This is a genomic window from Pseudoalteromonas sp. JC3, from assembly GCF_030291895.1.
Lineage (GTDB): Bacteria > Pseudomonadota > Gammaproteobacteria > Enterobacterales > Alteromonadaceae > Pseudoalteromonas.
Map to the genome: position 1 here is coordinate 1,321,103 of NZ_CP127855.1, position 230,686 is coordinate 1,551,788.

Annotated in this window: 160 protein-coding genes, 1 tRNA gene, 4 rRNA genes and 1 pseudogene (2 of these 166 cut by a window edge); 87 read left to right on the top strand and 79 right to left on the bottom strand. The window is 44.5% G+C overall.

Going from position 1 to position 230,686, the window contains the following annotated elements; genetic code table 11:
- A protein-coding gene (locus tag QSH61_RS05435; RefSeq protein ID WP_206472625.1) for an Ig-like domain-containing protein crosses the window boundary here: on the bottom strand, positions 1-1,845 show its 5' portion. 708 nt of this gene lie to the left of the window's left edge; only the first 1,845 of its 2,553 coding nucleotides appear in the window; it begins with the start codon at positions 1,843-1,845; its stop codon lies beyond the left edge, outside the window.
- A 197-nt stretch (positions 1,846-2,042) separates the two neighbouring features.
- Between QSH61_RS05435 and QSH61_RS05440 the strand changes: the two genes are divergently transcribed.
- The 3 genes from QSH61_RS05440 to QSH61_RS05450 all read left to right on the top strand — a co-directional run bounded on the left by QSH61_RS05440 (position 2,043) and on the right by QSH61_RS05450 (position 3,198).
- Entirely contained in the window at positions 2,043-2,516 is a 474-nt protein-coding gene (locus tag QSH61_RS05440) for a VOC family protein (protein WP_010607842.1), read from the top strand.
- 244 nt (positions 2,517-2,760) lie between these two features.
- Positions 2,761-2,928 carry a hypothetical protein gene (locus tag QSH61_RS05445; protein ID WP_017217813.1) on the top strand — a complete coding sequence of 56 codons (168 nt, stop codon included), beginning with the start codon at positions 2,761-2,763 and terminating at the stop codon, positions 2,926-2,928.
- A 111-nt stretch (positions 2,929-3,039) separates the two neighbouring features.
- Complete coding sequence (locus QSH61_RS05450) at positions 3,040-3,198, top strand: hypothetical protein (RefSeq protein WP_167310207.1); 159 nt, start codon at positions 3,040-3,042, stop codon at positions 3,196-3,198.
- A gap of 69 nt (positions 3,199-3,267) precedes the next feature.
- On the opposite strand, the gene QSH61_RS05455 is transcribed toward QSH61_RS05450, so the two are convergent.
- Positions 3,268-4,284, bottom strand: a complete 1,017-nt coding sequence (locus tag QSH61_RS05455; protein WP_206472623.1) for a UDP-N-acetylglucosamine 2-epimerase — start codon at positions 4,282-4,284, stop codon at positions 3,268-3,270.
- Positions 4,285-4,397: 113 nt separating this feature from the next.
- Positions 4,398-5,435 carry an NAD(P)H-dependent flavin oxidoreductase gene (locus QSH61_RS05460; protein WP_010607844.1) on the bottom strand — a complete coding sequence of 346 codons (1,038 nt, stop codon included), beginning with the start codon at positions 5,433-5,435 and terminating at the stop codon, positions 4,398-4,400.
- Positions 5,436-5,535: 100 nt separating this feature from the next.
- Between QSH61_RS05460 and QSH61_RS05465 the strand changes: the two genes are divergently transcribed.
- Positions 5,536-5,715, top strand: a complete 180-nt coding sequence (locus QSH61_RS05465) for a hypothetical protein (RefSeq protein WP_010370747.1) — start codon at positions 5,536-5,538, stop codon at positions 5,713-5,715.
- An 11-nt stretch (positions 5,716-5,726) separates the two neighbouring features.
- On the opposite strand, the gene pgsB is transcribed toward QSH61_RS05465, so the two are convergent.
- From pgsB to QSH61_RS05500, 7 genes are read right to left on the bottom strand one after another with little or no spacing between them, the layout of a single operon-like run.
- On the bottom strand, positions 5,727-9,794 hold the full coding sequence (gene pgsB / locus QSH61_RS05470) for a poly-gamma-glutamate synthase PgsB (RefSeq protein ID WP_206472622.1): 4,068 nt from the start codon (positions 9,792-9,794) through the stop codon (positions 5,727-5,729).
- A complete protein-coding gene (locus QSH61_RS05475; protein WP_174170752.1) occupies positions 9,784-14,007 on the bottom strand; it encodes a hypothetical protein in 4,224 nt (1,407 codons plus the stop codon). Before QSH61_RS05475 ends, pgsB begins: the two co-directional genes overlap by 11 nt.
- The gene (locus QSH61_RS05480) at positions 13,986-14,738 is read right to left on the bottom strand and encodes a hypothetical protein (RefSeq protein WP_019647400.1); all 753 of its coding nucleotides are present in this window, start codon (positions 14,736-14,738) and stop codon (positions 13,986-13,988) included. The genes QSH61_RS05475 and QSH61_RS05480 overlap by 22 nt, the downstream gene beginning before the upstream one ends.
- Positions 14,725-16,977: a hypothetical protein gene (locus QSH61_RS05485; protein WP_206472620.1), complete on the bottom strand. Its 2,253-nt coding sequence runs from the start codon at positions 16,975-16,977 to the stop codon at positions 14,725-14,727. Before QSH61_RS05485 ends, QSH61_RS05480 begins: the two co-directional genes overlap by 14 nt.
- The gene (locus tag QSH61_RS05490) at positions 16,964-20,068 is read right to left on the bottom strand and encodes a poly-gamma-glutamate biosynthesis protein PgsC/CapC (RefSeq protein ID WP_206472618.1); all 3,105 of its coding nucleotides are present in this window, start codon (positions 20,066-20,068) and stop codon (positions 16,964-16,966) included. Before QSH61_RS05490 ends, QSH61_RS05485 begins: the two co-directional genes overlap by 14 nt.
- Positions 20,069-22,042 carry a hypothetical protein gene (locus tag QSH61_RS05495; RefSeq protein ID WP_206472616.1) on the bottom strand — a complete coding sequence of 658 codons (1,974 nt, stop codon included), beginning with the start codon at positions 22,040-22,042 and terminating at the stop codon, positions 20,069-20,071.
- A 14-nt stretch (positions 22,043-22,056) separates the two neighbouring features.
- Positions 22,057-24,261, bottom strand: coding sequence for a CapA family protein (locus QSH61_RS05500; protein ID WP_211200929.1), 2,205 nt, complete (start codon positions 24,259-24,261; stop codon positions 22,057-22,059).
- Positions 24,262-24,551: 290 nt separating this feature from the next.
- Between QSH61_RS05500 and tyrR the strand changes: the two genes are divergently transcribed.
- Positions 24,552-26,108, top strand: coding sequence for a transcriptional regulator TyrR (gene tyrR, locus QSH61_RS05505; protein WP_010607852.1), 1,557 nt, complete (start codon positions 24,552-24,554; stop codon positions 26,106-26,108).
- A 29-nt stretch (positions 26,109-26,137) separates the two neighbouring features.
- Here tyrR and QSH61_RS05510 read toward each other — a convergent pair whose 3' ends face one another.
- Positions 26,138-26,704, bottom strand: coding sequence for a hypothetical protein (locus tag QSH61_RS05510; RefSeq protein ID WP_206472614.1), 567 nt, complete (start codon positions 26,702-26,704; stop codon positions 26,138-26,140).
- Positions 26,705-26,903: 199 nt separating this feature from the next.
- Here QSH61_RS05510 and QSH61_RS05515 point away from each other — a divergent pair, with 199 nt between their 5' ends.
- Positions 26,904-27,437: an acyl-CoA thioesterase gene (locus tag QSH61_RS05515; RefSeq protein WP_174170749.1), complete on the top strand. Its 534-nt coding sequence runs from the start codon at positions 26,904-26,906 to the stop codon at positions 27,435-27,437.
- Positions 27,438-27,511: 74 nt separating this feature from the next.
- Here QSH61_RS05515 and QSH61_RS05520 read toward each other — a convergent pair whose 3' ends face one another.
- Positions 27,512-28,162, bottom strand: a complete 651-nt coding sequence (locus QSH61_RS05520; RefSeq protein WP_010607855.1) for an OmpW/AlkL family protein — start codon at positions 28,160-28,162, stop codon at positions 27,512-27,514.
- A gap of 259 nt (positions 28,163-28,421) precedes the next feature.
- On the opposite strand from QSH61_RS05520, the gene dapE reads away from it, so the two are divergent.
- The 4 genes from dapE (at position 28,422) to QSH61_RS05540 (ending at position 31,462) form a co-directional block, all read left to right on the top strand.
- Positions 28,422-29,603, top strand: coding sequence for a succinyl-diaminopimelate desuccinylase (dapE, locus tag QSH61_RS05525; RefSeq protein ID WP_010607856.1), 1,182 nt, complete (start codon positions 28,422-28,424; stop codon positions 29,601-29,603).
- Positions 29,604-29,759: 156 nt separating this feature from the next.
- Entirely contained in the window at positions 29,760-30,206 is a 447-nt protein-coding gene (locus tag QSH61_RS05530) for an Hsp20 family protein (protein WP_010607857.1), read from the top strand.
- A 263-nt stretch (positions 30,207-30,469) separates the two neighbouring features.
- Positions 30,470-30,766, top strand: a complete 297-nt coding sequence (locus tag QSH61_RS05535; protein ID WP_010607858.1) for a hypothetical protein — start codon at positions 30,470-30,472, stop codon at positions 30,764-30,766.
- A 27-nt stretch (positions 30,767-30,793) separates the two neighbouring features.
- Positions 30,794-31,462 (top strand): hypothetical protein, encoded by a 669-nt coding sequence (locus QSH61_RS05540; protein ID WP_206472612.1) that lies wholly within the window; start codon positions 30,794-30,796, stop codon positions 31,460-31,462.
- Positions 31,463-31,518: 56 nt separating this feature from the next.
- On the opposite strand, the gene QSH61_RS05545 is transcribed toward QSH61_RS05540, so the two are convergent.
- From QSH61_RS05545 to QSH61_RS05555, 3 genes are read right to left on the bottom strand one after another with little or no spacing between them, the layout of a single operon-like run.
- Positions 31,519-32,040, bottom strand: coding sequence for a hypothetical protein (locus QSH61_RS05545; RefSeq protein WP_206472610.1), 522 nt, complete (start codon positions 32,038-32,040; stop codon positions 31,519-31,521).
- Positions 32,037-33,215, bottom strand: coding sequence for a peptidylprolyl isomerase (locus QSH61_RS05550; RefSeq protein WP_206472608.1), 1,179 nt, complete (start codon positions 33,213-33,215; stop codon positions 32,037-32,039). The genes QSH61_RS05545 and QSH61_RS05550 overlap by 4 nt, the downstream gene beginning before the upstream one ends.
- Complete coding sequence (locus tag QSH61_RS05555; RefSeq protein ID WP_010607862.1) at positions 33,215-34,225, bottom strand: phospholipase C/P1 nuclease family protein; 1,011 nt, start codon at positions 34,223-34,225, stop codon at positions 33,215-33,217. Before QSH61_RS05555 ends, QSH61_RS05550 begins: the two co-directional genes overlap by 1 nt.
- Positions 34,226-34,437: 212 nt before the next feature.
- Between QSH61_RS05555 and QSH61_RS05560 the strand changes: the two genes are divergently transcribed.
- Together QSH61_RS05560 and QSH61_RS05565 are read left to right on the top strand one after the other, a co-directional pair.
- Positions 34,438-35,253 carry a MipA/OmpV family protein gene (locus tag QSH61_RS05560; protein WP_174170746.1) on the top strand — a complete coding sequence of 272 codons (816 nt, stop codon included), beginning with the start codon at positions 34,438-34,440 and terminating at the stop codon, positions 35,251-35,253.
- A complete protein-coding gene (locus QSH61_RS05565) occupies positions 35,243-35,641 on the top strand; it encodes a DUF3019 domain-containing protein (protein ID WP_010607864.1) in 399 nt (132 codons plus the stop codon). The genes QSH61_RS05560 and QSH61_RS05565 overlap by 11 nt, the downstream gene beginning before the upstream one ends.
- Before the next feature lie 25 nt (positions 35,642-35,666).
- Here the strand turns inward: QSH61_RS05565 and QSH61_RS05570 are convergent, their stop codons facing one another.
- The 5 genes from QSH61_RS05570 to QSH61_RS05590 form a co-directional block, all read right to left on the bottom strand.
- Complete coding sequence (locus QSH61_RS05570; protein ID WP_206472606.1) at positions 35,667-37,226, bottom strand: cryptochrome/photolyase family protein; 1,560 nt, start codon at positions 37,224-37,226, stop codon at positions 35,667-35,669.
- Positions 37,226-38,530 (bottom strand): DASH family cryptochrome, encoded by a 1,305-nt coding sequence (locus QSH61_RS05575; RefSeq protein WP_174170745.1) that lies wholly within the window; start codon positions 38,528-38,530, stop codon positions 37,226-37,228. Before QSH61_RS05575 ends, QSH61_RS05570 begins: the two co-directional genes overlap by 1 nt.
- A 59-nt stretch (positions 38,531-38,589) precedes the next feature.
- Positions 38,590-39,102, bottom strand: coding sequence for a hypothetical protein (locus QSH61_RS05580; RefSeq protein ID WP_010607867.1), 513 nt, complete (start codon positions 39,100-39,102; stop codon positions 38,590-38,592).
- A gap of 148 nt (positions 39,103-39,250) precedes the next feature.
- Entirely contained in the window at positions 39,251-39,721 is a 471-nt protein-coding gene (locus tag QSH61_RS05585; RefSeq protein WP_017217789.1) for a globin family protein, read from the bottom strand.
- 209 nt (positions 39,722-39,930) lie between these two features.
- Positions 39,931-40,710 (bottom strand): delta-class carbonic anhydrase, encoded by a 780-nt coding sequence (locus QSH61_RS05590; RefSeq protein WP_206472604.1) that lies wholly within the window; start codon positions 40,708-40,710, stop codon positions 39,931-39,933.
- 610 nt (positions 40,711-41,320) lie between these two features.
- On the opposite strand from QSH61_RS05590, the gene QSH61_RS05595 reads away from it, so the two are divergent.
- From QSH61_RS05595 to rrf (QSH61_RS05705), 23 genes are all read left to right on the top strand, one after another.
- Positions 41,321-41,397, top strand: a tRNA-Met gene (locus QSH61_RS05595).
- 270 nt (positions 41,398-41,667) lie between these two features.
- Positions 41,668-42,123 carry a ribosome maturation factor RimP gene (gene rimP, locus QSH61_RS05600; protein WP_138582542.1) on the top strand — a complete coding sequence of 152 codons (456 nt, stop codon included), beginning with the start codon at positions 41,668-41,670 and terminating at the stop codon, positions 42,121-42,123.
- A 39-nt stretch (positions 42,124-42,162) separates the two neighbouring features.
- Positions 42,163-43,662: a transcription termination factor NusA gene (gene nusA, locus QSH61_RS05605; RefSeq protein WP_010607870.1), complete on the top strand. Its 1,500-nt coding sequence runs from the start codon at positions 42,163-42,165 to the stop codon at positions 43,660-43,662.
- Between the two features lie 25 nt (positions 43,663-43,687).
- Entirely contained in the window at positions 43,688-46,375 is a 2,688-nt protein-coding gene (gene infB, locus QSH61_RS05610; protein WP_010607871.1) for a translation initiation factor IF-2, read from the top strand.
- Positions 46,376-46,457: 82 nt separating this feature from the next.
- A complete protein-coding gene (gene rbfA / locus QSH61_RS05615; protein ID WP_010370823.1) occupies positions 46,458-46,862 on the top strand; it encodes a 30S ribosome-binding factor RbfA in 405 nt (134 codons plus the stop codon).
- A complete protein-coding gene (gene truB, locus QSH61_RS05620; RefSeq protein WP_045989551.1) occupies positions 46,862-47,809 on the top strand; it encodes a tRNA pseudouridine(55) synthase TruB in 948 nt (315 codons plus the stop codon). Before rbfA ends, truB begins: the two co-directional genes overlap by 1 nt.
- A gap of 105 nt (positions 47,810-47,914) precedes the next feature.
- A complete protein-coding gene (gene rpsO / locus QSH61_RS05625; protein WP_010370825.1) occupies positions 47,915-48,184 on the top strand; it encodes a 30S ribosomal protein S15 in 270 nt (89 codons plus the stop codon).
- Positions 48,185-48,408: 224 nt separating this feature from the next.
- The gene (gene pnp, locus QSH61_RS05630) at positions 48,409-50,535 is read left to right on the top strand and encodes a polyribonucleotide nucleotidyltransferase (protein WP_010370826.1); all 2,127 of its coding nucleotides are present in this window, start codon (positions 48,409-48,411) and stop codon (positions 50,533-50,535) included.
- Between the two features lie 409 nt (positions 50,536-50,944).
- Positions 50,945-51,832, top strand: coding sequence for a lipoprotein NlpI (gene nlpI, locus QSH61_RS05635; RefSeq protein ID WP_206473405.1), 888 nt, complete (start codon positions 50,945-50,947; stop codon positions 51,830-51,832).
- Positions 51,810-52,937: a hypothetical protein gene (locus QSH61_RS05640; RefSeq protein ID WP_206473406.1), complete on the top strand. Its 1,128-nt coding sequence runs from the start codon at positions 51,810-51,812 to the stop codon at positions 52,935-52,937. The genes nlpI and QSH61_RS05640 overlap by 23 nt, the downstream gene beginning before the upstream one ends.
- Positions 52,938-53,140: 203 nt before the next feature.
- Positions 53,141-55,933 carry a monovalent cation/H+ antiporter subunit A gene (locus QSH61_RS05645; protein WP_017217780.1) on the top strand — a complete coding sequence of 931 codons (2,793 nt, stop codon included), beginning with the start codon at positions 53,141-53,143 and terminating at the stop codon, positions 55,931-55,933.
- Positions 55,933-56,274, top strand: coding sequence for a Na+/H+ antiporter subunit C (locus QSH61_RS05650; protein ID WP_010370832.1), 342 nt, complete (start codon positions 55,933-55,935; stop codon positions 56,272-56,274). The genes QSH61_RS05645 and QSH61_RS05650 overlap by 1 nt, the downstream gene beginning before the upstream one ends.
- Positions 56,271-57,785: a monovalent cation/H+ antiporter subunit D gene (locus QSH61_RS05655; RefSeq protein WP_010370834.1), complete on the top strand. Its 1,515-nt coding sequence runs from the start codon at positions 56,271-56,273 to the stop codon at positions 57,783-57,785. The genes QSH61_RS05650 and QSH61_RS05655 overlap by 4 nt, the downstream gene beginning before the upstream one ends.
- Positions 57,786-58,322, top strand: coding sequence for a Na+/H+ antiporter subunit E (locus QSH61_RS05660; RefSeq protein WP_102056363.1), 537 nt, complete (start codon positions 57,786-57,788; stop codon positions 58,320-58,322).
- Complete coding sequence (locus QSH61_RS05665; protein WP_010370838.1) at positions 58,316-58,585, top strand: K+/H+ antiporter subunit F; 270 nt, start codon at positions 58,316-58,318, stop codon at positions 58,583-58,585. The genes QSH61_RS05660 and QSH61_RS05665 overlap by 7 nt, the downstream gene beginning before the upstream one ends.
- 9 nt (positions 58,586-58,594) lie before the next feature.
- Positions 58,595-58,921 (top strand): Na+/H+ antiporter subunit G, encoded by a 327-nt coding sequence (locus QSH61_RS05670; RefSeq protein WP_010370840.1) that lies wholly within the window; start codon positions 58,595-58,597, stop codon positions 58,919-58,921.
- 217 nt (positions 58,922-59,138) lie between these two features.
- Positions 59,139-61,253 carry a methyl-accepting chemotaxis protein gene (locus QSH61_RS05675; RefSeq protein ID WP_010607878.1) on the top strand — a complete coding sequence of 705 codons (2,115 nt, stop codon included), beginning with the start codon at positions 59,139-59,141 and terminating at the stop codon, positions 61,251-61,253.
- A 103-nt stretch (positions 61,254-61,356) separates the two neighbouring features.
- A complete protein-coding gene (locus tag QSH61_RS05680; protein WP_010607879.1) occupies positions 61,357-63,279 on the top strand; it encodes a DNA topoisomerase III in 1,923 nt (640 codons plus the stop codon).
- A 78-nt stretch (positions 63,280-63,357) separates the two neighbouring features.
- Positions 63,358-64,215, top strand: coding sequence for a tetratricopeptide repeat protein (locus tag QSH61_RS05685; RefSeq protein ID WP_010607880.1), 858 nt, complete (start codon positions 63,358-63,360; stop codon positions 64,213-64,215).
- A gap of 636 nt (positions 64,216-64,851) precedes the next feature.
- Positions 64,852-66,384: ribosomal RNA gene (locus tag QSH61_RS05690) — 16S ribosomal RNA — on the top strand.
- A gap of 426 nt (positions 66,385-66,810) precedes the next feature.
- A 23S ribosomal RNA gene (locus QSH61_RS05695) occupies positions 66,811-69,789 on the top strand.
- Positions 69,790-70,028: 239 nt separating this feature from the next.
- Positions 70,029-70,142: ribosomal RNA gene (gene rrf, locus QSH61_RS05700) — 5S ribosomal RNA — on the top strand.
- 41 nt (positions 70,143-70,183) lie between these two features.
- Positions 70,184-70,297: ribosomal RNA gene (gene rrf, locus QSH61_RS05705) — 5S ribosomal RNA — on the top strand.
- Together the 16S, 23S and 5S rRNA genes form the textbook arrangement of a ribosomal RNA operon.
- A gap of 332 nt (positions 70,298-70,629) precedes the next feature.
- On the opposite strand, the gene QSH61_RS05710 is transcribed toward rrf (QSH61_RS05705), so the two are convergent.
- The 8 genes and pseudogenes from QSH61_RS05710 to ettA all read right to left on the bottom strand — a co-directional run bounded on the left by QSH61_RS05710 (position 70,630) and on the right by ettA (position 80,332).
- Positions 70,630-72,087, bottom strand: coding sequence for a sensor histidine kinase (locus tag QSH61_RS05710; RefSeq protein ID WP_174168456.1), 1,458 nt, complete (start codon positions 72,085-72,087; stop codon positions 70,630-70,632).
- Complete coding sequence (locus tag QSH61_RS05715; protein WP_206471234.1) at positions 72,084-72,815, bottom strand: response regulator transcription factor; 732 nt, start codon at positions 72,813-72,815, stop codon at positions 72,084-72,086. Before QSH61_RS05715 ends, QSH61_RS05710 begins: the two co-directional genes overlap by 4 nt.
- Positions 72,816-72,867: 52 nt before the next feature.
- A complete protein-coding gene (locus tag QSH61_RS05720) occupies positions 72,868-73,575 on the bottom strand; it encodes a spondin domain-containing protein (RefSeq protein ID WP_206471235.1) in 708 nt (235 codons plus the stop codon).
- Between the two features lie 9 nt (positions 73,576-73,584).
- Positions 73,585-74,283 (bottom strand): spondin domain-containing protein, encoded by a 699-nt coding sequence (locus tag QSH61_RS05725; RefSeq protein ID WP_206471236.1) that lies wholly within the window; start codon positions 74,281-74,283, stop codon positions 73,585-73,587.
- 244 nt (positions 74,284-74,527) lie between these two features.
- Positions 74,528-76,495, bottom strand: a complete 1,968-nt coding sequence (locus QSH61_RS05730) for a flavin monoamine oxidase family protein (RefSeq protein ID WP_206471237.1) — start codon at positions 76,493-76,495, stop codon at positions 74,528-74,530.
- A 364-nt stretch (positions 76,496-76,859) separates the two neighbouring features.
- Positions 76,860-77,890, bottom strand: a pseudogene (locus QSH61_RS05735) (glutathionylspermidine synthase family protein).
- Between the two features lie 185 nt (positions 77,891-78,075).
- Positions 78,076-78,441: a PilZ domain-containing protein gene (locus QSH61_RS05740; RefSeq protein WP_010378318.1), complete on the bottom strand. Its 366-nt coding sequence runs from the start codon at positions 78,439-78,441 to the stop codon at positions 78,076-78,078.
- A gap of 226 nt (positions 78,442-78,667) precedes the next feature.
- The gene (gene ettA, locus QSH61_RS05745; RefSeq protein WP_010604458.1) at positions 78,668-80,332 is read right to left on the bottom strand and encodes an energy-dependent translational throttle protein EttA; all 1,665 of its coding nucleotides are present in this window, start codon (positions 80,330-80,332) and stop codon (positions 78,668-78,670) included.
- Positions 80,333-80,794: 462 nt separating this feature from the next.
- On the opposite strand from ettA, the gene QSH61_RS05750 reads away from it, so the two are divergent.
- Positions 80,795-82,735 carry a LodA/GoxA family CTQ-dependent oxidase gene (locus tag QSH61_RS05750; RefSeq protein WP_206471238.1) on the top strand — a complete coding sequence of 647 codons (1,941 nt, stop codon included), beginning with the start codon at positions 80,795-80,797 and terminating at the stop codon, positions 82,733-82,735.
- Between the two features lie 11 nt (positions 82,736-82,746).
- Positions 82,747-83,826, top strand: coding sequence for an NAD(P)/FAD-dependent oxidoreductase (locus QSH61_RS05755; protein ID WP_174168461.1), 1,080 nt, complete (start codon positions 82,747-82,749; stop codon positions 83,824-83,826).
- 156 nt (positions 83,827-83,982) lie between these two features.
- Here the strand turns inward: QSH61_RS05755 and QSH61_RS05760 are convergent, their stop codons facing one another.
- The 9 genes from QSH61_RS05760 to QSH61_RS05800 all read right to left on the bottom strand — a co-directional run bounded on the left by QSH61_RS05760 (position 83,983) and on the right by QSH61_RS05800 (position 94,350).
- Complete coding sequence (locus tag QSH61_RS05760) at positions 83,983-85,278, bottom strand: sensor histidine kinase (RefSeq protein ID WP_248298626.1); 1,296 nt, start codon at positions 85,276-85,278, stop codon at positions 83,983-83,985.
- Between the two features lie 8 nt (positions 85,279-85,286).
- Entirely contained in the window at positions 85,287-86,657 is a 1,371-nt protein-coding gene (locus tag QSH61_RS05765; protein WP_206471240.1) for a sigma-54-dependent transcriptional regulator, read from the bottom strand.
- A 68-nt stretch (positions 86,658-86,725) separates the two neighbouring features.
- Positions 86,726-89,113, bottom strand: a complete 2,388-nt coding sequence (locus tag QSH61_RS05770; protein ID WP_206471241.1) for an FtsX-like permease family protein — start codon at positions 89,111-89,113, stop codon at positions 86,726-86,728.
- A complete protein-coding gene (locus QSH61_RS05775) occupies positions 89,110-89,817 on the bottom strand; it encodes an ABC transporter ATP-binding protein (protein ID WP_206471242.1) in 708 nt (235 codons plus the stop codon). Before QSH61_RS05775 ends, QSH61_RS05770 begins: the two co-directional genes overlap by 4 nt.
- 18 nt (positions 89,818-89,835) lie before the next feature.
- Positions 89,836-91,083: an efflux RND transporter periplasmic adaptor subunit gene (locus QSH61_RS05780; RefSeq protein WP_206471243.1), complete on the bottom strand. Its 1,248-nt coding sequence runs from the start codon at positions 91,081-91,083 to the stop codon at positions 89,836-89,838.
- A gap of 235 nt (positions 91,084-91,318) precedes the next feature.
- Positions 91,319-92,257, bottom strand: a complete 939-nt coding sequence (locus QSH61_RS05785) for a polysaccharide deacetylase family protein (protein WP_206471244.1) — start codon at positions 92,255-92,257, stop codon at positions 91,319-91,321.
- Between the two features lie 2 nt (positions 92,258-92,259).
- The gene (locus QSH61_RS05790) at positions 92,260-92,811 is read right to left on the bottom strand and encodes a YbhB/YbcL family Raf kinase inhibitor-like protein (protein ID WP_206471245.1); all 552 of its coding nucleotides are present in this window, start codon (positions 92,809-92,811) and stop codon (positions 92,260-92,262) included.
- Positions 92,808-93,917, bottom strand: coding sequence for an alkene reductase (locus QSH61_RS05795; protein WP_206471246.1), 1,110 nt, complete (start codon positions 93,915-93,917; stop codon positions 92,808-92,810). Before QSH61_RS05795 ends, QSH61_RS05790 begins: the two co-directional genes overlap by 4 nt.
- A 13-nt stretch (positions 93,918-93,930) precedes the next feature.
- Positions 93,931-94,350 carry a VOC family protein gene (locus tag QSH61_RS05800; protein WP_039491082.1) on the bottom strand — a complete coding sequence of 140 codons (420 nt, stop codon included), beginning with the start codon at positions 94,348-94,350 and terminating at the stop codon, positions 93,931-93,933.
- A 112-nt stretch (positions 94,351-94,462) separates the two neighbouring features.
- On the opposite strand from QSH61_RS05800, the gene QSH61_RS05805 reads away from it, so the two are divergent.
- On the top strand, positions 94,463-95,389 hold the full coding sequence (locus QSH61_RS05805) for a LysR family transcriptional regulator (protein WP_206471247.1): 927 nt from the start codon (positions 94,463-94,465) through the stop codon (positions 95,387-95,389).
- A gap of 96 nt (positions 95,390-95,485) precedes the next feature.
- Positions 95,486-96,103 (top strand): HAD family hydrolase, encoded by a 618-nt coding sequence (locus QSH61_RS05810; protein ID WP_206471248.1) that lies wholly within the window; start codon positions 95,486-95,488, stop codon positions 96,101-96,103.
- A gap of 46 nt (positions 96,104-96,149) precedes the next feature.
- Here QSH61_RS05810 and QSH61_RS05815 read toward each other — a convergent pair whose 3' ends face one another.
- Positions 96,150-96,362, bottom strand: a complete 213-nt coding sequence (locus QSH61_RS05815) for a hypothetical protein (protein WP_010604115.1) — start codon at positions 96,360-96,362, stop codon at positions 96,150-96,152.
- A 32-nt stretch (positions 96,363-96,394) separates the two neighbouring features.
- Entirely contained in the window at positions 96,395-96,577 is a 183-nt protein-coding gene (locus tag QSH61_RS05820; RefSeq protein WP_174168472.1) for a hypothetical protein, read from the bottom strand.
- Positions 96,578-96,880: 303 nt separating this feature from the next.
- Between QSH61_RS05820 and ggt the strand changes: the two genes are divergently transcribed.
- Entirely contained in the window at positions 96,881-98,623 is a 1,743-nt protein-coding gene (gene ggt, locus QSH61_RS05825; protein ID WP_206471249.1) for a gamma-glutamyltransferase, read from the top strand.
- A gap of 274 nt (positions 98,624-98,897) precedes the next feature.
- Here ggt and QSH61_RS05830 read toward each other — a convergent pair whose 3' ends face one another.
- Complete coding sequence (locus tag QSH61_RS05830) at positions 98,898-99,371, bottom strand: PA2404 family protein (RefSeq protein WP_010604112.1); 474 nt, start codon at positions 99,369-99,371, stop codon at positions 98,898-98,900.
- A 6-nt stretch (positions 99,372-99,377) separates the two neighbouring features.
- Positions 99,378-100,532, bottom strand: a complete 1,155-nt coding sequence (locus QSH61_RS05835; protein ID WP_174168475.1) for a PepSY-associated TM helix domain-containing protein — start codon at positions 100,530-100,532, stop codon at positions 99,378-99,380.
- Positions 100,533-100,850: 318 nt separating this feature from the next.
- Between QSH61_RS05835 and QSH61_RS05840 the strand changes: the two genes are divergently transcribed.
- The 5 genes from QSH61_RS05840 to QSH61_RS05860 all read left to right on the top strand — a co-directional run bounded on the left by QSH61_RS05840 (position 100,851) and on the right by QSH61_RS05860 (position 105,709).
- Positions 100,851-102,986 (top strand): TonB-dependent siderophore receptor, encoded by a 2,136-nt coding sequence (locus tag QSH61_RS05840; protein ID WP_211200820.1) that lies wholly within the window; start codon positions 100,851-100,853, stop codon positions 102,984-102,986.
- 106 nt (positions 102,987-103,092) lie between these two features.
- The gene (locus tag QSH61_RS05845; protein ID WP_206471251.1) at positions 103,093-103,674 is read left to right on the top strand and encodes a hypothetical protein; all 582 of its coding nucleotides are present in this window, start codon (positions 103,093-103,095) and stop codon (positions 103,672-103,674) included.
- A gap of 207 nt (positions 103,675-103,881) precedes the next feature.
- On the top strand, positions 103,882-104,490 hold the full coding sequence (locus tag QSH61_RS05850; protein ID WP_206471252.1) for a hypothetical protein: 609 nt from the start codon (positions 103,882-103,884) through the stop codon (positions 104,488-104,490).
- A gap of 79 nt (positions 104,491-104,569) precedes the next feature.
- A complete protein-coding gene (locus tag QSH61_RS05855) occupies positions 104,570-105,154 on the top strand; it encodes a hypothetical protein (protein ID WP_206471253.1) in 585 nt (194 codons plus the stop codon).
- Positions 105,155-105,166: 12 nt separating this feature from the next.
- Positions 105,167-105,709: a hypothetical protein gene (locus QSH61_RS05860; RefSeq protein WP_206471254.1), complete on the top strand. Its 543-nt coding sequence runs from the start codon at positions 105,167-105,169 to the stop codon at positions 105,707-105,709.
- Positions 105,710-105,739: 30 nt separating this feature from the next.
- Here QSH61_RS05860 and QSH61_RS05865 read toward each other — a convergent pair whose 3' ends face one another.
- On the bottom strand, positions 105,740-106,318 hold the full coding sequence (locus tag QSH61_RS05865) for a TetR/AcrR family transcriptional regulator (protein ID WP_206471255.1): 579 nt from the start codon (positions 106,316-106,318) through the stop codon (positions 105,740-105,742).
- 108 nt (positions 106,319-106,426) lie between these two features.
- On the opposite strand from QSH61_RS05865, the gene QSH61_RS05870 reads away from it, so the two are divergent.
- On the top strand, positions 106,427-107,626 hold the full coding sequence (locus QSH61_RS05870; protein ID WP_206471256.1) for an MFS transporter: 1,200 nt from the start codon (positions 106,427-106,429) through the stop codon (positions 107,624-107,626).
- A gap of 16 nt (positions 107,627-107,642) precedes the next feature.
- Here QSH61_RS05870 and QSH61_RS05875 read toward each other — a convergent pair whose 3' ends face one another.
- The 3 genes from QSH61_RS05875 to QSH61_RS05885 all read right to left on the bottom strand — a co-directional run bounded on the left by QSH61_RS05875 (position 107,643) and on the right by QSH61_RS05885 (position 112,820).
- Positions 107,643-109,088 (bottom strand): metallophosphoesterase, encoded by a 1,446-nt coding sequence (locus tag QSH61_RS05875; protein ID WP_206471257.1) that lies wholly within the window; start codon positions 109,086-109,088, stop codon positions 107,643-107,645.
- A 91-nt stretch (positions 109,089-109,179) separates the two neighbouring features.
- Complete coding sequence (locus QSH61_RS05880) at positions 109,180-111,168, bottom strand: hypothetical protein (RefSeq protein WP_206471258.1); 1,989 nt, start codon at positions 111,166-111,168, stop codon at positions 109,180-109,182.
- 50 nt (positions 111,169-111,218) lie between these two features.
- On the bottom strand, positions 111,219-112,820 hold the full coding sequence (locus tag QSH61_RS05885) for a hypothetical protein (RefSeq protein WP_206471259.1): 1,602 nt from the start codon (positions 112,818-112,820) through the stop codon (positions 111,219-111,221).
- A 368-nt stretch (positions 112,821-113,188) separates the two neighbouring features.
- Here QSH61_RS05885 and QSH61_RS05890 point away from each other — a divergent pair, with 368 nt between their 5' ends.
- Positions 113,189-113,659 carry a hypothetical protein gene (locus QSH61_RS05890; RefSeq protein ID WP_206471260.1) on the top strand — a complete coding sequence of 157 codons (471 nt, stop codon included), beginning with the start codon at positions 113,189-113,191 and terminating at the stop codon, positions 113,657-113,659.
- Positions 113,660-113,690: 31 nt separating this feature from the next.
- Here the strand turns inward: QSH61_RS05890 and QSH61_RS05895 are convergent, their stop codons facing one another.
- On the bottom strand, positions 113,691-115,307 hold the full coding sequence (locus tag QSH61_RS05895; RefSeq protein ID WP_174168484.1) for a tetratricopeptide repeat protein: 1,617 nt from the start codon (positions 115,305-115,307) through the stop codon (positions 113,691-113,693).
- Positions 115,308-115,477: 170 nt separating this feature from the next.
- Positions 115,478-116,368 carry a DMT family transporter gene (locus QSH61_RS05900; RefSeq protein WP_174168485.1) on the bottom strand — a complete coding sequence of 297 codons (891 nt, stop codon included), beginning with the start codon at positions 116,366-116,368 and terminating at the stop codon, positions 115,478-115,480.
- A 177-nt stretch (positions 116,369-116,545) separates the two neighbouring features.
- On the opposite strand from QSH61_RS05900, the gene QSH61_RS05905 reads away from it, so the two are divergent.
- From QSH61_RS05905 to QSH61_RS05985, 17 genes are all read left to right on the top strand, one after another.
- Positions 116,546-117,493, top strand: coding sequence for a homoserine O-succinyltransferase (locus tag QSH61_RS05905; protein WP_130126639.1), 948 nt, complete (start codon positions 116,546-116,548; stop codon positions 117,491-117,493).
- Positions 117,483-118,562 carry a homocysteine S-methyltransferase family protein gene (locus tag QSH61_RS05910; RefSeq protein WP_010604097.1) on the top strand — a complete coding sequence of 360 codons (1,080 nt, stop codon included), beginning with the start codon at positions 117,483-117,485 and terminating at the stop codon, positions 118,560-118,562. The genes QSH61_RS05905 and QSH61_RS05910 overlap by 11 nt, the downstream gene beginning before the upstream one ends.
- A 9-nt stretch (positions 118,563-118,571) precedes the next feature.
- Positions 118,572-121,199, top strand: a complete 2,628-nt coding sequence (gene metH, locus QSH61_RS05915; RefSeq protein WP_206471261.1) for a methionine synthase — start codon at positions 118,572-118,574, stop codon at positions 121,197-121,199.
- A 210-nt stretch (positions 121,200-121,409) separates the two neighbouring features.
- Positions 121,410-122,294 (top strand): type 2 periplasmic-binding domain-containing protein, encoded by an 885-nt coding sequence (locus QSH61_RS05920; protein WP_010604095.1) that lies wholly within the window; start codon positions 121,410-121,412, stop codon positions 122,292-122,294.
- Positions 122,294-124,162, top strand: coding sequence for a GGDEF domain-containing protein (locus tag QSH61_RS05925; RefSeq protein WP_206471262.1), 1,869 nt, complete (start codon positions 122,294-122,296; stop codon positions 124,160-124,162). Before QSH61_RS05920 ends, QSH61_RS05925 begins: the two co-directional genes overlap by 1 nt.
- Positions 124,163-124,238: 76 nt before the next feature.
- A complete protein-coding gene (hrpB, locus tag QSH61_RS05930) occupies positions 124,239-126,749 on the top strand; it encodes an ATP-dependent helicase HrpB (protein ID WP_206471263.1) in 2,511 nt (836 codons plus the stop codon).
- Positions 126,750-126,825: 76 nt separating this feature from the next.
- The gene (locus QSH61_RS05935) at positions 126,826-127,629 is read left to right on the top strand and encodes an MBL fold metallo-hydrolase (RefSeq protein ID WP_206471264.1); all 804 of its coding nucleotides are present in this window, start codon (positions 126,826-126,828) and stop codon (positions 127,627-127,629) included.
- 64 nt (positions 127,630-127,693) lie between these two features.
- A complete protein-coding gene (locus QSH61_RS05940) occupies positions 127,694-128,794 on the top strand; it encodes a hypothetical protein (RefSeq protein WP_206471265.1) in 1,101 nt (366 codons plus the stop codon).
- Between the two features lie 318 nt (positions 128,795-129,112).
- Positions 129,113-129,340: a DUF1496 domain-containing protein gene (locus QSH61_RS05945; RefSeq protein WP_010604090.1), complete on the top strand. Its 228-nt coding sequence runs from the start codon at positions 129,113-129,115 to the stop codon at positions 129,338-129,340.
- A 324-nt stretch (positions 129,341-129,664) separates the two neighbouring features.
- Positions 129,665-130,858, top strand: a complete 1,194-nt coding sequence (locus QSH61_RS05950) for an efflux RND transporter periplasmic adaptor subunit (protein ID WP_010604089.1) — start codon at positions 129,665-129,667, stop codon at positions 130,856-130,858.
- Between the two features lie 11 nt (positions 130,859-130,869).
- On the top strand, positions 130,870-131,592 hold the full coding sequence (locus QSH61_RS05955) for an ABC transporter ATP-binding protein (protein WP_102056410.1): 723 nt from the start codon (positions 130,870-130,872) through the stop codon (positions 131,590-131,592).
- Positions 131,592-134,018: an ABC transporter permease gene (locus tag QSH61_RS05960; protein ID WP_206471266.1), complete on the top strand. Its 2,427-nt coding sequence runs from the start codon at positions 131,592-131,594 to the stop codon at positions 134,016-134,018. The genes QSH61_RS05955 and QSH61_RS05960 overlap by 1 nt, the downstream gene beginning before the upstream one ends.
- A 40-nt stretch (positions 134,019-134,058) precedes the next feature.
- The gene (locus tag QSH61_RS05965; RefSeq protein WP_206471267.1) at positions 134,059-135,393 is read left to right on the top strand and encodes a sigma-54-dependent transcriptional regulator; all 1,335 of its coding nucleotides are present in this window, start codon (positions 134,059-134,061) and stop codon (positions 135,391-135,393) included.
- Positions 135,386-136,654 carry a sensor histidine kinase gene (locus tag QSH61_RS05970; RefSeq protein ID WP_206471268.1) on the top strand — a complete coding sequence of 423 codons (1,269 nt, stop codon included), beginning with the start codon at positions 135,386-135,388 and terminating at the stop codon, positions 136,652-136,654. The genes QSH61_RS05965 and QSH61_RS05970 overlap by 8 nt, the downstream gene beginning before the upstream one ends.
- Before the next feature lie 111 nt (positions 136,655-136,765).
- Positions 136,766-138,139, top strand: a complete 1,374-nt coding sequence (locus QSH61_RS05975) for an MATE family efflux transporter (protein WP_206471269.1) — start codon at positions 136,766-136,768, stop codon at positions 138,137-138,139.
- Positions 138,123-139,097, top strand: coding sequence for an AraC family transcriptional regulator (locus QSH61_RS05980; protein ID WP_010604083.1), 975 nt, complete (start codon positions 138,123-138,125; stop codon positions 139,095-139,097). The genes QSH61_RS05975 and QSH61_RS05980 overlap by 17 nt, the downstream gene beginning before the upstream one ends.
- A 66-nt stretch (positions 139,098-139,163) precedes the next feature.
- A complete protein-coding gene (locus tag QSH61_RS05985) occupies positions 139,164-139,580 on the top strand; it encodes a GNAT family N-acetyltransferase (protein WP_010604082.1) in 417 nt (138 codons plus the stop codon).
- An 8-nt stretch (positions 139,581-139,588) separates the two neighbouring features.
- Here QSH61_RS05985 and QSH61_RS05990 read toward each other — a convergent pair whose 3' ends face one another.
- Positions 139,589-140,041: a HugZ family pyridoxamine 5'-phosphate oxidase gene (locus QSH61_RS05990; protein ID WP_010604081.1), complete on the bottom strand. Its 453-nt coding sequence runs from the start codon at positions 140,039-140,041 to the stop codon at positions 139,589-139,591.
- A gap of 198 nt (positions 140,042-140,239) precedes the next feature.
- Here QSH61_RS05990 and QSH61_RS05995 point away from each other — a divergent pair, with 198 nt between their 5' ends.
- Positions 140,240-142,264: a methyl-accepting chemotaxis protein gene (locus tag QSH61_RS05995; RefSeq protein WP_010604080.1), complete on the top strand. Its 2,025-nt coding sequence runs from the start codon at positions 140,240-140,242 to the stop codon at positions 142,262-142,264.
- Positions 142,265-142,279: 15 nt separating this feature from the next.
- Here QSH61_RS05995 and QSH61_RS06000 read toward each other — a convergent pair whose 3' ends face one another.
- The 8 genes from QSH61_RS06000 to QSH61_RS06035 form a co-directional block, all read right to left on the bottom strand.
- Positions 142,280-142,669, bottom strand: a complete 390-nt coding sequence (locus QSH61_RS06000; RefSeq protein ID WP_010604079.1) for a YbaN family protein — start codon at positions 142,667-142,669, stop codon at positions 142,280-142,282.
- Entirely contained in the window at positions 142,666-143,256 is a 591-nt protein-coding gene (locus tag QSH61_RS06005; RefSeq protein ID WP_010604078.1) for a biliverdin-producing heme oxygenase, read from the bottom strand. The genes QSH61_RS06000 and QSH61_RS06005 overlap by 4 nt, the downstream gene beginning before the upstream one ends.
- A 67-nt stretch (positions 143,257-143,323) precedes the next feature.
- A complete protein-coding gene (locus QSH61_RS06010; RefSeq protein WP_206471270.1) occupies positions 143,324-146,053 on the bottom strand; it encodes a TonB-dependent receptor in 2,730 nt (909 codons plus the stop codon).
- An 84-nt stretch (positions 146,054-146,137) separates the two neighbouring features.
- Entirely contained in the window at positions 146,138-147,103 is a 966-nt protein-coding gene (locus tag QSH61_RS06015; RefSeq protein ID WP_102056417.1) for a FecR family protein, read from the bottom strand.
- Positions 147,104-147,113: 10 nt separating this feature from the next.
- Positions 147,114-147,584: a sigma-70 family RNA polymerase sigma factor gene (locus QSH61_RS06020; RefSeq protein ID WP_010604075.1), complete on the bottom strand. Its 471-nt coding sequence runs from the start codon at positions 147,582-147,584 to the stop codon at positions 147,114-147,116.
- Positions 147,585-147,792: 208 nt separating this feature from the next.
- Positions 147,793-148,995 (bottom strand): iron-containing alcohol dehydrogenase, encoded by a 1,203-nt coding sequence (locus QSH61_RS06025; RefSeq protein WP_174168500.1) that lies wholly within the window; start codon positions 148,993-148,995, stop codon positions 147,793-147,795.
- Positions 148,996-149,073: 78 nt separating this feature from the next.
- Complete coding sequence (gene ygjK / locus QSH61_RS06030) at positions 149,074-151,413, bottom strand: alpha-glucosidase (protein WP_206471275.1); 2,340 nt, start codon at positions 151,411-151,413, stop codon at positions 149,074-149,076.
- Positions 151,414-151,509: 96 nt separating this feature from the next.
- Positions 151,510-152,256 (bottom strand): substrate-binding periplasmic protein, encoded by a 747-nt coding sequence (locus QSH61_RS06035; RefSeq protein WP_010604072.1) that lies wholly within the window; start codon positions 152,254-152,256, stop codon positions 151,510-151,512.
- A 180-nt stretch (positions 152,257-152,436) separates the two neighbouring features.
- On the opposite strand from QSH61_RS06035, the gene QSH61_RS06040 reads away from it, so the two are divergent.
- Positions 152,437-152,952 carry an acyloxyacyl hydrolase gene (locus tag QSH61_RS06040; RefSeq protein WP_045961557.1) on the top strand — a complete coding sequence of 172 codons (516 nt, stop codon included), beginning with the start codon at positions 152,437-152,439 and terminating at the stop codon, positions 152,950-152,952.
- 169 nt (positions 152,953-153,121) lie between these two features.
- Complete coding sequence (locus QSH61_RS06045; RefSeq protein ID WP_206471271.1) at positions 153,122-154,357, top strand: MDR family MFS transporter; 1,236 nt, start codon at positions 153,122-153,124, stop codon at positions 154,355-154,357.
- Between the two features lie 75 nt (positions 154,358-154,432).
- Here the strand turns inward: QSH61_RS06045 and QSH61_RS06050 are convergent, their stop codons facing one another.
- The 17 genes from QSH61_RS06050 to QSH61_RS06130 form a co-directional block, all read right to left on the bottom strand.
- On the bottom strand, positions 154,433-155,503 hold the full coding sequence (locus tag QSH61_RS06050; RefSeq protein WP_206471272.1) for a hypothetical protein: 1,071 nt from the start codon (positions 155,501-155,503) through the stop codon (positions 154,433-154,435).
- Positions 155,504-155,578: 75 nt separating this feature from the next.
- Positions 155,579-156,631 carry a hypothetical protein gene (locus tag QSH61_RS06055; protein ID WP_102056422.1) on the bottom strand — a complete coding sequence of 351 codons (1,053 nt, stop codon included), beginning with the start codon at positions 156,629-156,631 and terminating at the stop codon, positions 155,579-155,581.
- A gap of 191 nt (positions 156,632-156,822) precedes the next feature.
- Positions 156,823-158,061 carry an NAD(P)/FAD-dependent oxidoreductase gene (locus QSH61_RS06060; RefSeq protein WP_206471273.1) on the bottom strand — a complete coding sequence of 413 codons (1,239 nt, stop codon included), beginning with the start codon at positions 158,059-158,061 and terminating at the stop codon, positions 156,823-156,825.
- A gap of 128 nt (positions 158,062-158,189) precedes the next feature.
- Positions 158,190-168,017, bottom strand: coding sequence for a non-ribosomal peptide synthetase (locus tag QSH61_RS06065; protein ID WP_286123466.1), 9,828 nt, complete (start codon positions 168,015-168,017; stop codon positions 158,190-158,192).
- A 2-nt stretch (positions 168,018-168,019) separates the two neighbouring features.
- Positions 168,020-175,882 (bottom strand): non-ribosomal peptide synthetase, encoded by a 7,863-nt coding sequence (locus tag QSH61_RS06070; RefSeq protein WP_286123468.1) that lies wholly within the window; start codon positions 175,880-175,882, stop codon positions 168,020-168,022.
- A 3-nt stretch (positions 175,883-175,885) separates the two neighbouring features.
- The gene (locus QSH61_RS06075) at positions 175,886-180,439 is read right to left on the bottom strand and encodes a non-ribosomal peptide synthetase (protein ID WP_206471220.1); all 4,554 of its coding nucleotides are present in this window, start codon (positions 180,437-180,439) and stop codon (positions 175,886-175,888) included.
- Between the two features lie 23 nt (positions 180,440-180,462).
- On the bottom strand, positions 180,463-181,218 hold the full coding sequence (locus QSH61_RS06080) for a thioesterase II family protein (RefSeq protein WP_102056427.1): 756 nt from the start codon (positions 181,216-181,218) through the stop codon (positions 180,463-180,465).
- Positions 181,215-181,922, bottom strand: coding sequence for a hypothetical protein (locus QSH61_RS06085; RefSeq protein WP_102056428.1), 708 nt, complete (start codon positions 181,920-181,922; stop codon positions 181,215-181,217). Before QSH61_RS06085 ends, QSH61_RS06080 begins: the two co-directional genes overlap by 4 nt.
- On the bottom strand, positions 181,919-182,650 hold the full coding sequence (locus tag QSH61_RS06090) for an SDR family NAD(P)-dependent oxidoreductase (protein ID WP_039496061.1): 732 nt from the start codon (positions 182,648-182,650) through the stop codon (positions 181,919-181,921). The genes QSH61_RS06085 and QSH61_RS06090 overlap by 4 nt, the downstream gene beginning before the upstream one ends.
- Before the next feature lie 11 nt (positions 182,651-182,661).
- A complete protein-coding gene (fabZ, locus tag QSH61_RS06095) occupies positions 182,662-183,060 on the bottom strand; it encodes a 3-hydroxyacyl-ACP dehydratase FabZ (protein WP_010369411.1) in 399 nt (132 codons plus the stop codon).
- On the bottom strand, positions 183,057-184,172 hold the full coding sequence (locus QSH61_RS06100) for an ABC transporter permease (RefSeq protein WP_010369409.1): 1,116 nt from the start codon (positions 184,170-184,172) through the stop codon (positions 183,057-183,059). The genes fabZ and QSH61_RS06100 overlap by 4 nt, the downstream gene beginning before the upstream one ends.
- A complete protein-coding gene (locus tag QSH61_RS06105) occupies positions 184,165-184,932 on the bottom strand; it encodes an ABC transporter ATP-binding protein (RefSeq protein ID WP_010369407.1) in 768 nt (255 codons plus the stop codon). The genes QSH61_RS06100 and QSH61_RS06105 overlap by 8 nt, the downstream gene beginning before the upstream one ends.
- A 1-nt stretch (position 184,933) precedes the next feature.
- Entirely contained in the window at positions 184,934-187,117 is a 2,184-nt protein-coding gene (locus tag QSH61_RS06110; protein WP_206471219.1) for a beta-ketoacyl-[acyl-carrier-protein] synthase family protein, read from the bottom strand.
- Complete coding sequence (locus QSH61_RS06115; RefSeq protein WP_174168509.1) at positions 187,110-188,606, bottom strand: AMP-binding protein; 1,497 nt, start codon at positions 188,604-188,606, stop codon at positions 187,110-187,112. The genes QSH61_RS06110 and QSH61_RS06115 overlap by 8 nt, the downstream gene beginning before the upstream one ends.
- 34 nt (positions 188,607-188,640) lie before the next feature.
- Positions 188,641-188,934, bottom strand: coding sequence for an acyl carrier protein (locus tag QSH61_RS06120; RefSeq protein WP_010369398.1), 294 nt, complete (start codon positions 188,932-188,934; stop codon positions 188,641-188,643).
- A 137-nt stretch (positions 188,935-189,071) separates the two neighbouring features.
- On the bottom strand, positions 189,072-190,691 hold the full coding sequence (locus QSH61_RS06125) for an HAL/PAL/TAL family ammonia-lyase (protein ID WP_010606259.1): 1,620 nt from the start codon (positions 190,689-190,691) through the stop codon (positions 189,072-189,074).
- Positions 190,692-191,341: 650 nt separating this feature from the next.
- Positions 191,342-192,001 (bottom strand): hypothetical protein, encoded by a 660-nt coding sequence (locus QSH61_RS06130; protein WP_102056431.1) that lies wholly within the window; start codon positions 191,999-192,001, stop codon positions 191,342-191,344.
- Positions 192,002-192,281: 280 nt separating this feature from the next.
- On the opposite strand from QSH61_RS06130, the gene QSH61_RS06135 reads away from it, so the two are divergent.
- A complete protein-coding gene (locus QSH61_RS06135) occupies positions 192,282-192,875 on the top strand; it encodes an ABC transporter ATP-binding protein (protein WP_206471218.1) in 594 nt (197 codons plus the stop codon).
- Position 192,876: 1 nt separating this feature from the next.
- Positions 192,877-193,950, top strand: a complete 1,074-nt coding sequence (locus QSH61_RS06140) for a DUF6136 family protein (protein ID WP_206471217.1) — start codon at positions 192,877-192,879, stop codon at positions 193,948-193,950.
- Between the two features lie 9 nt (positions 193,951-193,959).
- On the opposite strand, the gene QSH61_RS06145 is transcribed toward QSH61_RS06140, so the two are convergent.
- Positions 193,960-195,927 carry a winged helix-turn-helix domain-containing protein gene (locus QSH61_RS06145; RefSeq protein WP_206471216.1) on the bottom strand — a complete coding sequence of 656 codons (1,968 nt, stop codon included), beginning with the start codon at positions 195,925-195,927 and terminating at the stop codon, positions 193,960-193,962.
- A 189-nt stretch (positions 195,928-196,116) separates the two neighbouring features.
- On the opposite strand from QSH61_RS06145, the gene QSH61_RS06150 reads away from it, so the two are divergent.
- On the top strand, positions 196,117-198,375 hold the full coding sequence (locus QSH61_RS06150; RefSeq protein ID WP_206471215.1) for a DUF5916 domain-containing protein: 2,259 nt from the start codon (positions 196,117-196,119) through the stop codon (positions 198,373-198,375).
- A gap of 120 nt (positions 198,376-198,495) precedes the next feature.
- On the opposite strand, the gene fadE is transcribed toward QSH61_RS06150, so the two are convergent.
- On the bottom strand, positions 198,496-200,949 hold the full coding sequence (fadE, locus tag QSH61_RS06155) for an acyl-CoA dehydrogenase FadE (protein ID WP_039496080.1): 2,454 nt from the start codon (positions 200,947-200,949) through the stop codon (positions 198,496-198,498).
- A 532-nt stretch (positions 200,950-201,481) separates the two neighbouring features.
- Between fadE and QSH61_RS06160 the strand changes: the two genes are divergently transcribed.
- The 10 genes from QSH61_RS06160 (at position 201,482) to purF (ending at position 215,930) form a co-directional block, all read left to right on the top strand.
- Positions 201,482-201,802 (top strand): DUF6419 family natural product biosynthesis protein, encoded by a 321-nt coding sequence (locus QSH61_RS06160; RefSeq protein WP_010606266.1) that lies wholly within the window; start codon positions 201,482-201,484, stop codon positions 201,800-201,802.
- An 83-nt stretch (positions 201,803-201,885) separates the two neighbouring features.
- Positions 201,886-203,010: a 4-phosphoerythronate dehydrogenase gene (locus tag QSH61_RS06165; RefSeq protein ID WP_206471214.1), complete on the top strand. Its 1,125-nt coding sequence runs from the start codon at positions 201,886-201,888 to the stop codon at positions 203,008-203,010.
- A 37-nt stretch (positions 203,011-203,047) separates the two neighbouring features.
- Positions 203,048-204,064: an aspartate-semialdehyde dehydrogenase gene (locus tag QSH61_RS06170; RefSeq protein ID WP_010606268.1), complete on the top strand. Its 1,017-nt coding sequence runs from the start codon at positions 203,048-203,050 to the stop codon at positions 204,062-204,064.
- Between the two features lie 289 nt (positions 204,065-204,353).
- Positions 204,354-209,930: a FimV/HubP family polar landmark protein gene (locus tag QSH61_RS06175; protein WP_286123481.1), complete on the top strand. Its 5,577-nt coding sequence runs from the start codon at positions 204,354-204,356 to the stop codon at positions 209,928-209,930.
- A 142-nt stretch (positions 209,931-210,072) separates the two neighbouring features.
- Entirely contained in the window at positions 210,073-210,867 is a 795-nt protein-coding gene (truA, locus tag QSH61_RS06180; RefSeq protein WP_010606270.1) for a tRNA pseudouridine(38-40) synthase TruA, read from the top strand.
- A gap of 134 nt (positions 210,868-211,001) precedes the next feature.
- A complete protein-coding gene (gene accD, locus QSH61_RS06185; RefSeq protein ID WP_010606271.1) occupies positions 211,002-211,877 on the top strand; it encodes an acetyl-CoA carboxylase, carboxyltransferase subunit beta in 876 nt (291 codons plus the stop codon).
- A gap of 26 nt (positions 211,878-211,903) precedes the next feature.
- Positions 211,904-213,160 carry a bifunctional tetrahydrofolate synthase/dihydrofolate synthase gene (folC, locus tag QSH61_RS06190; RefSeq protein WP_102056437.1) on the top strand — a complete coding sequence of 419 codons (1,257 nt, stop codon included), beginning with the start codon at positions 211,904-211,906 and terminating at the stop codon, positions 213,158-213,160.
- Positions 213,161-213,196: 36 nt separating this feature from the next.
- A complete protein-coding gene (locus QSH61_RS06195) occupies positions 213,197-213,823 on the top strand; it encodes an SPOR domain-containing protein (RefSeq protein ID WP_206471538.1) in 627 nt (208 codons plus the stop codon).
- Between the two features lie 61 nt (positions 213,824-213,884).
- A complete protein-coding gene (locus QSH61_RS06200) occupies positions 213,885-214,379 on the top strand; it encodes a CvpA family protein (RefSeq protein WP_010369359.1) in 495 nt (164 codons plus the stop codon).
- Between the two features lie 18 nt (positions 214,380-214,397).
- Positions 214,398-215,930 (top strand): amidophosphoribosyltransferase, encoded by a 1,533-nt coding sequence (gene purF, locus QSH61_RS06205; RefSeq protein WP_010606274.1) that lies wholly within the window; start codon positions 214,398-214,400, stop codon positions 215,928-215,930.
- Between the two features lie 85 nt (positions 215,931-216,015).
- On the opposite strand, the gene QSH61_RS06210 is transcribed toward purF, so the two are convergent.
- Complete coding sequence (locus tag QSH61_RS06210; protein ID WP_010606275.1) at positions 216,016-216,801, bottom strand: MipA/OmpV family protein; 786 nt, start codon at positions 216,799-216,801, stop codon at positions 216,016-216,018.
- A gap of 219 nt (positions 216,802-217,020) precedes the next feature.
- Entirely contained in the window at positions 217,021-219,786 is a 2,766-nt protein-coding gene (gene barA, locus QSH61_RS06215) for a two-component sensor histidine kinase BarA (RefSeq protein WP_174168517.1), read from the bottom strand.
- A 78-nt stretch (positions 219,787-219,864) separates the two neighbouring features.
- On the opposite strand from barA, the gene rlmD reads away from it, so the two are divergent.
- The 5 genes from rlmD (at position 219,865) to eno (ending at position 227,565) form a co-directional block, all read left to right on the top strand.
- On the top strand, positions 219,865-221,184 hold the full coding sequence (gene rlmD, locus QSH61_RS06220; protein WP_206471539.1) for a 23S rRNA (uracil(1939)-C(5))-methyltransferase RlmD: 1,320 nt from the start codon (positions 219,865-219,867) through the stop codon (positions 221,182-221,184).
- A 92-nt stretch (positions 221,185-221,276) separates the two neighbouring features.
- On the top strand, positions 221,277-223,430 hold the full coding sequence (relA, locus tag QSH61_RS06225) for a GTP diphosphokinase (RefSeq protein ID WP_174168518.1): 2,154 nt from the start codon (positions 221,277-221,279) through the stop codon (positions 223,428-223,430).
- Positions 223,414-224,238, top strand: coding sequence for a nucleoside triphosphate pyrophosphohydrolase (mazG, locus tag QSH61_RS06230; RefSeq protein ID WP_206471540.1), 825 nt, complete (start codon positions 223,414-223,416; stop codon positions 224,236-224,238). The genes relA and mazG overlap by 17 nt, the downstream gene beginning before the upstream one ends.
- A 157-nt stretch (positions 224,239-224,395) precedes the next feature.
- Positions 224,396-226,030, top strand: coding sequence for a CTP synthase (gene pyrG, locus QSH61_RS06235; protein ID WP_010369341.1), 1,635 nt, complete (start codon positions 224,396-224,398; stop codon positions 226,028-226,030).
- 242 nt (positions 226,031-226,272) lie between these two features.
- Positions 226,273-227,565, top strand: coding sequence for a phosphopyruvate hydratase (gene eno, locus QSH61_RS06240; protein ID WP_206471541.1), 1,293 nt, complete (start codon positions 226,273-226,275; stop codon positions 227,563-227,565).
- A 66-nt stretch (positions 227,566-227,631) separates the two neighbouring features.
- Here eno and QSH61_RS06245 read toward each other — a convergent pair whose 3' ends face one another.
- Complete coding sequence (locus tag QSH61_RS06245; RefSeq protein ID WP_102056442.1) at positions 227,632-227,811, bottom strand: hypothetical protein; 180 nt, start codon at positions 227,809-227,811, stop codon at positions 227,632-227,634.
- 101 nt (positions 227,812-227,912) lie between these two features.
- Entirely contained in the window at positions 227,913-228,548 is a 636-nt protein-coding gene (mutH, locus tag QSH61_RS06250) for a DNA mismatch repair endonuclease MutH (RefSeq protein ID WP_235368090.1), read from the bottom strand.
- 478 nt (positions 228,549-229,026) lie between these two features.
- On the opposite strand from mutH, the gene rppH reads away from it, so the two are divergent.
- Both rppH and ptsP read left to right on the top strand, forming a co-directional pair.
- Complete coding sequence (gene rppH / locus QSH61_RS06255) at positions 229,027-229,551, top strand: RNA pyrophosphohydrolase (RefSeq protein ID WP_010369331.1); 525 nt, start codon at positions 229,027-229,029, stop codon at positions 229,549-229,551.
- Between the two features lie 15 nt (positions 229,552-229,566).
- On the top strand, positions 229,567-230,686 hold the start of the coding sequence (ptsP, locus tag QSH61_RS06260) for a phosphoenolpyruvate--protein phosphotransferase (protein WP_017218101.1). 1,169 nt of this gene lie beyond the right edge of the window; 1,120 of the gene's 2,289 nt are visible here — the first part of the coding sequence; it begins with the start codon at positions 229,567-229,569; its stop codon lies beyond the right edge, outside the window.

The window sequence follows — 230,686 nt, forward strand, 5'->3', positions numbered from 1 at the left end:
TGTGCCTTCTGCACCACCAAGGCTTAGCACAAAAACTTTACCTTGCGCTTGTAGTGCCTGCATGTCGGATTTGAATTTTACCGGATCGATAGGCGGGCAGTTAGAGCGAATGTCTTTTTCAAATGGTGTGAAGTGCACTGTGCCATTCGAGTTTCTATCATTTTCAGCAAAGGCAATATCTATGATGTCCCAAGCAGTAGACATCTGATCAAGTGGAATAGGGCAACCAGCTGGATTGACAAAGTTATGCCAATAGCCAATCAGTTTGTGCTTTTTACCGATGGGTTTGTCGATGACTTGAACAGTCACGCCGCTACTGGACACTAGATCATTATTGTCGTTGGTGGCCGTGGCATAAAGTGTTTTTGTGCCGATTGAGGCCGGTGCATAACTATATTCGTAGGGTGGCGTTGTGTCTGTATTGAGTAACACGCCATCAGCATAAAACTGTACTTGAGTGATTTGTCCAACAAAAGAGGATGCTTGTGCAATCAATTGAGTGGAATTACCCAAGGTAATTTGGCTGCCGCTAGTGGGGGCAAGTAAATCAACGGCAATCGGTTTATCTGTCACATTCACTGTAATTGTTTGCTCGCTTTGATTACTTTCGTTATCGACGGCAATGGCTTTTAAGCTCACAGGATTGAGGGCTGTCGGTGTCCAGCTGTGACTAAGTGTTTCCTGATTGGCTGTGGCGAGGAGTGTGTTGTCGGCATAGAGTGACAGCGTAGCAATACTGCCGTCTGTATCTTGAGCTCTGACAGAGATAGTGGTGGGCGTATTGACCAAAACAGTACCGTTATTGGACGGGCGTTCGAACGTTACGGTTGGCACGATTGCGCAGATCCCTAAATCGCTCCATGCATCGGTCCAATACTGGCCTGCACCTGGCTCGTATGCCCATTGCGCGTTTGAGCTACACCAACCTGCAATATCACAGCGATATTTATGATTATTATGAGCGACCAGTTCACCAGTCTGGTAATTTTGTCCAGCGCTGTATGCTCTAAGGCCTAGGCAGCCACCTCCCACTTTTGTTAGCACATCGATGGCAAGGTTTGCCTCACTTACCAAGCCTTGATTGTCCATCGCTTTTACATTTAGTTGGTTCACGCCAACTTGCTCCGCTTGGAATTGGAACTCAAAAGGAGAGGTTGTTAGGTTCGCGACAAGCTGATTGTTCACGCTAATTTCCACTCTCGCAATAGTACCGTCGCTATCTTCAGCTGTGATGCTGACCCCTACCATATCGCCTTGATAGAACTGCTGACCGCTGGCTGGCGCTACAATGGATACGTTCGGTGGTAAATTTCCTCCGCCCGGTTTTACTGTGATCCGTGCTGATTGCGAACTTCCGGTTAGCCCTTGGGCATCGGTGGCAATTGCACTGATATCGTATTCGCCAAGTACTGCGTTCCAAGTGGTTTGAAATGGCGCGGTAGTGTCCGTAGCGATAACTTGCCCATTTACTAAGAATTCGACATAAGCCAGGTCACCATCGACATCATTGGCATTAGCGGAAAAAACAGCGCTGTCATTTTCGCCCAGCACAGCGCCATTATTTGGGCTGGTGAGTACGACACTCGGCGCTTGACCTGACCCCGTTGCACAAGTCCCCAATGACCGCCAGACATCATAAGGACCGGAGTGGCCTGCTGGATTGTCGTTCTGACTATACCACTTTGCTTCATATGCTTGGTTTTGGGACTGTGTGATATCCCCTTGTCTGTAGACTTGTTGTTCAGACCAAGGGCTTAAATTACTACAGTCGTAGGCGTTTGCTTGGCCTGCGAGGATGAGAGCTCCACTCGTCCAAGCCAATCGTAATATAGAAGTTGGTTTCATACTGATCCCTTACATGTTGTTGTGTGTTTTATGAACAAAACCAAATTAGCATATAGGTAAATAATTCGTTAATCAACACTCGAGTTATGAGTAAATCTCATCGCTGCAATAACCTGAGCATCGCAATTTTAATTCGCATATTTCAAATAATCGGCTAGGTTTAGAGGGAATTTAACGGACTTTATAGGATCCATATCATGGCGACTTCTTCAATTCCCTCCGGTTATCATTCACTCACGCCTTACCTCATTGTGGCTGGTGCAGCAAAAGCTATCGAATTTTACCGAGCTGCTTTTGGCGCGAGCGTAAAGCTTCAGTTACCTATACCAGATGGAGGAATAGCACATGCGGAGCTGCTGATTGGTAACTCTTATGTGATGCTTTCAGATATGTGCCCTGATATGCACTTTAAAGATCCCAGTGAGCTTGGTGGTACGCCCGTTAGCTTGATGTTGTATGTTGACGATGTGGACACTGTGTTTGCGGGGGCAATTGAATTGGGGGCACAGCAAGTCACGCCCGTTTGTGATCAGTTTTATGGTGATAGGGCAGGAACGCTACGAGACCCATTTGGTCATGTCTGGACGATTGGCACACATAAAGAAGATCTCACAGAAACCGAGTTACTCGCGCGTATGGCTGATTTTATGGATAAGCAACAAGATGCCTAGTTGAGGTAAGCTTATCTCATTAGATTGCAGATTTATTAATTTTTTGTTTGTTTTTGATGGTGCGTTTCTTTGAGGTGCTTGGGTAGAAGTTATTATTTAACATGTGGTTAAGTGTTGTATTTGTGGTGAGTGAATTTTAGAGTTGATTTTATTGTTAATAATGTTGAATTTTTTGTTTTTTCATGGCAGCTTAAGAATTAGTGATAAATTTTGATCACTAAACGACTATTTCAAGGAAATGATAATGAAATTAAAATTAAAAAAATCAGCGTTGAAGCAACTAGATAAAAACCAAAACCTACCTTTACAGCAAACGCCTCAAGTAGCTGGCGGTGCTGAGCCAAATACTAGAATCCCATGCCGTTTAACAGAAACGTTGACTGGTACGGATTACGGTCAGTGCCGTTGTTAGTATAGTCGAGCAGTGTTTTAGGTTAGCCTGATGAGGTGGAGAATCTACTTGTTGGACTATCAACCTTAAACAACATAATTTATAAATTAAGATTAACTCAAGGATAAGAAGATGAAATTGAAATTTAAAAAAACAGCATTAAAACAATTAGATAAACAACAAAGTTTGCCTCAAGAGCAAACACCAAACATCGCTGGTGGTGCGACAGGTATTCGTTGTCGTCCGCCTTTGACGGAAACTGGTAACCAATACTGGCAGTGTGAGTGTTAAGGTTAGTGATAAATTAACTTGCATAAGCTCACAGTAAAGTGAGCTTTTTTATTTCCGAAAGTTACCAGTTTATTTTATTTTCATATAATTCAATGACTTACGTATTTTGTAACGCCTCAATAAGTTAAGCGGTTTACGCTTTAATCCAGCAGCAATTACGGTCTCTGTTGCAGCGAGTATGCGCTCGGCGCTTTTACCATCGCGGTAAGGGTGCACTTGCTGAATATATTGCTCAATACGTTCACTTTGTGCGTCGGAGAGGTTGAGTGCTTGTTCAACCGCTACAGATAATTGGCCTGCGTCGGTAATATTGATTAAGGCATCTTGAGGTTGGTGATTATTAAAAGTGATAACCGGTTTACCAATTAATAGTGACTCATCAACGGCGCTAGAGGTATCAGAAATCACCACATTGGCTTGCTGAATGAGTGGAATAAGATTGTCATTTCCGGCGATTTCAAAGTCGCTGATGGTTTCAAGTTCTATGTACATCTGTTGCCACTGCTGTTTCGTCTTAGGATGAAACTTAAGTTGGACTTTGTATTTTCCTGACTCTGCGAGCTGTTTGATTTGTGCATGTAATGCTTCAAGCGACGTGAGATTGGGTGAAAAAGTGGGAGCGTACAGTATGACTGGCTTTTCATTCTCTTGCTTGGTGTAATCAAAATAAGGGTCGAGTTTTGGCCAGCCAGTTTCAATCACCGAGAAATAACCATGTTTTTGTGCAAGTTGGTTAAATGGCGCGGTGGTAATTGGGCCGTGAGTACAATACAAATCGAAGAAACCGCGGATCCCAAAGTGACCTTTCTTTTTATATTCCAATCCGTGAAATACTTGCACTTTGGCGCCTGGAAAAAAGTCAGGAACAACGTTTCCAGGTACAAATACTGCTCTGGGGTTAAATGCCTTGACGTCCTCTACGTTCAATAACTCTTCTTCGTCAGGTGCAAGTGAACTTGAGTTTACATCTTTACCCTTTAAAAACCACTTCACCACGTCACCATTAGCTCGGATAGCGTTTTGGAGAGGTCTTAGAATGGCAAAGCTATATGGCTGCTCAATGTAGAAAAGATAAAGTTTAGGCATTGAAAGTCACTTATAAAATCAGAGTTTATGGCCAGCACTTGAATGGCGCAACTAGGGCCAGAGCGATATTAAGCAAATAATACCGCTTTTACCGCATCAATACCAAACATCCGTTACTTGGCTGTACTGTTGCTGATACGTGAATGCACCTCAGTAGCTTGAGCCATCATGTTATCCATTAAGGTTTGTACTGATTCGATTTCTCGAATTAAGCCTTGAGATTGACCAATAAATTGCACGCCATGGTCTAAATCTCCGTGGATTGTGGCGGCTTCAAGCTTTTCGGTGGCGGCACCAAAGAGTGACAGCATCTTAATTTTATCGAATTGAGATAACAGCCCTAGTAGTAGCTTCCATAAGGGCATGTCGACCATTTTTGCAGCCTTGAATGATTTTATGATGGCCATGAAAAAGTTCATCGGGCGGCGCGTTGCCTTTTCAGCCATGGGGGTTTTCATTACTCGAGCATAAAGACCATCGAAGTTTTTGGAATAAATCGTCTGTTCAACGTCTTTTTCCACAACGGTATTTTTGACATGTTGATGCAAAGGGCTTTCTTTAGATGTTGCAAAACGAGAGCCCATCGCAACGCCCTCTGCGCCAAGCGCTAGCGCGGCGATAAGTCCTCGACCATCGGCAAATCCCCCTGCGGCAATTACAGGTATATTGACGATATCGACTATGCTCGGCACTAAACACAGTGAAGTCACTTCACCACCATGGGCTGCGGCCTCATGACCTGTAACTAATAGCGCATCAACGCCAGATTTTTGTGCTGCTAATGCATGCTTTTGCGTCACCACTGTGGCAATGACTTTTCCGCCGTAGGCTTTAGCTGCTTGTACTAGCCAATCGCCTTTTCCTAAAGAAAAATTGATAACAGGCACTTGCTCTTCTAATGCGACTTTGGCATTTTCTTTGGCGCCTGGCATCATTAACGTCACACCAATACCAAAAGGCTTATCGGTGAGTGCACGAATTTTTCGTATTGCTTGACGTGTCTCGTCCTGACTGAGCGGGCCCGTGGCTAAAATACCTAAGCCACCAGCATTGCTCACTGCCGCAACAAGCTCAGGGACAGAAATCCAGCTCATGCCGGGTAATATAATAGGCTTTTCGATGCCAAATAATTCGGTGATAGCAGTTTTCATCATTGTTATTCTACTGGTCAGATGTGTTTATGAGCATAGCTGGAATTTTGCTTGAAGTGAATACTGGTTGTAAGATACCTGTTTAGAAAGAGGAGCTAAGATGAACGTAGTTATATTATTAGTGAGTTTAGTCATCGCATTGGTTGTCTTGATACCGTTATTGGAAAAGTATCAGCAGCGCTTAGGGCTAGATAAAATGCAAAAGTATGCCAAATATGTACTGCCTTTATTAATGGTGACGCTGATCATTAAACTTATCTACGTTTTGGTAGTCGGGTAACAAGCGCCGAGCTATTTTTTGCGGCGCTTACCATTTTGTAACTTCAACCATCCTGGTTTTTGCGAACGATTTAATTCACTTAAAATAAGGGTTGCCTTTTCTATTGTGATCCTAAAGTCGGCGATATCTTTGTATACCTGAACTGCTATTTTCTTTCTTTTTACCGCCGCGCCGGCATCTAAAAATGACTCGACCAATTTATTCAAAAAGCGTGTTAGCGGCGAGCGAACTCGGGTATTATCTTTACTTCCTAAGCGTTGTATTTGTTGCTCTAGTTTGCGCTTTATTTGCGTTAATTCGGCTTGGCTAAATTCGCTTTGGGCATTGGGCAACGCTTCGAACAAGTCGAGCTTGTTAGCTAAGTATTGGCATTCAATCGCGCTGAGTTCCTCTTGTTGTAAAATTCTACTTAAGCCATTTCTAAACTCAGTTTGTGTCACGCTGCGGTGGCTCAGACGCTCGCAATGCTGATTAAACAACTGCCACTTTTGCCACATGTAAACATAGCCCAGTCCCGCGCCTTTGATATTTTGCATGCCGACGATAATTTGGTGTTCATTTGGCAGTGCTTGTTTTGCGATGATTTGGTTTAAGGCATCAGGCTTGATGTCGCTATCATGCACTAACGTACATTTGAGAGAGGCAAGTTGCTCTGCAAGCGCTGCGGTTTGCGAAAGCCTAGTGCTCAGGTCTTCAACTTCCAAAAGCGACTGGGCAATTGTCCACGCTTCAAAACGCTTTAGAGTAGGGTGATGTGTGTCGTCCTCATTATTAAGTTGCGACTGCAGCGAGTCGAGGCTTGAAAACGCAGACTCAGGTAGCTTGTCTGTCGTAGTATTTAATGATGCGATCAGCGCATCTCGCGATAATGTGAGCCTAAGGCGCCTGAGTAAATCGCGCAGTGCGTTGTGGTCGTTATTGCTGAAAATACTGTGTAAGAGATTTTCCAGTGCAACCATAAAGTACTTAAAGAAGCCATCGATATTGGTGCCGATCACCACAATGGCATCAAAATGCAGATCATTGGCCAGAATGTTCGCAAATACTTGCGAGCGCGCTACACGGTCGTTACGATTATTAATTAATGCAACAATTTGCGCCTGCTTTCCCTGTTCGACGATGTTTAAGCGTTTCCAATTTTCTATCGTTGCTAGGCGTTCGTTGGCAGACATGCTGTTGATAAAGCTTTGACTGATTGCACCAATCTTTGCAGTCGTAAACTGCTGAAGCACGCCAACATCGGGAATAACCCTAGAAGCCGTTTCTTTGAACACATAGTCTTTATTGATGCCAATATATTGCGCCATTTTGCAGACTAAGGCGATGTTATCCGGATGCTCAACATAGGGATATTTTGCGAGAATGTCAGGCGTTATTTGATACCCATCACCCCAATGAATCTGAATGAGTGACGTGTTTTTTTGCTCCGCCGCCAAGTTGAGTACTGAAGCCATATTCTGCTCGGCGGTGAACACTTGGGTGTTGTAACCCAAAAAGGCAGACATCTCTTTTGCTACATCCAAGCCTGTTGGGCCTAAAATATCTTCATGATCTGGGTAGGCATTAGTAATGGTGGCGAAGTTATCTTTCATCCAGCGCACTAGAATTTTTACATATCTCGGAGTCAGGCCCATACATTCCCACAGGAAAACGTCCGCTTTTACCTGCTTTGCAAAATGTAGCACATCAGCTTGCTCCCAAATACTCGCTTTGTCGAAAGGCCGAAATAGTGGGATCTCATATTGCTCACCAGAAATTTTTGAATAGATAAGCATTGCTTCACAGCCCGTGGTCTTGCTCACGACTCTCAGCGCCAAACTGCTAAATAAAGCCGACTTCAGCCTCTCGGTTCCTGATTTTCCTCGCGTTCCCCAGCCGCCAATGGACACCGGAATGTGTTTTCGATTTTGTTTTATTCTTTTACTGACATAAATATGCCGAGTCCAAAAGTAGCTAATAAATGCCAGTACAAAGAAAACCAGCTGCGAAATACTATTTTGATAAATGGCATCGACGTATTCTTTAAAACTGCTCCAAATGGTGAGTAGCGCTGAGGTGACACCAGAGCGAGTATAAAGTTGCTGAATGTCTTTCGCGACAGGAAAGGGCGTTTTTGCGATGTCGCCATAGGCACTAAAGCGTAGCGAAAACCCCAGCGTGTTAAGTGCATCCAAATACTTACCTTGCTCAAGTTCGTTGCCTTTTCGTAAGCGGTCTAGCTCTGCAAACTGCCATGTTATGGTCCAGTACGCTTTAAGGCGTCGCCACAAAGTTGATGGCGGAGTAACGGCTAAAATACCATCCGGCGTATAGGTTTTGGCGTCTTCTTTACTGTGGTCATTAGTCAGTACACTTAGCAAAAAGTCGAGTAATGGTAAATGTGGTCGACTCGTTTGTTCGGCGATATTAAAGAGCAACTCCCCCGGCACTTTTGTTTCGCTAATTTCCGCGGTAGTGCAGCTAGGGACGTGGATCGACACGCTGGGCTTTTTCGCTTTGGTATGAGAATAGCTTTGACGTTTATCGGTACTTGGTTGTCTTATTTCGTGTATTACTCGCCACAACCTTCTTGCTTGGCGATAGCCTTGTTGGATACGCCAGCCAGCTTTTGTTTTTGAGGCATTAAGACTTTGACCGCGCTGTGCAATATAAGAAAGTGAGCGACCCAGTTCATCACGAGACCAAGTTGCCAGTGCGTCACTTTGTTCATTGGCTTCAAGAGAAGCGTTGAGCTGCGCGATGATGGCTTGATGATAGAAGCTACCTAGCTGTTCCCTGGCTCTGGTGATATAACGGCAAACGGCGATGTTTGTTTCGTTCGATAAGCAGTCATTTAAGGTATCAATAAACCGTTTGAAGCAGAGTTCGGCTTGATTTGATTCAAGTTGCATATTCAGCATAATACGTGCGCTTTGCTCAAGCGCTAAGCGCTTGAGCTGCATACTAAAGTCGCCTGTTAGCACACGTTGCCACAGTAAAAATGCAAAGTCCTGCTGGCAAAAGCGGTCTGCGGATAACTGTTTTATCAAGGTGAAAAGTACGGCATTTTCACTTTCTTGCTCAAACCGTTTGGCGATTAACTCTTGTGCAAAGGATGTGGGATAAAACTCGACAAACTCTAGCGTAACTTGGCGCACTCTGGGCAAGGTGTGCTCGCTGAGTGCACAAAGCATATTGAGATCTTTTTCTGTAAGCTGTGGCTGGCTGACAATAATTTTAGGAAAGATACTCAAAATATAGAGTACTTCGGCATCAACTTGCTGACTATTTTCAATGTCGTTCGCTTCTTCAAGCAAAGCCCACATGTAGGCACGAATAAAGGTGGGGCGTTGATGTATTAAGATCTCTAGAATATCGACGGTGGCTTGATAGGGCATATTGTCAGACTCAAGCAACTCAATAAGTTTGGCGATAAGCTCTGCGTCTAATTCCGAGTCGACTTCATAGTTGTTTAAGGTTGCGACCATATTGACTAGTGCACGGATCAAGCCATGACGAATATGTTGATTTTGGCTATGGGCGAGTAAATTTAAGCAAAATGGCTGCAAATCCAAACGTTGCCAAGCATTTTCTAGAGTATCGTGGTGAGCACGTAAATATCGGTTAGTTAAGGCGCCAAGTTTGGCAATTAAAAACTTAACTTGCTGTTCTATCGTGGCAACTTGATGTTGATATCGAGCAACTACAGCGCCTTCGTCAAACCATCGCGAAAATGCTTTTTTATCTTGTTCTAACGCGACTTTAGTGGTGCCAAGTTCTTGAGCATAGGCGATAATATGTAGCTCTTTTTCGCTGGCAAATTCAGACTTAGCGATACGCTGTACAAATCCGGTGTGGGATACCTCGAGCAGCAAAATTTGCTCATGTAGGGTCTCAATTTTATGCCGCAAAAAGGCGATAGATTGAAGTACCAGCCAGTCGGTTTCATCCTCGTTTTCAGGGCGATTGTAAATGAGTTCCCATGCGCACAATTCGTCGATCAACGCACTGTATTTATGTTGATACAAGTTCAGCCAAAACTTTTCAGTTTCGGCAAAAAATAGGGCTTCTAATTGACTCTTTAAGGCTTCAACGCTCATGTAAATCTTGCTCTAATAAATGACTTAGCTGTAACGATTCAAAAATAATTTCATCGTGAGCATAGGGGGCAAAAGCGGTTTGCTGTAAATTGCCTAAACGTACTTGTAGCCCAACCTGATGGGTATTGTTAAACCAGTCTTGAGTCCAAGTTACACCTAACCAACCCGCGGTGTTATGACTAAAGTCAAAACCCGTTTGCCAACCCAATTGAGTTAAGTATTGCCATGTTGGATTAGGACGGTTCTGATCGGCAAATACATAGCTTGATGTTAATCCGGCGTGGAAAATATGGCCTTGATAAAATTGATACCAATCAAATGAAAACAGTGCATTGTCGAGCGTTTGCCAATCTTGATTTGACGTCAGTGTAACGCCGGAGCTGAAGTAACTATCAACCCAAGGCTGATAGCGCAGCCCAGCATGCGCTTGCCAGCCGTGCTTATGATTATTACGGTAAAAGGTGTACATATCAGGGCCAATTTGCTCATCTGCAATAAATTCGTCCTTGCTGATACTGGTGTAAGTGTAAAAAGGCTGCCACCACCAAATGCTTCTAAAACCGCTGTTATAACGGTGAATTTGGCCAAACTTTGCCGAAATACTAGAGCTTAAATGGGTTTCACTGATAGCCGTTGCATCCTGCCAACGATTACGCACCCTCGCTTCTGCAAACCAGTTCGACTGCTGCGAGAGCCAATCGTATTGACCATTGATAGAGAAGGTGTCTTGGTGATGATTATCCATCGTGTAGAAAGTATCGATGCGGTACCAGTTATTCTCATCCTTCACTCTCAACGATAAACCTAAATCGAGTGTAGTACGGCTAGGGCTAGGCTCCGTTGTTTGCACAATGTCGTCGCTATCAATATTCAAAAATCCTTCGACGCCAGTGCGACTTTCATCAGTTTCAATACGAGCTTGCTGAAATTTGGGCTCAGCATTTGTTGGTGTTAACTGTTGTTTGGCTTTTAAGAACATTGGCACTTCAGGTACTAGGTTAACGCGATGCAAAGTTGGACTTAACGTCCAGATAGACATGCGTGCTAACGTTTGCTGTTGTTGGCCGGTTAGTGAGACTTGTCCTGCCGGGTGAAAATAGGTGGCTTCATTTCTAATACCATCGGCAAAGGTTTCAATTTTAATCAGACTATCTCTAGTTAATTTCGCCGTGATTGGGGTTGTTTTATCAGAGCGATAAAAAATCTGCCTCGTATCCAAGGGGATATCATGCCATTGACCTTGGCCAAAGTATTGCGGACGTACGCTAACGCTTTGCCCCGATAAAGGGTTGAGCCAACGCAATTGCAATAGTCCTTGTCGCGTCTCAACTTGTTTAATGCCGTAATAGAGCGGTTGCGTTGACTGCAGCGAGATCACATCACTTTGACTTGGCCCCACCAGCTCTACATTAGCAGGCGGTGCCACGATTTGCTTGGCAGCAGAGTATGCAAACTTTACTCTTACTTGAACTTGTTGATACTCAGAAAAATCAATAGTCAGTATTTCGTTTGCTCTGAGTGGCAAGCCTGACGGCTGATTTTCTGTGAGGTGTGCGGTGATCTGGTCACCAACGCTTTGCGCCGCAAGCGTATCAACTTTTACCTTTTGTGTGCCCACATAACTCGTGTATTGTTCCGCAGCAAGCCATTGACCATAGCGCATCAAGCGGGCATATAAATCGGTTAAAACGGCATCATCCGATAAACTCGGGTGCAGACGTTGAAGGACCCTGTTGTAGCTTTCGTTAGACAATGTTTGCTGACTCAATTGATACAAGGCATTTATCGCAATTTCTTTAGCACTGAGCTCATCTGCTATGTTCGCATCAGTGCTACTAACCAAGTGCGCAGACTTATCTGCAAAAGCCGGAGTGTTAGCGGTTTCTGGTTGCACCCGGATCTCTACAAACAACTCATTACTACTGAAAAGTGTGAGGCTTTCATTTGCCGCTAATTGAATATATTGCTGCGATGCAACAGATAATCGAGTCGCTTGTGGCTGCAATTGCAAGTTTGCTGCAATATCACTAAATATGGGTAAAATCCGGGTTTTGGCGTTGTGTTCATATAGCAGCCATTGAGTATTTTTGTATTCTTGTCCTTGGTACGCAGCACGTGCACTTAGCTTGACCGTCAAAGGCGTTTTAGCAACCAGTTTGATGGGTTTACCTGAACCTAGCGGGTACAGCTCAGTTTGATTATCCAGTGACTCCACGGCTTGTAGGTCATAGTGATTAAGGCTGTATTGAGGCTGGGTCAGTTCGTTTGTTTGAATTGCCGCGACTTGTTCGGCCTGTTTTGGTGTTAATGCCATTTGCTGGCTTGTCCACAGCGCTTCTTGCTGAAGCCCAGAGTCAAGCAGGTACGTCAACAGGATATCATCGCATTGATATTGCGTGATATCAGTTTCGTGGGCAGCGCATAATAGGCTAGCTTGGATATATTCATTCTGTGCTAAATATCTCGTGAGTAGTTCATTGGCAGCGTACTCTCTTAAAGATTGAGCGGTGCTTTTTAGCAGTGATTTTAGTAATACCTCGGCGTTTCCACTGCGTTCTAGCTGAGTCAAAATAGTAATATTCAGTTGCCAAGCCATTAACGCAACTTGCTCACTATGCCCACTCAAATACGGCTTCAGTTTCGCAAGTGCCATGAGTGGTTTGGTCTTTGCTACGATTTGCAGCTCCGCAAGCACTTTGGTGGCGGTAAACTGGCCGTGGCTGTCTGTCTTAACACTTAGTTCCGGTGCACTCAGCCCGCTTAGAGATAAATAGTAAGTGTCCGCTCGATTTTGTTTGCTTCTTGCCAGCAGACCTTGAATCAATGACCCTTGGCCTAGCGCTTCTTGCGTCATGGTTAAGAAGTCGGGAAATGGTTGTAAGCGGTTTATTGCTACAGCGATATCAAGCGCTTGCTTAGCCCCTTCAATCATCACAACTTTGGATGCTGGATTCATGTGTAGGGTAAGTCTTTGAAAATGACTGCTAGGCGCAACAAGCAGCGTATGTTGGCCATGCTCGCTGGTGATGGTTAAGCGTTCTGGCGTTCTTGCTCGAACATACAAGGTAATTGCATTATCAATTCTCAGTATGTTCTCAAGATGATACTTCAGTGGCTGAGGCGATGTAATGTAATTGACTCGCTGAGCGCTTGAAGTGAGCAGCACTTGCCCAGCGGCGCTGCGGCTGCCCAGTGTTACTCCACTTATCGCAACATGATGAGTGAGCGGTTGAGGGGAGCTTGGCGTTAAAAAATACACCGTAGAGGCAATATCGTTAAGCATTTGCTTACGTTTGACCGCTAACGCCGTGTCAGAAGCGTTAAAAGTGAGTGGAGAAGTATCACCATTCATGTAAAGGGCGCTGAGCTGCTCGTTCAGCTGTTTATTCCAATACGGACTAAATAGCGACTCTTGCTGCTTTATTCCTGCATTATCGTCGTAAATACCACGGTGCATTTGTAGTAAGTTAAGGTAGGCAGGCACCGATGTTGTGATAGTGAGATAACTACCTTGCGGGACAGCAATATAATCTTGGTTAGACAAGCCGACTTTAGGCTCAAGGTACTCATCCGCTTGGATGTCTGATATTGCAATGGTGCTTATAACCTCACCGTTGACTTTAATTGTGACAGTACCATTTTGCGCAATCGCGTGTAGATCTTTTCGAACTTCTAGTTTGAGCTTTTTGGCGTGCTCAAAGAACAAGCTTGTCATTTGTGTAGGTTGTAGGTGAAACCAGCGCTCTGTATCTTGCGCTAATTGCAGTGTTTGGTCGTCAAGCCCTGGCAGTCTAAGTGCTCTTCGATACGGATCTCTGTGGCTATGCATGCTGCCTTGCCAAAGCGCGAGAGATTGAGCGTTATCACCGGTGTAAGCAACCTGAATTAAGCGGTTTTGTGCTATTGCACTCAGTTGGCAGCGGGATTGAATACATAACCAATCGGATGTTGGAATGGCACGTCGTAGCTCTGGGGTTTGCCCCGCAAAAAATTCGAATGTGTCGAGGGCACTTGGCGTTGTGACTAACCACGCGTGACTTGGCAAAAACAGCCACGCTTTTTGCTGCGGTGCAAAGTGCTTGTTAGCATTGGCTTGGATAAATTGCATACGTGACAGATCAATCCATTGGGCAGCCGTCTGTATCCCTACCTCATTGGCTCGGGATATCGTTGCAAACAGCAGTAGTGTCATTATAAAAGTGATTGCACGCATTTAGTAAACTGCTCTAGTTGTTGATTGTTATTAATTAATTGCTTTCTTGTTTGATAGCTTAGCTCAATATGGATAAAGCTATATTCAGGAAGCGCAAGCTGATGCATGATATTTTGCGTCCCGCCAAGTTCTTGCACTTCTTGAGGGTAAATCAGCGCCCGATAACCTTGCTTAACAAGACAAGACTTCAACTTCCATAGTGTGTCGTCATTTGTTTTGCCTTGGCTTAAAATTATTTCGCTTAGTTTACCGGCGTCGGTTTTTCGCTTCTTCTGACTAAACCCATGTATTTGGAACACTTTTGCTATTGGGTGTAAAGATGTAAAAGCTATGATAGCTGACGCGTGAATATTGTGAGGTTGCTTGGCGTAATCATAGGTTTTACCAGTGTCATTGTTATCGTATCTGTGTTTTGTGTTGTTCAGTAACACTTGGCAACTGTGCTGGAAAATGTGCTCACCAATGGTCAGCGTATGTTTATCATGAAAGCGATGTGGAACAGATACCACGCAAGGCCGATGCGTTGGCGCATACGTGACTTCGCCGTGCGCGTCACTTTGAGGCTTTGGCGTCAGTGTAAATTGCTCTGCTTGGTGCGTAAATTGCCAGCCATCGAGCGCTACAGGTTGGTTAAACCATTGCGCCATTTTGCTGCTGTCGGGAATCGCAGCGTTAACATTCAATGACAGGCACAATGTAATGTAAAGTGCGTAGCGACTAAGGTGTCTCATCTTGCCACCAGTTTAATGTTGCATCAGGCTGTTCATTTTCCTCTAGTACACTTATCCAAACATCATGTGAAAAGTTAAGCGTCATGGTTTTAGGCGATGTTAAGTCTTGAAACAGCGGCAAAGTAATACTTGGGTACTCGTACAGCTCCGCGTGATTAGGGTTAAAAAACATCCTCGTTTGTGCTGGGTTTAGATGTAGTACAAAGTGTTTAGCTAAAATGGTGTATTCATCGCTTGGGGTGATTACCTTAGTGCTATCCAGAGCGGTTGCTACCGTAATTTCATCTTGAGGGTCGGCACTAAACACTTTGACGACCAAAGCGATAGGTTGCAAGTTATCCTCTCTAACAGCAACAGTGAGTGGCGTTGCTTTCGCTACTTTGTACAGGCGGATCTTCCGCACGGTTCTTGGGATCCCTTGATTGATGAAAAGTGCTTGGGTATTAGCTAACTCCTCTATTTGTAAGCTGTTTAGCGGAACTTCAAATAGTGTTGGTTTACGCTTTTGCTTCACAATCACACTGCTTGGGTAGCTTGTTGCTTCACCGAGCTTAAAGAGCGCAGATTTGGCTACCTGACGATATTCAAACTCCATTTGCGGTACTGAGTTATCAAAGTAAGCTTGCTCAATGGGCACCAACGCGATATCCGATACAGCTAAAAGCTGATCTAAGTCTTTGGAGCGGTATTGAGGCAGCAACTCAGGTACTTCTGGTGGCGCTTCAAATAAGCGCACCGATGCTATCTGCTTTTGTGTGTGAAAGAGGTAATGGTTGTCGGCCTTTTGGCTAAACCATGCGTCAATACCTTGATAAATTGGACTTTCAGGGTCACACACTGGGTAGCAACGATGGCTCAGGTAATTAAATGTTGGGCTGCGGGCTTGCAGCTTCACCATCGCATCTTCGGCTTCAATTTTGATTTGATTAACGTTATCTGGTATTGCCAAATAACGCTTCTCTGCGGTTGGTAAGGTTTGTCGCTCCGTGGTTTCAGTTATCAGTCTATCGAACAAAGCTTGCTCCGCCGTTGCGGTAAAAACGTAGTCCTTGATCCGCTCATTGTTGTTATAGAGGCTCACAGAGAGAGTGCTGCCCATGGGCGCGCGCCACTCTAAAGCGATATCGCTTTTAGGAGAGACTTGATAGTAAACCGGCGTTTGCGCGTTGAGCATATAATAATAACTATGCAGCGGGACTATAGGGTCGACGCCATTGCTAAATACCCGAATGCTGGTGGGGGCGTTTGCGCTAATGGTAACAAGGCCTGTAGGTAAGTTGCTCAGTCTAGATTGGGTAGTGGCTAGCATCTCAGGAGTTAGTCGCTTTGGCGCGTTGAGTTGGCGTAAATCGTGCCAAACAAAAGTAAGATTTGCATTCTCGGAATGGCTTAATAAATATTCAGTGTGTTCATAGACGCGAAAACTTGCGCTTAGCTGCTCAGAAATAAACAAACTATCTAAGTCTAGCTGGGTCGAGAAATCATGATTAAGCACATTGTAGGGCAGTGACTCGTATAACAAGTCAGCACGAAAGTCGATGTTAGGCACGCCCTGTGGTGCTAGCTTTTGCCAATCTAACATGACCGAATTGTATTTTTCTTCGTTGGTTAAGGCGTTTTCACCTATGGTGTGGTAATTCGTCATGCGTTCACGCCATTCGGTTGGCCTTTTCAGCCATGCTTTGGCGGGGTCGACAATACTGTTACTGGTTTGAGCATGGACACGTACCACCACGCCTTTAAGCTGAGCATTTTCTGGTATTAGCTTTAACGTGATGGTTGCAGCCTGTTGTAACTCTTCACGATTTAAATAAAAGGATTGTCCAGACGCCACGGCCAACGCTTCACGGTTTTCAATGATCTGTTTTACCTGTTGCTGAAAGTCGTTCGAGGCAGCTTTAGCTGCATGATGATAAGTACCGCGATAAATAATCGCTCCTTTTGCATCAAGTAACTGATATTCAATAGCATAGTTGACAGGCTGATCATCCAGTGGTTGCGATTCGAATATCCCATTGGACAACACCCGAACAGACATGGTCCGAGACGGAGAAAAGGAAAACTTCAGTGCACTGTCGGTTTTTAGCCAATGAACATTGGAGCGAATATTAAACAAGGTCGAGGTATTTGAAGGCTCCGCCGATTTTACCCACACAAATAAAGTGACGGCGAACCAAACAAAAAGTAGCAGCAAAGCCGTAAAAATAGCAAATCGTAATATCTGCTTAATCCAGTACATAACGCCCCTCATGAACCGCTTTTGCATAAGTGGCTAAATCAATAACGCGATTTCTTCTTGGTAAGTATAGCGCGAGCAGTGCGTTATCTCGGGTAAACATTAATCCCAGCTCACCATTTCTATGCGTGCTAAAGGCGCTTATTTTACACTGGCTTTCAAACTGACAAAGTGCTTGGAGCACAGGTAAATGTTGGGTGGTGGCATAGCGCCCTGTGGCCACTTTAAGTGCGTCAATAAATTGCGCACTGGCTTCATGCCAATCATTTGGAGAGAGAGTAAGCAAATCGATTACTTTGAGCCTAGGTGTGTGTGCAACGGCTAAAAGGCGTTGCAATAAAGCATCGTTGGTAATGGCAAAGTGCGATTTAAAATCCGATGCCAACCACAGTGCCGCTAACTCACTTTTTGGTGCGAACAGCTGATATCCCGACTGTGGTGTGGTACCGAGTTCTAAGCCTCTGGTTGCTTGTTGTCCTGAAACGGTTTGAGTATTAACACCAAGATCAGCTAGCACCCTTTGTAGTGTAGCAATGGTGTCATTATGAATAGGGTTAGGCGTTGTAAATTGGTACGCAAGCGCTGAAGGTCTGATGCTTGCAGGCGCGCTATGACTGCGGATCTGTAAATTAAGTAAGGGGTTGTCATAAAAGTAGCGCTGTGCACTTTGATACACCACATTAAATAATGACCGCACGTTGTCGGCTGCCATTACATTTGCATCTATGCTGGTATACGGATGAGCACCAGCGATTGCCAGTAACTTTGCATGGGTGGCCGTAAACAACTGCCCAGAGAACTCCAGCGTGTTACTTTCAAAGAGTGGTCTAGGCACCGCAATGGTGAGGGATGGTTTAGCCAGCAAGGCAATAAAGTACACCCCTTGACCCAAATCATAGGCAGATTTGGTATCTAAAGGAGAAAGCGCAACGAATTGCCCTTGATTATTTTCAACTAAAGTTAATTGGTACTGTAATAGGTTTGCTACGCGATTTATCTGACTCAGCCTTACCTCAAGCGTTTCTGGCGTTGTTACTATCTCAAGGTTTTGGGTGATAGCAAATAACGGCCTTAACACTTCATATTCCCATAATGCAGCACTGGTATCGCTCAGTGCACTAAATGCACCGCTGCCTTTGGCGCTAATGTGACTTGAAAATGCTTCAATAAGTGCCTGTATGCTCTCATCGCTTGTGCTTATTTTATCTATGTCTTTGTCGATGCGTTGCAGGCCATATGCGCTTAGCAACGACGAATAGCTATCCGAGCTTAAATACGCCTCAATCATCTGTCCATGGAATTGGCTGTAAGGTAAAGGCGCATTTGCCGCGAGACCAAAGTGTGCATCGTTGATGTTAAACAAGGTAGCAAGTTCAGATTGTTGCACTGAGCTTGGCACACTGTTAAATATCCACATCTGTGCGTCTTCTTTTAAACTGTGTTGGTGCATCAATTGGCTTACTTGCCGATTAATTTCTCTGAGTTGGACGACCTCTGGAATATCCATCGCCATAAAAAAGTCACTGTAGAACTCGCTTTGTTTACCGTTCTTATCGCCACTTTGGTTAGGTCGCGCATTGCCAAACGCCATTGCCTGGCTTTGCCAGTAGGAAAACAATATCCCACCAGCCTCACTGGCAAGCCGCTCTGCAGTGGGGTAGGGGACGCTGATGATATGGGCTTTTTGAGCAGCTAAATTAATGATAAACAGACCGCGTTTATGATCTTGTTGATTGTCTTTTATTACTAAAAATTGTGTCGTACGCTGCAAAGAAAAGTCGGCTTGGCGCAGTAAGGTGGCGGCTTCGGCATAGTGTGACTCACTATCCTGCTTAAGCAACCTAATTGCTTGTTTAAAGTGACTACGTTGCTGCTCGGTCACATATTGACTGACATTAACGTTAGCGGCATTTTGAGTATACAGCTGGCTCTTGTAATTACTGATCACTTGGCTGAGTGTTAAATCGCGGGCTGATTCATTTATCGCTAATGTATTACTTTGTACGAATAGGCTTGGAATGACCATAATTGCAAAACCAATACAGATGGCGATAAAGCCACCAACAATTGAGGTTTGAAAAGTTGCGCGGATCACAAGGCCTAGCGCATTTTTTTGGTAAATTTTAAGGGCAAGTAAGGTCGATAGCATGTAGCCAAAAGCAAAGGTATCGGTCACTTTTAAGGTTGGGAAGTAACCGACGACGACATAGTTTAAAATCAGTTTGTAGACAAAGCCGATATTAAAAAACAGCAGCATGAGCCGCGCGCCTTCGATATTGGCGTGTTTTAAACGAGTAAAGTTTAAGACTATATATCCAAAGACTAAAATAATCGCTGTTTCTACGAATGATGTGAGCAGCTTTGTGGGTTGCATCAGCTGCAGTGCTAGCAGCGCTGGCAGCATAATGCCATTGAATTCCCAGCCGTACTTTAAATTAGCCCTTGATGCGATAAAAGCGGTGATCACCAAGATAATATAAGCTTTAGGGGCTGCAATAATTGAGGCCGCAACAGCTTCGTACATGACGGCAAGATTGGCAATGCTAAAGTTGGTAAACGTCATCAATCCAAAACGAATGATGATATAGGTAACAACCAACTGAATAGCGGTGACTTTTATGCCATATTTAAAGCCGCCATTCCACATCACATTGGCGGTCAATGCGATGATAATCAGCCCGAGGCTATACAGCTGTGCGGCGTAATCAAAAGTGATGTCCCATTGTGTTAAGTACGCGGCGACCAGCGGCCAAAACAGCACATCCATGGTAACTCGAACAATAATGCTTAACAAAACGATGGCAAAAAATCGGTCACGGCCAAACATTTCTGCATAGCCCAGTCGCTCAACAAGTGTTTTGGCGAAAAACCGCATTAAGCCATAAACAACAATGGCCTCAACAATGATCACCCAAGCCGATGTTGGGCTCACGATAAATAAAGGGACTAGGTAACCTGGAACCACTAAACCAGTTAACGGGAAGCCAAACCTAAGATTGAAAAATGCAACAACCGCGATGCCTATCCAAACACACGTGATAACGGATTGCCCAAGTCCGCCCGCACTTGGGAATAGCATTAGCGTCCAGTCCATTTATTCGTCATCCCACTTTTCAGGCAAAAGTTGCTCGTTAACCGCAAGCTGCTCTGACAAGTGTGTTAAAAAAGCTTCTTTATCATCTAGTTGAGATAATTGCTCGCCAAGGTCGATAAATTCAAACAACACCCCGCTGGTTTCAAATGGGGTACTGGTGTTAAGGCTGGTTGATTGTTTGAGTAAGGCGCGAATGCTTAGTAAATAAGTTCGATTGTCTAAATACACAGGTAATACGATTTTGCCACGTTTTAGGGTTAAATAGCGCAACTTTCCTTTAGCTTGTTCACTATCCATCTCGGTACAGCGGCAAAGTAAGTCTAAGGCGGACATGTCGAAAATAGACAGCTTATGTTCTCTAGCAAAGCGTTCAAGAGATTCATTTACCTGCACAATTTGGCCAAATAAGTTATATAAAATACTGGCACTGTGAAGCTGGTTGAAGACATGCTCCAGTGAGGTGAGTTTTTGATCCATCTCACTAATTGCATTTTTGATTTTATGACTTAGTGGCTCCTTTAGAGAAAAAGTCAGCGCCCGAATCAGTGTGCTTTTGAGGTTTTTTTGCTCAGCAGCAAACACCTTATAGTGGAATAATAATTCACCAATTTGATGCGCAAAGAGATTTACATTTTTAATAAATGCTTGCTCATCAAAGTTGTCTTGAGGAGTGACGGTTAGCGCCCAAAAACCCCGAACATCTCCTGCGTACATTAAGGGGGCGATGTACTGCTGCTCATCTTCCGCTAGATGTTGGAAGAAAGGGCGGGTAATTTTGATGGCACCAAACGCTTTGATTGCATCTGAATAGGGTACTCGCTCGTAGTCTCTCCGCATCTCTAAGATATCGCTGAGCTGACAGTGTATTGCACGTATTTCAGTTACTCTGTGGTCCCCCTCTAAGCGGGTGAGAAAGATACTTCTTTTCAGGTTGAGCTGTTGATTTACAAGTTGGATGATTGCATCCCAAGGTTCATTATGCTCAAGAAAATGTCGTGGTAAGTATCGACCCATCATACGTTGCTGGATTAGGGCTATCAGTGATTTTAAGTTTTCCTCTTCTGACCACTTCAGTGAAATAAACACCCAAATTAGCGATAGCCATATCAAGGAAAACAACTCACCAAGCGGCAATAACACGGAATACCAATGATGCGCAGCAATGCCACACATAATAAGTAACATGCTGGTGAATACTGCAATGACTACATTGGTTTTTGTCGCATTTCTTTGGTAGCCCACTAAGAAAAATATTGATGCCAGTACCATCACTGCGATTATTGTCACTTTATTTAAAGGTTGGATAAAACTGTCGGATGCAAAGCTATTGGCAATAAATGCTTGTAGGTAAACAGGCGGAAGTTCTTGCGCACCAAAATAAGCATTACTATTCAAGCGTGAAAATTTTGAGTGCTGAGCAACTAAGATGACCTTTTCGCTAAGTTGTGCGGTGAATAAGTCACCATCAAGCACTCTCTGCGCACTAAATTTTGGTAGTGAATAATAAGGCAGCGAGTAGTCTATGATTTTGTTGAGGTATTCACCATGCTGCGGAAATATTTTATCCCACAATATGTCACACGCACCTGCAGGTGGTGCAAGGCTGATTGCGCTGCCGTACCAATTTTCTGTCTCCAATAAACAAACCGATTGCGTATTGAATGGATAGTAAATTGAGTCATTGTTTTGTTGTGGCGAAAGTTCGGTATTTGCAAAGAACACAACGGCTTTTGGTTGATAGCCAGAGAGTATTTTTGCTAACTGCTGATGTTGTTGCTGTAAGTTTTCCGCTTCAATCACGACTACTTGCGTTGCTTGCGTGGTGTTGAGCTTGGAAAACCATTGTAACCCAATTAGGTTTACCTGTTTATATAAGCCTGATGCTGACGCGATCAACAAAATAGCGAATAAACTCATAAATAGCCAAAACTCACGTTGGCGTTTTATAAAGTTTAATTGACTAAAAATCGACATGCTTTTTCACTCTCTTATTGCTGGCTGAAAGTGAGAGTCAGCTCAGTCGTCTTCGTTGTTTTTACTTTAATAAATTCTAAGCCATGAATTTGCTCGCTTTGCCACTGAGCGCTCTGAAGTTGCACTGGACGCTGCCACGAAATCATCGCAATATCATCTAAAAATAAGGCACTTTCACCGCTACTTGGTGGCGCCATGGAGAGGCCAAACTGGACGCCACGAGCGGGCAATCCTTCTTCGCCAAGCACAACGGAATCGTCAGGTAAGGTAATATCTTGTCTAAATGTTTGCCACTCATAACTACCTGCAGGTTTTAATTGGGGCGTTGACTCAGAAAAGATAAGGCTATCTTCTGATGTTAAGATACGAATATCAGCCTTAAACTCACCAGCGTTCTCTCCTTTGGCATAACCAAAGAGCGAGAGCTCATGGTAAGCCTGTGCCGTGCTCGGCGCTGGCGTAATCGGCATGGTACGAATTGTATGTTTGAACGGCACACGCGTTGGCGTTTCGTTAAATTGTGTTCGTTGTAGACAAAGCCCTTGTACGCCACGATATTTGCCGACTAAGCAGGGCGCGATATCGTCGGCCTCAATTAACCAACGAGAGACTTCCCCCTGTTCGTTATCGCTGTCCCAGTCTTCAAAATCCCCAAAGAACAATAAGTCCCGTCCAAGCACAATCTCTGCTTGAGCATCACTAGCCGTGAGTTTGCTAAGGAACTCAGCACTGCTTGAATATTGGCGTAAATCGACAATATGCTCACCAGCTTCCAAGGTAATGACTTTTTGCTCGGTTGCTTTTGCTTGAACCGGTTTATCAAAGGTGACTTCTGCAAATCCCGAGCGCAATGAGATACCAACTTCGGGTGAAGAAAATTCAGCGATGCGTTTTAGTAGGGCATTGGCAAGATCGCCACTTACAAACTTAGGAACATAGTCTTCTAGATAAACAGGATAGGCTTTTAATGCACTGATTTTACGTGTGCCTGCGGTTTCTAACTCTACCACAGCTATCAGTCCTAAAAAGGTTTCAAGACGATTTTGTTCAAACACAAAATTGCCTAGCCCAAGTATGCTTGGTACGCCATTGTATAAGCCAAACCCTTGCGCAACGTGAGGATGATGCGCAATCATCAAGTTAGCACCATTTTTGGAAAGTAAATCAAAGCGATTTGAAATATACGCCGTTGGTGCGTATGAATACTCATCGCCACCGTGGAGCTGAGCCACAACAAAGCGGCCGTTGGTACTGGCTTGCATCACCGTTTCTTTCATGCCATTGGTATCTGTTAGATCGGCAGCTCCCCCTTTAGCGTCTGATGCCACATAAGTGACGGTATGTTGATCGCCTGTAATAGAAGTCGCAGACACAAAGTCTATCGTTGTTTCACCAAGGCTTAGGCTGTAGGGCTTAAATGCCTCTGCCGCACGTGTGCCTGCGCCACTGTGTTTAAGTCCCGCTTGCTCGACATACTTCAAGGTATCGTTCAGTCCAGGTGCTCGATAGTCATAGACGTGGTTATTGCCAAGTGCTACATAGTCAATACCCAAATCATTGAGGGCAATTAATGACTCCGGCAGACTAAAAAATGCGAACTCTTTGCTTGGGTGGACCGTGGTTGGGTTTTTTAGGATTGGAGATTCCAAGTTAACCGAAGCGAAATCGACATGTTTAAATAAAGGATGCATAAACTGCACTAGGGCTTGGGCATCAGGTCCTGCGCTTTGGGGCTGGATAAGTCCGTCAGGGGTGCTGGGCAATGAATTCCCCATAGTAATGAGAGCAGGGTTGAAATAACGACGCCCAAACATGGTATCACCGGCAAAAAGTAAGGTTTTTAGCGTGCTCGACTTAGCTTTTAGTTCAAGCGTGAGCTGCTGCTCATTGTTATTTTGATTCGCTAAGGTAAAAACTAAGGGCAAATAATCTGGGTGGGATATTTCTGCGACATAAGCGCCGTATGCTAAAGCCGACAGGTCAAAGATACCATTGTTATTTGAGGTAAATAACTGATCATTTATCGTGAGGCTAGCATTGGCAATGGGGGTTGCATTTGTGTCGTGCAAAAGTATGCTTAAATTGGGCGTCTCGCTATCCCTATCTTGTTGGCTTTTATCTTCATCCTTATCTATTTGTGAAGGACCTGTTTCATTTGGGTCCTCAACTGAGCAGGCTGTGAGTGCAAATAGCAATACTACATTTAAGATTTTTTTCATTGTGGCCAGCCTGCTTTCAAAAAAGATACATTATTTAATTCTTTAGTATTATATCTGTAACTCTTTATGTGTTGCAATCCTTTGAAATGGAATGTAAGTTTCCAAATCAAAAACTTAACAAGCGCTGAAAAATGCCTTAAAAAACAACTTTTTTCAGTTCTTCATTAGTATAGGACAAGAATTTACGAAGATAGCTAAAATTCTGTTCAATATTCTTTACGTTTTTCTAGTCGGACAGCTATTCTTAGAGTATGATCTCGTCAATTGTGAAAACCCGCTTTGAGGAACAAATGCGTCTAGAGATACATTGCGCTGACCGTATTGGTATTGCCCAAGAAATTCTCAATATCTTGGTGAGTTACCGTGTCGACTTGAAAGGTATAGAAGTCGATTCAGTAAATTGTCGAATGTACGTGAGCTTTCCACCCATCGAATTTGAACAGTTTCAGAAAATTATGCCTGAGATCCGCTTAATCGATGGCGTTGAAGATGTTCGTACTACAGCGTTTTTACCGTCAGAACGTGAACATAATGAGCTGAATACTTTGCTCAGTGCGTTGCCTGATGGTGTAATTTCTATCGACGCTAAAGGCTGGGTACGTCATTGCAATGACGCAGCTTGTCGCGACCTTAACATGGTTGAAAAGGAAGTGATCGGTGCCAACATTAACAACCTTTTGAAAGGGTTTAACTTTACTCGTTGGTTAGAAGGTAAAGAGGTGTTAGGCCAGACAACCCGTGTCGAAGTGGGCGGGGAAGATTTTATTGCTGATATTTTGCCAATTTCGGTGCCCCAAGGGATTGAAGGCGATGTATTAGCCGGTGCGGTGATTAACATTAAATCGCAGTCGCGATTAGGACAGCAAGTCAGCGCATTTCGTCGTTATGGACAAGAAAGTTTTGCGACCATCCATAATCACAGCACTGCCATGCGTAGAGTCGTGCGTGAAGCCAGAAAAATGGCGCAGTTAGAAGCGCCAATTCTGATCACAGGTGAAACAGGTACTGGTAAGGAACTGCTTGCCAGAGCATGTCATTATGCTTCCAACCGGTCATTAAAGCCTTTTATCGCACTTTCTTGTGCTTCGCTGCCTGATGACGTTGCTGAGTCCGAGTTGTTTGGGTATGCAGGATATGAAGAAAATGCAGCGCCAAAACGCGGTGTATTAGAGCAAGCGGATGGCGGCACGGTATTCCTCGACGAAGTGGGTGAAATGTCAACCCAGTTACAGACTAAGTTACTGCGTTTCTTACAAGACGGTACTTTCCGAAAAGTCGGTGATGAGAATGAAGTTAAGGTCAATGTTCGCATCATAGCTGCAACGCAAAAAGACTTGCCAGCAATGGTTCAAGAAGGTGTATTTAGAGAAGATCTCTACTATCGTATTAACGTGCTAACGCTCGAAATTTCACCGCTGAGAGATAGAAAAGCGGATATCGGTCCTTTGGCTGAACACTTTGTGCAAAAATATGCCCAGCAAAATGGTCATCCAGCGCCAACATTTGCCAGAGAATGCATTGAATTTTTAGAGAATTACCCGTGGCCTGGTAATGTGAGGCAGTTAGAAAACGCTATTTATCGTGCGGTTTCGTTGCTTGATGATAAAGAGCTTCGTACTGAGCATCTAAACCTACCGACCTTTACCCATGACTTAGGTTATTTGGAGTCTGATTTTGAAGGGACGTTAGATCAAGCCGTGAAGAGATTTGAAGCAACCTTGTTGCGCAAGCTTTACCCCGCTTATCCAAGCTCAAGGCAACTGGCTAAACGTTTGGGATTAAGCCACACAGCCGTTGCCAACAAGCTGCGTGAGTATGGGATAAATAGAAAAACAGTCAAAGTATGATATATAAGGCTACGCAATGAGTGTGGCCTTTATGATTTAGTTCCCATGTCTTTTGTCACGCCATCTACCTTAATATTCTTAACGCCATCTTCTTCAAAAGAGAGTGTGATGCTCACGTTATCTCGCGCAAAGAAGTAATCTATCCCATTTACCGTCAAGACGTAATTACCCTTTACAGAGTCGCTAAACTCTTTTTTCACAAGAGAGATTTGATGATCTGCAATTTGCCACTTAAATTCAGAAATAAAACCTTGATTGAATTCTTGGATCCACACGCGGGTATCGTCTTTACTCAGTGTAATGGCAACTGAGTAAGACTCTGGTAGTTCAGACATATCATAATAATTTGCACCGATGCGAAACTGTTCAGTCTGTTTGTTCCAAGCAAAACCAAACTCAAACGCTTTCTCTACACCGGTTGGGTAGGTTAGTGTGCCTTCCCCTTTAAAGTCAAAGTCTGCGTAGCACATACTGGAAAAGGCAAATAAGGTGGAACAGGTAACAAGGGATAATTTTTTCATCGACTTCACTTCAGTTATTTTACTTAATTTGAGGTTCGCGTATGTAGTAACCGAACTCATTGTTTTTAAGCTCATTTTATAGGCTTTTTTGGTCATGCTAGAAAGGCGTTCATTTTTTGAAGCTCAGGTTATTAATCTAGTTTACCGACTGCATTACTGCAACTAAGGGCAAAGTAATGTATCAGTTATAGACGTAAGCGTAGCAAAATAATCACTTTAGAATATGAATTGCTATGCTAGAATCGAAAAATTATTAACTGGTAAGACCATTGTTATGAATTTATATTTTCGTTTACTGCTGTTGTTTTGGAGAATAAGACAGAATAAACAAACAGCAGATTCCATTTTGTCTCCGATAGATATTGAGTATCGCGCCCTGCCAAGCGATTGCGATATTAATATGCACTTGACCAACTCACGATATCTCGCATTTATGGATTTAGCGCGTACTTGGATGACAGAGCGAGTTGGGTTATTTGCAGCTGTGATGAAACGCCGCTGGTTCCCAATTGTTAACGCTACAGCGATTACCTATATTCGCGATATCAAGCCGCTGCAAAAATTTACCATTACCACTAAGGTGGTGGGATGGGATCATAAATACTTTTACATTGAACAGCGTTTTCATTCAGAGCGTGGGCTGCATGCAATTGCTTATGTGCGTGGGGTATTCAAGCGTAAGGGTGGGGTGGTTGCGGTCGAAGAAATGCTCGAAGTAGCTGGGTTTAACGGTGAAGCACCTATTTTATCTCCTGAGATTATGCATTGGAAAGCCATGTTAGAGGCAAAGAAAAACAGTAATCTATAAACTATAAAGGCCACATCTGTGGCCTTGGGGATTGAGAAAGTAACAGTAAATCTGTGATTTAAACCATTTAGGTATTAGAACTTATATTTCACACCGAACATGGCCACAATTGGGTCAAGCTCTACGTCTGAAGTTAATGCTTTTACGCCGTTTGCGTACACTGTTGCATCGGTATTGATATCCATTTTAGAGATCATACCATGTAGACCCCATTTTTCATTTAAGTCGTAGTTAAAGCCGACTTGTAGTGCGATACCAAAAGAACTATCCAAATCAACTTCTACATCGTTAGTCTTTAGTGTTGCTTTTAGTGCAGCACTTGGCTCTTCATCGAAGAATACTGTGTAGTTTAGACCCGCGCCGATAAATGGGCGGAACTTAGCGCTTGCATCAAAGAAGTGATACTGCGCAAGTAGCGTTGGTGGCAAGTGTTTGATGTCAGCGATTTCCGCCCCTGCTAAGCCACCAGCACCGTCTACGGTGTGAGAAAATGGTGTTGCCGCAACTAGCTCAAATACGATGTTATCGCTGTAGTGGTAATCAAGAGTGATACCAAGCTGGGTGTTTGAATCAGCGACTAAGCCTAGCGAGTTATCTTGATCAATGGCAGAAGCCGTGTTGTCAGGGTTTACATTAATAGCACCAACATTAACACTGAAATTTGCGTGTGCGAAGGGAGCAGCAACTAGCAGAGTAGATAAAAGTGCAGCGCTTAAAGTTTTCATTTTCTTCTCCTAACCCTATGTGAGGACATTTTTAAACTGTGAAACAGTGTGTGTTTTCAATGAAGCCATCTTAAAAGGGTTCAAAAAATGAAAAACTGTTCTAGATCAATTTTTAAATTGTAAGATTTCAGAAATTTTTGAAAGTTTGATTTAGATTAAGTTTTCTCGATGTCATTAATTTGCATTAAAACTGCAATGCTGTGGTCAAAGTTTCATCTTTAAATAATTGCTAGATTTCACCTACAAGTCATTCTCAGTTATGTCATTAGCAACACAGAATCAAAATCTTAGCGCGTCTCACGCAACCGAGATATTAACGCATTTGATCCAAGCGCCTTCGGTTACACCGTGTGATGCAGGCACTATCGCTTTTATGTCAGAGCAACTCGCCGCGCTGGGTTTTACTATTGAGCAGTTTGAGGTGCAGGGAGTAAAAAACTTGATTGCAAGTTATCGTTTCTCTTTGGGACCAACTTTTGCTTTTTCTGGTCATGTGGATGTCGTGCCTGCAAATAATAAAGGCTGGATTGTGCCGCCATTTAGTGCGCAGATTATTGATGGCGTGATGTATGGACGTGGTGCTGCAGATATGAAAGGTGGCGTTGCGGCAATGCTTGCTGCAACCAAAACATTACTACAGCATCGTGAAAAATTACGAGGAAGCTTTTACTGGTTACTCACTTCTGACGAGGAAGGTGAAGCGGAGTTTGGTTCCAAATTGATTGCAGAGCGATTAGCTGAAAATGGCATCGAGCTAGATGCTTGTTTGGTAGGTGAACCGACTTCACATCAAGTAGTGGGAGATACGGTTAAAAATGGTCGTCGCGGTGCGATTTCTGGGCGTATTCAGGTTAAAGGAAGAACGGGGCATGTGGCTTATCCAGAACAAACGGTTAATGCAGCTCACATCGCAGGCCAGTTGGTTAGTCAACTCGCGCTTTTACCTTGGTGGAAAGATGAAGCGGGATCGCAAACCACGCTGCAAGTTACTGGGATCACAGTTCCAAATATCGTGGATAATTTAGTACCAGCAGAGTGTGAAATCACCTTTAATATTCGTTACAGCCATGCCTATAAGAGCCAAGAAGTTGTGCACTATATTCAAGAGTCGCTGGCTAAATCCGGTGCTATGTTAGCGATCAGTTGGGAGCGGCCTTGTGAGTCGTTTTATACCGGCGCGAGGCAAGAAAACTGTTTCTTAACGCTGGTAGAGCAAGCAATCCAGGAAACAACGGGGCAGTATCCGAGCTTAAGTACTGCAGGCGGCACCTCCGATGGTCGCTTCTTTGCGACCGGAAAAACGCAAGTGATCGAATGTGGGGTAAAGAATGATTCAATTCATCAAGTGAATGAACATCTATCCCTCAGCGATCTACATGCGATAGAAAAAATATACTTATCTGTTTTAAATAGGTTTTTTAAAAAAGTTGAAAATTTTTAAAAGAATTTTCTTGAAAATAGATTTGCTGACCATAAATAGCTTTATGAGGACGCCGACAGGGCCTCATGAATTAAATAACTATTTGTTTTAAAAGTGCTTATTGGTTCTTTTTTGAAGAGTGAGCACCTATGTATAGCTTTAAGAGGATACAAAATTATGCGTACAGTAGATTTATCACCATTATATCGTTCATTTATCGGTTTTGATCATTTAGCTTCTATGATGGATGCTGCTGCAAGAACAGATAAACAACCTAGCTATCCACCATACAACATCGAAGCGCTAGGTAAAGACAAGTACCAAATTACCATGGCTGTTGCAGGGTTTACCGAGCAAGAGCTAACGCTGGAATCAGAAAACAATACGTTGACCGTAAAGGGACAAAAGCAAGCAACTGAAGAAGCCAACGAGCGTAAATTTATTCATCAAGGGATCGCCGAGCGCGGGTTCGAGCGCAAATTCCAACTTGGCGATCACGTCAAAGTATTAGGTGCAGACTTAGCGCACGGCTTACTGGTTATTGACCTTGAACGCGAGATCCCAGAAGCACTGAAGCCAAGAAAAATAGAAATTGGCTCGGGCAACTTGCTTGAAAGCAAGTAATATCAATCTAATTTATTGATTTCCAACCCGCCGCCGTCAGGCGGCTTTTTTTTGCCTAAATACAAAGCATTTGTTATTAGTAAAGTTATGCTTCAGTCGTTATCCCCCAGAAAATGAAACTTGGACTAAGACAATACGTAAAAAGACGAAATGGTGTACCACTGGGTCATAGTCAGTCACTAGGAAACATGTTTCGGCGGGCTTTCGGCGCTCGGTCTTTCGATGGTTTCTGGGTGTATTGGAATCCTATCTGGAGTTATTACTTGGCGCGCTTCGTATTTCGTCCATGCGCAGCGAAAGTGGGGGAAAAACTTGGCTATTGGTTTACTTTCATAGTGAGTGGCGCATTGCATGACGTCATTGTTGGATTAGTGGTGGGAGAAGCGATTTTTACATTTACCCCATTCTTTGCTGTACTTGGGGCTACTGCGCTTGGATTTAAAGTGACGGGCTATCGTTATTCGAGTCAGCACTTTCTCATTGCACCTTTGTTTAACGGTTCGATCATTGTGTTTAGTTTTTATCTAAGTAGTGTTTTTAGCGAGTTACTTGTATGGTAGAAGAAAAATATTGCGTTGAGATGAAGAATGGAATTAAAAGATAAGCTGATATTGTTGTTGAAATCAGGTGGGTTATCGTTACTCATCGCGGGTGGATTTTATACTTTGTTGTTTTACATGTCTGCACAATTTCATCACCAAGTGCAATTTTCGCCCTTCTCGCAGGATATTGGCGTAAACGCGATGCTAATTTATAGCTTCTTGGTTTTTCTATTTAGTGCCATTTTTAGCTATTTCTTTTTGAAAATGCATGCTGCCCGTCATGATATGCATGTCGATGGCTTGGTTCTTAGCATCAAATATACACACTTACTGCTTTGGGGAGGTGTTGTCAGCATTGCGATTTATATCTTATTACACATGAATCAACATGTTTTGGTGTTAAATCAAGCCAAAGACAGCCACACTTCAGCTCAGCAACTTGAAGCGTTGGTTTCTTATCTGCCTGAAAGTGGCGATGTGATAGAGCTTGCGGTTGCACAAAACCCCGCAACGGCACCAAACACGCTAACTTACTTGAGTCTAAAACGAGACTTTGCTACGCACTTAGCACTTGCCATGAATCCAAGTACTCCCAAAAAAGTGCTAGAAGAAATTATTAGTTATTATCAGGGAGGACAACAAGATGTAGTCCTCAATGCGGTGATGAAAAACCCTAATGTGGCTAGCGGCAAGGTTCAGCTGCAGGTACGTTAATCGTTTTATTCTTTGACTGAGCGCATGGGAGACGCAAGAGGAGCCACGGCCTAATTTTATTTGCTATCACGTTCGCTCAATTCAGTACGTAGTTTACTTTGCATGTCTTTAAGTGCCGTTATTTTGTCTCTTGCCTCTTGTAGTTGTTGTTGTGGTAATCCCTCTTTAACTCCACGTGCTAGCAGTGCTTCTATTTGCGCTACTTTACCATCGACGGCCGCAATATACTGTTGCTTTAGCTTGGCGTCTTTTTGATCCAAATACGCTTGGTAAGCTTCGGTATCCGACAAATCCCCCTGAAAATCATCCATCTGCTTTTCAGCTTGGTTTATTGGCGGCAGATATTCAGGCTCCGTGATTGGCTTAACGGCTTTGGGTGAGGTCTTTGCATTTGGTTTGATAGGAGCATAAGTATTGATTGGCGTAATTAACGTTTCAGTTCTTTTCTCCTGCTCAGGCTTTGTCTGCGAGGGGGGATTATATGTGGGGTTTTGCCAACCTATGTTGGCAAAACGCAGTGTGAATCCAGCTATCACAGCCCCAAGAAATATGACAATCAATGCTTGCCAATACTTCATATTACCGCTCCGCTATTTGCCGCTTTCCAAGCCATATAATCTTGCTCGAATTTGTGCTGAGCAAACTCTTGGGTCAGTGCCCGCAGTGCTTGGTAGCGTACTGTTTCACTTTTCACATCGTAATAATCATATATCGGTGACTGGCTATACAATACCAGCCATTCGCCACTTGGCGTGCGAATACTAGGTGTTATCTTGCCTTGTTGATTACTAAACGCCAGCTGTGTTTCCCATTTCGGCGTGCTTTGGCGGGTCAGCGGAGTGAGTTGGGCCTGCCATATTAATATCGGGGTATATTTAGCGACGGCTTGTTGCCATGAGTGTGCATTTGCATATTCGTTAAATTGCTGTGCGGTTTTTTGTTCGGGAAATTTCGCTGCGCTCGCACTCACTTGCTTGACGTATTTAAACCTCTTCTTATGACGCTCATAATACTTCGCGATGGCACTATCAGGAATTTCACTTTTTAGGGTATCGACATACTGGCTCGTTGCACCATGCATCTCTTCCTTAACACCAAGAAATGCCAGCATGCTCGGCCTCAATAGTTCTGCGGTTACCACTTGTCGTAACTGTTCTATTGTCAGACCTTGCTTTGCCACATAAGGTTTTGCGGCGGTAAATAGCGCCTGTTGATTGAGATGTTGATTGACAATAGCTTGCAATAACGAGAGTTCTCCTTGGTGAAGTTTAAAGCGGTTTTGCATTGATTGGCTATGTAATACTTGAGCAAGTGTCAGTGGCGCTGATTTTGTTAGTTGCAGCTGTTGCCATTTGAGTAATTGCTCAGCAGTGTATTGCCCGTCAGCGGGGTACTGTCCTAGTAAAGACAGCATCTGATCCTTATCAAATACCAAAGGGTAGTGCTTCTTTTCAAGCCGAGTAAGTGCAGGAAACCAATGAAGGAGTGAGCTGGCGAGAAACTTATCGACATGATATTGGGTGCTGAAACCGACTCTGGATTGGCGCTCTAAAACACTTGGATTAAGTTGCTTTGCTTGGAATAGCAAGAATTGATTTTCAAGCAATTGCGCAGTAGTTTGCTTTTTTGATAACTCTCGGCCTTGCTCAAGATAGAGTTGATGAACTAAATGCGTCAGAGATTTAGGTATGCTCGGTGAGGCAAAACTTGGTAAGCAAAAGCTGCTTACCAAGAAAAATAGAACTAGACGCATTACCTAACGTCCATCGCATGATTTATCAAATGAACGACCATGGCTATTGCGTGAGGGATCACTTGCTTACCTGTATTTACACGATCGTAATGATCCTCTGAATTTAACACGATACCACCTTGTGAATAAGAGAAAGAACCGCCTTGTGTTAGTAATGGGCGAATATCTGTTGAGTTGCTATCAACAGCGCTGAAACTATTCATCGCTTGCTTTACTAAGGTAAAATCGTTCAATGATTCTTGGTCATAGTAGTCTTTCACCCAAGACTCCCAACCTGCATGATTCAAATCTGATGTTGTCCAAGTATGATGCGGTTGAAGTAAATCTGTAGTGTGAAAAACAAAGCCTAGTACCTGTGGGTTACCGCTCTGTACATAGCTTTGATACCAGTACTGGCCTAAGTTATCAATTGGCTGAAAAGGCATTTCTTCAAAATCATCGTACATGCTATACGTTGAGTGGCTATCGATACGATAGTGTTTTTCTGTGATCCCATAACTATCATATTCAGTATCATCAGCGCTAAACCAACCTGTTTCGCCGCCATGACCATCGTCTAAGTAATCGCCTTTCAGCCAAGTGGCAGCCATTGAATCAACAGAGCCTGATACGGTAAGTTTCTGATAATTATAACCACCGAAGTCATTGCCGTGAGTATCAGCACCTTGAGTATGGTTTTGGAAGTGCCAGTAACTGGTGTATTTCACGATGCTTTCAGCTGCACCCCAAAGCGGTGCTTGTACACAGTCACCCGTAATGGCGCCACAGAAGAATGTATCCTCAAAATCATCAACATCATACGCAGCTTGGCCCAGCAAATTGGCTAGTTGAGAAACTGACATGCCGTTAGCTTGAGCATATGCTTGTAACTTTGCGTACTGTGTTGTAGTTGGATTCTGTGCCATGTAATTTACGGCGTCGATGACGATGCGCTTATGTGTCTCTTGACTAAACGCGTGGCTTTGCCCTGCTGCGACTAAAAGGGCCATAGGAAGTAAATAATTTTTCATGAGTTGCCTCTATAAATTTTAATTTGTGTGAACGCAATTTTTCTACTTAAAAAACGAAGTGCGCTATTTAAAATAATTTATGTGAATTTTTGATTAAAATAAAGTTAAATTTTGATTGTGTTAAAATTCAAAGAAGATGCTTGTTGGTCACAAATGGGTCAGGTATGATCTCGGGGAGAATTTAGGCACACCTGCGCTAAACGAATGGAACTATGAAAAAACTACTTATAATAATCAGTTTATTGTTACCGTTTTATGGAATTTGCGAAGAACAAAGTGACGAACTTGATGACGAGTTTGCTTGGCAGCTGAGTGTCGGTGCCTTTTACGTTGATATGACAATGCCTGCTTTAATTGGCACGGACTCGACATTCAAACATGGCACTTTTTTAGTCGATGCAAAGGTAGAGTATAAAAGCTTTTACTTGAATACCCATTCAGGTGATTTTTTTGGTGGCTCGGATATAGGTTACCAAATTATCAATAATGGAGAATGGGGTATAGATGCTATCTATGGCAGTTATATGTTGCCTTTTTCTGAACGTGGTTACTATGACACTGATGATGTCGTGCCTGAACTGAGAGGAATACGTAAACGCGATCAAGATAATTCATTGGGCTTTTCCTATTACCGTCATGTTGGTGAATTTCTTGCTGTTGCTGAGATTGTTTACGATGTTTTTGGGGAAACAAACGGTTGGGTTTTTCACCTCGAAGCGACACGTAATTTTGAACTGAGAAACTGGGATTTATGGCTTAATTTTGGCGCTAACTATTACTCTAGTAATTTTCATAATTACTTTTATGGTGTTTTAGAATCCGAAGTCAATGATTATTTAACCCCCTATAAACCTGGTGCTTCAGCTTCTGCGTTTATGCAAATGCAACTTAATTACCCAATTGCAGAGGATTGGGTGTTTAGCGCAGGTGCATCGTGGTTAGTTGGTTCTCAAGATACGTTAGATAGCCCCTTAGTTCGCTCTCGTCACGCCAGAGTATTCTTTACTGGGGTGAAATATGTTTTCTAAATTAATCACATGGACAGTGCTGTTTTGGAGTATTTCACTGAGCCAACAACTCCGTGCTGCTGAAACTAATCCAGTGGGAATACTTCATGCCGTGCCGAGCAAGTGTGTAGCCCTGAACCAAGGGCGAACTTGCTATGCGGATGTCAAAGTAACGGTGAATGCGCCTTCTGAAGGGGATTACTGCATTCGAGAAAGTTTATCGAAGAAGATCCTGCAGTGTTGGGCCAAAGCGGATACCTTTAAATATGAGCTAGACTTTAGTTCGGATGAAAGTTTGAGCTATGAGCTTATCTCAAAGCAGTCTCGAGATGTGCTAGCTGTGACCACTATTGAGGTGAATTGGGTTCACAAAGTAAAAACAAAAAAAAGGCGTTGGCGCCTCTTTTGATCCGAAGGCTGCGTGCGAGCGTAGCCTAAAGTTGCTCGATGTTATCTAAACACCACTGAGCCCTTGCGAGCACCTCTTGCCGTGTTTTCTCATCTTGTTTTTGCCAATTTCGATAGATCATACCAATACGGTGGTTATTGGTAAACTTACCCTCATGGCGGTGCATAAAATGCCAATATAGGCTGTTAAGAGGACATGCATCATTGCTTGATTTTTGCTTGACGTCGTAGTGGCAGTGCTGACAATAATCACTCATTTTTTGTATGTAGTTACCACTTGCGGAGTAGGGTTTGGTTGCCACTATGCCGTGGTCTGCAAATTGTGTCATGCCTCTGGTGTTTGGCATTTCGACCCATTCAATGGCGTCGATGTATATACCTAAATACCATTCATCCACTTGATCAGGGTGTATTCCGGTTAGCAGACAAAAGTTTCCCGTGACCATTAATCTTTGAATGTGGTGAGCGTAGGCATAATCAAGGCTTTGATTGATAGCTTCACTTAAACAGCGCATCTTCGTTTTTCCATGCCAAAAATAGCCTGGCAAATTGCGCTGAGCAAGCAAGTAATTTTTATGACGGTAGTCCGGCATATTGAGCCAATAGACGGCTCGGATATACTCTCGCCAGCCCAATATTTGCCTAACAAATCCCTCAATCTGTGCAATATCAATTTGTGAGTTGTCTTGGTAAGCCGCTATCGCGCTATCGATAACGTGTTTGGGGTGAAGCATTTTTGTATTCAACGCAAAAGAGAGTCGTGAGTGATACAGTGTCCATTTATCGACACTTTTACAGGTCATTGCATCTTGAAATTGACCGAATAAAGGCAATAGGTGTTCACAGAAAAAGGCCAAAAGATCGTGAGCTTGCGCACGGTTAGCCGGCCACAGCAATGATTCTTCGCTGTTACCAATGGTCTTCACTTTATGCCGTTTTATCCGCTTTAAAATGTCACTAACATCGTTGGCAAAACAAAGCGGCTGTGGGATAGCGTCGATGTCTTTTGACTTGAGCTTATTACGGTTTTTACTGTCGAAATTCCATTGCTTGCCAAGCGGTTCACCGTCGTCCATTAATACATTAAAACGGCGCCTGAGCTTGCGATAAAAAAACTCCATTGTGGTGTGTTTTCCTGGCGTTAAATAATCATCCAACTCTTCGTAAGGGACTAGAAAATGCTCAGTGTCATAGCAACGAACCTGTAACTGGTCGAGTGTTAATTCCATCATTTGCTTCAGTAAGCGATATTCATCAGGTCGTTGATAGTCAAAGCTCGATACTTGATATTTATCACATAAATGAGCAATTAAAGCGGGGAGATCAGAATAGTCCTGAGTCTCATCGAGGGTGAGATGTAGCACATGAAAGCCTACCTTATTCAGTGCGATGGCGAAATTTTCCATGGCTTTGAAGAATGCGCATACTTTTTGTATATGATGTTTGGTGTAGTCGGCCTCTTGTTTGAGTTCTGCAATCAGATAAAGGTACTCAGCTTTATCGTCAGCAAACCAACTATGCTTGGCGTTGAGTTGGTCGCCAAGAATTAATCTGAGGCCTTTATATTGAGGCTTTTGTTGTGTCATTAGTTATCCTCCAAAGGCCAACCAACATGATCTTGGCTGTCGAGTTGTAGAGTGGCTTCTCCTTGCCATAATTTTATATATTCACCATCTGGGTCAAATAGTGCTTGTTGCTTTGTGATATTGAAATGGCGACCGCCACGAGGATCTGCTCCAACACCAGCGATATACTGCCAATTACCCCAGTTCGCTGCGACGTCGTAATCGATAAGATGTTGCTCGAAAAAAGCGGCGCCGTAGCGCCAATCTAGCTGTAGCTCATTAACACAGTAGCTCGCAGCTATTTGTCTCGCTCTGTTGGAAATCCAGCCAGTTTTAGTCAATTCGTGCATAATGGCATTGACCAGTGCGCTGGGTGTTCGGCCTTGGCACCACTTTAAAAAGCGCTCTGGATAGAAACTGGTTTTTGGTGTTTTGGCTTTGACGCCTGAAAAGCAAAATAGCGTGTGTTGATGTTTGAGCGCATACCAATAAAAATACTCACGCCACAACAGTTCAAACCAAATCCAATAGGTTGATTCATTTGCGCCTCTTTGCTCCTCAAATTGAGTAAGTGATTGCTTGATCTGTCTAGGACTGATAGCGCCAGAAGCAAGTATTGGACTAAACCGAGTGGAAAAATGATCACCGAACAAGGCGTTTCGAGTTTCTTTGTATGTGAAAGCCGCATCCGTTTGGAAGTATTGTTGTAGCTGTTGCTGGGCTTGCGCTTCGCCTGCGGCTACTTTGATATTGTATGAAGAGTTTGCTTTAAATTCAGCTAAATCTAAAACCCGATTCGGTCTTGGTGGAAGCGTAGCGGTTGCAATAGGTGATTTAGGTTCAATTTCCTCTACAGCTTTGCGAAATGGCGTAAAGCTCGGTGGCAGCTCACTGATTTTGAGTGGTAGTGTATCTGGTTCAAACAGCGTACTAGAATAAGCGCTAACGTATTGAATGTAAGGAAAGTTATCTTGTAATTTTAACCAAAGCTTTTGTTCATCGAATCCTGGATGAGCTGCGCGGCCAATATGAGTTACCTGCTGTGTATGAATAATCTCAGTCAGTGCTTTGAGCTGAGCTGTGTTACGTAGCATATACAGCTTCTGTTGTTGTGACGTTAGTGATTGATGCAAGGCGTTGAGCGTCTGATTGCGATAACATTCGACAGCAAAAGAAGTTGAGCACTGCGCTTTGCGAGCCGTCCAAAGGTTTACAGTGGGTAGATAAATGCAGATAAGTGTATCAACTAGAGACGCCAGCTTTGTAAGTGCGGGGTTATCACTAAGGCGGCAGTCGTTTTCAAATAAATAGAGTCCTACTTTCACGTTTATTCTTAACAGTCATGAACGAATAAGACTCTATACGTAACGATCAACTAAATTGCTCAGTTAGTTTGGCAAGATTCTATAAGTGTACGCAAGTGAGCACCAACGTCTTGTGTTTTGGTTTGGCCTTGCTCAAGTAAGTGGCTCGCTTGCTGTTTTAGTTCCGCCAAATCATACTGCTCGAGCAAAGTTCTTAAATATCTAACTGTATCAGCACCTTGCTGAAGCAAATCAGGAAATTGTTCGATGGAAATTTCCTGTTGGCTTAGGCGAGAAATAGAGTTGAGTAGGTCGCTTAAATTTGCACTGTCTTGCAATGCGCCTTCAACCGCAATAAGCGCGCCCATCGGATCGGCATCTAGATTATTTGCAACGCAAGCTGCAACACTGCCAGCCTCTGCTGATGCTTGCACTGACTCAATTCCTTTATCACGGATCTGCTCAACCACTTGTTGTAGTTCTTGATGTTCAGATAAATATTGTGCCTCGATTTGGGCTTTAGAGTCTTCCAGCATATCGCATGCGGTAAGTGAAACGACCATAGTAGACGCAAAGGCAATCGCTCTTAGCATTTTATCACTTCCTATATAAAGATTTTGTGAAAGTCTAAAGAGCTGAGAGCCAGAAGTCACGCAGAGTTTGGTTTTGTAAGCTCTGCATGACTTTGATCTTAGAGTAATGTTTAGTGGCTACCGTTGTCTCTTCGTTTAGCAGCTCAAGTTAGTTTGCTTGTTGCTGCGCTCTTTTGAACTCTTGTAGACCAACAATATTGGTTTTTTTGAATAATTCAAAGCGCAGCATATTTTCGATGAGTAACAGTGCTTTGTTCCAAGCGTTTTTTGCTGCTGTGGTAAAATGCCTGCCAAGATGACTTTTCAGCGTTGCTGTAAAGGTAAACAACAAGACACTGATATCTTTTTCTGACGTTCCCATAAATAACAGCGTACCGCGTTGTTTTTGCAGATAATGTAATAAGTTTGACTGCTGTGGGATACGCATCACACAATTTTGAACAAAATCAAATATTTGATGCTCCCAGATTATGAGTTGTCCCACATTTGTTGGAATTTGCATGCGCAAATCGTAATGTTGAATTTGGTTGTACCAAGAAGTGCAAAAGCCATGGAAATTCGGACGAATACTCGCAAGCGTTTGAGTTAAAAGTTGATATTGATAGGGAGTAATGCTCATAGACGCCTCTTCAAACTGATGAAGAGCGGATCCTTTGCTCAAAAACAAATAGCCTAAGTCTGAGTATAGCTGTTTTTTTAAAATGCGAGACTTTTTAATATTTTTTTGTGAGCTTTTTCTTACGTTGCAATAATCAATTGAATTTCAATATGCTGGACCTAGCTATAGTAGGCCGAGATTGAGTAACGGCCCACATTGATTTGAAAATATTAGTGCTTAATTGGTGAAAGCAACTGTGGATCTGTCACGAGTTTACGAATGCCATGCGCATGGTCCTCTTCAAAAGCATTGTCTTTACACCAATGCGCGAGACTATTTATATCAACTTTGGTACAGCTTGGGCGTACACTCCAACTTACCTGTAAAGGTGAGCACTGTTGGTTGTTATAGCTAGGTCCAGTCGTCGAACCTAAAAACTCAACTGGTGTGCCTGTATTACTTGGTAAAACACCTGCTTGATGGTAACCGCCAACTTGGCCTTGATAATCAAGCTCAGTGAAGTCTTGCGCATCTTCATCATTAACCACTAAAAACACCTGAGTTTCGACGCGTAGATCGGGGTTGGCGCAGCTGTCATTTAAGCAAGCACCGAGGGTCGGGCCCGGTTTTACATCACAAGAGCTATGAACCCAGTGTACTTCAATCGTATCGCCGGGCTTTACGTTGTTACATACTTTATCTTCTACAGGAGCAAGCTCTGCTGGGGTGAGGCTTGCAGTTGCATTACATTGGAATCCGCCGTACTTTGGGTCATTGGAAACGACAGAGAAGTCTTTGGCTTTATGTTCTGCATTTTTATGAAAGTGGATGTTACATAGGTTGAGTTTTTCTTTTGGTGGAGCCATAGCAAAAACCCGTTTGTTGTGACCCTGCAAACTATCAATATCTCTCGGTGTTTGTGGTCCTGCTGATTCACATTGCGCTGCAAATGCTTCAAAGCTAAATATAGACAGCGCTGTCAATTTACTTGGTTTTATAACCGTTCTCATTTGGTTTTCCTTTCTTTCGTGATTTTCTTGTCCCCAATTATGGATTAAATATTTCTTTTTTGTTACAAAAAATAAAAGGAGACGAAACTGGACCGATGAGTTGGGCATCACGGTGTTGTATGTGAAAAGTAAAATACCTGATTACATCTCAGCAACGAGCTGAAACGTCAGAAGATAGTTCTAAATCAAGGTTGCTATCTAGGCATACTGTCTTTATAATACGCAGCATATTTAGTCAATCGGACTGAAACTTTCGTTTTTCAGTATAATTGGCTTTAAGTATGGGCAATACATCGCCCATTAAAATGGCATTTTTTAGATGCCACTTCTTTTGAAAAGTAGAAGTAAAACAATTTTATGTTTCGGTGTAGAATGGAGTTGCTCGATAGATTGTCGGGCGCTTGATTTGGTAAAGTGCCGAAGGTCGTCGGTTCAAATCCGATTACCACTTCTTTGAAAAGTAGAAGTAAAACAATTTTATGTTTCGGTGTAGAATGGAGTTGCTCGATAGATGGTCGGGCGCTTGATTTGGTAAAGTGCCGAAGGTCGTCGGTTCAAATCCGATTGCCACTTCTTTGAAAAGTAGAAGTAAAACAATTTTATGTGTTGGCGCGGGATGGAGCAGCCTGGTAGCTCGTCGGGCTCATAACCCGAAGGTCGTCGGTTCAAATCCGGCTCCCGCAACCAAGTTAAAGATTGAGTTCTTTGATTTCGCGCATTCCTTGTAATGCGCGTTTTGCGTTTAAGCATCGGCTTTTTTGTTTAAGTTGATGATTAATTTGGCTGAGATAGCTCGCAAACCAAGCACGGCCTTTGGCCACACAGTTTGTTATTCGTGTGACGCCCCGCTTGGTTCGGGGCGTTGTTGTATCTGGCGCAAGGTGTATTCTGAGCCCAAGATCAAGCAGCTATGATTTGGGGCTTTAGGCCCTTTTTTTGTTTGTATGGAGGAGTTCTGTGTCAAAACTCGAGCAAGATTTGACTGAAATGTTGGAGCCTGCAGTTGCTGCGTGTGGCTTTGAATTACTCGGTCTTGAGTTTGTGCAAGCTGGTCGTCATTCTACACTTCGTGTATATATCGATCATGAAAACGGCATTAATGTAGATGACTGTGCGGAAGTGAGTCGTCAAGTTAGTGCAATTTTAGATGTCGAAGACCCGATTACGAACGAATATAGTTTGGAAGTATCTTCTCCTGGTGTTGACAGACCATTATTCAAACAAGCTCACTATGAAGCAGCAGTGGGAGAGGAAGTACGTTTGCGTACTAAACTTCCGCAAGAAGGTCGCCGTAATTTTAAAGGCGACTTAGTAGCAGTTAATGGCGATATGATCACGTTAAAAGTTGACGCTCAGGAATTTATCCTGATGTTAAGCAACATTGAGCGTGCCAATATCATCGCAAAATTCTAACTTTGAGTGCGAAGGACAAGGGCAAGCGAGGCATTACCTATGGCAAAAGAAATATTGTTGGTGGCAGAAGCTGTTTCCAATGAAAAAGCGGTCCCAAGAGAAAAGATTTTTGAAGCATTAGAGTTCGCACTAGCGACAGCAACAAAAAAGAAGCACGGCGGTGAGATCGAAGTACGCGTTACTATCGACCGTAAAACGGGCGAGTACGATACTTTTCGTCGTTGGAAAGCGGTTGAACCACAAGAAGACGGTTCACTAGAAAATCCATATGCGGAAATCACTATTGAAGCGGCGCAAGTTGATGAGCCTGACGTTCAATTAGGTGATTACGTTGAAGAGCAGATCGAATCAATTAAATTTGACCGTATCACCACACAGATGGCGAAACAGGTAATCGTACAAAAAGTACGTGAAGCTGAGCGCGCATTAGTTGTTGATGCATATAAAGATCAAAAAGGCGAGCTAGTGACAGGTGTTGTTAAAAAAGCAACGCGTGACGCTATCGTTATCGACCTTGGTAACAATGCTGAAGCGGTAATTTACCGTGAAGACATGCTACCACGTGAAAGCTTCCGTCCGGGTGACCGTGTGCGTGGTCTACTTTACGAAGTGAAGCCTGAAGCGCGTGGTGCTCAGCTATTTGTTACGCGTTCTAAGCCTGAAATGTTGATGGAACTATTCCGTATTGAAGTTCCGGAAATCGGCGAAGAAATGATTGAACTTAGAGGTGCTGCACGCGACCCTGGTTCTCGTGCTAAAATCGCTGTAAAATCAAACGACAAGCGTATCGACCCTGTAGGTGCATGTGTTGGTATGCGTGGCGCACGTGTACAAGCTGTGTCTTCAGAACTTGGCGGTGAGCGTGTTGACATTGTACTTTACGATGATAATCCAGCACAGTTCGTAATCAACGCAATGGCACCGGCTGAAGTAGCTTCAATCGTAATGGATGAAGATACGCGCACGATGGAAATTGCAGTTGAAGCTGACAACCTAGCGCAAGCGATTGGTCGTAATGGTCAAAACGTACGTTTAGCTAGCCAACTTACTGGTTGGGAACTAAATGTAATGACAGTGGAAGAGATGGAGCGTAAGAGCTCGGAAGAATCAGATAAATTGGTTAATCTATTCACTGAAAATCTAGACATCGACGATGATTTTGCAACACTACTGATTAACGAAGGTTTCTCTTCACTTGAAGAGGTGGCTTATGTACCAGTAGCTGAATTTTTAGAAATCGACGGTCTAGACGAAGAAACCGTTGAAGAGCTACGTAACCGTGCGAAAGATGCACTGACTACGAAAGCACTTCGCGATGAAGAAAGTCTTGAAAATGCAGAACCTGCAGAAGACCTACTAGCACTTGAAGGACTTGAGCGTCATACCGCTTTTGTTTTTGCTAGCAAAGGTATCGTTACACTTGAAGACCTTGCAGAGCAAGGTATTGATGACTTAGTTGAAATTTCTGAGTTATCAGAAGAGCAAGCTGGTGAGTTAATCATGGCCGCACGTAACATTTGCTGGTTCAGCGAAGAGTAATTTATTAACGGAGGTAACATCACATATGGCAGAAGTGAGCATTAACAAACTAGCCGAGAGTATTGGTACAACTGTTGATAAATTACTACAACAGTTAAAAGATGCAGGGATCACCAAAGCCGAGGGCGACCAAGTTACTGAATCCGAAAAGGCGACGTTGCTTGATCACCTAAGCAAGCAACACGGTGGCACTGGTTCAACCGGCCCTGAGCGTATGACTCTACAGCGTAAGAGTAAAAGCACGTTAAGTGTTAACTCATCTGGTAAAGCAAAGTCTGTATCTGTAGAAGTCCGTAAGAAGCGCACTTACGTTAAAAAGAGCGCAATCGAGCAGCAGAGAGAGGAAGAACGCTTAGCTGCAGAGGAAGCTGCGCGCAAAGAAGCAGAGTTAATGGCTCAGCAACAAGCAGAGCAACAGGCCAAAGTAGAAGCTGAGCGCAATGCGCGCGAAGAAGCGGAACGCAAGGCCGATGAGGAAGCCGAGCGCAAAGCTAAAGAAGAGGCGAAGCGACAAGCGGATGCTGAACGTCAAGCCAAAGATAAGCAGAGTAAAGAAGTGGATAGCGCGCAACAAATTAAAGAACGTCAAGAAGCTGAGCGTCTGCGTCAAGAAGCAGAAGCAGCAGCCCTGAAAAAGGCAGAAGAAGAAGCGAAACGTCAAGCGGAAGAAGCTCGCCGTCTAGCGGAAGAAAACGAAGCACGTTGGAAGGCGGAAGAAGAAGAGCGTCTTCGTCGAGAAGAAAGTGCTGATCACCACCTAACAACTTCTACTTACGCTCGTGAAGCGGAAGATGAGTCTGACGCACGTGAAGAGAAAAGCGCACGTCGTAAGAAGAAGAAAAAGCCAAGTGCGAAAGAAGAAGCAGCAGAAGCGAATGCGAAGAGGCTGAAAGGCAAAAAAGGTCGCTTAAAAGCGCCAACTTCATTACAGCATGGTTTCCAAAAGCCAGCGGCAGAAGTGAAACAAGAAGTACGTATCAGTGAAACTATCACTGTTGCAGAACTTGCTTCTCGTATGGCAGTTAAAGGCGCTGAAGTTGTTAAGACAATGATGAAGATGGGTGACATGGTTACCATTAACCAAGTTATCGATCAAGAAACTGCGCAGCTAGTGGCAGAAGAAATGGGTCACAAAGTTATTCTAGTGAAAGAAAACGAGCTGGAAGAAAAAGTACTAAGTGACCGCAGTGAAGAAGGTTCTCTTGAGCCACGAGCGCCGGTAGTAACGGTAATGGGTCACGTTGACCACGGTAAAACGTCAACGCTTGACTACATTCGTAAAGCAAAAGTTGCTGACGGCGAGGCCGGTGGTATTACTCAGCATATCGGTGCTTACCATGTTGAGACGGACAGTGGCATGGTCACTTTCCTAGATACTCCTGGACACGCGGCGTTTACGTCGATGCGTGCTCGTGGTGCGAAAGCAACCGACATCGTTGTACTTGTTGTTGCAGCGGACGATGGTGTAATGCCTCAGACGAAAGAAGCGGTACAACACGCGAAAGCGGCCGAAGTACCACTTATCGTTGCTGTGAACAAAATGGATAAAGAGGGTATTGACCCTGACCGCGTTAAGAATGAGCTTGCTCAACTAGATGTAATCCCAGAAGACTGGGGTGGTGAAACGCAGTTTGTTCATATCTCAGCGAAGACTGGTCTTGGTATTGATGAGCTACTAGAAGCTATCTTAATGCAATCTGAGCTATTAGAATTACAAGCTTCTAAAGAAGGCATGGCGTCTGGTGTGGTAATCGAATCTCGCCTTGATAAAGGTCGTGGTCCAATCGCTTCTGTACTTGTTCAATCAGGTACCCTAAACCAAGGTGATATCGTACTTTGCGGTCTTGAATATGGTCGTGTTCGCGCGATGAAAGACGAAAACGGTAAAGACATTAAATCAGCGGGTCCTTCAATTCCAGTAGAGATCTTAGGTCTTTCTGGCGTACCAGCTGCTGGTGACGAAGCGACAGTAGTTCGTGATGAGCGTAAAGCACGTGAAGTGGCACTATACCGTCAAGGTAAGTTCCGCGAAGTGAAGCTTGCTCGTCAGCAGAAAGCGAAGCTTGAGAACATGTTCTCTAACATGACTGAAGGCGACGTATCTGAAGTGAACATCGTACTGAAAGCAGACGTTCAAGGTTCTATCGAAGCAATCGCTGATTCATTGACTAAACTGTCTACAGATGAAGTTAAAGTGAAGATCGTAGGCTCTGGTGTTGGTGGTATTACTGAAACGGATGCAACACTTGCAGCGGCTTCTAACGCTATTATGGTTGGCTTTAACGTACGTGCGGACGCTTCGGCACGTAAAGTTATTGATACTGAGAACCTAGACTTACGTTACTACAGCGTTATCTACAACCTAATCGAAGAAGTAAAACAAGCAATGACAGGTATGCTTGCACCAGAATTTAAGCAAGAGATCATTGGTCTTGCTGAAGTTCGTGACGTGTTCAAGTCGCCTAAGATCGGTGCTGTTGCAGGTTGTATGGTAACTGAAGGTGTGGTTAAACGTAGTGCGCCAATCCGTGTACTTCGTGATAATGTTGTTATTTACGAAGGTGAGCTTGAGTCACTACGTCGCTTTAAAGATGACGTTGCTGAAGTTCGTAGCGGTATGGAATGTGGTATCGGCGTTAAGAACTACAACGACGTTAAAGTCGGTGACCAAATCGAAGTATTTGAAACTGTACAGGTAGAGCGTACGCTTTAATTGTAAGTTATTAAAATACTTGAGATGGGGGCACTAGCCCCCATTTGTGATCTCATAGATTTTGAAATTTTAAGTGGTGAAAATGAGAGAATTTTCTCGTACAGATCGCGTAGCACAGCAAATTCAAAAAGAAATTGCGGTGATCCTACAGCGCGAAATTAAAGATCCAAGATTGGGTATGGTAACAGTGTCAGCTGTTGAGGTATCACGCGATCTTTCTTATGCAAAAGTATTCATTACTGTGTTGAATACGAGTGATGAAGACAAAACTAAGCAAAGTGCGGCTATTCTGAATGAAGCAACCGGTTATATCCGCTCGCTTCTTGGCAAGCGTATCCGTGCGCGTATCATGCCTGAGCTTAAATTTGTTATTGATAACTCCCTAATGGAAGGTATGCGTATTTCTAACTTGGTTGACTCTGTGATCAGAGAAGACAACGCAAAGCGTGGTCCTGAGTCTGGAGATAAAGACCAAGAGGAAGAGTAATGGCGCGTCGCACCAAAGGCCGTGCGATCGACGGCATTCTGTTATTAAATAAACCGCAAGGTATTTCTTCTAACAAAGCACTACAGCAAGCAAAGGGCATTTATTTCGCTCAAAAAGCGGGCCACACCGGTGCTTTGGATCCGCTGGCAACAGGTATGTTGCCAATTTGCTTTGGAGAAGCAACTAAGTTTACCCAGTTTTTGCTTGATACTGACAAAACCTACGTGGTGAGAGCGCAGCTGGGTGAGCGCACGACGACATCAGATTCTGATGGTGAAATTGTTGAAACGCGACCAGTAAATGTAACACTTGAGCAGCTAGAGCAAGAAATTGCCAGCTTCTTGGGGGAATCTGATCAGTACCCTTCGATGTATTCGGCGCTCAAATATCAGGGCCAACCGCTATACAAATATGCCCGCGAAGGCATCGAAGTACCGCGAAAATGTCGCAAGATTAATGTTTATCGTATTACGTTAGATGAATATGACGAGCAAACTCAACAAATTCAAATGACGGTGCATGTGTCTAAGGGCACTTATATTCGTACGATAGTCGATGATTTGGGGGAAAAGCTTGGCTGTGGTGCGCATGTCATTATGTTACACCGTAGTGAAGTTGGTCATTACCCTAGCGACAAAATGATTACCTTAGTCGAGTTAGAAGCGTTACTTGAGAAAGCAAAAGCGGAAGAAGTTGCGCCTTCGACTTATCTCGATGAATTATTGTTGCCGATGGATACCGCTTTGGTCGATTTGAGCGTTGTTGATATTAGTGCTGAGCAAGGCGTTGCTTTTGGTCATGGGCAAACCGTTGCTGTCGAAAATTTACCAGACGGTATTGTTAAAGTGGTTGCCGATGGTAAGTTTGTTGGGATTGGCGAGCGTAATCCACAAGGATTATTGAAAGCAAAACGTGCGCTATCTTCCGCTCAGCCGGAATCACAATAAAATCTTCCTATGCAAGGGGAGTTTATGCTGGTATAATCCGCCAGCTTCCGCTTTGGCTGAATTAGTGATCGGCTGAAGCATTACTAAACTTATTTTGGAGTTATTATGTCACTAAGCAATCAAGAAAAAGCAGAAATCGTAGCAAAGTTCGCACGCGCAGAAGGTGATACAGGTTCACCAGAAGTACAAGTTGCACTTCTAACTGCTGACATCAACAAGCTACAAGGTCACTTCGCTAACCACAAGCAAGATTTCCACTCACGTCGTGGTCTTCTACGTAAAGTTAGCCAACGTCGTAACCTTCTTGACTACCTAAAAGGCAAGAGCGTTGACCGTTATGCTGCACTAATCAAAGAGCTTGGCCTACGTCGCTAATATTTTTGATTTCTTGTTGGAAATTTATCCAACAGTAAAAAAGGGGCTAATTAGCCCCTTTTTTTGTGGCTGTTCTATCAGTATACTTACAGCCGTTTAAAAATACTTTTAAACAAGCGTCAATCGGATTTCCAATTGTAGTGCTTAAGTAAATTATGGTGAGTTTATTTAAGACTGTGATTGGTCCCCGTTGACGTTGAAAACAATTTAGTAAGGAAAATATTGTGCAAGCAATTATTAAAGAATTTCAACTAGGTCAACACACGGTGACTCTAGAGACAGGTGCTATCGCACGTCAAGCTGACGGTGCAGTACTTGCAAGCATTGGCGATACTTCGGTACTTGTTACTGTTGTAGGAAGAAGAGAAGCGGCTCCTGGCCAAGACTTTTTCCCACTAACGGTTAACTACCAAGAAAAAATGTACGCTGCGGGTCGTATCCCTGGTGGTTTCTTGAAGCGTGAAGGTCGTCCTTCAGACGGTGAAACACTAACCGCTCGTCTAATCGACCGTCCAATTCGTCCTCTATTCCCAGACGGCTTTGTAAACGAAGTTCAGGTTATCGCGACAGTGGTTTCTGTAAACCCTGAGATCCAACCAGATATCGTTGCTTTGATTGGTACTTCAGCAGCACTAGCTATCTCTGGCATTCCATTCAATGGCCCGCTAGGTGCCGCGCGCGTTGGTTTCATCGATGGTCAATACGTACTTAACCCTACGTTAAAAGAGCTAGAGACAAGTAAGCTTGACCTAGTTGTTGCTGGTACTGAAAACGCAGTACTAATGGTTGAATCAGAAGCTGAAGTGTTAACTGAAGAAGAAATGCTTGGCGCTGTTGTATATGGTCACGAGCAATCACAAGCTATCATCAAAGCAATCGAAGAATTCCGCGCTGAAGCTGGTAAAGCGGCATGGGATTGGACTGCACCTGAAAAAGATTTAACACTAGCTGAAAAAGTCGCTGCAATTGCAGAGCAAAAAGTAGGTGATGCTTACCGTATTACTGACAAAGTTGCACGTAAAGAAGCACTTTCTGAAGCAAAAGCGGAAGTCATTGAAAAGCTAGGCGCTGAAGTTGCTGAAGGCGAGTCACTAGACGAGCAAGTGGTAGGTAAAACATTCAGCTCACTTGAGAAGAAAATTGTACGTAGCCGTATCATTGCTGGCGAAAAACGTATCGACGGTCGTGAACCAGATATGGTTCGTGCGCTAGACGTGATGACGGGTGTACTGCCACGTACTCACGGTTCTGCAATCTTTACTCGTGGTGAAACTCAGGCACTTGTAACAGCAACCCTTGGTACTGAGCGTGACGCGCAGATGCTAGATGACCTAACTGGTACTCACAAGCATCACTTTATGCTTCACTATAACTTCCCTCCATTCTGTGTAGGTGAAACGGGTTTTGTAGGGTCTCCTAAGCGTCGTGAAATCGGCCACGGTAACTTAGCTAAGCGTGGTATTGCGGCAGTAATGCCAACACTGGCTGAATTCCCATATTCAGTACGTGTAGTATCTGAAATCACTGAATCAAACGGTTCATCTTCAATGGCATCAGTATGTGGTACTTCACTTGCGCTAATGAACGCTGGTGTTCCAGTTAAAGCGTCAGTTGCTGGTATCGCGATGGGTCTAGTGAAAGAAGGCGAAGATTTCGTTGTACTTTCTGACATTCTTGGTGATGAAGATCACTTAGGTGATATGGACTTTAAAGTAGCGGGTACAGCAAACGGTGTAACTGCACTACAGATGGATATCAAGATTGAAGGTATCACCAAAGAAATCATGCAGATCGCGCTTCGCCAAGCGAAAGCTGCGCGTCTACACATCCTAGGTGTGATGGACCAAGCGATTTCTGCACCTTCTGAAGAGCTATCTGAGTTTGCTCCACGTATCTACACTATGAAGATCCCTGCGAAGAAGATTGCTGAAGTTATTGGTAAAGGTGGTGCAACAATTCGCCAGCTTACTGAAGAAACAGATACAACGATTGAAATCGAAGACGACGGTACTATCAAGATCGCTGCAACGAATGGTAATAGTGCACAAGCTGCTATTTCACGTATCGAAGCGCTTACAGCAGAGCTTGAAGTTGGTACGCTTTACACTGGTAAAGTTATCCGTATCGTAGACTTCGGTGCGTTTGTAAACGTACTTCCTGGTAAAGATGGCCTAGTGCACATATCACAAATCAGTGAAGAGCGCGTAAATAACGTTTCAGATCACTTAACTGTTGGTCAAGAAGTTAAAGTTAAAGTACTTGAAGTTGACCGCCAAGGCCGTGTTCGCTTAAGTATCAAAGAAGCACAAGAGAAAAAAGCTGAGCAGCCTAAAGAAGAAGGCGCTGAGTAATCTTTGCAATGCTTTGCATAGAATAGAAGTGTAAAGGGGCTGAATAGCCCCTTTTTTTATGCTTTAATGCTGTTTGACTCAAAATGATGAAACAAAACTGAGTTTATCTGGTCAATAGAGAACTAGGCAAAGTTATAGTACATAACCTGAGCTGCGGATAATTAATGCCTTTCTAGCAGAAAGTTTTAGCGCTAACTGCGTTGAATTCACTTCCAATAGCCAGCTATTGGTGCGTAAATTCGCCTTGTTTTCCCTAAAACTCTCTGGCTAGACAAGGAGAAAACTAAGTTGTGCTTTAGCAACAATGAGTTGGAACATTCCTTATCCAAACCTCAGGTTACATAATCAGATTGTTGGTATACCTGTGCAAAGACTCTAAACGGGCAAATGCCATTGAATGAGGAAGGAAATGAAGTTAGCGAAAATAGTTGTGCCATTAGTGCTAATGGGGCTGGTAGGATGTAAAAGCACGCAGCCAGAGGCCACTAAAAACATTGTAAATGTTCCGCTTGCAGTACCACTTCAAGCTAATTTCCGTAATGAAATTGCCATTGCTCGATTTAACGAGTTACTCTTGCAGCCGGATATGGCAAATGAGCAACGCGCGCAGCTGCTATACAATCGCGGTATGCTGTACGATAGCATTGGTTTGCAAACCCTTGCTCGTATTGACTTCAATCGCGCCGTAAAAATTAAGCCAGATCTCGCTGAAGTATATAACTTCCTAGGTATTCATCAAACGCTAGAGCAAAATTATGGCCGGGCATATGAAATGTTTGATGCTGTGCTAGAGCTCGACGAGCAACATGAATATGCCTATTTAAATCGTGGTATCGCATTGTATTACGGTGAAAGAGCCGATTTAGCTGTAAAAGATTTTGAAGCCTTTTTGGCGCGTGCTCCAAAAGATGCGTACCGTGCTATGTGGCTGTATATTGCTCAGCAGCAAGTAGACGATGCGCTTGCTAAGCAGACATTGGCGGCAAATAGCCAAGCATTAGACCCTGACGAGTGGTCGTCTCAGTTAGTTGCATTGTATTTGGGTACTTTATCTGAAGAAGCATTTCTTGCGCAGATCTCTGAGGGCGTGAGCACCCAAGAAGAGTATGCGCAGCGTCTCTGTGAGGCCTATTTTTATCTGGCTAAGCAATATCAGACGCAAGGGGACTTAGCCTCTGCGATTAGCTATTTTAAGCTCGCATTGGCAACCAATGTATATGAGTTTGTAGAACATAAATACGCCCGTCTTGAGCTTGATTTACTTGCCCAGTTGAATGTCGAACAAGACGCGAGCTAAACACCTTTTTATTTTTATGCTTATAGGGCTGCTGTTTTCAAGCAGCCCTAATTATGCACACCTCTCTATCGCGCAAAAATCAGCACTTGTCGTCGCCAATCCAAATAGCTATTTTGCCATTGCACCGGCGCTTGAGGTGCTACCCTCACAAGCAAGTGCACAATTAGTAAAAGCCATTGCAGGCCTAAAGCAACCAAGTTGGGAGTTTGAACGGTTACAGCGCGATTTGAGTGCTCAACAGAAAAATAGCACTAAGCTGCTTTTACTTGATACTTGGTCTCGTTTAAATCGTCAGCAGCGTCAGCAAGTGTCCGAGCAGTTAGTATCACTTGGCCGATATCACTTGCTTTATGCGCTTTCAAAACGCTACGCGTTAAACCCAGAACTCACTTCGTTGCTCGCGGTGTGGCAAGGAAAGCCTGTTACGACATTTTTGAATAATCCCTACTTAAGACTGTTTCAGACTCTCTCAGAGCGTCAGCATTCAAGTGCGTCTTGTCAGTTTAATCTCGCATTAATCGCCAGTAATTTAGATGGTTTGCAGCGTTTACAAGTGCTTAAACATGCTTATGAGCAACAACCAGAGCCAGCCAAAGGCGTATATTGTTTATCTAAACCGATATATGCGGCGAATAAGCTCAGTTGTAAGAGGCAAAGGGGATTTGCAATGTGCGACTTACGATACGAGCAGGGCTTGTCAAAATACGATCACTTGGTGTTTATGGCAACGGAGGGGCTTGCTAATGTCAGCGGTAAGCACATGACTTTGAGCGGCGCCAGCACTTACAACACGCTGGTACACGAGCTTATGCACTTTAGTGGTTTTGAAGATGAATACCCAGTACCAGCTAAAAAAGCAAAATGGCTTTGCGCGACTTCAGGGCAAAAGGCACCAAATCTTTACGTTGGTGACCATGCACCGAACAATTGGGTGCCAAGTCGCACCTGCGAGTTAGGTAAATTTTCCTCATATAAACCCTCGAATAGTCACTCTTTGCTCGAATATCAATCAATTAAGTTAGATGCAAATTACCGTCAAAGGTGGTTAGCAGTACTGAATTCAATACGTTTAGAGGATAAAATAGCGGTTAATTCGGCTGAATAGTTTTGAACTTATTCTGAATAGTTTGTTAAGGTTGGCTAAAATAGCATCAGCTAGAAAGTGAAACTCTAGACAACTCAAACACTAATCAAGTATAACAGGGTTCATGTACGTGTGGTTGATGTGTACCGATCGCTCCAACTTGGAAGGGGGAATGTCACATTAATCTAAACGAGCCATAACGACGCAAATAAAAGGTTTCATCTATGACTTTATTTTGGATACCCTTGCTATCCTTAATTGGCAGTTTTATCTCTGCATTTACGGGAAAGCTTTCTCGTAATCAGTCGACTGCTATAACCTTAGTAGCGCCAGCAGTGGCAATTTTACTTGCTGTTGATCTCGCTCCTGCCGTTTTCGCAGGAGAGACTATTCGGTACACATTTGAATGGGTTCCGCTTCTAGATATTAACATCGCGTTTAGACTGGATGGTCTTGCGTTGCTGTTCGTTTTCATGATTTTGGGCATCGGTATGCTGGTTATCTTCTATGCCAGATACTACCTTAGCAGCAATGATTCCATGCCTAAACTTTATGCTTACTTAATGCTCTTTATGACCGCCATGCTTGGTATCGTTATGTCTAATAACGTATTACAGCTTTGGTTATTCTGGGAGCTTACCAGTATTAGTTCATTTTTACTTATTAGCTATTGGTGGCATAAGTCAGAGGCCCGCAAAGGGGCGAAAATGGCACTTGCGATCACTGGCGGTGGCGGTTTAGCACTGCTTGCCGGCTTGATGTTGATAGGAGATATTGTAGGTAGTTATAACCTGGATGTGATTTTATCTAGTCGTGAGCTTATTCAATCCCATGCATTATATGAAGTGGCGTTAATCCTTGTGCTACTGGGCGCATTTACCAAGTCCGCGCAATTTCCATTCCATTTCTGGCTACCGCACGCGATGGCTGCACCAACACCTGTAAGTGCGTACTTACACTCTGCGACTATGGTGAAAGCTGGGATATTCTTACTGGCGCGCTTTTATCCTGCGCTGGCGGGTACAGAGCTGTGGTTTATTCTCGTTGGCCTAACTGGCTTAGCGACGCTGCTCGTTGGCGCCTATATCGCGTTATTTAAACATGATCTAAAAGGTCTTTTGGCGTTTTCGACGATCAGTCATTTAGGCCTTATTACTTTATTACTTGGTCTGGATACTGAGCTTGCGACTGTTGCGGCGGTTTTCCATATTATTAACCACGCAACGTTTAAGGCCTCTTTATTCATGGCGACGGGGATCATCGACCATGAAACGGGCACTCGTGATATGCGTAAACTCAACGGTATGTGGCGATTTATGCCCTATACCGCAACGCTTGCGATGGTTGCCGCTTCTGCGATGGCTGGGGTGCCGCTACTTAATGGTTTCTTGTCAAAAGAAATGTTCTTTGCCGAGACGCTACACCAGCAACTTCTGGGCTCTATGTCGTGGTTGATTCCAATTTTGGCGACAATCGCCGGTGCATTCTCTGTTGCGTATTCGGCGCGATTTATTCATGACGTATTCTTCAACGGAGATCCAATTGATTTACCCAAGGAGCCGCATGAAGCGCCACGCTATATGCGTTTTCCAATCGAAATCTTGGTCGCTTTATGTTTGATAGTCGGCATGTTCCCTAACTTTATCGTTGATGGCATGTTAAAGACAGCATCAAGTGCGGTATTAGGGGAGGCTGCGCCAACCTTTGAGGTTGCTATTTGGCATGGCTTTAACTTACCACTGCTCATGAGTGGCCTTGCGGTATGTGGTGGCTTATTAATTTATACTCAGCGCAAATATCTATTCCAATTCCAAGCTTCATTACCGCCGATGAACGCTAAGAAAACGTTTGAACGCACTATGTACAACATAGTGTCTTGGAGTCGCGCGCGTGTAAACGCAATAGAAAATGGTTCGTTACAGCGTTATCTGATGCTGATGTTTATCGTTGTGCTGGTGAGTGCAGGCTGGCCATTGTTTGAAATGTCACAGTTAGTGGGTAATTTAGAGCCGACGCCAATTGACGTACATAACGGTATTGGTGCTGGTTTATTAATGATTGGAGCGATTGGCACGGTTATCTGGCATCGTACTCGTATGGTTGCACTGCTAATGATTTCGGTTGTTGGTCTCATGGTGTCGGTTGCCTTTACGCGCTTCTCAGCACCGGATCTGGCGCTTACTCAGTTAACGGTAGAAGTAGTGACCATTATTCTGTTGATGCTTGCGTTATTCTTCTTACCGCAAAGAACGCCGAAGGAGTCTAGTTCTATTCGCGTACTCCGTGATATGGGTATTGCTTCAGCAATTGGTGTGATCATCGGAAGTATCAGTTACGCCTTGATCACAAGGCCATTGGATAGTATTTCTGAGTTCTTTATTGCAAACGCCAAAGTTGGCGGTGGCGGGACGAATGTCGTTAACGTTATCTTAGTGGATTTCCGTGGTTTTGATACGCTAGGTGAAATTACTGTACTGGGTATTGCGGCACTGGGGATTTATAAGTTACTGATTAATTTACCATTATTCATGCCTGGCAGTGACAGTGAAGGCAGACCTTGGGCGAAAGAAAGATATCCGCTACTGCTGGCAAGTATTTCACAAAGCTTATTGCCTTTGGCATTGCTGGTCTCGGTTTATATTTTCTTGCGCGGCCACAATCTACCGGGTGGTGGATTTATCGCGGGCCTAATCACGGCGATAGCCTTTATTTTACAATACATTGCTCATGGTTCGAATTGGATTGCAGAGCGCTTTGATGTCAATTACCGCAAGATTATTGCAACGGGTATCGCTATTTCTCTAGCAACCGGTGTGGGAAGTTGGTTCTTTGGCAAACCATTCTTAACCTCATGGTTTGATTATTTTGATATCCCATTGGTAGGTAAAACTGAGCTGGCAAGTGCCATCGCATTCGACCTTGGTGTTTATATCACCGTGGTAGGTGCAACGCTGATGATTTTGGCGAGCCTAGGTAAAGTAACGGCAAATGCGCCCAAAGAAGAGGTGAATATTTAATGGAATTGCTTTATGCATCGTGCGTGGGCTTGCTAGTAGCCTGTGGCGTATTTTTGATTCTACGAGCAAGAACATTCCCTGTTGTTCTTGGTTTAACTATGTTGTCTTATGCGGTCAACTTGTTTTTGTTCGCATCGGGTAGATTGACCTTAAACAAAGCTGCAGTGCTTGGTTATAGCAGTGAGTATGCAGATCCACTGCCGCAAGCCTTGGTATTGACGGCAATTGTTATCGGGTTCGCGATGACGGCATTTGTCGTGATCTTAGCTATTCGCGGTCGTTCTGATTTGGGTAATGACCATGTAAATGGCATTGTTCCTGACAAAAAGGGTAAAGCATGATCCAACATTTGACTTCTTTACCTATTTTATTACCTATGTTGGCAGGGGTGATCCTGCTGATGCCACCGTGTGGTAAGAACTTAGCGATTAGGCGTAAAGTTTCAGTACTTATGTCGCTAATTACGTTTGCAGTTTGTGCCTCACTTTTACTACATGTTCAGCAGTCTGGCATTCAGGTTTATGCGATTGGTAACTGGCAAGCACCGTTTGGTATTGTGTTAGTTGCTGATCAACTTTCGACTCTGTTAGTCAGCTTAACCGCTTTGTTGTGTTTTGTGTGTTCGCTGTATAGCTGTGCCGGAGACGACGAACGAGGAAGTTTCTTCCATCCGTTACTGCACTTTTTGGTGATGGGGGTAAATGGCGCCTTCTTAACTGGTGACGCGTTCAACTTATTTGTATTCTTTGAGATTTTGTTGATAGCGTCTTATGCGCTGTTAATGCATGGTGGTGATAAGCACAATACCCGTGCTTCACTGCAATACGTGATCCTAAATCTAGTAGGTTCGTCGGTATTTTTGATTGCATTAGGTATCTTGTACGGTGTGCTTGGTACCCTAAACATGGCGGATATGGCATATAAGATCACCTTCTTACAAGGAGATGATGTTTATCTTGCTAAAATTGGCGGCTTGTTATTATTGGTTGTATTTGCGCTAAAAGGCGCCTTGCTACCGCTTCATCTATGGCTGCCAAACACCTATGCAACCGCGTTACCTGTTGTAGCTGCTTTATTTGCAATCATGACTAAAGTGGGTGTGTATTCTATGATGCGTGTGTATACACTGATTTTTGGTGACCAAGCTGGTGAATTAAGTCATATGGCACAAGAGTGGCTATGGTGGCTCGCTCTGGCGACTATCGTCATGGGTGGGATCGGCGTACTTGCTAGTCAAGATTTGCGTAAGCTGTCTGCAAATTTAGTGGTGGTGTCAGTTGGTACCCTAGTGGCATTAGTCGCCGTACAAACGGTAAATAGCAGCGCTGCAGCCATTTACTATTTAGTGCACTCGACATTAGTGTCTGCTGCTTTGTTTTTACTTGCTGATTTAGTGGGGAAACAAAGGGGGAAAGTCGCTGATAGGATCACCGCGGGTCGCCCAGTAGTTCAACCTATGTTACTTGGCATCATGTTTGCGATTGCGGCAATCACTGTGATTGGTATGCCGCCGTTATCAGGCTTTATTGGCAAAGTATGGATCTTAAAGTCGACCATCGAGTCGAGTCACACGTATTGGTTTTGGGCGGTGTATTTGTTAGTAAGCTTAGCGGTATTAGTAAGTGTCTCAAAAGCTGGTAGCACAGTGTTTTGGCATCATACAGGTAAGGTTGATACACAATCGGCAGAAAAAGCGCACCCAGCCCAAATTATCGCAATTCTTACCTTGATAACTTGTGCGCCGTTAATGGTGATTTTTGCCGGTCCATTGACTGATTACGCATTGTCGGCAGCCGACTCTTTGCACGACTTTTCTAGCATGACGAATGCTGTGTTAAAAGGAGCGAAATAGATGCGTTTAGAAGCAAGGTTTAAATGGCTACCAACTCCATTTCGCAGCTTACTGCTATTTACTGTGTGGTTATTGATGAATAATAGTGTGTCAGCTGGGCATATTATTCTCGCGACTATTCTAGCGATTGTGATCCCGCTTATTACCTATCGGTTTAGAACTAAGCAGCCACTGATCATTAAGCCATGGCGTGCGTTTACTCATTTGCTTTTGGTACTTTACGATATCATTACCGCCAACGTTGAGGTTGCGATAAAGATCTTAGGACCAACGAAGAAATTGCGCCCCGGTTTCGTGTTGGTGCCGCTCGATATAGATCAAGCTATGCCAATCACTATTTTAGCCAGCACGGTATCTTTAACTCCTGGCACCGTAAGTGCTGAGGTATACCCTTGGCCTGAGTCTGAAAAAAGCGGCGAAAAACCAGAACGTAAATACTTATTGATCCACGTGTTAGATCTTACGGATGAGCAAGCGTTGATTGATACTATTAAATCTCGTTATGAAGCGCCATTGAAGGAGATTTTTGAATGCTAGAAACTGTAATTCTTATTGTCTTTGCGATGATAGGTGTATCACTTTTGCTAAATCTTTGGCGTTTGGTTGTTGGACCTTCAATTCCAGATAGAATTTTAGCGCTCGATACCATGTACATAAATACCATTGCGCTTATTATTCTTTACGGAATGAGTATGGGAACTGCATTGTACTTTGAAGCCGCATTATTAATAGCAATGCTTGGTTTTGTAAGTACGGTTGCGGTATGTAAGTATTTGCTACGCGGCGACATCATAGAATAGGAGAGCGATATGTCGGAATGGATAATTTCCATTTTATTACTGTTAGGTGGTGCGTTTGTATTGATAGGCTCTATTGGTCTTGTGAAAATGCCTGACTTTTTTATGCGTCTCCACGGTCCTACAAAGGCCACAACGCTTGGAATGGCGTGCTTATTGACCTCGGCAATGGTGTATTTTAGTACAACGACTGATGGTGTGAGTGTAAAGGAAATCTTGATTTCAATATTTTTGCTGCTCACTGCCCCTATTTCTGGATATATGCTGATTAAGTCAGCAATACATCACCGCTTGCCGAGTAATGAAAAGACGACAGGCAAAGACAAGATAAAAAAATAGTGCTTCGGCGCTATTTTTTTTACCCATCACTTTATAATTTATTCCCTAAATAATCCCACTCAAGCATCATAAATTTCAGTACGTTATTAAATTTTTTGCTACAGTTAAAAAAGACTTCATAGTCGCCGATAAAAATAGGGGTCACTCGTTTTATCAAGTTGATGATGAACGTGCAGTGCAATTTGTTTGCATACTAAGTCTAAAAACTGGGAATGTTATGAAACAAGCTTCGATTAAAAACAAACTCTTATTCTTTGTAACAGCATTAGTAACGAGTTTGGTTGTTATATTAGTGACAACAATGTGGTTTCACCTTGCAGCAGAAAATACCAAGCAAAGTGAAGGGGTCCAACAAGCGATTTATGATGAAATATCCCAAGGTCTTATCGCTAAAGGCAATCAATATGGGCAACGTGTGGCTGGCTTTATCAATGAAGCCTATCGTGTTCCTTATACTTTGGCGGGTGTACTATCTCATACCGCCGAGCAGGATCCTCTGAGCCGTGAACAAGTGCAAGAAATTGTCAATGGTGCGCTAAAGCAAAATCGCTTTGTGTCTTCTATGTATGCACAGTTTGAACCGAATGGTTACGATGGCAATGATGCCAGTAATCAAGGTGGTTCGAGTCACTCTGTGCCGGGCGCTGGTACCTTAGAGCTCTACTTTACTCAAGAAGCCAATGGTCCGATGCAACAAAAAGTTGAGTCGGCAGAAGAAAAATATGCCGATGCAATCAATGAGTTTGGCCTACGAGAAGCCGAGTGGTATCTGTGCGCAAAAGATAAAGTGGCGCCGTGTATCATGGAGCCCTATTTATATGAAATTTCTCCGGGCAACAAAATGCTGATGACCTCATTGACCACACCAGTCGTGGTCAATCGTCAATTTAGAGGCCTAGTGGGCGTGGATGTAAATTTGCCGATTTTCCAAACCATGGTCGACGAGCTCTCAAACTCGCTTTACTCAGGAGCCGCTAAGGTAACCTTGTTAAGTGAGTTGGGTCTTGTTGTGGGTTCTAGTCACTACAAGAATTTAGCCCGCCCACTTGCTGAGTCGACAAAGTCAGATAGGGCTGAGGTGTTAAAATCGCTGCACACAGGTTCTGGGATTAAAGAGCTTGGTGAAGACTTAGTCGTAGCGGTACCGATTAAAATTGCGTTACCAAACACCACTTGGTCTCTAGTAATCGAACTACCTAAGGCAATTGCACTTAGTTCTGCTACAACGCTGCAAAGTCAGCTGGAGGAGTCGACAAACTCCGTTGGTCGCTGGATGCTCATTATCGGTATTGTTATTGCTGTTATTGGCATTGCCATTGCGGTGGTATTAGTGAACACAATTATCGGCCCGCTTACGCATATTCAGGAGCGGGTAGAGAACTTAGCTTCTAGCGAAGGCGATTTAACGCATGAACTAGAAGTGAGTCATCATGCTGAGTTGATTGCCTTGGCACATGGCTTTAACCGCTTTACTGATAAACTACGAAAGATGATTGATGACCTCAAAGGTCTTGCTGAATCTTCCTACGAGCAGTCGCATCGAACAACAGAAGCCGCGATAAACATCAAAAACAAAGTCGCTAATCAGCACTTAGAAATAGATAGCGTAGTTACTGCAATTAACGAACTCAGTGCAACTGCTTCAGAGGTGGCTCGGGCATCGGAAAAAGCGGCTGCAAGTACGAATCAGGCCGCAGATCAAGTTCAGCAAAGCGAACAAAGCATCATTAAAACGACCGAAACGGTGCAATCAATGGCGGATCAAGTCATTGATGCAAAACAAGCGGTCGTGAAGGTATCTGAGCGCAGTGATGATATTTCTAAAATACTAGAAGTGATCAGAGCTATTGCAGAGCAAACTAATTTACTGGCCTTAAACGCGGCAATTGAAGCGGCAAGGGCAGGGGAGCAAGGGCGTGGTTTTGCGGTTGTTGCAGATGAAGTTCGAGCTTTGGCGTCAAAAACACAAGCATCGACGGACGACATTAGTAAACTAATAGATAACCTACAGAGTGAAGTCGCGAACTCAGGCCGGATCATTGAGAGTTCTGTGCAGCTAGGTGAAGACGCAGTGAGTTATTGCCAAGAATCGGCTAGGTTAATGAGTACGCTAGTTGCTGAGCTGACAAGCATTTCTAACGAAGTAACACAAATTGCTACGGCTGCGGAAGAGCAAAGTATGGTTACCGAAGAAATTAATACGAATACGACGGGCATTTCAGATGCCGCTGCTGAGCTTTCGAAGTTTGCAGATGAAGTAGAGCAAGCGGCCAGTTCAATGACGCTGATAGTCGAACAAAAACATAAGCAACTTAATTTATTAAGAACGTAAGTTTGTTGGTTTGCAAAGAGACTGGAGACAGTCTCTTTGCAGCTATGGTGTTTTTCGTCAAAATTCACTATGATAACTGTATCTATATACAGTTAAGCTAATCATGAAACTCTATATCGCAGAAAAACCCTCTTTAGGCCGAGCAATCGCCGATGTCTTACCAAAACCACATAAAAAACAAGATGGTTATATAGAAGTCGCGAATGGTGATGTGGTTTCTTGGTGTATAGGTCACCTGTTGGAACAAGCAGAACCTGAAGACTACGACGTCAAATACAAAAAATGGCAGTTTCATGATCTACCAATCGTGCCGACTCAATGGCAGTTCAAAGCAAAGCCAAAAACAAAAAAGCAGCTTAGCACTTTAAAAAAGTTACTCACAAAAGCCGATGAAATCTACCATGCTGGAGATCCTGATCGAGAAGGGCAATTGCTCGTGGACGAAGTATTTCAATTTGTAAACTTGCCTGAACGGAAAAGAGCAACGATCCGACGCTTGTTGATCAGTGATTTAAACCCACAAGCTGTGAAAAAGGCATTGGCTTCGACACGTTCTAATCAAGAATTTGTTCCTTTAAGTGTATCTGCACTTGCAAGAGCTAGAGCGGATTGGCTATTTGGGATGAATTTAACCAGAGCATTTACGTTGGCCGGGCAAAAAGCGGGAGTGAATACTGTTTTGTCGGTTGGCAGAGTGCAAACTCCGGTACTTGGTTTGGTTGTTAGAAGAGATCTAGAAATAGAGAACTTTGTATCTAAACCATTTTATGAGGTGATTGCACACATCAATAAACCAAATTGGGGTGTTTTTGAAGCTAAGTGGGTACCAAGTGAAGCATGTAAGCCCTATATGGACGAAGATGGGCGTGTTCTGGTTAAGGCCTTAGCCGAAAACGTTGCGGATCGGATCAGTCAAAAGCAAGCAACAATAAATAAGGTTGAAACAAAACCAAAAAAGATAAACCCGCCGTTACCCTATAACCTTTCTTCTTTGCAGATTGACGCAAATAAGCGCTACGGTTTATCGGCTCAGCAAGTGTTGGATATTTGTCAGGCACTTTATGAGAAACATAAATTGATCACTTACCCTAGATCAGATAACCGTTATCTACCACAAGAACATTTTGTTGAAAGAGAGCAAGTCATTGCGGCTGCCGAGCACAATCAGGGAATAGAAAGTAAGTTTATTAAGTTAGCTGACATGAATCTAAAAGGAGCGTGTTGGAATGATAAAAAGGTAGAAGCGCATCACGCTATCATTCCAACCACTAAAAAGCTCCGCAGTGCTCAGCTTGGGCATAGAGAGTTACAGGTCTATCAACTCATCTCTGTACAGTATCTTGCGCAATTCTTTCACCCCTACCGCTACAACGAAACTAAAGTGGAGTTGGAGATTAGTGGTGGTCAATTCAAAGCACAAGCGAAGCAAATAACAGATCAAGGATTCAAGATACTGTTTAAAGGTCATGAGGTCGAGAAAGAAAGCCTATTGCCGGAGTTACAGGTGGGAGAGCAACTTTTATGCGAGAAAGGTGAAGTTAAAGAAAAACAAACTCAGCCGCCAAAGCATTACACTGAAGCTACCTTATTAGGTGCGATGACAGGTATTGCACGGTTTGTTTCCGATCAATCTATCAAAAAGGTATTGAAAGACACTGATGGGCTTGGCACTGAGGCGACGCGGGCCGGAATTATTGAGCTTTTGTTTAGACGGCAGTTTCTTAGACGAGAAGGTAAGACGATATATTCTACGGCGCTGGGAAAAGCATTTATTCAAACCCTACCTGAGTCACTTTCATTACCAGATAGAACAGCGCTCTGGGAGTCATTGCTCGGAAAGATCGCCAATAAGGAAACGTCGTATAATCAATTTATGCAACCGCTTTGTGATGAGTTAGGTGGATTTATTGACAGCGCTCAGTCTATCAATACGAATGCACTGAAAGGTGTTCCTGTACCTGCATTTAAAAAACGTGGGGCAAGAAAGGGGAAATTTACCCGAAAGAGAAAGCCAAGCTCTGCATAATTGTTTTCTTGGCTTGGTTGTAAATTCAGATAGTGTCACTATATCAACCATATTAATTACTCAGACAGAAAATAGAATATGAGCAATAAAATCCAACTAACCCCTGAAAACATTCAGCAAGTAATAACCGATCCAAATCCAGAGAAAGTGTTATTGCTGACCTTTTATAGCAATCAAAATCCTGAATGTGTTCAGCAAGACCAAATATTGGAGAGGATAGCGGCAGCTTATAGTGAGCATATAACCGTAGGCGTTATTGATTGTGATGTCCAACAAGCGCTGGCATCTCAACTCGCTCAGCAAATTGGTTTACAAGCTTTGCCAACGATTGTGATTTTAAAAGGTGGTGCGCCAGTAGATATGCTGGCAGGGGCAAAAACAGAAGAAGAAATTAAAGAAGCTTTGTCTGAGCATTTACCATCACCTGAAGTTATTTTACTTGATCAAGCGAAGCAGTTCCTCGCAAGCGGTGACCTAAATAATGCCTTTGGTTATGCGAAGAAGGCATACGACATTGACAGTAGTAACACTCGGGTTAAGTTGGTGTTTGCGGATATCTGCATGCAAATTCAAAAATTTGATGAAGCTCAAGCGTTATTAGATTCTATAAATGAAGAACAGCGAGACCCGTATTACCACAATTTAGTCGCTAAATTGGCGCAAGCTGCGGCTGCACAAGATTCACCAGAGGTAAAGCGTCTAGAGCAAGCGGTGGAAGCTGAACCTGATTCATTAGACTTACGTTGTCAGTTAGCTCAAGCTCAGTTAGATGTGGGTAAAAAAGAAGAAGCATTGGCAAGCCTACTTATGGTGCTTAAGAAAGATATGAACTACGGTGAAGCCAAAAAGGGATTTTTAGATATTATCGCTTCGCTTCCTGATGGCGATAGTGTTGCTTCAGCATATCGACGAAAGCTATATAGTCTTCTTTACTAAAAGAATAGATAGTTGAATACCAAGATACAGGTGAAAATTTCTTCAACTGTATCTTGCATCCTCCCAAATTTGATCAATACTTATGATCCCTTCGCGAAAACTGGTGACAGTTTTATGAAGAAAATATTTCATTAATGTGGTTTTTAAGTGGTTTTGTGTATTTTCTGTTCGAACAAACCTTTTTTATAAGTTTTAATGAAAAAAGGGGTTGCACTAAAATCGGATTTCCCTATAATGCGCATCCACCGACACGGGGAGTAGCGCTGAAAAGCAACAGGCTAACGAGTTGGGAGTCAAGTGAAACTTAGGTTTTGAGGATTCGAAAAGAAACTTAAATCGATAATCGAAGTGATTAAGTGTTGACAAAAAATTGGGAATGCTTAGAATGCACATCCCTCGAAACAACGAAATGTTTCGAAACGTTCTTTAAAAATATGAAGCAATCATCTGTGTGGGCACTCGTACAGATTGAGTTCTAACAGCAGATTCTAGTTCGCTAGATGACGCAAACAAATTTAGAGTCTCAATTGTAACTGAGTGACTATATAGTCAATTCGTTTTGATTTTACTTTTTTAAAAAGTAGAAAAAAACAATCAGAATTCAATGAGCACGAAGCTTAGGCTTCAAAAAACTTTTAATTGAAGAGTTTGATCATGGCTCAGATTGAACGCTGGCGGCAGGCCTAACACATGCAAGTCGAGCGGTAACATTTCTAGCTTGCTAGAAGATGACGAGCGGCGGACGGGTGAGTAATGCTTGGGAACATGCCTTAAGGTGGGGGACAACCATTGGAAACGATGGCTAATACCGCATGATGTCTACGGACCAAAGGGGGCTTCGGCTCTCGCCTTTAGATTGGCCCAAGTGGGATTAGCTAGTTGGTGAGGTAAAGGCTCACCAAGGCGACGATCCCTAGCTGGTTTGAGAGGATGATCAGCCACACTGGAACTGAGACACGGTCCAGACTCCTACGGGAGGCAGCAGTGGGGAATATTGCACAATGGGCGCAAGCCTGATGCAGCCATGCCGCGTGTGTGAAGAAGGCCTTCGGGTTGTAAAGCACTTTCAGTCAGGAGGAAAGGTTAGTAGTTAATACCTGCTAGCTGTGACGTTACTGACAGAAGAAGCACCGGCTAACTCCGTGCCAGCAGCCGCGGTAATACGGAGGGTGCGAGCGTTAATCGGAATTACTGGGCGTAAAGCGTACGCAGGCGGTTTGTTAAGCGAGATGTGAAAGCCCCGGGCTTAACCTGGGAACTGCATTTCGAACTGGCAAACTAGAGTGTGATAGAGGGTGGTAGAATTTCAGGTGTAGCGGTGAAATGCGTAGAGATCTGAAGGAATACCGATGGCGAAGGCAGCCACCTGGGTCAACACTGACGCTCATGTACGAAAGCGTGGGGAGCAAACAGGATTAGATACCCTGGTAGTCCACGCCGTAAACGATGTCTACTAGGAGCTGGGGTCTTCGGACAACTTTTCCAAAGCTAACGCATTAAGTAGACCGCCTGGGGAGTACGGCCGCAAGGTTAAAACTCAAATGAATTGACGGGGGCCCGCACAAGCGGTGGAGCATGTGGTTTAATTCGATGCAACGCGAAGAACCTTACCTACACTTGACATACAGAGAACTTACCAGAGATGGTTTGGTGCCTTCGGGAACTCTGATACAGGTGCTGCATGGCTGTCGTCAGCTCGTGTTGTGAGATGTTGGGTTAAGTCCCGCAACGAGCGCAACCCCTATCCTTAGTTGCCAGCGATTCGGTCGGGAACTCTAAGGAGACTGCCGGTGATAAACCGGAGGAAGGTGGGGACGACGTCAAGTCATCATGGCCCTTACGTGTAGGGCTACACACGTGCTACAATGGCAGGTACAGAGAGCAGCGAGCTAGCGATAGTGAGCGAATCCCTTAAAGCCTGTCGTAGTCCGGATTGGAGTCTGCAACTCGACTCCATGAAGTCGGAATCGCTAGTAATCGCAAATCAGAATGTTGCGGTGAATACGTTCCCGGGCCTTGTACACACCGCCCGTCACACCATGGGAGTGGGTTGCTCCAGAAGTGGATAGTCTAACCTTCGGGGGGACGTTCACCACGGAGTGATTCATGACTGGGGTGAAGTCGTAACAAGGTAGCCCTAGGGGAACCTGGGGCTGGATCACCTCCTTATACGATTTAGAACTTATTTGTTCGAAGTGTCCACACAGATGATTGTTGCTTGGCCTGATGGCTAAGTGATATTGCTCTTTAAAAATTTGGAAAAGCTGAAAAATTAAATTCTGATAGATAACGAAAGTTATTTATCGAGTTTTCGAAAGAAAATGCCGATTAATCATTTGATGATTAATTAGCGTCTACTTTAGTATTCAATATTAACTTCTGGCGAAGTTAAATCAGTCTTTGATTGACAACGCAATGTGTTATAGAAAAATAAAGCAGTAGCTGACCTTTTTCTATTACGATGTGGATTTCGAGTTTAGACAATGCCACAGAGAAATTTATCGACGGGAGCATAACGTGTTATGTGACCAAGTAAATTTATCTGATAAAGCAGTATAAACTTGAAAGACCGAGTAAGAGCACTTTGGGTTGTATGGTTAAGTGACTAAGCGTACACGGTGGATGCCTTGGCAGTTGGAGGCGATGAAGGACGTACTAACTTGCGATAAGCCTAGTCAAGCCAGTAAGAGGCGCTTGAGACTAGGATTTCCGAATGGGGAAACCCACCTGCTTGCAGGTATCGTTAACTGAATACATAGGTTAACGAGGCGAACGCGGAGAACTGAAACATCTAAGTACCCGTAGGAAAAGAAATCAACCGAGATTCCGAAAGTAGCGGCGAGCGAAATCGGAGCAGCCCTTAAGCTTTAGTGTAGTTAGTGGAAGATGCTGGAAAGCATGACGAAACAGGGTGATAGTCCCGTACACAAAAACTTATCTAAAGTGAAATCGAGTAGGTCGGAGCACGTGAAACTTTGACTGAATATGGGGGGACCATCCTCCAAGGCTAAATACTCCCAACTGACCGATAGTGAACCAGTACCGTGAGGGAAAGGCGAAAAGAACCCCTGTGAGGGGAGTGAAATAGAACCTGAAACCGTGTACGTACAAGCAGTAGGAGCCTACTTGTTGGGTGACTGCGTACCTTTTGTATAATGGGTCAGCGACTTATATTCTGTAGCGAGGTTAACCATTTAGGGGAGCCGTAGCGAAAGCGAGTCTTAACTGGGCGCTTAAGTTGCAGGGTATAGACCCGAAACCCGGTGATCTAGCCATGGGCAGGTTGAAGGTTGAGTAACATCAACTGGAGGACCGAACCCACTAACGTTGAAAAGTTAGGGGATGACCTGTGGCTAGGAGTGAAAGGCTAATCAAACCGGGAGATAGCTGGTTCTCCCCGAAATCTATTTAGGTAGAGCCTCGGACGAATACTTACGGGGGTAGAGCACTGTTAAGGCTAGGGGGTCATCCCGACTTACCAACCCTTTGCAAACTCCGAATACCGTAAAGTAATATCCGGGAGACACACGGCGGGTGCTAACGTCCGTCGTGGAGAGGGAAACAACCCAGACCGTCAGCTAAGGTCCCAAAGTGTATGTTAAGTGGGAAACGATGTGGGAAGGCTAAAACAGCTAGGAGGTTGGCTTAGAAGCAGCCACCCTTTAAAGAAAGCGTAATAGCTCACTAGTCGAGTCGGCCTGCGCGGAAGATGTAACGGGGCTAAACATACCACCGAAGCTACGGCTGCGAATATACCACCCAAACTATTTTAAGATTAACGTTGACGCACGAAGTGCCCAACGGTCAAGCGACCAACACGTTGAGTTGGCAAGAGATAGTTTCGGGGTATATTCGCGGGGTAGGGGAGCGTTCTGTAAGTGGCTGAAGGTGTGCCGGGAGGCATGCTGGACATATCAGAAGTGCGAATGCTGACATGAGTAACGACAAGAGGAGTGAAAAACTCCTCCGCCGGAAGACCAAGGGTTCCTATCCCATGTTAATCAGGGTAGGGTGAGTCGACCCCTAAGGCGAGGCTGAAGAGCGTAGTCGATGGGAAACGGGTTAATATTCCCGTACTCGGTATGAATGCGATGGGGGGACGGAGCAGGCTAGGCAAGCATGGCGTTGGTTGTCCATGTGAAAGGCTGTAGGCTGGTGACTTAGGAAAATCCGGGTTGCCAAGGCTGAGAGTCGAGACGAGCCACCAAGGTGGTGAAGTTGTTGATGCCCTACTTCCAGGAAAAGCCTCTAAGCTTCAGTTCATACTGAATCGTACCCTAAACCGACACAGGTGGTCAGGTAGAGAATACTAAGGCGCTTGAGAGAACTCGGGTGAAGGAACTAGGCAAAATTGTACCGTAACTTCGGGAGAAGGTACGCTCTTGTTTGTGAAGGACTTGCTCTGTAAGCAAACGAGAGCCGCAGTGACCAGGTGGCTGGGACTGTTTATTAAAAACACAGCACTGTGCAAAATCGTAAGATGACGTATACGGTGTGACACCTGCCCGGTGCCGGAAGGTTAATTGATGGGGTTAGCTTAGGCGAAGCTCTTGATCGAAGCCCCGGTAAACGGCGGCCGTAACTATAACGGTCCTAAGGTAGCGAAATTCCTTGTCGGGTAAGTTCCGACCTGCACGAATGGTGTAACCATGGCCACGCTGTCTCCACCCGAGACTCAGTGAAATTGAAATCGCAGTGAAGATGCTGTGTACCCGCGGCTAGACGGAAAGACCCCGTGAACCTTTACTACAGCTTGGCACTGAACATTGACCCTACATGTGTAGGATAGGTGGGAGGCTTTGAAGCAGAGACGCTAGTTTCTGTGGAGCCGACCTTGAAATACCACCCTTGTAGTGTTGATGTTCTAACTTAGGCCCCTGAATCGGGGTTGAGGACAGTGTCTGGTGGGTAGTTTGACTGGGGCGGTCTCCTCCCAAAGAGTAACGGAGGAGCACGAAGGTTTGCTAAGTACGGTCGGACATCGTACGGTTAGTGTAATGGTAGAAGCAAGCTTAACTGCGAGACAGACACGTCGAGCAGGTACGAAAGTAGGTCATAGTGATCCGGTGGTTCTGAATGGAAGGGCCATCGCTCAACGGATAAAAGGTACTCCGGGGATAACAGGCTGATACCGCCCAAGAGTTCATATCGACGGCGGTGTTTGGCACCTCGATGTCGGCTCATCACATCCTGGGGCTGAAGTCGGTCCCAAGGGTATGGCTGTTCGCCATTTAAAGTGGTACGCGAGCTGGGTTTAGAACGTCGTGAGACAGTTCGGTCCCTATCTGCCGTGGGCGTTTGAGAATTGAGAGGGGCTGCTCCTAGTACGAGAGGACCGGAGTGGACGAACCGCTGGTGTTCGGGTTGTGATGCCAATTGCATTGCCCGGTAGCTACGTTCGGAACTGATAACCGCTGAAAGCATCTAAGCGGGAAGCAGGCCTCGAGATGAGTTCTCACTTTGACTTAGAGTCAACTGAAGGGCCGTTGAAGACTACAACGTTGATAGGCGAGATGTGGAAGTGCTGTGAGGCATTAAGCTAACTCGTACTAATTACCCGTGAGGCTTAACCATACAACGCCAAAGTGGTTTACTAGAATTGTTCCAGACAATTCCTAGCATGACCTCCATCCATGGAGGCCTTAGCTAACAGAAGTTAATAGACTAAAGTAGACAAAAGAATTTAATAGCTTTTCCGGATTTAAGAATTAAACAAGGTGACCAACCTAAGCGGTATCGCGAAATCGGTTCACCTTGCGCAAATGGAATGCTCGTGCGAGGCACGATGTCATTAGACATTTGCACCCAGTTTTCCTGGTGACTATAGCGTTTTGGACCCACCTGACCCCATGCCGAACTCAGAAGTGAAACAAAACAGCGTCGATGATAGTGTGGATTACCCATGTGAAAGTAGAACATCGCCAGGGCCAAATTTAATATAAAAATAAGAACTAAAAAACAGTATTTTCCTGATGACCATAGCGTTTTGGAACCACCTGACCCCATGCCGAACTCAGAAGTGAAACAAAACAGCGTCGATGATAGTGTGGATTACCCATGTGAAAGTAGAACATCGTCAGGGCCCAATTAAAGAAACCCATTACATTAATGTAATGGGTTTTTTGCATTTTTAGTTCAATACATCGCGAGATAAACTCGCTCCAACCTCTGCATAAGCACAGTGCGACGTGGTAGGCGGTTTACCCGCCGATTTGTATGCATACACATCCAAGTCGAAAACGCTGAAGGCTTTCCCAATCTACAAAGTGATCACCTTCTCGAGATAAACTCGCTCTCACTACAGCATAAGCAAAGTGCAATATGGTAGGAGGTGGTTTATCCACCGATTTGTATATCTATACGTCTAGAATATGCTACTTTCCTGTAGGTACCTAAAGAAGGAGAATTAGCAAATCAAAGTGGCAGTGTAATTGTAAATTTACAACCTCGGTTTAGCTTGCTTGATACGCTAATATTTCCTTTTAATAATTTAACGAGCTCGTTTGTGATCGCAAGGCCTAGCCCTGCATTGTGTTTGCGGTTACTTAGGCTATTTTTGGCCTGAAAGCTAGCGTCGAATATATAGGGAAGATCAGCGGCGCTTATCCCAATGCCAGTATCATTAACACTCACTAAAGCAATATCTTGTTGCTGCTGTAATGTGAGCTGTATTTCGCCACCAGCATCAGTATGTCTGATAGCGTTATCGATGAGGTTTGATAAAATCCTGTCTAATTTCCCGATATCACTGTATACACTAACTTCGCTTGCTCTCGGGCTTATTGAGATGGTTATTCCGCGCCGTTTAGCTTGCAATGTAAATTTAGCCGCAACGTCATACATAAGTTCAAGTAGATTAAAGGGCTCAATATGAAGTTTGGTATGTCCTGCTTCTAGATGGGCGAGTTCAAAAATTTGCGCGATAAGATGATTGAGCTGATTTATATTTTTGCTGGCAATTTTGATGTGTGAAACGATATTTGTGTCACTCGTTTGTTTTTCTATCAGTTCGATGTAACCTTTAAGCGAGGCAAGTGGTGTGCGGAGATCGTGGCTTAGCTGTGAAAGTAGTTCTTTACGTTGTTCATCTTTGAGGTTAAGTGTGGTTAATTGCTGCTGAATTTTATCCAGCATAGCATTGACGCTGCGACCCAGCTGATGGATCTCATCATGTTCTTCGGGCCAATTTATTTGAGCATCACGACTAATATTAAACTGGTTTTGGCTGACATGATCTATATATTGAGTCAGTCTGGACACAGGCTTAGTGATTTTATTAAGTAGTAGCAGGACAACAACCAGCAAAAAGAACAAAGTGCCTAATAACCAACTTACACCAAGCATCACCTTGTCTGAATTTTTTAGTTGCTCAATAATGCTATCGTATTTTGATGAGCCGATGATGATATATAGATAACCCTGCAAAATATCTTGATTAAATACAGGGGCTACAGAGAAAATTTTACTGCCGTTAACGCTCCTCGGATCATCTCCAAATACAGGTAGTTGGCTATCGCTCTTTAGGAGTTTTTTTAAAGGGGTAACATCAATTTTCTGACGTTTAACCTCTCCAGGGGCGGCAGAGTAAGTTAATAACTTACCTTCAGGGGAGACGAAGTAAAACTCGAATGAGGGGCCTAAGAGCATCAAGGTGTGAAATAGATTACTCAAACCGTCATAGTCGTACACTCCCTCTTTTATTAGGGGATTATCGTCAACAAGATGGGTCGCAAGTGCGAGGTGTAATTGTTGTTCTGCTTGAGACTTAGAGACTTGAGATAGCGCTTGAGTCCACCACACAAAAATCGCTGCAATGACAACGAAAGTGACAAATAAGATCAGTGCGAGTTTTTTGTAGAGTGAGAGCTTCATACGCTTTGCCCGTAAAGAGAGGCTGAATTTAATTTGTAACCAACACCCCATACTGTTTCTATCACCGTATTATTTGAAATAGCTTCAAGCTTTGCCCTCAGACGATTAATATGGGAGTTAACGGTATGCTCGTATCCTGAGTGTTGGTAGCCCCATACTGATTCTAATAGCTGGGTTCGAGAAAACACGTGATTTGGGTGTTTAGCAAAAAACTGCAGCAGCTCAAATTCGGTTGCGGTAAGGTCTAATCTAACATTAGCCAACGAAATTTCATGACAACAGGCATCGATAACTAGGCTCCCAACTGCAATTTTATCGTTTGGGAAGTCCGCATTTTCAGTCTGTATTGGTTGCTTAAGTTGTCTTACATGGCGTAGCTGCGCTTTCACTCTTGCTTGCAACTCTCTCGTATTAAAAGGCTTGCATATATAGTCGTCCGCACCAACTTCTAGTCCAATGATCCTATCGATATCGCTACTTTTTGACGTGACGATGATGACACTACTCATAGGGTAAAGCGCCTTAAGCTCTCGACAAAGGGTTAGTCCATCCATATTAGGTAGCATTAAATCCAGTAAAATCACGGCAAAATCGTTCGCTTTAGCAGCCGACAATACTTGACTGCCGTCGGCAACATGCGTGACCTCTAAAGCTAACTCCTCTAAATGCACTTGGAGTAATCTCGCTATGTCTAAGTCATCTTCAACTAGCAACACGTTTTCTAACATAAATAGCCCTTTATGAAAGCGCAAACGCCTATGGCAGACGTTTGCGCATAGGCTATTTAACTCTCTCGATAGTGACTGCAAGCAGTGGGTTATCAAATTTATGGACACTAGTGAGCGTTGAACTTTGGAGTCCATCATCACTACCAACTACACCACTGTGCATCGTCACCATGTTGTGATTATCGTTGCGCTCTGCGTTAAAGCCCTCACCGCTATCTGCTGGGCCTGGTATGGTTCCCGCGGCTTCGCTATTCAGCTCAGTGCCAGCATCGTAGGCAAGTGTTCGATACATTTGCATCTCGCCTACTAGCAGCGCAGAGACGTCTATAGCATTTAGACCGGAGAATCCATCATTGGTATTCACCATCATGGTTAATAGCGATAACTTAAGCTCAGAAAGGTCTGTAGTTTTGATGGAAAGGTTGGTTGTCGCACCGGGGCCTAAAGGTCCATCCGTTGAGACGGATGCTTGTGTCATCTCTTCGGCTATGATGTCGCTGTTATTTCCGCCCTCTGCAAGTTGCTCTAATGCTTCACTCGCTGGCATGCCGACAGTAAAGTAATGACCAGACTGATGAAGCAGCGCTGCAATTGGTGACATAGGCTGTGCATGTGTAAGGTTCGTGATAGTGATGGCAAACTCATACTCAACTGGCTCTGGCTCAACCGGAGGCTCTGGCATCACCATATTATTGTCATTGTCTCCACATGCACTGAGCAGGAGCGCAGACATGGCAATTAATGCTAATTTCGCTTTCATAGCTCCCCCTTATTTTACGGTTACTGTTACTTTAGCTACGGGATTTAACCAACGGTGCACGGTGTTATGCAGATCGCTATTACCGCCGACTTGCTCGTTGTCACCTACGTTGCCTCTGTGAATATGGACCATGGTGTTTTCTTCACTTGCTGTGACGCCAGCACCTTGAGTTCCAGGAGCTGCACCTGGCGATGCCGGGATCCCTAAAATACCGGGTGCACCAGAGCCTTCGACAACCAATTCATTATTCGCTTCAGTACCCGCATCATAGGCATTAAGGTAAACTTCATAGGTGCCGGCAGCGCTTGGAATAGGCCACGCATTTAATCCTACAAATCCATCATTGGTAGGAAGTAGCATTGCCACAATTGAAAGATGCGTATTTCCCTCACTGGTAGATATCATCGCCATTGTAGAGCCTGCGGGTGCAAGTAGCCCCTCAGCTGGGTTGGCGACCATATTGGCGTTTGAGCTTTCGAGGATTTGTCCTAAAGCTGAAATGTCACCGCCTTCGGCCATGGCTTGCAATGCTTCAGAAGCTTGCTCACCGAGTTTGAAAAGAGCGGTATCTTGATTATGAGCAGCCACCAGTAAAGGCGTATAGTAAATACCGTGAGTGAGGTTAGTGATTTTTACTTCAAGGTCTTGTGCCAACGCAGCGCTTGATAAACACGTTGCGACTAATGTTGTCAGGATTTTTGCTTTCATGATGTACTCTTCTTATTAGGATTAACAGTCTCCTTATCATGGCTGCAAGATATTGAGATAGGCTCACGGAGTTATCACGTTTTTATCACAAAAGCGTAGAATACTTATCACAGGGCTCAGATCAGCGGAGCTTGGACTAACTTGAAATACGCCGGAACGGTTTTAGTTGATCGAAAACTATCAATTAGTTCTGCAAGGTAGGGATAATGAGGAGTAAAAAACTCCTCGTTACTAGAGAGGCGGGTTAGGGCTTATCGAAATAACTGAGGTTGACGCCAAGCACACTATTGGCATCAGCAAGCGTTACTTTGTCTTTAGTATTTGGCGAAAAATTAGGATCGATATATTCCATAATCATTTCATTAGCAATTTTTCGATAGGCGATTTGTATTGCTTCTGACGAGCTACAGCCTTGGTCTGTTTCAAAGACTTCGCTTAGTGGCGCTAAGCCAAACCCTTTTTGTAGCACTAAATCTGTCGAACGTAATGCGCCTTCTACCCAGCCCTGATAATCAGAGTAAGCTTCACCGCAGGCAAACAGATTTGGCAACGGCTCTACTAAATCTTCGATGACGTCTTTATCATTCGCTCCAATCGCCCATTGATGTACACCAAAACCAAATTGAAGATTTTCAGGGACATTGAAATTCACATTCCCTTCCCAAATTCGAGCGCTAGTGAGGGTGGGCTGTGGAACATAATGTGTATTAAAAATGTCTTTAAAGAATTGTGTCGCTTGTCGTACAACCGCTTCAGAGGCTGGAAAAATATCACTGGGAATAGATTCAACGAGTTCCGACTCACGAGGGTGATGATAAAGCTCACCTTTATTTTGCAGTGCACTCCAAAAATTAATATTTAGATAATCACAGTAAATAGTCAATGCGGCTGGGCGACTGTATTTAGCGGCTTCTATCCCTTCGAGTTTGTGTTGGGTTTCAGAGTTAGGCTCGGCATGACGCTCGTTATACATAAGCGCGGCTGCGAGTTCATCATCTAAAGCATAAAAGGGATAAACAGAACCCGTTGGTAAATCGGCAAAGTTAGGTCCAAAGCTGACAGCTGGGCGGCCTGTCATGCCGGTTCCCCACCATGCAGTGTCGTAATATAAATTAATCTTCAGGAGCGGTTGGTTGCTTGTGCTTTGCAATGTATCCCATAACGCATCGCGCCGCTGCTTTGGTAGCTGTTTGAATACATCTGACGCTATGAACAACTTTTCAAGCGCGAGCCTTGGCAGCCCTAAAATAAGCTTTTCAGCTTTAAATTTTCCTTCGCTTATCTGTCCGTCTTGCTCGGTTTTGGTGTACTTAAGTACATAAAGATTGTCTGCTTTATCAAAGGCGATGCTATCGATGCTCGTTTGCAGGTAAATCTTCTCTTTACCTATTTTATCCACCAGCGCGTTTGGCAGGGTGCTAAAGCCGTCTTTAAAGGTTCTAAATTCGACATCTGCAGGAAAGTCTTCCAAAAGCTGATAGGCAACCCCCGCATTCATTTTCGATAAGAAGGTGCCATTAAAGCCCAAAACACGATACAGCATGGTGATACATTCTTGGCTATAACCCATATCAGTGAGTAAATCCCACAAAGACCAATTACATAGTGGCTCACCTTGCCATTGACATTGCAGACGGAAATCCTGCCAAAACTCTGGACCGCGAACCTCTGGCCTTGAATCAAACTGTGGATTCACTTGCAAGATACGATTAAAAACAACATTAATAATGTCTTTGGGATTAACACCTTGTTCGTTTGGGTCGAGGTTATAAAGTGCCGACCAAATATGATAGTCGTCTTGTTCGGCATCGTTTACCGAAAAGCTGGTACCGCGAAAGTAGAGCCGGTTATTACCGCCGCTATTCATGGGGAACGGGACTATCTGATCTTCTAGGCCTAACTTTAGAAAGAGGGCCATTAGGTCATCCATACCCTCAAATAGAAACCGCATACCACCTTGTTCTTCTTTGACTGTAATGGTGCTGTCAGGCTTTGCTCCTGCGCGGTTATCTCTGAAATGGATAAGATCTGAGTCCAATCTTCCACCTGTGCGGTTGCTGCGCTCAAAAATGGCGAAGTCATCAACGTCTGTTTCGCACTGTAATCGCCAAGCGCTATACAAACCAGACATGCCAGCCCCTATCACTGCGACTTTGACCGCTTCTGGAATGGGTTTTTGACTAATGTCTGTACCTATTTTGTAGTGAGTCATGTGAGTTCCTTAGTCGACGATGTCTCACACTTTTGAGGCTGACTGCTTTTATACCAATTGGTATTACTTCCTAGCTCGCTAAGTGATCTATAACGTATCTATGCACTCCAACCTGTTGAGTGCACTTCCCAAAAATTTGTTGCAACAAGCCAGGTATTGTTTTCTCAACTTGATGCAAAACCCAGTTACTACTTTAGTACACTGGTTAAGTTTGTGTTAATTTTTGCGGCGGGTTTTGCCAAGTGTTTGTCTAAAAAGCACGAATGGCATGAATTTAATAAGCTTTTATTCTCGGCTGAACACTAATTTGAGAGATGGAACACATTTGTTCCATACCGACTAAGTTATTTAATGTTCAATGAGTTTAGCCAACAATGATATGGGGTAAGAAACGGCTAAGATATTGGGTGATCAGGCTTTTATCTTCACGGACACCAATTCCAATCGCTTTATCGCCGACAATCCATGAGCCGATGAGCGTACTGAAGTCTGCAAATTTGGGTAAAGGTGAGTAAGCTTGATAAATATAACCTTCTTCGCCATATCCACCTGCAGACTGTGCAAGCAGCTGTTGATCTTTTCGGATTTCAATATTCGCACCTTCGCGAGAAAATAACGGCTTCTTCACATAGTCGGACTCACTACTTGCAATTTTATGCTTGTCCTGTTCAAAGTATGCCGGTAACAGATTTGAGTGATTTGGAAAGGTTTGCCATAGCAAAGGTAAGATTACTTTATTAGATAAAATCGCTTTCCTTGGAGGCTCTAGCCATTGCACTTTTGCTTCCGATAATTGTTCGCTATATTCATCTTGAAACATAAATTCCCATGGGTATAGCTTAAACATCCATTGGATTTTTGAATCATCAAGGTCGACAAAGTGTTGGTTATCAAATCCGATATCTTCGATAAAAACTTGTTTCGTTTTGAGTCCAGCTTCCATCGCGCAACTGCGCATATATTGAATGGTGCCCAAGTCCTCAAAGCTTTCTTTGCAGCAAGAAAAGTGTTGGGGAGCACCACGGTAGCATGTATGCAGTTGATAACAGTGCCCATCAGCGTTTCTTGAAGGCCATTAAATCGATCCGCATTACGCGGTAACTTACCGGCTTTTACCTATTCTTCAAGCCACTACCAGTAATCCGTTTCGAATAAGCTGGTGGGCGTGTCGAAATTGGCCTCCAGCAGCTTGGCTGGTGACTTTCCATCGTAACTAAAATCAAAGCGACCATAGAGCGCTTGGTCTCGATGACGCCATGAGCGAGTCACTAATTCCCATTGAGACTCAGGATTAGCAAACGGTTGCAGAAGAGACTCGTCATTACACACTAAATCGACAAGGTGTAAGCGCATTTGGTGGAGTTCGTCACTTGGATCTTCCAAGTCTTGCTCAATTTGCTTTAACGTAAATTGATAATATGCACTTTCGTCTCAATACTTTTCACCATACATAGTATGAAACTCAAAGCCGTGGGCTTTTGCTTGTTCACGCCAGTGTGGGTGTTCATCAACAGAAATTCTTAACATAAGTGTAAAATCGATCCGTCTAATATCAATTAGCTTAATTAAGCGAATTGGTATTAATCATCATCGTAGGTGAGCTGCTCTAGCTCGCGATGAAGTATATCATCATCTCCCAGGTTAAGTTCAATAAGGCGCTTTAAATGCGTCACACTATCGAGATCGATTTGGCGGCAATGTACACCTAGATGACCTTCTTCAACGTGACGAACCTCTACCTCCATTGTAATTTGAATATCACTACCAGGTAGATAAAAGTTTAAACTTGCAGGGTCGTTTTTAAGTGGCACATAGCCATCGGGCAGGGTGAGTAATGCGCCATTGAGCGACAAATCCAAGATTTCGCAGCTAAAATCACCGCTTGAGGCCATAAACTGTGCCTCGTTTGAAAAAATAACTCTGGAAAAACGTCGACGTTCTTTCATTACTGATCCTAATAGTCCGTATAGGTAAAGAATAGCTTATATCATTGTGCTCGCTACTAACAATGACAATAAATTACGCCGCTTGGATGGGATTGCTACTGCAATTTGATTTGCGACTTGCCTCCACAGTGCGGCATGAATAAAGCTAAGCAAGTATTAAAAAATAAAAAAGGCTCCTAACGAAGAGCCTTAGATTATCATCGTTGATAGACTAATGTTTTAATTGTTAGCCAATCTTCTTATATTTGATACGTTTAGGCTCTGCCGCCTCAGCACCAAAGGTCTTCTTCAACCATTCTTCGTATTCAGTGTAGTTGCCGTCAAAGAAGTTGATTTGGCCTTCATCACGGTAGTCTAGAATGTGGGTCGCGATACGGTCTAGGAACCAACGGTCGTGCGAGATACACATAACGCAGCCCGGGAATTCTAAAATCGCATTTTCTAGGGCTCGTAACGTTTCAACGTCTAGATCGTTGGTTGGTTCATCCAGCAACAGTACGTTACCGCCTGCTTTTAGTAGTTTTGCTAAGTGCAGACGATTGCGCTCACCACCAGACAGCTCTTTTACAAACTTTTGTTGGTCATTGCCCTTAAAGTTAAAGCGGCCAACATAGGCGCGGCTTGGTACTTCAAAGTTACCAATTTTAAGAATGTCTTGGCCGTTAGAGATCTCTTGGAATACGGTGTTATTACCGTCCATGTCATCACGGAACTGTTCAACAGTGGCGATTTCAACCGTTTCACCAATAGTGATGTTACCACTATCTGGCTGCTCTTGACCGCTTAGCATTCTAAACAGCGTTGACTTACCCGCGCCGTTTGCACCGATGATCCCAACAATTGCACCTTTAGGTACGTTGAAGTTCAAATCGTCAATCAACAATCTGTCACCGAAGCTCTTACGTAAGTTGCTCACTTCAATCACTTGGTCGCCTAAGCGAGGACCAGGTGGAATGAATAGCTCGTTGGTTTCGTTACGCTTTTGATAGTCGTTTTGCTGAAGCTCGGTAAACTGCGCCATACGTGCTTTAGACTTAGCTTGACGACCTTTTGGATTTGAGCGTACCCATTCAAGTTCTTTTTCAATCGACTTCTGGCGTGCTTTCTCTGATTTTTCTTCTTGCTTCAAACGTGCATCTTTTTGCTCAAGCCATGAAGAATAGTTACCTTCCCACGGAATACCATGGCCACGGTCAAGCTCTAAAATCCAGCCTGCTACATTATCTAGGAAGTAGCGGTCGTGGGTGATCGCTACCACTGTGCCCTCGTAGTCATGAAGGAAGCGCTCCAACCACGCAACCGACTCGGCATCTAAGTGGTTAGTCGGTTCGTCAAGAAGCAGCATATCTGGCTTCTCAAGTAACAGGCGGCAAATAGCAACACGGCGTCTTTCACCACCTGATAGGTGCTCAATTTTCGCATCCCATTCTGGTAAACGAAGCGCATCGGCAGCGCGCTCAAGCGCATTATCTAGGTTGTGACCGTCATGTGCTTGGATAATAGCTTCTAATTCGCCTTGCTCTTTAGCTAGCGCATCAAAGTCAGCGTCTTCCATTGCGTACTCTGCGTACACTTCGTCTAATCGATTCAGGGCGCGCTTAACTTCGCCAACTGCTTCTTCAATCGTTTCACGAACGGTTTTGCTTTCGTCTAGTACAGGTTCCTGCGGTAGGTAACCGATCTTAGTACCAGGTTGCGGACGTGCCTCGCCCTCGAATTCGTTATCCACACCCGCCATAATGCGAAGTAAGGTCGATTTACCTGCACCATTAAGGCCTAAAACACCAATTTTAGCGCCCGGGAAAAAGCATAAAGAAATATCTTTCAGAATAGTGCGCTTAGGTGGCACAACTTTGCTCACCCGCGACATGGTATAAATATATTGAGCCATGAGTTTCCAATCTCTTTTTTAAGTTAGATGTATTTTAGAGAAAGCCTTCCTGTGCTGCAATGTTGTGGACTACATGATATAAAAAATATAAGTTCCTTCGCTAATTAACTTGAGTTGTGGATAGTTAATACCTTTCTAGCAGTCAGTTCCAGTGCAAACGGTGTTTAATTACTAACCAATAGCTATATTGGTTAGCAAATTCGCCTTGCTTATAGGAAGCTGGCACCATAGCGAGAGAAGGATGCGGAAGCGGTGTTTTCCCTAAAATTCTCTGGTTAGACTAGGAGGTAAATTAAGTTGTACTTTAACAACAATGAGTTAGAACATTCCCTATCCAAATCTTAGATTAAGCAAAATATTTTCGTGTTTAAGTTGTAATTCGATGTAATGGTTTAAGTCAGAAATAGCTTCTACACTGCAGTAATGCTTCATGAATTGAACCACTGTAAAAAGGATTACAACATGTCACATCACTGCAATCAAAACCCCATTGTTTCAGCTGCCATATACCCACCCATAGGTGTAATGCGGGTTGGTAACAGCCCTGAAGAATTTTTTATTGGCCCTGAGGTCGATACCGCCATTCCAAGAGATATGAATTACTATCGCGATAGCACGGGAGCGTTGAAGCGCCAAGCCGCGCGTTTTCGTATTTATGGATTGGACGCTGAGGGCAACATCGTTAAAGAACTCACTTGCGACGATGGCGCTTCTATCATTTGGCATGCTCGCTTGGCTAATCAAAAAGCATCTTGGTATGAGTTTCAATTAGCGTTGGATATTCCAGAGGCGATGGAGGCCGAGCCGAGTTTACTGCGCAACCTCAATGTAAATGACCGTGACAGCTTGCTCATTGATGGTGGGGCGCAGCAGATCAGTGGTATTGCTTCTGGGTGTGGTTGTAGTCGCTTTGAAGGATGCTTTGCTGGTAAAAAAGTGTACTTAGGCGAAATGCGTACCGATGACAAGGGCCGCTTACTTATGCTTGGTGGACACGGGGTGTCAGAAAATCCTCAAGGCCACGAGGCGATCACGTTCGGTAATAATGAAGGCTGGTACGACGATACTTCGGACGGCCCTGTAACTGCTGAGGTGAAATATCAAGGCAAAGCACTTGATGTGAAACCTGCATGGGTTATTTGTGCGCCACCAGATTACGCGCCAATGCAAAAATCTCCGCGAACCATGTGGGATTTAATGCGCCAGGTTGCAGTTGATGCCAAGATGCTACCAGCACCTGAAGGTAACCCCTCCTTTAGTAAAGACATTCTGCCAATTTTCCAAAGGTTAACCGATTTACAATGGGTTAATGCGGGATTTGCCGCAGGGTTTGGCTGGAATAGCCCCTTTGATTTTACTTCAGAGACTTGGATCAGCCGTTTAAATGACAACTCACGCACATGGCAAGAAGCAAGACGTAATCTCTTTAATAACTTTAGACAGATAGAAAAAGTCACCACAGCGGATGAAAAACATAGTTGGAACCCTAAATTTGCTGCTACCGCACCGCAGCTGTGGCCTTGGTTGTACGGCGATGCGATGAGTGTAGATGCCGATGACTCGCCAAGGCAGTTTGTCACCCTGACAGAAATTCAGTTGAATATGTTACAGCAGTGGTCGAATGGCGAATTTGATTCTGATTACGACCCTTGTTATCGCCCCCCAACCAGCATTGATGAAATTCCGGTTGCTGAGCAACCAGAGATGTTAACTAAAGCGGCGATGGAGTTCTGTTTAGCGGATGCTTTCCATCCTGGATGTGAAATGACTTGGCCAATGCGTACAGCGGGCATGTATAGCGAGGCTTTCCGTCTTAAGCATTCAGAAGATACTGCACCGACCCACGGCACCAATTATGGCGTGGAAATGACATCAGAAATCGCGCTGCATTCGAGCGGCCCATTAAAAACGGGGCAGGTTGCTGGTGGCATTACGCGTTGGATGGCCATTCCTTGGCAAACAGATACCGCGAGTTGTCGCGATGGCTACAATGAAGCTTACGACCCTTATTTACCGACCTTTTGGCCTGCACGAGTGCCAAATAATATGCTTAGCGAGCAAAATTATCACAGGGTAGTTGATGAAACTAGGCCATTTGCAGAGCGACAAGCAGCATTTAATGACCGGGAGCTGTGGCTAAACGATTTGCCGATAGGCCCTTCAAACAACTATATTGAGCAGATCAACAGTATGATCACTGGGTTTGGTCAATTGGCGGTGGTATTACCGAAGACAGAAAAAGGCGTAACAGGTTTTCCAACCACCATGCAAGTAGGGTTAACACCAGTCAAAGCTGATCACAAAGCAGAAAAACTGCTGACAGCAAGTCGTAATGAAAGCATGCGAGATTGTCGTCCTGATTTGTCACAAACCGACAAAGCACACCGCCGGAATCGCAAATAATAAGGGCTAATATGGCTGAAAGGAAATCGGATATTGTAATTGTAGGTGCAGGCATTGCAGGATGCATTGCTGCACTTGCCTTGCATCCTCACTATCAGGTGATAGTAGTCGATAAGCTCGCCGCAGCTAAAGACAAAGTGGGCGAGTGTTTACCGCCTGCGGCGTCTAGAATTCTCAAAAAGCTTAACTTGTTGCACTTACTACAAAGCCCGGAACATCTCACTTGTCACGGTATGATTTCGTTTTGGGGTAGTGAATCGCCTACCATAGTGGATAACGTTAAAAACCCCGATGGTTTGGGGTGGCACATTCATAGGCAGCATTTTGAACAGCAGCTTCGTGATCAATTAGTGCTTCGTGGTATCCCTTTATTATCTCCTACAAAGCTCACTGATGTGGTGCAAACACAATCAGGGTGGCAAGTTAGGGTTGAAGGTTGCGACACTGACATGTCTATCACGACAACACTGCTTATTGATGCCACCGGTCGCGCCTGTCATCTGGCGAGGCGACTCGGTGCAAAACTACAACAGTTTGATAAGCAAATGGCACTGTGGCTTACCGCAGAGGTTGCCACGACGAAACAGTTTGCGGTGATAAGCGATGAAGAAAATGGCTGGTGGTATAGTGCGCCGAGCGCGGCATGCTCTTCACTCGATCCTAATATGCAGCCTCGGGTGTTTTCTTGGCAGGCTTGCGCTGATGCGATCAAAAAGTGCAACATTACCAACGCTCAAGATTTTTTAGCCAAAGTAAAGCAGGTGAGGGGATTTAACACCTTAGTGGACTTGGTGAATATAGAAACAGCACACCTGCACCCAATGGTAAGTGCAAATTCGGCCCGTTTGGATAGTTGCGCAGCAAAAGGCTGGTATGCGGTGGGTGATGCGAGCATGAGCTTTGATCCGCTCTCTTCGCAAGGTATGTTGCATGCCATGACCAGCAGCATGCAACTTGCGGATATGCTGCTGTTGCACGGTACGGATTACAAACATGGCGCAAAATTATATCAGTCGCAAATGGATAGAGTGTGGATGCGCTACCTTGAGCATCGGCAGCACTTTTACGAGGGCTCAAAGTTAATCGGTTAACACTTATTATTACTTGTTTGGACTAAAGCAAAGTTTGAATCGAAAGAATGCGGCAACATCTATAGTGGTGAAACCAATACCATTGCTGCTGGCCGTCAGTTGATTGCGATGCTTAAAATGTCTGAATAAATGTTGCCTAGAAGTGGCGGTGAACACTCACTTATTCACTGCCACCAGTGGAAGCTGAATATGAGCAATTGCGCCTTGCGCATCTTTACGATTGGTTAAGCTCAGTTTTCCGTTATGCTGTTCAACGATATTTTTAGCTAAGATGAGACCAATCCCTTTACCCGCTGCTTTAGTGGTGTAAAAAGGTACAAATAGGTTGTCAGCGTTCTTTATGCCATGACCTTCATCGAGTACTTCAATACCTGCGAATTTATGATTGTGGTACGCTTTGACGTAAACAGTATTGCGCTCACCTCCAGCTTCCAAGGCATTTTTAATCAGGTTTACAAGTGCCTGCTCAAGTAAGCTTTGATCAATTTGCAGCGTAAAGTTCTGTTCAATGGTTAATCTCACGCGATTGTCAAAAAGCCCTACGAGCGGCGTTAGTAAGTCACTTATTGATATCGCTTCTATATGAAGTTGATGCTGTTTTGCAACGCTTGCATAGCGATTAACAAATGACATCAGGCCATCGCTGCGCTGCACAATCACGCCAAGCGCTTGTTCAAAATCGGCTTGATTTTCTTGCGTGGTGGGAATTTCTATCAAGGTTTGAGCAAGTGACTTAATCGGCGAGAGAGAATTATGAATTTCGTGGCTGAGCACTCTGATCATTTTTTGCCAAGCGTCGCGCTGAGCTTGACTGACAACCGCTTGCACATCGGTTAAGATCACTAAGTGCGCCTGCATGCCTGCAATGGTAAGCTCGCTATAGCGAAGTTGCCACTCATCACCTAAGGTGGGGTGGTTAAAGTGCCAATGTCCACTATGATACTCAAGGCTAAACTTATGCGCTTTTAATAAACGCTGGCTTTGCCATGGTTTGCCAATCCAATTTGAGAAGGCTTCATTGGCATGCACCAGTGCAGTGTCGTTATCGAAAATTACGATGGGGCTGGGCAGTTGTTCAATGAGCCTAAATAGTAATATGGCTTGGTGGTCTCGCTCTGATTTGAATGATTGCAGCTGTTCACACAATTGCTGTGTTTCCTGCTGCAAACTGTGAAGAATTCCCGAGCTGTCAGAGGTGTAAAAGCGCTGCCCATACTCTTCGTTTTTAATCGCCTCTATGGTGGTTGAGAGGTGATAAAAAGGTTGTATCAGGCGCTGTTTAAAATGATACAGCAGCAGTGCGAGCGGACAAAGGACAAGGATAAAGTAGGTGATAACACTGAGTGTTGAGACCTCAAGGATGACCATAAAAAAAGCGCTGAGCACGGTGAACAGCAACCAAATAACCAGACAAAAAATCTCGATAGTCTGTTCAAAGTTAGGCTTTTTCATAGGCAAGCTCATCGTGTTTTGATATCAAACTTATCAAGGCGACGATATAGGGCACTTTTACTGATCCCAAGTAAAACAGCTGCATCTTCCACATTATCATGGCATTGGCACAGCGCCATTTTAATCAACTTTTGCTCGGCTTGATCTAGCGTCATCATTTCGGGCTCACTCTGCTCTGTGGTTACCACAGATTTTAAAGAAAGCGCGCTTTCTTCAATTTCAGTGCCATCACACAGCAAAATCGCACGCTCCATCATATGGCTAAGTTCACGGATATTACCCGGGAATGCGTAACTTTGTAGTCTTGTTTGTGCTGCATGAGACAAAGGTTTTACGTCTAGTTCGTAGGTCATTGCGTGCTTTTGAATAAAAAAGTCGGCCAGCGGAATTATCTCTGTGCGACGCAAGCGCAGTGGTGGGATCTCAAACTCCATTGTATTTAGTCTGAAATACAGGTCACTACGAAATTGACTTGCTTGTTGTTGCGACTCTAAATCTGCATTAGTTGCGCTAATAATTCTACAGCTTGCATGCTGCGTTTTGCTCGAGCCAACAGCTTCATATTCCCCTGTTTCTAATACTCGTAGTAGCTTCGCTTGTTGAGGCTCTGTGAGTGTGCCTACCTCATCCAAAAACAAAGTCCCTTGCTCAGCCATTGAGAAACGACCTTGTCTATCCTGTTTAGCGTCAGTAAACGCACCTTTCACATGGCCAAACATTTCACTTTCAAACAGTGACTCTGGAATGGCCGCCATATTGGTGCTCACAAAGTTGCCTGTGGTGTTACTTTGCTGGTGGATGTAGCTGGCAATCTGTGATTTTCCCGTACCATTTTCTCCTCTAAGCAATATATTCGCTTTGGTTTTGGCAATGCGATCAAGTTGGCTTTTTAGCGCTTGCATCGTAGGGCTTAACCAGAGTAATGCATCAGCTGGTTCTGCATTTGGCACTATTTTAGCTGTAGTTTGTTGGAGGGAAGCCGATTGTTGTTTTGCAGTGATTTGCTTTAGCCCTAAATGCTTTTTCACCATCATTACTACAGCGTGGTTGTCCCAAGGCTTGGCAAAAAAGTCTTTGGCGCCGCGCTGCATGGCTTCGACGGCGAGTTCGACGCTAGACCAAGCGGTCATCGCAATAAAGGTTGCGCTACTTTGGCTTGCATACTGACTCAAAAAAGCGAGACCTTCATCGCCGGATGTCGTATCGAGCTCATAGTTCATGTCTAGCAGTACAATATCAATGTCGTGCGCATTGAGCTGCTTAGCGGCACAATAAAGACTACTACTTTGGAAAATGGTAAAACCGTGGTTTTTTAGTAAAAACTGTAAGCTAAGGCGGATATCGGCCTTGTCATCAACGATTAAAATTGAACCTTGCATAGTGTGTTGTAGGCAAAGAGCGTTTACACGCCACGCTTTGCCTACGCATTCCTGTTGTTATTATTAACTTATTCGTCTCTTAGCGCTTTAATGGGATCTTGGCTTATCACCCTTTGCACAGGTAAATAGCTTGCGATGAGCGCAATCAGCAGCATGATAGGGATTGTCACGATAACAGCGAACCAGCTCACGGAAATAGCTGTTGTACTTATCTTTGTCAGTATCCCATATCCGATTGCAACGGTTAATGCACTCACTCCAAGGCCAATCATTACCGGTGTTAGACTCTGCTTGAGCACTTGTGCTATCAGTTTGTGTGTATGTGCGCCCAACGACAAGTGAATGCCAAGCTCATAGCGACGCATTTGTACGCTGTAGTTGAGCACGCCGTAGATCCCGGCGCCAGCTAGGCTTAAGGTAAGGGCTAATAGAGCGACAGTCAACATTGCTTGCAGCCAAGTTTGTCTTAACCTCTGGGTTAGCATGCCATCTACAGGCTCAAAAAAAGCAAAGTTTAGACTCGGATGAATGACCTTGAGAGCATGAGTTAATTGGACTTTTGACAGTGCAGAATTCCCCTTGATAATAAAAGATGTGCTGCCTTCAGTGACAGGCAAGTAATAGCGCTCTAAGGTATAGCCTCGGTTGCCCGTAGGTACGTAAATATCACTCACAACCCCAACCACTTTTCTTGGCACCTCTCTGTCAGCATAGAGGGTTTGACCGATTGGATTTTCATCTTTGTACAAACGCTTAGCGAGTGAGGCCGAGAGAATTATTTCATTGTTGTCTGAGCCTGAGGCCATGATCGGTGTAAACCGGCTTCCTTGCTCAAGTGGTAGTGAAAGCGCAGTGAAACCGTCTTCGTCGTAAAAGGACAAACTGACGATACCGATCAGCGCAATATTTTGGTCATACAAATAATTTTGCCATCCCATTTGCAAAGGCGAAGCATAACTTGCCGATATCGATGTGATGCTCGCTTGATTGGCTAAAAGCTGTTTGATTTGCTTGCCAAGCTCAAAGTTATCGATTCCTGTGGCACTGCCGTCGATACGGACATAGTACAAATGCTCAGTATCAAACCCAGTGGGATGGGTCATTTGCGCGTATGCGGGAACTAATTTGTTGGCTGCAAGAAAGAGTAAAATACTGGCAAAGCATACTTGTAATGCCACCAACACTTGACGAGTACGCTTGGAAATTTGCGCGCCAGTGCCTTTACCGCTGCTGTGTAGCGCATCTGTTAGGGCATGATAGTTTACTTGTTTGCTGGTAAACCAGGCGATGAGTAGCGCCATTATCAGACTCAGTGCACAAGCAACCACTATGGTCGGCCAATCTAGAGTTAAGCCCTGCATGCGACTAAATAAATAGCTCAAGTCGTTTGCTAACCAAACATTCAACCACTCGGCAAGCAATAATCCGAGTATAGTAGCTGCCCCCACTAACAGGACGCTTTCGCAAAACATACTGACAAAAATGTGAGTAGGCTTTGCCCCCAGTGCCGCTTGAATTGCCATGGTGCGCTGTTTTTGCGCAGCCCTTGAGAGAAATAAATTAACAACATTGGTCAGGGCAATGAGCACCAAAACCGCAGCTGAGAACAACAAGGTAATGGCGAGCTCATCACTTCGTGCAACTATTTTGTCGCGCAGTGGTGTAAACTGAGCGCCAATTCGCGTGTTAGGCGCTACGTTTTCACGGGATTGGTAAAGCGTGTTAATCTGTTCGCCCAGCGCATGATTCATCTGCTCAATGTTTACACCCGCTTTCAGTCGAGCGATACCGTTAAACTGGCTACTGATGTTATTCCAGTGCGAGGTGGTGGTGACAGGCTCCGGAAAGCTACTAAAGCCGCTAACGGGAAAGCCACCAAAGATCTCAGGCACTTCAAACGCTTCTCCCGTTACTCCGATAATTTGATAGCGTTCACGATCTATGGAGGTGTAGCTACCAACGATATCTGGATCGGCATTAAAGTGCGTTATCCAAGAATGATAACTCAGGACTAAAACTTTTTGTTCATCGCTGACGCCTTCGTCTTGCTTTAGCGCGCGACCAAGATGCAGTGGCGTGCCTAACAACTCAAAGAATTCGGGAGTCACTCGAATTATGTCTACCGTGGGCATATCCTTAATGTCCATAAAACGAGATGATACCAAGTGCATCATCGTCATTTTGTCGATAAATTGCTTATCTTGATATAGCTGAAACTGGGTGGAGAGCAGTTGGAATCCATATTGGGTTTCTCCATTAATGGTTTCGCTTTGATCGGTCACCCACAGCTTATCTGCATCAGGGTAGGGGAGCGGTTGCGTGATCAATCTATGGTTGATATTAATCACTACCGTTAGCGCTGCTAAGGTTAATGCTAGGGTGACAAGTACGGTAAGACTAAATCCCGGAAGCTTCCTCAGATTTGACAGTGCGAGCTTAAATTCCTCTTTTATCATCCCACCATCTCCAAATTCATTTCATCCACCATCACCCCATCTAACAAGAACAGTTTACGTTTTGCCATGTCTGCATACCTAGGGTCGTGGGTAACCATACACATGGTTGTGCCTTGGGCGTTTAGGTCGCTCAGCATGTTCATTACGGCATCGCCATTTTTTGAGTCCAAGTTTCCTGTAGGTTCGTCAATAAGCAGAATATCTGGCTGATTGGCGAGTGCACGGGCGATGGCGATACGTTGCTGCTGTCCGCCTGACAGTTGATTGGGCTTATGTTCTGCTCTGTGGGTCATTTGTACTAACTCCAAGCAAGTCATTACCCGTTTTTTTAACGCAGTATTTGAGAGTGCAGTGCTACTGTACTTGATAGGTAAGGCGATATTGTCAAAGACGTTCAATTCATCAATGAGATTAAATGACTGAAACACAAAGCCAATATGTTTATTTCTTAGTGTGGCTCTTTGGTTGACGTCAAGGTTACTGACATCGTTACCCGCAATTGTGTAGGTGCCGGTGCTTGGGCTGTCTAATAAACCAAGAATATTTAGAAGTGTTGATTTACCGCAGCCCGATGGGCCTGAAATTGACAGATATTCGCCCTGAGTTACATTGAGGTTTACGCCACGCAGTGCCAGTGTTTCCATTCCGCCGAGGACAAACTTTTTAGTGATGTTTCTAAGTTCAATAACGTGTTTATTATTCATTGTTCTTCCTTTGGTTTGTTATTTGCTCAAAGTCACTACGGGTGTGTCGGCATAAGATGCCATATCCGACAAAATAAACTGCTGATTTGTCGAAGCGCCACTGAGCAGCTGAATGTGCTGTGACGTTTCTGCGCCATAGTGTACTTGAATTGCACGGGCTTGTTGTTTTTCTTTATCAACAAGATATAAGGTTGCTTGACTATAAGGTTTTGCACCGACGGGTTTGTCGATGAACAGTGCGGAACTCAATTTGTCGATAGAGACTTTTCCCTCAATATTTAGCTCGGGGCGAGCACTCGCGGGCAGACTTTTAGGCAGTGTCACCTCAACTTCAATATTGCCATTTTGTACCATTGGATTAATGCGCGACACTTGGCCTTCAATTAAGTCGTTACGGGTATTGATGCTCACATGCTGAGCCAGCTTTATTTGCTGGGCATAGGCTTGTGGGATCTGTAATTGCGCATATAAATCAGTGGTGCTGCCAACTAACACCAATTGAGTGCCAAGAGAGACACTTTGTCCAAGTTCCACATGAAGTTGCTGCAATACTCCTTTGATCCCAGCCCGTACAGTGAGCTTATTCACCCTATCTTGCACCAATAAAAATGCTTCATTACTGGCATCAATATTTGACTGCGCAAGCTGCAGGTTGGCTTTGTGTAAGGTCTGCAATTGTGATATTCGCTGTTGTTCAATATTAATGCGACGTTTCAGCTGGCGATGGGTAAGTACCGCGCGTTGGTAGTCGAGTTTAGAAACAACCCCATCTTCAACCAACTCTCCTTGAGCGCTAACCTCCAGCTCGGCACTTTCTAACTCAGATCTCAGAATTTCCAAATCTGCCTGGTGAGACAGCAGTTCTCGTTGTTGATTGATATCGAGCTGTAGATATTGGTCTTGCGATTGCGCCAAACTGCGTTTGGCATCTTTTAAAGATTGGGCCAAATTTGCATCTTGTAACTTCATAATGATGCTGTCGGGGTTAACTTGTGCACCTGGGCGCAACACAATTTCTTCAACCGTGGCATCGCTCGCGGCACTTATCAAACGCGGCGTTTTCGATTTAAGCTGACCATATCCAGATACACTGACTTCTAAATCTCCTTGCTGGACCTCCGCAATCCATGTTTTTGCCATAGGCAAAGATGCCTGCGCTGAGGGCTGTATTAGCAGCCATATAATAACGATGGCGAAAATGGTTCCGCCAACAGCCCACATCCAGTTAACCTTGTTGCGCTTTTTATGTTCGACTTGTATATCCATGTTGATATCTCTGGTGGAATGAAGGTTGTTATTACTCAGTAGATAACAAGTTGCATGCCAAAATTTAATTTACTGAAATTATTAGATTTTTTGTTTTGTCTGTTTGCATGGAAGGAGTGCTTTTTGCGGTTTCGAAAATAAAAATTGTGGTTTTGGGAAGCTCGATTGTATTTGCAAGTGCGCAGAAGAAAATAGGCTCATCAATAGAGCCTATGAATTGCAGCGTTATTATTTGTTAAAACACGCGTTCTGGGTTGGTTGGTACGTCTTGCTGTTTTAGGGTCCATTTGGCTATGTCTATTTTGCGCATAAACTTAACCTTTGGGTGCGATTTAGCGTAGTGAATAAAGTCGTCAAGTGCTTTTACGCGTGCAGGGCTGCCTGCGAGTCTGTCGTGTGCACTAATAGACATCATGCGGCGCTGGGATTTTCCTTCTTCATAAAGCACATCAAACTCGTCCTTTAACTCTTGCAAATAGGCTTTTGCTGTCATTGCGGAGCTGCCGCCATAGCGCACGATATCGTTGTTTCTAAAGGTGTAGGGGACAACAACGAAAGGCTTGCCATGGACCGGTGTTAACGAAGGCTCATCCCGAGATAAGTCATCAATATGATAGACAAAACCAAGGGACTGCAAAATAGTTAGAGTTTGCTGTGAATGGCGCATCCAAAATGCGTTAAAGCCTTTTGGCCTTTGCCCAGTGATCTTTTCAAGCACATCTGCACTGTGAATATAAGATGCACGTTCTTCTTCGGGTGTCATCGAGTATTGTGGTGTCCAGTTTTGTCCATGACCTGAAATTTCATGCCCTTTTTCTGCCACCATTTTGGCAAGTTTAGGATTAAGCTCTGCAGCTTTTCCTACCATGTGGGACGTCACTTTGATGTTGTGCTTATCCCAAAGCTTAAGCAATCGTGGGATCCCTTCATTCATGCCATACTGATACCAAGTAGGAGCGACGGTGTCGGGGTAGCCCGCTTCTTGCTGAGGAAATGGCCCAGGATCGCTTGGGTCTTGCGCGGTTGCTTCAAACTGCATGGAGATAGAGATCACCAATTGAGCATCATCAGGCCAGTAATGGCCAGACTCTATTTCAGCGCCGTGGGCTGTGCCTGCAAGCAGGGCAGTTGCTGTTAGTAGCGCTCGAATACTTGTGGTCAACGTGGTACGCATGGTTATTCTCCTGCGGCTCTTGGGCCGGCATACACAGAAAGTGTTGCCTGCGCTAAGCTATGCTGGTGGATAAAAAATCCAGTAAGTGGTGCCGTTGCACCAGCTGGCACGGGGAGTGTATCTACATCTAGTGCATGCACGGTAAAGGTGTATTTATGTTTGCGGCCAATAGGCGGGCACGGGCCAAAGTACCCAGGCTTTCCTAAATCCGTATTACCTTCAATGGCTTGGCTTGGTAAAGTTTCTGCAAGCCGAGTCGTGTCTTTGGGCAAGTTATACACTTGCCAGTGCCAAAATCCGCTGCCGGTTGGTGCGTCTTGATCGTAAAACGTCACCGCAAAGCTCTTGGTTTGTTTAGGTGCATTTGACCAAACTAAGGTTGGCCGTGTGCTGTTTCCCTCGCAGCCAAATTGATCCCAGTATTGAAATGGTCGAATAGATTTTTCGGCAACAAGATCTGGGCTTTCTAGTGTAAACTCAGGTGCTGAAATTGCATCGGTTGCACCGAGTAATGCCATAGAGGCTAGGGATAAATGCAGTAATAATGGCTTCATATTGCACCTTTTGCTCTTAATTGTTGGAAATCTGCATAGTCGGTGTAGCCTTGCTCGCTACCACCAAACAAAGGCGCATCAGGGTTGATTGGACTCAAAGGCAATTGATGAGTTAGACGGTATACGAGGTCTGGGTTGGAGATAAACTTGCGACCAAAAGCCACAAAGTCAACTAGACCTTGCTCAATAAGGGCTTCGGCTTGCTCTGGTTCGTAATTGCCCGCGCCGTGAAATTTTCTTCTTAGTGCTTGCCTAAAGCTCTCCGTCACGACCGGCGCATCATCCCAGTCCGCTTCAGCTAAGTGCACATAGGCAATGCCTAAGCGGTTAAAGTGCTCCGCGGCGAGCAAAATAGTATCAATGGCTTCTTCGTCTTGCATGCCACGTTGGGTAATAAAAGGCGCTAATCGGATCCCTACTTTTTCAGGTCCAATCGCTTGGCTAATCGCGGTGATAACTTCAACCGCAAAGCGAATTCGGTTTTCCTTCGAGCCACCATATTGATCATGACGTTGATTAGAGCTGCGGCGTAAAAACTGGTCGATTAAGTAGCCATTACCAGCGTGGATCTCGACGCCATTAAACCCTGCCATCATGGCATTCTCAGCCGCATGGACATAATCTTCGACTATGCTCTGTATTTCTTGGGTTGCCAGTGCGCGTGGTGTTGGGCAATCGACCATTTCACCCACTCCTTTTTCGTTGACCACCCACACTTGTGCGTCGGGCGCCAGTGCTGAGGGGGCGACGGGTTGGCCATCTTCATGAAAAGTGGAGTGAGACATACGACCGACATGCCAAAGCTGACAGAAAATACGGCCACCTTTTTGCTGGACTGCATGGGTGATTTCTTTCCATCCAGCAACCTGCGAAGCGGTATAAATTCCGGGAGTAAATGAATATCCTTTGCCCTGACAAGAAATTTGTGTGGCTTCACTGATGATAAGCCCTGCCGAAGCGCGTTGGGCGTAGTACTTTGCCATCAACTGATTTGGAATATCTCCCGGTTGTGTTGTTCTAGAGCGGGTCATTGGTGCCATCAAAATGCGGTTTGGTAAGATTAAATTACCGAGTTTTTTCTGCGTAAATAACAATGGATCAGACATAGTATTCTCCTAATTATTGGACAAGTGAGTTGATGTGGCGTGGGAACAGCACTTCAATTTTTAGAGATTCAGGTGCAAAGATAAAAACCTGATGCTCATTGCTTATAGGGACATCTCGTTCCACGTAGCGAACGCCAAAATGCTCTAGTCGGGCGATTAACCCGGGGTAATCGTCACCACGAAATGCAATATGATCTATGTTGCTAGTACTCATGCTTGTGTTTTGCACAGAACCAAGGTATTCAGCCTGTGCTTGGGTATGTGGTGATTGTTCAACCAGATGAATGAAAGGTTGTTGTTGGTCGCCATAGAACCACTTTCCTGGAAATGGAAAAGGTGGACGTAAGCCTTCTTTAAGCCTAAGCACCTGCTCAAAAAAGGTCGCCATTTTTGCCATGTCATGTGCTCTAAACAAAAAGTGATCTAACTGCATGGTGTGTTACCTCCATTGGTGTTAGCGATTTATGCGTTGAGAACAGTCTATTTGTTTATTAATATTTGATAATTGGCTTTTATATAAAATTACTTTTCATAAAAGGTGAATAATGAAAAGCAAAGCAGACGATATGGCGCTTTTTGTTCAAGTGGTGCGCTCTGATGGCCTGGCTGCGGCAGGGCGAGTATTAGGGCTTTCTCCAGCGAGCATGACCGCACGGATCAATGCACTCGAAGCGCACTATAAAACCCGTTTACTGACTCGAAACACCAGAAGTATCAAACTGACCGAAGCGGGAGAGCGGTTTTATCAGGGCTGTGTGCGAGTCATTGAGGAGGTTGCGGCGGCGGAGGCGCTACTGCAAGATGCCGATCCCGATTTGAGAGGCACACTCAAAATTGCAGCAAGCTCAGACTTTGGTCGTCAGTACGTGGTTCCCGCCGTTGCGGAGTTTGCCACGCAGCATCCACAGGTGGTGGTTAACTTGAGCTTGGGGGAGGGCTTGGTCAAATTAGTTGAGTCTGGCACTGATATCGCCATTCGTTATGGTAATTTAAATGATAGCAGTTTGATATCTCGGCCTCTGTTAAACAACCGCAGAATGCTGGTGGCTGCCCCAAACTATCTCGAACGGTATGGTACACCAGATTGCTATCAAGCATTACAGCGCCATCGCTGTTTAGTACTGGAAAGAGCAGGACAGGCGCTAAACGATTGGTATTTTATCGACAGAGACACGCAAGCAACCATCATTGAAACCGTGCCTACCTGTTTAGTGAGTTCAGATGGAGAAGTATTGCGAAACTGGGCTATTCAAGGGCTTGGGATCACCATTAAGTCATGGCTGGATGTTCACAAAGATATTAAAGCGGGGCGATTGGTAGAGTTGTTGCCAACTCAAACATTGGGATTTAGTCCAACGGACTCAGACAAAGTTGCGCTGCAAGCGATTTATCCATCTAGGCAGTTTCAACCTCGCCAAGTCAAAGCATTTCTGACCTTTTTTAGCGAGTATTTACAACAAATGCATGATTGATTTCATTTCATTGGAGTCTACCGAATTAGCCGTGCGTAAGTGATAAATATATGCATAATAAACGCTCATATTTAAACTAACTAAAGAGGTTCAAGGATGGCAATTGGCAATATTAAACACGTAATTTTTGACGTCGGTAACGTATTTGTGAGGTGGTCACCGGAGGAGATTGTTCGGCTTACCTTTGGCAACCAATGCGACGTTGAGAGTCTAGCTAAGCAGCTGTTCCACAGTGAGATTTGGTTTGCGATTAATCGAGGCGAACTGACTGAAGCAGACACCAAGCACGCTTTTATGCAAACCTGTCACTTAACCTCTGAGCAAGCTGACGAACTGTTCTTTTATATCAAAGAATCACTGATCCCACTTTATGGCACGCTTGCACTGATGCAGCGCCTAAAGGCGGCTGGATATAGTGCTTATGCCCTAACCGATAATGTGCACGAGATTGTGAGCCACCTAAAAGCGCGTCATACTTTCTGGCAACACTTTGACGGAGAAATTATTTCTGCTGAGCTTGGCTGCATGAAGCCCGGCAAAGCTATTTTTACTCATTTACTGGAGCGCTACCAACTGGCGGCAGGTGACTGTGTTTTTCTTGATGATGTCTTAGCGAACGTCGAAGGTGCAAAGCAGGTTGGGTTACATGGCATTCAGTTCTTTAATGCGGCTCAAGCTGAGCGCGAGTTGCGTGAGCTAGGATTAGTGTTTTAAGCAGGTCGAGACTCCAAAATAGGCCCAAGTACGGGCCTAAAAAGAATTAATCGCACATATACTGTCTATTTGTGAAAGCACAGTCGTGATCACCGTAACAAGAGATAGCACCTGTACGACAATCGTGGCGGTTAGTCGGTACACAGTCCAAATCAGTCAAACGGTTTACACCACCACCAATTTGGGGGGTTGCTTGTGGTGCAATAGCTTGAGCATTGTTTAAGTTTTTAAGCGGCTTTTTATTCAGTTTAATTTTCATTTTTCATTTCCTTTGGGTGGTAAGAAAGCGTATTAACAGCGAAGGGAGCCACAGTTATAGCAAGAACCAAATGCTTTCGTGTTGCATAACTCGGTTATTTCTCTGTCACAAACCGCGGTTAAATAACCTCCCGCGATGTTTGGTGTTTGGGCTTTTTCCAAGCCTGCAGTATGGTTCAGTTGTTTTATCTTTCTTTTTGTTAGTGTTAATTTCATCTTATTTTCCTTATTGTGAAAGCTTGAATTGTCGTACAAAAAACAAACTACATTATTGACTGTACCCAACGTAAATTATTTGTCAAATATGTTTTTTAAAGGTTGAATTTGTGTTTTTCTCAATTGCCTTATTTCAACCCTGTGTAACTTCAATGCTCGATGACAAGCAGCTTTTTAGCCTTGAGTGCAGTAACTATGGTGTAACGTAAATTTGCACTGTCAGTCGCCCAACGCATCGATATTGTTTGGTCTTTTTAATCATGCAACACTGCAACATGAGAATAATTAAAAAACGGGATGAAGATGCGTAAATTAACAGCCTTGGTGTGGACTTGCTCTGTTTCCTTATGTACGGGTGTTGCGTTTGGTAACACGGCGCAAGCTGACGAGTCACCAATATTTAGTTCTAAAGCCACGGCACAGCCAATATGGGCTGAACACGGCATGGTATCTAGCCAAGAGGCACTTGCTAGTCAGGTTGGTGTAGAGATTTTAAAGCAAGGTGGCAATGCCGTTGATGCGGCTGTTGCAGTAGGTTTTAGTCTTGCCGTGACTTTGCCAAGGGCCGGAAATATCGGCGGTGGTGGCTTTATGCTAGTGCATCTGGCAAAAGAGAATAAAACCATTGCGATTGATTATCGCGAAATGGCGCCGAGTCGTGCGCACAAAGATATCTTTATTGATGAAAACGGCGAGGTAAACCCAAAGCTAAGCCTTCAGCACGGCCTTGCCGTGGGCGTTCCCGGAACGGTTATGGGGATGGAGTTAGCACTCAAAAAATACGGCACCATGACACTTAGTCAAGTTATTCAGCCTGCAATTAAATTGGCGCGTGATGGCATTAAAGTGACCTCTGACTTAGCTAACTCGCTTTCTCATCGTTATATTAAAGAACGAATGCTCGATGTACCGGCGTCTAAGGCTGTGTTTTATAAAAAAGATGGTAGCAGCTACAAGCCAAATGAATGGCTGGTGCAGGCTGACTTGGCTCACTCTTTGGAACTTGTTGCCGAAAAAGGCAGTGCAGGCTTTTATCAGGGCGAGACAGCAAAGAAAATTGTTGCTGCAGTAGAAGCAGCTGGTGGCATTATGTCGCTGGATGACTTAAAAGGCTATAAAGCGGTAGAGCGTGAGCCGGTAAAAGGCACATATCGCGGCTACGACATCGTTTCTATGCCGCCTCCTTCATCTGGTGGTGTGCATATCATAGAGATGCTGAACATGCTGGAGCAATATCCTATTGGTGAGCTTGGGCATAATAGCGCTGCTACCGTCCATTTAATGGCTGAGGTCATGAAGCGTGCGTATGCTGACCGCAGTGAATATTTGGGCGACCCCGATTTCTACGACGTACCCGTTAAAGCATTGGTGGATAAGCAATATGCAAAGCAGCGCAGTAAACAAATAAACGCAGACAAAGCGACACCAAGCCGTGAGATTAAGCCCGGTAAATTATTACCTTATGAGAGTAACCAAACCACGCATTATTCTGTGGTAGATAAGTGGGGCAATGCAGTGAGTAACACTTATACGCTCAACTTTAGCTATGGCTCAGGTATTGTCGCGGCTGGCACTGGCATTCTACTTAACAACGAAATGGATGATTTCTCGGCAAAGCCCGGCACACCAAACGGTTTTGGCTTGGTTGGTGGAGAAGCTAATGCTGTTGAAGGAAAGAAGCGCCCGCTGAGCTCGATGACACCTACGATTGTAATGAAAGAGGGTAAACCCTTTTTGGTAACGGGTAGCCCAGGTGGCTCGCGTATTATCACCACCACGCTACAAATCATTATGAATGTTATTGATCATGGTTTGAACATCGCTGAAGCAACCGTGGCTCCGCGTATTCACCACCAATGGTTACCAGATGAAATTCGTATTGAACGTAGCTTAAATGTGGATACTCGACGTCTACTAAAAAACAAAGGACACACACTTTCAGAGCAGAATGCGATGGGCTCAACCCAGTCAATCATGCTTACCGATAAAGGTCTATTTGGCTCCTCAGATCCAAGGCGTGCAGATAGCGCAGCGGTGGGGTACTAATACCAATTGAATTAATTCTCTAATCAATTTGAAGGGTGAAATAGCATATTAGCTTCGTTAAAAATTTCTCATTTAGAACAACTAAATAGCAAAATTTTTGCCTTGCCTATATGGATATAGGTACCTTAGCGGTAGCAGGACGCGAGAGCGGTGCTACTAAAGCTATTTCCCCGCTTCAAGATAGATCATTTACTTAATACAACTGGTATAATATCCTGATTTCTATTGAGTCTTAAGTGCAATTTAAATCGAGTAGGGGCGAGATGCCCCTTTTCTATGCGCTTTCTTTGATTAAATACTCTGGCAGTGGCCAATTCATGACGATGACTTCGCCTTGCCAAGTTTCAATCGTCAGCCAAACCTTGTCGTCTTTTGATAATGTTTTCTTTGCTAAAGCATGCACGTGTTGACCGTGTTTTGTGCCGTGAAGGATCCCGAGCTCATGCTCCATAAGCTGTGCAAGTGGCATCGCGTTGGGGCCGATATTAAGATAGCCTTGGCGCACAGATTCAACGTCACCTTTATTGAACAGTAGTAAGAAGTCTTTGACGTATAAGTTATCGTGGATGTATGGCGGCTTGTCGTCAAAAGGCATTGGTGTAATGCTGTACTCTCCAAGTGTTTGCTCCGCCAATGGAGCGGGAAACTCTGGATGTAATGATTGATAATAAAACCAAGCTGGCAACACCAGCAATAGGGCATTTAACCAATATTTATTGTGCTGTATAAAGCGTTTGACTGCATTCATGGCGATTTACCCTTGCTGTGCTTTTAGTTGTTTTGCATTGCTCCGTTCTTGGCTACGCGCGCGTTTGGTCCGAAGCTGATACATGATAAATCCAGTGACCGACATCCCGGATAAAATACAGCCAAAAATAAACCAGATGACTTTGGTCCAGATCCCTCCTATGGTGCCGTAATGCAGTGGATCTGTGATGTGCATAACCGTTTGTAAGCCTGTCATTGAATCAGGGTTTGCATGATGAACGACAGTATCATTCCAAGTGTTGTAGGCGATATTTATGCTGTAATCGTCATAGAGTATGTAGTCGTTTGCGCCACTGATTTTGAGCGTATCGCGGTTATGCTCAGGTAGCATGATGTAACTTGGGCGAAAGTCAGTGTACTGCTGTTGGATTTCACCGAGCGCTAGGTCAACACTGGTTTCCACTGCATTCGCGTTTATTGTTGAGTTGGGTATATCCGCAGCATTTAATGTTTCATGATGTTCTAGTTCAACACCAGCATGCCACAGCACCGCTTGCGTTAAATACCACAGTCCGGTGAGGCTCATTACGGTCATAAACCAAAGCGACCATACTCCACTGAGTTTATGGATGTCAGCGGCAAGGGTACGACCTCCTTGTGATTTACGCAGCTTAAACTGAAAAAACGCTAACCAAAACTTTTTGTATACCACCAGGCCTGTGATCAACGCGCCCAATAGGATCAGTGACATAAACGCCACTAAATAGTAACCAACACTGTAGCCATTTTGCCATGGAAATAGCAGCCAGCCATGTAGTGAACGCATAAAGTTAATAAACGTATTGCCGTCATTTATTTCCTGAACAGCCCCTGTGTACTGGTTTACATATGCAAGCGCATAGGGCTTGTCGACGTCGGTAAACATCACCACATAGGTCAAATAGGGCTCTCTCACATTGAGCCCCATGACATCTGCACTTGGGTACTCATCTTTAAACGTGCGTAACACTGAGCCCGCTGACATCTCACTTACCTGACTGGGGTTATATGCCCGAGAATCAGGGTTGGTAAGCCATGTAAGTTCATGGCTGAAAACGGAAATGGTACCTGTGATACAAATAAAGCAAAACAGTAGCCATATTGGCAGTGAAAACCAACCATGCAACTGAAACCAAAACTTGTTGCTTATTTTCTTTGCCATTGTGTGTTCCTAGTTCTTTGAATGACGGCGACAAATTAAAGCTGAGGGAGTATTTGCGCAAAAATGTAAATAAAGTATATCTTTTTAAAAGTGTAAATGGCAATTATATTCATTTGGATGTGCGTTAAATGGCATGTTTTATTCGTTTAGCGGTTTATCTTTCTTGTTTCTTTTATAGGAAAGTTGTTTTAAATTAGTTGGTTACTTATTTCGGGAACGTTCCTTAAATCGGGTTCGAAACTGGTTGTAATTTACCTTAATGTTATTGCTAATGGTTATCATCTGCATTATGATCGTTTCGATTTTTACAATATTAGGATGAACCCAGTGAACACTCTGCCTCTCAAAACGCTCTCATTTGCTGTTATGGCAGCGCTCGGCACGTCAGCATTACAGGTGCAAGCAGCACAGCAAGATAAAGAAGAAATTGAAAAAATAGTTGTGACGGGAAAATACACCGTCAATGAAGTGATAGACACCGCAACTGGCTTAGGGTTATCACTTCTTGAGACGCCGCAATCTGTTAGTGTTATTACCGCTGCACGGATCAAAGAGCAAAAACTCGATACATTAACCGATACTGTGTTAAATGCGATTGGGGTGTCAGCGAAAGAAGTTGATAATGTTCGTAATACGTTGCAGTCACGTGGCTTTGACATTACCAACTATCAAATTGATGGCGTTCCTTTGTCATGGAGTTTAGCGGGGGATTCAGGCGAAACCATCGCGGATGTTGCTATATACGAGCGCGTGGAGTTTGTGCGTGGTGCAACCGGGTTATTAACCGGCGCGGGCGATCCTTCAGCTTCTATTAACCTAGTACGCAAACATGCAAATAGCACCGACCTCACAGGTTTTGCCAGTGTCTCTTTGGGAAGCTGGAACAATAAAGAAGTGATGGTGGACGTTGCCAATGGATTAACTAACGATGGCAGTGTGCGTGGACGAGTGGTCGCGAAGTATGAAGAAGGTGACTCGTATCTAGATCTCTTCTCTGACGAAAGTACCGTGCTTTATGGGGTACTAGAAGCGGATTTAAGCACGCATTCGACGATCCGCGTTGGTGCAAGCTATCAGCGTAACGACCCTACCAGTCCAACTTGGGGGGCATTACCTACTTTCTTTACCGATGGAAGTAAGACAGACTGGGAAGTCGAAAAAACCACAGCTGCAAATTGGACTGAGTGGCAAACTACTGGCACCAATGCTTTTGTGAACTTTAGCCACAACTTTGCAAATGGTTGGGAACTGGTCGCCAATTACAACAAGCTGAAATACGAGCAAGATACAGAGCTGCTGTATTTATTCGGCACGTTGGATAAAACAACAGGTGAGGGCTTAGCGTCTTGGCCCTATAAAAGTACAGGTGAAAGTAACCAAGACAGCTTTGATATCCAGCTTAAAGGTTTTTATCAACTCGCCGGTCGTGAGCATGATTTCGTAACTGGCGCGCTTTACAGTGAGCAGAGTGCCGATACACTCACTTTCGCTACGCTCGATAATGCCTTTTTGCCAGTTGGCAATTTTTACGAGTGGGACGGTAATTTCCCTGAGCCGACGTGGGGCAAAGAAACCTCAGTTGCTCAAGATATGGATACCGAGCAAAAAGGGTTTTACGCCGCAACAAGGCTAAATCTTAGCGATGAACTTAAAGTAATAGCGGGTGGTCGGTTGTCGAGCTGGCAGCGCGAAGGCGAAAGCTATGGCGTCATCACTGATTTTGGCGACAATGGCGTATTTATACCTTACGCTGGTGCCTTGTACGACTTGTCGACAACGCAGCGAGTGTATGCAAGTTACACTGAAATATTCCAGCCGCAAAATGCCCAAGACCGTAATGGTGATTTCCTTGAGCCAATCAAAGGAAAATCATACGAAGTGGGGCTAAAAAGTACCTATCTAGACGACACGCTGCAAACAACATTGGCGATTTTCCAAATCGAACAAGATAACCTAGCTCAAGATGATGTTGGATACATAGTTCCTGGTTCGGTAAATACAGTCGCGCAATATGCTGCTGAAGGCACAACCAGTAAAGGCTTCGAATTTGAAGTGGTGGGTCAGTTAACTGACGGTTTTGATGTGCATTTGGGTTATTCACAATACAAAGCAGAAGATGCCAACGGCGTTGAAGTGAATACGGATAATCCAAGAAAGCAATTTAAGTTGTATACGACTTACCAATTTGTGAATGCTTTACCTGAGTTGACGATTGGCGGTGGCGTGAACTGGCAGGATGACACTTATTCAGTAACGGGCAACGATAGGCTAGAGCAAGATGCTTATGCACTGGTTAGCTTGATGGCAAACTACGCTCTGGCAGACAATATGGTGCTACAGCTCAACGTAGAAAACCTCTTCGATGAAAAGTACTACAGCCAAATAGGCTTCTTTGATCAGTATCGCTATGGTGCGCCGAGAAATTACAGCTTAAGTTTCAGCTATGATTTTTAGCAGACTGTAAACTAACTAAGCGTGGCTGGTGGGCCACGCTGTTGTTCATTGTCTATTTATTGCAAGTTGTGTATGCTTGCAACACATCATTTAAAAGGAATTTATAATGAGTTTATCCCCATTACTGCTGGTCGTTGGCTTATTGGTAAATATAAGTACAGCCTCAGCCACACCCAACAATCAATATGTGATTAGCCAACTACAACCGCTGACTGGTGAACTTTCCACGATACAGAGTGACGTTGATAGGCAAGCTCTTGCGCTGCAGACTATGGCTGAGCTAGATGAAAGCAATCGCCGACTGCGCAGCAAACGTGAAGAATGCAACAAGGTTACGACTGTTCTAAACAACTCGCAATTTAGCACGCTCAACATTGAGGTAGACTACTATCTTCCTGTACTCAGTTATTTTAACTACTTAAACAAATATCAGTGTGAATCTGCGGAGTTTAGTGATTTTTCACGGAGGTTTGCTGTCAGTTATGTAATGTTAAAAGATGAAAGACGCTTCGATAGGCTAAAGTTAATGAGCCTAGTACCTTCTCTCAGTTACAAGGAGCTCATGGAGGCCGATGAAACATTCAATACCTTACCCCAACCCGTGAAAGAGGCTGCGCTGAAAGCTGATTTTCTAAAAAACAACTTTAATTATGTTGAAAGCTTATTGCCAGTTTTGACATTTAAGTGATTAAAGGTGTCTGTGGTGAAATCTCGTTTATTCGTTTTGATACTGTTTGGGTTTCACGAATAAGTTGTCGTAGCGTCTCGTAAGATAACCTCGTGTAAGGCGACTCAGCGTAAACCGAGGTGAATGGTGTTGTTCTAGCGCCAAAAATACATGGTTTATCATTGCGGCGACTATATTTTGAAGATCGGTCATTAACAGGAGGGAGTTTTGGAAAGTGACATCAAAAGGACACGAAGCTTAATAAAGCATTTAGTAATAGCGCTACTATCAGTCGCTGCTATGGGTATTGTTAATGCTGAAACTTCAATGACTTACACTGAATTGTATAACAAGCTACCGCTAAGCGAATCGGAGTTTACTTCTTTACAGAGTGAGTTTGATTTAAAGTCGAGTGAGCACGCGACGATGATGGAGTTATTATCAAGCTATAACTCGCTACATAAAAGAAGAATGAGCTGTCGAGCTGTCGACAACATACTTACAGTAAAACAAATGGATGCATTGAGCATTGACAAAACACATTACGTAACAGTGTTATTTTACGTCGATAGTGTAAACAAAAGTCGGTGTGAGCGAGCAGCGTATGAGCACTTTTTGAGATTGCTTGCAGTCAATTTGGTTGTTCAAAAAGAGCCAAAAAATGTTGAGCTAATAAATTCCATGAACACTTTATCATCTCGCCTTTATGGTGATTTTAGGGAATTTAAAGCCGAGTTTGATCTCTTACCTGTACAAGTTAGAGAAACAGCGCTTAACGCTGACTACTTAAACAAGAACTTCAATTTATTTGCTACGCTTGACAGTGTGATGGAATAAACCAGGGCTGCAGGCCATTCCTCTGCAGGGCCTGTATGCTGCAGAAACTATAATAATATGATTGAAAAGGAATTTTACAGTGAATTTATCCTCAGCATCCTTAGTCGCGGGCTTATTGCTAAATGTGAGCACAGTGGCCGCTACACCTGATTATCAAGAAATACTTAACAAGCCACCTGTACAGCCCAGCGAACTCAACACGCTACTGGACAATTTTGGAATAGAAGGTTTTGAACGACGGGCAATGTCAGCGCTTATAGAGAGCTATAACCGATTACAGAGTAAGCGCAAGGAATGTGAGAACGTTGATAATGTGTTGAACAAGTCGCAATTGAGCCCGCTAAAAATCAATATGAAGCACTACCCCTTAGTTCTTCATTACTTTGACGGTCTCAACAAAAATCAGTGCGAATCAGCAGAGTTTAGTGAGTTTTCAAAGTTACTTGTCGTCAATCATGCAGCGAAAGGGCAGCATAGTGATTTCACCTTTTTAGAGGCCATCAATGCTGCGTCCTCTTCTCGCTATGCACACTTTATTGAAGCTGAAGCGAGGTTTAATGCCTTACCTGAGACGGTAAAAGAGGCCACACTAAAGGCGGGTTTTCTTCAGATCAACTTTAATTATCTTAAAAGCATAGAGCAGCTCTACGGATTCGAACGATAGAAGGAATAATTGATGAATCGCCAGTTATTCATTTCGATATTGTTTGGACTTGTATTCGCACAACAAACTAACGCTGAAACAATGTCAGTAGATCTTACGCCGACTATTGAGTATCCAGTTGAACAACTTGAACCAGTTCAAAAGACGCTGCTTAGTGAGCTGTTAAATAGCGTAACACAACTGGGTGTTAGAAAAGCGGCATGCGAAAGTGAGCGTGCTATTACAGAAGAGCAATTACGCAGTCTTAATATTACCTCGCAGCAGCGAGGTATCGTTTTATCTTATTTTTATATTCACCAAAAAAGGGAATGTGAAGCCGAAGAATATGGCGAATTCGCCAGACTTGTTGCCGCGAATTTAGCGGTGCAAAAGCAGTCAGGAGTCTTAAGGTTCGTGAATACGTTAAACACGGTAAGCTCCAGCGTTTATTTCGATTATGTTGAAACGGAGCTGGAGTTTAACCAGCTACCAGAAAGTGTTCGTAATAAAACCTACCAAGCCGAGTTTTTACAGCATCCGTTTAGTCTTATGCATACGCTAGAACAGTTCGAATGATTCGGCGCGTTGTTACTGATTAAGTAAAACCTAAGCTAACATAATACGGTTTAATAATTCGTATGCGGTACGTTTTGCATCATCTACGGCTTGATCGGGTACTTGATGATTTGCAATCCAAAGTGCGAGACTCGTTAATCCACCATTGATAAATTGAGCGCTGGTTTTACGCGCTTGAGGACTCTGTTGCGGTGCGATTGCACTTAGTAACTGTGTGATTGATGCCACACACCCTGACGCTGCCTTTTCGAGTTGCTCAGGCTCTAAAACCGACTGCGCATCACGTAATATAATACGTTGTATCTCGGGCTCCGTAGCCATATCCAAGTAAGTTTCTGCACGTTTCAAAAGCGCTTGCTGAGGTGAGGTTTCACTACGTTCAATATCACGGAGCCGGAGATCCATTTCACTATCTAGTTGCTGTACGACTGCGTAAAACAACCCTTTTTTGTTGCCAAAGTGATGATACAGCGCTCCTCGAGTGAGTCCTACATCCGCTGTTAGCTCTTCTAATGCAGTCCCTGCAAATCCTTTACTTGCAAAAAGCACTCTGGCTTGGGCCAATAGCTCGCTGCGGGTTTTCTCCATCATGCTGCTTCTTGTTGTCATTTTGCGATCCTTATTGAAAAACTACGCAATTTATAATTGACATACAGTGTGTATGTCAATTATTTTTACATACACACTGTATGTGAAAATAATCTCAAGGAGAGATCAATGAATAATCCTTACTCCGAAATTTTTAAGACAAAAGGAACTAAGCATTTTAGCTGTGCTGGTTTTATTGCTCGTATGCCGCTCTCTATGATGGCGATTGGGTTAATCACCATGCTTTCGCAACTCTATGACTCATATTGGATTGCAGGTTCCATTGCTGCGCTATTTACCTTTACCATGGCATTTGCTGCGCCGCAGTTGTCGCGACTGATTGATAGGGTAGGGCAACGCAAGGTTGTGATCCCTGCGGCCTTGTTTAGTGCAGTATCTGCGCTGGCATTGTTGCTATTAAGTCACTTGCAAGCGCCACTTTGGAGCCTCTATGTTTTAGCCATGTGTGCGGGCATTATGCCAAGTGTTCCGGCTTTAGTTCGGGCCAGGTGGAGCGCGATACAATCAGATCAAGGCTTACTTAATACGGCATATTCTTTTGAGTCGGTACTGGATGAAATTACCTTTGTGATAGGACCTCCACTTGCGATTGCACTGAGCAGCTTGCTCTTTCCTCAAGCCGGTCCGTTGCTAGCGGTTATTTTGTTTGTGATAGGCAGTATCTGGTTAGTGTCGCAAAAGGACACCGAACCAAAAATAGAACAAAGTGAAAATCAGACCCGAACTTCCGCACTGGCTAATTCCACGGTTAAGTTGCTTAGTTTAGTGTTATTGGCACTCGGTGTAATTGTTGGTGCAATCGATGTATTAAGTATCGCTTTTGCTCAGCAGCAAGGTATGCCAATTGCGGCCAGCTTAGTATTGTCGATGTACGCGCTTGGTTCTTGTATCGCTGGGTTTGGATTTGGAGCCGTTAAGTGGCGTCTGTCTATGCCAGTACTGCTTGTACGTTTTGCGATGTTCACATTGATCGCGAGCGTGCTATTACTCAGTGTTAACCACGTTTATGGTTTGGCGGTAGTGATGTTTATTTCGGGACTCGCGTTTGCTCCAACGATGATCATTGCCATGGGTCTGGTTGAGCAAAGCGTACCAAAACACTTACTCACTGAAGCCTTAACTTGGCTAATTACCGGACTCGGTGTAGGGATTGCAGGTGGGGCTGCGTTGACCGGGTGGGTCGTTGAACACTTTACCGTGGATCTTGGATTTGGGGTTGCAGTGGTCGCTGCTGCTACCGTGGTGTTACTCGCCTGGTATCAAAAACACGATGATACAAGGCGAGCAACTCAAGTTGCCAGTGATTAGGATGTAAGAGTCGCGCTTACTTCGCCCGACATACCGCTTTTTTATCTGCAGTTTCGCTGCTGCAGGTTAGAAAAGCGGTACCACTTTCATCCAAAAATTCCCCTTGCCACGCGCCATCTTCGCCAAGCTTAATGGATAAAAAGCCGAACTTACCTTGTTCGTTAACGAGTGCGTTTTGGCTATCAAGTGCATAATCAAATTCGCTAAAGGCATTGGTATCACTGAGGCTGACGCCGCTATTGCCGACAACGATTTGCGCAGGGCGTGCGGTACTGGCGGCAAAGGTTGAAGACTGATAAATATGCATATGTCCAGCGAGTGATAAAGTCACGTGTTCAGGCAACTTGCCTTGTCTGGTGTTCTTCAGCGCAGTTTGCAACATTACATTTAAGGTGTCTTTGGTTGTTGGGTCTTCAACGCCCCAAATGGGTCTGTGGCTCATAATCCACATGGGTTTGGTTTTGAGTAGTTCGCTTCTGACATTGAGTCGTTGATATTGCTGTTGGTAGACTTTTGTTAGGCCATTGTCTGCACTGGCATCACAGGCATTGGCGCTATCCATTACCCACACACTGAGCGGTTTTAAGTTGATGGTATAGGAGTTTTGCACAATGATATGGGCACTTGCAGATTGTGGCGGTTGATTATAATCCCCCTGTGCAGGACATTGCTGTTGGTCAATGGCATCAGGAAGGTTGGCTCCCGGGCCAAAAAAGTAAAACCAGCCAATTCCTGCGCGGCTACAAAGTTCATGATTGCCTCGTGCAAAAATCCATGGTGCGGTTGCTGAAAGATCCGTTGTTGCGGCAAAAAAGTCGGCTTGCCAGTTGCTCCATGTATCTGGTCTTGGGCTATTTATCGCGTTTTGACTGTAGTAGGTATCGTTGAGACCGCAGCTAGTACCACCATATCCACCATCGCCAGCGTCATAAGCATAGGTATCACCGGAAATCGCACCTCCGGTACCTCGATAGTTGAAATCCCCCATATGGAGCAACAATTGTGGTTGTTGCTTTGCCCCTTGCTCTGCGAGGGTTTTAAACGGCTCGGCAGCAGTGCTGTTTTCGCAAACTGATGACTTACAGCCAGTGTCGCCAAAAACCGCAATTTTATTCGGATCGAATGTCACGGGCGCTAACGAGAACTGGCTACCACTGACGGTATAAGCCGTGTTTGGGGAGATTTTCGCTTCGCATACAGAGACTGGAAAATGTGTTTGGTTCGGACGCATTGCTCGCAACTGCATCGGCATGGATTTTTTACCAAAGAGTAAGCTTGGGCATTGGTTGGCGTCGCTGAGCACGCCGTCAACAACGACGCGCGCGTAGATATTTGGGGCTTCTGTAGTGGAAGGCGCGAACATTGAGTAAGCGCCTAATACTTTGGTATTCGCTTGTTGGACTGCAAACGTGCTGCTACAAGCAATTAAATTGAGCGTCGCAATGGCGATGATGATGCGCATGACTTCATTCCTTTTTGAACAGTTGAATGAAGTTTAATGCATTGTTAACAATTTGCGAGTCTTGAATACGAATATCCTTATTCTTAGCTGATTATTGGTGGCTGCAGCGGTAGAAGCCAGTGACTGTGTCTTGGCTAAAGCGCGTGCCGTTAACATAGGTGTCTTGGTTGATTTTACCAAACTGCGCCAGGTTAAATTGCAGCCGTGCAAGCATTTCAGCACTTGAGGCCTGTTCAAAGATTTCTGTTACTGGTGGATCACCAACAAAGTTGGTATACCAAGGAAACCAAGAATTATCCTGCCCACTGACTGTTTGGTTCGGATAATAATTCCCTCCTTGCCAACGGTCGAAGGTAAGATCTTCGAGGCTAAATAGGCCAAAACCTGGCTGTGTCATACAAGCATCAGCCGCCTGATACTCAGGGTAACCTGAGCTGGCAGCAAAATGATTACAAACATTATGTGGCAAATTACTGCTATTCGCTGCTTGATATTCCACCTTTCTAAACATCACAGGGTGTGCGGGGCTTCCTGATGGGTAGACGATATTTGCCGCGACAGGTGAACTCCAGCGATAATGGTACATGGCCACAGCCAATCCTAAATCTTCCTTACTGGTGGCAACATTATCTGGATGAGTCCACACTCCACCCGGATCGGTTGGCGTTGCCCCATTTTTAAAAATAATCCCATATTGATTGTTTTCTAATTGATTCATTAGATTTGGCGTTGTGTTGTCAACCACCGTCGTTGGGATCATTGTGCTTGCGGCATTGGGAGTATAGGTGAGTGTTGGGTTATTTAATGCCTTCCAGCATAGCAGGCCATAACCATAGCCACTGGCTATCATCGGGCAGCCGGACATTGCAGATGCCGATTGATTGCTTTCATATGTATGTGTTGTTGAACGTGCCGAAACTTCGCCGGAGCTAACCAATATTCCCCACGCATTGCGAGTAATGCGAATATCAGTAAACTCGGTGTCAGGAATAAATACCGTTGTGGCCGAAATAACCTGTAGCCCTAAATCTAGTTCTAGTAGAGAGGTGGCAACGAGGGCGTCTTCATGAAGCTTTGGATACTGCGTCATAATCGTTTGCTGCGATGGTTTAATCACAGCGTCTCTTGGTGATAACCCTAATAAATATAAGCGATCATTATCAAGATAGCTTGCCAGTAAGCGTGATAGCTCAAGTTGCGCGATTGGACGCTTGGCTTGTATATTTGAGTTGTTATCCGTGAGGGTGAGGTCGGTATTTTGAAGCAGCAACCAGTGCTTATCACTTAGACCCACAACCTGAGTTTGGTTAAGTATGTGACGAGATACGCTATCAGCTTGGCGAGTAACAATTAAACTATCGTCATTCAACGAATAGCTAGACTGTGTGGTGTCATTGTGGTGATGACGCAGCGCCGGTGGCTGATATTGTCCGATTAAGGTGGTAAGTTCAATGCGAATTGCGTCGCGAGTACTTTGAATAAGCCAATTTCCGGTTTCATCTCGAACAAAAATAGCCGGACTATATTGACCAGATTTATCCACGCTAAATGCTTGCCAAGTGGTATTACAGGCTTTGGCGCAGGAGGAGAAACTTCGAGTAAGGGATGACTTATCTTTTGCCAGAGATTCGTCATAGTTATCATTAAATACAAAGGGTAACTCAGCTTTACCCGACGCGAGTTGTAACGTGAACAGTAAGCGCCGTTGATTGCCGCTGGCATAGAGTCTGTTTTCTTTTAGATAACCGAGCTGGAGTTGAGAGTAACTCTCTAACTTTTTCATGTTTCCAGCTTCACCTTGATAGCTGGGCTCATACGTCTCGCTATTGAATGGTGCAGTTTGCTCTAATTGGGGAAATTGCAGCGTTTGTTTGCAGGCATCTTCTGCGCATGTTTGTAAGGTGATCCTTTGGTCCTGATACTGAAAAGAATACCAAGGTGAAAGGGCTTGATAACCTTGTTGTCCTGCGTGAAATAATAGCGGTAGGGTTGATGTATCGTAGTGCCCTGACTCTGCTGAGGCGTTAACGCTTAAAGACAAAACCCAGCAGGTAAGCGTAGTGGCGATGAACTTATTCATAATCTTTCCTTATTGGAGTAGGGCAGCGCATGGCCACCCTTAACAAAAACCTAGTGAATGATGCCTTGGCGTTGGCCTGCATTAACGGGTTTGTTGAGCTGCACAGAGAGCCAGTTTTCAACGTCACTACGTAATGATGCGTCGCTATCTGGACCGGATTGTGACGAATAGAACCATAACCCTGTTGGTGCTGGGGCATTGACATTGCTGCCGCAGGTAAAGTGATTTGCCGCATACATCACCGCGCCTGAGCTACCATATTCGTAATGACTGTCCGAATAACCACCGTAGCCTCTGGCTTGCACCCGACCTTTTGAATCAAGGGTAAAGTGATACACTTCATTGGGTTGCAACAAGAAAGGGCTGACGTCGGACGAATCAAAGCGCGCGCGCATTGTGGTGGTAACACTGGCTTGATTACCCGAACGCGTGATCATGCCTGCCAAGTTGGTGATGAGCGCATCGGCCAATTGACCATCAAGCAAGCTGCCAGGGTTGCCATTGACGATTGCAGAAGTAATGCCAAGTGCGGCTTTAACGACTCCAATGGTGGAGTTTAAATTCCATGTGGTGTTATATCCCATGGCTGCGCCACCGGCTTTATTAAACAAGATGACTTCAGGTGCAGCTCCTGGCAAATCGACCGCAAATTTTGCGCCGTCGGTTGCGTGTGAGTTGGTACCTTTTGACCAAATTTTTTTAGCTTGCCCAGTTACATGGTAGCGAGCTGAATAAGTGCCTCTGACTTCTAAATTGCCCGAACAGGCATTGCTTTGATTACATGCAAATCCCCCGGTGTCTGCACACAACATTTTGACGTGGAACTCTGTCGAGTTATGGGCTGAGGTGTTATCGAAACTGAGCGCTTTATTTTTTGACCAACGTTTCCCCTTAGCTGAGTGAAAGGCGCCGTAGGCTGAGGTATTGACATAAGCATGGTGCTTAGAAAAACCACTACCATCGCTGGTGGATGTGCTCCAAGGCGTTTGGGTTGATGGGTAGTTAGTGACTACTTGGCCTGTGCTGGTTGAAGGGGTCACCATCTGACATGAGCATTGTGACTTAGGCCCGAAGATGGGTTTTTTAGTCAGCAATTCTTTTAATTCGGCAAGAATATCTGACGGTAGCGTCCTATCGTATTCAAGTACCGAGAGCCCTTTACGTTTAGGAGCTGCGTATTCCTTATGCCAAGTGCTGTAAAGCTGCGGTGCATTTCGCTCTAAATGTTGGCTGAGTGTTGGCACTTTTTGCTGTTGTGTCCATTTTTCGAATACCGTCGGTTTAAATTGAATAAGATATCGAGTAAAGAAAAAGTTATCTTCAGGTGTTTGCTCGGTAAAAGCATTTTCCCATGCTGATAACACGTTTTGATCTAAAGCTTTTGCTTGGCTTAGCATCTCTCCATCTCGATAGTCGCGGATCAAGCTATCGACATAGCGGTCTAATTCATATTCTTCGTCGTTGTCGGAGATATATTCAAGCAAGGAAACACGGTCTTGAGACCAGTTTGAAATGGCTTGCCACGCTTCTGGGCTTACTTGTGAGGGGGCCATTTCTCCATATTCTTCTGCGGCTTGTAGCGAAATACTACCCAGTAACAACGTGCTGGTAACTAGGCTGACTAATTTTGGGGTGAAATTTCTCTGTTTCATTTTTCTATTCCTTCATCGTTGTGCTGAGTCAACATGCCTCATGCATTGTTAACTTGCCTTGTGATGTTGGAAACTTTTTCAGCGATTGAATAGGAGGTTGTAGGGCCAGTTAGGGTCAACTTGGGTAAAACCTTTGATATTAAACGGACGCGTTGGGTTAGGTAAGTTTTGATATCAAGCTGTGGTAAATAAAAACTTAAATATCAAAGGTCTGCTTATATTTTTACCCGAATTTACCCAATTGCCCCGTAACTTTTGCTGCAATCAATATTCGCTTGAGGCAGGATTTTGCTATCGCCGTTATTGGAGTCTCAGCGTGAGTACATTCGCAATCGAGTAACGGTGTCATAACCAATAAGGAGACAGTTATGAGACGAGTAATAGTGTTGGGAGCAACTTTGATTGCGAGCTTTGTACAAGCCCATAGCCCAGAAATGATAGCGCAGCTCGAAGTTGCTGATGGGGCGAAATGTCCAAAGCGGCAAACGATTCTGCTAGGTAAAATGACATTAACTGCTGGAACCTTTAAATATTTACATAGTGAAGGAAGTAACGTTTGTACCAGTCCTAAGCAGAGTATTCCTGGTCGTATTACACCACGACTAGATTGTGGCCAGTTTGATGATTGGCGACTTGCTTATTATATGGGTAATAAAATGTGTCAATCTCTACATCAAAATATGAAAGGCTTTAGTAATAGCCTAAAGCCTGATATGACAGTGTATCCTCGCTTTGAAGGACCTTTTGAATTCAAAGGAGACCGTCATCACCAAGAGTATGAGGCCGGTATGGGCGTGACTTTAGCATGCTATTTATGTGAGACCGCGACGGATAACTAGAGAAGGGGCAAAAGCCCCTTTGTTGTAAACATCAAGTAGCGTTGGAGCACGCTATGATTTGCTCCAGTTGTGCAACTTTTTGAGAAAGGGGCGCAGTATCGAAATTAGCGTCTTGGCATTGAGTGAGTACATATTGTGCCGTGGTAACAATATTTCGAATACGCGGCTTTTTGGGCAGCGTTTTGATATTAAGATAGCGTTCAAGAGTGCGCACTCGTAAGCGACCATCATCGATATTCACTTTCCACACTTTGCTTTCTTCCGCTAATTCGACACGAGTTTTGCCACTACTTTGCTCCCAAAGCGTCAAAGTGAGTGTCATTACCTCAACCATTAATTGTCTAGCGGCCTGTTCATCAATGCTCGTATGTTTACTGTGCACGCCATGAGTATCGGCGCGGGCGGTATTGCGAATAAAGCAGTAAGTAACCAAAACACCTGCTAAAAATGTGATAAACCCGACGAGTACATGAGACAACATGCTTGTCTCTGTTTGGCGCTTAGGCGCGGTCAAGACGTTAGCGCTTTGAAGGCGAAATTGATAAAGGTTTTCACTTTGTACACGACTAGTTTTAAGCGTGTCATTATAACGCTGTGCGGTCTCTACCGCTTCTTTATAAGCGTGTGTTTGTAGTTGGGACTGCAATAAGGCAATGTAAAATAACTCCGTAAGCTGACTATTTTGCTGATTATGTGCTTCAAGCCCCTGTTTAAGTATCGTTTGTGCTGTTAGGTTATCGCCCTCAAGCTGCTTGAGTTTGGCCTCAATAAGCAGTGCTCGCTGATCCACTTTACCGTGTTGAATTAGTTGCCGAGTACGTTTAAATGAAGCAAGTTGCTGTTGTGCCTGAGTGATATGATTTTGAGCAATGGCAATTTCGGCCAATAATAAATAGGCTCGAGACAATTGGGTATAGGCACCGCTTTGTGTCAAAGGTTGAAGTAAATCTTCAATTATTTCAGTTGCTTTGTTGTAGTCGCGCTTTTTGTAAAATACCTCCGCGATGCTTAGCAAGGTGTGATTCGCTTTAGTTTGGTCGCCAGCTTGCTGGTGGAGCGCGTGGGCTTGACGAAACGAGAGGATGGCATCATCCAACTGATTAATATCCCTCGATACATTCCCTAAATTGTTAAGCGTGATCGCTTGTCTCTGTAGGTCATTTGTTGCTTTCGCTATTTGGTAGCTTTCTAAAAATAAAGTAAGGGCGGTGTCTAAATCTCCGAGTGCCTGATAGGCATTAGCTAAATCGTTTGCCGATTTACCCAGGAGTTCGTTTTGTTGCAACTTAGCCGCAAGCGTTTGCGCTTCGTGGAAGCTCTCCAGCGCTTGAATATAATTGCGCTGGCGATAACGATTAATACCACTTTGTCTTAACACCTGAAAGCGTTGGAGTGTGGTTAACTTCCATGCCATCAACTCATCCAGTATTTGATTGCTGAGCTTTATGTCACCCGCTCGACGATACAAGCTAACAAGCTCAAGATGTGCATCAAAAGCTTGAGCACCGTTGGGTTCAAGCGTTTCAAGATGTTGCTTACAAGACAAAATCTGGCTTGTGAGATTAGCATTATTGGCACCTGGGCATTCTGAACCATGCGCCGGTAACACAACGAGCAGTAATGCGAAAAACAAAGCAAGCAAAGGCATAAATATTAGTCTATATACATTGTTTTTACATATTAATATAGTGGTAACAAAAAGTCGTGTCTGCCTTTAATAAATCTTAGGTTGATTACTTTTTGTATTTTGCCTCTGTTTCGGTGGTAAATTAACCCCAAATTCAGGCCAATATGCACACATATTAAGTGTGATATTGGCTATCCCTTTAGCAATAAAAACACCCCAGCTAAAGCAATTAGGCCTCCAAACATCATAGACTTAGTAATAGCTTCTCTGCGCAGTAGTCCAATTGTCATCACCATAAGCGGTGCCGTTGCAAAGATGGTTTGTGCGATAGCGGGATCAGTATGATTAACGGAAATTAACTGTAGCCAAAGCCCAATAAAGGTGCCAAAAAACACTGCAACGAATAACCAGTTTTTACCGTCGATTTGTTTAAGTGTGAGTGCTTTAAACAGGCTTTGTGATTTCAAACAAACAACAATAAAGGCCACAAATAGGGTGCCGGATCCCAAGCGAATAAGTGCCGCCCACAAACTACTAATGCTTTCGTTATTTAGCGCACCTTTGGAAAGCACCATACCCGCAGCTTGGCAAATGGCAGCCGTGAGTGCAAAACAGACTCCCAAGAGATAATGTTTTTTGTCTAATACCGGCTGGCTTCTACTTGGCTTAATCGCCAACATCACACCAACGGTTGTCACTGCAATGCCGAGCCAAGCGGATGCGCTGAGATAAACACCAAGGAGCACAATGTTTAAGATCCCCGCGATGGCAGGTGCAAGACTTTCAATAACCAAAGTGCGAGCAGGGCCTATATTTCTGAGTGCGGCAAAGTAAGCGCTGTCACCAATCGCTATGCCCAGTATCCCACTGGCTATCAGCCAGCCCCAGCTCGAGAGTAAGGTCGGATACATAGCATCACCTGCGATGAGCAAACACAAGATCATCAAAGCAGAAGCGATGACGCCTTTGCTAACGTTCAACTCAAATGGACTAAGGTGATGGCTAAATCGTTTATACAGTATGGTTGAGCCAGCCCATACCCCAGCCGCCGCAATCGCTGCCGCTTCGCCAATACCAATCATAAATATCAAGTTTCTTGTGTTTATTTATATGATGGCAAGTATACATAAATTGAAATAATCAGTGAGAGGTTAGGCATCAAATTATTATCACAAATGTTTAGACGTCCATACATCTAGAGGTTGAATTTTTCCAGTTTTTGTCCATAATAATGCCATTCGATTAGTCTGGAGCAGCGCATGCCAATCACCGTCACCGACGAACTCCCAGCCATTGCCCAATTGCGTCATGAAAATGTGTTCGTGATGCCACAAAGTCGTGCATCAACGCAAGAGATCCGCCCAATGCGGCTCGCGATATTAAACTTGATGCCGAATAAGGTGGAGACTGAGGTGCAATTTATCCGATTACTGGCAAATACCCCTTTGCAGGTGAATGTTGATTTGTTGCGACTGGACACCCACCGTAGCTCTGAAAACTCAGAGCAACATCTAGATATGTTTTACCGCTATTTTTCGGATGTGAAAGATCAAAACTATGATGCTTTGATAGTCACCGGTGCGCCGCTGGCGCATCTTGAATATGACGATGTGGTGTATTGGCAGGAATTACAGGCGTTTTTTGATTGGGCTGAGCACCATGTTACTTCAACCCTGTTTTCTTGTTGGGCCGCACATGCCGGTTTGTATCACCATTATGGGTTAAAGCGAGCACTCAAAAATGACAAACTGTGTGGCGTATTTAAGCACCACTGTTATTTTGACCACGGGGCGCTCACTCGCGGTTTTGATGATGAGTTTTTGGTGCCACACTCACGTTATGGCCACATCGACATCGATAAAATTAATGCGTGTAAAGACCTAGTGGTGTTAGCAGGCTCTGAAAAAGTGGGCGCTTACTTAATTAAAAATCACTCAGGTAGCCAAGTATACATTACCGGTCATCCTGAATACGACGCCGATACGCTACAAAAAGAATATCTTCGCGATTGTGAAAAAATGGCCAACGCACCGCAGCCTGAGAACTATTTTCCTGAGAATGACACCAGCAAACGTCCATCTAAGACATGGCAAAGCCATGCATTCTTGTTATTCTCAAATTGGTTAAACTACTATGTTTACCAAACCACACCTTATGATATTAACTTAGTTAGCCAAGATGTAAGGACTAACAATTATGCCGAATAATGTAGCCGTAAACGGTGAGCAAATAGCAGAGCAGCTTAAGCAAGCAATGCAGCAACGTATTCTGATCTTAGATGGTGCAATGGGAACCATGATCCAAAAGCACAAATTAGAAGAACAAGACTATCGTGGTGAGCGCTTTAAAGATTGGCATGTCCTTATCAAAGGCAACAACGATCTGCTAAGTTTGACGCAGCCTGAGATAATCAAACAGATCCATCGCGATTACCTAGCTGCTGGCGCAGATATCATTGAAACCAATACTTTTAACGCCACCACCATCTCGATGGAAGATTATGACATGGCAAGCCTAAGCCGCGAGATTAATCTTGAATCGGCGAAGCTTGCACGTGCGGTATGTGATGAATTTACCGCCAAAGATCCCAGCAAGCCTCGCTATGTGGCAGGTGTACTTGGCCCAACGTCAAAAACCTGTTCGATTTCTCCAGATGTAAACGACCCTGGTTTTCGCAATATCACTTTTGACAAGTTGGTTGCAGCCTATGTCGAATCAACGCTTGCCCTTATTGAAGGCGGTGCTCACCTTATTTTGATTGAGACTATTTTTGATACGCTCAACGCCAAAGCCGCGTCTTACGGCGTAGAAGAAGCATTTGAGCAAGCGGGTGTCACTCTGCCTGTTATGATCTCGGGCACAATTACCGATGCTTCCGGTCGCACGCTTTCAGGGCAAACCACAGAGGCGTTTTATAACTCCATTCGTCATATTAAGCCAATCTCCATTGGCCTAAATTGCGCGCTAGGCCCAGATTTATTAAGACAATATGTAGAAGAGCTGTCACGGGTTTGTGAAACCTTTACCTCAGTGCATCCAAACGCAGGGCTTCCTAACGAGTTTGGTGAATACGACCTAGAAGCCGACGACATGGCGAAAGAGATTATCGATTGGGGTAATGAAGGATTTATCAATATTGTTGGCGGCTGCTGTGGCACCACGCCCGAACATATTCGCGCCTTCGCGAGAGGCCTTGAGCAAACCCAGCCGCGTAGCTTGCCTAACATCGAAGTGCGGATGCGTTTGGCAGGTCTTGAAGCCTGTAACTTAAATTAGGAATTCACCATGATACAAACAGCAGTATTTACCAATGTCGGTGAACGTACCAATGTAACGGGATCGGCAAAATTTAAGCGCTTAATTTTAGAAGAAGATTACGAAACCGCGCTGGATGTTGCCAGAGAGCAGGTTGAAAGCGGCGCGCAAGTGATCGATATCAACATGGATGAAGCCATGTTGGACTCAAAAGCTGCGATGGTGAAGTTTCTTAATCTGATAGCGTCAGAGCCGGATATTTCTAAAGTCCCCATCATGGTTGACTCGTCTAAATGGGAAGTCATTGAAGCGGGTCTGAAATGTATTCAAGGTAAAGCCATTGTAAACTCAATCTCCTTAAAAGAGGGTGAGGCACCATTTATCCACCAAGCCAAAATCATCAAGCGCTTTGGTGCTGCTGTGGTGGTGATGGCATTTGATGAAGTTGGTCAAGCGGAAACCGCAGAACGAAAGTTTGAGATCTGTCAGCGTTCTTACAAAATCTTGGTTGACGAGCTTGGGTTTCCACCTGAAGACATTATTTTTGACCCTAATATTTTCGCGGTCGCTACGGGTATCGAAGAACACGATAACTACGCCGTAGAATTTATAGAGGGCACGCGCAGAATTAAGCAAAACCTGCCACACTGTAAAGTGTCAGGGGGGGTATCTAACGTATCCTTCTCATTCCGTGGTAACAACCCGGTGCGTGAAGCGATCCACTCTGTGTTTCTTTACCATGCGATTAAAGCAGGCATGGATATGGGGATCGTCAATGCCGGTCAGTTAGCCGTGTATGACGATATTCCAAAAGAGCTCCGTGATGCCGTTGAGGATGTGATCCTCAATACCGACGCCGGTGCTGGCGAACGGTTGGTTGAGATCGCGCCTAAATACTCGGGCATGGCGCAAGCCGAAAAGCAGGAAGATTTAGAGTGGCGTTCTTGGCCGGTTGAAAAACGCTTGGAGCACGCCTTAGTTAAAGGGATCACCGAGTTTATCGACGAGGATACCGAGGCCTGTCGCCAACAGTTTGATAAGCCAATTCAAGTGATTGAAGGGCCACTGATGGATGGTATGAACGTGGTTGGCGACTTGTTTGGCGCGGGCAAAATGTTCCTGCCTCAAGTGGTGAAATCTGCTCGAGTGATGAAGCGCGCGGTTGCCTATCTTGACCCTTACATTGAGGCCGAAAAAGAAGAAGGCTCTAGTAACGGTAAAGTGATCATGGCCACGGTTAAGGGCGATGTACACGACATTGGCAAAAACATTGTGGGCGTGGTACTGCAATGTAACAACTACGAAGTCGTGGACTTGGGTGTGATGGTGCCAGCAGAGAAAATTCTGCAAACGGCCATTGACGAAAACGCTGATGTCATTGGTCTGTCTGGCCTTATTACGCCATCCCTTGATGAAATGGTGCATGTTGCGAAAGAAATGACGCGTCGCGGCTTTGATATTCCTCTACTCATTGGTGGTGCAACCACATCGAAAGCGCATACGGCGGTTAAAATTGAACCTCAGTACGACAAAGGTGTGATTTACGTCAATAACGCCAGTCGTGCGGTTGGTGTGGTATCTAGCCTGCTAAGTAAAACCCAAAAGCCAGAGTTTTTAGCAAAAACCGCGGACGAATACGTCAAAGTACGGGAGCAGCAGGCGCGTAAAAAGCCACGTTCAAAACCGGTTACCTTGGCGCGTGCTCGCGATAATGCGGTAAAACTTGATTGGCAAAGCTACACGCCACCGGTGCCAAATAAGTTGGGGATCACCGAGTTTAAAGACGTGAGCATTAAAACGCTACGCGATTATATCGACTGGACGCCATTTTTTATGACCTGGTCATTGGCCGGTAAATATCCACGTATTCTACAAGACGAAGTGGTTGGTGAAGAGGCGCAAAAACTGTTTCATGATGCCAATGCCATGTTAGATCAGTTAGAACAAGCGGGCACTTTACAGCCACTGGGTGTGATTGGATTGTTCCCTGCTAACCGCGTGGGTGATGATATTGAAATTTATACCGATGAGTCGCGCAGCGAAGTCTTGGTTACGTCATGTCAGCTGCGTCAGCAAACCGAAAAAACCGATTTCCCTAACTATTGTTTGTCGGATTATATTGCACCTAAAGGCACACCTGATTATTTCGGTGCATTTGCCGTCACTGGTGGTCTTGAAGAAGATGACTTGGCAGATGCATTTGATGCCAAGCAAGATGACTACAACAAGATCATGATTAAAGCGGTCGCAGATCGCTTAGCCGAGGCATTTGCTGAATATTTACATGAGCAAGTGCGTAAAGTGTACTGGGGATTTGCAGCGGATGAAGCGCTAAGTAACGAAGAACTTATCCGTGAAAACTATCAAGGGATCCGTCCTGCGCCAGGGTATCCAGCGTGCCCTGAACACACCGAGAAACAAAAAATTTGGCAGTTGTTAGATGTCGAAAACCGTATCGGTATGAAGCTGACTAGCTCATACGCCATGTGGCCGGGAGCAGCGGTGTCGGGTTGGTATTTCTCACATCCAGATTCTAAGTACTTTGCCGTTGCCAGTATTCAAAGAGATCAAGTAGAAGACTATGCTGCGCGTCAAGCGATGTCGCTAGAAGAAGCGGAGCGTTGGCTTGGTCCTAACTTAGGATATGAAACCGCATAATAGCTGAATTGGCATCCAGCTAAACCTAATCTGAGATTAAGTTTAGCTGGGCTTTTTATTGCTTTCATTTCTTGAGTTTTAACGTTTATTGGCGGGCTGATAAATTTCAAATCCAAATTCATTAGAATATGTTGTTTAGTAGTTAACAGAGCACGCTAAATTCAAGTATACTGAGTTGAATAACTGTTAATAATAAGGCTTTACTCAACAATGAAGATGAAGTGGCTGTTTTCACTCCTTTTTATTTCCAATCTCTGTTGGGGGAGCAATCAGCTGGTTGTTGACATTATCAGTAGTGAAAATTTCAGTCAGCGTTATGAGCACTTTCTTGCTGGTCGTGACGTTTTAGACGTTGATTCTTTTTTTCCAACCACCAAAGGTTCTCATATTGAAATCATCGAAATGGTGTTACTACAGCAGGCCTTGTTTCTTGGTGGTGAGACGCGCAAAGTTGTATTTAATCCAAAACCTTCGGTGAATATTTTAGAGTTTTCCGATCTGATCGCTGGGGAAAGTTTAATCCTTGCTCGCAGTGTTTGGCATGAAAATATCGTGGACTATCGCGGCTCATTATTTATCTCAGATCCGCTTGTTGAAGTAGGAGATTACGAAGCAGGGCTTTACGTCACCAAACGTAATGTCGCACTGCAGCAAACGCCGCTTTCACAGCTTCGGCAGCTGAATGTGGTATCTAACCCGCAATGGGCAGTGGATTGGCGTGCCTTGATGAATACAGATTTACACATGGTGAGCTTTATTGGCCCGTGGGAAACCATGTTGGCAATGGTAGAAAGTGATGTCGTCGACACTATGTTGATTAATTTTAGCGTGAGTGATTCTTTAACTTTAAATTTTGAAGGTAAAGAATATGTCCCAATCGAAAATATTAAGGTTGTCTTGCCAGACTCTCGGCATTTTGTCGTCAGTAAAAATCATCCTGAAGGCGTGCAAATATTTGCGGCACTCAATCGTGGGTTAAAAATACTTAAACGACGAGGCGTGATCAAACGGGCGTTGACAGAATCTGGTTTTATCAACAAAAAAGTGGCGAATTGGCAGGTGGCTAACGCTGAAATGCTGGTGGGAGGAGACTAATGCAGCCAGCTGTGGTATCGCTTTGCATATTGGTAAGTGCGCTAATTACATTTTGTGGTTTTGCTTACGAATCATCAGAACAAATACAGCGCAACTTAAATGCGCTACAAATGTCGGCTGAACAAGATTATGACTTGTCTTTATTACCGGACATCAGAGCACTTCGAGAGCAAGCGCGTGCGCAAGGTAATAAGCCGTTGCAAATCAAAGCATTACTGTTAGAGGGTAGTATAGTTCAACACTTTGGTGAGTTTGAGGATGGTCTCGACTTGCACCAACAAGCGTTGCAGTTGGCCGAAGCCGATAACAATACATTTTTAAAGGCAAACACCTATCTCGCCATCGCTCACCTTGATATTGACTTAGAGAGCTATGAGTTAGCGCAGCGCTATTTAGATAAAGCCTCATTGCTGGCTGAGCAAATTGATGATAATGCCCAGATAAAAGCCGATATCAGTTTATGGCAGTCGCGCTTGAATATGGATAAGGGCGCTTATCGTTTAGCGCTTAAGTCCTCTTTCGTACCAGAGATTTCAGGCATTCGGCAGGAGACGCTTGCGCAGTTAAAGCTGACGCGTTCTTGGGCTCATTTACAGCTCGGTGAATATTTACCAGCCAAGCAAATTCTAGATGAGTTAGACAATGCGGATTATTTGGTTCAAAACCAAAGAATGCGGATTATGTCGGCAGTGCAGCGTGCCAGAGTAGCTTTACAAAGTGGCGATTTTGCAACTTCAATTGATTTAGCTCAGGCTGGGCTGAGAGATACACTCGGCACTCGTTTTTTACTTTTTCAATCTCAGTTGCAGTGGATACTGGCCTCAGCCTATGCTCAGCTTGGAGACTATCAGCAAGCGCATCGTTATTTAAAACGCTATGCCGTTACCGAGCAGTCACTGAATTTGCAAAAGCGTAATAACAAACTACTTAAGCTAGAAGCGCAATATTCTCTTGCCCAACAAAAGCAGGCACTTAATGAGCTTGAGCGAGACAATGCCCAGCAGGCAAAGCAGATTATGGCGCATCAGCAACAGATAGAAAATGCAAGATTAAGCCAGCAGCGTTGGTTATTGATAGTCCTGCTTGTATTTACCTTAGCGCTGGTCTTTTATTGGCGTTGGCAAAATCGCCGTTACACCAAGCTGTTAGAAAGTCAGGTTGCGCAGCGTACTGAGGAACTCGCAGAGCGAAATAAACGGTTACAAACCCTTAGTTTCACCGATAGCTTGACCGGTCTGAGTAATCGGCATCATTTTTTTAGCGTGATCGATGGCACCATTGAAGTGTACAGGCAAAAGTGGCAAATTCCGCAAACACAACAGAATGCCGATCTAATTTTTGTGATTATTGATATCGACCACTTTAAAAATATCAATGATAGTTTTGGCCATGCCGCAGGAGATATCGTGTTGCAAGACTTTGCTGAAATCCTCAAGCAATGCACACGAGAGTCAGATATATTAGTGCGCTGGGGTGGGGAAGAGTTTTTGTTGGTGATGCCGGATATGGACAGAGCGGCTGCGCACGAAGTGACAGAACGGATCCGTCGCCAAGTGGAGAGCTATCCATTTGTGGTGAACGATCAAACTATCAACTGTACTTGTTCAATTGGCTTTGCTCCATTCCCGTTTGACCCAACACAACCAGACAAGCTTAACTGGGAACATGTGTTAGAGTTAGCCGACGGTGGCTTATATCTTGCGAAAGAATCTCATCGTAATGCCTGGGTTGGCGTGCACACTGGAGACGAGGAAGTACAGAGTCCGGCAGAGCACATGGTGCAAAATCTACGCTCATATTTACAAGCAGGCAAACTAAAAACGTGGTCAAATCTATCCGATCTTATTTATGCTTGTAATACTCGTTAAGCGAATTCTGCTGTTTGGAGACATCCAGTTTAGGTGTATCATATTGAACAAGATAGAATAATAAAGCGCTATAGTTTTGCTGCCGATTGAAGCCTTCATCCCCGAGATTATTTCCACCTTAAACAATGATAACCGTCTGGTATTACAAGCCGAGCCCGGCGCAGGTAAATCGACCTTAGTGCCGCTGCGTTTACTGCAAGCTGATATTTTTTCCGGTAAAAAAATTATTATGCTTGAGCCACGTCGTGTGGCTGCAAAATCTATCGCGACTTATTTAGCCAAACAGCTGGGGGAATCGGTCGGTGAGCGAGTCGGTTATCAAATCCGAAACGAGCAACGTGTTTCATCCAACACCCGCTTGGAAATCGTCACCGAAGGCGTATTGACTCGCCGTCTTCAAGCGGATCCCGAACTCAGTGATGTTGCACTTATTATCTTCGATGAATTCCATGAGCGTTCTATTCATGCGGATCTAGCTTTAATGCTCGCGTTTGAAGTGCAACAAGCGTATCGCGACGACCTCAAATTACTGGTGATGTCTGCAACGATAGACTCCGAGCTTTTATCGAATTATCTGGATGGTGCACCAAGGTTATCTTGCCCTGGTAAAACCTATCCTGTTGAAATTGAATATGTCGGTAAAGCGAGTCGTTACTTGGCAGATCATGTGTTAAGTGTGCTGCGTCACGCTTTCACTCTACAAAGCGATGGTGATGTATTGGTTTTTCTTCCCGGACAGGCTGATATTCAGCGCTGCATTGAGGCGTGCCAAGTGCTTGACCAAAGTAATATTGAGCTTCTGCCTTTGTACGGCGGGTTACCCTTATCTGAGCAAGAGAAAGTACTCAGTAAAAGCGCCAGCGCATCAAGACGTATTATTTTTTCGACCAATATTGCTGAAACCAGTTTGACTATAACCGGGATCACTATGGTTATAGATTCTGGCCTTGAAAAACGCTTAACCTATGACGTTAGAAGCGGTCTCTCGCGGCTCGATACGGTGATGATCTCAAAGGCATCAGCAACACAACGTGCAGGGCGTGCGGGTCGTCTACAAGCGGGCCATTGTTTACGTCTTTGGCGCGAAAGCGAGCATAATAACTTAAGTGACTTTCAGCCAGAAGAAATAACCACCACTGACCTTTCTGACTTAGCGTTAGAGCTCAGCGCGTGGGGCGTGACACAATACAAGGACGCGAATTGGCTAACATCGCCACCGGTGCAACATTTTTCGGTGGCCTGTCAATTGAATCAGTCGCTTGGCTTGGTCGATGCGCATAATAAAGTGTTAACTGCTGGGCAGCGTGCACTACAACTGGGGGTTTCGCCTCGTCTTGCCAGCATGCTACTGCGATGTGAGACGCTAATTTCGCAACAACTTGCTTGTTTTTTGGCGGCAATATTGAGCGAGCGAGATATTGTAGTACAAGCTAACACAAGTGATGTATGTGAACGAGTATTGGCATTGGTAGAGTTTGTGCAAGACCGTACCCGTGCCGCCAAAGCATATCGCTTGCACAGAGCTGCCGCAGAGCAGGCCGTAAAATTGGCCAAATCATTTGCACACAAACTGGGAATTAGTCTCAAGAGTGAAGCAATCGCCCTTGTAGATATTCAAACCTTAGCACCTACTTTATTGCTCCATGCCTTTCCTGACAGAGCTGCACAAAAACGTCCTTTAGGGGATAACCGCTACTTGCTTGCGAATGGCCGGGGAGTAACATTACGTGACGGCGATCCGCTGCAAGGTCAGGCCTATTTGATTGTTTGTGATGTGGATGGCAAAAATAAAGATGGCTTGGTATTTCTAAGCTGCGCAATAGAAAAAAGCACATTACTTGAGCAGCTAGCGCCATATTTGAGTGAGGTGGTGCAGTATCAACTGGATAGTAAAAAAGAGGCGATTCAGGGCCGGCAACAAGTTAAATATCATGCTCTGGTATTAAAAGAGCAAAACCTGAGTCAGATCCCCAAAGAAGCGTTTGCCCAATGTGTGAGGGATATCCTCACATCGGAAGGGCTTGGTTTGCTCAATTGGTCGGCAAAAAGTCACGCTTGGCTCGCTCGAGCTAAATGGTTAAGTGAGCACTTGAATACCTTCCCGCAGATATCTGAGGCAAGTTTGATAGCGCAGCTTGATACTTGGTTATTGCCCTATTTGACGGGCGTAAATACTATCAAACAGCTGAAGCAATTGGATATTTTTAACCTGCTTCAAGCGTCACTCACTTGGGAGCAGCAACAGCAACTCGAAGCGCAAGCACCTGAGTTTTACACCACGCCAAGCGATGAGCGAGTCGCGATCCGCTACGATGAGCATCAAGGGCCAACCGTTTCTGTGGTGTTACAAGAAATGTTTGGTCAATTGACGTCGCCAACGCTTGCCAACGGCCAAGTACAGGTACGATTTGAGCTGCTATCTCCAGCGAAAAGGCCAATCCAAACGACCTGTGATTTAAGCAACTTTTGGCAAACTTCTTATTTTGAGGTGGCCAAAGAAATGCGTGGTCGATATCCAAAACACCGATGGCCAGATAAGCCGCTTGAGGAAAAGCCTGGCCGCTCCATAAAACCGAGAGGAAAGTAGGCTGGTGGAGCAATAGGCTTGTAAAGAAGTCATAATGGCTATAACGTGAACAGTCTAATATAGAAAGGAGTGCGAAATGCGGTCTATTACGGGGTTCATCTTATTGGGCTTAATTGTTGCTCAGCCAACTTATAGCGGTGAGTTTGAAGTGCTTTATCAATCTGACACAGCAAAAGTCGTTAGAGATAAAAGTTATGGCACAAACATTGGGATCTTTGCAACGAAAAGGGGAGTGGTGATCATTGACCCCACAGCTGAAGATGCGGATTTGCCAAAGCTCAATGATTTGATACAGAATAGCTTTCAGACCGAGAAAAAATACCTGCTAAATACGCATAGTCATTCGGATCACACTGGTGGTAATGCTTTTTTCCAACAACAGGGTTTTACACTTATTGACAGCCCACAAGGGTTAAAGGAGCTTGGGGTGATAAAGCATACTCAAGCCGTTTCACATACCGCCAATGACAACATTCTCTATCACCCCACGAGCAATATTTTATTCACCGGGGACATTTACACCACAAACTGGCATCCAACATTTTATGCTGGGGGCTTAACGGGTTTTAATAAAGCGGTAGACTTACTTTTATCGATTGGCGATCAAAATACGTTGATTGTGCCAGGTCATGGTAAACCTACATCGAAAAGAGAACTCGAAGAACATAGAATTCAAACATTCGCTTTGGTTGAGCGGGTGAAGATTTTGAATCAGGCGGGTAAGTCGGTTGAGCAAATAAAGAACGATGCTAAGATCAAGCGCTTATTAGCGCAGTTTAATCTTGAAGGGCGACAACCCTTTCTTCCAGAGCGAGCGCTTACCCGTTTTATTGAGCGGACATTATCTGTGGTAGCTCATTATCCAGAAAACCACAATTAAAATCAGTTTTAGTTAAGCTTTGTTCATCAATACTAAACCTTTAGCATTCTAGGTGTGTATGTAGATGGTCTGGGCTAAAATAGGTAAATTTGTATTACTTACTATCTTGGTGGTATTAAGTTGGTCATCAGCTTTCAATCTCACCATGACGGAGTTCATTGATGGAGCGCTGCTACAATCCTCGCTCGTCTATGCTTCAGCACGTACAGTAAATGGCGCTATTTCTTTGTTGCAATCTGCTGAGGTTGGGATTGGTGTTGCAAGCATTCAGCCTGCGCAGCTACTCGATCCTATCAATGATTTAGCTGAATACATTTCTGATGTGATGCAACTAGCCATTGGCTCTTTGTTTATACAACGAATTCTCTACACCATTTCTACTCATGTATTGTTTAGTGTCGCTTTTACTGTCACTGTAATTGGATATTTCGTGTGCTGCTATCTAGGGCTTTGGCAAACGGTTAGAACTAAAATATTAGCCACGATGCTATTGATCCGTTTTGTGGTTCCCTTTGTAATTCTATCGACAGGTCTCACTAGCCAACTGTTACTGGACCAAGAAATAAATAAACAAAGTGAAGTTGTGTCGAGTAGTGTTGATCTCTTCCAATCTCAAGCAACAAAGACCAGTGCGCAAAGTGCAAAAATAAAAGCCCAAATCACCAGTCAAAAGCAAAGCCATAGTGAGCAAATAGCGCTATTGACTAAACAGCAGATCCGTCTTCATGGTGAAGCGACTGAACTAAATGCTGAAATTACCGCGCTGGAACGTGATATTGAAGCGGCTCAAGCAAACCGTAGTTTATCCGAGTGGCTAACATTTACCAAAAGTGAAGAGGCTAAGCCACTGATTGAAAAGCAACAACGATTGGCTAGTGATAAGGCTAAAATTGATACTCAAATTGCACTTATTAATAGAGAGAAAGATCAACATCAACAACAAATAGAAAGGCTCAATGAGCAGCTACACGGTAGTAATGAGGGGACGTTAAGTCGAGCAATTAAAGCCGTTTCTAGTGGTATTAACGATATGCTCGACGCTGCTGAGTCACTCTTTATCGACTTCTTAAACGTGGTATCGCTTTTGCTACTGAAGTTAGTATTGATGCCGCTGTTATTTTTCTATTTGGCGAGCAAAACCTTTAAAGCGATTTGGCGATTATAGTATTAGAGTCTAAGAATACCTCCACGTATATAGACATAAAATATAGTTCAATAGGGCCAGTGTTAATATGATTAGCATCATACTTAAAGACTTCTATAGAGTTTTAGAATTCGGTGGTCGGTGTTAAATAATTGACATTGGAATTGAAATAGGTACGATTTAAAATTAGTCAGTTTTTATTGCTTTTAAGTTGTTTTAGGTAATTTCTGAGCAGGTTGAAATGTAATAAGAGCTTGGCTGTTGCGGTTGATATACCCGTCTTAACATGTAAATGAAACACCCCATAGGCTTTGTGGGCTGAATAAAAAGGAAATTAAAATGATAAAATATATTTTTTCAGTTTTGCTATTAGCACCTGTTTTTTCAATTGCTGCTGAAGCGAATAATGTTGAAGTAAATAACAAACAAGCAAAAACTTACGACTCAACAAAGTTTTGCTACTACGCAGATAAACAATTCTCTGAAGGCGCAAAACACTATATCGGCGATGTCGTGCAGCGTTGTGTTAGACGTGGGGACAATATCTTGGTCTGGAAGACACTCTAGTTTGCTGTAAACTTCGCGACCTATCATAGGTGTGTAGCTTACATCGGTTATACACCTCTAACTATGACCAAGTTAAAGCGTAACTAAGAGTTACTTTCTAGACTTCCAATTCATTATTTACTTCAAAAATTCCCAGAAAAGCTCTGCCACAGTCCCACTGTTGGGAAAGAAACACAAACAAAAAATAAAAAAGCACAATAATTCAATGGCTTAACTTTGGCATGGATGTCGCTTTTACGTATAAAAAATTAATACAGTGAAGCGATGGATATTAAAACGACTCTGACAAAACCACCTGTCAAGGCTTTTAGGTGGCGATTAATTGTGACTGTCACCCTAATTATACTCTTTGGTATGTTGTTCTTACCGGACAAGCACCAGCTAGATGTAGAAACACTCAAGTTTGCCTCTATTCAATCCGGGCCAATAGAATTTAGTGTTAAAGGCTATGGAAGGTTACGCTCAAAGATCAGTAGAGAGATCACGACCGCATTTGCAGCTCAAGTTGAAACCATACTGCATCTTCCAGGCAGTAGGGTAGAGCCAGACACCGTTATTTTACAGTTAACCAATCCTGAGTTAACTCAGCAACTCCACCGAGAAAGACTAGTACTGGCTAGGCAAAAAGCCAATGTTGAAGCGTTAAGGTTAAGCCAAGAAAGTGAGCGACTAGTATTGAAAGGACAAAATACCCTACTCAGCAGTGAGCTTGAAAATGCCAAATTGCGAGAACAGGCTGAGCGCCAATTAGTTACTCAAGGCATAGTTTCAAGCTTAGATCATCAGCGCTCAATCTTAACTGTTGCTCAGTTAAGCGAGCGAGTAAAGCTCGCTCAGCTGCAACTTAGCCAAACCAGTGCATTACACAAGCAAAGAATTGAGATTGAGCTAGAACTATTAAAAGAATACGAGCTGAGCTATCAGGTCGCGCTTCAGGCGGTGGAGCAATTACAAGTCACTGCGGGGATCAGCGGCATGTTGCAGCAAGTACATGTCAGTCAAGGTCAAGCAATTACACGCGGGCAGGCGCTAGCCGTGGTGGGCAGTGAGCGAACTTTGGTAGCCGACTTACTGGTGCCAGAGCGAGAAGCAAGCGAGATTATCTTAGGTCAACGAGCAGTAGTAGACACCTTTGTTGGTCAGGTTGAGGCAAAGGTTAGCCGCATTGTGCCCATCGTACAAGACGGGCGTATTGCGATAGAGCTGGCATTGCTTGGGGAGCTGCCAAGCAATGCTCGCCCACTTTTGACTGTTGAAGGGCAAATTTTTACAGCAAAAAAGACCGCCGCACTTTCACTTATTAAGCCACCGCGTGCAACTCCACAATCTCAGAGTCAATTATTTGTTTTAGATAAACAAAACAACATGCTTATCAAAAAAAGTTTCAAGTTTGGTAAACTAGCCGGCAATGCCATAGAAGTACTCGAAGGCGGTGTATCCGGTGAGCAAGTGGTGGTGTCAGAAATGTCTGACTACCAGCACCTAGAAAAAATAACAATTAAATCACTCAATCGGTAAAGGAAGAACAAATGGACAAGACAATTTTGGCATTACATCAAGTGAGCAAAGTGTTCTTTGGCGAGGATGTTGAAACTCACGCCATTAGTAACATTAACCTTGAAATTGAAATGGGCGATTATGTTGCGATAACTGGCCCGTCAGGATCGGGAAAATCCACTCTATTGAGCATTCTTGGACTATTAGATGACATCACGTCGGGCAGCTATCGCATCCAAGATATAGAAACCAGTACGCTAGACGCAGACACGCAAGCAGAGCTGCGTAATTTGCATATCGGTTTTGTCTTTCAGTCATTTAATCTACTGGATGGGTTAACGGTATTTGATAATGTGGCTTTACCGCTTCAGTATCGAGAGCCTGCGCTTGCGACTGACGAAATTGAGCGCCGTGTGATGGGCGCGCTTAAGCAAGTTGAAATGTCTCACCGAGCAAAACATAAACCAAACCAACTATCTGGTGGACAGCAGCAGCGAGTGGCTATTGCGCGTGCGCTTGCAGGCGAGCCAAGTATCTTATTAGTTGATGAACCAACTGGAAACCTCGATTCTAAAAATGGGGATGCGGTAATGGCCTTGCTGGGAGAGTTGAATAGGCAAGGCACAACCATTTGCATGGTGACGCACGATATTCGCTATGCAGGTTATGCCAAGCGGCAAATTCAGCTTTTAGATGGTGTACAGGTTTCATCAAGCGTTGCAAAACGCGATATTTGTACTGCGGAGGTGGTGTAATGGGGTTTTTGCAACTTCGGCGTCAACTAGGGCTGGCAATCAAAAGTTTGCTTCAAGTACCGAATTTTTGTATCACGCTAGTACTGACGTTGGCACTCGCGTTAAGCTGCTTTTTTGTCGCATTGAGTCTGTTTAGTGGCTTTTTTATTAAGCCGCTTGAGATTGAAAATGAATCACGATTTGTGGTGGTCGAACAAAAAAACGTATACCAAGACAGGGCGTCTGAAGGGCTGCAAAGCTTTCAAAATATGCTGAACTGGTATCAGATCCCCTCCATATTTGAAAAACGAGCTTTGATCAGTAGCTTTTCCGATGTGGTTGAAAATCTAGCTGGCAAGCCAAAGCTTACGCTGACTTTTGCAAGTTCGGATTATTTTAGTATGGTGAAAATGCCGCTAGCACTGGGGCGATACCTAACGCCGACGAAAAGCATTAGCCAGAAAAATCCAGAGGTCATTATTTCCTATAAACTTTGGCAACAATACTTCAATGGTGATGACAATGTGCTTGGGGAGAGTTTGCGGATTGTTGGCAGACTGTACACCATCGTCGGTGTTGCTGCGCGTACGCATATTGATCCTTACTTTTTAAGTGAAGGAAATGGGGCGCTGTGGCTTAGTTTTTCTGAAGATGAGCGATTTTTTGGTGATCAGCGCGGCGAGTATCATCCGTGGAGTAGCAGACTAAACAACTTGAAGTTACTGGCGATATTACCAGTCAATAGTGGTCAGGATATCCTCGTAGAGCAGCTATATCAAAATGCTCAACTGCACCAAAGCGAATGGAAATCGGCCGACGAAGCGTTACTTGATATTGAACCTATAGTACGTTCGTACCGTGACGTAGAACTGGCGGGACATGACAAGCTTGCCATTATCGTGTTGTTGAGTGTGTCATGCTTGGTACTCATTGCAATTTTTAATGTGAGTAATTTGTTTATCTCTCGAGTTCACACCATCCAGCAGCAACTGGCCTTACAAGCTATGCTCGGTGCGAAGCGTAAGCTGTTGTTTCGTGGAATTTTGCTAGAAGCGCTGTTATTGGTGTCAGGCGCTGTGCTGGTGGGGTTATTTATTGCGGCGTGGGAGCTGAGGTTAGTTAAATCGCTCACCAGTGGTTATTTGCCGCTGATTGATACCTTAACCTTAGATACCACTGTACTGCTCAGTGCTATCCTAACCGTACTGTTATTGGCTTTATTGTTTGCGTTTGTAACTTCACGCATGATTGATTTTAGCCAGCTTAAGCAAAGCATGCAGTCGTCAGGTAAAGGCAGCGTAAAAGCGGTACGCATAGCGACGACAAAAACACTGGTTGCGGTACAGCTGTTTTTTACCACTGTGTTGGTGCTTGGGGCGACCTTAGTGTTGTGTAAAAGCGCCGATACCTTGCTTAGACCGCTCGGAACAAAGTTGGACAATATGTATAGCGTGATGCTACATATTCCCGCAGATCCCACTCCATTTCCCGCGCGTTACGCCAATATTGAAAGATTCAAACTCGCGCTGACTAACATTCCGGGCGTGTTAGGCGTAGCCCATGGAGAAAGTCCATTACAAAGCGATGTCCCTGTGGTTGCTATGCAAGATATGGCGGGTGAATGGACACCGAGCATGGTTAGAGGTAACGTTGGGCCGGATTATTTTGCATTAACTGGGCTTGAGCTCGTTGCCGGGCGCACTTTTAGCGAAGCTGCAATTCGAGGCGAAAAGGAAGAGGCTATTGTTTCTTGGGCTGCGGCACAGGCGTTAAAACCAGATGGGGATGTGATTGGTGAAACGTATTTTATTTTTAACCCAGATGTACCTGCTGAAATCGTAGGTATTTCAAAAAACTTCAATTACCCTAAACGTCATCATGAACTTCAAGGTAAAACCGTTTGGCTACCCGCGCTGCCTTTGGGTTATCCATTTATGATAGAAATGGAACCGGGAGCATCACTTACTCGCGCTCAGATCCAAAATGCCATCAGCGTCGTGAATGGTCAGGCGGGAATATGGCGTTTTTTAGACTTAACAAAGACATATCAGAGCATTACCTATTTGGAGCGCCTGACTTTACTGCTAAGCTTTGCGCTTTGTGGTTTTTGTTTGTTGTTATCTGGGGTGGGTATTTACGGTGTGCTTAACTATAGCTTTCAACAAAGACGCTACGAGTTTGGGATGCGAATGGCACTTGGTGCCAAACGACACCGCTTATATCGGTTGTTATTGTCAGATACCATCGCACCCATGCTAGTGGCGATGTTAGCTGCCATTATGGTTGTTGCGGGATTTTATATGAGTGTTTCGTCAGATTGGTTGTTGGCAAAATCCAGCTGGTTGTTTGTAGTGATTGTTACCATGTTGGCTTTTGCGTTAGCCACGGCGATTTACCCAATGAGGCAGTTAATAAACTCGACACCAATGCGAGCATTAAAACATTAAAGTTTGGGCGTAAGCCCAAACAGAATATAAGTAGGAAGTGATGACGCCAGTTTTAATCATCGACGACAACCCTGACGTGCGAATGTCAGCCACCATAGTGCTACAAAGTCATGGTTTTATGAGTCTTGAAGCCGCACACCCTGATCAAGCTAAAGCTATTTTATCGCAGCAGCCCGTTGCGCTTATTTTGCTTGATATGAACTTCAATAGAGATACAACCTCAGGAAAAGAAGGGCTGCAATTTCTTAGTTGGCTGAGACAAGCGCAAATAAGTGTGCCTGTGGTTGTTATTACCGCGTGGGCCAAAGTTGAACTTGCGGTCCAAGCAATGCAGTTGGGCGCATGTGACCTCATTGAAAAACCTTGGCACAACCAGCGACTGCTGAACACCGTTAGACGTTACACCAAAAGTGATGAAGCGCTATCGTCATCACATGAACCACACACAGACAATAACGCAACCACTCAGTTGTTTCAGCAAGCTCAGCGCGTTGCAAAAACCAATGCCAACGTACTTATTTTGGGAGAAAATGGCTGCGGAAAAAGTCAGTTGGCTAAATATATTCATGATAATAGCGGTCGCTCTGAGCACGCTTTTGTGAGCGTGAATATGGCCGCTATTCCAACGGAATTATTTGAAAGTGAGTTATTTGGCCATCGCAAAGGCGCATTTACCGATGCAAAAGCAAACCGCACTGGACGGTTTGAAATGGCTGAAAATGGCACGTTGTTTTTAGATGAAATCGGCAGTTTGCCGTTGTCACTTCAGGGCAAGCTATTACGCGTGCTCGAAACGGGTGAATATGAAGTCGTGGGAGATTCTGAAACGCGCCGCAGTAACGCGCGGATTGTTTCTGCCACTAATACGGATTTGTCAGAAGCGATTAACGCCGGGCAGTTTCGTCAGGACTTACTCTATCGCTTAAATACGGTGGTGCTAAGGGTGCCACCACTCAGAGCGAGATTAGCAGAGCTTCCAAGCTTAGCAGCCCATTTTTTAACAAAGCACACCCAGCGCCATGGTAATGATACTGGACGGGAGCGCTCGCTAACTGCTGCGGCGCTAGACAAATTATTGAGTTACAGTTGGCCTGGGAATATTCGTGAGCTATCTCATGTCATTGAACGGGCCGTGATCTTAGGACTTCAGCCTGAGGTAACCGCGGATGATATCGAGCTTGAGGAAGGTGTACTAGAGCAAGAGCTCCCACTGTTGAGCCTGGAAGAAGCCGAAAAACGCATGATTGCAAGAGCGATCCGCCATTTCGATGGCAATGTAGTGGCCGCTGGAGAATTTTTAGGTTTGAGTAAATCTGCAATTTATCGACGCCTAGAAAAGTACGATATTAGCCCAAAGGCAGAGCTTGATGGCTAAGCTGGCATCACTTGAGCACAAGTTACTTGTTGGCTTTGCGATACCTATAATCACACTTGCTATGCTCGCGCTTGGGTTGATCTGCTATTTTGAGCTTACGTTGTTAAGTGCAATCACTTTGTTGCTCGGTGTGATGATCCCCTCTGTATTAGCACTGAGTTACGGCTATCAATCAGTAATGCAGGTGCTTGAAAGTTTGGCGGTCCAGTTGGACGGTGTAACCAATGAAGAGTTTGGTGTATGGCAGTTAGCGCAATACCGCAAGGGTCGGGTTGAATTGCTCAAGGCTGAGCTCAAAGAAGCTGCCAAGCGATTACAGCAAAAGCGTCAAGAATATGGTCAGAATGAAGCTTTTGTATTTAATTTTATGAGCGAACTCACCCTGCCAATTGTGGTACTTGATGCGCATCATCATGTGTATTTTGCCAATCATGCCATGAATACAGTGTATCCAGAACAGGTGTTACATGGTGCACATGCTAAAGCTCTGGCGCTTCAGTATGTGGATGAACAATGGCAGCATACGCAGCACATCTCTCGATTTAGCATTGCGGCTCATAAACTATATCGGGGGCAGCGAGCCTATCAATTATTGGTGTTTTTCTCGGTGGAGCAAGCGCTGCGAGATAATGAAAAGCAGGTATGGCAAAAGCTACTATCGGTACTCAATCATGAAGTGCGAAACGCCTTAACTCCGGTGTACTCAATGGCGCAATCCCTACAACAAGATGGCAATATCATTTCACCTGAGATGCAGCAAACTATGCTCGGTGTAATAGAAAGTCGTGCAGCTCATTTACAGCAATTTGTTGCAAACTACGCACAAGTAGCGCAGCTTCCACCCGTTGATATGCAAAACATTGAGGTAGAGTTGCTGGTATCGCGCTGGCAAGCTTTATTTCCCAGTGTTGAGATAAAGGCGCTTAATAAGGGCTTGGTTTATTGTGATGAAGCTCAGCTAACGCAGGCTATGATCAACCTTGTCAATAATGCTGAGCAAGCAAATCAATCTGCGGGGAATGATGGCATAACACTAACCATAGATAGACCAAAAAATTGGTGCTTTACCCTAGAAGATAACGGCGCTGGTATCGCCAATCCAGATAACCTTTTTGTACCATTTTATTCTACTAAACCAAAGGGATCGGGTATCGGCTTGGTATTGAGCAGGGAGCTTATTCGTAATCAGCAAGGGGAGTTGCATTTAGCGAATTTACCGGACAATAAAGGGGCTCAAGCTGTGGTTACTTTGCATTTCTAGTAAATTTAGAACAACTTCGCAATATTTGAATATTTATCTTTCTTTGGAATTTGTAACCTCAGGTTAAGTAGTTATACCTTGCCATATTATGGCAACTGAGGAGTAGTTTACATGAAAGATAAAAATCAATTAGGGCTCGTGCAGCTCGCCGAGATACCCATATTTGTGCTGTTTATTCGAACCTGTATTCCCATTTGTATCGGTTTACTCGTTGTGGGTTTATATGCCTTGGTTGACGGCTGGTTTATTAGTCGCTACGTGTCAGAGATGGCATTTGGTGCCGTGGCTATGGTTTACCCACTGCAGGTGTTAATGATAGCGCTAACCGCTATGGTATCTGCAGGTATGGCGGCCACAATGACAAGATTAATCGGAGCAAAGCAAGTAGGTAAAGCCGCAGAGGTTATCGGTCATGGACTGATAATTGGCGGTATAGTTAGCGTGGTATTCTTGGTACTTGGTTGGCTTTATCCACTTGAGCTCTTATCACTTTTGCAAGTGGAAGCGGTTTTTGTAAAGGATGCGCTTAGCTACATACAGCCGTTATATCTTTGTGCCATTACCGGAGTTTTATTACCTATCGTGGCTGATATGTTCCGTGGTCAGGGTAAACCGCAGTTGATGATGCTGTTGTTATTAGTCTCGGCTGTGCTCAATATACTGCTTGATTATCTATTTATCGCGCATTTTGGTTTGGGGGTTGCAGGTGCGGCATATGCGACAATCGCAGCGCAATTGGGGGCATTGATTATTGCGCTTCAGCTAAAAAGAAAGCGTACTGACTTGCTTGCGGTTAAGGTGTGTTGGAAACCTCGTGCTTGGCTACCGATCCTCGCAATCGGGATGCCTATCTTGATCACGCAATTTTGCCTTGGCGTGCAAACTGCGGTGGTTAACTGGCAGCTGTTGTCTTTTGCAAACGAAAATTGGGTAGTCGCCCACGGCATGCTGGGACGTATCATTAATTTTGCAATTCTACCCGCGATTGCAATGTTGATCGCATTTCAAACTATCGTCGGCTATAACTTAGCGGCAGGACATAGTGGGCGAGTAAGAGCGTGTACGCGAGTTGCTTTTTTGGGTATGACAGGATTTGCACTGCTATTGACGCTAGGGTTGATGGGATTGCCGAGGCTATGGCTGAGCCTGTTTACCGAAGCGAGTGAATTTCTCGAAATAGGAGAGCGCGTTTTTCGCTCAGCCCTTTGGGGGATGCCGCTATTTGGCGTGGTAATTTTAGCATCTGGATTTTATCAAGCAAAAGGTGATGCCAAACGCGCTTGTTTTTACAGCGCCTTGAAGGTGATGTTTATTCTAGTTCCATTAATCGTTATTGCACCGCACTACTTTGGCTTAAATGGTGTATTTATGGCACTTGTAGGGGCTGATTTTATAGCCGCAGGGTTAACATTTATACTGTGTTGGCGGCACTATCAACAGGCTAAGAGCCAATCGGGAGAGATACAGCTTGCATCAATCAACTGAGCAAAAGTTAAGCGCTGAAGAGATATATTTAGGGCGGTTACAGCCTGTCATTGAGTGGGTGCATAGTAATCCAGAGTCGCCGCTTTCGTTACAGCAAGCGGCGAGCCTGAGCCATTTTTCTAAGTTTCATTTCCAGCGCATTTTTGCAGCTGTGATTGGTGAATCTTTGAGCCAGTACACTAATCGCGTGAGGTTGGAGCGCGCGGCCAATATGTTGTTGCTAGCCGAAGAGTACAATGTGACAGATATTGCGCTACAGTTTGGTTTTTCTGGTAGCGCAAACTTTTCGCGAGCGTTTAAAGAGCACTTTGGTGTGACTCCTTCAAGTGTGCGAAAAACAGAACAACTACGTAAATTGGTGACAAAAAATAACATTGAGCCGGCCCTTAACACGACACAACTTACCCGAATACACGCATTAAGAGCTGAGCGACACAGTGTTATCCAGCCGGTTAAACTACACTCCATTTCACAGCTACCCTTATGTACATTACGCGCGTCACAAGGCTACCAATTGCAAGGAATTAGCGCCTGTTGGCAGCAGCTTGCAGCGTGGGCTAGTGCACATGGACTGGATTATAGCCAAGTACAAAAGTTTGGTTTTGGTCATGATAACCCCGTTTTTACACCACTAGATAAAGCGCGTTACGATGGCGCAATTGTGATTAACGACGAGTTAAAATCTGCGGTGACTCGGCCATATCAACTCAATGTGCTCAGCGCGGGAATATACGCAATTTTTGATTACCGTGGAGCAATTAAAGACTTGTTGAGTTTCCAATTAGATATTTTCGCAAAGTGGCTGCCACAAAGCGGATACGAGCCAGAAGATGCGCCCTTAATTGAACATTATCCTGAAGTAATTTCACAAGAAAATGGAGGCTCGCCAAGTGAAAAGGTGATTGCGCTGGAAATTTGGTTAAAGGTCAAGCCGCTAAAATTTACTAAATCAATCTAAAAACTTCACAATTCGCCCACAAACTTTAAGCATGATCAACCGTACACCAAGCGGGAGATTAAAAAAGTGGTTGAACTAGAGTTAATTCGAGTTGATAAATACAGCGAGCAGACTTTTACACATTTGCTAGAAGCGAGCCATTATCAAAAGCAAGTGGGCTCGTTTGAACTGTGTAGCGCAACCAATATCGCTTATCTTTTTTATGCAGATGGTAAGTTGGTTGGCTTTACCGTAATAGGTATTTCAAACCGCCGAGAGTTTGAAGTCTGTGCGCTTTATATTACTCCTGCCGAGCGCAGAAAGCGTTACGCCACCGAGTTTATGGCACACATTTGGTCAGTATACAAAGGTCGTTGGAAAGTGCGTATGCAAGATAAGCTTGAAAGCTCGTGCGGTTTTTGGCGCAAAACCTTGGCTGAGATGACCAATCAACCGCAATCGCATAGACGAGAAAGCGAGTTTGAACACGCTTTTGCAGTGTAGCACCTACGTTAGTACCATTCCTGTTTTTCTAGCCAAAATGCACGGCCAAAACCGCCTACATATCGAACCCTCGCCACTTCAATTCGCCATAGGTGAAAGTCACCGAGCATGGCATATTGCTGAGCTTTTTCGTGCTTTATTACGAATTGTGCAATCAGGCTTTCGCTATCCGCTCTTGGTAGTTTGTGTGCATGCCCAAGAATAGTAACTCGCGCATTTTCAACGTCTTCAACCGCACCATCACCGAGTACCATAAACGAAAGTGCCGGGTGCTTGGCTAAATTCTTGGTGTGCTGGGCGATATCACTAATAAAGAAGTAAAAGTGATTATCTTCAAGAAAAACATATTGAGCGATAGAAGAAAAAGGAAAGCCCTTTTGGTTGTTAGAGAAGGTAGATAAAAATGCGCTCTTATGGTTTTGGCATAAGGCCTTTGCTTCGTTGATTGCGGTTTCTCTCATCTTGTTATGCTCTTAAATAATAAAAGACCTAACCGCAATGATCGCTAAAACTAAAAATAAAATCAAAAACTAAGTAAGCAAAACCGCAAATTTGAAGCTACCTTTTTAAAAGGTATGTTGGTAATTTTTAGAGTATTTACTTGGTTTTTTATCCCATTTGTAACATAGTTTGTTTACTCAAAATAGAGCAATGACATTATGCTAAGTAAACTAACAATAAAACAAAAAATTACTTTAGGCTTTAGTGCATTAGGTGTGCTGCTGTTACTTGCGTGCGTGCTTGCCTATTTAGCATTGGCGCAAATAAAGTCCGCTAATCAAAATATGGGGCAAATTACTTTGCCTATTCAGCGCAGTGCCGACGCCTTGCAACTTGAGCAGCTTAAGCTCAGCAAGTTGGTTTCTCAAGCTTATACCCTCGAAAGCGAGCAAGATATCAATCGGGCTCGACAGCAATTTACCACACAGCAGCAACTGTATGTTGAGCGCCAGCGGCACTTAACGTCATTGACGCAAGCCATGCCTGAATTTGTCACACCATTAAAGCAAACTCTGGCGCTGGGTGAGCAGCTCAGTCGTGCCGCAGAACAAATGTTGCAGGCTAAGGCTGATGTTGTACAAGCGCAGCAACGGATCCAATCACAATATCAAGCACTTAAACAGGATAAAGAACAGGCCAGCAATGCCATGCTGGATCTTGAGTTAATCGAGACAGACAAAACACGGCAGTTGGAAGAAATGGTCGGGACTGGCGTTCGTATTGATGACATGTTGTTTACACTGGAAAACAACAGTCAGCGGATCAGCGGTTTAACGCTAGAGCAAGTAGATCAGCACCAGCAAGACATGCTGTTTTTGTTAGATAATATTGAAAATAACCTAACGTTTTTGAAGCGCCAAGCCTATGGCATGGATGCAGATGATTTGTTAAATCAGTTTAGTGAGGGCATGACTAAGCTCAGGGAAAAGCTGGGTGAGCCCGGTCATCTTTATGTCGCGGTACAAGAGAAACTGCGTCAGCAACAGCAAGCTGCAATGTTATATAAGCAATCAGAGCAGCATGCGTTTGCCATTTTAACCGAGCTTGAGAAAATGCAGCAAAGCGCTAATGCGGCGTTTAATCGTTCTCAAAATAATGCTGAAACCCTTATCGAGCGAGCGCAAAATACCGCCATTTTATTGGTGATTGTCTTTATTGCTTTAGGTGCGTTTATCTCGGTTTCAACTAGCCGGGCAATGCTTGGGCCGTTGGCTGCGGTGAATAAAATGCTCAAATACCTTGCTGCTGGAGACTTTTCGAAGCAAATGAGTAAGCGCAGTGATGATGAATTTGGTCAGTTAATTGATAATATTAATCAGGTGAAAGACAATCTCCGTGCTTTGCTAGAGTCAATCAATAATCAGGTTCATGAGTTAGAAGGACTATCGGAATCATCATTAAGCGAAAGTAAACAAATAGCCAATAATGCGACTGAGCAAATGCGCCGCATGGATAATGCCAATCGCTTAGCACAAAGTATTTCAGCTAGTGCTTTGGCGGTTTCCGAACGCTCGTCAGATAGCCTCGCGAGCATCCATACCGCTAACCAGCATAAAACCGAGGTCAGTAAATACACACAAGACAATAAAGAACATATTCTATCGCTCAGCACGCGCATGAGTGAAGCGGTAGAGAGCATGACCAAATTGACCACACATAGCGAGAATATCGGCAGTATCTTGGATACCATTGTTTCTATTGCTGAGCAAACCAATCTGTTGGCGCTAAACGCAGCAATAGAGGCGGCTCGAGCTGGTGAGCAGGGAAGAGGGTTTGCGGTGGTCGCCGATGAGGTTAGAACGCTTGCGTCAAGGACGCAAGAGTCGACTAATGAAATTAACCAAATGATCGCAGCACTGAGACAGGATACACATAGCGCCTCTGAGGCCATTAATTCCGGCCAACGTGATGTTGCTTCATGTGTTAAACAAAGTGAGGCGCTTGCCAGTGCCATGGATGAAATTGCCAACGCTATTTTACAGGTTACGCAGTTGAGTGAAGAAGTCAGCCAAGCCGCTGATCACCAAGCGACGGATTGTCAGCAAATTGAGCAGGTGATGCTAGATGCACAAAGTACCGCAAATGAGAATGCTCAGGCGATGCAAAGCTTGGCTAAAGGCAGCGAGTCGCTCAGTAGCTTCTCGCATCGTCTAGCAACACTGGTTGAGCGTTTTAAATTATAAGAATGTAAACTGGTATTACACACGCTTTGATGGTCTGGAATAAATATAAGACATTACTGCGATCTTTATACTGCCAACTACACAGGCCAACCAGGCTGCTGGTGAGAGCAAAATAAGTAAAGCATAGCTCGCTGTCATGCCCACTGTTGCCATGACTTTGGCCTTGAGCGGTATAACCCTGTATTGCTTCCATTGCGTTAATGAAGCGCCAAACCTTGGGTGATTTAGCAGCCACAAGGCAAGCCTCGGAGAGGCTTTTGAAAAGCACGCCAAAGCCAGAATAAAAAACACAGTGGTTGGCATGACGGGCAAAACAATACCAATAACACCGAGGGCTACAAATAGATATCCGCATAGCAGTAGGGCTATTTTCTTATAGTTGGCTAAGGCGGCTTTAAACATCATGAATAAACGTGTGCCTGGAATGCTTGGAAACGGGTGAATGCCTGACGAGCACCTTCAATTAGCGCCTGTTCTTGCTGTTCGCTCAATTCAATTGCGTCTATGATTTGCACAAGCTCTCGCCAAGCGCTGCCGCGACCGGCTCCTGGGCCTGCTAAATATCGAGCGCCGTGCTGCGCATCAAAATTGAGCTTGGCCCCAACTTGTTTACCCAGCATGGCTGCACCGACCTTTGAGCCCTCAACCACATATAGCCAGCCGAGCGCTCTGGCGACGTCGGTATTATTGGTTACTTCTGGCATTAAGTAGGGAGTAGGGATGGTGGTTTCAAGGTCGATAAAGTCTTGCTCAAGCAAACCTAAGCGGCGGCGCGCGGCCAAATCAGGAATAAGCGCTAATAATTCTGGGTGTTCATAAAGAGCGCTCACATCTTTTAAAAAATAAAACTGTAATCGCAAGAAATCGAGATAGCTTTGTGTATTGGCGAATGGGTCTTGCGCCATAATGGATTTGTCTACATTGTCGTGGGTATCTGCAGTTGCATGTTTTAAGTTTTGCGCTCGAGAAAGTGCAGAGGTAACGGTAGTCATTGATGCTCCAAGGTGATGTAAAAATATAGCGCTGTCTTTAAGCAAAAGTACAGCGCCTAAGTGTTGATTAAAGTTTGATTTCTAAGCCAATCGAAATGGTTTGGCCAGGTTCTGGCATCGCGACGATTGAGCCGCTTGAAACTTTATACTGATCGGTCAAGTTGGTGATCGCTAGGTTGCCTTTGATGCTGTCGCTAAAGATATAATCAAGATAAAAGTCGAGCTGATAGCCTGCTGGAATATACTCAAGCGCAGTTACTCCAGTCCCTGCCAAAAAGCCGCCCGGGTGATGTTTCTCAGCGTGTTTTTTGTAAGTAAAACCCGTATCAATTGTGTCGTTAAAGAGTGTCATACCAAGCGTTGCGATATAGCTTTTTTCAGGAGGCACACGAAGTGGTGTTAAACTCCCCGCAAAGCCGGTCGTATTACAAGTATCGACACCTGCAGCCTCGGCCATTAAGCGTGAGCACATTTTGACGTCGGTGTACTTTGTGTAAGATAACCTGCTGTAAAATAAGTCACTTTGGTAATGAAGACCAAATTCCGTGCCAGGCAGTTCAAACTTATCATAGTTGGTAAAGGTGAACTTTTGATCCCATGAAGGTGCGTCGGGTTTAGGCAAGAAGCCTGTTGCCAACATACTTTCAATATTGGTGTAGAAGTACTCCGCCGAGATAATTAGCTTATCCCCGTGGCTGAGTAAGTTGCTAAAGTCACTCTCAAAGCCAATATCATACGATTTCGTTTTTTCAGGGGTGATCGGGTAGTCACTAGAGTAGGAAAACACCTCATTAGAAACTGTTGTTTCGTACAGGTTTGGCATTCGATATGCGTTGCTATATTTGGCTTTAATAACTGTATTATCAAGCAGTTGATAATTTGCTTGTACAGTCACATCCGCTTTGGCATCAAATGTAAGTTTTTCGCCTGTTTGATAGTCCTCGTTGACCGAGTCATGAAGGTTTACGTTCAGTGCAAACTCTACAGGCGCAAGATCGATATTGGCATTGGCGAATAATGCACGTTTTGTTTGTTTGCCATGTCGTGAAGTGGCTTTTAAATTGAAGTCAGCAGGGTACCAGTCTCGATTAAAATTGTCTTTCCAGTCTTTATGAGGGCTTAATTTCTCAACCTGCCAAGATAGACCATAAGTCAAAGTAATCGGTGTACTTGCCAGCGATAATGCAGAGGTATTGAATGCACTTATCCCATGACGCTTATTATTATAACGGTGAAAATATTGCCCCGCATTTGCTCCCAGGTTACTGCCAAGCGCATTATATTGCTGTAACCTTGCGCTGGTACGCCAAACGTTAACACTAAGGTCGACTAATGAGTTATTACTCGGTAAAAAACGGTATAACGCACTGGCACTGTTTACCAGAGCAGAGCCTGGAGCCCACTGCGGCATGGTTTCTACGCCTTCTGGAATTTCTTCGGACATCCATTGTTCTTGGCCATTTTCATCGATCACCTTCCAAAACTTGGTGTCACCGGCTCGTTGTTTGTACCAGTAGGTGGCCAGCATTTCTCCCGCTTCTTGCTTATGGTAGCGTGTATTCACCTCTAATGATTGTTCGTCCGTAAACGCATAAGTTAGTTTGGCAAGATATGAGTCGCTTTCAAAGCTTGTATTGACGACTTCGCCATTTTGGTTAACTGGAGGTGGGATCTGGTCGACTACTGTTACTTCGTCATATTGCCCCTCATGATCAGTTGAAGGCACCCAACGTACATACTCCACGGTTTCAACAAAGTCGTCAAAGCTATTTTTACCAGCAAAGTAGTTACCAACCTTTTTCTTACTATAAGCGAGTACCGCTTGTAAGTTATCCTGTTGATAAGCGGTTGCTAGCGTAAACCCGCCGCCTGCAAAGTCGAGTGTGTCATTGTGGTTGCTGATTTCATAATAACTTTGCAGGCCAAAGCTCTCTGGTACTTCAGGTGTTTTATTGTTGTTATGCGTATTTACCTTAACTAAAGCGCCAAAACGCTTACCGTCTTGGAGAATATCTTGCGTGCCCAATGTTCGGATATTGACTGTTCCGCCGATTGCACCTGAGCCGAAAGGTGATGCTTTGGCCGATGCGCCTTTTTCGACATTAACCGAGCTTATCAAGTTTGAATCGATATAGGTTCTGTCAGACGAGCCCATATAGCCGCGGTTTGTGTGCGTTGATTGCAAACTACCGTCGATGAAAATCGGCACTCGACCTTCGCCTTGCACGCCGCGAATACCAATATCAAGTGCGCCAGCTTCGTTTCGAATATTGTTTGCCTCTATACCAGAAAACGTTGAGAAAATATCCGAGTTAGATAAACCCTTGGTTCGAGAAATCTGTTCACGATTAAGATTGAGTTTATCGCCTTTGACCGTGATAACTTCAATATTATCTTGCGGATTTGGTGTTTGGCTGTGCTTTGCCTTTTCCTGAGTATTATTGGTTTTGCTTTTTACAGGCGCTGACCCGTTAATCGCCGCTTTAATAACGATGTTGTTGTCGATAATGCTCGCTGTTAGCTGGCTACCTTTTAGTGTGCGTTCTAGTGCCTCGGTTAAACTTACCTCTCCTTTAAGTGCTGGGGCTTGCAGGCCATTTAATAGTTTCGCATCGGCAATTAGATTCATACTCGCAGCTTCAGCTACCTGGGTTAAGGTATGGCTAATAGGTTGCTGCGTAAGATTAAATTGATATAAAGCAACATGACTCTGCGCGGTTGCAGGCAGGCTCAGGCTAAGCCCGAGTGCAAATGCTAAGGGAGTGAGTCTTGTGTTTAAAACAGAGCGAGTTCTCATTGTTATGCGTCCAAATAAATTACCTAAGATGAAAACGAATGAGAATGAGAACTCCTCAATAAAAATTTGAATATTTTTATCTCATCATCGAGAATTAACTATAACTATATGATTGTTATACTCTTTAACTTCTACAGGGAGAACATGTGGAAGTAAGTTTAAAAAGCTTTCGAGCTCTGATGCTACAAAAGTACCCGAAATAACCAATTGCTCAGTTGATTGAGCGCTTAAGGTGTAACTTATCGCATGATGTCGTTTAAATTCCTCAAGTGCTTCGTTAAGTGGTGTATTGTCGAACACGAGTCGTCCTTGCTTAAACGCATCAACGAGATTGAGGTTTGGATCAAACTCAGCCTTGACAATGCCGTCACTGTCCACGACCGCCATTTGACCTTTTGTCAGCGTTATTTGCTGATGTTGGCTTTGCACGTTTACACGGCCATGATCCACCACAATGCGAACGCTATTGGGTTTTTTATCAACAGAAAAGCGGGTACCTAATACGGTAATTTTTGTGCTACCGGCGCTGATAACAAATGGACGGCTTTTGTCACTGGCAACGTCAAACAATACGCGTCCACTGAGTAGTTTATTACTACGCCGATTGCCATCAAAATCAATAGCGAGGGAAGTTTTGGCATCTAAGGTCAGTCGAGATTGGTCGGGCAGTGAGATATTGCGTAATTCGCCTCGTGCTGACTGATAGCTGGCGTGAAAGGTGTCTTTGTTTACTTGAAAGAACCACGTTTGATAGCCAAAGAAACTCAACGCAAAAAGTGCAAAGCATGCAGCAATGGCGAAGTACCGCTGAGTTGTCTTTGATTTAAGCTTCGAGTGTGTAATTGGATTCTCTAATTGTGCAATGTCTTGATCTGAAAATTGCGATAACAGTCGCTCAATCTGTTTACTTTCTTGATAGGCTGTTTGGTGCGCACGGTTCTCACCAAGCCAACGATTGAGCGCTTGCTGCTGCGTTTTACTGAGCCCTTGCCTTTCGAGTTCCAGCCAGTGGTTTACTTGCTGCTGTATTGATACATTATGACGGTCCATTGCGATTCTCTTATTGTTTTTGTAATGCGTTACGGCAAGCGAGCATGGCAGTTGCCAAGTGTTTTTCGACCATGCTGACAGATATCCCCATTTGCTCTGCTATTTGTGGCTGGCTTAAGTTTTTAAATTTATAGAGCACAAATGCTTGCTTAGTTTTTAGGGGTAAGGAGTCGATACTTCGATTAAGTAATGCCAGTTGTTGTTGACTTGCAAGCTTAGCCTCAGGCTCATAATAACTTGGCGCGACTAATTCGAAGTCGTCGGGCTCAGCAACGGTTTGATTTTTGCGATACTGATCAATCACAATGTTTTTTGCGGCTTTAAAAAACAGCGCGCGCTCTTGCGTGTTATCCTGCTTTGGATTGCTGCTTTTATAACTTAGTATTCGGGTATACGCCTCTTGGACTATATTTTGAGCCTTATCTTTGCACCCCACTGAACGAGCGATATAACTTAATACTTCTGAGTAATAACGTTCCAAAATACACCAGTTTGCTTTTCAAAAGTCGCGCATACTAGCATTAAAAATTGTTATTGAGAATTGTTTTTGTTTGCGTTTGTTGGCTTTTAACTGTTCGTTAATAGGCTTTATGTTTTTAGTGCTTTTACTTGATGTTTTTTTGTAAGATTTTGAAAAGTTTGTATTTATTTTAAATTTCTTTGAGTCAAAACACTAAACAAAGTGCTTATTAAGGCGTAGGAGCGATACCTTTTATAATGCGTTGGCAGGCGCTGGGATCCATAAAATGGGGCACCGGATAATCTGGATGTGCTTCTTTTAGCGCCAGCTCTGCGAGTAGCGCGGCATCATCAGGAAGTACTTCGGCGAGCGTGGTTTGAATCTGTAAATCAAGCAATAAGCGCTTGATGTGCTCCAACAGGTCGTCCGCTTGGCGTTCGACGGGATAGTCTAACGAGGTTAATCCACAGTATCTGGCGATGAGCGCGAGTTGCTGGTTAATGCGCTCGCCATACCAGGTTAGCACGGGCATGAGTAACACCGCATTGGCAAGCCCGTGTGGCGTACCATATTGAGCGCTCAATTGGTGTGAAATTGCATGTACGTAGCCGACAGAAGTTCTGGTAAAAGCTTGTCCTGCGTAATGGGAAGCGAGTAGTAGTTGCGCCCTTGCTTCTAGATTTTGTGGGTCTTGTTGTGCTTTGGGTAAATATTCAAAGATGGCTCTACAGGCCTCAAGAGCACGGCCGCGGCTAAACTTAAGACAGTTAATGCTCAGTAGTGCCTCAATGGCGTGGGTTAGTGCATCAATTGCCGTAGTCGCGGTGATATGTGCAGGCATACTTGTGGTTAATTCCGGTAATAATACGGCATGGTGCGGCACTAAACAAAAATCAGTCGCGGCATATTTGGCGTGATTGCTAGGATCGTTAACAACGGCGGCAACGGTGGTCTCCGAGCCGGTTCCTGCGGTTGTTGGGATCGCGATATTCGGCGGTAGGCGTTTTAAGACTTTAAACAACCCTTTGAGTTTAGTCACCGGTTTGTTCGGCTTGACAGCTCGAGCACCGATCAGCTTGCCCGTGTCGAGTACCGAGCCACCGCCAAGCGCGATAATTGCTTTACACTGATGCTGTTGGTAGACCTTTAGACCATCTTCAACGTTTGTTATGGTTGGGTTGGGTAAAACATCTGCGTAATAATGCGTGACTAACTCTGACTCACGTAGTGTGTTTTCCACAACCTGATGCAAGTTGAGCTTGAGCAGCACTTGGTCGGTCACGACTAAGACGTTATCTCCATTTTTTAACCCCAGCGCCTTAATGGCGTCTAACAGCCCCGTTTTTCCCTGATGTAATTTGGGATTCGGGATCCCGATAAAAATAACAATGCACTTTAGGGCAAAATGGTAAATACGGTAAAACCAACTCATTGCGATCCGTCTAATTTTGTTTTTGTATCATTTAAAAAATGTAGACGGTTCATCACTGAATTGCTAGCAAATTTTCGGCTAGTTTGTAGTGATTTGCTGTGAAACTGGCATTTCTTCTTTAATTGGTGCTTTGGGCTTGTCCATCTCAAATGCTTCTATCATCAGCAAAATATGGGCCGCGCTCCATGAAAAGTTCGGTGCACCTTGCTGCTCGCCGGTGAGTGGATTGTAGTTTTCGCGAATAGGCGCGTTTTGCAGCAGACCATCCGCATTTTGCATAAATCGATCAAGCAAAGTATTCGCTTCAGTTTCATAACCATAATAACTTAGTCCCATCAAGCCAAAATACAATTGGTCAAGCCAGACACGACCACGCCAATAGATGTTTGCGCCAAATGCAGGGTTGGTCTGGGATGCAGAGCCTAGAGGAATATAGGTGTTGAATTCACTGGAGCTGAGCATTACTTCAGAGACGCGTTTAGCATGATACGCTGTTGCGACCTGATTAAAGAGCGGAGCCCAACCTTCCGGGCCACGACCACGTTCAATGATAGGTTTCCCTGCACAGCCATTTTCAAGCGGTGATGGGGCAATACGAATATCGTAGTAGTATCCGCTGTTATCTTCGAACATGCAGCGGTTAATATAATCGGCGATCTGCTTTGCTTGTGCTGAAAAGGCTTTGGCTTCCTGCGGCTTAGCCAAGATATTGGCGATGGTACTCAAGTTTTTGGTATCAGAATAAAAATAACTGGCCCCATCAACCGACTCTTGCATCAAAGAGTAGCCTAGCAGGTGACCTTGGGCGTCCTTATTGCTAGCAAATTCGACTTGCCAGTCTTTAGCATCGCCACCTTGTTTCACATAGATCTCAAGCTGCTGTGGTGAGATAAAACCAAAGTTAGCAGCATCGTCTCTTCCAGATTCCCATGACGCTGCGGTCTGTGCGGGAATACTTATCTGTTTACCCTGTGCCTGCGCATCGCGATAGGCTTTTAGCCCAAAATGGGCATGCTTTTGCTTTCCTTCATGTAGATAAAATAACAATTCACCCGCTTGATTATTATGGTGTTTATCTATGGTTGCACCGAATTCTGGAATACCATTTTGGTTGTGATCACGGTTGCGTAGCCACCAATCACGATAGGCGACAAGTTTAGGGTAAATTTGTGCAAGCCAAGCTTTGTCTTTGCTGGCATGGTAGGTATTCAACACCGCCCAAGCGGCCAGCGAGGGTTTTGAATTCCGTTCGCTCCAATTACCCCCATCGCCACCGCGTTCTGGTGGCAGGTTATAACCAATTAAATCGGGTAATAAGCCTTTATCTTGGGGTCTCACAGGATCGTTAGCTGCTATTTGATAGGAAAATACGGCATCAATGTTGGCCTTGGCTAAATCTGGTGCAAATAGTCTCAGCGCTGACGCTTGTTTCCAACTGTCCCAAGGCCAAGTTAAATTGCCGGAAAACCAGCGAGCAGTGACCGAAGGCGATACGGTATCAAACACGATTGCCCCTGCGGGAGAACGCCAGTTACCAATGAGGGTTTCAACGGCTTTTATCGCCAATGTTTGTTTATCTCGTGGTAAGGTTTGATAGCGTGCTAAATAGCCCATCCAGCGAGCTTTAGAGCGTTGCCAATACGTAACAGGGGATGAGAGAATTTCGGCAACGGCCTTTGCTGTTTGTATGCGTTCCTGTTGATTGTGGACATAACTTATGGCGGTATAAAACTGCAGATCACCAGAGATTTGTGTCTCGCTATAATAACGGTTGTTTGCCACCACATTTTTGAAAGGGATTGTGCGGGTGATTGAGTACTCGTTGCTACCAGAGGTCAGAAGCGCCCACGGATCGCGAACACGACCAAAAGTGGTACTGATCCCACTTTCGCTGGCAACCATGGTTGGAGCGAGCTTAGGGTATTGTTGGTCCAGTGCTTGTTGTTGACTAAGTTGGTGGAGTAATTTGCCGTCCAATTTTAAAGTAAGTTGTTGCTTTGTATGAATAGTGGTTTGAATAAGAGAAACACGCTCGCTAACAAAGCGTAAGCGGAGCGTCACCGTCGCGAGCTCATGTCTAAGCGTTTGCACCAGCTCTCCGGGCAGGCTGTACTGCGCTGCATCAAATTGCAATTTGATATCACCGTGAAAAACCTGTAGGCGCTCAATACGTTCAAATAAATAGGTTAAATACTCTTCGGTGATAATCGCGTTACCCGTGAAACCACCATATTCCGCAGCGTTATCAGGAAGTAAGTGACCATGCCATGCGCCGTTATCAAACAGTGGTGAATAGGGACTATGGCCAAACTTGTCTGCGGGCTTCATTACCTGAGGGTGACCAAAGCGTGAAACCGCGTTGATGATTTTTGGGCTTGCGTGTGTTTCGCATGCTACAAAGAGCACGAGTAATACCATTCCTGTGAGTACTTTCATTTGTTGTTTTTTGAATAAAGTATACAATTTTGAAAATGCTATCACAGCGACGTACAAAGTTCAGTAGCAAACGATGAATTACTCGTCAATGGGGCAGCCGACATCAACCTTTTTGCGTTGCATCTGCACTCGTTCAGCGGCGGCGCGCAGCCGATTTATATACTCTGGAGGAGCGCTCGGGTTGGCGGTTAAATAGAGGGTTTTACTTAACTCAGGGACTTCTAGCACTTTGTCCCATTGCTCCACTAAACCCATTCTAGCAGCCATTCTATCTACAAAATTTTCGGCACCAAAAATAAAGTCTATTCTGCCTCTTTCAAGCAGCTCACCTGCACGACTAAAACTGGTTACTGATAGCATATTCTTATCGGCGACAAAGCCTTGTGCTTTTAAATAGTTTTCGGAGAGTTGATCAGCCGCAACAGCGACAACATGTTGTTTGATTTTCCATATTTCCCACACCTGCTGATCGGCAATATCAGCACGCTTATAAAAGGCGACCTTTAGCTCACAAAGTGGCGCAATCCAGATATGGTTTTCTTCACGTTGCTCCGTTCTGGCGATCGAGTAGAGCAATGAATAAGGGGATTTTTTGGAGAAGGCTTTTGCGCGAGTCCAAGGCAACATATAAATTTGATAGCTTAGCTCTGCTTCCCACATAATGAGGCGTACGATATCAGTGGCAAGCCCAGTAATGGTGCCGTTCTTTTGCTCTATCTGGTACGGAGGAAAATGCTCGGTATAGATATCTACTTTTGTTGGTGCTGCGGCTAAGGCACTGAATACACTAAATATCCCTATAACGCTCCCAATTATATACTGCATACCACATTCTCAAGATCGTTTTTAATAGTATAACTCATAATTTGTTATTGGTTTTGGTTAAATTAATGTACCCATTAAAATTCCATATTGGTGCTTAAATGGCAATTATTATATGGTCTTTTGGTGTCTTTTAAGAATTAAATAACGGCGTAAAATTGCCCTCGTTGTAGAGGAGTCGTTATGCGCTTAGTTTTATTCTTGCTTATGTTGTTTGTGTCTACTTACTCACATGCTAGTGAAGTTGCAGTTGATTATGTGATGGGAGAGGGGGATGTAAAAGGACTGCGGCTTGGGTATCGTCCCTTGCATTATAGTTTAGCGGATTATGGTTTTGGAGAAGGTGCCTATGTTTATTTTGAGCTGAGCACCAACTATTGGGAATACGGCAAACCAAAACGCTCAGACACGACGTTTGCCATTGCATTGTCACCAGTGCTTAGTGTTCCACTGACCGAGTTTGCTGGAAAGCCGGTAAATTTTGAGTTTGGAATTGGCATGACCTACGTCAGTGATACTCGATTTGCGGGTAAAGACATTGGTGTTCACTATCAGTTTGAAGACCGCATTGGACTTAGTGTTAATTTGAACCCCAGTACTAAAGTTGGGATCCGATATCTGCATTATTCTAATGCTGGTTTGAGCGACCACAACCCCGGTCTTGATTTTTTAAATGTGTTCTACGTTAAGCGGTTTTAACGCTTAATTTCATTGAGTTAGTTTTATCTCCCTTTGTGATTTCAAGGATGAAATTTTTTCTTCATAAAATTCCAGTATCCAAGATAATAGAATGCAGTTAAACGCTTGACCTAAACTAAGGTTTAGGAATTAGGGTTCTGCGTAAATCAATAATAATCAAGGAACATCAATGGAGAATAGCTCTGCAATTGAGCGGTTAAAGCGCTTTACACCTTTAGTTTGGGTAATGCTTGTTGGTAACTTTTTCGTTCGCGCTAGTTACTACATGGTATGGCCTTTTTTGGCTGTTATTCTTTACGAAAATTATGGATTGAGTGCAACAGAGGTCGGTTTATTGCTGACGGTGTCAGCGACTTTTGCCGTATTTTTGGGGTTTTATACGGGTAATCTCGCTGATCGCTTTGGTCGCACCAAAATGCTCTACACGGCAGTGTTTGTTGGTGTGATTTCTTTTTCACTGTTGGCTGTGGCTGAGTCGTTGTGGTTGTTTGCAACCTCAGTGTTTTTAGCTTGTCTACCTAGGACGCTTTGGGATGCGCCTAGTAAAGCGTTGCTTACTGAAGAACTTGCCGACGCAAAAGACAGAGAGCTTGCACTGCATTTACTCTATTTTCTCGTGAATGTGGGAGCGGCTTTAGGACCATTGTACGGGCTATGGGCGGGGCTTAATGGTGAGCAGTTTAGCTTTATCTATACTGGCATTTCGTATATTGGTTTGTTGCTCGCGCTGCTTTACTTTAAACCTAAACTGAGTGAAGCGCAGACTTTCGCTTTGCAGTCTGCCGCTCAGTCAGTGCCGAAGTTTGCAAAATGGCTGGGGATCTTACGAAAAGATAAAGTCTTTTTAATTGTGCTCATCGCTACAACTTTAGTGTATTTGGTTTATGCGCAATGTGACTCTAGCTTAGTGCAGTATTTGACGCGTGCAGAGGTCCCCGATCTGGCTTGGCTAATTTCTAGCTTAATCATCGCAAATTCTAGTGTGATCATCGTTTGTCAGTTTCCATTACTACATCTGATGCGTAATTGGCGTATTGAAAATAGGCTCTATGCGGGTGGCGTGATATTGATCATTTCACAAGTCATGATGGCCTTGAATGATGTACACAATATTTGGGGATGGATTGCAGCCATGATGGTGTTGAGTCTGAGCGAAGCAATTATGTTTACTAACATCAATGTCTATATTGACAGGTTGGCACCAGATAACCTGAAAGCTAGCTATTTTGGTGCTGCTGGCTTGTGTTCATTAGGGTATGCATTAGCGCCCATTTTAGGCGGACTTATTTTAGATTTTTACTCCGGTATGATGCTGTTTATCATCATGACCTTAGTATCTATCACCGCACTTGGGTTTTATCGCATTGCTGAGCTGAAGCCTAAGACGACGGCTGAAGCGATATAGCTTAGCTAACTCGGTGACCTAAAAAGGGTCACCGTTTGTTTTTATGCTAATTATCCGAAGCAAAGGTTAGTTACTTTACTTACCTGCCATTTTTTGCAAGTAACCCAGACGTTGACGCTCGGCAGCCGAGGGCTTATATGGGCGCTTCTCCAGTGCGTCAAAGTAGAAATCAGTGATGTGGTATTCGGTTATTTTGCTATCACCAAACTGCGCAAGCTCTCCCGGCATTGGCGACATTCTCTCAATCACAAATGTCTTTAACGTGAATTGGGATGGGCCGGATTTAGCTGAAAAAGGAGCAAGCACCGACTGATGTGCTTTTAAGTTGAATACCTGTTTCCCTTCGCTTAACTTTTGCTTTTCAACCAAATGACTGATTGGTGTGCCATCGGGAGTAAATAGGTTTGCACGGATACGATAAGTACCACTTTGCTTTACTTCAAGTTGCAATGGAATTATCAAGTCAGCTTGCTCGGGGTAAGGTTCAGCAATGGCGAGCAGTGTGGCGCTGGGTTGGTAATAGCGGATACTTGCTGTTAATGCAACGGCCTTAGCCGAGTTTGGTTTAGCACGCACAACAACATTCAGCTCTTGAGGCCATGTCGTCTCGCCATCGACTGCGCCAAGCCAAATACCATTAGACTCTTTGAGGCGGGTGGTAGATAAGGTTTGCTGCGATGTAGGGTCAAGTATCGTTGCGGTTGCATTAGAAAATTGACTACCAGATAAACTTATCTCGATAGTAGCGGGGTGTACAAAGCGATATTGATTCAGCGACAAAGACACTTGTTCGTTGTTTTCTTCTATTGGCATTTCGATGGCATAGAAATGATTTGGATTGAGCCTATCAAAATCACCTTTGCCAAGGGGCTGTGAATAAGGCGCTAGAGAAATAGTATATTCATAGTGTGCCGCAGCTGATTGCGCAGCTTGTGCCAGTGGTAGCGATTCGATGAGTGATTGTTTTTGTGTTATCGCAGTTTTAGGTGTGACTGGTGGTGTTGTTGGTGGTGTCAAAATAGGTGTGGTGACTTGTGGTGTTGCTGCTAACTCAGTTGAGGGCAGAGCTTCGCGCTGCAAGGCAAAATATCCTGCAGTGATACAGATCACAATAAGAATGGCGCTAATCAACAAAAACTTTTTCATAGCAATACTCGGTTAATATAAGGAACTGCATGGAGCAGTTCCTTGGGTATAGAAATTAGCAAAATAACTGTTAAGTTACAGTGAGTTTAGTATTAACTGTGAAAAACTTTGTGAGTTAGACTCGCTAACATAACGGTAAGTTTTTTTCCAAAACCAGCTACCCGTTGTTTCTTCATAGGTGTTGTAGCTAATCGTTTTATAACCCGCGTTAAACTGAGTACGAGCCGCTGTTACTTTGCCTTGGTATCCAGCATCTGGCAGGTTACCGTGGCTATATTCCGCGCTCATTAGTAGTGGATAGTGATATGGCATAAAGCTAGTTACTGCATCATCTTGGGAGGCTAACTGACCGTTGATAGCAACGCTTGTACTACAACTACCAAAGTCACCTTTTGCTGATGCACCACAAGAAGAGTGCGTTGATACAACACCATCGTCGTTACCTGGTAAGAAGCCTGAAGTTAGGCCGTAATAGTCGCTTGCATCAGCAACAAAGCGTAGGCGAGGCGCATTGTCACTCGGATACTGAGCAACTTGTCGCGCATTATTTACTTTTAAATCCCACATGATGCCAAACTCTTCAGGCATGCTGCCCAGCCATGCCTCAACTGCTTGGCGAGTTAGTTCACCTACTACACCACCAGAAGTCGCAGCGTTGATAGCTGTGTCTGCGAGTTCGCTTCCGCCACCCGCGCCAGCAAGGTCAAAAGTAGCAACGATATTAAGTGGTTGAAGGCCCGCATTTTCAAGCCAAGTTGCTTGGTTATCTAAGATATAGCGCGCGACTAAATCACCCGTTGAGTGGGTAACAAAGACACAGCCAGGATTACAAGTGCCATTTTCTGCAAATGCTTTTAGCTTTGGCCAAATATAATCTGTTGCGATTTTGCCTTGCAAACGCTCATAAGAAGGCCAATCAATACGCTCATCAGCGTGGTTTATCCAAAAAGATGACCAGTATTCTTCACCTTCAAGTTCGACATTGGTGCTGTTAGGGCGGTTAAGTTGGTCCGCTTGAAAGCCATGAATTAGAATTGTTTTATATTCTGAGGCCTGTGCGGGAGTTGCAAGTGCAGTGCCTGTTAATAACGCTGAAAGTGCAGCAGTGTATACAAAGTTAGTTTTCATTGTCTAAGTCCTTTAAAGCGCCAAGTGCCACATCTATGGTCGGCCTACAACAAAATTCCCCACTTTGTTTAATCGCAAATAAGGGAAATTATAGGCATCGCACAACTACTTTCACTACTACTGAAACGCATCTTTGTTAGTATATTATGTGGCGTGAGAAGCTATTCCCACGCCGGTCTAAAAAGCTAAAATCACGCCATTTCAGGGTTATTATGGAGATCAGATAGCAAGTTCAAAGTTTTCTCGCTGCGGTTTACAAATGGGTTAGTCTCATCCCATACATAGCCCGCAAGCACAGAAGTGATTTGGCTCTTAATTTTTTCAGGCTTGTTGTTTGAGAAAAATAGGCGGCGCAAACGTCCGTCGTACCAGCCTTCAATGTAGGTGCGCATGACAGCAATACCTTTAAGCATATGCGCCTCATAATCTTGCTGCCAATCTGCTTCCTCGCCATTTAACTGAGCGACTATGAGATCAGCGGCGCGCGCGCCTGACTCAATGGCAAACATAACACCGGCTGAAAATACAGGGTCAATAAATTCACTGGCGTTACCGGTTAGGACAAAGTTTTTGCCGAACAGTTGTTTAATACCTTTTGAGTAGCCTTTAATTTCCTTTGGCTCCATACACAGCGCCATTCCTTCCAACATTGCTGACGCATGTTGATCGCGAGCAAGGTAGGTTAAAAAGCGTGTTTTAGCATCGCCCTCTGCACTTTCCAAATACTCAGGGTTACCAACAAAACCGACTGAAACACGACCGTCAGAGAAAGGTATTAGCCAAACCCATACATCCTCTTCGTGAACCAGAATCGTTACTTTATTGTTTTCAGCCCCAGTTTCTATGCCATCAGCTGGTTTAAATTGCGCGAACAAAGTTGCGCGAGTTGGCGCTGACGAAGGTTCATTTAAGTCAAGCAGGTTTGCGAGTACTCGGCCATAGCCGCTTGAGTCAACAACGAATTTGGCTTGAATTTCCTGCACATCACCTGCCTCATTGACTACTTTAATGATAGGCTCTTCTAGATCCATGTTGGCATCGACTACTGAAGTGCCAAATTCGATAGGGGCACCCATTTTTTGCACTTCTTCAGCCAGTACATTGTCAAAGTCATCTCTTGGAACTTGCCATGTCCATGTCCAGCCGTCGGTGTAATTTTTAGAGAAATCAAAAAACTCCTGGAAGTCATCTTGTTTAAAATTAGCACCGATTTTCTTTTGGTAATTGCGTGCAACTAACGCATCCATAAATCCAGCATCTTCCAAATGCTGCATACTTTGTGGTAGAAGACTTTCACCGATGACATAGCGCGGAAAGTGGCTACGTTCAACGATCTTCACGGTTAACCCTGCTTGAATTAGCTTTGCAGCGGTCATTGTCCCAGCAGGTCCAGCGCCGATAATAAGTACATCTACATTTTCCTTAGCCATTTTGTAATTCCTTAATCATATATTGTGAGAAAATGTGGCAATTAATTAATCCTAGAGTGAAGAGGGGAGCTCCCTTTAATGCCTCACTCTAGAAAAGCTAATTTAACATTATATTAACGAATAAAATGTTAAAGAGTGTTCATAATTTCTGACATTTTTATTAAGTCTTCCGGTGTTTTTACCCAACTGTTGTGCGACCCTTTCATGGTGAACACTTGAACCTGACTGGGTTGCATTGCTTCTTCGATAAGATTTTGATTCTTATCAAGGTATCGGTTGATTATATGACTGGAAAGTTGCAACTCTAGGCTATCCGACTGAGCCACTTCAACCGCACAACCAGCACTAAATAGCGTCACCTTTGCGGTGCTAGAAAATGCCGGATCATTTTGATAGTTGTAATTAATTCTATCGGGTTCAAGATGACTGAACTCTGGGTGTAGAGCAAAAACTTCATCGTGCATCGTGGCATAGTCAAAACAAGGGTCGACGAATACCAAGTGTTCGACTGTGTCCCCCTCATTTTGCAGCAGTTTGGCAACCTCAAGTGCCAGCGTTGCGCCAAAACTCCAACCAAAAATCCGATAAGGACCACTAGGCTTTAGCTTTTTAAGATGAATAGCATACTGCAACGCCAATGTTTGGAACTGATAATAGTCATAGGCGAGCGAGCCCTTTGGTTTTTCCTGTGCGGCGTAGATGTTATTGAAGCAATAACAAGGCGCGGAAATCTTGGGAGCAATGGATTGCAAGTAACTCTCAGCACCACCGCCACCCGGAGGGAAGAAAAACCATTCAATAGGAGCATCGGCTTCATTCACCAATACGCCGATCTCAATATCGCTTAGGGTTTTTATGCCTTGGGGGCTTGTTGCTGTAATCGAATGTGAAACGACGGCTCGAAGGGCAGCATCGAACTGCTCTATGAATGCGGTGGTTTGCGTCTCATCTAACTGACTTGCAATGCTCACTTGCAGTTTCATTTGACGCACTTCGGCATTAACGATGAGTGCCATTTCATCCTGATTATCCTTGCTGCTGGCATCGCCTGAGTGTGCATTTAGCATTCGTATGCCCTGATCTTGTGCATCATTGTTGCTATCAAGTTGTCCCAAGTAATTAAAGCTAACTTTAGGTAATTGGCTGAAGGAAAATTCCCCACGTCTGACCAATTCGCTGAAGCCTAGCCCTTTATCTGGAATGGCACGAAGCGTTTCTTTGCTTTGAATAATCAGCGTCGATAAATCCGTGTCATTTTTCAGGGCAACCGGAAACATGCTAGTAAACCAGCCTAGTGTTCTTGAGGTATCAATATGGTCACTCAGATGTTCTCGGCCGTGGCCTTCTAACGTGAGGTGGCAATAGTTTGTAGCAAAGGTATTGCACCAAGCCCGAGCAAACGCACTCATTAAGAGATCATTGATTTCTGTGTTAAATCCAGCAGGAGCAAGGCGTAGCAATTGCTCAGTAAGCTGAGTATCAAATTGATGCGTAAGACGCTGTTGTGATTTACCGTAAGGTATGTTTTGTTGTGTGCTTAGCACGTTTTGCCAATACGGTATTTGTTGTTCAAAAGGATGCTGGGCCACAACGTCTGACCATTGGCGATAACTGCTGGTTTTGTCGTTTAAGGCGCCGCCTTGTAGCAAGCGGCTTAAGTCTTCGACCAAAATACGCCACGAAACACCATCAATCACAAGGTGGTGAACGATAAGTACGAGTCTAGTTAGCGGCGTATCATCGCTGAGTAAAACCGGTTGCCACAAAGCTCCTGAACCGAGTTCAAAACGGGCGTGTATTTTGCTCAACGCCAGTCCAGTTTGCTGCTCATCAAGCCCCAAGGTGTCCAGATGGATAAGCTTTGGTGCTGGGCACGCTTCAATACTTTGATATTGGGATTGCCAAGTCTCGGTTTTGCTAAACTGAGCACGCAACATGTCATGTTGCTGATGCAGCTGCACGAGTGCACGCTCCAAAGTATCTAGCGCGGTATTGTGCGGAAGTGCGAGCATGACCGACTGATTAAAATGCGCTTTATGACGGTAGTGGGAGTTGAGGAACCATTGCTGGATAGGTAATAACTTGATTTCTCCGCTGAGCTCACCTTGTTCAGCCACAATTTCTACCTGTTCATTATTTGCCAAAAATGCACAAAGCGCTTCTAGGGTTGGATACGTAAATATGTCTTTGGTCGACAGCGAATAGCCAGCACGTTTGAGAGCCGACATGAGCTGAATACTCATAATTGAGTCCCCACCGATATGGAAGAAGTTATCTTCCAAGCCAACCTGCTTAATCCCCAAAACAGCACACCAGATTTTAGCGATATGCCGCTCCAGTTCTGTGTTTGGAGCATGGAGGGTCTCAGTTTGGCTAAAATCGGGCTGCGGTAGTGCTCGGGCATCAATCTTGCCATTAACCGTAACGGGTAGGGCGTCTAATGTGACGTAGGCACTTGGCAGCATATAACTCGGCAGCATGTGAGAGAGTATTTGCTTAAGCTTTGCCTCATCCAGTGACTCAGTATTTGCCATGACCAAATAGGCCACGATACGTTTGATCCCATCTTGTTCATTCACGTTTACAAACGCAGTATGAATTTGCGGTTGTTGCTTAATTGCAGTTTCAATCTCGCCAAGTTCGATGCGGTAACCACGAATTTTCACCTGGAAATCATTACGACCAACATACTCTAATAAGCCATCTTTACGCCATTTAACCAAATCTCCTGTTTTATACATTTTGTTCCAACCGCTTGCGAGATACCTATCCGATGCGAACGGATTAACTAAGAATGCTTGTTCGGTTAAATCTGACCGGTGTAAATAGCGTCTTGCCATACCCGCGCCGCCAATATAAAGCTCTCCTGCCACGCCTGGTGGAAGTATTTTGCCAGCAGGCGACAACACGTAAGCAGATTTATTGGCAATAGCGCGGCCAATAGGGGCTCCGTGATTTACAGTGTTGAGTAAGCAGCAAGTAGCATAAACGGTGGTCTCTGTTGGGCCATAGGCGTGGTAAAGCATCAGCTCTGGCGCTTGATGCTTTACTCGCTCAACCATAGCTAAGTCGACTGCCTCTCCACCAAAATTAATCTGTTTAAGTCCGGCGTGTAAGAAGAAGTCTTCGTTAGCTAAACGATTAAATAGCGCAGTGGTTACAAAACACGTATCAATCTGCTGTGCTTGGCAGTATTCAATCAGTCGTTCTGGATCAAGTTGAGTCTGTTTATCTATCAGGTGTAGTGCTGCGCCATTACTGAGTGTGACAAAGCAGTCAAAAATAAACGCGTCGAAGCTAATACTCGATAAGCTAAGGACCTTGCTCAGTTGTGTGGGATCGATAAAATGGTCGTCCGTGGCATAGTTTAATAGTGCCGCATGGTTGATTTCTACGCCTTTAGGGTTACCTGTGGTACCAGAGGTATAGATAATATAAGCCAAATCAGACGTGCTCACCGATACCGCTTGGTCTAAGCTTGTTTCCTCCATTGGTGCATCGCTGAGTACATGTGTCAGTGAGGCAAGTGTTGTACTCGCAACTCTATCCACTAATCCCGATTGGGTGACCACGATTTTCGCACCACAGTCCTTGGCAATATATTCAATCCTTGAGTCAGGAAATTCCGGTGATACAGGAACATAACCACCGCCTGCTTTAAGAATAGCGAGGATCGCAACGATAGAGTCCAACTGTTTTTCATGCAGCAATAAGACTGGGAAATCACCTTGATACTCGTTGCCGTAAATCTCAGCCTTAATCACCAATAATTGCTGGGCAAGCAGGCAAGCCTGGCGGTTGAGTGCTTGATAGCTTAGTGCTTCATCTTGCCAGACCACAGCGGTTGCATCCGGGAATACGGCGACTTTTTCACTAAATAAGTCGTTGAAGTTCTCGAAGCCACATGACTGGCGCTCGGTTTCATTCCACTCGTTGAGAATACGGGCCTTTTCCACTGTATTAGCAATTTCAATGTGCTGATGCGGTAAGAGAGTATTGTCAGCGACTTGCTTGAGGATAAGTAGCAGTTGAGATTGCAGTTGTACGGCACGTGCAGGCGAAAGCAATCTGGCATCGTACATCAGCTCAAGTTGCAGCTCTCCTTGCTCCTTTGCTATCAATGCAAGTGGGTATTCAACTTGCTCTGGTGCTGCGTCAAACTGCCAACGAGCTTGTTGTGCCTCTGCTTGTTCATTTTCAAGGCTTGGGTAGTTTTCGAAAACGACTAGGCTTTGGAATAGCCGATTACCACCTTGTTGCAGTGACGCAAGTGACACATTCGCATGGCTATTTAAGTCCAAAATGGCAGTTTGGATCTTCTCGAGTTGTTGCGCGATGGTAGCATCTGTAGGCCAATCAAGATAAAGCGGTAGCGTATTGATGTAAGCTCCAACACTTTGCTCTATGCCGTCAATTGGTAAGTCACGACCTGCGATAGTTGTACCTACTAAAGTAAATTCGTCGCGAGTATAGATTTGGATAAGCTTATGCCAAGCAAATTGTACCGCAGCATTGAGCGTGACAGAATGTTGCTGACATGCTTGCTGCAACTTACTTAACATCTCGTTTGGTAGGGAAAAATGCAGCGCCTGCGGGTCATGATTATGACGGAGCGTTTCTAAATCTGTTGAGTGACTAAACAGGGTGTTAAGATCGTTTGCTTGTGATAAATCAGCGACATGATATTGCCAAAATGCTTTGGTGGCGGCCTGATTATCTCTTAGGTAAGCATGGGCATCTAAATAGGCGTTATCCACCTGTAAAACAGGTTCTCGACCTTGTAGTAATTGCGTATAGTTCTGGTGAACGGTCTGCATAACTAACGGGCCACTCCAGCCATCACAAATGCTGTGATGCTCTGTTTTTATTAGGTGATAATGCGCTTCACCGCGTTTTACCAAATGCAGTGTAAATAACCCCGGTCTTGCAAAATTAAAGGGCTGATTTAGCACTTGGTTTGCAAGCTTTTCTATGTGTGCTTGTTGTTCTGCTTTTGAGTATTGACTGATATCAATCACGCTAAAGTTATCTTCATCAACACAGGTGTGATCCACGATAAGTTGCAGCATGGTTTCTTCAACATCAAAAGCACAGCGCAGCGCTGGATATTGCAGCGAGGTTAGTTGCCACGCACGACAGTAAAGCGCAGTGTCAATTTTATCGAAATACTGCATCTGTGACTGCACGCGATAGGCGGTATCTTCTGGACTATTAAGCTGGTGGAAGATAAAACCTTGCTGCAAGTTTGTTGCGGGATAAACCGCGGCTAGGTCGTAACGTGTGCGCAGTGCATCTAAGTGGGCGAAGCTGACGCCTGTCAGGTTATAGTCGCTCGGCGTTTGTTTGGCGCCAAGCGCTTCGGTATACAATGCCGTGTCCAGCACCGCTTGTAGACTGGCAGTGAACTGACTTTGGAATAGGGCAAATTCGGTTTCAGACAACGCCGTGGTGCAATTTAAGACAAGCTGACCATGAATAATTGCCGCGTTGATATCAAGAACGTAATGACCGTTATTTTCGCTTGCGACTGGTTGACCTGTAATAGCTTCAGTTAAGTAGAAGTCACCATTGGGTTGCTGCGTTTTTGTGCCACCGATTTGGCCTAAATAGTTGAATGCAACGGTTGGTAAAGTCCCCGCCACTTGTTTGGAAAAATAGAATTGACCAAAACCAACGCCATTGTCTGGCAATTTACGCAGCTGCTCTTTGGCATTGACTATAGCGCTTTCGAGACTAGAACCCGCATGGAGTGCTAGTGGATATAATGACGTAAACCAGCCTACGGTGCGTGAATGATCTATATCTTCGGCGATGTGTTCACGACCATGTCCTTCAAGCGCAATAACCTGATCATTACTACCAGTGATATGAGCTAGAGTTAGGGACAGTGCGGCGACGACAAGGTCTCGAGGCTCTGTGTGGTAGCCTTGATTAGCGTCAAACAGCAGCGTTTGTGTAAATGCAGAGTCAAGTTTAATTACTTGGTTTCTCGGTGTACTATTCGCTGTTAAGTGTGTTTGACAAGTATCAAGTACTTCTTGCCAGTAATCGATTTGTTCGGCTTGAACATGTGCATATTGGGCTAAGGTCTCAACCCATTGACGATAGCTTGAGGTTTTTTGCGCCAATTTTTTGCCTTGATAAAGGCTATTTAAATCCTCAATTAGGATCCGCCAAGAGACAAAGTCAATGATCAGGTGGTGGAAGGCCAGTACCAATACATCTTGGCTTTGGCGTTTGACACGAATTGGCTGCCATAAAGGGCCTGAATTTAACGCAAACTGTGACTGCAAGCGAGTTAATTGCTTGGCAAGCTCGTCGTCACTAAGTGTGTCTGCATCAAGTTTAACTAGAGGTGCCATGGTATTATTTTGTTGGTACTGCTGGGTAATGTGCGCCGTCTTTTGATTGAAAACAAGGCGTAGCACATCATGTTGCTCAGCAAGCTCGGACAATAGCTCAACTAATCTCTCATTACTGATTGCGCTTGGCATTACAGTGGCAAAAGTTTGGGCAAAGTGTGCGGGGTTAGCAAACTGATTTGCGAAGAACCACTGCTGGATAGGCAGTAGATCGAACTCGCCTTCAAGCTGGCCTTGTTCGGTTTTTATCGTAACCTTCTTGTCGCCATTCGCACTGATAAGCTTTGCCAGCCGCGCGGGAGTTGGGGCGGCAAATATTTCTTTAACTTGTACCGTTAATCCTGCTTCTCTTAAGCGTGAAACCAGCTGAATACTGACAATTGAATCGCCGCCGATTTGGAAGAAATTATCCTCAATCCCCACTTGCTCAAGGCCAAGTACCTGTTGCCAAATCTCACAAAGTTGGGTCTCTAAGGCATTGCGCGGTGCCACATAGAGGTTGTCGGCTTGAAGCTCTGGCACGGGGAGTGCTTTGCGGTCAAGCTTACCGTTACCCGTGAGTGGAATATGCTCGATTAGAGTAAAGTGACTGGGCACCATGTATTCAGGTAAAGCAGCACTTAGGGCGAGCTTTAACTCGGTAATTTCAAGGTCAGGCTCTGCGACAAGATAAGCGGCCAGCGCTTTGCCTTGCGGTGCAGGCACGTCAATCACCACAGCGTTTTGTACGCCTTGTTGGTCGACAATAGCAGCGGCAATCTCGCCTAGTTCGACACGATAACCACGAATTTTCACCTGCTCATCGTTACGACCGAGATACACCAAGTCGCCGTTGTCTAGGAAGCGGGCAAGGTCACCGGTTTTGTACAGCTTGCTATGGGCGGGGTCGTGACTAAATGGATTATCAATAAAGCGCTCAGCATTGAGTTCAGGGCGGTTTAAGTAACCCCGGGCAACCCCAAGGCCTGAAATATATAACTCACCCGGCGCACCAATGGGCATGGGCTGCAGCGACTCAGACAACACATGAAGATTAACGTTAGGGTAGGCTTTACCTATGCCTTGATGAAGGCGAGGATAGGCCTGCGCGAGCATCGCACCGACTGTGGCTTCCGTTGGGCCATATTCATCGAAAATAGCGTTCACATGGTCGCTTAACGCATCAATGGCCTGCTCGGTCAACGCCTCACCACCGAGCATTAGGGCATCAACTTGTGCATCGCTGCCAGGCAATAGCGCCATGGCAAGACTCGGTGTGGTTTTCACAAAGCCAACGTTCGCGGCATTTAGGTGAGCTCTAAAAGCGGCGGCATCAAGAATATCGCCTTCATAGACACACACCGTTTGTCCAGCAAGGAGCGGGCATAAGGTGGAGGTCACCGACAGGTCAAAACAGTAGTTAGAAGAAAAGTCGATATTACGATACTTGTCACCTAACTGGCGGGTTAAGGCGTGAAGATAGTAAAGCACATTGTGCTGCGTGAGCATTACGCCTTTTGGTTGTCCGGTTGTCCCTGAGGTGTAGATGATATAAGCCAAGTTAGCCAACGCGGTTGGACGCACTAAGTTCTCGTGCTCCACCGCCAGCGCATGGGTGTTTACGCCGAGCGCCTTCACACCGAGCGCCGCCGCTTTTCCAAGCACAGGGTTAAGTGACGGCAAGTGGCTTTCCTGGGTTAGCACTAAGTCGGTGTTGGTGTCAGTTAAAATAAACTCAACCCGAGCTTCTGGGTAATCTGGTGAAACAGGCACATAGGCACCACCGGCTTTGAGCACGGCCAAAATAGCAATAAGCATCTCGCTACTGCGAGAAAAGTAGAGGGCGATAGGGGTATCGGCAGGCAATAGGCCAGCTTGGGCTTTGGGGTGCTGAGCAAGGATTTGCTGTGCAAGGGCATTGGCTTTACCGTTCACTTCGGCATAAGACAGCGTTTCACCGCTGCTGGTTAACATGGCCGTCTGCTCAGGGGTGTTAGCGGCGTGCTGCTCTACTAAGCTGGCCAAATCTTTGTCGGTGGTAAACGACTCGGCGTTGTTGTGCCAAGCACGGAGTGTGTCAGTCTCAGTTCTATTTTGTAGGGCTACTTTTGCAAGTGGCTGTGCGGTCTTGGCGATCACTTGATCGATAATATTGATAAAGCGCTCAGCAAGAGTTGCGATCCAGTCACTAGGAAATAGCGCAGTGGCGTAGTTAATATCACCAAATACTTCTTCGTCCCCATTTTGTAGCAGCAAACTAATGTCGAACTTTGCCACTTTATGGAGCGCTTTTACTTGTGACTCATCCACAGGCGTAAACAGCTGTTGGCTGCTGTCGTCGCTGTTATTTTTAAATTGCTCAAGCGCAAACATCATTTGAAATAGCGGGTGGCGAGACGGATCCCGTTGTAATTTTAGGGCGTCGACCAATTTATCAAATGGCAGATCTTGGTGCGCCTTTGCCGCTTTTAGGGTTTGGTGCACTTGTTGGATTAAGGTATTAAAGTCGAGTGCGTTATCAATATGAACTGGCAGGGCTAAGCTATTGACCAAAAAGCCAATAAGATTTTGTGTCTGGCTTAGGTGACGGTTGTCAGATGGCGTACCTATGACTAAATCTGACTGACCGCTGGTTGCTTGTAATGTCAATGCCCAGCTGCTGAGCAGTACTACATAAAGACTGGTTTGTTGCGTTTTGGCTATGGCCTTTAGGGCTTCGCTTCGTTCCTGACCCAAATGAATACGGTGGTCGGCACCGTGATATTGATATTCATTTGGCCTTGGTAGTGGCGAATGTAATTCAAGCTGCTCAGCGCCTGCAAGTGCATCAGTCCAGTGGTCTAAAAGCTTAGTTAAGGTATCGCCGCTGAGGTACTCGCGCTGCCATTTTGCGTAATCTTGGTACTGTAACTCAAGCGCTGGTAACTCAAGCGCTGGTAGCTCAGGCGTTATGCCTGAAGCTAGCATAAAATAGGCTTGGTGTAGTTCACGCATAAAGATTTCGGTGGACCAGCCATCAAAAGCAATATGGTGCCACATAAATAGCACGTAACGTTCAGCGCCTAATGTCCAACAGCAAACCTTGAACATAGGCTCATTGGCTAAGTCAAATGGTGTACTGATCGCTTGTTTAACAGCCGTATTAAGCGCAGCTAAGTCAGCCACAGGGCTAGGCGTAATCTCAATACAAGCGCTCAACACTTCTTGATAGTCGTGGCCTTGCTCGTCTTGACGATAGACACTGCGAAGGACTTCGTGCCTATCTAACACGATATTCAACGCTTGTTCTAAGTGTGCAAGCTCGGTGTGCTCAGAGAGTTTAACCAAAAACGGAATATGATAAGCGTTGGTGCCATTTTCTAAGCGTTCGATAAATAATAAACGCTCTTGCGCAAACGAAAGCGGATAGCGGTTTAATTCTGGCAGTGTATTAAACGCATCCTTTGAAAAAATTGCTTTTGCTTCAAGGTAATCCATTAGCTGCGTTTTGTTTGACTTTAACTTTGCAACAAGCGCAGCATCTGGCGCTTGCGCGCCAAATGACAGCTCTAGTCCGCCGTCTTGCAACCAGATTGAGAGATTGTGATCTTTCAGTTCAGCGAGCAATGACAACATGGTTAAATCCTCATGCTATTAGTTTGTTCTTGTTGTGATCCGGAGTCTGCTTTAATTTCGATATCCACGCTCAGCGTCTCTAAGTTGTCGACGATTGCGGCAATATGGGTATGTTCAAACAAGGCTGAAATTGGGATGTTTAAATCCAGTGCTTTATTACATGCATTCATCAACCGGATAGCCGAGATAGAGTCCCCCCCGATACTGAAGAAATTATCTTCAATGCCCACTTGTTCAAGGCCAAGTACCTGCTGCCAAATCTCACAAAGCTGGGTCTCTAAGGCATTACGCGGTGCCACATAGAGGTTGTCGGCTTGAAGCTCCGGCGCGGGGAGTGCCTTACGGTCAAGTTTACCGTTACCCGTGAGTGGAATATGCTCGATTAGGGTAAAGTGACTGGGTACCATATACTCAGGTAAAGCAGCACTTAGGGCGAGCTTTAATTCGGTAATTTCAAGGTCAGGCTCTGTGACAAGATAAGCGGCTAATGCTTTACCTTGCGGTGCAGGCACATCAATCACTACAGCGTTTTGTACGCCTTGCTGGTCGACAATAGCAGCGGCAATCTCGCCTAGTTCGACACGATAACCACGAATTTTCACCTGCTCATCGTTACGACCGAGATACACCAAGTCGCCGTTGTCTAGGAAGCGGGCAAGGTCACCGGTTTTGTACAGCTTGCTATGGGCGGGGTCGTGACTAAATGGATTATCAATAAAGCGCTCAGCATTGAGTTCAGGGCGGTTTAAGTAACCCCGGGCAACCCCAAGGCCTGAAATATATAACTCACCCGGCGCACCAATGGGCATGGGCTGCAGCGACTCAGACAACACATGAAGATTAACGTTAGGGTAGGCTTTACCTATGCCTTGATGAAGGCGAGGATAGGCCTGCGCGAGCATCGCACCGACTGTGGCTTCCGTTGGGCCATATTCATCGAAAATAGCGTTCACATGGTCGCTTAACGCATCAATGGCCTGCTCGGTCAACGCCTCACCACCGAGCATTAGGGCATCAACTTGTGCATCGCTGCCAGGCAATAGCGCCATGGCAAGACTCGGTGTGGTTTTCACAAAGCCAACGTTCGCGGCATTTAGGTGAGCTCTAAAAGCGGCGGCATCAAGAATATCGCCTTCATAGACACACACCGTTTGTCCAGCAAGGAGCGGGCATAAGGTGGTGGTCACCGACAGGTCAAAACAGTAGTTAGAAGAAAAGTCGATATTACGATACTTGTCACCTAACTGGCGGGTTAAGGCGTGAAGATAGTAAAGCACATTGTGCTGCGTGAGCATTACGCCTTTTGGTTGTCCGGTTGTCCCTGAGGTGTAGATGATATAAGCCAAGTTAGCCAACGCGGTTGGACGCACTAAGTTCTCGTGCTCCACCGCCAGCGCATGGGTGTTTACGCCGAGCGCCTTCACACCGAGCGCCGCCGCTTTTCCAAGCACAGGGTTAAGTGACGGCAAGTGGCTTTCCTGGGTTAGCACTAAGTCGGTGTTGGTGTCAGTTAAAATAAACTCAACCCGAGCTTCTGGGTAATCTGGTGAAACAGGCACATAGGCACCACCGGCTTTGAGCACGGCCAAAATAGCAATAAGCATCTCGCTACTGCGAGAAAAGTAGAGGGCGATAGGGGTATCGGCAGGCAATAGGCCAGCTTGGGCTTTGGGGTGCTGAGCAAGGATTTGCTGTGCAAGGGCATTGGCTTTACCGTTCACTTCGGCATAAGACAGCGTTTCACCGCTGCTGGTTAACATGGCCGTCTGCTCAGGGGTGTTAGTGGCATGCTGCTCTACTAAGCTGGCCAGATCTTTATCGGTGGCAAACGACTCGGCGTTGTTGTGCCATTGGCTAAGCGTTGTCTGCATTTGGTTATTGACCAAGCTAATGCTTTGATGGCTTTGTGTCAGTCGCTCCCCAAGCTGAACCAAAATAGCTTGTACTTGGTCAAGGATCCATTCTGCCCGTGCGGTGCTCAGCCATTCCCCGTTGTAATGCATCACAAAGTCTAAGCGGTCTTGCTCGCTTTGAGCCACCACAGAAAGCGGATAGTCGCCTTTTTCTATTGATTCTCTAAACTTCCAGCTGCCGGTATTTTCTGGAGTCGGGTAGTTTTCAAATACAAAGAGGGTATGGAACAAGCGTTGACCATCACGTTGCAGTTTCGACAAGCTCATGTCGCTGTGGCTATTGAGTGCAGCTACGCCTTTTTGAATGGCTTTGAGAATGTCATTACAACTTGCTTCTGCTTGCCAATTCACCACTAAAGGTAAGGTGTTGATGAACAAACCGACCGCTTGTTCAATCCCATTGACTGGAATTTCACGACCGGAAACTGTGCTACCAACAATCGTTTGGCTATCACCAGAATAGGTTTGTAGTAACTTATGCCAAGCAAATTGCAGTGCAACGTTGAGGGTTACGCCAGCTTGTTGACAAGTATGTTGTAGCGACCTAAACGCCTCGTCTTGAAGGCTAAATTGTACCGATTGCACTTGCTCAACAATGCGACTTTGCGATAAGTCATACTGACCACCAAGCAACAAGTTAATATCGTTTGCGGTATCAAATTCGGCTTGTTGTTGCTGCCAGTATGTCTGAGTTTGCTTGGCATTTTTAAGGTAATAAGCTTGCGCCTCTAAATAGGTTTGCTGCGCTTGCACCTCTGGTGTTTTCCCTGCACAAAGCTGGCGATAATACTCAGCGACTGCTTGCAGCATTAACGGTCCACTCCAGCCATCATTAATGGCATGGTGTTCGGTTTTGATAAGTGTGTAGAGGTTTTCACTGCGCTTAAATAAGGTGAAGCGAATAAGCCCCGGTTGACTTAGGTCAAACGGAACTTGTCGATCTTCGGCTTGCGCTTTGCTGATGGCTTGCTGTTGGCCGTGCTCGTCAAGGGATGACAGATCTACTATGGTGAAGTGGCTGTCATCGATACTGGCGTCGCGACACACTACTTGGAGTAGACATTCTTGCCAATCAAAAGCGGTGCGTAGAATAGGGAAGCGAAGCGACGCTAAACGCCAAGCACTAATAAAGTGTTCAACCTCTAGCGCTTGTTCAATATCCATGACCAATTGCACTCGGTAGGCATCATCCGTTGGGAAGTTAACAGCATGATAGATAAAGCCTTGTTGCAAGCTATTTGCTGGGTAAAGTGCTTCGATATTATAGTGCTTGCTCAGCGCTTGATAATGCCCATAAGACAAGTCGCTTAACCCCAAATCGCTAGGGGTTTGCTGCGGTGCTTGCGCGGCTAGTTCACAGCTTGCATTAATGACCTGATGAAGCGCCATTTCAAAGTGCTCAACAAATGCCAACGACTGTGACTGGTTCAACCTCGAAACCACATCAAAGTGAAGCTTGTCACCGCGAACTGCGCCATTGATGTTGAGTAGCAGTGCATTGTCAGCCTGAGCGTTTGCCTCAGTCATCACATAGCCTGCTTGAGTATCATCCAGCTGCCAATCTCGGTTTTGCTGTTGTTGCTGATTCAATTGACCTAGGTAGTTAAAGTTCACCTGAGGGCGAATTGCGCTGACTTTGTCTGCTTGCACAAAAGCGCCATAACCCACGCCTTTATCCGGGATTTGGCGCAGCATTTCTTTGGTGTTTGCGATGGTTGCAATCACGTCGTCGTGGTGTTCAAGGCGCACAGGATACATACTGGTAAACCAGCCTAAGGTTTGCGACACATCCAAGCGCGGATCTATATTTTCACGACCATGACCTTCAAGTTGAATATGATTAACGGTACTGTCAAAAGTGCTGTGTAGGGCAATATTGAGTGCCGCCAAAAGCAAGTCGTTAATGTCAGTATTCAAACCAAGATTGGCATCTCGTAGCAATTTAGCGGTCGTTTCTTGCGCAAACGTGATGCTGTATTGTGATTGTGCTGAGTAAGTGGGTTGGCTAGTAAAGCCTTTTTGTACCTGCTGCCAATAGTACGCTTGCTCAGGGTGAGCCGAAGGGTAGGTGGCAATGGCATCCACCCACTGACGATAGCTGGTAAGCTTGTCTGTTAGTGCTTCACCATTTAATAGGGTTTGTAAGTCTTGGCTTAACACCCGCCACGATACCACATCAATAATGGCATGATGGAAGGCAAAGAATACCTGACTGCCCTCGGCCGTTTTCACCAACGCTGCCTGCCACAGGGGGCCATTGAATAAATCAAATTGGCTTTGTAGTTTGGTCAATTCGTTAAATAACGCGTCTTTACTCAGAGCCGTTGCATCAAGTAATGGGACTTCAAGCTCTATTGCCGCTTGGTACGCTTGTTTTACCCCGTTGCTGGTCTGAACAAAGTGACAACGTAGCATGTCATGATGCTCGCTCAGCGCTTGAATAGCTTGAGTCAGCCCCGGGTGTTCAATGTGTTCAGGTAAGTTAAGGGTAAATGCTTGGTTCCAATGGTGTGGATTTGGTAGCCCTAAATCGAAAAACCACTGTTGGATAGGCAGTAGTGCAAACTCACCACTTAATCTACCTTGCTCCGTGATAAGTTCAATGGTTTCAGTGCTAACGTGTTGAATTAAATAGGCCTGCGCTGCCACGCTTGGGGCGTCAATGATGTCTTTAACCTGAAGGTTAAAGCCAGCTTTACGCAGCGCAGACACAAGTTGAATACTGACAATAGAGTCGCCACCGACTTTGAAAAAGTCATCATTAACGCCCACTTGTTCTAGACCCAATACTGACTGCCAAATACCACACAATTGTTTTTCTAATTCGCTGCTCGGGGCTTGATAGTTGTCTTCATCCACAACGGTTGGAATAGGCAATTGCTTGTGATCCAGCTTACCATTGTTGTTAAACGGTAACGCCGACATCACTTCAAAGTAGCTTGGGATCATGTAGCTAGGTAAAACCTGAGCCAGTTCCTGTTTTACTGCATTGAGGTCTAACTCGCCGTGCTCTGGTACCACGTATGCAGCAAGTTGCTTGTTGCCCGCTTGTTCGAATACCACCACAGCGGCGACTTTCACTTGCGCCAATTCGTTGAGTTGAGCTTCTATTTCAGCAAGCTCAATCCTAAACCCGCGGATCTTCACTTGGTGATCGTTACGGCCTAAAAACTCTAGTACGCCAGACTCGGACCAACGTCCTAAGTCTCCCGTTTTATACAGTTTATCTAGCCCGAGTTGTTTGGCCTTTGCGCTTGCAAACGGGTTATCGATAAAGCGCGCAGTACTCATTTCTGGTTTATTAAGGTAGCCACAGGCAAGTCCGGCACCCGCTATAAATATCTCGCCTGTCGCGCCGTATGGCACTGGATTAAGATGTTTATCAAGCAATAATACTTGGCGATGATTAATGGCTTGGCCGATGGGCACCGGGCCATCAATATTGGCACATGGATAGAAAGTGGTAAATGTCGTGCTTTCAGTTGGGCCATATGCGTTTATCACCAACTCTGGTCGCGTATCTCTGGCGAGAATGCGTTTAACTATGCTTGGAGTGATTGCCTCACCGCCTGTTAGTACGCAGCGGACATTGTCATAAATATCAGGTTGTTGTAAATACAGCGAATCAAACAGTGTGCGCGTTAGCCAAAGTACACTAACACCGTGTTGTTTAATTAACCTTGATAGGCTGTCAGGATCCGCGCCTTGTTGCGCACTTGCTACAACCAATTTGCAGCCGTTTATCAGTGGTGTCCAAATTTCAAACGTTGCGGCGTCAAAATTTGGATTAGATAGGTGAATAAACACGTCGTTTTCTGACGTGTTTATTAAATCAGTATCTTGTACCAAAGAAACAACGCCACGGTGTGGAACGACCACGCCTTTTGGCTCACCTGTCGTACCGGATGTATAGATCACATAGGCTTCGGTTTGCGCATGTGCGCCTGATAGTACGGGCGCTGTATCAGACAAAGACAAGCTATCTAAGCAGGTAATTTGCGGCTCTGCATCACAACTTACAACGAGTGTTTCGATACGCGGGCGCAGCTCGCTTTGTGTTAAAATCAAACCAAGTTGCGTGTCGTTGAGCATATACTCAATGCGCTGATCTGGATAGTCAGGGTTAAGCGGTACATAAGCACAACCCGCCTTTAGGATAGCCAGTTTTGCGATTACCATTGCAATAGAGCGTTCACAGAAAAGCCCAACAAAGCGATGGCTAGCGCCAACGTCCACATGATCTTTAATGTAGGCGGCAAGATTATTCGCGCTTTGTTCTAATTCTTGATAGGTCAGCTGCATTTCGCCTTCAACCAGCGCTATTCGAGTTGGCGTTTTTTGTACTTGCTGAGCAACCAATTCATGGATAGTAGAGTGCAAATAATCCGCATGCTCATCTACCTCAACCATTGGTGCTCGCTCATCATTACTTAACAAAGAAATTTGGCTATGCGGCTGGTTCTCATCAGCAATAATGGCATCTAACACCAATGTCATTTGGGTGAGCAATCGCTGTGCTTTGCTTGGTGCCAGCATGGTTTCGCAGAAGCTCAACTTAAGTAGCAAGATATCTTGTTGTTCAACAATGCTGATGGTGAGCGGATAGTCTACTTTTTCAATCATCTTATCGAACGACCATTCGAGTACGTCTTGTCCCGCTGGCGTCGGATAGTTTTCAAATACAAATAGACTGTTGAACAGGCGAGTATTCGGCTCTTGTAGTTGCGACAGTGAAACACTGCTGTTGCCGTTAAGTTCTGCAATTTTTTCTTTCAGCGCTGTAAGCTGGGTGCGAATACTGGCCGTTTCTTGCCAATCAAGGGAAAGAGGTAGAGTATTGATATATAAACCAACACTGGCATGGATCCCGTCAATGGGTAGTTCACGACCCGAGACCGTTGTGCCTACTATGGTTTGCTCAGCGTCGCAGTAATATTGCAGTACTTTATGCCAAGCAAATTGCATTAAGACGTTCAGCGTTAGTCCGTGTTGTTTAGCAAATGCTTTGAGCTGTTGATGGCGCTCTGAAGAGAGCTTTAATTCGCTCGCCGCTGCTTTGTGGATCTGTGACGAGCCAGATTGGTCAATATTTTTACTCAATAAGCGGTTGATATCATTGGGCTCACCAAATTGTGCCTTTTGGGTTTGCCAATAGCTATCGCTAGATTTTTGATTTTGCTGATAGCGCGCTTGTGTTTGTAGGTAAGCCGTTTCTTCTTCAACAATGACCGGCTCGCCTTTGGTTAGTTTGGCGTAGTTTTGATGCACGGTTTGCAGCATCACCGGAAAGCTCCAACCATCGCTGATGCTGTGGTGTTCTGCTTTAATTAGGGTGTAATGTGCATCGGCGCGTTTAACAATAGCAAAACGCATTAATCCAGGTTGAGTCAAATCGAAAGGCGTATTACGGTCGTCGTGAATGAGCTTATCGATACGCGTCTGTTGTTCAATGTGGTCTAACGTGCTGAAGTCGTGAAAACTGAAGTGACTTGGGGTAAATCCGGCCCCTCCTTTGATCACTTGGATGATTTCATTTTCCCAGTTGAACGCGGTACGTAGCGCAGGGTAACGCATTGATGCCAAGATCCAAGCCTGTTGGTAAGCATCGACATCGAGTGCTTGATGGTAATCGATGACTAACTGAACGCGGTAAGCATCGTCATTTGGTTGGGCAAGGTGATGATAAACAAAACCTTTTTGCATACTGTTAGCATCAAAGATGGCACGGATCTCAGATGCCTTTTTATGCTCAGTCGCTAGTAACTGTTCAAAGTCTTGTTCGGAAAAAACTTGCTGCGATACAAGGTAATCTAATAATGCGGCTTTATTTGCTTTGAGGTAATCAACCCATTGTTGGCTGAGTCCTTGCTCACCATGGACAATTTTAAGTTTGTCTCCATTGGCCCAAAGCGCAATGTTATCCTTTGCAAGTGATTGGCATAAATTCAACATGGTTTAAATCTCTAATTCTTGTGTTTTTTCAGACTGAGTCGTGGTTTGTTCTAGTTGTGTTTCACTTAACTGGGATTGCAGTGCAGCTAGTTGCTCCTGAGAAAGCGAGCCCGCGCCAAAGTCGCTAGGGGTGCTTACACCGCCGCGCTTTTTCGCCTCGAGCGCTGTATCCAATACATCATGCAGCGCTTGTGTTAAGTGAGTAGCGAAGGCATCGGTAAGATTGCCATCTAGTAATGAATCCACTTTGATCCTAAGTTGCTCGCCCTGAACCAGCGCATTGATATCGAGGATCAGATCCGAGCCGTTTTGTGCAGAACTTGTCTCGGTTTGCAGTTGGTTGTCTATTTGCCAAAGCGCATCGCTTTGCCCACCCATTTGGCCCAAGTAGTTAAAGCTGATACTTGGCAACGTTAAGCTGGTGTCTTGCAGTTGTGCACTACCAAAACCAAGACCTTTATTCGGGATCTGGCGTAGCGCTTCTTTGGCATCAATAATGGTGTCGCTTAGTGTCGCTTGTTGAGTCAGGCGTAGCGGGTACAAACAAGTGAACCAGCCAATTGTTTGGTTGATATCAGCATCATCACGCCACATTTCACGACCATGACTTTCCAACGTGATAGCATGCTGAGTTTGCTTAAAGGTTTTACTCAATGCTTGGCACAAAGCAGCCAGTAGTAACTCTTCACCTTGCGTATTGAAGCCTGCATTCGCGTCACGTATTAAGCGGGCCGTGGTGTGCGCGTCTAGCTCTAACCAAGCGGTTGACGGTGTTGCAGCCATGCTTGGCGGATAGCTTGGCAAGTTGGTTGCTAAACGCTGCCAAAATGCCATTTCCTGCGGGTGTGCTGCCGAGTACGCTTGCATCATTTCTACCCACTGTCGATAGCTGGTACGTTTACTCAGCAACTCTCCTTGTGCTAAAAGGGTTTGCAGATCTTGCGCGATGATCCGCCAAGAAACCGCATCGATGATTAAGTGGTGAAGTGCAAAGTGAAGCAGGTCGTAGTCTTCGCAAAACGCTTCGATATGTGTAACTTGCCAAAGTGGGCCATTACAAATATCGAACTGGCTTTGTCGCGCGTTGAGTTCTGCTTGTACATCGTGTGACTTGCCGTTAAGGACGTTGAGTGGCGCCATGGTACTCACATCGTTATATTCTTGCGTAATATGGCCTTCAAATTCCATAAAGGTTGTGCGCAACATATCATGTTGATCACTTAAACTGTGTAGCGCCTCTTGTAATTGAATTTGGCTAAGGCCGCTTGGGATCCTGATTGCAAATGCCTGATTCCAATGATTCTCCTCCGGTAGTGCTTTATTGAAAAACCATTGTTGAATTGGCAGTAGATCAAAGCGTCCGCTCAGCAGGCCTTGCTCCTGTGTTATCTCTCGTTGATTCGCTTGTACGCTAGCAATACGCTGACTTAACGCCGCTGCAGTTGGACAATCAAAGATATCTTTTACTTGCAGTTCAATGCCTTGCTTTCTGAGCAAAGCAACGAGTTGAATCGTGAGAATAGAATCACCACCGATAGCAAAGAAATCATCTTTGGTGCTCACTTGCTCAACACCAAGCAAAGTTTTAAATGCTTCACACAGTTGCGCTTCCGTTTCGTCTTGCGGCGCCACATATTCGCTTTGGCTTACCAGTTCAGGCTCTGGCAACGCTTTACGGTCTAATTTACCGTTGCCAGTCAAAGGTATTTCCGCAAGCTCAGTCCACGTTTTTGGCTGCATATAACTGGGTAGCGCTTGACTCACATGGGCTTTCACTTGGGCAGTTTGGCCGTGATGTTGTGGCTTAAACTTGATATAAGCGGCTAGGTAGGGAACACTTTGTAGGGTACGGTCGATAACCACCGCTTGGGCAACTTCTGGCAATTGGTTGATCACGCTTTCGATTTCACCCAGTTCAATACGGTAGCCACGGATCTTCACCTGATTATCGTTACGACCGATATACTCCAACTCACCATCCGGCAGGCGTCTTGCCAAGTCACCGGTTTTATACAGTCTGGCTCGTCCTTGTTGAATATCTTGTTCGCTTGCGTACGGGCTGCTAATAAAGCGTTCTTGACTGAGCGCTTCGCGGTTTAAATAACCACGAGCAAGACCTGCACCGCCAATATATAACTCACCGCAGGCACCGGGTTCGACCAACTGCAATTTGGAATTTAGTACGTACGCTTTCATATCTAATATGGGTCTACCGATATGAGAGGCTTTAGAACTTGATTGTTGCGTGAGTGCTTTATAGGTGACATGCACCGTGGTTTCAGTGATCCCATACATGTTGACCAATAGCGGCTGTTCATCGCCGTAGCAGTTCCACCAAGGGTTGAGCATTTCGGGGTTGAGTTTGTCACCACCGAAAATCACATACCTCAGTTTGTCAAAATTCAATTTTGCACTTAGTGCCGCTGCACTAAATTCATAGAATGCGGCAGGAGTCTGATTAAGCACAGTCACTTGATTATCTGAGCAGTAGTCTGCAAAGGCCTCAAAATCGCGGATCAGGCTGTTGTCAGGAATACAGAGTTTACCGCCATAAAGTAGGGCGCCCCACATTTCCCATACACTAAAGTCAAAAGTATAGGCATGGTAAAGCACCCAAGTATCGTGATGGTCAAAGCCATAATCTTGCTCCGTCGCCGTGAACAATCGAGCGACGTTTTCATGAGTTTGCATCACGCCTTTTGGTTGGCCTGTCGTACCCGAGGTATAAATGATGTATACCAAATCCTGCGGTGATTGGTGTATGACAGGGGCTGTGTCGCTTTGTTGCTGAGCATTGAGTGGTGTAACTAGTGGGCAAGCCACCTCCGCCAAACGGCATTTGTCTTTTGCAGCGGCATACTCTTGCTCATCGACAATCAATAGGCTTGGGTTGGTATCACTTAGAATAAAGGTTGTTCGCTCGCTGGCATGGTCGGGAGACAGCGGCACATAAGCCGCACCCGCTTTCGTGACAGCAAGAATTGCAATCAGCATCTCGATAGAAGGCTGCATGTACAGCGCAATTAACGTATCGGCAGTGAGGGTTCGCTGATACTGAGACTGATATTGCTCCCGTAAATGCAAGGCAAGGGCGTTGGCTCTGGCGTTAAGGGTTTTATAATCGATAGATTGTGTTTGGGTTTGTAGCGCGATTTGATCTGGGTGTTTACTTACCGCTTGTTCAAACCAGTGATTTAAAGTGGTGTCGGAAAAGAACGTTTCATTATCTTGATTGCTGCGCGCCAAGATCAGCTTTTGCTCTTCTTCATCCAGTACAGGCAGCTCGGCGATATTAAGATCGCTAGAGTGGGTAAGTAATTCAATAAAGCGCGCCTGAATATCGGTGATCCGTGTCATTGCCACGCGAGAAAAGACAGACTTAGCGGCGACTACTTTACGACAAAGGCCACCTTCGGTTTCAAAATGCGTAAATTCGATATCAAATTGTGAAACACCAGGCTCAATGGATACCCCTTTGATAATGGTATCTCCCGCTGTGCCCAAAGCAAGTTCATACCCTTGGCGACCAATCATCAACGGGGTGATCCCTGGACGAATACCATTGCTTTTTAGCTTGGCTAAGTAGTTACAGGTGACATTAATATGCTTTGCAGCGTCTTTATTATTATTTCCTGAAAGCAGTAATTGGGTGAGCTGGTTACTGACTTCACTGATAAGCGATGCACCTGTGTACTGCTCAATATCGCAAATAGAAACCGTTTCAACGTCTGAGTAATGACCTAAGATCGCGCGTGTTTTACGGGTGCGGCGAGCCATCGGGATCCCTATGGTCAAATCGGTTTGCCCTGTGGTATGAAATAAAGTCAAAAAGACGCTGGCAAGCACGACGCTAAAACTCGTAACACCAGCTTGAGAGGCCACCTGTTTTACTTGTTTGAGTGCCTCTGGGTTTTCTTCACGAAACGCGATGCCGTCATAATGGTGCGCTAGTGCCTCAGTATTACTCTGGTAAAAATCGATAGGATAGAGTTCGCTCTGTTGTGAAGTTGCTGCACGCTCAGGCTTTTCTTCAAACATCACTTGATAATCAAGGGGGGCGAGATCAAGTTCAGAGTTATCAAGCACCGCTTCTACACATGCGAGTAAATCGCTCATTAGTACTTGCAATGCCCACTGGTCACAGTTGATGTGATGTCCTTTGATGGTCAATAGCAACCGAGTTTCTGAGCTACAAGCGTAGAATTGAAAGGTCTCTTTAGTGATATCGATGGCTTGCTCAATTAAGGTTTTGGCGGTGACAGAGTCACTAAAAGCGGCAATCTCATCAGGCACGGCTAATAACTTAGGGGCACAGGCTAATAATTCGAGTTGTGGTTCGCCTTGAGCCTCATCAATACGACTCGATAAAACTGGGTGCCTTGCAAATAGCAACACCAAGGCTTGCTCTAGTGCCTCGGCTGTGAGCCCGCCGGTAAATTGTACCGCGCAAGCGATGTTATATACTGGATTTGCCAAATCAAGCTGTTGGGCTTGCCATACGTGAAGTTGCCTCGTTGTCAGTGACTTGAAATTGGCGGAATTGGACTGTGAGTTCATTGCGTGATCCTTGTTTTTTCGCCTTAACACAACGGCTTTTGCCAGTTTGCTTTTTGGTATTTTGTTTGCTGCAAGCGTGCTAGGTGTCGCGCTACTGCGGCGACAATCACCTCACACGCTAGCGTTGGGCGTTGCTGTAAATACATATGACCGCCATCGACATGATGGTATTGAAAATAGTTCTCGCAGTACTCAGACCAAGCTTGGTGTGACTCAGGCTTAACCAAGTGATCTTGTGTGGCGAGGATCAGTTCGACCGGCATCGTTAACGTAATGTCAGTACTGACGGGTTGCTCGGCTAACATAAAGTCGTCTTTAAACATGGCGGCCACAACCGCTTCTACGTCCTTCGTTAAACGATGTTTAGGCAGCATGTCGAGATGATATAAAGTCGTGAGCAAGTCCGAGTCAGTCAATTTTGAGTACTGGGTAGCTGAAGGAATACTTGGCGCGCGACACCCTGATAGACAGAGTAAATCCGGTGTTGTCAGTGCGTGTTTAGCAAGATGATCGGCAAGCTTATAAGCCACCATCCCGCCAAGACTGTGACCAAAAAACACGCACAGCCGCTCACTACGCGGCTGAAGTTGCGTGCTACTACTTAGGTGACTAAGTGCCTCATCCCAGTCCCGTAAAGATTGCATGCCTGCTTTAGTACCACGGCCCGGTAAGTCGATGCCGTGGAGTTGCCAATGCGCAGGTAAATGTTTGGCCCATTCCCTAAAAAACAAAGAAGAGCCACCTGCGTGATGGAAACAGTATAAGTCAACCGGCATCATAGCTTGAGCTCCAGCGTTGGTGTGAATGCGATGGATTGACCGGTGAGCATGGTGTTGGTTTTCATAAAGTTGACTAGGTATTCCACCAAGTCTTGATAGCTGTATACCGCAGGTCGTGCACCCAATACGCCTCCTTTTAGGTTGCGCTTTTGGATTCTTGCGGCTTTGCTATCGGTAGCCAGTAGCGGTAACACAAAACTGTTAACTGCCAGCTTGCTACCTTGATACTCGCGCGCGAGCGTCATCATCAACGCATTATGAGCGTGGTTACAGACACTGGCGGTGGCTTCTAATTCGTAATTTAAGGTGTCTGATTGAGTTAAAAAGACGAGGTTTCCACCACTTACTCTGAGGTTGTCCGCGATGACTCTGAGGACCGAAAATACGCTTTCTAGACGCGCAATCACTTGCTCGCCAACGGCAATGTCTTCGAGTAGATTGCTTTCATCAAGGCGATTGGCACAATGCAGTACCATCACTTCTTGCTGATTATTATTGAGTTCAAACCAATCTAGTAATGTATTGGTATTTAACTCCGAGAGGGGAGCGTTGAGGTGGATATGGCTCGCTTCTGGATTATGCTCGAGCACCTCAGCACTTGCATTGATAAGGAGTAACGGATGTTTTTGCGACAGCAAATGGGTAACGAAGTGGCTATCAAACTCACTTGTTGGATAAAGTAAAATAAATGCTTGAGCATTCATACCGCAAGCCCTCCATCCAAACGAAGCACATTTCCAGTTTGGTAGTTAGAGGCGCTAGAAGCGAGATATAGCGTGGCATCAGCAATCTCTTTGACGCTCCCAACACGACCTAGTGCGGTATGCTTAAGCACTGGGTTGATAATGCTTGCGGGGATATCATCAATCATATCAGTTGCAATAAACGTCGGAGCGAGTGCATTACAGTAAATACCACAGTGACCATATTGCCGCGCAATAGTCCGAGTGAGGCCAATAATTGCGCCTTTTGAGGTCGCGTAGTTGGCTTGGCCTTCACGTCCGCTTATTCCACTTTGCGACACCATGTTGATGATCTTGCCTGCACCTTGCTTAGTCATGACTGGTAACACCGCTTGGCAACACAGCAATGTACCCTTGAAGTTGATATCTAACACGTTATGAAAAGCGTCGTACGACATCTGAGAGAACAAGCTATCATTCGTGATCCCAGCGTTATTCACTAACACATCAACCCGACCCGTGTCGCTTATCGCTTGGCGAATAGCGGAGTTGACGAACTCGCTGTCGGTAATATTGCCGCTTTGTTGAGTGAAACGAGCTTGATACTCAGGTTTGTGTAACTCCGCGATGGGGGTTTGTGTGCGACAAATACCGTATACTCGAGCACCACCTTGCAAAAAGGCGAGTGCGATGCCTTTGCCTATCCCTTTGGATACGCCAGTCACTACTACTGTCTTTCCAGTAAACACAACCAAGTTCCTTAATCCGTGTAAACAATCGTGAGTTCAGCTTTTGCAACCAACTCATCTTCAACGTGTGCTTGTGCTTTAAAGCGCGCCATCGCACCAAATTCAGTTTCTAGTTTTGCCGTTACTTTAATGATTTCGCCGGGGCGAACAGGGCGACTAAATTTGGCTTTTTCTATGGAAGACAGCATGCCCCCTTTGTGCGTGTTGTTGCAGCACAAGCCGCTGATCTGCGCCATGGTCTCAATGATTAACACACCCGGGAAAATAGGCTCATCCGGAAAATGTCCTTGCAGGCCTGGTTCGTTATGCGAGACGAACTTCAATCCAACAATCATCTCTCCCGGTGAATGTTCGATTATCTTGTCTGCAAACTTAAATGGTGCCTTATGCGGCAAGTTATCGGTGATCATGATTTTTCATCTCCCCAGTCAAAGCAGAAGTAAACGATGAGGAAGAACACCACGCTGGTGACGCCTAAAATAATCAATTGACGACTTACCGCAGCCAGTTCAACGCCTTGGTTTGCGACTAAGCGCAGTGCATCCAAAAACGCAGTGGTTGGCAGTAACGAAACTATTTCTCGCAGTAGAGTGGGGAAGTTAGCGGTGTCGAAATAGATGCCCGATAAAAACATCAACGGAAAGTAAAGTAAGTTAGCTATCCCTGATGAGACTTCAACCCGTTGGCTACGGGCGCCGACTAACACGCCGAGCATACAGATACAAAATGAACCGAGTGCCATTACTGCAATGATATCCAGCACGTTTCCTTGCAGCGTGTAACCAAATAAAAAGTGAAATGCGACGAACAGAATCAGCATTTGGAACACCAGCAAGAATAAGCGTGCGAGCACGATCCCAATGATGTAATCACGGCGTTTGAAAGGAGAAAGGCGTAGACGTTTAAAAAAGCCGTTTTGTCTGTCCGACACTAAACTGTTGGCAATCGACACCAGTGCTAAACCAAGGACTTGTAACACGATGATCCCCGGGATCAACCAGTCAGTGTAACGATAACCTTTGACGCTAATGACATTGCTTCGCATCTCTTCGCCGTTAGCTTGCGCTTTAAGACGCAATAGATAGTTACGTGCCATTAACGACTCATCGGAGTTATGAGTAGAAAACATAGCATTGGGGGCAAGATAAACTTCAGGGCTCACCTCATTTTGCAGCTTACGTAGCACTGAGCCTGGTGAGCTGATCACTTCCGCCAGCTGAGCAGAAGCAAAGCTGTCTTCCAGCACAATTGAATCGGTTTGTGAGAGGCGGGTAACGGTAACGAGTGGATCTTCCTCCATCGCTTTAAGCCATTTCTGTTCAATTTGCTCGCCATGCATCACCACCACATTCATAGGAGACATTTTTGGTCCACCGGAGAAGGCTTGGATCAACAATAGGGCGATAAAAATAGGTAAACCGAATGTCCATAGCAATACCGCTTTATCACGGAAAAAAGGTCGAATATTGACCATCATTAATTGCCAAAATGGATATAACTTAGTTTGACTTAACTCAGGCATAACTTTCCCTCTCCATCGTGGAACCTGTGAGTTTCAAAAATACGTCGTTGAGTGTGGCTTTTCTGGGTTCTTTAATCACCGGAGTCTCAAAGGTGCGATTAATAATGTCGCTTGGCGCGCCTGACTCTATGATTTGACCTGAATTAATGATGGCTAAGTTGTCGCATAAGAACTCTGCCTCATCCATGTAGTGCGTCGTTAACATCACACAGGTACCAGCTTCTTTGAGATCTTTAATGATGTGCCAAAATTCCTGGCGACTCGTGGGGTCAAGTCCCGTAGTTGGCTCATCTAAAAACACCAACTTGGGCTGGCCAACCACTGCCATCGCCAAAAATACGCGTTGCTTTTGTCCACCGCTGAGTTCGCTTAGCCAAGCGTCCTTTTTCTCGCTTAAATTGAAGCGCTCAAGCAGCGTATCAATTGGCGTGTAGCTTGGGTAAAAGCTGGCAAATAGCTCGACGCACTCTTTTACTTTGAGTTTTTCGTAGAGGTTATTGTGTTGCATCACGCCACCCATAAGGCTGCGAAGTTTGGTTTCGTGTTGCTTCCAATTAAGACCGAATAACGTCACTTCACCTGACGTTGCACTACGCAAGCCCTGAAGTATTTCCAACGTCGTGGTTTTTCCGGCGCCATTGGGCCCAAGGAGTCCAAAACATTCGCCTTCGCTAACGCTAAAAGAGACGTCATCGACGGCAACTTTTCGTGTTCTTTTGTAGACCTTCCTTAAGTTCTTCACTTCGATCACGGTCGTCATCTTATTTCCTTACTGTTCGTAAAATACATCCCGTCATACTTCCCGCGAGATTAACGCTTAGGAGTAGGGTTTGATCTAACTCGGTATCACCAGCTGGGGTGTTGAGTGCATGCATTAGCGCACGCACTGCTAATTCTGTACTGTGTAGAGGCGTGGTTTGTGGCTGATATTTTATAAGTTGGGCCTGTGGTAAATGGCTGTCCAAGCTTGCTGCAATGGTGGCAAACGCTTCATCGTGATAAGTACTTAACACGACATTGCCCACTTGGCTCAGCTTCCTAGCATGGCTTGCTAATAATCTGTCTAGTGCTTGATGTTCCTGCGCATCATTGATTTGAATAAAATCAATGATTTCTGCGAGAGGTTGGTAGCCTGCCGGTAACACCTCGCTGGTTGCCAAGAGCGCGGCGCTGGAAAAATGACCGATATCTGCTTGGAATTGATGTGCAGCCCAGACTTGCTGCGAGAGTGCAGTATCGTCTTGCGAGCTACATACCATCGCATATCGACTTCGACCTTCACGCATATCAAGTGCTGCGCTCCAAAGCGCATGTAAAAAGTCATTGCCTAAATCACTCACACAAGTGGCCGAGTTTTTAAAGCCGAAGCCGAGTGCCAGTTGCCCTAATGTGGCATTGACGACGGTATTGGGGAAATGCGTACTTTTTAGCTCTGCAATGCCATCTTGAAATGATGCGAGGTTTTTATCTAAGGTTTCCAGCGAACCAATGGGATTAGCATAGTAGGCTGCGAATTCTGGCAGTGGTAATTGCGCTAGATCGAGATCGCTGTCTTGTAAGGTAAATTGGCAGGCACCCAAGGCAAATTGTGCAACACACGGTGTACGGCGCTGGAAAAGTGCAGGGAACTGCTGTTTTAAGTTAAATTCAGCAAAGTGGTCGGTGCTATTTTGTCGAGCATTGTATACTTCAGTATTAGACAGGCTGGTGGCAGCAAGTAGATACACCGGATTTGGCGCCGTGTTAATCGACGTTTTCTGATGCTTACTGAGTAGCATGCTGGTGTTGTGGCCACCAAACGCTGAGTTAGTCACTGCAAAAACATCAACAACCTGAGGTTTCGCCTGATTGGTCACTAATTGATATGCTTGGCAACACGACCTTATTGAGTCGACACCCAGTGTTGCTGGTAGAAGCCCTTCATCCTGACTGACCAAAGTTGAAATAAGTTCTACGGCACCAGCGGCACCAAGGGTATGACCAAAGTAAGATTTACTACTTGAAACCGAGACGTCGCGCATGGCCTGTTCACCAATGGCTGATTGGATCCCTTTTAGCTCTGCGCCATCATTTGCTGGCGTACCAGTCCCGTGGCTGTTGATATATTCAATATCACTTGCTGCAACGGGCGCATAGGACAATGTCTGCGTAAAAGCGCGGCGTACACCATCGCCCTCGGGGTTAGGCGCTGTAGCGTGGTGAGCATCTAAGCTCGACCCTGTCGCGAGCAATTGATATCGCAGCGTTGCGTTACGCTTATTAGCATGTGTTTGCGATTCAAAGACTAAAAAACCTGCGCCTTCACCTAAACTTAATCCCATTTTTTCGCTGTACGGAGCACAAGGTTCAGGACTCAAGGATTGTACCGACTGAAAGCCGCCGTAAACCAGCTCGCTGAGGGCATCTGCACCGCCAGCAATGACAACATCTGCTTGGTCATTTTCGATAAGTTGCTTAGCAAAAGCAATGGCACTGCTACTTGCGGTACAGGCCGAGGTGAAAGTCATTACAGGGCCCTGAATATCGAAGTGGCGGCTGACATCGGTTGCAATTTGATGTGGTGGATAAAACTTAAACCCTAGTTGATGCTGACCTTTAAGGCTCTCCATCAATGAAAACATACCGCAGTTTGCATTACCGAGAATAAATGCCACACGGGTACTGTCCATCTCAGTTAAGGCTAAATTTGCATGCTCAAGTGCTTCTGTAACGGCATGGATAGCGTATTGGCTCGCCAGATCCATATCAAAATGTTCTGCGCTGTGGTGCTCGTAGTTGATAGCGAGCGCCCCAACATTGTGTGTTAGTCCCTGTGTGTCGAAACGATTAATGCGGTCAATACCAGTGCGGTTTTCCTTGATGCTAGTTAGCAGCGCTTTGCGATTCTCGCCCGCTGCGCAGAGCACACCATAACCAGTAATGAAAGTTTGTTGTTTATTATTCATGTACGCATTCCTGTAGTGCCGAGAGGGTGATTTTGCCGAGCTCGTTTTCTGGAAATTGCGCCAAAAAATGAACCTGCGGCGTGGGTAAATCTTTAAACCAACTTCTGATGTCCTGAAGTGTAGGGATGCAAGATAGTCCTTCGACAAAGGCGACCAGCTCGCCCCCTTTATTATTGTTATTGTCCTCGATAAAAAACACGCGATGGCGAAGTCCCGCAAAGCGTTCTTGGAGGATTTTTTCTATACTTTGTAGCGAGTAGCGTTTACCTGCATACTTAAATATTTGGTCTGCGCGCCCACCGTGTGTGAATTGGTTTTCATTGCTGAAAATCAGCTTATCTTTGAGCTCAAACTCTTCACAATTAGCCACTAAAAACGGCGATCTCAACATGGTTTTACGCTCGGCATTTTGATAAATGTCGACCGCAGTGAACTTAGTAAAGTGTGTTTCGTTGTTGCCTAATGGACGATAGCCGATACCGCCGGTTTCAGTGCTGCCTAGTACCTCAAAAGCTTGTATTGAAAGCGATAGGGAAGAAATAAGGTCGGCAAGCTTTTGCTCTTTCTCACCTTTGAATGGTGCACCTGAGCTTATTAAGTAACAGTGGTTTTGACTTAACTGATCAGCCACAAAGTCAAACATAGTTGGCGTTAAGATCACACCTACCTGTTTATCTCTTACTGGTTGTAAGTCAGGTGTAGAACCAAGTTCGTAACACACCGGTTTGCCAAGTTGCAGAGGGAGCATAAATGCCCAAATAAAACCGAACATGTGGCGGATATCAACGCAGGCACAGAAATAATCTACTGCGTCAAACGAGAAAGTGTCAGCAAAGGTGACGGCTTCTGCATGGAGTGAGGCGATGGATTTATGCCAAGTTTGTGGCTTGCCTGTGCTGCCTGACGTTTCAAAGCCAATTGTCTTATCGCTATGCTGTTGTAAAAATGCCGTTATGGAACGAAACGGAACTTCTACCTCTTGATTGGCAAGCGGGAGTTCTCGCCAGCTAAACGCATTGGCGTTCGAGGCCGCATTCGCACTTAATACCGGAGTGATATTGTGCGCTAATAACACCATAGTGCTCACAATGATATCGCAGGGCGTGCTGTCTTTGATAAGGCGAGCCTGACCGATGATCTCACACTCTAGACTACGCTGTATCAGTGCTAGTAAATCGGTCTCTTTGAGAGAGGTGACTTGATCTGCCCAAGTCTCCAAGGGTGCTGCTTGTTTTTGTTGCGTTAAGTTTAACGCTATTTGACGTGTTAGTGTCGCCAAAGTTACAGTGCTCAATTCGCCCAAGTCTTTTAATTGGAACGCTTTTTTACATGCAGCAGATAACTGCATAAGGTCGACCGAGTCGAGAAACAGTGGCGCCTCAATTAAATTGGCGTCGTCACTTAGTACGTCTAGTTGTTCTTTATCTACTTCTAACTCAGCTTCAATCAGTTGCATGAGTGTTGAACGAATGGCACTGTATGTTTGCATGGTGTCCTTCCAAGCGAAAATGGTTACGGTCAGATCAACAAGCTTCAGCTGTTGTTTGTGCTTCAACTTGTTCGTGAACAAAGCTAGCTAAGGTACTGACGTTTTTCATTTTTTCTTGAATGGTTTGTTCTGGGTAATCTTTGAACTTAAGGTTGTATTTTTTCTCGATAGATACCACAAGATCGAGCACCTCGATGCTGTCTAGATCTAGACCGTCACCGATAAGTTGAGCATCATCTTCGATTTCATCAATGCTATCTACCACTTCTAAATTGTCTACAATGATGTCTTGTTTAATAAATTGTGTTATTGATTCTAAGCTACTCATTTTTATATCCTTTTTAGTTTCTCTGGTGTGTAGTTTACGTCTCATTAGCGGTTTTTGAGCAACAACAAGCCCTAGCTGGCTGCAGTGAAGCTGCCAGCTATAGCGTTATCGTCATCTCAAAAATGACTTAGAGAGGGTTACTGCTCATTAAATAGGGCGTTAACCATATTGTTGATTTCGACATCCATCGGCCTATCTTCAATGACTGGTTGGAAGTTGCTGCTAATTTCGTCGAAAAACTCGCGAGAAAGTGCGTTGAGTTTCTCTGCTTTTGCATCTTTCCCATCAACATAAAATGCCTGGCGGATCGCCATTGCCTGAATAGCAATAACTGGCTTGATAAGATCTGTAATACGACGAAGGTCACGTGCGGCGATGGTGCCCATGCTGACGATGTCTTGGTTTAGTGCTTCTGTTGTGCGTGAAAATACTGACATAGGGCCTGCATTTTTCAGTGCTTCTGCAACAAGAGAAGAAGAGGTAATTTGCATTGCTTTGAAACCGTGGTGTACCCAAGCTTTGTCGCCAAGATCTTCACGCGCAACCAAGTTGTTAGAAATTCCACCGTTAAGACGGTCGTCAACCAAAATGCCTAATTCACGCTCTAGTAAGGCGCCCATGTTTGCAACGAGTGGCTTGAGGGTATCGCACACCGCTGCAACGTGACCACCGTAGAAGTGACCCGCGTTGAGGATAAGGTCGTTCTCATCATCAAATAGTGGGTTATCGTTCACAGAGTTGATTTCAGTCGTTAGGATCTGTGATGCCCACATCTCAGCATCAATTAATGGACCTAACACCTGCGGAGAGCAGCGAATTGAATAGCTATCTTGTAACCTGAACGTTTCTTGCTTGCCAAACTCAATGTTGTCATCGGTGCGGTTTCTGCGACCTAAACGCTGATCGACGTTAGTTAAGCGTTCTAGAATTTTCTCTGCGCAGATCTGCTGTCCGCGGTGTGGTTTAAGTTCGTGTACGCGTTTATGGAATGGCGATGCACGACCTTCGATAAGTTCGACATAAAGCGCGATCAGTTTACAGCTTAAATCAATGCCGCGGCGGATGTCTTTTAGCGCATTCGTGGCGATGGCAGACATAACCGAAGTACCATTCATGATAGCTAAACCTTCTTTCGGCTTTAGCTTGTATGGCGCAATGTTTAGCTCTTCTAACACTTCAGCGGTTTCACGTAGTTGTCCTTGATAGTACACCTTACGCTTACCACCAAGTGCGGCACCGACATAAGAAAGTGGTGTTAAGTCGCCACTCGCACCCACTGAACCCATAGAAGGGATAGCTGGGATGATGCGGTTGTTTAGAAAGGTTTCCATTTGCGCCAGCAATTCCCAACTAACGCCTGAAAAGCCTTTGGCATTACAGTTCATGCGGATCAATAAAGTCGCGGCACAATCAGACTCTGAAAGGTAATCACCAACGCCACAGCCATGATAAGCAATGAGGTTTTGTTGTAATTCTTCAGAGAGAGAAGTCGAAATACGGTTACTTGCTGAGTTACCAAAACCAGTCGTCACGCCGTATATATCTTCTTGATTTGCTAATTTATTGTCCAGGTATTGACGGTTTTGCTCGATTCTAGCTTTTAGTGCCAATTCGTCCAATTTTACTTTGGATAAGGGCTGAGCTGCGTAATCTTGCACTGACTCCAGAGAAAGTGATTGATCTTGCGAGATGAAAACAATACTACCGAGCTTTTTCTCGACCTGAATTGCTTCCTTTTCTGTGTTGTACTGGTTCATGACTTTCCTACTCTGACTAAAATAATGAATCCGATTGTGATTTTCACAATGCTTATATTTTTGTATGGCGGGAAATTGTTTAAAAAACCCAATCATACTTGTTAGAGGCGAGTACTACTTAACCAACGTCCCGTGTGTGCCAATCCGCTAACTTGGTCGGCTTTGTCGCGATACTATTGTCGCTATCTTTGTTACAAGATTATTTTATTTGTAAATAAAAAATATTAAATGTGATTTTTTGATTGTTGTGTTTTAAGAACGGCGGCTAGGTTAAGCCCGAGTTTTCAGGGTGTCAACACGAAAAATTTGACATTTTAATGTTAATTAAATCTAACGTTAACATAATTGAAATGTTATAAAATGATTGCAATATGGAGTTGTTAATAGCTATTTTTTATCTCTATGAGATATAAAGAATTAATTGATTTTTAAAGCTAAAACTCTATTTTTATTGCGCGTGGAAAGTTTAATAAAACTGACTTATGACAAATGTCACTATTTTGTATGGTCGGATCTGAAAATGAATAGAATTGACTTATTTCGGCAGAAAGTTGAATTTTTTGTGAATAAAAAATGCGTTATAAATATAAATCTAGACGGCTAACCGTTGAGGTTGCCGGAATATCGGCAGCCTCAAAAACACTGATTAGTTAGTATTCTAAAACGGTGCTCATTAATCCAGTTTCACCGACGACGAGTAAGTAAGAGCGGTCTAGTGATGCATTGCAAAGACTTATAACCTCATCACCCATCATAATATCTTGATTACAGTCATCCACTTGATACCAGCTACTGACTTCTCCTTTATCAAATTCAACGTCTGAACCGTTAATATTTAATGTCATTGTTTTGGAAGCTAATACTCGTACGGTAAATTTATTATCGTGATCATCTTTAGACTTTCTAACCACCTTTATATCTAAGGTATCGTTGCTATCCTGCATTACAACAAAGTGATAATCTCGGTCATTACTTACCTTAATTTTTTCTTGTTCTATCATGCCAAGCTTGTTGACTGACTCAGCATAAAAACTGATTTCACGGTTGGTGTTATGTTCGTGTGTTATGCGTACGGGTTCTGAACCGGAAGCTAGTACTTTGACGCGATATTTATCGTCAGCGACATTTCGTTCATCACCGTCTAGCTCAGTGTTAGCAAGGTGAAATGCAATTTCATAATCGGTGGCATTAACCAAGTTATATTGGTTTTTATAGATGTCAGAACCGAAGTTGGCGGTCTCGATATCTTCAGACGAACATGCTACCGCTAATAGGGATAGGGTGGCTGCAGTTAGGATACGAAAGTTCATAGTTGATCTCCTTTATCAATATTTTGAACATAGGTCGTTATTCAAGCGATTTCGGAGCAAGAGTATAGGATGGAAAAATGAAAGGTTACTTAATGATGTTTATAAGATGTTAAAAAATGTAGAGTGTAAGGCTTTGTTACAAAATAAGGTACGTAATATATGTCATTTTACTTTCTAACTAGGTGATAAATATTGGCTTTTGTAATAAGTTAAGTTTTATGACAACTACATTTTTAAACATAAATATAAATCCCTATTTGGATTTATAGTGTAGAGAAAGATGATAACGATAAAATCTCTAAGTAAAAGCTTCTCCAAAGAAGTACTGTTTGACAATTATTCACAACAGTTTGACCATAATAGGATTTGTTTAGCGGCACCGAATGGCGTAGGGAAAACCACCTTACTGAGTATGATTGCTGGACTTGATGATGCTTTCAATGGCGACATTCTTTTACAAGACAAGAAAATCGATAAACGCCAAACACTTGTTGCACTTGCGTCAGACAACATTCCATTTCCTGCTTTTTTGCGTGCAAAAGAGTTATTAACTCTCACATCAACTGCATGGCAATGTGATTTTCCTTCGCAGCTTGTAAACGACTTTCAGTTTGAAACCTTTTTAATGACGCGCTACGCGGATCTCTCCTCTGGTAACAAAAAGAAGCTTCAGCTTATTAATGCCTTGATGCGTAATACCCCTTATTTATTGCTCGATGAGCCTACTGCGGCTTTGGACGCGGCAGGTTGCGAGTATATCGTTGAGCTCGCGCAAAACTACGCTGGCATGGTGCTGATGACAAGTCATGAGCCTGAACCTTTTTTACAAGTTGGATTTCATTCTGTTCCCTTAGCACCGAAGCAGAGTAGTTAATATGCTCTATTACTATCGTTACAGAAAAGCATCACTTACTTTATCGCTGCAAGCGATAGGCCAGCAACTTCAGCAATTTGGCTTGATGATAGCTGCCTTGTTTCAAGTTTATCTGTTAGGTTTTATCGCAATACTATTTATGGGTATAGGTAAAATTGTAGAAAGTGATAACCCCGTTGCACAGGTACAAATTGCATGGGGATTACTTGCGGCGCAAAGCTTTATTCTATTTGTGTTTCGAGATGCGGTTTTGGACAAAGCGCACCGAAGTTACCACCACACGATCCTGCATCGTGCCATCCATCAAAAAGTGGCGGATGGTTTGTCCGTACTGGTTGTTCATCCTTTATTATTGATGACGCTAATTCTCTGCTACTCGATTGGAATTGAGAAAATCACGCAAGCGTGGCACTTACTGTTTTTTGCGGTGACGCAATTCTTCGTTGCTCTTTGTTTTATTTATCGTCCTTTGGGGACCAGTATTGGATTATTGATAACAGCTATTATCAGTTTTGCTGTTGTCGAAATTACTTGGTATTTGATTGCTGTAAACCTAATAGTGTTTGGCTGTGCTGCTTTGCTACCGCGTAAAGTGACGTTATCGGTAATGGTTAAAGGGTTGACGACATTTTGGCTGAGCTTTGCTTACAACCACTATTTTGTGTTGCTTTGGCGCATTGTGATGAGTGTGTTGGTGCTATGGTTTGGCGCGATCTTAAGCGCAGAGCGCCCCGATCTGATGGCAAATTACGTTCCAGGTCTGGTGACGTTAAATCTATTATGGTGGTCGAGCCTTGCCATTGATCTCAAACCTGAAGTCTACGACCGCATTGCATATTGGTTGAGTATAGATAAGCTGCAATCGGCAAAGCAGAGCATCTGGATTATTGTGCTGACGGCTGCCGTCTGTTTTTCAGTGCCTGTCTATATGTTATTAGGACTGAGTGCAGTGAGCCTGTTACCCTATGCCTTTCTACCACTTTTAGTGTTAAGTGCATTAAAAAGTCCACAGCTTTTAGCTATGACTTGGCTCAGCACCTTAGTGCTGAGCTATACCGCGTATGTGCTTTTGTAATGATAATCGTTAGTTGGCAGCTTCAGATAGGCGAGTCAGTTTCTTGATATCGCCTTCTACACTTTCCATTTTTGCTATGAGTAGATCCCCAAGCGCGTCGATATCGTAGTGCCAAATCAAGTGGCCGACTTTTTTAAGCGTAGGGTTTTGCTCTGGCATCAAGGTGAGTTGCCAAATGTAGTCCCTTTTTGACCAAGCGGATTGCCAATAGATGTCGTTGCCGCGAATTCTTAAGTTACTAAATTGATTGGTTTGTTTTTGACTTAACGCATATTTATTTAACGCCTCTGAGTCGCTTTCGAAGAGCGTCTCGTACTCAAGCAGTAGGTTTTGTTGTAGCACAAACCAGGTTTGTCTTTCGGGGTGATAAAAGACAAAGTCAGCTGTACTATCATGACTGCTGATAAGCGCCCCAGACAAGCTGTATTGGTTTAATGTTTTGCCGTCATAAGCCCATAGTGTTTGCTCATCTATCCAGCCCATGCTTTTGACGGGCAGACTCAGCTGTGAATTGAACTGGGTGAGTGGGCGTTTTCGGTCGTATATCACTAAATCGTTATCACGGTTTGAGGCCAAATAGCTCAGCTCTGGACTCCATACTAAAAAACCAACGTATTCATGCCCCTGATGAAAGGAAAGCTGATTGATTTTATCATCGTGATATAGATACACCTCGCATACGCCGCTGCGCCTCGACATAAACGCCGTTTCCCCCAAGCTGTTGGTCAGTGGTAGATAGTCGATGCTTGAGCTTGAAAATAAGGGGAGATCATCTCGGTCTTTGATATTAACTTGAAAACTCTCCAATGCCGCGAATATATCGCCGCGATTATCGCTTGAGAAGCTTGTGTATAAGCCAATTTCCGTTTCTTTGATGGCTTGACTGTCACCGTCTCTAAAGTGTCGCGATAGGCTGCCATATTGGCTCGCAATCACAGCTTGATGATAAACATCAAACGCAACTGAAGTGACTGGAGCTGACCACTTTAGATGTACCGTGCCATCGAGCGTTTGTAGTCTTGCGAACCCTTGTTTATCTTGAACTAAATAATAGGTTTTATCTTGCCATGCTCGAAGGGCCATTTTTAACCGCTCGTTGGCTGCCAAAGCAAGTGGCAGCTTAACCATTTGATGGGACTCAAGCCGGTAAAGGTGTGCTGCTTTGGCATTATATTGGCCGAACGTTAGGATGAGCTCTTTGTCATTTTTCCAAACGGGTTTAGTACCAACTTGGCACGGAAGAATTTGAGAACTGTGGAAAAATTGCCCTGCGGCAGTCATAACATGAAGTTGACAGCCACTACCTTGATATTGCCAGAATGCCAGCTTATCTGAGTCGGGGCTCCAACTTGGAAAACTGATCCGCGAATCAAAGCTGTGTTCATTTAATTGAAAGCCTTGTTTGTTGGCAATAATAAGGTGGGTAAAATCTTTCACATAGGCGATGAGATCTTGGCTTTGGTGGGCATCAACGTCAAATTCAAGGCCAAGCTCATGACTAAGGCTAGAGGTTTCGTAGCGTGATGGTGTTTTTTCAGTCGGTGTTTGATTAAAAAAGGCGATCGCGCCAAAGCATAGAACCGCCATTGCGACGGCACTGAGTGATAAAATACGGGACTTGGCGATTACGTTGACTGGTTTTGCCGTATGACGAGGTGCTATTTCATGCTTTTCTAGTGGCGCGATAAAGCGATAGCCCCGCTTTGGGATGGTTTTGATGTAAATTGGGTTTTTAGGGTCGTCCCCGAGCACTTTTCGCAGTTTAGTCAGAAGCTGATAAAGACTATTAGGTTCGACAACCGCATGTTGCCACAGCTGTTCGGTAAGCCAATATTTCTCTAGCACTTCGTTATGATGCTCAATAAAAAGCGCGAGTAACCTTGCCATTTGTGGCTCAAGTTTTACGGTTTCTTGGCTTTGCCTATGTGTTAGGCAATCTTGCTGGAGATCAAACTGCCAATGTCCAAAACAAACCATCTCTACTTCCTGTGCCTGCACGCTGAGTACCAATTTCAATAATTAAAACCAATTGTTCCCATAACGTTAGCGTTTCTTAAGATTAAGTCAATGTTTATAAAGGTTAAGTCAGCTTTCTTCAGAAAAAGTTAAGAACTTTTTACGGCAAAGTTTGTTGCAATAGCAGGCATAACTCTGAGGAAAGTATGTATGAATAAAAGCAATAAATTTTGGCTCGGTTTAAGTTATCCCATGATGGCAGGAGCTGCACTTGCGGAACCTATCGTGGTTGATGGTAAGTTGAATGAAGCGCAGTGGGGTTCAGCTACACAGTTTGAACAATTTGTTCAGGTTGTGCCTGTAACTTTGGCATCTGCCAATGACAAAATTACCGCAAAAGCTTTTGCAACCGCCGACGGTGTTTATATTGGTATTAAAAACTTCCAGAATAAAGCCGAGCGCAAGCGACAATTCAATATCCATGACCGCTTTATGCAAGCTGACTTCAATCGGGTAGTTGTGGACTTTTCTGGCGACGGTAGTAGTGCATATCAATTTTCGGTGACATTAGGTGGCGGCTCGCAAGATGGTGTTGTAACCCCAAGCTTAAACGTGGATTACGATTGGGATGGGGACTGGCACTATGCCAATCACATTGACGATACGTATTGGACCACGGAATTATTGATCCCTTGGCATACCGTGTCGTTTCAGCCAGGAGATGAGCAGGGGCTTACAAAGATTGGGGTTTCGGTACAGTTGTATGAACTTAAAAGTAATTTTATCTATGCAAACCATGAGGGTACAACAGCAAATAGTGATTTCTTCCTGACCATGCCAAAGATCGCAGCACAGATCCCCGCGCATTCTCAATTGGCATTTGTGCCTTACTTTGCGCATCAGGCTCAATTTGCACCGCTAAGCACTTCACCTTCCGAGCGCCAGCACCAGTCCGATGTTGGCTTTGATTTGTTTTACAAGCCTTCTCATCATCAGAAGGTGAGTCTTGCCGTGAATCCTGACTTTGGTCAGGTGGATATCGATGATGTTGACGTGAATTATTCAGCCGTGGAAACGCTTCGCACCGATAAACGTCCATTTTTCACCCAAGATATCAGCCTTTTTGACGTTGCTGCACTTGAAAGCACTAAGCTTATTCATACTCGTCGGATAGGGGCATCAAGTGATGATGGTACACGCGCAATCACCCCCATAGGTGCGGCACTACGATTTGTGCATAAAGGAAAGTCGGTACAATTTGGTACTTTTGCTGTGTCTGAGTCGGACTTTTCGGACGATATTGGTAAGCAGTTTTTTGCAACAAGAGCTAATTATCGCACGCAAGATTGGCAGGCCGGTGTGCTTGCGACCAAAACAGAACGGCCATTTCTTGAACGCGATGCCATGAGTTATGCCGTTGATGGCCAGTATCGTAGTGAAACTTGGTCTTTCAAAGGCGCGCTATTACAAACTGAGGTAGAAACACAAAAGCACAGTGTGACAGGCCAAGGTGTATCGCTAGACGCGGAGTATCAACTATCGTTACAGACGAAGTTCGCTGCGCGCTACTTTGCTGTGGATGACGAATTTGATAACCGTGATCTCGGCTATATGAAACGCAATGATTGGCAGGTGAGCGAGCTTTATGGAGAATACTCGATGCACCCAAAAGACAGCTGGTTTACCAGGTTAAAGCAGTCACTCACACTGAGGCATGAGCAAAATAATGCTGGAACAGGTTTAGCGGCCAGACAAGCATATTTAGCGCAGTTTTTGTTGGCAAATGGTGGTCAGCTCAACCTCGGGCTAGATTATTACACTAGCGGTAAACAAGACAACTTAGGGCGAGGCACTGAGGTGTTTGAGATGCCAAGCCGTGTGGAGTCTCGGGTCTTTTATCAAAGCCCTTATGTGGGGGATTTTTCTTGGGCTGCGAGTATAGAGCTTGACCAAGAAGGAATATCAGGCTCTGCACAGCAATACGCCGTGGATTTGACGTGGATGCCACACTACAACTGGAACCTTAAGTTGAGTAATTTCTTTAGAAGCGGTGATGGCTGGCTGATGGCGAACGGGCAAAACCGCTTGAGTGAATACGACAGAGATGAGTTTTCCAATAAGTTGGAATTTAACGGTCGGATCACCGACAACCTTGAACTCAGTGGTTCGCTACAGTGGACGATACTTGAAGCGCAAAGTAAGACGATTTATCAAATTACCAATGGCGAGCTTCGCGAAATTCATGGTGACACCAGTTTTGACGACAGGCGCTTAGCAAGCCAGATAAAACTGCGTTATCGCATGGGTGCATATTCAGATATTTTTTTAGTGTATCAACGCGGAGGTGCAAACTTTTCGACACTTGAAAAGTCGCAAGTCGGGCGCAGAGACTGGTTTGGTAGTGTCGCTGATTTATGGCAGCAACCAGTGCAAGACTTAGTGACGTTTAAAGTGCGATATTTATTTTAAAACACTAGAGCTGTGTTCCCCCGGCTCTAATCTGCCAAGAAAAAAGGTCAGAAAATTCTGACCTTTATATCCACGCTAATTGCTATGGTAGTATGGATCACACTACCTAAACAAAAATAGTTATGCTGCGTCTGCTTTACTTGATTCCTTCGTTCTTGCTTTACCGGCAAGTAACTCTTCAGGGTCAAAGTCATCAACGTTGATAACGGCAAGACGTTTTGCTTCAACGGCAGTCAATTTAGCTGCTTCGTCTTCGCTCAGTACACCTGCTTCAAGCCCCATTGCTGCTACTTTATCAAGTTGCATAAACGGTAACTTTTTACCAGTACCACGGCATACCTTTTCAAATAACGGCTCTACGGCAAGAATGTCTTTTAGCGTTTGCTCTTGCTTACCAAGCAAGCACAGAGGCTCATCTTTTAAGTAGATGTGTGTTGCAAGGCGGTCACGCGTTTCGCTAGGTACTTGAAGTAGCTGAGCAAGTTTGTGCTCCATTTTGTCGGTTGGTTTACGAACCGGACGACCAAATGGGAACAGTACCACTTTCAACAAACCACGTAATGCAGCAGAAGGCATGTTGTTGATTAAGTCAGCAAGGGCACGTTGACAAAGGTACAGGTGCTCCTGACAAGACCATTGCACAAAAGGTAAGTCTTCTTTACGACGACCTTCATCGTTATAGCGCTTAAGCGTTGCAGAAACCAGATAAAGGTAGCTTAATAAGTCGCCCAAACGTGCAGAAATACGCTCTTTACGCTTCAGTGAACCACCAAATACAGCCATACAAATATCAGACATTAATGCCAATGATGCACTGTAACGAGCAGCATTACGATAATAAACAGCGGTTTCATCGTTAAATGGTACTTTGGTGAAACGTGCACCGGTTAGCGCTAACCACTTAGTTCTTACCAAGTTCGACATAGTGAAACCGATGTGACCCATCAAGGATTTATCGAAGCTATCAAGCGCTTCTTGTTTATCTTTGATAGAACAAGCTTCAAGTTCAGCCAGTACAAAAGGATGGCAGCGAATAGCGCCTTGACCGTAGATGATCATGTTACGGGTTAGGATGTTTGCACCTTCTACCGTAATTGCAATTGGTGCACCTTGGTAACCACGGCCAACGTAGTTGTTTGGACCTAGACAAATCCCTTTACCACCATGAATATCCATGGCATGGATGGTTGAAGCACGCATTTGTTCGGTTAAGTGGTACTTCAAAATGGCAGAAACAACCGAAGGTTTTTCACCTAAATCTACCGCGCCAGTTGACATAGTCACCGCAGCATCAGAGCTATACGCATAGCCACCCAGTTTCGCTAGTGCCTCTTCAATCCCTTCCATCTTACCGATAGGCAGTTTGAACTGGCGACGAATGCGGCTGTATGCGCCACTTGCAACTGCAAGGGATTTAATACCACCGGCAGAGTTTGAAGGTAGCGTAATAACACGACCAACCGACAAACACTCAACCAGCATGCGCCAGCCTTGTCCTGCCATTTTTGCGCCACCGATAATGAAATCGAGTGGTACAAACACGTTTTCGCCTTGGGTAGGGCCATTTTGGAATGGCACATTCAGTGGGAAATGACGTCGGCCAATTTTTACGCCTGGCGTGTTTGTAGGAATAAGCGCACAAGTAATACCTAACTCTTCTTTATCACCTAATAGACCGTCCGGGTCGCGCATCTTAAACGCCAGACCAAGTACAGTCGCAACAGGTGCTAAAGTAATATAGCGTTTGTTCCACGTTAGGCTAATACCTAATACTTCTTCACCTTCCCATTCGCCTTTACATACCACACCAAAGTCAGGGATAGATGAAGCATCAGAGCCCGCTTCTGGTGACGTTAATGCAAAACAAGGGATTTCATCACCCACTGCTAGACGAGGTAAGTAGTGTTCCTTTTGCTCGTCAGTACCGTAGTGCTGAAGTAGTTCGCCTGGGCCTAACGAGTTAGGTACGCCCACGATAGACGAAAGTAAAGTTGATTTACTGGTAAGCTTTTGTAGTACACAAGATTGCGCGTAAGCTGAAAACTCAAGACCGCCGTATTGCTTTTTGATGATCATCGCAAAGAACTTGTTGTCTTTTAAGTATTGCCACACGTCTTGCGGTAAGTCAGTCAGTTCGTGCGTTGCTTCCCAATCGTTAAGCATGGCACACACTTCTTCCACCGGACCATCCAAAAATGCTTGCTCTTCAACGCTCAAGCGTGGCTTAGGAAACTGATGAAGTTTATCCCAGTTTGGGTTACCACAAAATAGATCGGCTTCCCACCAAGTTGTACCTGCATCAATCGCTGACTTTTCGGTTTCTGACATTGTCGGCGTAACTTTTTTGAACGCTTTAAATGCTGGAGCCACGATGTACTGCTGACGCAGGTTCGTTACTGAAAGCGGAATAACAATCGCTAAGAAAATTAACCAAGAGATAATGCCAAATGCACCAGCAAAGGTGCCAACTAGCATTGTAACTGCTGCAATACCTAGAGCGGTATTCCAGCTTGCGCGATGATAGCTTGCTGCGCTGAGCAAGGCTAACAACGCGAGAACAAATATAAGTGTCATGTTGTTCTTCCTTATAAGAGGTCTGACCACCCAGTTAGACTAGCTGGTTAACGCTGATATTTCAAGCGTCTTCATACCCTCTATGCGAATTAGTTGATGCCTTGTTGTGACATATTATTTACGTTTTGTACTGAATCTGAGTGTTAAATGAGTCATGCTTCTCATGTCAGTAATTTAAAAGTTATTGATTACACCCCAGCTATAACCTGAGAGAATTTTCAACGCTATTAATTACTGATCGATATTTAAGTGTAATGAACGTAGTGCAATATGACGAAAATGCACATGAAATTTCTTTCAGAGAAGTTCGTTATCTGTGCATTATAATTGCCAAAACTTCATGTCGGATTTGCATTGAAATACACGCTAATGTTTCTACAATTGGGTTAAGCATAGCCACGAAATGGTGCTTTTAAGAATTGCTAAGGAGTAGCAAATGCAGTCCATTTTCTTGGTAGCTATGTGAGTTAGGATTTATCGCTACGACCTAGTGTAGCGGTTGATATTGCTGTCCATGTTAAGGAGAAACAAGATGCAGCAGAGTATTTTTTATCTAGTCACTATTTTGGCCTTTGCCGCGATGTTGTCGGCCTTTCACCTCTTTCCTGAAGCGGTAATTTTTAATGTTTTTAGCAGTTTGTTTGCCGCATTACTTGGCTACCGAGCTTATACCCGTTGGGCTTTATTATTGTGTTGTATTAACGTGTTGGCCATGACGTTTTGTCCTTTGCTTGATTCAGGTGGCTGGTTAAGTCTCAAGGGGGCGGTTGTTTTTGTATGCTGTGTGATGTTTTTTGCAATAGCGTTTGGTTGCAATAAAGCGGTGACACAAAATAAAAGGTTTTATTATTAGTCGCCTAGCTTGCCATGTTAAACTCGACTCAGGCGATGTGTTATCGCCTGAGTACTCGAGACAATAGGTGACAGGAAACCCGCATGCGAATATTAGCCGATCAAAATATGCCCTTAGTTGAGTCATTCTTCTGCGAAATTGGTGAGGTAACACGGTTTGATGGCCGTAACCTTCAACCTGACGAGCTAAAAAACGTCGATATTCTGTTGACTCGCTCAGTCACTAAGGTCAATGAGGCCCTGTTAGCACAAGCAGATAATCTGAAGTTTGTTGGGACTGCGACAATAGGGATTGATCATATTGATACCTCATTGTTGGCCAGCGCCAATATCTCGTTCAGCAGCGCACCAGGCTGTAATGCGATAGCTGTTGCCGAGTACGTGATAAGCGCTCTACTTGCATACGCACAAGAAACTTCCACGCCACTTCAAGATAAAACGATTGCCATCATTGGTGTTGGTAATATTGGCGCGTGTTTGGCATCAAAGCTTAAAGGGCTTGGTCTTACGATATTATTGTGTGACCCCGTAAGGCAGCAAGCGGGGACATTGGATTCACATGTAGCCTTAGATGAAGCCTTAGCGCGCGCGGATATCGTGACATTTCACGTTCCATTAGTTAAGCAAGGCCCGCATAAAACGGTTCATCTACTTGATGCACCGCGGATAGCGGCATTAAAGCCGGGTACGGTGATAATCAACGCAAGCCGTGGAGATGTTATCGATAATCAAGCGCTTTTGCGCGCTTTAGAGGGTGGGCAAGCGCTCGAGCTGATCTTAGACGTTTGGGAAAATGAGCCGAATATTTTGCAGCCATTATTGCAATATACTCGCTTTGCATCTGTACATATTGCTGGCCACACGCTAGAAGGCAAGGCACGAGGCACGCAAATGTTATACGAAGCCGTATGCCGAGAATTCGATTTACCAGCCAGCAAAACGATTAGTGATTTTCTTCCTAAGCCAAGTGTCACTGGCTGCCAATTGCAAAGCACAGCCAACGAGCAGGATATTATCAATTTAGCGCATCTTGTTTATGACATTCGTCGTGATGATGGCATCATGAGAAAACAGCTAAACACATTGGGCTTTGATACCTTGCGTAAAGCATATCCCGTGCGTCGAGAATTTAGTACAATTGCAGTCAATAATGACTCACCAATCAGTGAAAAGCTTTACCAACTTGGCTTTTCTGAGCACAAGAGTTAAGTGCTGTGGTTGGTATATTACAGAATGAGGAAAAATAATGTCGCAAAAATATAATGTTGCGGTACTTGGCGCAACAGGTCTTGTTGGCAAGCAAATTATCGAATTACTAGCAGAACGAAAGTTTCCTGTAGACACATTATACCCACTCGCGAGTAGCCGAAGCGCGGGTGAAGAGATTGACTTTATGGGTGAAAAAATCGAAGTTCTGGATGTTGAAGAGTTTGATTTTTCTAATGCCCATATCGGTTTGTTTTCAGCGGGTGGTTCCGTGTCGGAGAAATATGCACCAATCGCCGCTGACGCTGGCTGCATTGTGATAGATAACACCTCACATTTTAGATACGACTTTGATATTCCATTAGTAGTTCCTGAGGTGAATAAAGACAGTCTTGCCGATTTTAGAAATCGTAATATCATTGCTAACCCAAACTGCTCTACAATCCAAATGCTAGTGGCACTTAAACCAATTTATGATGCCTATGGCATTGACAGAATTAATGTCTCAACTTATCAAGCGGTATCTGGTGCAGGTAAAGAAGCGGTAGATGAGTTGGCTAAGCAAACTGCAAACTTAATGAATGCAAGACCGATGGAAAACGAAGTGTTTAGCAAACAAATCGCTTTTAATGTCATTCCTCAAATTGATGCGTTCCAAGAAAATGGTTACACCAAAGAAGAAATGAAGATGGTGTGGGAAACGCAAAAAATCTTGGGCGACTCAAGTGTTTTGGTTAACCCGACTGCGGTTCGCGTTCCTGTGTTTTTTGGTCATGCTGAAGCCATTCATCTTGAAACGCGCATGCCTTATGATCTTGAACATGTTAAGCAGTTACTTGCTGATGCGCCGGGTGTTGAACTAATTGAAGACGAAAACGACTACCCAACACCGGTAAGTGATGCAAGTGGTAACGATACCGTTTATGTGGGTCGTGTAAGGCAAGATATTTCACACCCATTGGGCTTAAACTTATGGGTGGTATCAGACAACACCAGAAAAGGTGCAGCAACAAATAGCATTCAAATAGCAGAAGCCCTTATAGAAAGCTATCTATAGGTACCCTTTGATATCGCAAAGTAAGCAAAGTTTTGCTTACTTCTCTGCACTATGACGGCAAACTTCTGCCAAGAAGTTTGCCGTTAAGTCAAATACTTGACTATTCTTCACCTATATCAGCTATTCCAAAATCAGTAAAAAGCATTATAACCATGTTAACTTTCAATACGTTGCAATGGATATTCCAACATATCTGGTTTATAGTTTGCATTTGGAATAGAGCTTGCTTCAAAGCCATAATAATAAAACGTCGTTTAACGGGTGTTAAACATTTGAGTAAAGGATCGGCATGCGCGGTTTAGCCTTATTTAGTATCTTTGTATTCGCACTGATTGCCACACCAGTATATACCCAAGAGGGGGTAGTGCTAAAAGGCCCTAAAGGGGTTGATTATGGGGCTCAAGGTCGGTCAATAGGGCCTATCAGACCCACGGATACATTGTGGCGTATAGCACAAAAAGTGCGACCAGATGACTCGGTCACCATTTATCAGGTGATGAAGGCGCTTTATGATAAAAATCCTAATTCATTTCTAGATAAAAACCTCAACCATATGCAGGATGGGGCGTATTTACGTATTCCTACAATCAATGAAATTCGTAGTGTTAACCCTGAGTTGGCAAAGCAAAAGTCGGATCAAGATGACAAACTTTGGGAAATGAAGCGTAAGGGATTATTGAACCCAAATGCAATAAACGAAGCTGAAAAAAAGGTTACACAAGCTCGCAAAGTCGATGTTGAAGAAGCAAAAAAAGACCTGACTAATCAACTGCGCTCTTTAAAGATGGAACAGGACATGAGGCTGATGGACTTACAAAAAGAGTTCAAGTCCTCGGTGCGTAATGTTGAAGAAATCCTATCCGAAAACAATAAGTTAAAGCAACAGCTCGGCGCTATTTCTACCGAGCTTCAAACGGTTCGTACTCAGCTTGGAAAAGACAGCGAAATCCAACAACAGCTAAAGGCTGTTATCGACTTGCAAAATGAAATGATTGATCAGCAAGCCGCTCAAGCAAAAGCGCAAGAAAGTAGCGAGTTAAGCGCATTTTTTAGCTCGCCAGCTGGCATTGCATTACTTGCTACATTGCCAGCACTACTGGCAATTGCTGGATTCGTTATGTTCCTACGCCGGAGAAAGCAATCTCAGACGTCAACAGATGATGACGATTTTCTTCCGCAAACACCATCCGTGGCTGCAGGCGCTGCGGCGGGAGCTGCAACCGCTGCGACTGCATTTGACCCTGAGCCAGACCCACTTGATATCGGAATGGGCGACGATGAAGATGCACTGGGCGCAAGCGTTCAGTTAGATGACGATATCTTACCTGAAGACGATGAAATTACCTTTGACTCACTTGATGACGACTTCGATGAAGGAAGTGATACGTTAGATCAAGACGAACTGGATAGCTTACTAAACGAAGATATTTCGTTTGGTGATGATCACGACGAAGACTTTATGCAACAGAGCTTCGAGGAGGCTGATGATGAAGTTTCGCTCGATGTTGATGATAGCAAAGATATTTTAAGTGACAGCGATCTAGATGATTTGTTCAACGAGTCTCAAGACGAAGAAATTGATGTTAGCGATGATGCGCTTGCTGCCCTGAGCGAGGAACTTGCTGATGAGCAAGCGGATGCTGTTGCAAACGACGATGATATCGATTCAATTCTGGACGGGGCGCTAGATGAAGAGCCCGAATTTAGCGGTAACTTTGATAGTGAGAGTTTAGTCGATGCTGATGATATCGATGCACTACTTGATGCTTCTCAAGATGCTGACGATGATGCACTGCCTGATTTTGAGGAACCAAGTAGTGAGCTTGCGGGTGATGATATTGATGCTCTATTAAATGAAGTTCAAGACGATGCGTTAGCTGAAATTAACGAAGAGCCAGATACGCTTGATGGTGATGATATCGATGCTTTATTGGATGAAGCACAGGAAGATACGTTGCCAGAATTAGAAGAAGAGTCAGATGCTCTCGCTGGTGATGATATCGATGCTTTATTGGATGAAGCGCAAGAAGATACGTTGCCAGAATTAGAAGAAGAGTCTGACGATCTAGCTGGTGATGATATTGATGCTTTATTGGATGAAGCGCAAGAAGATACGTTGCCGGAATTAGAAGAAGAGTCCGATGATCTCGCTGGTGATGATATCGATGCTTTATTGGATGAAGCACAGGAAGATACGTTGCCAGAATTAGAAGAAGAGTCAGATGCTCTCGCTGGTGATGATATTGATGCTTTATTGGATGAAGCACAAGAGGATACATTACCTGAACTGGAAGAAGAGTCCGATGATCTCGCTGGTGATGATATCGATGCTTTATTGGATGAAGCACAAGAAGATACGTTGCCGGAATTAGAAGAAGAGTCTGACGATCTAGCTGGTGATGAACTCGATGCTTTATTGGATGAAGCACAGGAAGATACGTTGCCGGAATTAGAAGAAGAGTCCGATGATCTCGCTGGTGATGAACTCGATGCTTTATTGGATGAAGCACAGGAAGATACGTTGCCGGAATTAGAAGAAGAGTCCGATGATCTCGCTGGTGATGAACTCGATGCTTTATTAGATGAAGTACAGGAAGAGCCGTTACCTGAACTGGAAGAAGAGTCCGATGAACTCGATGCTTTATTGGATGAAGCACAAGAAGATACGCTGCCGGAATTAGAAGAAGAGTCAGATGCTCTCGCTGGTGATGATATCGATGCTTTATTGGATGAAGCACAGGAAGAGCTGTTACCTGAACTGGAAGAAGAATCCGATGAACAGGCCGACGATGAACTCGATGCTTTATTAGATGAAGTACAAGAAGATACGTTGCCGGAATTAGAAGAAGAGTCAGATGATCTCGCTGGTGATGATATCGATGCTTTATTGGATGAAGCACAGGAAGAGCTGTTACCCGAACTGGAAGATGAATCTGATGAACTGGCCGACGTTGAACTCGATACATTAGTTGAAGAAACACCAGAAGAAGCTTTGCCAGAGCTGGAAGAAGAATCTGATGAACTGGCCGACGACGATCTCGATGCATTAGTTGACGAAACACCAGAAGAAGCTTTGCCAGAGCTGGAAGAAGAATCCGATGAACTGGCCGACGACGATCTCGATGCATTAGTTGACGAAACACCAGAAGATGGTTTGCCAGAGCTGGAAGAAGAATCTGATGAGCTGGCCGACGACGATCTCGATGCATTAGTTGACGAAACACCAGAAGATGGTTTGCCAGAGCTGGAAGATGAATCTGATGAACTGGCCGACGTTGAACTCGATACATTAGTTGACGAAACGGCAGAAGAAGCTTTGCCGGAGCTGGAAGAAGAATCCGATGAACTGGCCGACGACGATCTCGATACATTAGTTGACGAAACGGCAGAAGATGGTTTGCCAGAGCTGGAAGAAGAATCTGATGAACTGGCCGACGACGATCTCGATGCATTAGTTGACGAAACGGCAGAAGAAGCTTTGCCGGAGCTTGAAGAGGAAGTTGGTGAGCCAGCAGATAACGAGCTTGATGGTTTATTAGATGAAGCACCAGAAGATGCTTTACCAAAGCTGGAAGAGGTATCTGACGAGCGTGAACTAGGATCTGAACAGCTTTTAGCAGAGTCTGAGCAAACGGAGTCAGGACACTTGTCTGGTATGTTGGATGAAGAGGATGCTATTCCGGAATCATCTGAAGAACTGATGGAAGATACATTGCAGTCCGATCTAGCCAATGAAGCAGATTTTAGTGATGAGAATGTTCAAGCTGACGAAGACAGTGAATTTGAAGATCCTGACTTAAAAAGTGTTGATGAGCTATTACAGGAGCTTCAAGCCGAAGAACAGTTTGAGTTGGATGCTGAACTTGAAGACGATTTTTCGGATGAAGAAGTTGAAATTGAGCTGGGAGATGATCCACTTAATGACGAAGTGGATTTACTGGCAGAAGAAGAGTTTCTTGACGAAGAAGATCTGCAACCAAGCGCAGAGCTAGAGAGTTACCCTGAGCTGGAACTTGGCGAAGAACTTGAAACTACTGACTCGCAAAGCGAAACCGAAAAAGCATTATCAGAAGCATTATCCAATGACGCTCAATTTGATATAGAGGACGGGCTTGATGACGATCTTCTCGACGATGAAATCTCTGGCTTTGATGAAGATGATTTGCCTGAATTTAGTGCGGATTTCGACGAAGATACCTTGCTTGAAAACGAACCTGAAGCACCAGTCGAAGCAGCAGAAAGTGATACGCTTGAGTCTGAACCTGAACTGGAAGTTGAAGACGAGCTGCCGGAGTTAAACGCAGATTTTGACGAAGAAACCTTGCTTGAAGATGAGCCTGAAGCACCAGTCGAAGCTGCAGAAATTAATACGCTTGAGTCTGAACCTGAACTGGAAGTTGAAGACGAGCTGCCGGAGTTAACTGTAGATTTTGACCAAGAAACCTTGCTTGAAGACGAACCTGAAGCACCAGTCGAAGCAGCAGAAAGTGATACGCTTGAGTCTGAACCTGAACCTGAACCTGAACTGGAAGTCGAAGACGAGCTGCCAGAATTAAACGCAGATTTTGATGAAGAGGCTTTGCTTGAAGACGAATCTGAAGCGCCGCTCGACGAAGCTGAAAGTGATACGCTTGAGTCTGAACCTGAACTGGAAGTTGAAGACGAGCTGCCAGAGTTAACTGCAGATTTTGACGAAGAAACCTTGCTTGAAGATGAGCCTGAAGCACCAGTCGAAGCTGCAGAAAGTAATACGCTTGAGTCTGAACCTGAACTGGAAGTTGAAGACGAGCTGCCGGAGTTAAACGCAGATTTTGACGAAGAAACCTTGCTTGAAGACGAACCTGAAGCACCAGTCGAAGCAGCAGAAAGTGATACGCTTGAGTCTGAACCTGAACTGGAAGTTGAAGACGAGCTGCCAGAGTTAACTGCAGATTTTGACGAAGAAACCTTGCTTGAAGACGAACCTGAAGCGCCAATCGAAGCAGCAGAAAGTGACACGTTTGAGTCTGAACCTGAACTTGAAATCGAAGATGATCTGCCAGAATTAAACGCAGATTTTGACGAAGAGACCTTGCTTGAAGACGAACCTGAAGCACCGGTCGAAGCAGCAGAAAGTGATACGCTTGAGTCTGAACCTGAACTTGAAATCGAAGATGAACTGCCAGAGTTAAACGCAGATTTTGACGAAGAGACCTTGCTTGAAGACGAACCTGAAGCACCGGTCGAAGCTGCAGAAAATGATGAGCTTGAGTCTGAACCTGAGCTTGAAATCGAAGACGTGCTGCCAGAATTAAACGATGAAGATGACTTGGAAACTCTACTTTCTGAGCCACAAACTGAATCTGAATTACCAGAGGTCAATGAAGCCGAGATTGAAAAAGAATTTATGGCTGACTTTACCCAAGCAGACTTCGATGCTCTACTCAGCGAACTGGACGATCCCAGTGACTTTGACGCCGGAAATGCAGAAGATTTTGAAGTAGATTTCGATAGCTTGTTACAAGACGAATTGGTCGCAGGGGAAGCCCAAGCGCTACCAACGGACGCCGAAGGTACAGAAGACTACTTAGAAATTGAAGACCTACTTGAACAAAGCGACGATCTTGATAGCGATGTTGAACCTTACGTCGGTGCAAATATGGATGTTGGGCTTGGCGATTTTGAAGAACTATTAGCGGGTGAAAATACCACGGATGTTGATTTAGAGGATGAAGGGTTTGCCGCTAAACTAGATTTAGCGAAAGCTTATATCGAAATTCAAGATTATGATTCGGCGATATCAACGCTCAACGATGTTATTGAGAATGGTCCGGATTCTGTGCAAGCTGAGGCAAAGTCGCTTAAATCTAGTCTTACAGAGTCTTAATACTCACATCAACGATACCGACCACACAAAGTAATTGCCTTGTTTGGCCGGTATCATCATCTACTTCTTAGCTTAAGCGCTTTAATTCACATCGCCAATGGCATAAAATGTCGTTTTTGTTATGGGTTGCGATAGAAAAAGTATGCGAGTAGCGTTAGGCATTGAATATAATGGTGCAAATTATAGTGGTTGGCAGAGGCAAAATCATGTCAGCAGTGTCCAAGAAGAAATAGAAAAAGCGCTATCGAATATCTGTAATCATCCCGTTGAGATAACTTGCGCGGGGCGCACTGATGCAGGGGTTCATGCAACGGGTCAACTCGTGCATTTTGACACGGATTCAGCTCGCGATATGAGCGCTTTTACATTAGGAATGAACTCTCAGCTTCCCGACGACATTGCGGTACGATTTGCTAAAGAAGTCGACCCTGAGTTCCATGCTCGTTTTTCTGCGACAGCTCGTCGATACCGCTACGTTATTTATAATCACACCTACAGGCCGGGTATTTTACGCAGTGGCGTAACGCATTTTCACCACGAGCTTGATGTTGAAAGAATGAAAGTTGCATGCCCTGTGATGATAGGGGAGCAAGATTTCACTTCTTTCAGGGCGGTACATTGTCAGTCTAATACGCCGTTTCGTAATATCCATCACTTAGAGGTGAAACGCATTGGCAAATATATTGTCATTGATATTAAAGCAAATGCGTTTTTGCATCATATGGTGCGCAATATTACAGGTTGTTTACTTGATATTGGTGTTGGCAAGCAAGAGCCTGAGTGGATGGCGGAGCTGCTTGTTGCAAAAGATCGCACGTTAGCAAGTGCTACGGCAAAACCTAACGGATTGTATTTAGTTGATGTGGACTATCCTGAACAATGGCAAATAGAAAAGATGCCGCTTGGGCCTTTATTCTTGCCTGAGGAATTAGTGTAACGGTCATATTTATGTAGTACCTTGTACTCTTAAGACCAGTTTTTTATATCACCTATAGCTAAATCATGATTTAATTGGGAAAAGATGTCTGTCTTTACTGACGGAACAGAATAAAGCACGATAGAGAGTTGCAAATGAGTTGGTTAGAAAAGATCTTACCTAAAACCACTAAATCTTCTGGTAAAAAAGAGATCCCAGAAGGGGTTTGGGCAAAGTGTACAGATTGTGATTCAATCCTATACAAAGCGGAATTAGAAAAGTCGTTAAACGTATGTCCTAAGTGTGATCATCACATGCGCATTACGGCACGTAAGCGCCTTGAAAGTTTTTTAGATGATGCAGATCGTCAAGAGCTTGGCACAGAGCATGAGCCACAAGACGTATTAAAGTTTAAAGACTCTAAAAAATATTCAGATCGTATCGTTCAAGCGCAAAAGGTAAGTGGTGAAAAAGACGCTTTAGTTGCAATGAAAGGCCGCGTAAAGGGTATTCCTGTTGCTGCTGTTGCTTTTGAGTTTTCCTTTATGGGTGGTTCAATGGCGTCGGTTGTTGGTGCGAGATTTGTTGATGCAGTTAACGTTTGTTTAGAACATAACATGCCGTTAATCTGTTTCTCTGCATCTGGTGGTGCACGTATGCAAGAAGCACTTATGTCATTGATGCAAATGGCAAAAACAAGTGCTGCATTGGCAAAAATGAGTGATAAAGGCTTGCCATTTATCTCAGTATTAACCGATCCAACTATGGGTGGTGTTTCTGCATCATTGGCAATGCTTGGTGATATCAATGTGGCAGAGCCAAAAGCACTTATCGGTTTTGCGGGTCCACGTGTTATCGAACAAACTGTACGTGAAACCCTACCTGATGGTTTCCAGCGCAGTGAGTTCTTATTAGAGCACGGTGCGATTGACATGATCGTCGACCGTCGTGAAATGCGCGATACGTTAGCGCGTATTTTGGCGAAGTTTATGGACTTGCCTTCCACTGAACAAGAGCATAGAGTAGCGTAAATTTTTCAAATTGAGCTACTCAACTTATGACGGTTAAACAGCCTAGCCAATCATCAAGCCTTGATGATTGGCTTTGTTATTTAGAAGCAATTCATCCAGCCACCATTGAAATGGGACTTGAGCGTGTAGCGCAAGTTGCCGAGCAAGCCGGATTACTTGAGCCTTTCAGTAAAATTATTCTAATTGGTGGAACCAATGGTAAAGGCACAACGGCCAGGTGCTTGGAGTCGTTGTTGCTCGCACAAGGGTTTTCGGTTGGCACCTACGCTTCACCACATTTAGTGCGCTACAACGAGCGTGTCCGAGTGAATGGGGCAGAGCTTGAAGATCAGTATCATATCGATGCATTTAAATTCCTCGATGACACCCGCAAAGACACTCAGCTGACCTATTTTGAGTTTGGTACGCTTGGCGCGTTAAGTATTTTCAAGCGCTGTAAGGTTGATTATATTTTGCTTGAAGTTGGTTTAGGCGGGCGCTTTGATGCGACGAATATAGTCTCGCCATTTGCCTCTGTTATCACGACTGTTGACTTAGATCATAAAGAGTATCTGGGTGATACCCGAGAGCTGGTAGGCTATGACAAAGCTGGCATTTTCCGCAGTGGTAAGCCTGCAATCGTTGGCGATTTAAATATTCCACATACGGTTACAGACTATGGCGACGAAATTGCGGCAGATATGGTGTTATCAAAGCGCGATTTTTATTTTACCCCGCTAGATTCTCAGTTTAGATGGCAATATCTTGATTTTGATTGGCACTTCGACAAACCAGCCATTCCAGCACAAAATGCTGCGACAGCGTTAACGGTATTAGCTAAACTTGAGTTGCTACCTAGCTATGATGCAGTGAAGACTTGTTTGGCAAATTTGCAAGTGGAAGGTCGCTTTCAGCGACTCAATACCACGCCGCTAGTCTATACAGATGTTGCTCATAATCCAGAGTCTGCAAGATATTTGGCAACTAAGTTACAAGAACTAAAGCAAAAAGGGTTTAAAATTCATGCCTTAGTCGCTATGCTTGCGGATAAAGACAAAGCCAGTGTGCTGAAAGAAGTCACCCAATATGTAGATAGCTGGAGTTTAGCTTCACTTTCAGGGCCTCGTGGAGAGCGTGCGGAAAACCTTAAACCTTTGCTTGACCCAAGTTGCAATGTCACCTTATTCGATAGCGTTACAGCAGCACTTGATACTCAGCTCGATACCCTTACGAGCGATCAGGCATTGGTGGTATTTGGCTCGTTCTTTACCGTTGCTGAGGCAATGGAATACTGGCGAAAATAACCAAAGAAGATTTAACGTTTAGTAGAGAGTAAAGTTGTGAACTCAGTATTTATAAATCGCCTTGTTGGAACGAGTATCGTCGTGGTTGCTGCGGTGATCTTTATTCCAAATATCCTTGATGGTGAAAAGGTCCACTACAAGGAAGGATTTCAAGCGATCCCTGAAAGACCTGAGTTCAAAACCATTGATCTCCAAGAAAAAGTGGATGCGCAAGCCAAGCTTGCGCCTGAGTTGCCCTCTGAGCCGTTGGAAGATATTCACGCCGATGATGCAAAACTAGAAGGCACGGAAGAGACAACGCTAGCCAATACGCCGCAATCAGATACGTCACCTACACACGTTGAGGCGAAACCCGTCGCAACGACCGACAAAGTTGAGGTGGCGAAATTAACGCGTCCAGAGAGTGCTAACTTTTCAAAAATGGCCTATGTCATTCAGCTTGGTAGCTTTTCGCATAAGTCGAACGTCGATGCACTGACGAAGAAGCTTGCTGACAATGGCTTTAAAACCTTTACAAAACCCGTTAAAACCCCTAATGGTACACTGACAAAAGTGTTTGTCGGACCAGACTTAAATAAAGCTGAACTTGAAGCTAAGTTACCAGAACTAAAGAAATTAACTAAGTTAAATGGTCGTTTGACACAATTTGAAGTGACAAAATGATCTGGCATTTAGATGCCAAACCTTTTAGAATGCGCCCCACATTAACGACTTATTGGTTACTATGATCTGGGTTGATTACGCCATTCTTGGTATTGTTGGTTTATCGACTATCTTTGGCTTGCTTCGAGGCTTTGTCAAAGAAGCGATGTCACTTGTCGTATGGATCGGCGCTTTTTTCATCTCTAGTATTTTTTACCAATATCTCGCAACCTTCCTAACATTCATTTCAGAACCCCTTTTAAGAAATGCAGCCGCAATAGCCATACTCTTTTTTGCGACCTTGATGTTAGGCGGGCTTGTTAATTATGTCTTGAGTGAACTGGTTCAAAGAACAGGGCTCTCAGGCACCGATAGGATCTTTGGGATTGTATTCGGTGGACTTCGAGGTGTGTTGGTCGTTAGCGCCTTACTCTTTTTCCTTGATGCGTTTACCAGTGCACCAGACACGCAGTGGTGGAAAACATCAAACTTAATTCCTGAATTTGGCTTTGTGATAGAGTGGTTTTTCTCCTATCTTGAACATAACTCGAGCTTTTTAGATTCAGTAAACCGTTAATCGGCGAGGAAATTTTTAATGTGTGGTATCGTTGGGATAGTCGGAACATCTCCTGTTAATCAGGCGATTTATGACGGCTTAACTGTTTTGCAACACCGCGGCCAAGATGCGGCTGGCATTATTACCATTGACAACAATACGTTTAGCTTACGAAAAGCAAACGGTCTAGTGAAAGACGTATTTCATACAAGACATATGAAACGCCTACAGGGCAACATTGGTCTTGGTCATGTACGTTATCCTACTGCTGGCTCTTCAAGCTCAGCAGAAGCTCAACCTTTCTACGTAAACTCTCCATTTGGTATAGCCCTTGCACACAACGGCAACTTAACCAATGCAGAAAAATTAAAAGAGCGTTTGTTTACTCAAGCGCGTCGCCACGTTAATACTACGTCTGATTCAGAGATCCTGCTGAACATCTTAGCTCACGAGCTTGGCAAAACAGACAAGATGAAATTAGACGCGGAAGACATGTTTACGGCAGTAACTGAGGTTGTGTCTATTGTTTCTGGTGGTTACGCGAGTATCGCGATGATCATCGGCCATGGTATTTTGGCATTTAGAGACCCTCATGGTATTCGTCCGCTTGTGTTCGGTAAGAAAGAAACTGAGCGTGGCATGGAATACATGTTCGCTTCGGAGAGTGTCGCATTGGCAACGGATGGCTTTGAGTTTGTGCGAGATGTTGCACCTGGTGAAGCTATTTACGTAACCGAAAAAGGTGAGTTTTTCTCTCAGATCTGCGCTGCTAAAACGACGCTTGCACCTTGTATCTTCGAGTTTGTATATTTTGCTCGCCCAGATTCAAACATAGATAAAATGTCTGTTTATGCGACTCGCGTGAATATGGGTACCAAGCTCGGTGAGAAAATCGCGACAGAGTGGGGCGACAAAGATATCGACGTGGTTATCCCAATCCCTGAAACATCATGTGATATCGCACTTGAAATTGCTTCCGTGCTAGGGCTTCCTTATCGCCAAGGGTTTGTTAAGAACCGCTACATTGGCCGTACTTTCATTATGCCTGGCCAAGAGCTGCGTAAGAAGTCTGTACGTCGTAAACTTAACGCGATTGACAGAGAATTCGCTGGTAAGAACGTGCTACTTGTCGACGATTCGATTGTGCGAGGCACAACATCAGCGCAAATCGTTGAAATGGCGCGTGAAGCGGGTGCGAAGAACGTGTACTTTGCATCAGCAGCACCAGAGGTAAGGTTCCCGAACGTATATGGCATCGATATGCCTTCTGCATCAGAGCTAATCGCTCATGGTCGTGAAGTGGAAGATATCAATGCGAGTATTGGCTCGGACGGTTTGATCTACCAATCCCTAAGCGATTTGATTGCAGCCGTTGGTCAAGAAAATCCAGAGATCGTTCGCTTTGAGACTTCGGTATTTGATGGTCAATACATCACAGGTGACGTTGACCAGAACTACCTCAACCATATTGATGAGCTACGCAACGATTCGGCAAAGTCTAATCGTGAAGCCGCGATGTCTGCAAGCCTTGAGCTACACAATCAAGAAGCGGAAAGCGCCGAAAGCGACTAAACTAGTTGATGATGTGAATAAGCATTATGATAAAAAACCCAAGTTTAACTTGGGTTTTTTATTTAATTTTAACTCAGACAACAGCCTAAAATTGATAGACTAGGCCAACATAAGCGAGGTCACTGGTGTCTCTGTCTAGCAAAGGGCTATTGGCAATAACATCATCGAGTTTAGTTCGAGTTATCCCACCAACCAGACTGAGTTGTGTTTTTATCTGATAATGCGCAGTCAACCCTGCGGAATAATTCACAGCGTCATCAGCAGTTAAGTAGCGGAATCGGCCTCGGCTAATATCGATATTTTCACCAGTTATTCCATAGATATAATTAACATAATCAGACTGCTGCCATTCTACATTACCTACTGCCGAGATTTTAAATCCTCGACCATCGTTGTACAGTGGGATTGATACTGAAAAAGTAGCCGTGGTTGAATCTGAATTATCGGAAATATCACTGTGACCAGCGAGCGTAAACCACAGATAGGTGACGCCATAGTTAACCGTGACATCGCCATCCGGCGCGTCATATCCGTCAAAAATCTTATCTTCAGACTTTGCGTCTCGGAATACACCGTCATAGCCATCTTGACGATAGCCCAACCCAGAGTAGACAGATAAATCTTCAGTAATAGGAAAGCGGTAACCAATTAGGCTATCTTTGTTGATAAACCAATTTCCTTTTTGAATATCTATAATGGGAATTGAGATAAACTCACTGTCAATGCCTTTCCATGGCAAATCTGCAGCCGCGGCTCCTCCCCCTAAACGAACCTGCCATTCGTTAGATTTCGGCTCAATGGCATGACTAAAAGAAGCAAAGGTTAAAGTGAAGACGGCAGCAGACGTGAGTGCTGACTTGATTAGATACATACAGAATTCCTTTCGTAAGTTAAAAATTGCGAGAATTTAGAATGTAAGAAGTTTGTTACAAGACTTGGGAAAGTGCTGTTAGAAAGTGTAATAAATTGTCGGGAAACGTTGTTTGAAGTGTTATCTGTTTAAGAAATCGTTGTTGTCTTACATCCCTAATCTACTCGCCACTTCAAAAGGGTTTTTATAAAGTAGCGAGCAGATAGGTGTGTATAAGATTTAACTGGATTGAGTGAGATCAGAATCTGTTAGTAATACAGTTAGTCCATCAACCAGCTCAAATAGCTCAGGCTCGATATCACTGAGTGGTTTTTCTTGTTTTAATCCCGTTTCAATGATCTCAGCCAATTTCTTTAGGGTTGGTACGCCAGTATAACAGCAGGCACCGTGGAATTTATGAACTATTTTGAGCAGCGTCGGGAGATCCTCTGCGTCTTGTGCAGACTCCAACTGCTGCAACGTTTCGGGCACGCTAGAAAGCAGCATATTGAGCATTTCCAATGCTAAATCAGGTTTATTACCCGCTCGCTGTAATGCTAATCCCCAATCTAACATTTGGCTATTAAATGGCGGCACGCTGTGCTGATGACTCTCAATATTTTTTTGTCTCGCTACTGGTGAAGACGCGCTATGGTCGCAAATAATTTGCTTGAGCATATCTTCATCTATGGGTTTAGTCATATAGTTACTAAAGCCATCTTTAAGCAGTTGCTCTTTTTCGCCAGCAAGCGCATGTGCTGTGACGGCGATGATAGGGGTATCCTCATTTAACGACGACTCTCTTATGCTTCTACAGGCGCTTATACCATCCATTATGGGCATTTGAATATCCATAAATATCAGGTCGTATTTTCTTGATTTACATAAACTGACTGCTTGAGCACCATTATGCGCTGTATCTATTGCCTCTACTTGTTCATCTAACAATGTGCATATCAACTTCAAGTTAGCATCGTTATCGTCTGCAACCAGCACTTTAAGTGGCAGACTTGTGGCTTCGATTTCATTGGCACTCATGTCTGGATGGTCTAAACGATAAGGTGCTGCAAGCATTTCGCATAGTTTTCTGTGGTTAAGTGGCTTGCTTAAACAAGCGTCAGCTCCACTGCCAATAAGCGCCTCACGCATATTATGTGAGACGGTATTAACCATCAAATATAGGTAGTCTGCAGATCCGCGAGCTTGCTTGATGTAACTCTTAACGGTTTGCATTTGGTCGACGCTTGCCATAGATCCAATTAAACAGATATCGTAATTAAAATCTTGGCCTAAGGCAGTATCGAACTCTTCTTCGGTAAGGCAGCGAGTGACCTGCATTTCCCACGCTTGTAGTTGAGCTATTACCGCATAATGAGTATGCTCTTGTGGTTCAAAGTAGAGCACGCGTTTATTTTCAAGCGGCTTGCTTGGTAAGTTGTCGTTGTAGAGGCGGTTTGGTAATGCAAAGACCGCGTTAAATGAGAAACAGGTGCCATTTCCTGGTGCTGAGTTAAGAGTGATACGACCATTCATCGCCTCAACAATATGCTTAGTGATGATAAGACCTAGACCTGTGCCACCAAATTTACGGGTAATACTAGTATCGGCTTGAGCAAACGGCGTAAATAGTGCGTCTTGCTTATCCTGAGCAATACCGACCCCGGTATCGCTGACAGACACTAGCAACGAGGACTGAGATTCATCCATCAGACGGTGGTTAATATCCACTTTGACTGAGCCTTTTTCCGTGAACTTGATGGCATTACTGATCAGATTGGTCAATACCTGTTTAAATCGCGTAGGATCGCCAATTAAGTTGTCGGGCACTTGGCGATTAACAGAAATGGAAAACTCCAACTGCTTTTCGTGAGCGCTTGGCGCTAATAAGGTCATGACCTCATTGACGGCGTCGCGTAATTCAAACTGGATATTCTCCAGCTCCATAGCACCAGCTTCTAGCTTTGAAAAATCCAAGATGTCACTAATGATGGTAAGCAGGCTATTTGCAGATAGCTCTATGGTATCTAAATAATCTTTTTGGTGTTTATTTAATGGTGTTTTATAAAGTTGACGGGTAAAGCCTATGACACCATTGAGCGGCGTTCTAAGTTCATGACTCATCTTAGCCAAGAAATCCGACTTTACGCGGTTAGCATCTTGTGCCTCTTTTTTGGCAATATTGAGCTGAATATTCTGCGTTTCATACTGCTCTAGGGTTTCACGATAATCACTAGTTGCCTGGTCAATGTGCTTTTGCATTTCGTCTTTTTGATTGGCCATCTTTCTGCCAATAACGATCAAGCCTTGGCGCAAAAGCTCAAATTCACCCCGCATCGGCTCATTGATTGCGATGTCTTGTTTACCTTCGTTGAGCTTGTCTGTGGCTAAAATCAAATTGGCAATTGGTTTGGTTAGCATACGTGACAATCGCATGGCCAACATAACGCTAAGTAAAAAGGAGAAAATAATAACAATGGCACTCAAAATCAGCGCGCGTTGCTGCGAGATCAGTGCTTGGTCTTTACTGATCTCCACAACTAAAATCGCCAGCGTAGCCGGCTCTGCACTGTGCCAATCGGTTTTTTTTGCTAAATGGTTTTTAACTGGTGAATAAAACACAAAGGTATTTTTTAGTGTAGTGACTTCGGTGGTTTGTAGCTTTTGCACTTCACCAAAATAATGTAATTTATCGAATTCACTATGATAATTACTGGTAAGAATAAGCTGATTTTGGCTATCAAACAGCGCGATGCTTTTTACCAGTGGTGCATGTTTATTGTGTGCCTGGCTTAAAATGCGGTGTAAGTGCGCTTTATCTTGTTTTTCTATTGGGTATTCTACTGACATGGCAAGTGAATCTGCAATGCGATTTCCCTGACTTATCAGAATTTCCTCAAGCTCTACGTAGCGATTTATAGTAAAATAACCACCAAGTAGCAAGCCAACCAAAAGGGTTGGCAAAAGAGTGAGTAGTAAAATACTGTCACGCAGGTTTAATTTTGTCATAGGGTCAAAAAAGTGCAGAGAAATCTGTAACTAAGATTATCTTTTACCGACGTGATAAGCAAACAAATGAGGAACCCAATGGCACAGATTTTTCGTGCTAAGAAAGCTGCTAAGCCGTCAAAGCAAATAGAATTAAGCATAGAGTCAATGGATCATCAGGGGCGAGGTGTTGCTCGCCATGAAGGTAAGGTCTGTTTTGTGGCTGGTGCCTTGACTGGTGAGCGAGTGAGAGCACAGGTTGTACAGGCAAAGTCTAAACTGTTGGAAGCGAAGATGACCAAAGTACTTAATGCCTCCACAGAGCGTGTTAAACCGTTTTGCCCGCATTACCAGCAGTGCGGTGGTTGTAGCTTGCAGCATCAAAGTATTGATGGTCAGCTCAATGAAAAGCAACATGCAGTCGAAAAACTTTTTGCGCGTTTTGCCAACATCGAGCACTTACCTTGGCAAGCGCCGATCACCTCTATGGCGCTTCATTATCGCCGTGCAGCTCGTTTGGCATGCATTTTTGATAAACAAAGCAAAAGCGTCAAGTTAGGCTTTAGAGCAAGTCAGTCGAAGCAGATTATCGAAATAGCGCAGTGTGACGTATTGGTGTCGCCTTTTGATCGTATTGTTAACACGCTAAGTGTGCTTGCACAGTCGCTAAGTGAGTTTAGACTAATCAGTCATATTCAGCTTTGTCAGGCTGACAACTATAACTATGTGTTGTGTCGTCATACAAAGCCACTGTCCGCTGCGACTCGCGAAACGCTACAAAACGAGCTGGAAAATTGTCAGGTACTGTTTGACGATGGCGAGACGCCAGTTGTGTATTCCCAGTTGCCGCACTATCACCTTGGTGAATTTGACTTAACACTTGAATTTAAATTGAACAACTTTATTCAAGTGAATCAATCGGTAAATGAAGCAATGCTGCGCCAAGCGACAGACTGGCTACAGCTGAGTAACGATGAAAGTGTCCTCGACCTTTTCTGTGGGGTGGGAAATTTCTCTTTGGTGCTCGCAAAACAAGCAAAAAATGTGATTGGGGTAGAAGGTGAAGCGCAATCGGTTGCAATGGCTCAGCAAAATGCGCAAACTAATAAAATCAGTAATGTTCAGTTTCACTGTTTTGATCTAACCCAGTCGATTGCAGAGGCTGCTTGGTTCGACGCAAATCTGGATGTATTAGTACTGGACCCTTCAAGGCCAGGTGCACTTGAGGTTTTACAGCAGTTACCGTTGACGCAGTTTACCCGTATTTTATACGTGTCATGCGACCCAGTTACACTGGCGCGTGATTCTTTGGTAATAGCACAGGCAGGCTTTGAATTAGAGAAGCTTGGCTTAATGAATATGTTTGTCCACACGGGACATATCGAAACCATGGCGCTGTTTAAAAAGCAGTGTAAATAGCCTGAGCTATGAGGCCGTTATTGCCCGAGCATTAGGCTAGATAATTTACCCGAAAATGAGGCGGGTAAGTAATTTTAAGGAGGTATCAAAACATGGTTGCTACTCGGCAGTCGCATCAAACCACTTTGCCACTGGAGTTTGATGCGCGACTCACTATCTTAAACTTGTCTGAAGATCAAAGAGCATGGCTGCAAAAGGCCTATGAACTTTGTCCCGCGGATGAGTCAACGGAACATCTCAATAACGCCATCGAAATGGTAGAGATCCTTGCAGACTTAAATTTTGATAGCGAATCCTTAGCAACTGCGTTTTTAACTCCTTATTTTGTTGCTGGAAAGTTGTCCCTTGAGCAAGTGGAAGAAGCGCTTGGCAAAAATATCTCTCTGCTTTTAAGAGGGGTGGAGAATATGGACACCATCAGCACTTTGGCACACCAAAGCTCGGGTAAGGTACAAGTCGACAACATCCGCCGTATGTTACTTGCTATGGTGGAAGATGTGCGCGCTGTAGTGATTAAGCTTGCTGAGCAAATCTGCCATTTGCGTGCGGTTAAGAAAGCATCTGAAGAAGAAAGAGTCGTTGCTGCAAAAGCGGCTGCCAATATTTTTGCACCACTTGCGAACCGTTTGGGGATTGGCCAATTAAAATGGGAACTTGAAGATCTCTCTTTCCGTTATTTGCATCCGGATACGTATAAGTCTATTGCCAAGAAGCTTTCTGATAAACGCCTAGACCGCGAAGCCTATATGGAAAATATGGTTAATTCGGTGGCGCAAAAACTTGCGGATGCAGGCATTAAAGCGCAGGTCTATGGACGTCCTAAGCATATTTATAGCATTTATAAAAAAATGGCGCAGAAAAGTTATGAATTCGAACAGTTGTTCGACATTCGAGCGATGCGTGTGGTGGTAGATGAAATTCAAGATTGCTACGCCGCGTTGGGCATTGTGCACACCAGTTGGCGGCATTTAAACAAAGAGTTTGACGACTATATTGCTACGCCTAAGCAAAACGGCTATCAGTCTATCCACACCGTGGTATTTGGTCCTGAGGGCAAAACGGTAGAAATCCAAATCCGTACTGAGGCCATGCATCGGGATGCAGAGCTTGGAGTGGCGGCACATTGGATGTACAAAGAAGGTGCATTGCCGGGCAGAAACTCAGGATACGAGCAAAAAATTAGCTGGCTACGCAAACTGTTGCAGTGGCAAGAAGAAGTGGTAGATGGCAGTGAAATAGCAGATGAGCTGAAGAATCAGGTTGTCGAAGACCGTGTTTATGTATTCACGCCCAAGGGCGATATCTTTGATTTGCCACTAGGCTCGACGCCACTCGACTTCGCTTACTACATTCATTCTAATGTTGGACATCGCTGCATTGGTGCAAAAGTGTTTGGTAAAATAGTGCCTTTCACTTACACATTGCGCACAGGCGATCAGGTAGAGATTCTTACCCAGAAAAATGCTTCGCCAAGTCGAGATTGGTTAAACCCGTCGCTGGGATATATTCATTCTTCAAGAGCGCGCAGTAAGATCCATCACTGGTTTAAGCAGCAAGATAGAGACAAAAATCTTCAAGCGGGTAAGGAAATTTTAGATAGTCATCTGCAAAAACTAGATATTACCTATAAAGATTTAGAACCCGCGATTGACCGCTTTAACTTTAAAGAACTCGACGATTTAATGGTGGCGATTGGTGCCGGTGATATTCGTATCAATCAATTCCTGAACTACGTGCAAGATAAACCTGAGGATACACCTAAGTTAAAAATCTCCTCGCCAAAACACACTAAAGGCGACAAAAACGCAGTGGTCGTTGATGGGGTTGGCAGCTTGATGAGTCATATGGCGAAATGCTGTGAGCCGGTACCGGGCGATGAAATTGTGGGTTACATCACGCAGGGGCGAGGTATTGCTGTGCATCGCTCTGATTGTGAGTCGTTTGCTCATATTACGGATATACATCCAGAGCGTGAGATTGCAGTCAGTTGGTCAGAGGATGTTAAAGCGTCGTACGCCATTACATTAAAAATTGAAGCACACGACCGCCAAGGGCTGATCCGAGACATTAGCGCTGTGCTTGCCAATGAAAAAGTCAATGTGCTCAATATGAATGTACAAACCCAAGACGATAAAAACGTGGCGGTATTTATGATGAAGGTAGAGGTGGATGACCTTTCTGCTATGCATCGCTTGCTGACTAAATTGATGCAAATCGAAGGTGTTTTTGATGCCAAACGACTCTAAGCCTTCTACAGCAATGGGGATAGAGCAGCTGCTAGAGATTATGTCGCAGCTACGCGACCCAAGCACTGGATGCGACTGGGATAAGAAGCAAACCTTTAAAACCATTGTCCCTTATACGTTAGAAGAAGCACACGAAGTTGCCGATGCTATTGAGCAAGGCGACTTTGCTCACTTAAAAGAAGAGTTGGGGGACTTGCTGTTCCAAGTGATTTTTTATGCTCAGCTTGGAAAAGAGCAGGGGTTGTTTGACTTTGCTGACATAGTGCAAACTCTCAATGACAAATTAGTGAGACGCCACCCTCATGTATTTGAAAAGCAGGAAAGCTTAAGCGAAGCAGAGCTTGAGCAGCAATGGCACGCCATTAAACAGCAAGAAAAACAGGCACAAAAACAAGGGGCGTTCGCGGCAGATATTCCAAGCAGCTTGCCTGCATTATCAAAAGCCTACAAAATTCAAAAGCAAGCAGCCAAACTCGGATTTGACTGGCCAAGTTATCACGGCGCGTGGGATAAAGTACAAGAGGAAGTCGCAGAGGTGAGCGAGGCGCTGCAAGTTGATCCACGCTCTGAACATACAGCGGAAGAGGTGGGCGACTTGTTGTTTGCAACTGTGAATGTGAGCCGGCATATAAAACGAGATCCGGAGCAGCTGCTACGTCAAGCCAATGAGAAATTTAAAAATCGCTTTGTGCAAGTCGAAGCCGTTTTGAATGAGTCCTCACTATCACTTAAAGATGCGAGCTTGGAGGAGATGGATGGTGCTTGGGAGACAGTGAAACGTCGTCAACGCAGTAAAAACAGAGACTGATTTTACGGTTTGTTCGTTATTTTAAACGACCTCCTGATAAAATATATTACCGTGCTAAGTCATTTTTAGCTGGAATGACTTAGGTGCTTTTGCTATACTATCGCCCCGTCTTGATTCTTATTTAAATTCCAATTTTCCTGAAATTTCTAGGGTTCGCATGAGTACAAAATTTATCTTCGTAACGGGCGGAGTAGTATCCTCCTTGGGTAAAGGTATTGCAGCTGCTTCTTTAGCCGCTATTTTAGAAGCACGTGGCTTGAAAGTAACGATTCTAAAGCTGGATCCTTACATCAATGTTGACCCTGGGACCATGAGCCCTATCCAACACGGTGAAGTATTCGTAACCGAAGACGGCGCGGAAACCGACCTTGATCTTGGTCACTACGAGCGTTTTATTCGCACAAAAATGACCAAGCGTAATAACTTTACACAAGGCCGTGTATTTGAAGACGTGTTGCGCAAAGAGCGTAGAGGTGAGTACTTAGGTGCCACTATTCAGGTTATTCCTCACATCACAAACGACATCAAGCGTCGCGTGCTTGAAGGCGCGGAAGGCCATGATGTTGCTATCGTAGAGATCGGTGGTACGGTTGGTGATATCGAGTCACAACCTTTCCTAGAAGCAATTCGTCAGCTAGGCACAGAGCTTGGTCGTGAGAGCGCTTTGTTTATGCATTTGACGCTAGTGCCTTTCTTAGGCCCTGCGGGTGAAGTGAAAACTAAGCCAACCCAGCACTCTGTGAAAGAGCTTCGTTCAATCGGTATTCAACCTGATATTTTGATCTGTCGTTCAGATCGTAAATTACCAGCGAACGAGCGCGCGAAGATTGCACTATTCACTAACGTGGAAGAAAAAGCAGTTATCTCGCTACAAGACGTAGACAGTATTTATAAGATCCCTGCGCTATTGAAGTCGCAAGAGCTTGATAACATCATTTGTCGTCGTTTCTACCTTGAGCGTCCGGAAGCGGATTTATCTGAGTGGGAACAAGTACTTTATCAAGAGTCAAATCCTACTGGTGAAGTGACAATTGGTATGGTTGGTAAATACATCGAATTACCGGACGCATATAAATCAGTTAACGAAGCATTGAAGCATGCTGGTTTGAAAAACCGTTTAACGGTGAATATTGAATATGTTGACTCTCAAGATATCGAGAGCAAGGGCACTGAGTTACTTGAGCACCTTGATGCTATCTTAGTACCTGGTGGCTTTGGTAACCGTGGCGTTGAAGGTAAGATTTTAGCTGCAAAGTATGCACGTGAAAACAAAGTACCATACCTAGGTATTTGTTTAGGGATGCAAGTTGCGCTAATCGAGTATGCACGTAACGTTGCAGGTCTTACTGGTGCTAACTCAACTGAATTTGATCTTGAAAGCCCACACCCAGTGGTTGGTCTGATCACTGAGTGGTTAGATGCAGATGGTAAGATTGAAGTACGTGACCACGACTCTGATCTTGGTGGCACTATGCGTCTTGGCGCGCAGCTTTGCCACTTAAAAGAGGGCTCTAAGGTGCGTGAAGTATACGGTAATGCCGAAATCGTTGAGCGTCACCGTCACCGCTACGAAGTAAACAACAACTATGTTGCTGAGCTTGAAAAAGCGGGTCTGCAATTTACTGGTCTGTCAGAAGACAAGAAACTAGTTGAGATTATCGAGAATAAAGATCACCCTTGGTTTATCGCGGCTCAGTTCCACCCTGAGTTCACGTCAACGCCTCGTGATGGTCACCCATTATTTGAAGGTTTTGTTGCGGCGGCATACAGCCACCAAAAAGCATCTTCGTAATAAGAAAAAGCCGTGCTCTTGCACGGCTTTTTTGTTGCAGAAGGTTTTGCAATAGGCGCTAAGAGTAGTGTTTATCGCCAAACTTTTTCTTATCTGCCGGCGCGTCAATGTGATACGTGTAAATTCTTCACTTTGCGAAGCAACAGAGATAAGGCAAACTTTAAAGCGGGTTTATTGACCCTGAATTCGCCTGCGACAGAAGCAGTGCAACACACACCACTTTGGGAATAAGAGGAATCAAGATGTCAAAAATCGTTAGAGTGATTGGCCGTGAAGTTATGGACTCACGCGGTAACCCAACAGTAGAAGCGGACGTACACCTAGAGTCAGGTGCATGGGGCCGTGCATGTGCGCCATCAGGTGCATCTACGGGTACCCGTGAAGCACTAGAGCTACGTGATGGTGATAAGTCTCGTTACTTAGGTAAAGGTGTATTAACAGCGGTAAACTACGTAAATAACGAAATCGCGGCAGCACTTGAAGGTCAAAACGCGCTAGAACAACGTGCAATCGACCAAATTATGTTGGACTTAGACGGCACTGAAAACAAAGAAAAACTAGGTGCGAATGCCATCCTTGCGGTATCTCTAGCAACAGCAAAAGCAGCTGCACAAGACAAAGGCGTGGCGCTATACGAGCATATCGCAGACATCAACGGTACAGCAGGTCAGTACTCAATGCCAGTTCCGATGATGAACATTATCAATGGTGGTGAGCACGCGGATAACAACGTTGATATTCAAGAGTTTATGGTTCAGCCTGTTGGCGCAAAGAGCTTCCGTGAAGCACTACGTATGGGTGCTGAAATCTTCCATAGCTTGAAAAACGTACTTAAGTCACGTGGCCTGAACACTGCTGTTGGTGATGAAGGTGGTTTTGCTCCAGACCTTAAGTCAAATGAAGAAGCGCTAGAAGTGATTGTTGAAGCGGTTGCAGCAGCTGGCTACGAAATGAACAAAGACGTAACACTAGCACTTGACTGTGCAGCGTCTGAGTTTTATATCGATGGCAAGTATGACCTAAAGGGCGAAGGTAAAACATTCGACTCGGAAGGTTTTGCAGGCTTCTTGGCCGATCTTGCAGCACGTTACCCAATTGTATCAATCGAAGATGGCCTAGACGAAAGCGACTGGGCTGGCTGGAAAGTCCTAACAGATAAAATCGGCGATAAAGTTCAGCTAGTGGGTGATGATCTTTTTGTTACTAACACTAAGATTTTAAAGCGTGGTATTGAAGAAAGCATTGGTAACTCAATCTTGATTAAATTCAACCAGATTGGTTCACTGTCTGAAACGCTTGATGCCATCAAAATGGCGCAAGATGCTGGCTTTACCGCCGTTATTTCACACCGCTCTGGTGAAACTGAAGACGCAACCATTGCTGATTTAGCAGTGGCGACAGCGGCAGGTCAAATTAAGACAGGTTCACTTTGTCGTTCGGATCGTGTAGCTAAGTACAACCAGTTACTACGTATTGAAGAAGCGCTAGGTGAAAAAGCGGTATACAAAGGCCGTAGTGAAATCAAAGGTCAGTAATTAGCATTACTTGATGTATTGTAAAAACGCCAGTTTAGTTACTGGCGTTTTTGTTCCTAACGTTCATCACCAAACTTCACAATGTCCTTGGCCATATCGGAATGTCCAACAGACTTGAAGTGAATTACAAGTATCATCCATCGTTGCTGCTCCATTACCTCCAGCAACAGCTGGTGTCATCTTGGTCACAAGTATTTTGTTCACACTAAGTTCTTTAATCGATTTTTTGTTGAACTTTAATTTCATTGTCGTTTCCTTCTATAAAAAATATAAATGTTAACCAAATCCATACAAGATGTTGGTTGTGTTACATTTGTACTTTTTGTATAAAAAGTCAACAGGTGTTTTTAAGCACCAAACTCTTGCGCTAATATCGATTGAGTGAAATTGATTTTCAAATAAAAACCTCTTGGCAAAGTTTGCACTATTTTACCGTTAGGCCCAATTGCATCGGTGAGCGCTTTGGCATTTGCCGCTTTTGGCCTTATCTGCATGACTTCTCCAAGATGCCCTGAGATTTCCTCTACATGGCCCGTAGCGATTAACTCGATTTGCTCTTCCCAGTCTCTTCGTAACAATTGTTCTTGATGCGCGTCTGGCCGCCATAAGAAGCCGTGTCCAATAACCCTATCTATTAAAGGAATTTCTCGCTCGGCTAATATGGGTAGCCAAAGAACGTGAGCTAATTTCTTTTTAACACTCGACGCTTCCCATGTTAATCCTGTTAACTGAGTCAGCGGCACGACAGAAACATAGGTGGTCTCTAGCGGTTTGCCTTGATAGCTTATGGGCAAAGTCTTGAGTTCAACGCCAATATGCTCAAAATCAGGCACAGGCTTTGAGCCCGCGGTGGCACCTAAGGCCGCTTCTATGAGTTGTCCTACCCAGCCTTTCTCTTTGAGCAAGTCTTGTGGTGTTTTAAACGAGAGCTGATGAGCGAGTTCACCTAATGTTAAACCGGCTATGTTTTCAACACGCTGCATAAGTTCGCCCACAGAGCGTGGTGGTGTAACTGATGGCAAGCGATACTCCTGAGTCTATCCCCTAAAAACACGATTATAAAAGAAATCATGTGGTGAAGTAAGTTGGTTATTTTGCACTCAACTTAAGTGTGGTTTGTTATTTCAACATATGGTTAAAGTAATAACTTTATTATCTATATGATAAATATGAAGTTATTTTTATTTTGCTACAGTCAGAGCGGCTTGGAAATCTTATGGCTTTGGATAAATACAAGACTATAAACATAATTATCCACAGAATATGTGGAAAACCTGAGGTTTGAAGTGTGTAATTGTGGATTTGTTCGTAATTTGAACTGAAAAACACTTAGTTATGCACAAGTTGTGGGTAACTTGAGAGTATGCTGAGATAATTTAGGTATAGAATGGAATTAAATTTGCCGTGGCGCGGGAGTTGTGGAACAATCATTAAAAATCGACTTATAAATGAGGCACTAAGGTGATTGATGCCGAAGGGTTTCGTGCCAATGTCGGAATAGTGATTTGTAATAATCAGGGGCAGGTTTTTTGGGCCCGTCGTTACGGACAACACTCTTGGCAATTTCCTCAAGGCGGAATAGATCAAGGGGAAACACCTGAGCAAACGATGTATCGTGAACTTCATGAAGAAGTTGGACTTAGGCCAGAAGATGTTGAAATAGTAGCAAGTTCTAAACATTGGTTACGTTACAAACTACCAAAAAGGTTAATTAGACGAGATTCAAGCCCAGTTTGTATCGGGCAAAAGCAGAAATGGTTTTTATTGAAACTTAGGTGTAAAGATGAAGACGTAGACTTATTACGTACGCATCACCCTGAGTTCGATGATTGGCGCTGGGTTAGCTATTGGTATCCAGTACGTCAAGTTGTATCGTTTAAGCGTGATGTCTATCGTCGAGTGATGAAGGAATTCGCTCCGTTTGCGATGCCATTTGGTAAACGTGAACAGCAAGGGCAAAAGGATTTCTGGCGCACAAAACGATAAAAATAGGAGCAGCAGGTGTTAGCAACGTTAAGATCGATTGCTGAGTCAGTGGCACAGCAAAGTGACCTACAAAGCGCGTTAAATTGCTTTGTTACTATGGTCAAAGATGCCATGCACACTGAATGCTGCTCAGTTTATTTTGCCGATTACAGTCAAGATAACTTTATCCTGATGGCAACGGATGGCTTAAACCCTGAAGCAATCGGAAAATTCCGCATGGGATTTACCGAAGGCCTAGTCGGTCTTGTTGCCCAGCGTGAAGAGCCAATTAACGTTGCCCACGCCCAATCACACCCAAGATTCAAACTGTCACCTGAGGTCAATGAAGAAGGCTACAATGCTTTCTTATCAGTACCTGTTGTACACCAGCGTAAAGTGCTTGGAGTTATTGTGGTGCAGCAAAAGATTGCTCGTGTATTTAGCCATGATGAAGAGTCCTTTCTTATTACGCTTTCAGCGCAATTGGCTTCACAGCTTGCCAACACCGAGATCCAAACTTTACTTCAACAAGATGCAAGCAGTCACAGAACCTCAGTGTTAAAAGGGGTATCAAGTGCTCCAGGTATTGCCTTAGGCGATGGTTATGTGGTGTTACCCCATATTGATTTTGCGAGTATTGAACCACAGCATAGTGACAATATTCAGCAGCAAATTCAGCTGTTTCATCAAGCGGTGGCCGCGACTCGGCAAGAATTCCATATTTTAGCCAAAACTCTGAGTGATGATATTCCAAAAGAAGCGGTAGCTGTGTTTGAGGTTTACCAACAACTTTTGGATGCCAAGAGTTTAGGTAAACAAGTAGAGTCTGAAATACAACAAGGCTGGAACGCGAAAACAGCGCTAAAGCTTGTTATCGAAAAGCTTGTGGCTCAGTTTGATATGATGAGCGACCCTTATATCAAAGAGCGTGCGATTGATGTTAATGATATTGGCCTGCGCGTGCTCCAGCATTTAGTCTCAACTGAACAAGCTGTTAAACACTATCCAGATAATACGATTCTAATCGCCCATACTTTGACTCCAACTATGTTAGCGCAAGTACCAAAAGAAAAGCTCAAAGGGGTCGTCAGTGTGCATGGCTCGGCCAACTCTCATGCCTCCATTCTCACTCGTGCGATGGGCGTCCCCGCTATTT

What these genes read in the sequence shown, in the direction of transcription:
- QSH61_RS05805 (WP_206471247.1), top strand. Translation starts at nt 94,463, where the DNA reads ATGAAAAGCAAAGCAGACGATATGGCGCTTTTTGTTCAAGTGGTGCGC.
- QSH61_RS05835 (WP_174168475.1), bottom strand. Translation starts at nt 100,532, where the DNA reads ATGGCAAAGAAAATAAGCAACAAGTTTTGGTTTCAGTTGCATGGTTGG.
- truA (WP_010606270.1), top strand. Translation starts at nt 210,073, where the DNA reads ATGCGAGTAGCGTTAGGCATTGAATATAATGGTGCAAATTATAGTGGT.
- QSH61_RS05675 (WP_010607878.1), top strand. Translation starts at nt 59,139, where the DNA reads ATGAAACAAGCTTCGATTAAAAACAAACTCTTATTCTTTGTAACAGCA.
- QSH61_RS05560 (WP_174170746.1), top strand. Translation starts at nt 34,438, where the DNA reads ATGAAAAAACTACTTATAATAATCAGTTTATTGTTACCGTTTTATGGA.
- QSH61_RS06130 (WP_102056431.1), bottom strand. Translation starts at nt 192,001, where the DNA reads ATGAACTTTCGTATCCTAACTGCAGCCACCCTATCCCTATTAGCGGTA.
- QSH61_RS06075 (WP_206471220.1), bottom strand. Translation starts at nt 180,439, where the DNA reads ATGAACTCACAGTCCAATTCCGCCAATTTCAAGTCACTGACAACGAGG.
- QSH61_RS06135 (WP_206471218.1), top strand. Translation starts at nt 192,282, where the DNA reads ATGATAACGATAAAATCTCTAAGTAAAAGCTTCTCCAAAGAAGTACTG.
- QSH61_RS06050 (WP_206471272.1), bottom strand. Translation starts at nt 155,503, where the DNA reads ATGAAAAAGTTTTTGTTGATTAGCGCCATTCTTATTGTGATCTGTATC.
- QSH61_RS05780 (WP_206471243.1), bottom strand. Translation starts at nt 91,083, where the DNA reads ATGGATATACAAGTCGAACATAAAAAGCGCAACAAGGTTAACTGGATG.
- QSH61_RS06040 (WP_045961557.1), top strand. Translation starts at nt 152,437, where the DNA reads ATGCGCTTAGTTTTATTCTTGCTTATGTTGTTTGTGTCTACTTACTCA.
- QSH61_RS06100 (WP_010369409.1), bottom strand. Translation starts at nt 184,172, where the DNA reads ATGCCTGAGTTAAGTCAAACTAAGTTATATCCATTTTGGCAATTAATG.
- QSH61_RS05540 (WP_206472612.1), top strand. Translation starts at nt 30,794, where the DNA reads ATGGAATTAAAAGATAAGCTGATATTGTTGTTGAAATCAGGTGGGTTA.
- QSH61_RS06175 (WP_286123481.1), top strand. Translation starts at nt 204,354, where the DNA reads ATGCGCGGTTTAGCCTTATTTAGTATCTTTGTATTCGCACTGATTGCC.
- QSH61_RS05965 (WP_206471267.1), top strand. Translation starts at nt 134,059, where the DNA reads ATGACGCCAGTTTTAATCATCGACGACAACCCTGACGTGCGAATGTCA.
- QSH61_RS05585 (WP_017217789.1), bottom strand. Translation starts at nt 39,721, where the DNA reads ATGAGCATTACTCCCTATCAATATCAACTTTTAACTCAAACGCTTGCG.
- QSH61_RS05550 (WP_206472608.1), bottom strand. Translation starts at nt 33,215, where the DNA reads ATGCGTCTAGTTCTATTTTTCTTGGTAAGCAGCTTTTGCTTACCAAGT.
- QSH61_RS05770 (WP_206471241.1), bottom strand. Translation starts at nt 89,113, where the DNA reads ATGATAAAAGAGGAATTTAAGCTCGCACTGTCAAATCTGAGGAAGCTT.
- QSH61_RS05905 (WP_130126639.1), top strand. Translation starts at nt 116,546, where the DNA reads ATGCCAATCACCGTCACCGACGAACTCCCAGCCATTGCCCAATTGCGT.
- QSH61_RS05555 (WP_010607862.1), bottom strand. Translation starts at nt 34,225, where the DNA reads ATGAAAAATTATTTACTTCCTATGGCCCTTTTAGTCGCAGCAGGGCAA.
- QSH61_RS05445 (WP_017217813.1), top strand. Translation starts at nt 2,761, where the DNA reads ATGAAATTAAAATTAAAAAAATCAGCGTTGAAGCAACTAGATAAAAAC.
- QSH61_RS05975 (WP_206471269.1), top strand. Translation starts at nt 136,766, where the DNA reads ATGAAAGATAAAAATCAATTAGGGCTCGTGCAGCTCGCCGAGATACCC.
- barA (WP_174168517.1), bottom strand. Translation starts at nt 219,786, where the DNA reads ATGACAAAATTAAACCTGCGTGACAGTATTTTACTACTCACTCTTTTG.
- QSH61_RS05670 (WP_010370840.1), top strand. Translation starts at nt 58,595, where the DNA reads ATGTCGGAATGGATAATTTCCATTTTATTACTGTTAGGTGGTGCGTTT.
- QSH61_RS05655 (WP_010370834.1), top strand. Translation starts at nt 56,271, where the DNA reads ATGATCCAACATTTGACTTCTTTACCTATTTTATTACCTATGTTGGCA.
- QSH61_RS06080 (WP_102056427.1), bottom strand. Translation starts at nt 181,218, where the DNA reads ATGATGCCGGTTGACTTATACTGTTTCCATCACGCAGGTGGCTCTTCT.
- QSH61_RS05715 (WP_206471234.1), bottom strand. Translation starts at nt 72,815, where the DNA reads ATGTTAGAAAACGTGTTGCTAGTTGAAGATGACTTAGACATAGCGAGA.
- QSH61_RS05990 (WP_010604081.1), bottom strand. Translation starts at nt 140,041, where the DNA reads ATGAGAGAAACCGCAATCAACGAAGCAAAGGCCTTATGCCAAAACCAT.
- ggt (WP_206471249.1), top strand. Translation starts at nt 96,881, where the DNA reads ATGCGTAAATTAACAGCCTTGGTGTGGACTTGCTCTGTTTCCTTATGT.
- QSH61_RS06005 (WP_010604078.1), bottom strand. Translation starts at nt 143,256, where the DNA reads ATGACTACCGTTACCTCTGCACTTTCTCGAGCGCAAAACTTAAAACAT.
- QSH61_RS05640 (WP_206473406.1), top strand. Translation starts at nt 51,810, where the DNA reads ATGTCGAACAAGACGCGAGCTAAACACCTTTTTATTTTTATGCTTATA.
- QSH61_RS05725 (WP_206471236.1), bottom strand. Translation starts at nt 74,283, where the DNA reads ATGAAAGCAAAAATCCTGACAACATTAGTCGCAACGTGTTTATCAAGC.
- QSH61_RS05860 (WP_206471254.1), top strand. Translation starts at nt 105,167, where the DNA reads ATGAATCGCCAGTTATTCATTTCGATATTGTTTGGACTTGTATTCGCA.
- QSH61_RS05490 (WP_206472618.1), bottom strand. Translation starts at nt 20,068, where the DNA reads ATGGACTGGACGCTAATGCTATTCCCAAGTGCGGGCGGACTTGGGCAA.
- QSH61_RS05925 (WP_206471262.1), top strand. Translation starts at nt 122,294, where the DNA reads ATGCAGCCAGCTGTGGTATCGCTTTGCATATTGGTAAGTGCGCTAATT.
- QSH61_RS05940 (WP_206471265.1), top strand. Translation starts at nt 127,694, where the DNA reads ATGGTCTGGGCTAAAATAGGTAAATTTGTATTACTTACTATCTTGGTG.
- QSH61_RS05685 (WP_010607880.1), top strand. Translation starts at nt 63,358, where the DNA reads ATGAGCAATAAAATCCAACTAACCCCTGAAAACATTCAGCAAGTAATA.
- QSH61_RS06015 (WP_102056417.1), bottom strand. Translation starts at nt 147,103, where the DNA reads ATGGACCGTCATAATGTATCAATACAGCAGCAAGTAAACCACTGGCTG.
- QSH61_RS05970 (WP_206471268.1), top strand. Translation starts at nt 135,386, where the DNA reads ATGGCTAAGCTGGCATCACTTGAGCACAAGTTACTTGTTGGCTTTGCG.
- QSH61_RS05545 (WP_206472610.1), bottom strand. Translation starts at nt 32,040, where the DNA reads ATGAAGTATTGGCAAGCATTGATTGTCATATTTCTTGGGGCTGTGATA.
- dapE (WP_010607856.1), top strand. Translation starts at nt 28,422, where the DNA reads ATGTCATTAGCAACACAGAATCAAAATCTTAGCGCGTCTCACGCAACC.
- QSH61_RS05660 (WP_102056363.1), top strand. Translation starts at nt 57,786, where the DNA reads ATGCGTTTAGAAGCAAGGTTTAAATGGCTACCAACTCCATTTCGCAGC.
- QSH61_RS05895 (WP_174168484.1), bottom strand. Translation starts at nt 115,307, where the DNA reads ATGCCTTTGCTTGCTTTGTTTTTCGCATTACTGCTCGTTGTGTTACCG.
- QSH61_RS05480 (WP_019647400.1), bottom strand. Translation starts at nt 14,738, where the DNA reads ATGAGACACCTTAGTCGCTACGCACTTTACATTACATTGTGCCTGTCA.
- QSH61_RS05875 (WP_206471257.1), bottom strand. Translation starts at nt 109,088, where the DNA reads ATGCGCATCATCATCGCCATTGCGACGCTCAATTTAATTGCTTGTAGC.
- QSH61_RS06085 (WP_102056428.1), bottom strand. Translation starts at nt 181,922, where the DNA reads ATGAATGCTCAAGCATTTATTTTACTTTATCCAACAAGTGAGTTTGAT.
- QSH61_RS05485 (WP_206472620.1), bottom strand. Translation starts at nt 16,977, where the DNA reads ATGTACTGGATTAAGCAGATATTACGATTTGCTATTTTTACGGCTTTG.
- QSH61_RS05650 (WP_010370832.1), top strand. Translation starts at nt 55,933, where the DNA reads ATGGAATTGCTTTATGCATCGTGCGTGGGCTTGCTAGTAGCCTGTGGC.
- QSH61_RS06000 (WP_010604079.1), bottom strand. Translation starts at nt 142,669, where the DNA reads ATGATGTTTAAAGCCGCCTTAGCCAACTATAAGAAAATAGCCCTACTG.
- QSH61_RS05845 (WP_206471251.1), top strand. Translation starts at nt 103,093, where the DNA reads ATGAGTTTATCCCCATTACTGCTGGTCGTTGGCTTATTGGTAAATATA.
- eno (WP_206471541.1), top strand. Translation starts at nt 226,273, where the DNA reads ATGTCAAAAATCGTTAGAGTGATTGGCCGTGAAGTTATGGACTCACGC.
- QSH61_RS05750 (WP_206471238.1), top strand. Translation starts at nt 80,795, where the DNA reads ATGTCACATCACTGCAATCAAAACCCCATTGTTTCAGCTGCCATATAC.
- QSH61_RS05935 (WP_206471264.1), top strand. Translation starts at nt 126,826, where the DNA reads ATGCGGTCTATTACGGGGTTCATCTTATTGGGCTTAATTGTTGCTCAG.
- QSH61_RS06070 (WP_286123468.1), bottom strand. Translation starts at nt 175,882, where the DNA reads ATGTTGAATTTATGCCAATCACTTGCAAAGGATAACATTGCGCTTTGG.
- rlmD (WP_206471539.1), top strand. Translation starts at nt 219,865, where the DNA reads ATGGCACAGATTTTTCGTGCTAAGAAAGCTGCTAAGCCGTCAAAGCAA.
- QSH61_RS06170 (WP_010606268.1), top strand. Translation starts at nt 203,048, where the DNA reads ATGTCGCAAAAATATAATGTTGCGGTACTTGGCGCAACAGGTCTTGTT.
- QSH61_RS05580 (WP_010607867.1), bottom strand. Translation starts at nt 39,102, where the DNA reads ATGCTAAGAGCGATTGCCTTTGCGTCTACTATGGTCGTTTCACTTACC.
- QSH61_RS05510 (WP_206472614.1), bottom strand. Translation starts at nt 26,704, where the DNA reads ATGAGCTTAAAAACAATGAGTTCGGTTACTACATACGCGAACCTCAAA.
- metH (WP_206471261.1), top strand. Translation starts at nt 118,572, where the DNA reads ATGATACAAACAGCAGTATTTACCAATGTCGGTGAACGTACCAATGTA.
- QSH61_RS06145 (WP_206471216.1), bottom strand. Translation starts at nt 195,927, where the DNA reads ATGGTTTGTTTTGGACATTGGCAGTTTGATCTCCAGCAAGATTGCCTA.
- QSH61_RS05465 (WP_010370747.1), top strand. Translation starts at nt 5,536, where the DNA reads ATGAACGTAGTTATATTATTAGTGAGTTTAGTCATCGCATTGGTTGTC.
- pgsB (WP_206472622.1), bottom strand. Translation starts at nt 9,794, where the DNA reads ATGAGCGTTGAAGCCTTAAAGAGTCAATTAGAAGCCCTATTTTTTGCC.
- pyrG (WP_010369341.1), top strand. Translation starts at nt 224,396, where the DNA reads ATGAGTACAAAATTTATCTTCGTAACGGGCGGAGTAGTATCCTCCTTG.
- infB (WP_010607871.1), top strand. Translation starts at nt 43,688, where the DNA reads ATGGCAGAAGTGAGCATTAACAAACTAGCCGAGAGTATTGGTACAACT.
- QSH61_RS05530 (WP_010607857.1), top strand. Translation starts at nt 29,760, where the DNA reads ATGCGTACAGTAGATTTATCACCATTATATCGTTCATTTATCGGTTTT.
- QSH61_RS06120 (WP_010369398.1), bottom strand. Translation starts at nt 188,934, where the DNA reads ATGAGTAGCTTAGAATCAATAACACAATTTATTAAACAAGACATCATT.
- QSH61_RS05960 (WP_206471266.1), top strand. Translation starts at nt 131,592, where the DNA reads ATGGGGTTTTTGCAACTTCGGCGTCAACTAGGGCTGGCAATCAAAAGT.
- QSH61_RS05455 (WP_206472623.1), bottom strand. Translation starts at nt 4,284, where the DNA reads ATGCCTAAACTTTATCTTTTCTACATTGAGCAGCCATATAGCTTTGCC.
- QSH61_RS06060 (WP_206471273.1), bottom strand. Translation starts at nt 158,061, where the DNA reads ATGGCTAAGGAAAATGTAGATGTACTTATTATCGGCGCTGGACCTGCT.
- QSH61_RS05945 (WP_010604090.1), top strand. Translation starts at nt 129,113, where the DNA reads ATGATAAAATATATTTTTTCAGTTTTGCTATTAGCACCTGTTTTTTCA.
- rbfA (WP_010370823.1), top strand. Translation starts at nt 46,458, where the DNA reads ATGAGAGAATTTTCTCGTACAGATCGCGTAGCACAGCAAATTCAAAAA.
- QSH61_RS05830 (WP_010604112.1), bottom strand. Translation starts at nt 99,371, where the DNA reads ATGAATGCAGTCAAACGCTTTATACAGCACAATAAATATTGGTTAAAT.
- QSH61_RS06125 (WP_010606259.1), bottom strand. Translation starts at nt 190,691, where the DNA reads ATGAACCAGTACAACACAGAAAAGGAAGCAATTCAGGTCGAGAAAAAG.
- QSH61_RS06165 (WP_206471214.1), top strand. Translation starts at nt 201,886, where the DNA reads ATGCGAATATTAGCCGATCAAAATATGCCCTTAGTTGAGTCATTCTTC.
- QSH61_RS05900 (WP_174168485.1), bottom strand. Translation starts at nt 116,368, where the DNA reads ATGATTGGTATTGGCGAAGCGGCAGCGATTGCGGCGGCTGGGGTATGG.
- QSH61_RS05910 (WP_010604097.1), top strand. Translation starts at nt 117,483, where the DNA reads ATGCCGAATAATGTAGCCGTAAACGGTGAGCAAATAGCAGAGCAGCTT.
- folC (WP_102056437.1), top strand. Translation starts at nt 211,904, where the DNA reads ATGACGGTTAAACAGCCTAGCCAATCATCAAGCCTTGATGATTGGCTT.
- QSH61_RS05795 (WP_206471246.1), bottom strand. Translation starts at nt 93,917, where the DNA reads ATGTCTGATCCATTGTTATTTACGCAGAAAAAACTCGGTAATTTAATC.
- QSH61_RS05730 (WP_206471237.1), bottom strand. Translation starts at nt 76,495, where the DNA reads ATGACTCACTACAAAATAGGTACAGACATTAGTCAAAAACCCATTCCA.
- QSH61_RS05815 (WP_010604115.1), bottom strand. Translation starts at nt 96,362, where the DNA reads ATGAAAATTAAACTGAATAAAAAGCCGCTTAAAAACTTAAACAATGCT.
- QSH61_RS05515 (WP_174170749.1), top strand. Translation starts at nt 26,904, where the DNA reads ATGAATTTATATTTTCGTTTACTGCTGTTGTTTTGGAGAATAAGACAG.
- QSH61_RS06045 (WP_206471271.1), top strand. Translation starts at nt 153,122, where the DNA reads ATGGAGAATAGCTCTGCAATTGAGCGGTTAAAGCGCTTTACACCTTTA.
- QSH61_RS05865 (WP_206471255.1), bottom strand. Translation starts at nt 106,318, where the DNA reads ATGACAACAAGAAGCAGCATGATGGAGAAAACCCGCAGCGAGCTATTG.
- truB (WP_045989551.1), top strand. Translation starts at nt 46,862, where the DNA reads ATGGCGCGTCGCACCAAAGGCCGTGCGATCGACGGCATTCTGTTATTA.
- QSH61_RS05450 (WP_167310207.1), top strand. Translation starts at nt 3,040, where the DNA reads ATGAAATTGAAATTTAAAAAAACAGCATTAAAACAATTAGATAAACAA.
- QSH61_RS05890 (WP_206471260.1), top strand. Translation starts at nt 113,189, where the DNA reads ATGAGACGAGTAATAGTGTTGGGAGCAACTTTGATTGCGAGCTTTGTA.
- QSH61_RS06160 (WP_010606266.1), top strand. Translation starts at nt 201,482, where the DNA reads ATGCAGCAGAGTATTTTTTATCTAGTCACTATTTTGGCCTTTGCCGCG.
- accD (WP_010606271.1), top strand. Translation starts at nt 211,002, where the DNA reads ATGAGTTGGTTAGAAAAGATCTTACCTAAAACCACTAAATCTTCTGGT.
- rpsO (WP_010370825.1), top strand. Translation starts at nt 47,915, where the DNA reads ATGTCACTAAGCAATCAAGAAAAAGCAGAAATCGTAGCAAAGTTCGCA.
- nlpI (WP_206473405.1), top strand. Translation starts at nt 50,945, where the DNA reads ATGAAGTTAGCGAAAATAGTTGTGCCATTAGTGCTAATGGGGCTGGTA.
- QSH61_RS05840 (WP_211200820.1), top strand. Translation starts at nt 100,851, where the DNA reads ATGAACCCAGTGAACACTCTGCCTCTCAAAACGCTCTCATTTGCTGTT.
- QSH61_RS05740 (WP_010378318.1), bottom strand. Translation starts at nt 78,441, where the DNA reads ATGAAAGAACGTCGACGTTTTTCCAGAGTTATTTTTTCAAACGAGGCA.
- QSH61_RS06110 (WP_206471219.1), bottom strand. Translation starts at nt 187,117, where the DNA reads ATGAATAATAAACAACAAACTTTCATTACTGGTTATGGTGTGCTCTGC.
- QSH61_RS05460 (WP_010607844.1), bottom strand. Translation starts at nt 5,435, where the DNA reads ATGAAAACTGCTATCACCGAATTATTTGGCATCGAAAAGCCTATTATA.
- QSH61_RS06200 (WP_010369359.1), top strand. Translation starts at nt 213,885, where the DNA reads ATGATCTGGGTTGATTACGCCATTCTTGGTATTGTTGGTTTATCGACT.
- QSH61_RS06055 (WP_102056422.1), bottom strand. Translation starts at nt 156,631, where the DNA reads ATGAAAACTAACTTTGTATACACTGCTGCACTTTCAGCGTTATTAACA.
- QSH61_RS05710 (WP_174168456.1), bottom strand. Translation starts at nt 72,087, where the DNA reads ATGAAGCTCTCACTCTACAAAAAACTCGCACTGATCTTATTTGTCACT.
- QSH61_RS05680 (WP_010607879.1), top strand. Translation starts at nt 61,357, where the DNA reads ATGAAACTCTATATCGCAGAAAAACCCTCTTTAGGCCGAGCAATCGCC.
- QSH61_RS05765 (WP_206471240.1), bottom strand. Translation starts at nt 86,657, where the DNA reads ATGCAAGGTTCAATTTTAATCGTTGATGACAAGGCCGATATCCGCCTT.
- QSH61_RS05665 (WP_010370838.1), top strand. Translation starts at nt 58,316, where the DNA reads ATGCTAGAAACTGTAATTCTTATTGTCTTTGCGATGATAGGTGTATCA.
- QSH61_RS05920 (WP_010604095.1), top strand. Translation starts at nt 121,410, where the DNA reads ATGAAGATGAAGTGGCTGTTTTCACTCCTTTTTATTTCCAATCTCTGT.
- mutH (WP_235368090.1), bottom strand. Translation starts at nt 228,548, where the DNA reads ATGCAGCGTGTTGAAAACATAGCCGGTTTAACATTAGGTGAACTCGCT.
- ygjK (WP_206471275.1), bottom strand. Translation starts at nt 151,413, where the DNA reads ATGGTATTACTCGTGCTCTTTGTAGCATGCGAAACACACGCAAGCCCA.
- QSH61_RS05760 (WP_248298626.1), bottom strand. Translation starts at nt 85,278, where the DNA reads ATGAAAAAGCCTAACTTTGAACAGACTATCGAGATTTTTTGTCTGGTT.
- nusA (WP_010607870.1), top strand. Translation starts at nt 42,163, where the DNA reads ATGGCAAAAGAAATATTGTTGGTGGCAGAAGCTGTTTCCAATGAAAAA.
- QSH61_RS05495 (WP_206472616.1), bottom strand. Translation starts at nt 22,042, where the DNA reads ATGTCGATTTTTAGTCAATTAAACTTTATAAAACGCCAACGTGAGTTT.
- QSH61_RS05645 (WP_017217780.1), top strand. Translation starts at nt 53,141, where the DNA reads ATGACTTTATTTTGGATACCCTTGCTATCCTTAATTGGCAGTTTTATC.
- QSH61_RS05720 (WP_206471235.1), bottom strand. Translation starts at nt 73,575, where the DNA reads ATGAAAGCGAAATTAGCATTAATTGCCATGTCTGCGCTCCTGCTCAGT.
- QSH61_RS05810 (WP_206471248.1), top strand. Translation starts at nt 95,486, where the DNA reads ATGGCAATTGGCAATATTAAACACGTAATTTTTGACGTCGGTAACGTA.
- QSH61_RS05785 (WP_206471244.1), bottom strand. Translation starts at nt 92,257, where the DNA reads ATGCGTACCACGTTGACCACAAGTATTCGAGCGCTACTAACAGCAACT.
- QSH61_RS06025 (WP_174168500.1), bottom strand. Translation starts at nt 148,995, where the DNA reads ATGAGTTGGTTTTACCGTATTTACCATTTTGCCCTAAAGTGCATTGTT.
- QSH61_RS06065 (WP_286123466.1), bottom strand. Translation starts at nt 168,017, where the DNA reads ATGTTGTCATTGCTCGCTGAACTGAAAGATCACAATCTCTCAATCTGG.
- QSH61_RS05995 (WP_010604080.1), top strand. Translation starts at nt 140,240, where the DNA reads ATGCTAAGTAAACTAACAATAAAACAAAAAATTACTTTAGGCTTTAGT.
- QSH61_RS06035 (WP_010604072.1), bottom strand. Translation starts at nt 152,256, where the DNA reads ATGCAGTATATAATTGGGAGCGTTATAGGGATATTTAGTGTATTCAGT.
- QSH61_RS05440 (WP_010607842.1), top strand. Translation starts at nt 2,043, where the DNA reads ATGGCGACTTCTTCAATTCCCTCCGGTTATCATTCACTCACGCCTTAC.
- QSH61_RS05565 (WP_010607864.1), top strand. Translation starts at nt 35,243, where the DNA reads ATGTTTTCTAAATTAATCACATGGACAGTGCTGTTTTGGAGTATTTCA.
- QSH61_RS06150 (WP_206471215.1), top strand. Translation starts at nt 196,117, where the DNA reads ATGAATAAAAGCAATAAATTTTGGCTCGGTTTAAGTTATCCCATGATG.
- QSH61_RS05820 (WP_174168472.1), bottom strand. Translation starts at nt 96,577, where the DNA reads ATGAAATTAACACTAACAAAAAGAAAGATAAAACAACTGAACCATACT.
- QSH61_RS05775 (WP_206471242.1), bottom strand. Translation starts at nt 89,817, where the DNA reads ATGAATAATAAACACGTTATTGAACTTAGAAACATCACTAAAAAGTTT.
- QSH61_RS05590 (WP_206472604.1), bottom strand. Translation starts at nt 40,710, where the DNA reads ATGAGAACGGTTATAAAACCAAGTAAATTGACAGCGCTGTCTATATTT.
- mazG (WP_206471540.1), top strand. Translation starts at nt 223,414, where the DNA reads ATGCCAAACGACTCTAAGCCTTCTACAGCAATGGGGATAGAGCAGCTG.
- QSH61_RS05885 (WP_206471259.1), bottom strand. Translation starts at nt 112,820, where the DNA reads ATGAAACAGAGAAATTTCACCCCAAAATTAGTCAGCCTAGTTACCAGC.
- QSH61_RS06115 (WP_174168509.1), bottom strand. Translation starts at nt 188,606, where the DNA reads ATGCAAACATACAGTGCCATTCGTTCAACACTCATGCAACTGATTGAA.
- QSH61_RS06245 (WP_102056442.1), bottom strand. Translation starts at nt 227,811, where the DNA reads ATGAAATTAAAGTTCAACAAAAAATCGATTAAAGAACTTAGTGTGAAC.
- QSH61_RS06210 (WP_010606275.1), bottom strand. Translation starts at nt 216,801, where the DNA reads ATGTATCTAATCAAGTCAGCACTCACGTCTGCTGCCGTCTTCACTTTA.
- fadE (WP_039496080.1), bottom strand. Translation starts at nt 200,949, where the DNA reads ATGACACTTATATTTGTTCTCGCGTTGTTAGCCTTGCTCAGCGCAGCA.
- QSH61_RS05880 (WP_206471258.1), bottom strand. Translation starts at nt 111,168, where the DNA reads ATGAATAAGTTCATCGCCACTACGCTTACCTGCTGGGTTTTGTCTTTA.
- relA (WP_174168518.1), top strand. Translation starts at nt 221,277, where the DNA reads ATGGTTGCTACTCGGCAGTCGCATCAAACCACTTTGCCACTGGAGTTT.
- QSH61_RS05755 (WP_174168461.1), top strand. Translation starts at nt 82,747, where the DNA reads ATGGCTGAAAGGAAATCGGATATTGTAATTGTAGGTGCAGGCATTGCA.
- QSH61_RS06105 (WP_010369407.1), bottom strand. Translation starts at nt 184,932, where the DNA reads ATGACGACCGTGATCGAAGTGAAGAACTTAAGGAAGGTCTACAAAAGA.
- QSH61_RS05955 (WP_102056410.1), top strand. Translation starts at nt 130,870, where the DNA reads ATGGACAAGACAATTTTGGCATTACATCAAGTGAGCAAAGTGTTCTTT.
- QSH61_RS06010 (WP_206471270.1), bottom strand. Translation starts at nt 146,053, where the DNA reads ATGAGAACTCGCTCTGTTTTAAACACAAGACTCACTCCCTTAGCATTT.
- QSH61_RS05500 (WP_211200929.1), bottom strand. Translation starts at nt 24,261, where the DNA reads ATGAAAAAAATCTTAAATGTAGTATTGCTATTTGCACTCACAGCCTGC.
- QSH61_RS05570 (WP_206472606.1), bottom strand. Translation starts at nt 37,226, where the DNA reads ATGACACAACAAAAGCCTCAATATAAAGGCCTCAGATTAATTCTTGGC.
- tyrR (WP_010607852.1), top strand. Translation starts at nt 24,552, where the DNA reads ATGCGTCTAGAGATACATTGCGCTGACCGTATTGGTATTGCCCAAGAA.
- QSH61_RS05800 (WP_039491082.1), bottom strand. Translation starts at nt 94,350, where the DNA reads ATGCAGTTAGATCACTTTTTGTTTAGAGCACATGACATGGCAAAAATG.
- ettA (WP_010604458.1), bottom strand. Translation starts at nt 80,332, where the DNA reads ATGGCTCAATATATTTATACCATGTCGCGGGTGAGCAAAGTTGTGCCA.
- QSH61_RS05520 (WP_010607855.1), bottom strand. Translation starts at nt 28,162, where the DNA reads ATGAAAACTTTAAGCGCTGCACTTTTATCTACTCTGCTAGTTGCTGCT.
- QSH61_RS05870 (WP_206471256.1), top strand. Translation starts at nt 106,427, where the DNA reads ATGAATAATCCTTACTCCGAAATTTTTAAGACAAAAGGAACTAAGCAT.
- QSH61_RS05790 (WP_206471245.1), bottom strand. Translation starts at nt 92,811, where the DNA reads ATGAAGCCATTATTACTGCATTTATCCCTAGCCTCTATGGCATTACTC.
- QSH61_RS06140 (WP_206471217.1), top strand. Translation starts at nt 192,877, where the DNA reads ATGCTCTATTACTATCGTTACAGAAAAGCATCACTTACTTTATCGCTG.
- QSH61_RS05475 (WP_174170752.1), bottom strand. Translation starts at nt 14,007, where the DNA reads ATGCGTGCAATCACTTTTATAATGACACTACTGCTGTTTGCAACGATA.
- purF (WP_010606274.1), top strand. Translation starts at nt 214,398, where the DNA reads ATGTGTGGTATCGTTGGGATAGTCGGAACATCTCCTGTTAATCAGGCG.
- fabZ (WP_010369411.1), bottom strand. Translation starts at nt 183,060, where the DNA reads ATGATCACCGATAACTTGCCGCATAAGGCACCATTTAAGTTTGCAGAC.